Origin of the sequence: Flavobacterium sp. FlaQc-28 (genome assembly GCF_044007415.1) — a bacterium.
GTDB lineage: Bacteria > Bacteroidota > Bacteroidia > Flavobacteriales > Flavobacteriaceae > Flavobacterium.
This window is the reverse complement of record NZ_JBIPCM010000001.1, coordinates 288,358-519,043: the sequence shown is the minus strand read 5'-3', so window position 1 is coordinate 519,043 and position 230,686 is coordinate 288,358. Positions and strand designations below refer to the sequence as shown.

The 230,686-nt window shown below is 33.6% G+C and carries 197 protein-coding genes, 5 tRNA genes, 1 pseudogene and 1 riboswitch (2 of these 204 running past the window's edge); of the genes and pseudogenes, 87 read left to right on the top strand and 116 right to left on the bottom strand.

What is annotated here, in order from left to right:
- Nucleotides 1–1,629 carry the 3' portion of a S8 family peptidase gene (locus ACHRVL_RS02205; RefSeq protein ID WP_395409995.1) on the top strand. The gene continues 6 nt to the left of window position 1, outside the view, so the window shows 1,629 of its 1,635 coding nt (coding positions 7–1,635); the start codon falls outside the window, past its left edge; the stop codon is at nucleotides 1,627–1,629.
- Between the two features lie 63 nt (nucleotides 1,630–1,692).
- On the top strand, nucleotides 1,693–3,573 hold the full coding sequence (locus tag ACHRVL_RS02200; protein WP_395409992.1) for a M1 family metallopeptidase: 1,881 nt from the start codon (nucleotides 1,693–1,695) through the stop codon (nucleotides 3,571–3,573).
- A 72-nt stretch (nucleotides 3,574–3,645) separates the two neighbouring features.
- Here the strand turns inward: ACHRVL_RS02200 and ACHRVL_RS02195 are convergent, their stop codons facing one another.
- Entirely contained in the window at nucleotides 3,646–4,584 is a 939-nt protein-coding gene (locus ACHRVL_RS02195; protein ID WP_089053669.1) for an L-threonine 3-dehydrogenase, read from the bottom strand.
- A 309-nt stretch (nucleotides 4,585–4,893) separates the two neighbouring features.
- On the opposite strand from ACHRVL_RS02195, the gene ACHRVL_RS02190 reads away from it, so the two are divergent.
- Together ACHRVL_RS02190 and mfd are read left to right on the top strand one after the other, a co-directional pair.
- Nucleotides 4,894–5,520, top strand: a complete 627-nt coding sequence (locus ACHRVL_RS02190; RefSeq protein ID WP_395409990.1) for a hypothetical protein — start codon at nucleotides 4,894–4,896, stop codon at nucleotides 5,518–5,520.
- Nucleotides 5,513–8,878, top strand: coding sequence for a transcription-repair coupling factor (mfd, locus tag ACHRVL_RS02185; RefSeq protein ID WP_395409989.1), 3,366 nt, complete (start codon nucleotides 5,513–5,515; stop codon nucleotides 8,876–8,878). The genes ACHRVL_RS02190 and mfd overlap by 8 nt, the downstream gene beginning before the upstream one ends.
- A 127-nt stretch (nucleotides 8,879–9,005) precedes the next feature.
- Here mfd and ACHRVL_RS02180 read toward each other — a convergent pair whose 3' ends face one another.
- From ACHRVL_RS02180 to ACHRVL_RS02170, 3 genes are all read right to left on the bottom strand, one after another.
- Nucleotides 9,006–9,662, bottom strand: a complete 657-nt coding sequence (locus ACHRVL_RS02180; RefSeq protein WP_008466087.1) for a hypothetical protein — start codon at nucleotides 9,660–9,662, stop codon at nucleotides 9,006–9,008.
- A 118-nt stretch (nucleotides 9,663–9,780) separates the two neighbouring features.
- Nucleotides 9,781–10,152 carry a YraN family protein gene (locus tag ACHRVL_RS02175; RefSeq protein WP_395409987.1) on the bottom strand — a complete coding sequence of 124 codons (372 nt, stop codon included), beginning with the start codon at nucleotides 10,150–10,152 and terminating at the stop codon, nucleotides 9,781–9,783.
- A 139-nt stretch (nucleotides 10,153–10,291) separates the two neighbouring features.
- The gene (locus tag ACHRVL_RS02170) at nucleotides 10,292–11,191 is read right to left on the bottom strand and encodes an LD-carboxypeptidase (RefSeq protein ID WP_395411074.1); all 900 of its coding nucleotides are present in this window, start codon (nucleotides 11,189–11,191) and stop codon (nucleotides 10,292–10,294) included.
- Nucleotides 11,192–11,401: 210 nt separating this feature from the next.
- Here ACHRVL_RS02170 and ACHRVL_RS02165 point away from each other — a divergent pair, with 210 nt between their 5' ends.
- Together ACHRVL_RS02165 and ACHRVL_RS02160 are read left to right on the top strand one after the other, a co-directional pair.
- Nucleotides 11,402–12,496 (top strand): endonuclease/exonuclease/phosphatase family protein, encoded by a 1,095-nt coding sequence (locus tag ACHRVL_RS02165; RefSeq protein WP_395409985.1) that lies wholly within the window; start codon nucleotides 11,402–11,404, stop codon nucleotides 12,494–12,496.
- Nucleotides 12,497–12,605: 109 nt separating this feature from the next.
- Nucleotides 12,606–13,145 carry a 3-hydroxyanthranilate 3,4-dioxygenase gene (locus ACHRVL_RS02160; protein ID WP_129023455.1) on the top strand — a complete coding sequence of 180 codons (540 nt, stop codon included), beginning with the start codon at nucleotides 12,606–12,608 and terminating at the stop codon, nucleotides 13,143–13,145.
- Nucleotides 13,146–13,254: 109 nt separating this feature from the next.
- On the opposite strand, the gene ACHRVL_RS02155 is transcribed toward ACHRVL_RS02160, so the two are convergent.
- A complete protein-coding gene (locus ACHRVL_RS02155; protein WP_395409983.1) occupies nucleotides 13,255–14,214 on the bottom strand; it encodes an MBL fold metallo-hydrolase in 960 nt (319 codons plus the stop codon).
- Nucleotides 14,215–14,395: 181 nt separating this feature from the next.
- Here ACHRVL_RS02155 and ACHRVL_RS02150 point away from each other — a divergent pair, with 181 nt between their 5' ends.
- The 5 genes from ACHRVL_RS02150 (at nucleotide 14,396) to ACHRVL_RS02130 (ending at nucleotide 18,930) form a co-directional block, all read left to right on the top strand.
- On the top strand, nucleotides 14,396–15,949 hold the full coding sequence (locus tag ACHRVL_RS02150; protein WP_395409981.1) for an aldehyde dehydrogenase family protein: 1,554 nt from the start codon (nucleotides 14,396–14,398) through the stop codon (nucleotides 15,947–15,949).
- A 127-nt stretch (nucleotides 15,950–16,076) separates the two neighbouring features.
- Nucleotides 16,077–16,889, top strand: a complete 813-nt coding sequence (locus ACHRVL_RS02145) for a leucine-rich repeat domain-containing protein (RefSeq protein WP_395409980.1) — start codon at nucleotides 16,077–16,079, stop codon at nucleotides 16,887–16,889.
- A gap of 41 nt (nucleotides 16,890–16,930) precedes the next feature.
- Nucleotides 16,931–17,974, top strand: coding sequence for a hypothetical protein (locus tag ACHRVL_RS02140; RefSeq protein ID WP_395409978.1), 1,044 nt, complete (start codon nucleotides 16,931–16,933; stop codon nucleotides 17,972–17,974).
- Nucleotides 17,975–17,981: 7 nt separating this feature from the next.
- Nucleotides 17,982–18,545 (top strand): LemA family protein, encoded by a 564-nt coding sequence (locus ACHRVL_RS02135; protein ID WP_395409976.1) that lies wholly within the window; start codon nucleotides 17,982–17,984, stop codon nucleotides 18,543–18,545.
- On the top strand, nucleotides 18,526–18,930 hold the full coding sequence (locus tag ACHRVL_RS02130; RefSeq protein WP_395409974.1) for a hypothetical protein: 405 nt from the start codon (nucleotides 18,526–18,528) through the stop codon (nucleotides 18,928–18,930). Before ACHRVL_RS02135 ends, ACHRVL_RS02130 begins: the two co-directional genes overlap by 20 nt.
- A 62-nt stretch (nucleotides 18,931–18,992) precedes the next feature.
- Here ACHRVL_RS02130 and ACHRVL_RS02125 read toward each other — a convergent pair whose 3' ends face one another.
- The 20 genes from ACHRVL_RS02125 to aspS all read right to left on the bottom strand — a co-directional run bounded on the left by ACHRVL_RS02125 (nucleotide 18,993) and on the right by aspS (nucleotide 41,591).
- Complete coding sequence (locus ACHRVL_RS02125; RefSeq protein ID WP_395409973.1) at nucleotides 18,993–21,842, bottom strand: T9SS type A sorting domain-containing protein; 2,850 nt, start codon at nucleotides 21,840–21,842, stop codon at nucleotides 18,993–18,995.
- Nucleotides 21,843–22,391: 549 nt separating this feature from the next.
- The gene (locus ACHRVL_RS02120; protein ID WP_395409971.1) at nucleotides 22,392–23,165 is read right to left on the bottom strand and encodes a Bax inhibitor-1/YccA family protein; all 774 of its coding nucleotides are present in this window, start codon (nucleotides 23,163–23,165) and stop codon (nucleotides 22,392–22,394) included.
- Between the two features lie 162 nt (nucleotides 23,166–23,327).
- The gene (locus ACHRVL_RS02115) at nucleotides 23,328–24,719 is read right to left on the bottom strand and encodes an NADH-quinone oxidoreductase subunit N (RefSeq protein ID WP_129052804.1); all 1,392 of its coding nucleotides are present in this window, start codon (nucleotides 24,717–24,719) and stop codon (nucleotides 23,328–23,330) included.
- Between the two features lie 139 nt (nucleotides 24,720–24,858).
- Nucleotides 24,859–26,298 carry a NuoM family protein gene (locus ACHRVL_RS02110; protein ID WP_395409969.1) on the bottom strand — a complete coding sequence of 480 codons (1,440 nt, stop codon included), beginning with the start codon at nucleotides 26,296–26,298 and terminating at the stop codon, nucleotides 24,859–24,861.
- 10 nt (nucleotides 26,299–26,308) lie between these two features.
- Complete coding sequence (nuoL, locus tag ACHRVL_RS02105; RefSeq protein WP_395409966.1) at nucleotides 26,309–28,192, bottom strand: NADH-quinone oxidoreductase subunit L; 1,884 nt, start codon at nucleotides 28,190–28,192, stop codon at nucleotides 26,309–26,311.
- Nucleotides 28,193–28,199: 7 nt separating this feature from the next.
- Nucleotides 28,200–28,520: an NADH-quinone oxidoreductase subunit NuoK gene (gene nuoK / locus ACHRVL_RS02100; RefSeq protein WP_012023318.1), complete on the bottom strand. Its 321-nt coding sequence runs from the start codon at nucleotides 28,518–28,520 to the stop codon at nucleotides 28,200–28,202.
- Nucleotides 28,520–29,059: an NADH-quinone oxidoreductase subunit J gene (locus ACHRVL_RS02095; RefSeq protein WP_089053686.1), complete on the bottom strand. Its 540-nt coding sequence runs from the start codon at nucleotides 29,057–29,059 to the stop codon at nucleotides 28,520–28,522. Before ACHRVL_RS02095 ends, nuoK begins: the two co-directional genes overlap by 1 nt.
- Complete coding sequence (locus tag ACHRVL_RS02090; RefSeq protein ID WP_395409964.1) at nucleotides 29,059–29,604, bottom strand: NuoI/complex I 23 kDa subunit family protein; 546 nt, start codon at nucleotides 29,602–29,604, stop codon at nucleotides 29,059–29,061. Before ACHRVL_RS02090 ends, ACHRVL_RS02095 begins: the two co-directional genes overlap by 1 nt.
- Before the next feature lie 86 nt (nucleotides 29,605–29,690).
- Nucleotides 29,691–30,743: an NADH-quinone oxidoreductase subunit NuoH gene (nuoH, locus tag ACHRVL_RS02085; protein WP_395409962.1), complete on the bottom strand. Its 1,053-nt coding sequence runs from the start codon at nucleotides 30,741–30,743 to the stop codon at nucleotides 29,691–29,693.
- 3 nt (nucleotides 30,744–30,746) lie between these two features.
- Nucleotides 30,747–31,778 (bottom strand): 2Fe-2S iron-sulfur cluster-binding protein, encoded by a 1,032-nt coding sequence (locus tag ACHRVL_RS02080; RefSeq protein WP_395409960.1) that lies wholly within the window; start codon nucleotides 31,776–31,778, stop codon nucleotides 30,747–30,749.
- 93 nt (nucleotides 31,779–31,871) lie between these two features.
- Nucleotides 31,872–33,242: an NADH-quinone oxidoreductase subunit NuoF gene (gene nuoF / locus ACHRVL_RS02075; RefSeq protein ID WP_253786828.1), complete on the bottom strand. Its 1,371-nt coding sequence runs from the start codon at nucleotides 33,240–33,242 to the stop codon at nucleotides 31,872–31,874.
- A 1-nt stretch (nucleotide 33,243) separates the two neighbouring features.
- Nucleotides 33,244–33,774, bottom strand: a complete 531-nt coding sequence (locus ACHRVL_RS02070; RefSeq protein ID WP_115887970.1) for an NAD(P)H-dependent oxidoreductase subunit E — start codon at nucleotides 33,772–33,774, stop codon at nucleotides 33,244–33,246.
- Nucleotides 33,775–33,969: 195 nt separating this feature from the next.
- Nucleotides 33,970–35,208 carry an NADH-quinone oxidoreductase subunit D gene (locus ACHRVL_RS02065; RefSeq protein ID WP_089053691.1) on the bottom strand — a complete coding sequence of 413 codons (1,239 nt, stop codon included), beginning with the start codon at nucleotides 35,206–35,208 and terminating at the stop codon, nucleotides 33,970–33,972.
- Nucleotides 35,209–35,229: 21 nt separating this feature from the next.
- The gene (locus ACHRVL_RS02060; protein WP_089059750.1) at nucleotides 35,230–35,751 is read right to left on the bottom strand and encodes an NADH-quinone oxidoreductase subunit C; all 522 of its coding nucleotides are present in this window, start codon (nucleotides 35,749–35,751) and stop codon (nucleotides 35,230–35,232) included.
- A 1-nt stretch (nucleotide 35,752) separates the two neighbouring features.
- Nucleotides 35,753–36,301, bottom strand: coding sequence for an NADH-quinone oxidoreductase subunit B (locus ACHRVL_RS02055; RefSeq protein ID WP_057121621.1), 549 nt, complete (start codon nucleotides 36,299–36,301; stop codon nucleotides 35,753–35,755).
- A 145-nt stretch (nucleotides 36,302–36,446) separates the two neighbouring features.
- Nucleotides 36,447–36,812, bottom strand: coding sequence for an NADH-quinone oxidoreductase subunit A (locus ACHRVL_RS02050; RefSeq protein WP_089053801.1), 366 nt, complete (start codon nucleotides 36,810–36,812; stop codon nucleotides 36,447–36,449).
- 243 nt (nucleotides 36,813–37,055) lie between these two features.
- Complete coding sequence (locus ACHRVL_RS02045; RefSeq protein WP_007137066.1) at nucleotides 37,056–37,250, bottom strand: cold-shock protein; 195 nt, start codon at nucleotides 37,248–37,250, stop codon at nucleotides 37,056–37,058.
- 313 nt (nucleotides 37,251–37,563) lie between these two features.
- On the bottom strand, nucleotides 37,564–37,974 hold the full coding sequence (locus ACHRVL_RS02040) for a hypothetical protein (protein ID WP_395409957.1): 411 nt from the start codon (nucleotides 37,972–37,974) through the stop codon (nucleotides 37,564–37,566).
- Complete coding sequence (locus ACHRVL_RS02035) at nucleotides 37,974–39,836, bottom strand: hypothetical protein (protein WP_395409955.1); 1,863 nt, start codon at nucleotides 39,834–39,836, stop codon at nucleotides 37,974–37,976. Before ACHRVL_RS02035 ends, ACHRVL_RS02040 begins: the two co-directional genes overlap by 1 nt.
- A 6-nt stretch (nucleotides 39,837–39,842) precedes the next feature.
- Complete coding sequence (aspS, locus tag ACHRVL_RS02030; RefSeq protein ID WP_395409953.1) at nucleotides 39,843–41,591, bottom strand: aspartate--tRNA ligase; 1,749 nt, start codon at nucleotides 41,589–41,591, stop codon at nucleotides 39,843–39,845.
- 156 nt (nucleotides 41,592–41,747) lie between these two features.
- Here aspS and ACHRVL_RS02025 point away from each other — a divergent pair, with 156 nt between their 5' ends.
- Both ACHRVL_RS02025 and ACHRVL_RS02020 read left to right on the top strand, forming a co-directional pair.
- Nucleotides 41,748–42,740, top strand: coding sequence for a TlpA family protein disulfide reductase (locus ACHRVL_RS02025; RefSeq protein WP_395409952.1), 993 nt, complete (start codon nucleotides 41,748–41,750; stop codon nucleotides 42,738–42,740).
- 210 nt (nucleotides 42,741–42,950) lie between these two features.
- Nucleotides 42,951–43,298, top strand: coding sequence for a toxin-antitoxin system YwqK family antitoxin (locus tag ACHRVL_RS02020; protein WP_395409950.1), 348 nt, complete (start codon nucleotides 42,951–42,953; stop codon nucleotides 43,296–43,298).
- Between the two features lie 49 nt (nucleotides 43,299–43,347).
- Here the strand turns inward: ACHRVL_RS02020 and ACHRVL_RS02015 are convergent, their stop codons facing one another.
- The 7 genes from ACHRVL_RS02015 to ACHRVL_RS01985 form a co-directional block, all read right to left on the bottom strand.
- Nucleotides 43,348–44,451, bottom strand: coding sequence for a PepSY-associated TM helix domain-containing protein (locus ACHRVL_RS02015; RefSeq protein WP_395409948.1), 1,104 nt, complete (start codon nucleotides 44,449–44,451; stop codon nucleotides 43,348–43,350).
- Between the two features lie 64 nt (nucleotides 44,452–44,515).
- Nucleotides 44,516–46,066, bottom strand: a complete 1,551-nt coding sequence (locus ACHRVL_RS02010) for a PepSY-associated TM helix domain-containing protein (RefSeq protein WP_395409946.1) — start codon at nucleotides 46,064–46,066, stop codon at nucleotides 44,516–44,518.
- Nucleotides 46,067–46,072: 6 nt separating this feature from the next.
- Nucleotides 46,073–46,372, bottom strand: coding sequence for a hypothetical protein (locus ACHRVL_RS02005; RefSeq protein WP_395409944.1), 300 nt, complete (start codon nucleotides 46,370–46,372; stop codon nucleotides 46,073–46,075).
- Between the two features lie 14 nt (nucleotides 46,373–46,386).
- Nucleotides 46,387–46,719, bottom strand: coding sequence for a hypothetical protein (locus ACHRVL_RS02000; protein ID WP_395409941.1), 333 nt, complete (start codon nucleotides 46,717–46,719; stop codon nucleotides 46,387–46,389).
- A 64-nt stretch (nucleotides 46,720–46,783) separates the two neighbouring features.
- Nucleotides 46,784–49,237 (bottom strand): TonB-dependent siderophore receptor, encoded by a 2,454-nt coding sequence (locus tag ACHRVL_RS01995; protein ID WP_395409938.1) that lies wholly within the window; start codon nucleotides 49,235–49,237, stop codon nucleotides 46,784–46,786.
- A 216-nt stretch (nucleotides 49,238–49,453) separates the two neighbouring features.
- Nucleotides 49,454–50,692 carry a 2-oxoglutarate dehydrogenase complex dihydrolipoyllysine-residue succinyltransferase gene (odhB, locus tag ACHRVL_RS01990; protein WP_395409936.1) on the bottom strand — a complete coding sequence of 413 codons (1,239 nt, stop codon included), beginning with the start codon at nucleotides 50,690–50,692 and terminating at the stop codon, nucleotides 49,454–49,456.
- A gap of 82 nt (nucleotides 50,693–50,774) precedes the next feature.
- Nucleotides 50,775–53,549: a 2-oxoglutarate dehydrogenase E1 component gene (locus ACHRVL_RS01985; protein WP_370431444.1), complete on the bottom strand. Its 2,775-nt coding sequence runs from the start codon at nucleotides 53,547–53,549 to the stop codon at nucleotides 50,775–50,777.
- Nucleotides 53,550–53,665: 116 nt separating this feature from the next.
- Here ACHRVL_RS01985 and ACHRVL_RS01980 point away from each other — a divergent pair, with 116 nt between their 5' ends.
- Entirely contained in the window at nucleotides 53,666–54,217 is a 552-nt protein-coding gene (locus tag ACHRVL_RS01980) for a hypothetical protein (RefSeq protein WP_395409934.1), read from the top strand.
- 72 nt (nucleotides 54,218–54,289) lie between these two features.
- Complete coding sequence (locus ACHRVL_RS01975; protein ID WP_395409932.1) at nucleotides 54,290–54,685, top strand: hypothetical protein; 396 nt, start codon at nucleotides 54,290–54,292, stop codon at nucleotides 54,683–54,685.
- 45 nt (nucleotides 54,686–54,730) lie between these two features.
- Here the strand turns inward: ACHRVL_RS01975 and ACHRVL_RS01970 are convergent, their stop codons facing one another.
- Complete coding sequence (locus tag ACHRVL_RS01970; protein WP_089053706.1) at nucleotides 54,731–55,084, bottom strand: hypothetical protein; 354 nt, start codon at nucleotides 55,082–55,084, stop codon at nucleotides 54,731–54,733.
- Nucleotides 55,085–55,125: 41 nt separating this feature from the next.
- Entirely contained in the window at nucleotides 55,126–56,151 is a 1,026-nt protein-coding gene (locus tag ACHRVL_RS01965; protein ID WP_395409930.1) for a LacI family DNA-binding transcriptional regulator, read from the bottom strand.
- 163 nt (nucleotides 56,152–56,314) lie between these two features.
- On the opposite strand from ACHRVL_RS01965, the gene ACHRVL_RS01960 reads away from it, so the two are divergent.
- The 3 genes from ACHRVL_RS01960 (at nucleotide 56,315) to ACHRVL_RS01950 (ending at nucleotide 62,122) form a co-directional block, all read left to right on the top strand.
- Nucleotides 56,315–58,954, top strand: coding sequence for a TonB-dependent receptor (locus ACHRVL_RS01960; protein ID WP_395409929.1), 2,640 nt, complete (start codon nucleotides 56,315–56,317; stop codon nucleotides 58,952–58,954).
- Between the two features lie 89 nt (nucleotides 58,955–59,043).
- Nucleotides 59,044–60,264, top strand: coding sequence for an MFS transporter (locus ACHRVL_RS01955; RefSeq protein ID WP_395409927.1), 1,221 nt, complete (start codon nucleotides 59,044–59,046; stop codon nucleotides 60,262–60,264).
- Nucleotides 60,254–62,122 (top strand): trehalase family glycosidase, encoded by a 1,869-nt coding sequence (locus ACHRVL_RS01950; protein ID WP_395409925.1) that lies wholly within the window; start codon nucleotides 60,254–60,256, stop codon nucleotides 62,120–62,122. The genes ACHRVL_RS01955 and ACHRVL_RS01950 overlap by 11 nt, the downstream gene beginning before the upstream one ends.
- Nucleotides 62,123–62,364: 242 nt before the next feature.
- Here ACHRVL_RS01950 and ACHRVL_RS01945 read toward each other — a convergent pair whose 3' ends face one another.
- Nucleotides 62,365–63,339, bottom strand: a complete 975-nt coding sequence (locus ACHRVL_RS01945; protein ID WP_395409922.1) for a polyprenyl synthetase family protein — start codon at nucleotides 63,337–63,339, stop codon at nucleotides 62,365–62,367.
- Nucleotides 63,340–63,604: 265 nt separating this feature from the next.
- Here ACHRVL_RS01945 and ACHRVL_RS01940 point away from each other — a divergent pair, with 265 nt between their 5' ends.
- The 5 genes from ACHRVL_RS01940 (at nucleotide 63,605) to ACHRVL_RS01920 (ending at nucleotide 70,543) form a co-directional block, all read left to right on the top strand.
- A complete protein-coding gene (locus ACHRVL_RS01940) occupies nucleotides 63,605–64,126 on the top strand; it encodes a YceI family protein (protein WP_089053712.1) in 522 nt (173 codons plus the stop codon).
- 108 nt (nucleotides 64,127–64,234) lie between these two features.
- Nucleotides 64,235–64,834 carry a TetR/AcrR family transcriptional regulator gene (locus ACHRVL_RS01935; RefSeq protein WP_395409920.1) on the top strand — a complete coding sequence of 200 codons (600 nt, stop codon included), beginning with the start codon at nucleotides 64,235–64,237 and terminating at the stop codon, nucleotides 64,832–64,834.
- A gap of 30 nt (nucleotides 64,835–64,864) precedes the next feature.
- Nucleotides 64,865–66,199 carry a TolC family protein gene (locus tag ACHRVL_RS01930; RefSeq protein ID WP_395409918.1) on the top strand — a complete coding sequence of 445 codons (1,335 nt, stop codon included), beginning with the start codon at nucleotides 64,865–64,867 and terminating at the stop codon, nucleotides 66,197–66,199.
- Between the two features lie 9 nt (nucleotides 66,200–66,208).
- Complete coding sequence (locus tag ACHRVL_RS01925) at nucleotides 66,209–67,276, top strand: efflux RND transporter periplasmic adaptor subunit (RefSeq protein WP_089053715.1); 1,068 nt, start codon at nucleotides 66,209–66,211, stop codon at nucleotides 67,274–67,276.
- A 90-nt stretch (nucleotides 67,277–67,366) separates the two neighbouring features.
- A complete protein-coding gene (locus ACHRVL_RS01920; RefSeq protein ID WP_395409916.1) occupies nucleotides 67,367–70,543 on the top strand; it encodes an efflux RND transporter permease subunit in 3,177 nt (1,058 codons plus the stop codon).
- A gap of 85 nt (nucleotides 70,544–70,628) precedes the next feature.
- Here the strand turns inward: ACHRVL_RS01920 and ACHRVL_RS01915 are convergent, their stop codons facing one another.
- The 5 genes from ACHRVL_RS01915 to ACHRVL_RS01895 form a co-directional block, all read right to left on the bottom strand.
- Nucleotides 70,629–71,066 carry a retropepsin-like aspartic protease gene (locus tag ACHRVL_RS01915; protein WP_395409914.1) on the bottom strand — a complete coding sequence of 146 codons (438 nt, stop codon included), beginning with the start codon at nucleotides 71,064–71,066 and terminating at the stop codon, nucleotides 70,629–70,631.
- The gene (locus tag ACHRVL_RS01910) at nucleotides 71,018–73,678 is read right to left on the bottom strand and encodes a CHAT domain-containing protein (RefSeq protein WP_395409912.1); all 2,661 of its coding nucleotides are present in this window, start codon (nucleotides 73,676–73,678) and stop codon (nucleotides 71,018–71,020) included. The genes ACHRVL_RS01915 and ACHRVL_RS01910 overlap by 49 nt, the downstream gene beginning before the upstream one ends.
- Before the next feature lie 102 nt (nucleotides 73,679–73,780).
- Nucleotides 73,781–75,733, bottom strand: coding sequence for a PKD domain-containing protein (locus ACHRVL_RS01905; RefSeq protein ID WP_395409910.1), 1,953 nt, complete (start codon nucleotides 75,731–75,733; stop codon nucleotides 73,781–73,783).
- Nucleotides 75,734–75,845: 112 nt separating this feature from the next.
- Nucleotides 75,846–76,832, bottom strand: coding sequence for a hypothetical protein (locus tag ACHRVL_RS01900; protein WP_395409908.1), 987 nt, complete (start codon nucleotides 76,830–76,832; stop codon nucleotides 75,846–75,848).
- A gap of 82 nt (nucleotides 76,833–76,914) precedes the next feature.
- Complete coding sequence (locus ACHRVL_RS01895; RefSeq protein ID WP_395409905.1) at nucleotides 76,915–77,214, bottom strand: hypothetical protein; 300 nt, start codon at nucleotides 77,212–77,214, stop codon at nucleotides 76,915–76,917.
- A 118-nt stretch (nucleotides 77,215–77,332) separates the two neighbouring features.
- On the opposite strand from ACHRVL_RS01895, the gene ACHRVL_RS01890 reads away from it, so the two are divergent.
- The 6 genes from ACHRVL_RS01890 to ACHRVL_RS01865 all read left to right on the top strand — a co-directional run bounded on the left by ACHRVL_RS01890 (nucleotide 77,333) and on the right by ACHRVL_RS01865 (nucleotide 83,811).
- Nucleotides 77,333–77,917, top strand: coding sequence for an RNA polymerase sigma factor (locus tag ACHRVL_RS01890; protein ID WP_395409903.1), 585 nt, complete (start codon nucleotides 77,333–77,335; stop codon nucleotides 77,915–77,917).
- Between the two features lie 2 nt (nucleotides 77,918–77,919).
- The gene (locus ACHRVL_RS01885) at nucleotides 77,920–78,642 is read left to right on the top strand and encodes a tol-pal system YbgF family protein (protein ID WP_395409901.1); all 723 of its coding nucleotides are present in this window, start codon (nucleotides 77,920–77,922) and stop codon (nucleotides 78,640–78,642) included.
- A 243-nt stretch (nucleotides 78,643–78,885) separates the two neighbouring features.
- On the top strand, nucleotides 78,886–80,535 hold the full coding sequence (locus ACHRVL_RS01880; RefSeq protein ID WP_395409899.1) for a S41 family peptidase: 1,650 nt from the start codon (nucleotides 78,886–78,888) through the stop codon (nucleotides 80,533–80,535).
- A 277-nt stretch (nucleotides 80,536–80,812) separates the two neighbouring features.
- A complete protein-coding gene (locus ACHRVL_RS01875) occupies nucleotides 80,813–81,592 on the top strand; it encodes a TatD family hydrolase (protein WP_395409898.1) in 780 nt (259 codons plus the stop codon).
- A gap of 64 nt (nucleotides 81,593–81,656) precedes the next feature.
- On the top strand, nucleotides 81,657–82,793 hold the full coding sequence (locus ACHRVL_RS01870; protein ID WP_129052835.1) for a 1-acyl-sn-glycerol-3-phosphate acyltransferase: 1,137 nt from the start codon (nucleotides 81,657–81,659) through the stop codon (nucleotides 82,791–82,793).
- A complete protein-coding gene (locus tag ACHRVL_RS01865; protein ID WP_395409896.1) occupies nucleotides 82,783–83,811 on the top strand; it encodes an asparaginase in 1,029 nt (342 codons plus the stop codon). The genes ACHRVL_RS01870 and ACHRVL_RS01865 overlap by 11 nt, the downstream gene beginning before the upstream one ends.
- Nucleotides 83,812–84,017: 206 nt before the next feature.
- Here the strand turns inward: ACHRVL_RS01865 and ACHRVL_RS01860 are convergent, their stop codons facing one another.
- Nucleotides 84,018–85,259: an MFS transporter gene (locus tag ACHRVL_RS01860; protein WP_395409894.1), complete on the bottom strand. Its 1,242-nt coding sequence runs from the start codon at nucleotides 85,257–85,259 to the stop codon at nucleotides 84,018–84,020.
- A gap of 91 nt (nucleotides 85,260–85,350) precedes the next feature.
- On the opposite strand from ACHRVL_RS01860, the gene ACHRVL_RS01855 reads away from it, so the two are divergent.
- Complete coding sequence (locus ACHRVL_RS01855) at nucleotides 85,351–86,220, top strand: LysR substrate-binding domain-containing protein (RefSeq protein WP_129052838.1); 870 nt, start codon at nucleotides 85,351–85,353, stop codon at nucleotides 86,218–86,220.
- A 60-nt stretch (nucleotides 86,221–86,280) separates the two neighbouring features.
- Nucleotides 86,281–86,367, top strand: a tRNA-Ser gene (locus ACHRVL_RS01850).
- 55 nt (nucleotides 86,368–86,422) lie between these two features.
- On the opposite strand, the gene ACHRVL_RS01845 is transcribed toward ACHRVL_RS01850, so the two are convergent.
- From ACHRVL_RS01845 to ACHRVL_RS01825, 5 genes are all read right to left on the bottom strand, one after another.
- Nucleotides 86,423–86,929, bottom strand: a complete 507-nt coding sequence (locus ACHRVL_RS01845) for a GNAT family N-acetyltransferase (RefSeq protein WP_395409892.1) — start codon at nucleotides 86,927–86,929, stop codon at nucleotides 86,423–86,425.
- A gap of 73 nt (nucleotides 86,930–87,002) precedes the next feature.
- Nucleotides 87,003–87,968: a nitrilase family protein gene (locus ACHRVL_RS01840; protein ID WP_395409891.1), complete on the bottom strand. Its 966-nt coding sequence runs from the start codon at nucleotides 87,966–87,968 to the stop codon at nucleotides 87,003–87,005.
- A gap of 69 nt (nucleotides 87,969–88,037) precedes the next feature.
- Nucleotides 88,038–88,889: a helix-turn-helix domain-containing protein gene (locus tag ACHRVL_RS01835; RefSeq protein ID WP_395409889.1), complete on the bottom strand. Its 852-nt coding sequence runs from the start codon at nucleotides 88,887–88,889 to the stop codon at nucleotides 88,038–88,040.
- A 126-nt stretch (nucleotides 88,890–89,015) separates the two neighbouring features.
- The gene (locus ACHRVL_RS01830; RefSeq protein WP_089059529.1) at nucleotides 89,016–89,798 is read right to left on the bottom strand and encodes a DUF3050 domain-containing protein; all 783 of its coding nucleotides are present in this window, start codon (nucleotides 89,796–89,798) and stop codon (nucleotides 89,016–89,018) included.
- Nucleotides 89,799–89,885: 87 nt separating this feature from the next.
- On the bottom strand, nucleotides 89,886–91,064 hold the full coding sequence (locus ACHRVL_RS01825) for an acyl-CoA dehydrogenase family protein (protein WP_395409887.1): 1,179 nt from the start codon (nucleotides 91,062–91,064) through the stop codon (nucleotides 89,886–89,888).
- Nucleotides 91,065–91,231: 167 nt separating this feature from the next.
- Here ACHRVL_RS01825 and ACHRVL_RS01820 point away from each other — a divergent pair, with 167 nt between their 5' ends.
- Nucleotides 91,232–92,995 (top strand): helix-turn-helix domain-containing protein, encoded by a 1,764-nt coding sequence (locus ACHRVL_RS01820; RefSeq protein ID WP_395409885.1) that lies wholly within the window; start codon nucleotides 91,232–91,234, stop codon nucleotides 92,993–92,995.
- A 40-nt stretch (nucleotides 92,996–93,035) separates the two neighbouring features.
- On the opposite strand, the gene ACHRVL_RS01815 is transcribed toward ACHRVL_RS01820, so the two are convergent.
- From ACHRVL_RS01815 to ACHRVL_RS01805, 3 genes are all read right to left on the bottom strand, one after another.
- Nucleotides 93,036–93,191: an rSAM-modified peptide gene (locus ACHRVL_RS01815; protein ID WP_089053733.1), complete on the bottom strand. Its 156-nt coding sequence runs from the start codon at nucleotides 93,189–93,191 to the stop codon at nucleotides 93,036–93,038.
- 79 nt (nucleotides 93,192–93,270) lie between these two features.
- A complete protein-coding gene (locus ACHRVL_RS01810; RefSeq protein ID WP_089053734.1) occupies nucleotides 93,271–93,429 on the bottom strand; it encodes an rSAM-modified peptide in 159 nt (52 codons plus the stop codon).
- An 81-nt stretch (nucleotides 93,430–93,510) separates the two neighbouring features.
- Nucleotides 93,511–93,648, bottom strand: coding sequence for an rSAM-modified peptide (locus tag ACHRVL_RS01805; protein ID WP_395409882.1), 138 nt, complete (start codon nucleotides 93,646–93,648; stop codon nucleotides 93,511–93,513).
- A 494-nt stretch (nucleotides 93,649–94,142) separates the two neighbouring features.
- Here ACHRVL_RS01805 and ACHRVL_RS01800 point away from each other — a divergent pair, with 494 nt between their 5' ends.
- The 6 genes from ACHRVL_RS01800 (at nucleotide 94,143) to ACHRVL_RS01775 (ending at nucleotide 101,113) form a co-directional block, all read left to right on the top strand.
- Entirely contained in the window at nucleotides 94,143–95,702 is a 1,560-nt protein-coding gene (locus ACHRVL_RS01800; protein ID WP_395409880.1) for a vitamin K epoxide reductase family protein, read from the top strand.
- A 284-nt stretch (nucleotides 95,703–95,986) separates the two neighbouring features.
- The gene (locus ACHRVL_RS01795) at nucleotides 95,987–96,178 is read left to right on the top strand and encodes a hypothetical protein (RefSeq protein WP_089053738.1); all 192 of its coding nucleotides are present in this window, start codon (nucleotides 95,987–95,989) and stop codon (nucleotides 96,176–96,178) included.
- Between the two features lie 343 nt (nucleotides 96,179–96,521).
- Nucleotides 96,522–96,737, top strand: a complete 216-nt coding sequence (locus ACHRVL_RS01790) for a hypothetical protein (protein ID WP_395409878.1) — start codon at nucleotides 96,522–96,524, stop codon at nucleotides 96,735–96,737.
- A 514-nt stretch (nucleotides 96,738–97,251) separates the two neighbouring features.
- A complete protein-coding gene (locus ACHRVL_RS01785) occupies nucleotides 97,252–97,443 on the top strand; it encodes a hypothetical protein (protein ID WP_123872341.1) in 192 nt (63 codons plus the stop codon).
- A gap of 179 nt (nucleotides 97,444–97,622) precedes the next feature.
- Nucleotides 97,623–99,815: a peptidase domain-containing ABC transporter gene (locus ACHRVL_RS01780; protein WP_395409876.1), complete on the top strand. Its 2,193-nt coding sequence runs from the start codon at nucleotides 97,623–97,625 to the stop codon at nucleotides 99,813–99,815.
- Between the two features lie 2 nt (nucleotides 99,816–99,817).
- Entirely contained in the window at nucleotides 99,818–101,113 is a 1,296-nt protein-coding gene (locus tag ACHRVL_RS01775; protein ID WP_395409874.1) for an HlyD family secretion protein, read from the top strand.
- On the opposite strand, the gene ACHRVL_RS01770 is transcribed toward ACHRVL_RS01775, so the two are convergent.
- The 3 genes from ACHRVL_RS01770 to ACHRVL_RS01760 all read right to left on the bottom strand — a co-directional run bounded on the left by ACHRVL_RS01770 (nucleotide 101,110) and on the right by ACHRVL_RS01760 (nucleotide 103,005).
- Nucleotides 101,110–101,817, bottom strand: coding sequence for a tRNA1(Val) (adenine(37)-N6)-methyltransferase (locus ACHRVL_RS01770; RefSeq protein WP_395409872.1), 708 nt, complete (start codon nucleotides 101,815–101,817; stop codon nucleotides 101,110–101,112). The two genes, ACHRVL_RS01775 and ACHRVL_RS01770, sit on opposite strands and share 4 nt — an antisense overlap.
- Before the next feature lie 84 nt (nucleotides 101,818–101,901).
- Nucleotides 101,902–102,426 (bottom strand): ribosome maturation factor RimM, encoded by a 525-nt coding sequence (gene rimM, locus ACHRVL_RS01765; RefSeq protein ID WP_395409871.1) that lies wholly within the window; start codon nucleotides 102,424–102,426, stop codon nucleotides 101,902–101,904.
- A 15-nt stretch (nucleotides 102,427–102,441) separates the two neighbouring features.
- Entirely contained in the window at nucleotides 102,442–103,005 is a 564-nt protein-coding gene (locus ACHRVL_RS01760) for a 30S ribosomal protein S16 (RefSeq protein ID WP_089053745.1), read from the bottom strand.
- A gap of 197 nt (nucleotides 103,006–103,202) precedes the next feature.
- Between ACHRVL_RS01760 and ACHRVL_RS01755 the strand changes: the two genes are divergently transcribed.
- Both ACHRVL_RS01755 and ACHRVL_RS01750 read left to right on the top strand, forming a co-directional pair.
- The gene (locus ACHRVL_RS01755; RefSeq protein ID WP_395409869.1) at nucleotides 103,203–103,694 is read left to right on the top strand and encodes a DUF6252 family protein; all 492 of its coding nucleotides are present in this window, start codon (nucleotides 103,203–103,205) and stop codon (nucleotides 103,692–103,694) included.
- Nucleotides 103,695–103,820: 126 nt separating this feature from the next.
- Entirely contained in the window at nucleotides 103,821–104,171 is a 351-nt protein-coding gene (locus ACHRVL_RS01750) for an RNA-binding protein (protein WP_089053747.1), read from the top strand.
- A 128-nt stretch (nucleotides 104,172–104,299) separates the two neighbouring features.
- Here ACHRVL_RS01750 and leuB read toward each other — a convergent pair whose 3' ends face one another.
- From leuB to leuC, 5 genes are all read right to left on the bottom strand, one after another.
- The gene (gene leuB, locus ACHRVL_RS01745; RefSeq protein WP_395409867.1) at nucleotides 104,300–105,355 is read right to left on the bottom strand and encodes a 3-isopropylmalate dehydrogenase; all 1,056 of its coding nucleotides are present in this window, start codon (nucleotides 105,353–105,355) and stop codon (nucleotides 104,300–104,302) included.
- A gap of 108 nt (nucleotides 105,356–105,463) precedes the next feature.
- Nucleotides 105,464–106,987: an alpha-isopropylmalate synthase regulatory domain-containing protein gene (locus ACHRVL_RS01740; protein WP_395409865.1), complete on the bottom strand. Its 1,524-nt coding sequence runs from the start codon at nucleotides 106,985–106,987 to the stop codon at nucleotides 105,464–105,466.
- 40 nt (nucleotides 106,988–107,027) lie between these two features.
- Complete coding sequence (locus ACHRVL_RS01735) at nucleotides 107,028–107,600, bottom strand: O-methyltransferase (RefSeq protein WP_395409862.1); 573 nt, start codon at nucleotides 107,598–107,600, stop codon at nucleotides 107,028–107,030.
- A gap of 123 nt (nucleotides 107,601–107,723) precedes the next feature.
- Nucleotides 107,724–108,320: a 3-isopropylmalate dehydratase small subunit gene (leuD, locus tag ACHRVL_RS01730; protein ID WP_395409861.1), complete on the bottom strand. Its 597-nt coding sequence runs from the start codon at nucleotides 108,318–108,320 to the stop codon at nucleotides 107,724–107,726.
- Nucleotides 108,321–108,470: 150 nt separating this feature from the next.
- Nucleotides 108,471–109,865 carry a 3-isopropylmalate dehydratase large subunit gene (leuC, locus tag ACHRVL_RS01725; RefSeq protein WP_395409859.1) on the bottom strand — a complete coding sequence of 465 codons (1,395 nt, stop codon included), beginning with the start codon at nucleotides 109,863–109,865 and terminating at the stop codon, nucleotides 108,471–108,473.
- 602 nt (nucleotides 109,866–110,467) lie between these two features.
- Between leuC and ACHRVL_RS01720 the strand changes: the two genes are divergently transcribed.
- From ACHRVL_RS01720 to ACHRVL_RS01710, 3 genes are all read left to right on the top strand, one after another.
- Complete coding sequence (locus tag ACHRVL_RS01720) at nucleotides 110,468–110,887, top strand: DUF417 family protein (protein WP_395409858.1); 420 nt, start codon at nucleotides 110,468–110,470, stop codon at nucleotides 110,885–110,887.
- A 164-nt stretch (nucleotides 110,888–111,051) separates the two neighbouring features.
- Entirely contained in the window at nucleotides 111,052–115,581 is a 4,530-nt protein-coding gene (gene dnaE / locus ACHRVL_RS01715) for a DNA polymerase III subunit alpha (protein WP_395409856.1), read from the top strand.
- A gap of 177 nt (nucleotides 115,582–115,758) precedes the next feature.
- Nucleotides 115,759–116,688: an outer membrane beta-barrel protein gene (locus ACHRVL_RS01710; protein WP_395409855.1), complete on the top strand. Its 930-nt coding sequence runs from the start codon at nucleotides 115,759–115,761 to the stop codon at nucleotides 116,686–116,688.
- Between the two features lie 185 nt (nucleotides 116,689–116,873).
- On the opposite strand, the gene ACHRVL_RS01705 is transcribed toward ACHRVL_RS01710, so the two are convergent.
- The 4 genes from ACHRVL_RS01705 to ACHRVL_RS01690 form a co-directional block, all read right to left on the bottom strand.
- Nucleotides 116,874–117,866, bottom strand: coding sequence for a Gfo/Idh/MocA family protein (locus ACHRVL_RS01705; RefSeq protein WP_395409854.1), 993 nt, complete (start codon nucleotides 117,864–117,866; stop codon nucleotides 116,874–116,876).
- A gap of 287 nt (nucleotides 117,867–118,153) precedes the next feature.
- Nucleotides 118,154–120,262 carry a prolyl oligopeptidase family protein gene (locus ACHRVL_RS01700; protein ID WP_395409852.1) on the bottom strand — a complete coding sequence of 703 codons (2,109 nt, stop codon included), beginning with the start codon at nucleotides 120,260–120,262 and terminating at the stop codon, nucleotides 118,154–118,156.
- Nucleotides 120,263–120,408: 146 nt separating this feature from the next.
- A complete protein-coding gene (locus ACHRVL_RS01695; RefSeq protein ID WP_089053758.1) occupies nucleotides 120,409–122,616 on the bottom strand; it encodes a TonB-dependent receptor in 2,208 nt (735 codons plus the stop codon).
- 158 nt (nucleotides 122,617–122,774) lie between these two features.
- On the bottom strand, nucleotides 122,775–123,128 hold the full coding sequence (locus tag ACHRVL_RS01690; RefSeq protein ID WP_395409851.1) for a hypothetical protein: 354 nt from the start codon (nucleotides 123,126–123,128) through the stop codon (nucleotides 122,775–122,777).
- Nucleotides 123,129–123,349: 221 nt separating this feature from the next.
- On the opposite strand from ACHRVL_RS01690, the gene ACHRVL_RS01685 reads away from it, so the two are divergent.
- On the top strand, nucleotides 123,350–124,054 hold the full coding sequence (locus tag ACHRVL_RS01685) for a porin family protein (RefSeq protein ID WP_395409849.1): 705 nt from the start codon (nucleotides 123,350–123,352) through the stop codon (nucleotides 124,052–124,054).
- Here the strand turns inward: ACHRVL_RS01685 and ACHRVL_RS01680 are convergent.
- A complete protein-coding gene (locus tag ACHRVL_RS01680) occupies nucleotides 124,049–124,654 on the bottom strand; it encodes a hypothetical protein (RefSeq protein WP_395409847.1) in 606 nt (201 codons plus the stop codon). The two genes, ACHRVL_RS01685 and ACHRVL_RS01680, sit on opposite strands and share 6 nt — an antisense overlap.
- Nucleotides 124,655–124,998: 344 nt before the next feature.
- Between ACHRVL_RS01680 and ACHRVL_RS01675 the strand changes: the two genes are divergently transcribed.
- The 4 genes from ACHRVL_RS01675 (at nucleotide 124,999) to ACHRVL_RS01660 (ending at nucleotide 129,736) form a co-directional block, all read left to right on the top strand.
- Nucleotides 124,999–127,470 carry a bifunctional UDP-N-acetylmuramoyl-tripeptide:D-alanyl-D-alanine ligase/alanine racemase gene (locus ACHRVL_RS01675; protein ID WP_395409844.1) on the top strand — a complete coding sequence of 824 codons (2,472 nt, stop codon included), beginning with the start codon at nucleotides 124,999–125,001 and terminating at the stop codon, nucleotides 127,468–127,470.
- A gap of 56 nt (nucleotides 127,471–127,526) precedes the next feature.
- Nucleotides 127,527–127,940, top strand: a complete 414-nt coding sequence (gene mscL, locus ACHRVL_RS01670) for a large conductance mechanosensitive channel protein MscL (protein ID WP_089053808.1) — start codon at nucleotides 127,527–127,529, stop codon at nucleotides 127,938–127,940.
- A gap of 166 nt (nucleotides 127,941–128,106) precedes the next feature.
- Complete coding sequence (locus ACHRVL_RS01665; RefSeq protein WP_395409843.1) at nucleotides 128,107–129,096, top strand: aspartate-semialdehyde dehydrogenase; 990 nt, start codon at nucleotides 128,107–128,109, stop codon at nucleotides 129,094–129,096.
- A 133-nt stretch (nucleotides 129,097–129,229) separates the two neighbouring features.
- Nucleotides 129,230–129,736, top strand: coding sequence for an SMI1/KNR4 family protein (locus ACHRVL_RS01660; RefSeq protein ID WP_395409841.1), 507 nt, complete (start codon nucleotides 129,230–129,232; stop codon nucleotides 129,734–129,736).
- A gap of 69 nt (nucleotides 129,737–129,805) precedes the next feature.
- Here the strand turns inward: ACHRVL_RS01660 and ACHRVL_RS01655 are convergent, their stop codons facing one another.
- The 4 genes from ACHRVL_RS01655 to ACHRVL_RS01640 form a co-directional block, all read right to left on the bottom strand.
- Nucleotides 129,806–130,123, bottom strand: a complete 318-nt coding sequence (locus ACHRVL_RS01655) for a 2Fe-2S iron-sulfur cluster-binding protein (protein WP_026982672.1) — start codon at nucleotides 130,121–130,123, stop codon at nucleotides 129,806–129,808.
- A gap of 59 nt (nucleotides 130,124–130,182) precedes the next feature.
- On the bottom strand, nucleotides 130,183–130,662 hold the full coding sequence (locus ACHRVL_RS01650; RefSeq protein ID WP_395409840.1) for a hypothetical protein: 480 nt from the start codon (nucleotides 130,660–130,662) through the stop codon (nucleotides 130,183–130,185).
- A 214-nt stretch (nucleotides 130,663–130,876) separates the two neighbouring features.
- Nucleotides 130,877–131,116 carry a NifU family protein gene (locus ACHRVL_RS01645; protein ID WP_053469915.1) on the bottom strand — a complete coding sequence of 80 codons (240 nt, stop codon included), beginning with the start codon at nucleotides 131,114–131,116 and terminating at the stop codon, nucleotides 130,877–130,879.
- Nucleotides 131,117–131,214: 98 nt separating this feature from the next.
- A complete protein-coding gene (locus tag ACHRVL_RS01640) occupies nucleotides 131,215–132,345 on the bottom strand; it encodes a P-loop NTPase (RefSeq protein WP_395409838.1) in 1,131 nt (376 codons plus the stop codon).
- 405 nt (nucleotides 132,346–132,750) lie between these two features.
- On the opposite strand from ACHRVL_RS01640, the gene ACHRVL_RS01635 reads away from it, so the two are divergent.
- Nucleotides 132,751–134,370: a murein L,D-transpeptidase gene (locus tag ACHRVL_RS01635; RefSeq protein WP_395409837.1), complete on the top strand. Its 1,620-nt coding sequence runs from the start codon at nucleotides 132,751–132,753 to the stop codon at nucleotides 134,368–134,370.
- Between the two features lie 83 nt (nucleotides 134,371–134,453).
- Here ACHRVL_RS01635 and ACHRVL_RS01630 read toward each other — a convergent pair whose 3' ends face one another.
- From ACHRVL_RS01630 to ACHRVL_RS01620, 3 genes are all read right to left on the bottom strand, one after another.
- Nucleotides 134,454–136,880 carry an FtsX-like permease family protein gene (locus ACHRVL_RS01630; RefSeq protein ID WP_395409835.1) on the bottom strand — a complete coding sequence of 809 codons (2,427 nt, stop codon included), beginning with the start codon at nucleotides 136,878–136,880 and terminating at the stop codon, nucleotides 134,454–134,456.
- A gap of 135 nt (nucleotides 136,881–137,015) precedes the next feature.
- Nucleotides 137,016–137,723 (bottom strand): ABC transporter ATP-binding protein, encoded by a 708-nt coding sequence (locus ACHRVL_RS01625; protein ID WP_395409833.1) that lies wholly within the window; start codon nucleotides 137,721–137,723, stop codon nucleotides 137,016–137,018.
- A 105-nt stretch (nucleotides 137,724–137,828) separates the two neighbouring features.
- A complete protein-coding gene (locus ACHRVL_RS01620) occupies nucleotides 137,829–139,073 on the bottom strand; it encodes an efflux RND transporter periplasmic adaptor subunit (protein WP_129022600.1) in 1,245 nt (414 codons plus the stop codon).
- A 158-nt stretch (nucleotides 139,074–139,231) separates the two neighbouring features.
- Between ACHRVL_RS01620 and ACHRVL_RS01615 the strand changes: the two genes are divergently transcribed.
- Both ACHRVL_RS01615 and ACHRVL_RS01610 read left to right on the top strand, forming a co-directional pair.
- Nucleotides 139,232–140,578: a sigma-54-dependent transcriptional regulator gene (locus ACHRVL_RS01615; protein ID WP_395409831.1), complete on the top strand. Its 1,347-nt coding sequence runs from the start codon at nucleotides 139,232–139,234 to the stop codon at nucleotides 140,576–140,578.
- A 155-nt stretch (nucleotides 140,579–140,733) separates the two neighbouring features.
- Nucleotides 140,734–142,059: a sensor histidine kinase gene (locus ACHRVL_RS01610; RefSeq protein ID WP_395409829.1), complete on the top strand. Its 1,326-nt coding sequence runs from the start codon at nucleotides 140,734–140,736 to the stop codon at nucleotides 142,057–142,059.
- A 159-nt stretch (nucleotides 142,060–142,218) separates the two neighbouring features.
- Here the strand turns inward: ACHRVL_RS01610 and ACHRVL_RS01605 are convergent, their stop codons facing one another.
- The 5 genes from ACHRVL_RS01605 to ACHRVL_RS01585 all read right to left on the bottom strand — a co-directional run bounded on the left by ACHRVL_RS01605 (nucleotide 142,219) and on the right by ACHRVL_RS01585 (nucleotide 146,338).
- Nucleotides 142,219–142,560 carry an MGMT family protein gene (locus ACHRVL_RS01605; RefSeq protein ID WP_395409827.1) on the bottom strand — a complete coding sequence of 114 codons (342 nt, stop codon included), beginning with the start codon at nucleotides 142,558–142,560 and terminating at the stop codon, nucleotides 142,219–142,221.
- 123 nt (nucleotides 142,561–142,683) lie between these two features.
- On the bottom strand, nucleotides 142,684–143,322 hold the full coding sequence (locus ACHRVL_RS01600) for a LysE family transporter (protein ID WP_129052868.1): 639 nt from the start codon (nucleotides 143,320–143,322) through the stop codon (nucleotides 142,684–142,686).
- A 42-nt stretch (nucleotides 143,323–143,364) separates the two neighbouring features.
- The gene (gene trmB, locus ACHRVL_RS01595; protein WP_089053773.1) at nucleotides 143,365–144,042 is read right to left on the bottom strand and encodes a tRNA (guanosine(46)-N7)-methyltransferase TrmB; all 678 of its coding nucleotides are present in this window, start codon (nucleotides 144,040–144,042) and stop codon (nucleotides 143,365–143,367) included.
- Nucleotides 144,043–144,201: 159 nt separating this feature from the next.
- The gene (locus ACHRVL_RS01590) at nucleotides 144,202–145,584 is read right to left on the bottom strand and encodes an ammonium transporter (RefSeq protein WP_395409825.1); all 1,383 of its coding nucleotides are present in this window, start codon (nucleotides 145,582–145,584) and stop codon (nucleotides 144,202–144,204) included.
- Nucleotides 145,585–145,846: 262 nt separating this feature from the next.
- On the bottom strand, nucleotides 145,847–146,338 hold the full coding sequence (locus ACHRVL_RS01585) for a nuclear transport factor 2 family protein (protein WP_395409824.1): 492 nt from the start codon (nucleotides 146,336–146,338) through the stop codon (nucleotides 145,847–145,849).
- A gap of 194 nt (nucleotides 146,339–146,532) precedes the next feature.
- Between ACHRVL_RS01585 and ACHRVL_RS01580 the strand changes: the two genes are divergently transcribed.
- Nucleotides 146,533–147,210, top strand: coding sequence for a hypothetical protein (locus tag ACHRVL_RS01580; RefSeq protein ID WP_395409822.1), 678 nt, complete (start codon nucleotides 146,533–146,535; stop codon nucleotides 147,208–147,210).
- A gap of 51 nt (nucleotides 147,211–147,261) precedes the next feature.
- Here the strand turns inward: ACHRVL_RS01580 and wrbA are convergent, their stop codons facing one another.
- Entirely contained in the window at nucleotides 147,262–148,422 is a 1,161-nt protein-coding gene (gene wrbA / locus ACHRVL_RS01575) for an NAD(P)H:quinone oxidoreductase (RefSeq protein ID WP_395409820.1), read from the bottom strand.
- A 195-nt stretch (nucleotides 148,423–148,617) separates the two neighbouring features.
- Here wrbA and ACHRVL_RS01570 point away from each other — a divergent pair, with 195 nt between their 5' ends.
- Nucleotides 148,618–149,271 carry an NAD(P)H-binding protein gene (locus ACHRVL_RS01570; protein WP_395409819.1) on the top strand — a complete coding sequence of 218 codons (654 nt, stop codon included), beginning with the start codon at nucleotides 148,618–148,620 and terminating at the stop codon, nucleotides 149,269–149,271.
- 259 nt (nucleotides 149,272–149,530) lie between these two features.
- On the opposite strand, the gene ACHRVL_RS01565 is transcribed toward ACHRVL_RS01570, so the two are convergent.
- Nucleotides 149,531–149,845 (bottom strand): HPF/RaiA family ribosome-associated protein, encoded by a 315-nt coding sequence (locus tag ACHRVL_RS01565; protein WP_395409817.1) that lies wholly within the window; start codon nucleotides 149,843–149,845, stop codon nucleotides 149,531–149,533.
- Nucleotides 149,846–150,080: 235 nt separating this feature from the next.
- The gene (locus ACHRVL_RS01560) at nucleotides 150,081–152,546 is read right to left on the bottom strand and encodes an AsmA-like C-terminal region-containing protein (RefSeq protein WP_395409814.1); all 2,466 of its coding nucleotides are present in this window, start codon (nucleotides 152,544–152,546) and stop codon (nucleotides 150,081–150,083) included.
- Nucleotides 152,547–152,792: 246 nt separating this feature from the next.
- Between ACHRVL_RS01560 and trxA the strand changes: the two genes are divergently transcribed.
- From trxA to ACHRVL_RS01510, 10 genes and pseudogenes are all read left to right on the top strand, one after another.
- Nucleotides 152,793–153,110, top strand: a complete 318-nt coding sequence (gene trxA, locus ACHRVL_RS01555; RefSeq protein ID WP_012023423.1) for a thioredoxin — start codon at nucleotides 152,793–152,795, stop codon at nucleotides 153,108–153,110.
- A 152-nt stretch (nucleotides 153,111–153,262) separates the two neighbouring features.
- A complete protein-coding gene (locus ACHRVL_RS01550; protein WP_395409812.1) occupies nucleotides 153,263–155,836 on the top strand; it encodes a M1 family aminopeptidase in 2,574 nt (857 codons plus the stop codon).
- Entirely contained in the window at nucleotides 155,833–156,759 is a 927-nt protein-coding gene (locus tag ACHRVL_RS01545) for a DUF58 domain-containing protein (protein WP_395409810.1), read from the top strand. The genes ACHRVL_RS01550 and ACHRVL_RS01545 overlap by 4 nt, the downstream gene beginning before the upstream one ends.
- Before the next feature lie 86 nt (nucleotides 156,760–156,845).
- Nucleotides 156,846–156,919: transfer RNA gene (locus ACHRVL_RS01540), tRNA-Asp, on the top strand.
- A 425-nt stretch (nucleotides 156,920–157,344) separates the two neighbouring features.
- Nucleotides 157,345–157,418, top strand: a tRNA-Asp gene (locus tag ACHRVL_RS01535).
- 249 nt (nucleotides 157,419–157,667) lie between these two features.
- Nucleotides 157,668–158,492, top strand: a complete 825-nt coding sequence (locus tag ACHRVL_RS01530; protein ID WP_395409808.1) for a helix-turn-helix domain-containing protein — start codon at nucleotides 157,668–157,670, stop codon at nucleotides 158,490–158,492.
- A gap of 326 nt (nucleotides 158,493–158,818) precedes the next feature.
- Nucleotides 158,819–160,174 (top strand): TolC family protein, encoded by a 1,356-nt coding sequence (locus ACHRVL_RS01525; protein ID WP_395409806.1) that lies wholly within the window; start codon nucleotides 158,819–158,821, stop codon nucleotides 160,172–160,174.
- Between the two features lie 66 nt (nucleotides 160,175–160,240).
- On the top strand, nucleotides 160,241–161,290 hold the full coding sequence (locus ACHRVL_RS01520; protein WP_395409804.1) for an HlyD family secretion protein: 1,050 nt from the start codon (nucleotides 160,241–160,243) through the stop codon (nucleotides 161,288–161,290).
- A gap of 1 nt (nucleotide 161,291) precedes the next feature.
- Nucleotides 161,292–162,875, top strand: coding sequence for an MFS transporter (locus ACHRVL_RS01515; RefSeq protein ID WP_395409803.1), 1,584 nt, complete (start codon nucleotides 161,292–161,294; stop codon nucleotides 162,873–162,875).
- A gap of 215 nt (nucleotides 162,876–163,090) precedes the next feature.
- Nucleotides 163,091–163,618: pseudogene (locus ACHRVL_RS01510) on the top strand (HAD family hydrolase); the annotation flags it as partial.
- A 758-nt stretch (nucleotides 163,619–164,376) separates the two neighbouring features.
- On the opposite strand, the gene ACHRVL_RS01505 reads toward ACHRVL_RS01510, so the two are convergent.
- Nucleotides 164,377–164,607 carry a helix-turn-helix domain-containing protein gene (locus ACHRVL_RS01505; RefSeq protein WP_395409801.1) on the bottom strand — a complete coding sequence of 77 codons (231 nt, stop codon included), beginning with the start codon at nucleotides 164,605–164,607 and terminating at the stop codon, nucleotides 164,377–164,379.
- Nucleotides 164,608–164,689: 82 nt separating this feature from the next.
- Here ACHRVL_RS01505 and ACHRVL_RS01500 point away from each other — a divergent pair, with 82 nt between their 5' ends.
- The gene (locus ACHRVL_RS01500; protein WP_395409799.1) at nucleotides 164,690–164,923 is read left to right on the top strand and encodes a hypothetical protein; all 234 of its coding nucleotides are present in this window, start codon (nucleotides 164,690–164,692) and stop codon (nucleotides 164,921–164,923) included.
- 172 nt (nucleotides 164,924–165,095) lie between these two features.
- On the opposite strand, the gene ACHRVL_RS01495 is transcribed toward ACHRVL_RS01500, so the two are convergent.
- Together ACHRVL_RS01495 and ACHRVL_RS01490 are read right to left on the bottom strand one after the other, a co-directional pair.
- Nucleotides 165,096–165,941, bottom strand: coding sequence for a class I SAM-dependent methyltransferase (locus ACHRVL_RS01495; protein WP_395409798.1), 846 nt, complete (start codon nucleotides 165,939–165,941; stop codon nucleotides 165,096–165,098).
- 490 nt (nucleotides 165,942–166,431) lie between these two features.
- Nucleotides 166,432–166,513, bottom strand: a tRNA-Leu gene (locus tag ACHRVL_RS01490).
- A gap of 109 nt (nucleotides 166,514–166,622) precedes the next feature.
- On the opposite strand from ACHRVL_RS01490, the gene ACHRVL_RS01485 reads away from it, so the two are divergent.
- From ACHRVL_RS01485 to ACHRVL_RS01465, 5 genes are all read left to right on the top strand, one after another.
- Nucleotides 166,623–168,011 carry a dipeptidase gene (locus ACHRVL_RS01485; RefSeq protein WP_089055944.1) on the top strand — a complete coding sequence of 463 codons (1,389 nt, stop codon included), beginning with the start codon at nucleotides 166,623–166,625 and terminating at the stop codon, nucleotides 168,009–168,011.
- A 414-nt stretch (nucleotides 168,012–168,425) separates the two neighbouring features.
- The gene (locus ACHRVL_RS01480; protein ID WP_395409796.1) at nucleotides 168,426–168,848 is read left to right on the top strand and encodes a hypothetical protein; all 423 of its coding nucleotides are present in this window, start codon (nucleotides 168,426–168,428) and stop codon (nucleotides 168,846–168,848) included.
- A gap of 21 nt (nucleotides 168,849–168,869) precedes the next feature.
- Complete coding sequence (locus tag ACHRVL_RS01475) at nucleotides 168,870–169,832, top strand: DUF6624 domain-containing protein (protein ID WP_395409794.1); 963 nt, start codon at nucleotides 168,870–168,872, stop codon at nucleotides 169,830–169,832.
- Complete coding sequence (locus tag ACHRVL_RS01470; RefSeq protein ID WP_129022624.1) at nucleotides 169,829–170,203, top strand: BlaI/MecI/CopY family transcriptional regulator; 375 nt, start codon at nucleotides 169,829–169,831, stop codon at nucleotides 170,201–170,203. The genes ACHRVL_RS01475 and ACHRVL_RS01470 overlap by 4 nt, the downstream gene beginning before the upstream one ends.
- Entirely contained in the window at nucleotides 170,200–171,663 is a 1,464-nt protein-coding gene (locus ACHRVL_RS01465) for a M56 family metallopeptidase (RefSeq protein ID WP_395409793.1), read from the top strand. The genes ACHRVL_RS01470 and ACHRVL_RS01465 overlap by 4 nt, the downstream gene beginning before the upstream one ends.
- Before the next feature lie 200 nt (nucleotides 171,664–171,863).
- On the opposite strand, the gene ACHRVL_RS01460 is transcribed toward ACHRVL_RS01465, so the two are convergent.
- Nucleotides 171,864–173,228, bottom strand: a complete 1,365-nt coding sequence (locus ACHRVL_RS01460; RefSeq protein ID WP_395409790.1) for a saccharopine dehydrogenase family protein — start codon at nucleotides 173,226–173,228, stop codon at nucleotides 171,864–171,866.
- 185 nt (nucleotides 173,229–173,413) lie between these two features.
- Between ACHRVL_RS01460 and ACHRVL_RS01455 the strand changes: the two genes are divergently transcribed.
- Both ACHRVL_RS01455 and pckA read left to right on the top strand, forming a co-directional pair.
- On the top strand, nucleotides 173,414–173,800 hold the full coding sequence (locus tag ACHRVL_RS01455) for a DUF423 domain-containing protein (protein ID WP_395409788.1): 387 nt from the start codon (nucleotides 173,414–173,416) through the stop codon (nucleotides 173,798–173,800).
- Between the two features lie 205 nt (nucleotides 173,801–174,005).
- On the top strand, nucleotides 174,006–175,610 hold the full coding sequence (pckA, locus tag ACHRVL_RS01450; RefSeq protein WP_395409785.1) for a phosphoenolpyruvate carboxykinase (ATP): 1,605 nt from the start codon (nucleotides 174,006–174,008) through the stop codon (nucleotides 175,608–175,610).
- A 143-nt stretch (nucleotides 175,611–175,753) separates the two neighbouring features.
- On the opposite strand, the gene ACHRVL_RS01445 is transcribed toward pckA, so the two are convergent.
- Entirely contained in the window at nucleotides 175,754–176,812 is a 1,059-nt protein-coding gene (locus ACHRVL_RS01445) for a phytase (RefSeq protein ID WP_395409783.1), read from the bottom strand.
- A gap of 74 nt (nucleotides 176,813–176,886) precedes the next feature.
- Nucleotides 176,887–179,697, bottom strand: coding sequence for a TonB-dependent receptor (locus ACHRVL_RS01440; protein WP_395409782.1), 2,811 nt, complete (start codon nucleotides 179,695–179,697; stop codon nucleotides 176,887–176,889).
- A 232-nt stretch (nucleotides 179,698–179,929) separates the two neighbouring features.
- On the opposite strand from ACHRVL_RS01440, the gene ACHRVL_RS01435 reads away from it, so the two are divergent.
- Nucleotides 179,930–181,030, top strand: a complete 1,101-nt coding sequence (locus ACHRVL_RS01435; RefSeq protein ID WP_395409781.1) for a DUF4407 domain-containing protein — start codon at nucleotides 179,930–179,932, stop codon at nucleotides 181,028–181,030.
- A gap of 143 nt (nucleotides 181,031–181,173) precedes the next feature.
- Here the strand turns inward: ACHRVL_RS01435 and ACHRVL_RS01430 are convergent, their stop codons facing one another.
- The 8 genes from ACHRVL_RS01430 to ruvC form a co-directional block, all read right to left on the bottom strand.
- Nucleotides 181,174–181,893, bottom strand: coding sequence for a PH domain-containing protein (locus ACHRVL_RS01430; RefSeq protein WP_395409778.1), 720 nt, complete (start codon nucleotides 181,891–181,893; stop codon nucleotides 181,174–181,176).
- A 71-nt stretch (nucleotides 181,894–181,964) separates the two neighbouring features.
- On the bottom strand, nucleotides 181,965–182,336 hold the full coding sequence (locus ACHRVL_RS01425; RefSeq protein WP_395409777.1) for an MmcQ/YjbR family DNA-binding protein: 372 nt from the start codon (nucleotides 182,334–182,336) through the stop codon (nucleotides 181,965–181,967).
- 39 nt (nucleotides 182,337–182,375) lie between these two features.
- Nucleotides 182,376–182,762 carry a hypothetical protein gene (locus ACHRVL_RS01420; protein WP_395409775.1) on the bottom strand — a complete coding sequence of 129 codons (387 nt, stop codon included), beginning with the start codon at nucleotides 182,760–182,762 and terminating at the stop codon, nucleotides 182,376–182,378.
- Nucleotides 182,763–182,765: 3 nt separating this feature from the next.
- Entirely contained in the window at nucleotides 182,766–183,116 is a 351-nt protein-coding gene (locus ACHRVL_RS01415) for a DUF4260 domain-containing protein (protein ID WP_395409774.1), read from the bottom strand.
- Nucleotides 183,113–183,514, bottom strand: coding sequence for a GNAT family N-acetyltransferase (locus ACHRVL_RS01410; RefSeq protein ID WP_395409772.1), 402 nt, complete (start codon nucleotides 183,512–183,514; stop codon nucleotides 183,113–183,115). The genes ACHRVL_RS01415 and ACHRVL_RS01410 overlap by 4 nt, the downstream gene beginning before the upstream one ends.
- A gap of 165 nt (nucleotides 183,515–183,679) precedes the next feature.
- The gene (locus ACHRVL_RS01405) at nucleotides 183,680–184,465 is read right to left on the bottom strand and encodes a cyclase family protein (RefSeq protein ID WP_395409770.1); all 786 of its coding nucleotides are present in this window, start codon (nucleotides 184,463–184,465) and stop codon (nucleotides 183,680–183,682) included.
- Between the two features lie 87 nt (nucleotides 184,466–184,552).
- The gene (gene hemW, locus ACHRVL_RS01400; protein ID WP_395409768.1) at nucleotides 184,553–185,707 is read right to left on the bottom strand and encodes a radical SAM family heme chaperone HemW; all 1,155 of its coding nucleotides are present in this window, start codon (nucleotides 185,705–185,707) and stop codon (nucleotides 184,553–184,555) included.
- Nucleotides 185,708–185,789: 82 nt separating this feature from the next.
- Nucleotides 185,790–186,344: a crossover junction endodeoxyribonuclease RuvC gene (ruvC, locus tag ACHRVL_RS01395; protein WP_071636057.1), complete on the bottom strand. Its 555-nt coding sequence runs from the start codon at nucleotides 186,342–186,344 to the stop codon at nucleotides 185,790–185,792.
- Nucleotides 186,345–186,448: 104 nt separating this feature from the next.
- Between ruvC and ACHRVL_RS01390 the strand changes: the two genes are divergently transcribed.
- On the top strand, nucleotides 186,449–187,393 hold the full coding sequence (locus ACHRVL_RS01390; protein ID WP_395409767.1) for a hypothetical protein: 945 nt from the start codon (nucleotides 186,449–186,451) through the stop codon (nucleotides 187,391–187,393).
- Nucleotides 187,390–188,493, top strand: coding sequence for a glycosyltransferase (locus tag ACHRVL_RS01385; RefSeq protein ID WP_395409765.1), 1,104 nt, complete (start codon nucleotides 187,390–187,392; stop codon nucleotides 188,491–188,493). The genes ACHRVL_RS01390 and ACHRVL_RS01385 overlap by 4 nt, the downstream gene beginning before the upstream one ends.
- Nucleotides 188,494–188,510: 17 nt before the next feature.
- On the opposite strand, the gene ACHRVL_RS01380 is transcribed toward ACHRVL_RS01385, so the two are convergent.
- On the bottom strand, nucleotides 188,511–188,996 hold the full coding sequence (locus ACHRVL_RS01380; protein ID WP_395409764.1) for a hypothetical protein: 486 nt from the start codon (nucleotides 188,994–188,996) through the stop codon (nucleotides 188,511–188,513).
- 48 nt (nucleotides 188,997–189,044) lie between these two features.
- The gene (locus tag ACHRVL_RS01375; protein WP_395409762.1) at nucleotides 189,045–189,428 is read right to left on the bottom strand and encodes a hypothetical protein; all 384 of its coding nucleotides are present in this window, start codon (nucleotides 189,426–189,428) and stop codon (nucleotides 189,045–189,047) included.
- Between the two features lie 50 nt (nucleotides 189,429–189,478).
- Here ACHRVL_RS01375 and ACHRVL_RS01370 point away from each other — a divergent pair, with 50 nt between their 5' ends.
- The gene (locus tag ACHRVL_RS01370) at nucleotides 189,479–189,979 is read left to right on the top strand and encodes a DUF456 domain-containing protein (RefSeq protein WP_395409759.1); all 501 of its coding nucleotides are present in this window, start codon (nucleotides 189,479–189,481) and stop codon (nucleotides 189,977–189,979) included.
- A gap of 272 nt (nucleotides 189,980–190,251) precedes the next feature.
- Complete coding sequence (locus ACHRVL_RS01365; RefSeq protein WP_395409757.1) at nucleotides 190,252–190,854, top strand: DUF937 domain-containing protein; 603 nt, start codon at nucleotides 190,252–190,254, stop codon at nucleotides 190,852–190,854.
- Nucleotides 190,855–190,916: 62 nt separating this feature from the next.
- Here ACHRVL_RS01365 and ACHRVL_RS01360 read toward each other — a convergent pair whose 3' ends face one another.
- The 6 genes from ACHRVL_RS01360 to ACHRVL_RS01335 form a co-directional block, all read right to left on the bottom strand.
- Nucleotides 190,917–191,825: a pseudouridine synthase gene (locus ACHRVL_RS01360; protein ID WP_089052477.1), complete on the bottom strand. Its 909-nt coding sequence runs from the start codon at nucleotides 191,823–191,825 to the stop codon at nucleotides 190,917–190,919.
- 176 nt (nucleotides 191,826–192,001) lie between these two features.
- Nucleotides 192,002–192,958 carry a geranylgeranylglycerol-phosphate geranylgeranyltransferase gene (locus ACHRVL_RS01355; RefSeq protein ID WP_395409755.1) on the bottom strand — a complete coding sequence of 319 codons (957 nt, stop codon included), beginning with the start codon at nucleotides 192,956–192,958 and terminating at the stop codon, nucleotides 192,002–192,004.
- 61 nt (nucleotides 192,959–193,019) lie between these two features.
- Entirely contained in the window at nucleotides 193,020–193,610 is a 591-nt protein-coding gene (locus ACHRVL_RS01350; protein ID WP_395409753.1) for a DUF502 domain-containing protein, read from the bottom strand.
- Nucleotides 193,611–193,682: 72 nt separating this feature from the next.
- Complete coding sequence (locus ACHRVL_RS01345; protein WP_089052480.1) at nucleotides 193,683–194,621, bottom strand: mevalonate kinase; 939 nt, start codon at nucleotides 194,619–194,621, stop codon at nucleotides 193,683–193,685.
- A 30-nt stretch (nucleotides 194,622–194,651) separates the two neighbouring features.
- On the bottom strand, nucleotides 194,652–195,002 hold the full coding sequence (locus ACHRVL_RS01340) for a four helix bundle protein (RefSeq protein WP_395409752.1): 351 nt from the start codon (nucleotides 195,000–195,002) through the stop codon (nucleotides 194,652–194,654).
- A 29-nt stretch (nucleotides 195,003–195,031) separates the two neighbouring features.
- Nucleotides 195,032–196,138, bottom strand: coding sequence for a diphosphomevalonate/mevalonate 3,5-bisphosphate decarboxylase family protein (locus ACHRVL_RS01335; protein ID WP_395409751.1), 1,107 nt, complete (start codon nucleotides 196,136–196,138; stop codon nucleotides 195,032–195,034).
- 143 nt (nucleotides 196,139–196,281) lie between these two features.
- On the opposite strand from ACHRVL_RS01335, the gene ACHRVL_RS01330 reads away from it, so the two are divergent.
- The gene (locus tag ACHRVL_RS01330; protein WP_395409749.1) at nucleotides 196,282–196,758 is read left to right on the top strand and encodes a TspO/MBR family protein; all 477 of its coding nucleotides are present in this window, start codon (nucleotides 196,282–196,284) and stop codon (nucleotides 196,756–196,758) included.
- A 57-nt stretch (nucleotides 196,759–196,815) separates the two neighbouring features.
- Here the strand turns inward: ACHRVL_RS01330 and ACHRVL_RS01325 are convergent, their stop codons facing one another.
- The 14 genes from ACHRVL_RS01325 to ACHRVL_RS01260 form a co-directional block, all read right to left on the bottom strand.
- A complete protein-coding gene (locus tag ACHRVL_RS01325; protein WP_395409747.1) occupies nucleotides 196,816–197,523 on the bottom strand; it encodes a hypothetical protein in 708 nt (235 codons plus the stop codon).
- 6 nt (nucleotides 197,524–197,529) lie between these two features.
- Nucleotides 197,530–198,282, bottom strand: coding sequence for a carboxypeptidase-like regulatory domain-containing protein (locus ACHRVL_RS01320; protein ID WP_395409744.1), 753 nt, complete (start codon nucleotides 198,280–198,282; stop codon nucleotides 197,530–197,532).
- Nucleotides 198,283–198,355: 73 nt separating this feature from the next.
- Nucleotides 198,356–199,033 carry an MBL fold metallo-hydrolase gene (locus tag ACHRVL_RS01315; protein ID WP_395409743.1) on the bottom strand — a complete coding sequence of 226 codons (678 nt, stop codon included), beginning with the start codon at nucleotides 199,031–199,033 and terminating at the stop codon, nucleotides 198,356–198,358.
- Nucleotides 199,034–199,093: 60 nt separating this feature from the next.
- On the bottom strand, nucleotides 199,094–199,666 hold the full coding sequence (locus ACHRVL_RS01310) for a Crp/Fnr family transcriptional regulator (RefSeq protein ID WP_395409741.1): 573 nt from the start codon (nucleotides 199,664–199,666) through the stop codon (nucleotides 199,094–199,096).
- Between the two features lie 3 nt (nucleotides 199,667–199,669).
- The gene (locus tag ACHRVL_RS01305; protein WP_395409739.1) at nucleotides 199,670–200,317 is read right to left on the bottom strand and encodes an HAD family hydrolase; all 648 of its coding nucleotides are present in this window, start codon (nucleotides 200,315–200,317) and stop codon (nucleotides 199,670–199,672) included.
- Nucleotides 200,318–200,323: 6 nt separating this feature from the next.
- Nucleotides 200,324–201,532, bottom strand: coding sequence for an NAD(P)/FAD-dependent oxidoreductase (locus tag ACHRVL_RS01300; RefSeq protein ID WP_395409736.1), 1,209 nt, complete (start codon nucleotides 201,530–201,532; stop codon nucleotides 200,324–200,326).
- A 115-nt stretch (nucleotides 201,533–201,647) separates the two neighbouring features.
- Nucleotides 201,648–202,325: a glycerophosphodiester phosphodiesterase gene (locus tag ACHRVL_RS01295; RefSeq protein ID WP_395409735.1), complete on the bottom strand. Its 678-nt coding sequence runs from the start codon at nucleotides 202,323–202,325 to the stop codon at nucleotides 201,648–201,650.
- A 111-nt stretch (nucleotides 202,326–202,436) separates the two neighbouring features.
- Nucleotides 202,437–204,098, bottom strand: a complete 1,662-nt coding sequence (locus ACHRVL_RS01290) for an alpha-amylase family glycosyl hydrolase (RefSeq protein ID WP_395409733.1) — start codon at nucleotides 204,096–204,098, stop codon at nucleotides 202,437–202,439.
- 212 nt (nucleotides 204,099–204,310) lie between these two features.
- The gene (locus tag ACHRVL_RS01285) at nucleotides 204,311–206,170 is read right to left on the bottom strand and encodes a glycoside hydrolase family 13 protein (RefSeq protein WP_395409731.1); all 1,860 of its coding nucleotides are present in this window, start codon (nucleotides 206,168–206,170) and stop codon (nucleotides 204,311–204,313) included.
- Nucleotides 206,171–206,312: 142 nt separating this feature from the next.
- Nucleotides 206,313–208,427: a glycoside hydrolase family 97 protein gene (locus ACHRVL_RS01280; RefSeq protein WP_395409729.1), complete on the bottom strand. Its 2,115-nt coding sequence runs from the start codon at nucleotides 208,425–208,427 to the stop codon at nucleotides 206,313–206,315.
- A gap of 27 nt (nucleotides 208,428–208,454) precedes the next feature.
- Entirely contained in the window at nucleotides 208,455–210,758 is a 2,304-nt protein-coding gene (locus ACHRVL_RS01275) for a glycoside hydrolase family 65 protein (protein ID WP_395409728.1), read from the bottom strand.
- A 144-nt stretch (nucleotides 210,759–210,902) separates the two neighbouring features.
- The gene (pgmB, locus tag ACHRVL_RS01270) at nucleotides 210,903–211,556 is read right to left on the bottom strand and encodes a beta-phosphoglucomutase (RefSeq protein WP_395409726.1); all 654 of its coding nucleotides are present in this window, start codon (nucleotides 211,554–211,556) and stop codon (nucleotides 210,903–210,905) included.
- 18 nt (nucleotides 211,557–211,574) lie between these two features.
- On the bottom strand, nucleotides 211,575–212,930 hold the full coding sequence (locus ACHRVL_RS01265) for an MFS transporter (protein ID WP_395409724.1): 1,356 nt from the start codon (nucleotides 212,928–212,930) through the stop codon (nucleotides 211,575–211,577).
- 180 nt (nucleotides 212,931–213,110) lie between these two features.
- A complete protein-coding gene (locus ACHRVL_RS01260) occupies nucleotides 213,111–214,142 on the bottom strand; it encodes a LacI family DNA-binding transcriptional regulator (RefSeq protein ID WP_089052497.1) in 1,032 nt (343 codons plus the stop codon).
- A gap of 236 nt (nucleotides 214,143–214,378) precedes the next feature.
- Between ACHRVL_RS01260 and ACHRVL_RS01255 the strand changes: the two genes are divergently transcribed.
- The 4 genes from ACHRVL_RS01255 to ACHRVL_RS01240 all read left to right on the top strand — a co-directional run bounded on the left by ACHRVL_RS01255 (nucleotide 214,379) and on the right by ACHRVL_RS01240 (nucleotide 222,798).
- Entirely contained in the window at nucleotides 214,379–217,360 is a 2,982-nt protein-coding gene (locus ACHRVL_RS01255) for a SusC/RagA family TonB-linked outer membrane protein (protein ID WP_395409722.1), read from the top strand.
- 37 nt (nucleotides 217,361–217,397) lie between these two features.
- Nucleotides 217,398–219,005 carry a RagB/SusD family nutrient uptake outer membrane protein gene (locus ACHRVL_RS01250; protein ID WP_395409720.1) on the top strand — a complete coding sequence of 536 codons (1,608 nt, stop codon included), beginning with the start codon at nucleotides 217,398–217,400 and terminating at the stop codon, nucleotides 219,003–219,005.
- A gap of 25 nt (nucleotides 219,006–219,030) precedes the next feature.
- Complete coding sequence (locus ACHRVL_RS01245) at nucleotides 219,031–219,852, top strand: SusE domain-containing protein (protein ID WP_395409719.1); 822 nt, start codon at nucleotides 219,031–219,033, stop codon at nucleotides 219,850–219,852.
- 75 nt (nucleotides 219,853–219,927) lie between these two features.
- Nucleotides 219,928–222,798, top strand: coding sequence for an alpha-amylase family glycosyl hydrolase (locus ACHRVL_RS01240; protein WP_395409717.1), 2,871 nt, complete (start codon nucleotides 219,928–219,930; stop codon nucleotides 222,796–222,798).
- Between the two features lie 120 nt (nucleotides 222,799–222,918).
- Here the strand turns inward: ACHRVL_RS01240 and ACHRVL_RS01235 are convergent, their stop codons facing one another.
- Nucleotides 222,919–223,149: a DUF6814 family protein gene (locus ACHRVL_RS01235; RefSeq protein ID WP_395409715.1), complete on the bottom strand. Its 231-nt coding sequence runs from the start codon at nucleotides 223,147–223,149 to the stop codon at nucleotides 222,919–222,921.
- Between the two features lie 13 nt (nucleotides 223,150–223,162).
- Complete coding sequence (locus ACHRVL_RS01230) at nucleotides 223,163–224,659, bottom strand: MFS transporter (protein WP_395409713.1); 1,497 nt, start codon at nucleotides 224,657–224,659, stop codon at nucleotides 223,163–223,165.
- A gap of 241 nt (nucleotides 224,660–224,900) precedes the next feature.
- Nucleotides 224,901–225,094, top strand: a riboswitch (cobalamin riboswitch).
- A 331-nt stretch (nucleotides 225,095–225,425) separates the two neighbouring features.
- Between ACHRVL_RS01230 and ACHRVL_RS01225 the strand changes: the two genes are divergently transcribed.
- Entirely contained in the window at nucleotides 225,426–226,745 is a 1,320-nt protein-coding gene (locus ACHRVL_RS01225) for a DUF5074 domain-containing protein (protein WP_395409710.1), read from the top strand.
- 170 nt (nucleotides 226,746–226,915) lie between these two features.
- On the opposite strand, the gene ACHRVL_RS01220 is transcribed toward ACHRVL_RS01225, so the two are convergent.
- A tRNA-Phe gene (locus tag ACHRVL_RS01220) sits at nucleotides 226,916–226,988 on the bottom strand.
- Nucleotides 226,989–227,091: 103 nt separating this feature from the next.
- Here ACHRVL_RS01220 and ACHRVL_RS01215 point away from each other — a divergent pair.
- The 5 genes in view from ACHRVL_RS01215 to ACHRVL_RS01195 are tightly spaced (at most 50 nt apart) and all read left to right on the top strand, a layout consistent with a single transcriptional unit that may run on beyond the window.
- Nucleotides 227,092–227,826, top strand: coding sequence for a type III pantothenate kinase (locus ACHRVL_RS01215; protein ID WP_395409708.1), 735 nt, complete (start codon nucleotides 227,092–227,094; stop codon nucleotides 227,824–227,826).
- A complete protein-coding gene (locus ACHRVL_RS01210; RefSeq protein ID WP_395409706.1) occupies nucleotides 227,819–229,048 on the top strand; it encodes a hypothetical protein in 1,230 nt (409 codons plus the stop codon). The genes ACHRVL_RS01215 and ACHRVL_RS01210 overlap by 8 nt, the downstream gene beginning before the upstream one ends.
- Nucleotides 229,049–229,098: 50 nt before the next feature.
- Nucleotides 229,099–229,650 (top strand): LPS export ABC transporter periplasmic protein LptC, encoded by a 552-nt coding sequence (gene lptC, locus ACHRVL_RS01205; RefSeq protein ID WP_395409703.1) that lies wholly within the window; start codon nucleotides 229,099–229,101, stop codon nucleotides 229,648–229,650.
- A gap of 8 nt (nucleotides 229,651–229,658) precedes the next feature.
- A complete protein-coding gene (locus ACHRVL_RS01200; RefSeq protein WP_089052507.1) occupies nucleotides 229,659–229,853 on the top strand; it encodes a hypothetical protein in 195 nt (64 codons plus the stop codon).
- Between the two features lie 2 nt (nucleotides 229,854–229,855).
- Nucleotides 229,856–230,686: the 5' portion of a hemolysin family protein gene (locus tag ACHRVL_RS01195; protein ID WP_395409701.1), read on the top strand. It continues 429 nt past the right edge of the window; only the first 831 of its 1,260 coding nucleotides appear in the window; it begins with the start codon at nucleotides 229,856–229,858; its stop codon lies off the right edge, out of view.

Sequence of the window (230,686 nt, the reverse complement as noted above, 5' to 3'; positions counted from 1 at the left end):
CATATAAAACCTCTTAAATTATCTGCTTTTGCATTACTTGTTTTAGCAGGCTGTAGTGCTACTTTGCAAGCGCAAGTTTCAACTCCAAAAGAATTCATTAAAGCGCCACTAACAGTTGTTAAAAAAGCACCAGTCAGCGAAAACGAACTAAAAAGATGGAGTCATCTTGATTTAATCAAAGATTCTATTCCGGGTATGAGTGTTGATAAGGCTTACGCTGAACTATTACAAGGAAAAAAAGGTCAAAAAGTTATTGTAGGAATAGTAGATTCTGGTGTTGATATTGAGCACGAAGATTTACAAGGAATGATCTGGACAAACACAAAAGAAATTCCGGGAAACGGAATCGACGATGATAAAAACGGTTTCATCGACGACGTTCATGGATGGAATTTCCTTGGAAATGCTGTTCATGAAAATCTAGAAATGACACGTATCGTTAAAAAAGGTGATGATGGTTCTGCTCAATATAAAGAGGCTCTAGCACAGTATACCGAGAAATATGAAAAAGCATTAAAAGATAAAGAACAAGTAGATTTTTTATTAGAAGTTCACAATACGATTAAGAAAGAGCTTAATAAAACGACTTACAAAATAGAAGATCTAAGTGCAATTACTTCAGCAGACTCAAAAGTTTTGCAAAGTAAAAGGATCATGACGCAAATTTTTACAAATGCAGGTCCAACATTTGATCCAGAAGCTGATTTTGGAGAGTATAAAGATCAGGTTTACGATCAATTAAATTATAATTTGAATAAAGATTATGATGGAAGAAAAATCGTAGGTGATAATCCTGAAGACATCAAAAACAAGTATTACGGAAACAATATTGTTTTTGGTCCAGATAAAGAAAAAGCACTGCATGGAACTCACGTAGCGGGAATTGTTGCGCAAGTTCGTGGTAATAATTTAGGCGGAGACGGTGTTGCCGCAAATGTTGAAATCTTAACAGTAAGAGCTGTTCCAGATGGAGATGAGTACGATAAAGATATTGCTTTGGCGATTCGTTATGCAGTTGATAACGGTGCAAAAATAATTAACGGAAGTTTTGGTAAAAGCTTCTCTCCACATAAAAATTGGGTTTATGATGCTATTAAGTATGCCGCCAAAAAAGACGTTTTAATTGTTCATGCGGCAGGTAACGACGGTTATAATATCGATGAAAATAAGAACATCAATTATCCAAACGATTCTCAAGATAACATTAAAGAGTTTGCAGACAATGTAATAACAATTGGAGCAATCAATAAACAATACGGAGAAAATGTTGTTGCACCATTCTCAAATTTCGGAAAAATAAATGTTGACGTTTTTGCGCCGGGTGAAGAAATTTATGCAACAGTTCCAAACAATAAATACAAATATTTACAAGGAACTTCAATGGCAGCTCCAAACGCTGCAGGAGTTGCGGCATTAATTCGTTCGTATTATCCAAAACTAAAAGCATCTCAGGTAAAACATATTTTAATGGATTCTGGAGTTGCACTTCCTTCAAAAGTTGTTTTGGGCGAAAATCCAAATCCAGATGAAAAACCTGCAGCAGTTTCTTCTGTAGAATCATCAAAAGCAGCCAAAATGGTAAATGCCTACAATGCTTTATTGATGGCCGAAAAAATGTCGAAGAAATAAAAACTAACTAAAAAACTAATCCAATGGAAGAGCGGCAGCTCTTCCATTTTTATTGTAATTATCATGCGAAAAATTATTTTACTTTCCTTTCTGAGCTTAGGTTTAAGTCCAGCTTTTGCACAAAACGCTTCATATTGGCAGCAACACGCCGATTATAAAATGGAGGTTTCGATGGATGTTAAAAACTATCAATACAAAGGAAAACAAGAATTGGTTTATACCAATAATTCATCAGATACCTTAAAAAAGGTGTTTTATCATTTATTTTTAAACGCCTTTCAACCAGGAAGTGAGATGGATGCTCGTCTACATTTTATTAAAGATCCAGACGGAAGAATGGTAAATAAAGTAAAAGGCGCTGATGGAAAAGAAGTAAAACAAAGCCGTATTGAAACTTTAAAACCAAATGAAATAGGGTATTTAAAAATCGCTAATTTCAAACAAGATGGTGTTTCTGCACAAACAAGAGTTTCAGGAACTATTATGGAAGTGACTTTGCCTAAACCAATTTTACCAAATTCTAAAACTACTTTTACGTTAGATTTTGACGGACAAGTTCCGGTGCAAGTTCGTCGTGCAGGAAGAAATAATACTGAAGGCGTTGAACTTTCAATGTCGCAATGGTACCCAAAATTAGCCGAATTTGATTTCGAAGGATGGCACGCAGATCCATATATCGCAAGAGAATTTCACGGAGTTTGGGGTAATTTTGATGTTAAAATTACAATTGACAAAGAGTATACTCTTGGAGCTTCAGGATATTTGCAAGACAAAAATACAATTGGTCACGGTTACGAAGATGCTGGCGTAACAGTTGTTTATCCTAAAAAAACAAAAACATTAACATGGCATTTTATTGCACCAAATGTTCACGATTTTACATGGGCTGCTGATAAAGAATATACTCATGATATTGTAAAAGGACCAAACGATGTCGATTTGCATTTCTTTTACAAAAACAATCCAAAAACAACAGCGAACTGGAAACAGTTAGAGCCATTAATGGTAAAAGTTATGGATTATTACAATCATAGAGTTGGACAATATCCGTACAAACAATACTCGTTTATTCAAGGCGGTGATGGAGGAATGGAGTATGCAATGTGTACTTTAATGCTTGGAAACGGAACTCTTGAAGGAATTTTAGGAACTGCTACACACGAATTAGGACATTCATGGTTTCAACATATTTTGGCTTCAAATGAATCAAAACATCCTTGGATGGACGAAGGTTTTACAACCTATATCGAAGACAGTGCTTTGAACGAATTAAAAGGAGATAAAAAAGAGGTAAATCCTTTTGTAGGAAATTATAAAGCGTATTACAGTTTAGTAAATTCTGGAAAAGAACAATCGCAGACAACTCATGGAGATCGTTATGACGAAAATAGACCTTACAGCATTTCATCTTATGTAAAAGGAAGTATCTTTTTATCGCAGTTAGAATATGTAATAGGGAAAGATAATGTTGATGAAACTCTAAAAAGATATTTCAACGATTTCAAATTCAAACATCCAACTCCAAATGATATCAAAAGAACAGCCGAAAGAGTTTCTGGAGCTGAGTTAGATTGGTACTTAATAGATTGGGCACAAACAACCAATACAATTGATTACGGAATTGCAGCTGTTGCTGATAATGCAGGAAAAACAACAGTTTCTTTAGAGAGAATTGGAAGAATGCCAATGCCAATTGATTTGAAAGTAGAATATACTGATGGAACTTCTGAGAATTTCTACATTCCGTTGAGAATGATGAATTTTATTAAACCGAATCCAAATCCAAACGAAAAAAGAACAGTTTTAGAAGATTGGGCTTGGGCACAGCAAAACTATAGTTTTACGATTGACAAAAACAAAACTGCAATCAAAAAAATCACTATCGATCCAAGTGGATTAATGGCTGATGTAAAGCAGACGAATAATGTTTATGAGGTAAAGTAATTCGCAGATCTCAATAAAAAATCCCGTTTAGAATATTCTAAACGGGATTTTTATTTTTAAGACATTTGAAGTTTAACTCAAATGCTCAATCATATCTTTTGTCATTGATTCAAGATCAAAAGTATGTTTCCAGTTCCAATCTTCTCTTGCAGAACTGTCGTCGATACTTGCCGGCCAGCTGTCTGCAATTTTTTGACGGAAGTCAGGATTGTAAGTGATTTCAAAATCAGGAATATGCTTTTTAATTTCAGCCGCGATTTCAGTTGGAGTAAAACTCATAGCTGCTAAATTGTATGACGAATGTATTTTTATTTCTTCAACAGGTGCTTTCATGATGTTGATAGTAGCATCAATAGCATCATCCATGTACATCATTGGCATTTTTGTTTCTGATGATAAAAAGCATTCGTATTTTTTATCGGCAATAGCCTTATAGAAAATATCAACAGCATAATCAGTAGTTCCGCCGCCGGGAGGAGTAGACCAACTGATTAAACCAGGATAACGTATGCTTCGAACATCAACGCCGTAAATATTATGGTAATATTCACACCATCTTTCACCAGCCTGTTTACTAATTCCGTAAACCGTCGAAGGTTCCATAACGGTATATTGAGGAGTATTTTCTTTTGGAGTTGTTGGGCCAAAAACAGCGATACTTGAAGGCCAGAAAATTTTCTGAATCTTTTTTGCTTTTGCTAAATTCAAAACATGAAAAAGAGAGTTCATATTTAAATCCCAAGCAAATGCTGGATTTTTTTCAGCAGTTGCTGATAAAAGCGCAGCCATCAAATAAACATCAGTGATTTTATGAACTTCAACAAGATGTTCAATTTGGTTAAAATCTAAAGCATTGACTACTTCAAAGGGACCTGAATTAACAACATCAGTATTTAATTTTCGAATATCAGAAGCGATTACATTTTCGGTTCCGTAAAGTTTGCGCAATTTTTGAGTCAGCTCAGTCCCAATTTGACCGCAAGCGCCAATGATTAATATTTTTGGATTCATTTTTAGATGATTTTTTTAGAGACACAAATATAACGTTTTCGTAATTACGTACGTTTTTTAGAATCATAATTTATAAATTCAATAACAAAAAAGTTTGTTTGTTGGATAATTCTCTGTTTAAGAAATGTGCCTTTGTGCTTTTTGAGTGTTTTTTAAAGGCTTTTTTTGGATAATAAATCCTGTAGAAAATGAGTTTGTCACTTAAAATTGATGATAAAAAAACAACCTTGATTTATAGAATCTTTAGCAAAAATCAGAATTCGTAATTGTAAATTTACTTTGTAACTTTGCGATCTAACATTTTATGAAATGAAATATAAAATAGCAGTATTTCTGCTTTTGATTTTAGTGCTTCAATCTTGTCAAAACCAAGACGAAAAGCGTCAAGCTGAAAATGCAAAAGAAGCTAAAAAGAATGAAAAAATTTTTAATAACATCAATAAAGCATGGGTTTTTATTGATGAGCCAATCAATGAAATTTCGGAACAAAATGTAAGAGCCTGGACAGAATGGCGCGATTTTATGAAAGAGATTGGAGATAAGCCAAGAAAAACTATTGGTGCATTTCAGAAAAAATCTACTGCCATTTCAAAAAAAGCAATGGCTTTAAACAATAATATTCCTGCTGAATTTAATCTGCCTCAAATAAGAAGCCGAATTTCAATTTTAATTACAAAAGTTAGAATGTTGGATTTGTTTATTCATTTGAGTAAAATACCAGATGATAAAGTAGCTTTTTTGATAGGAGAGATTAATAAAGAATTAGTTTCCTTAGAAAGACAGATGGATAAAATTGTTGAGAAAAATAAAATTCCAAAAGAAGAAGGAGAAGAGGATTTTTTAAAAATGTTAGATACGACGCGCGCCATTCCAAGTTCAAGCGCACCGCATTCACCAATACAAAATATAGATCAAAACGCACCAAAAGTTGAGTAAAAACGCTTTATATACTACCTATGACAATTTGCCTAAAGCACAGCAGATTGCCACAAGTTTACTGGAGGGAAATCAGGTAAAAATGAATCTTAGCGGATTGTTAGGATCTGCGGTTTCATTTATAATTCGCTCTGTTTTTAAGAAAACAGAATTGCCTTTTTTGATTGTTTTAGACAACAAAGAAGAAGCAGCTTATTATTTGAATGATTTAGAGCAAATGATTGGTGAGCAGGATGTTTTGTTTTATCCCGCTTCATTTCGTCGTCCGTACCATATTGAGGAAACAGATAATGCGAATGTTTTACTTCGTGCTGAGGTTTTAAACCGAATCAATTCTCGAAAAAAACCAGCTGTAATTGTTACGTATCCAGAAGCACTTTTTGAAAAAGTAGTTACGAGAAGAGAACTTGATAAAAACACTTTAAAAGTAGCTTTAAACGATAAAATTTCAATTGATTTTATCAACGAAGTTTTGTTTGAATATGAATTTAAAAGAGTCGATTTTATTACAGAACCAGGAGAATTTTCGGTTCGTGGAGGAATTGTCGATGTTTTTTCTTTCTCAAACGATCATCCGTACAGAATAGAGTTTTTTGGAAACGAAGTAGACAGTATCAGAAGTTTTGATGTAGAAACACAATTATCTGTAGAAACACATAAAAAAATAACGATTATCCCGAATGTCGAAAACAAGATATTTCAGGAAAACCGCGAAAGCTTTTTAGATTATATTGCTGAAAAGACTGTTCTTTTCATCCAAAATACAGACGGTCTTTTTAGTCAGTTAGACAAACAATTTGCAAGAGCAGAAGAGGCTTTTGAGAAACTTTCGAAAGAAATAAAACACGCCGAACCTGAAAAGCTATTCTTAAATCAAGCTTCGTTTATCAAGCGAGCTTTAGATTTTTCGATTGTTGAATTGGCTTCAAAACCAATTTTTAAAACCACTAAAAAGTTCGAATTTCATTTTCAGCCGCAGCCATCTTTCAATAAACAATTTGATTTGTTGCTGAACAATCTGAGCGAAAATCATTTTAACGGATATAAAAATTATTTATTCTGTTCGAATGAAACACAGGCAAAACGTTTTCATGATATTTTTGAAAGTTTAGATGAGGCCAATTCAGAGAATATCAGAAAGCAATATAATACAATTGTACTTCCTTTATATCAGGGTTTTATTGACGAAGAGAATCAAATAACTGCTTACACAGATCATCAGATTTTTGAGCGTTATCATAAATTCAACATCAAAAACGGCTATTCGAAAAAGCAGAATATTACGCTAAAAGAATTAACGGCACTTTCTGTTGGCGATTATGTTACGCACATTGATCACGGAATTGGAAAGTTTGGCGGATTGCAGAAAATTCAAGTCGAAGGTAAAACGCAGGAAGCCATAAAACTGGTTTATGCCGATAATGATATTGTTTACGTAAGCATTCACTCGCTTCATAAAATTTCTAAATACAACGGAAAAGACGGAACGCCTCCAAAAATCTATAAATTAGGTTCGAACGCGTGGAAAGTTTTAAAACAAAAAACCAAAGCGCGAGTTAAGCATATTGCCTTCAATTTGATTCAGTTGTATGCAAAACGAAGATTAGAAAAAGGTTTCCAATTTGCGCCGGATAGTTATTTGCAAAACGAATTAGAAAGTTCGTTTATTTATGAAGATACACCCGATCAAACTAAATCGACGCAAGAAGTAAAAGCCGATATGGAAAGCGATCGCCCAATGGATCGTTTGGTTTGCGGTGACGTTGGTTTCGGAAAAACAGAAGTTGCAATTCGTGCCGCTTTTAAAGCTGTAGATAATAGTAAACAAGTTGCAGTTTTAGTTCCTACCACTATTTTAGCTTATCAGCATTATAGAACTTTTACGGAACGATTAAAAGATATGCCAGTTTCTGTTGGTTACTTAAACAGATTTAGAACGGCAAAACAAAAAACACAGACTTTAAAAGATTTAGCCGAAGGAAAACTGGATATCGTTATTGGAACACATCAATTAGTCAATAAAAATGTAGTTTTTAAAGATTTAGGATTATTGATTGTCGATGAGGAACAAAAGTTTGGGGTTAACGTAAAAGATAAATTAAAAACCATTGCTGCAAATGTTGATACGTTGACATTGACGGCAACTCCAATTCCGAGAACGCTTCAGTTTTCATTAATGGCAGCACGTGATTTATCAGTAATTACAACGCCTCCGCCAAATAGATATCCGATTGAAACAAATGTGGTTGGTTTTAATGAAGAAATTATTCGTGATGCGATTTCGTATGAAATTCAAAGAAACGGACAGGTTTTCTTCATCAATAATCGAATCGAAAATATAAAAGAAGTCGCAGGAATGATTCAGCGTTTGGTTCCAAATGCAAGAGTTGGAATTGGTCACGGACAAATGGACGGTGCTAAACTCGAGGAATTGATGTTAGGCTTCATGAACGGTGATTTTGATGTTTTGGTGGCAACCACAATCATCGAAAGTGGATTGGACGTTCCAAATGCCAATACAATTTTCATCAATAATGCCAACAATTTTGGATTATCAGATTTGCACCAAATGCGCGGTCGTGTTGGGCGAAGCAATAAAAAAGCATTCTGTTATTTCATTTGTCCTCCGTATTCTTCAATGACCGAAGACGCGAGAAAACGTATTCAGGCTCTTGAACAATTTAGCGAACTTGGAAGCGGTTTCAATATTGCAATGAAAGATCTTGAGATTCGTGGAGCAGGAGATTTATTGGGAGGAGAACAAAGTGGTTTCATTAATGAAATTGGTTTTGATACGTACCAAAAAATCATGAACGAAGCGATCGAAGAATTAAAAGAAAATGAATTCAAAGATTTATATCCTGAAGAGAATGATATTGAAACGAAAGAATACGTAAAAGATCTACAAATCGATACTGATTTTGAGCTGTTATTTTCTGATGAATATATCAATAATGTTACCGAGCGTTTGAGTTTATACAACGAGTTGGGTTCTGTGAAGAACGAAGAAGAATTAATTGTTTTTCAAAACAAGTTAATTGACCGTTTTGGTCCAATGCCTCCGCGTGCCAATGCATTGATGAATAGTATTCGCATCAAATGGATTGCTACTGCAGTAGGAATTGAAAAATTGGTAATGAAAAAAGGTAAAATGATTGGCTATTTTGTTTCTGATCAACAATCAGATTATTATCAATCAAAGCGTTTTCATAAAGTAATAAAGTTTGTGCAAACCCACAGTAATCTTTGTACGATGAAAGAAAAGCAAACACCTAACGGTTTACGACTTTTATTGACTTTTGACAATGTAAAATCGACTAAAAGAGCTTTGGAATTGATGGAAATGCTGGGAGAATAAAAATAAAGTTGCCACGAATTTCACGAATTTCCACAAATTTAATTCGTGCTAATTCGTGCTAAAAATAAAATGGTCGTATGAAAAGTTCATACGACCATTCTTTTCGTTAAAAACGATTAACTTATATCTAGTTTTTTAAGTCTTTAATAACTTTAAAAGCAACATCAACTTGATCTTCACCAACTAAAATAGTAAATTCATTTGAAGTCGAAATTACTTCGTTTATGATTATTCCTTCCCAAGCTAAACGTTGAAAAATGAAATAATAAATACCAGGAACCACAATATTTTCTTTTGGTAATTTTACCGTAATAGAAGCTAGATTGTCTAATTTCTGAATTAATTTTTCGCGCATAAAGTGTTTTTCAACTAAATGATTTACACTGCTGCTCACCACAATATTAGTTTCATTTACACCACGAGACGAAGTATAAAAAATATCAGATAAAGCATTAATATCAGAAATTAAATCAGCCTGTTTGTTTAAAACAGTTTCTGAAGCAGCAAAAGTGTAATCTGTCAATTCAGATCTTACGGTAATTTCGCCAATATTTTTAATGACCTTATTGATCTTATGATTTAATTTAAAATCCAATTCTTCAGTCAGTCGTTTCAACGACATTACAACAGCACCTTGTTTTACTTCCTTACCAAATTCACTTTCCAGTTCCGTCATGATATTCCGAGAAAGAGATGTTAAATTGATAATTCCAAGCGATAACGCGTTCAATAAAAAGGGTTTTGTTTTAATGTAATTTTCGACGATTGAAGAAACGGTTTTCATAATTTTTTTTCTTTTTTTTTGTAACTTAATTGGGTTGGTTTAGTTAATTTATGTTATAAATCTCTACAAAGATAAATAAAAAAACAATTTGTTAGAATTATAACAATAAAAAAATATGTTAAAAGTGATAAAAAGCATCTGTAAAATGTTCAATTGCAAATGTTTCCTGCGTTTTATGGATTGCGGCGATGTCAAAACGAATATTTAAATCACTTTTAAAATCCTTTTCCCTATCGTTTATGTAGGCATTTACTGCTTTTACTAAGAGTTGAATTTTTTTTGGCTTAACAAAATCTTGCGGAGCTCCAAAATCTAAGCTTGATCTTGTCTTCACTTCAACGACTGCTAGAATATTTTCTTTTTGGGCAATAATATCTATTTCTGCTTTTTGAAAAATCCAGTTTCGTTCTAATATTTTATAACCATTTTCCTCAAGATATGCCGCGGCAAGATCTTCTCCTTTTTTACCAAGTTCATTATGTTTTGCCATTTTTTAATTTTAAGGTTCTTGAATGTTGATGTATGTTTTTTGTATGCAAAGACGCGAAGCCGCAAAGTTTTAATTATGCTTTGCGGCTTCGCGTCTTTGCGAAATTTTTATGTGGTATTTATTGATTTATGAAATACGGTTATTTCTGAAAAGAAACAGTACTTCCAGCGGCATTGACATCAATAGAAATTGTACTTCCCATAATCAAAGCTCTATTATCCTGAATGTGTCCAGCTGGGAAATTGAAGATTACTGGGATATTGTATTTTTTGGTTACATCATCAATAATTTCTAGAGCATTTTTGCCCCATGGCACTTCATTGTCTTTCATTTTGGTCATTCCGCCAATCATAATACCTTTTAGATTTTCGATGCAGCCATTACGTCGTAAATTCATCATCATTCGATCAATATGATATAGATATTCATCGAGATCTTCAATAAATAAAATTTTATCCTTACAATCAATTGCTGACTGCGAACCTAATAAACTATAAAGAATAGATAAATTTCCGCCCACTAATTCGCCGGTTGCTTTACCAAAACGATTCATTTTATCAGGACCAATTGTATAGGAAAGTGGCTCACCAAACAAACTGGCTTTCATCGAACTCACTGCTGCCGGAGTTGCGCGAGCTACAGTAACCGGCATAATACCGTGTATCGATTTATATCCCATTGTATTTAAGTGGTTGTGCAAAACAGTGACATCACTAAAACCAATAACCCATTTTGGATGTTGCTTAAATTTAGTAAAATCTAAAAGATCAAGCATTCGAACAGTTCCATATCCACCGCGTACACACCAAATTGCTTTAATGTTTGGATTGTCTAATTGTTTTTGAAAATCGGCTGCACGCTGCTCGTCAGTACCAGCAAGCTGATTAAAATCAAGACCGATTGTTGAGCCTATTACGGCTTCTAAACCCCAGCTGTGCAATAAATCTATAGTTGGTTTTAAATTATCATCGATGTTTTTTCGAGCTGTTGCCAAAAGTGCGACAGTATCTCCTTTTTGTAAATAAGGCGGTGTTATCATGTTTTGTTGAGATTGACAGGTAAATGATTGTAAAGCAAAAATAAGAAATGCCAGTTTAGTGTAGTTAAAATATTTTAAGATTGCGGACTGGCTTTTCATAATTCCTCTGCGGTTTTTTAGTTATAGAATTAACAAATATAATAATTAGCCAAAACAAAATGTTGAAATTTCTTACGTTTTATTTAAATTGGCGCTTTAATTTTTAAAGTTATGCAAATTATTAAACTTCACTTTTGTTTACTTGTCTTTTTTATAAATTTTATTTCAAATGCACAATCAAAGAAATATAGTATACATACAGCGGCATTTTACAATTTTGAAAATCTTTTTGATATTTATGATGATACAAGTACAAATGATGATGAGTGGACTCCAAATGGAGCTCAGCATTGGACAAAAGAAAAGTACGATCAAAAACTAAAAAACTTATCGAAGGTCATTTCTGAAATAGGAACACCAGAGAATTCTAATGCACCTATTTTATTAGGATGCTCTGAAGTCGAAAATAGAGGGGTGCTTGAAGATTTGGTAAAACAGGAAAAAATTGCTGGATTTGATTATGGAATCATTCATTTTGATTCGCCCGACCAACGTGGTATTGACGTTGCGCTTTTGTATCAAAAGAAATATTTTAAACCAACATCATTTGCCAATATTCCGTTATTGATATATAAAAAGAAAGCTGTTATTGCAGAAGATCAAAATGAAGATTTAGGAGATGTAGAAGCTAAAACGGATATAAAAAACAGGGTTTTTACAAGAGACCAGCTTTTAGTAACTGGTTTTCTTGAAGACGAAGAGATTCATATTATTGTCAATCATTGGCCTTCGAGATCAGGAGGAGAAAAAGCAAGCAGTACATTTCGTGAAGCAGCGGGAAGATTAAACCGCAAGATTATTGATTCATTGCAGCAAATAAATCCCAATGCAAAAGTAATTACAATGGGAGATTTAAACGATGGCCCTTTTAATAAAAGTATCAAAAAAGCTTTAGGAGCAAAGGCAAAAAAGACAGAAGTTCCTGAATTTGGTATTTTTAATCCATTTGAAGAAATGGCAGAGAAAGGAATGGGAACTTTAGCTTTTAGAGATTCATGGGATATTTTTGATCAAATTATGATGACTGATTCATTAATAAATTCAGGTTTTTCTACATTCAAATTTTGGAAAGCAGGAATTTTTAATAAACCGTATTTAATTCAAACCTCTGGAAAATATAAAGGATATCCGTTACGAAATACGCTAGAACAAGCAGGTTTTAGTGATCATTTTCCAGTTTATATTTATTTGATACGGGAGAAATAGTAGAGGCGCAGAGCAGTGCGTCTACGTTCCTTTGATCAAAACCTATGAGATGCACTGCAGTGTGTCTCTACAAATTTAGTATCTTAGCCTATCATAAATTCTGAAAAAAATGGCCATAGCAAAACCGTTCAATCTTACTAAATGGATTGAAGAAAACAGACAATTATTAAAGCCGCCAGTTGGAAATAAAAACCTTTATGTAGATTCAGGCGACTATATCGTAATGATAGTTGCAGGGCCAAATGCAAGAAAAGATTATCATTATAATGAAACCGAAGAGCTTTTTTATCAGTTAGAAGGCAGCATAAAAGTGGTAATTCAGGAAGATGGAGAACGTAAGGAAATGGAGCTGAACGCTGGCGATATGTATCTTCATCCTGCTAAAATTCCACATTCCCCAGTTCGTTCAGAAGGTTCAATTGGTTTGGTAATTGAGCGTAAACGAGCAGGAAAAGGATATACTGATGGATTGTTATGGCATTGCGATAACTGTAATCATAAACTATACGAAGTATTTTTTGAACTTCATAATATTGAGAAAGACTTTCTTCCGCACTTCGAGCATTTTTACAATTCTGAAGAATTAAGAACTTGTGATAAATGTGGCACTGTAATGGAAACTGATCCGAGATTTACGGCAAAAAAGTAATTTATTAATTGAGTTAAAATATCAAACTCGACAAGTTTTAAAAATCTGTCGGGTTTGGAATATATGACAAGACTATATTTTAAAATCCATTTAATCTGTGGCAAAAAAATTATAGCTCAAACCTTTTCCCTTGTTCAGGATAAATAACTTTCACTCCTAAGTCATTTTGATTTTTAATTTGCTCTTTTAGTTTCACAATATTCTTAGTCGGCGGTTTCAAATGTGTAATAATAATGTTGAAACCTTTTAGACTTCCTTTTCCTGCTAATTCTTCTAAAACATGAAGCTCTTTCATTAGATAATTGGGAGTTAAATGTCCAAACAAAAATTGATCAGGCTGTTCGTTTGGAAAAGAAACTTCAATAAAAATTCCTTTCAATTGCTTGTTTTGGACAAGAGGAGCAACAGCTGTCCATAAATTTTTAAGATTGTCACTTTTTTCTACGGCATCAGGTCCCGTATCCCCTAAATATAAAGCGTACGAATCTCCATTTTTTATTAAAAATGCAGTACTCTCAAACGGATTCACATGACTCAGCGGGAAAGCTTTTACCGTCATTTGAGTGTTCGTAATTGGTGTTTCCAGATTAATTTTTAAAGTCTGAAAATGATATTTTTTCAACGGAGTTCCTGGACCTTTATCACCAAAATTTGCCCAGGTTTGATCGTTGAAATAATGATTCTCCATCATTTCCATACATTTTTCAGCTGCATAAACTGTCTTAGAAGAATCTGCAGGAGAATTTATGATTAATCCCGAAACGTGATCTAAATGGGCATGTGAAATAAAATATCCTTTTATATATTTTCGCAAAACTTCGCTCGTTGAAACTTTGAAAACTTTATTTTCAATAGCTTTTTCAATTCCGGCATTTATTGTTCCGGCATCTAGACAGATAAAGTCGTTTGTATGTAGAGGAGCAAGCAAATAAGCAGAAAGATTCTTTTCGTCAATTCCGCCTTTTACACCCAATGGAACGACTTGAAACGAAGATTTTTGATCTTTTTGAGAAAAGGCATTTAATGTAACTAATATAAGGCAGAGTAAAAGACGTTTAAAAAGATTCATGTTTTTTATTTTAGAAAAGCAAATTTCATCAAATTTAGTGAATAAAGCAGGCTTTGATTCTGTTATTACTATTAAATAGCCTTAAATTTACTCTGATTTTAACTATTCTGATTTATTAGAAAGTAATTTTAAAACAATATCTTTACGTATTAATATAACAATTTTAACTAAAAAAGTTACAATGACAACAATAGCATCACAATTTGGCATAAATGAAGCGCTTGAAAAGCTAGGGATAAAACAAGTAAATGAGGGAACTTCTACTGGAATAGAAAATTTCTCATCAGGAGAGATTTTAGATAGTTTTTCTCCTGTTGACGGAAAATTAATTGCATCTGTAAAGACTTCTACACTTGAAGATTATGAAAAAGTAATGCAATCTGCAATTGAAGCTTTCAAAACATTTCGTTTAATTCCTGCGCCGCAGCGTGGAGAAATTGTACGTCAGTTTGGGCAAAAATTGCGTGAAAATAAAGAGGCTCTTGGTAAATTGGTTTCATACGAAATGGGGAAATCTTTGCAGGAAGGTTATGGAGAAGTTCAGGAAATGATTGATATCTGTGATTTTGCAGTTGGATTATCACGCCAGTTACACGGATTAACGATGCATTCTGAAAGACCAGGACATCGTATGTACGAACAATACCACTCATTGGGAGTTGTGGGAATTATTTCGGCGTTTAATTTTCCGGTTGCAGTTTGGTCTTGGAATACGGCTTTGGCTTGGATTTCTGGTGATGTTTGCGTTTGGAAACCTTCAGAGAAAACGCCACTTTGTGGTATTGCCTGCCAAAATATAATTGCTCAGGTTATTAAAGAGAATAATCTTCCAGAAGGAATTTCTTGTTTGATAAATGGCGATTATAAAATAGGAGAGCTGATGACAAAAGATACTCGCATTCCGTTAGTATCTGCGACTGGCTCTACACGAATGGGAAAAATTGTAGCGCAGACTGTTGCAGGTCGTTTAGGAAAATCATTGTTAGAACTAGGAGGGAATAACGCTATTATCGTAACTCCAGATGCCGATATTAAAATGACAGTTATTGGTGCTGTTTTTGGCGCTGTTGGAACTGCAGGGCAACGTTGCACATCTACTCGAAGATTGATTATCCACGAAAGTATTTATGATAAAGTAAAAGATGCATTGGTAACAGCTTACAAACAATTGCGAATTGGAAATCCGCTTAACGAAAATAATCATGTTGGACCGCTTATCGATTTACATGCTGTCGAAATGTATGCGCTTGCTTTAAATAAAGTAGTTGCTGAAGGCGGTAAAATTCTTGTTGAAGGCGGAGTGCTTTCTGGCGAAGGTTACGAAAGCGGCTGTTATGTTAAGCCTGCAATTGCCGAAGCTAAAAATTCATTTGAAATTGTACAACACGAAACCTTTGCTCCAGTTTTATATTTGATTAAATATTCTGGAGATGTTGATGCTGCAATCGAAATTCAAAATGGTGTTGCACAAGGATTATCATCGGCAATTATGACTAATAATCTGCGCGAAGCGGAAAGATTTTTATCTGTTGTAGGTTCTGACTGTGGAATTGCAAATGTAAATATCGGAACTTCGGGTGCTGAAATTGGCGGTGCTTTTGGCGGTGAAAAGGAAACAGGCGGCGGTCGTGAATCTGGCTCTGATGCGTGGAAAATTTATATGCGCCGTCAAACCAATACAATAAATTATACAACTAGTCTGCCATTGGCGCAAGGAATTAAATTTGACTTGTAAAAGATAGAGAATTTAGTAATTAACCGCTTTTTTCAATTTTTGGAAGAAGCGGTTTTTTTGTATTGAATTTGTAGTAATTTATTTAGATTTGTATTTGATACAAATGAGTAATATATAATTCAATAAAATGCCTTTATTTTTTTTAGCAGGACTTACACCTTTCGGATACGGATTTATTGGAGTGCTCTTTTTATCTTTTTTATTGGCTTATTTTGGGCTTAAATCGTATGATAAAAAGAACAAACCAGGTTGTCTTTCAATTGGATTTGCAGGGTTGATTATTTGGTTTGTTCTTATGTTTCCAACTTTTTTTACTTTTTCAATTATTGAAAACGGAAATGTTGCAGCGAAAGTTGGACTGGTCATTTTTTGGGCTTTTGTGTTGGCTTTGGTTATATACTTTGTAACTGCAAAAAACACATCCGGCGTTAAAAAAGTTATTTTCACTATCTTTAAGTACATTCTTTATTTAATACTCTTAGGACTGTTTTTGGTATTGTTTTTTGGAATGACCTATTATATTTATTTGAGACTTTTTACAGCAGAAAAAAACGAAGATCCTGTGTGGCCGGCTCTTTTATGTATTTTTTTTGTTGCCGTACTCAGTGTAATTGGTTTTGGTTTCTTGGTGAGAGATAAAGAGGATAAGAAAAAAGAAAAATCGACTTTTTATGATTTGGCAGAGGCAAAGTTAAAGCCGCAATTAGTTATTGAACTCGATTTGTCAAAGAATAAATTAAGTAAATTTCCAGAGGAGATTTTACAGTTTAAGAATTTGAAATTCTTAGTTTTAAGTCATAACGAAATTAGTGAAATTCCAAACGATATCAATAAATTGCACAAATTGATAGGTCTGGATTTAAGCCATAATCCAATTTCAGATTTAGAAAGAAATCGCTTAAGAAAACTGCTTTCTAAAGAAGTTGAAATTGTATTTTAAGTAATTCGTTAAAAGAATATCCAAATTATAGCATTGTAAATATGAACGAATTTTTTACATTTCTTACTCAAAATGAAGCCGATGCAGGATTGGTTGTTTTTTTAATGCTTTTCAGCATGGGTGTTGCTTTATTTCAAACCGTAATTTTTTCAGGGCTTTTTGATCTGAAGTTCCCCAATTGGCTGTTTTTTGTTGTATGTCCGCTTATGGTAGGTTTAAGTTTTTTAATAGATCCCGGATATCCATTTGCGGTTATATTATTTTTGTTTGTTTCTGTTTTTCTATTCGGAATTATCGGAATGATTTATTCTGGGATAAAAAGCAGCAAACAAGAAAAGATAGATAGAGAAAAATTTAATAGGATTCACAATATTCCAAAAACGAAATTAAAGGATAAACTTCTTGGATTCTTTGTTTTAGCTTGTATTGTTGGAGCTTTTTATGGGCTGGCTGTAACTGAGAATTTGAAGCTTCTGTTTTTAATTATTCCTGGATTTATACTTGTTAGTTCAATATTTTTTCCAAGCAGTAAAAGCAAATTTTATAAAATGCAGTCTATTTTGCCAACATCAAAAATAGATGCAATTGCTATGGGTTTAGTTGAAATTGAAGGAGATTTAGAAGAAATCGAGCCCATAATTTCACCTTATTTCAAAAAACCGTGTATTGGTTATTCGTATAAAATAGAAAAAGAAAGTCCGAGAGATGATGATGGCAGAACGACATATTCAACTATTTTCAGCGAAGTAAAAACGGGAAAGTTTAAAATTAAAGATGAAACGGGTTCTGTTACGGTAGATGGCGAGGGATTAGAATACTATTTTGATAGAATTGACAATCAGTCTGGAGGAAAAACCAGATATACTGAAACGTACTTGAAAAGTGATGATTATATGCTTCTTATAGGTTACGCTGCTTCAGATAATGGGAATGTATTAATAAAAAAAGACAGTGCAGATACTATTTTTGGAATTGCCGTTCCAAGGAGTATTTCATTTAGAAATAAATACAAACCGCTGCTCGATTCTTTTTTAACCGTTTTGTTTTTCATCTCACTTATAATCATCTATATTATTTTAAATTAAAGAAAATATGACTGTTCAAAACATTGCCTTACTTATCGGAATAATTCTAATCATTGTATTTTTTAATTTTTTTATCAGAATTTACAATAAGCTGGTTATGCTGAAAAATAATAATGAAAAAGCATTTAGAAATATTGATGTTATCCTGATGCAGCGTGCAGAAGAAGTGCCGGAATTGGTGAAAATTGTGTCTAAATTTACAGAACACGAAACGGCAATGCTTACTAATTTGACCAAATTAAGAACAGATTTTTTGAATGCTAAAACGGTCGAAGAAAAGATTGATAATGCAAACGAATTTTCGAAATCATTAAAAAGTATTTTTTCCGTTTCTGAGAATTACCCAACATTGTTATCTAACAGTAACTTTTTAGAATTGCAAAAAAGAGTTTCTCAAATGGAGGATAAAATCGCTGACCGACGAGAGTTTTTTAACGATAGTGTAAATTTGTATAACGTAGGAATCCAAGAGTTTCCTAATTTTATTTTAGCTAAATTAATTGGTTATAAAACACAGACTTTATTTGATGTTGCACCAGAAGATAAGAAATATGATGGAGTTCAACTTTAATACTTTTTTTGGTTACGAGAACGAAATTAACAGTCTGAATGACACAGTGCTTCTTTATGGTTTTGGCGGTATTATGTTTGGTTTAACAGCTTTAACATTTACAGCTTTCATAATTAGAAAGCTTGGTTTTGGGGCTGTTAACAGCTATTTTATAAGTCCGTTAATGTTGTCTTTGGGACTTACAATATTGGTTTCTATTTTGCCTACAATTGTATTTTATGTTGTAGCTAATGATATTTCACCAGTAAAAATTTTATACTGTTGGATCACCATTTTTATAGGAATGTTTCTTTTTGTTATGTTTAATTTAGAAATTATTAAAAGTTTTTTTAGGGAGTTTAATAAAGTAAGCGAGCAAGAAGAATTTAGAAACAGAAAAAGATAAATTATAATTTGAATGAAAATAAAAAAGGCTTCCAAATATTTGGAAGCCTTTAATTTTATAAATTATTTTTTAATAATAGTTTGATTATAAGAACCATCTGCTGTGTATATTTTAGCTAAATAAGTGCCGGTAGTTAAAGCGTTTAAATCGATGCTTTCGCTTCCTTTTTGTGCCGTTTTTACAAGAAATCCAGGGATATTATAAATAAGGATTTTTTCGACTGTCAAGTTTGGATCTGATAAATACAAAGTTCCAGTTGTTGGGTTTGGATACAAAATTGCTTGCGTGTTTTCTGCCTCTGCAACTGTTTCGGTTATAGATTCAGTCTGCGCAATTCTAGCCGTTGAACCGCTGTAAGCAGTACTCATATAAAAAAGGTTTGCCGTATCTTTTTTTGTAATGGTGTGACTGCCTGCAGCTAGCGAAACCGTTACAATTCCGTTTGAAGCGGTTCTATCAACATTGTCAACTTTTATAACAGCTGACGGTTCAATTAATACAAGTGTTAAAGTACTGGCTTGAGCAGTTGTAAAAGAAATATTTGTTGACGATTCTATTTTTAAACACTGAGTTAGGGTCAAACCGTTGTAGGTTACAGTTCCTTTTGTTGTCGAAAGATTTCCAGTTATACTGTAAAAACTGCTTGTTTTACCCGAAGCAGTAAAATTGTGTATTTCGTCTCCACTTGGAGTGCTTGTCGTTACAGTTATAGTTCCTGAATTTGTTACAGTATTTCCTGTTCCAACAGTTGTGATAGAATAGGATAGAGTTGTAGTAGGTGTCCCAGATATTGTTATAGTTTTAGCAGTTGTGTTTTTTACAAAACTAATTCCAGAAGCAGGTAATCCTGTAACAGTTGCATCAGTTGCAGTTCCGCCCCAAGTAAATACAATTGCATTTATTGCAGTTCCGCTGTTAACATTTTGACTGTTATTATTAGTTGAAGTTAAAGTTTGTGTTCCAGCTGGATTAACTGTAATTGTTCCTGAATCCGTTGCCGGCGTTCCAGTTCCTGAAGTAGCAATTGAATATGATACTGTTGCAGTTGGGGTTCCTGAAATTGTTATTGTTTTCGCCGTTGTATTTTTTACAAAGCTGATTCCCGAAGCAGGCAATCCTGTAACGGCTGCATCCGTTGCGTCTCCGCTCCAAGTAAAAACAATACTGCTAATCGCTGTGCCGCTTGTTACCGTTTGATTATTGTTTGTTGTTGAGGTTAATGTTTGTGCAGTTGCAGGAGGATTCCCTTCGCCTTGTACTGCAACTAAAGTGCCAGTATAATTTGTCAATGTTGTTTTTAGAGCTGTAATAACAAGTGACGAAGTATCATCTACACTATTGTCAAATACCCATTTTAAATCCCCGCCAGAAACGCGTCCTGCATATTGCGTTACTTTTGTTTTTGCCGCTGCAGGTTGATCTGGCACGAGATTTTTTACATATAAAGCAGCATCGGTATCAAAGTTGTTATAGATGTTTGCACCTGATTTTGATTTTACACTGCTGCTTACGGTTTCGCTTCTTGTAGTTGCTAAATAGGCATCAAAATCTGTAGCAGAGCTGATTTTCCCTGAAATATTGTATAAAGGATTCGGATCATTGTAAGCTACAAATCGCATATTGTTTGTTCCGTTTGAAGCATCAAAAGTATTGTTAAAAGCTTTGATCGAACCTCCTGCTTCTCCAGAAAATGTTCCCATTGTTCCAGCATTATTCACTTGATTCGTTTCATCCCAAATGTCAGAACCTTGCAGTGAGGTCATCATTGGGTGTTTACTATTGCGGTAATAGTTTCCCTCTACAAATAGCGACGAACCCAAAGTTGATCCTGCACCATATTTTGAAACGCCGTCGTAATAATTATTATAAATGTGAGCTGAATAATAACGAACTCGCGGATGACGAGAATCAGAATGATCAAACCAGTTGTGGTGATAGGTGATGTATAAACCAGTTGTGGTTCCTTCGCTTAAACCTAATAAACTTGCTTTTCCATTGTCCCAAAAGTGATTGTAGGATAAAGTAATATATGTGGAAGATTTATTGTCTAATGCCCCATCTCCTTTTATTTGATCGGCATCGCTTCCTGCATTTCCGTAAAATAAATCGCAGTTGTGAACCCAAATATGGTCATTATCCTGCTGCATTCCAACATTATCTCCAGCAGTACTGTTGCAATTCATGAAGCCAATATTATTGACTTCAACATTTGAAGCAGATTTTAATCGAACTCCCCATCCATTTGCTACAGCATCTGTTCCTATTCCTTCAAAAGTGATGTAACTCGATGCATTGTTGGCATTTTCAATTACGATGTCTCCGCCTTCCATAACAGTCATATCCGTTATATTACCAATTAATCTAATGATAAATGGGCGAGTGTCTTTTCCTTTTTTGATGGCATATAGAATATTTTGTAAACCAACGCACGGATTTGCACTGGCGCCTGTAATATTCATCGAAATGGTGTTTTTTGTGTTTTGTGTAATGTATAGAATTACAGCATTATCTTTTGGCGTTCCATCAGTTTTATATCCTCCGGGAACTCTACCGCTTTCAAATGCAAATCCGTTTCGATCTTGTGCTAAAACACTTAGAGAGCTTGTTGTTGAACCTGAACCTTCGGTACCAGAAATTACTGGTTTTACTTTAACGGTGTAACTTCCTGCTTTCAAACCAGGAATGTCTGCACGAAAATAAGTTCCGTAGCTGCGGACCAATTGATCATCAATTTTTTGGTCAGTAAGACCGTTCCCAGAATAGTAAACATTGTAGGTTTGAGCGCCGCTGACTGGCTGCCATTTTACAAAGGCGGTTTCAAGCCATCCAGAGGCTTCTGTGATTTGAACTTGCTGTGCCCATATTTGCACGGTAACAAGGAAAACGGTTAAGAAAAGTAGGTTTTTTTTCATAATAGTTTGGGTTAAAAAATTAGTTAATAATTATTAAGTGGTTTTAATTATCTCTAACAATAATAAATTGTAATCGATTGCACAAAAATATATAAAATTTTGTTATTCTTAATTTTTTAGTAGTAAAAAAAAATATAGTTTAAAATTTTTGTAGTTTAGTTTTTTATTGTGTAATAAATTGCATTAATTGTAACTTATTACATAATATTTAAATCTTTCGTTAAGTCTTATTTTTATTACTTTTTTAAAAGTACAAGTGCTTCTTGAAATTTTTGTGAGGTATCTTTTTTTAGATTTTTAAATTTTTTTGGCAAATTTGTTAAAGAAAGAAAAGGATTACTTTTGTGAGGAAAATAAAAATCAAAAGGATTGATAAATGCGGAAAAAAACTACTTGTGATATTTATTTTGCTCTTAAAATTAAAATAGAGTAGGGTAAAAATGAAGTTGTAAATGTGTTAGTATGTTCTTCTGTTTTTTGAAATGTATAGACATAAAAAAAGCCTTTTTGATTATCAAAAAGGCTTTTAGAATATGGTAAAACTAGTATTTAGTCTTTACTAGATAGTTTCGATAGTAATCTTAAAAACTCAATATACAACCAAACTAAAGTAATCATTAGTCCCATTGCGCCAAACCATTCCATGTATTTTGGCATTCTTTGTTGTACTCCTTTTTCGATTTGATCAAAATCTAAAAATAAGTTTAGAGCAGCGATAACAATTACAAAAACACTAATTCCGATACTCATCATAGAATTTCCATGATGTACAGGAGTCCAGCTTGTAAACATTGAAACGACCCACGAAATTAAATAATAAGTTGCGATTGCTAATGTCGATGCAACAACAACGGATTTGAACTGCTCTGTAACTTTAACAATTCTGAATTTATATAATCCTAAACAAACTAGAAAGGTTACAAGAGTTGCGCCAACTGCATTAACAACGATTCCTGGATATTTTAATTCAAAAATTGCAGATATTCCTCCAATAAATAAACCTTCAAAAAGGGCATATCCAGGAGCTAAGTATGGAGAAGCTTGTGGTTTAAAAGCAGAAATAACAACTAAAATTAATCCAACAATTGCACCGCCAATTGCAGGCAGCATTGGATTCATTCCGTTAAATGCCATCCACCATGTAATCATAGATGATGCGCATAATATTAAAAATAGAATAGCTGTTTTATTAATAGTACCAGACAAAGTCATTTCCTGATTGTAATCAATAATTTTTGCTTCGTGTACTTCTTCAGCTCTTGAAGTAGCATTTGATGAAAAACGCTTGTTGCTTAAAAATGGATTGTTTGAATTGAAGGCCATAGTTTTAATACATTTAATTGAACCCAAATATATGGAGTTTTTTCGACGTGTGGCGGTTTGAGTTAAATTTTTAACATGATTTTCTCTTCTATAAAAAGCGGCTATAAACAAAAAAGTCCATCAAAAAATCTTGATGGACTTGTATTTATTTTGAAGTAAATTTTAATTCAATAAATCTAAAACTAATGAAGGAAATAACCCTAAAACAATATTTAAAACAATTGAAACAACTGCAACTGCATAAATAAGAAATGGTTTTCCTGTACGTTTTTCATTAGGTTCTTTAGAATACATAGCTAAAATAAGTTTGAAATAATATCCAACACTTATAATTGAGTTAATTACTGCTACAATAACTAAAGCAATATATCCTGCTTGAATCGTTTGATTGAATAAGAATAATTTTGCGAAGAATCCAGAGAAGATTGGAATACCAGCCATAGATAATAGCGAACCAGTTAAGATTGCAGCCAATAATGGATTTGTTTTTCCAAGTCCATGGAAGTTCGTAATATCTTCGTTATCTTGATTTTTACATACATATAAAATCACACTGAAAGCAGCGATTCCTGCTAAAGCATAAGCTGATGTATAATACAATAAAGTACCTGCTGATGTTGCAATAGATAAGAACGTCATTAACATGAAACCTGCGTGTGAGATTCCTGAAAATGCCAGCATACGTTTTACATTTACTTGACGTAATGCCATTATGTTTCCAACAGTCATAGAAGCAATTGAAATAATTACAATGATATTTTCAAATGTTCCTAAAAGTTCTTGATTCTCTAAAGATGGAATTAAATTTAGTCCAGCAACTAATTTATAAAGAGTTGCAATCGCTACAACTTTTGCCAAAGTACTCATTAAAGCCGTTGTTAAAGCTGGAGAACCTTCGTAAACGTCTGGTGCCCAAAAGTGAAACGGAACTGCAGCAATTTTAAAAAACATTCCAATTATCATTAAAACCATTCCGATTGGAAACCAGATTGGAAGCTCGGCAGATAAAGAACTTTCGTGAATTTCGGTAACATCAAATGTTCCCATTGCTCCGTAAATCAAACAAATTCCAAATAAAATAATTCCAGATGCAAAAGATCCCATAAGGAAATATTTCATACCTGCTTCATTACTTTTAATATTCAAACGATCGCTCGCTGCAAGAACATATAACGCGATAGATAAAATTTCGATTCCAAGGAAAAACATTGCTAAGTTTCCAAAAGAAACCATCGCAACGGCTCCAGCCAATAAGAAGATTTTTATAGCAATGAAATCAGAAATTTTAGATTGATGATTTTCGTAAAAATTATGACTTAATGCTACAAGGAAAATAGTCAGAATAATAAATAATGATGAAAAGGCAGTTGAGAATTTATCTACTGCAATCATATTATTGTAATAACTTGCTGTTGATCCAAATTCGTAAAAGTTAAGTGCCAAAACGCCCAATAAACCAACAATGGTAAACGGAACAATGCCTTTTCTAAAATTTAGAATTTCAAACAATAGGCAAAAAATACCCAATCCTGTTATAGCTATTAATGTATTCATTTTTGTTTTTTTGATTTAGGAAATCTAAAACGCCCTAATTTATTTTATTTAAAATATATTTTTATTTTCTTCAGCATTTTAATTCTTTTAGTTTCGGATAAATCTGAAATCAAAATTCGTTAATCTGCATTCTAAAATCTTAGTTTTTATTGATAACGTTTAAAATCGTTTCTAAACTTGGTGTAATCAAATCTGTAATAGGTTTTGGATAAAATCCAAAGAAAATTAATACAGCAATAATTGCTACCATCGAAATTCCTTCGTTTACAGAAACATCTGCAAAAGTTCTTGAATTGGTTTCGCCCAACATTACATTTTGAAACATTTTGAGCATATAGTAAGCTCCTAAAATAATCGTTGTTCCGCCTAAAACAGCAAACCAAATATTAATTTGAGATAAACTGTATAATACTGTAAATTCTCCAACAAAGTTAAAAGTAGTTGGCAAAGCAACAGAAGCTAAAACCAAAATTAAAAACATTGAAGTGAATTTTGGAGATTGCGTACGGATTCCTCCTAATTCGCTGATTTCTCTAGTTTCAAATCTTCTGTAGATAATTTCTGCAGCAAAAAATAATCCAACTACAACAAAACCGTGAGCGATCATTTGCATAACAGCACCTCTAAAACCATCAATAGTTAAAGTGTAAGTTCCTGCAGCAATTAATCCAACGTGAGCTAGAGATGAATACGCCAATAATTTCTTTAAATCTTTTTGTCTTAATGCTACTATTGAACCGTAGATAACTCCAGCAATTCCTAAAGCAATAAAAATATTCATATATTCTTTTGCGGCAAGAGGTGCAAGTGGCAATTGCCAACGAATTACACTGTACAATCCCATTTTTAACATGATACCAGATAAAAGCATTGTTCCAACTGTTGGTGCTTTTTGGTACACATTTGCCTGCCATGTGTGGAAAGGAATAATTGGAATTTTGATAGCATAAGCTAAGAAGAATGCCAAGAAAATCCAGAATTGCTCGCAAGCTGATAATTCTACTTTGTATAAATCTTCGATTAAGAAGCTGCCTGCTTTTTGATATAAATAGATAAAAGCAGTCAACATGAATAAAGAACCTGCAAGTGTGTAAATAAAGAATTTTACAACCGCTTTTCTTCTTTCTTCAGCATCGCCATTACCCCAAATAAGAGCAATAAAGTAAATAGGAATAAGAGCTAGCTCCCAGAAAATATAGTATAAAAGACCATCTGCTGCCAAGAAAGTTCCTGTCATTGCAAATGCCATGAATAAGATCAAAGAATAAAAGGCTTTTGAATTTTTATATTCATTTCCAAAAGAAGAAAATATAATAATTGGAGTCAAAGCTGTTGTCAATAAAAGCATTGCAATTGCTAATCCATCAGCATTTAAAGCGAATGAAATTTTAGGTTGTGTAATCCAAGCATTGATAAGGCTGATATTTTCACCAGCATTAAAATGGTTTAACAATACAACCGAACAGCCTAAAGCTGCCAAACTAAAGAACAAAGCTACTTTTGAAGCGAGTTTGTCACCTGCAAAATAGGTGATAAATGCACCAACTAAAAGAATAATTAATATAAGAGAAACGTTCATAGTTATAAAATTATTGAGCTAAAAATAAATAAGAAACAATTGCGCAAAGACCTAAAACGAAAGCAAAAAGATATAATCCGATACTTCCAGTCTGCAGTTTTTTACCCTGAAAAGCTAATTCATTTGCTATTTTTCCTAATCCGAAAACAAGTGCCGATAAACCAGTTTCGATATAATCTCTAAAGAATCTTGATAATCCGTTTATAGAGCGAACAAATATCGCATCGTAAGCTTCATCAACATAATATTTGTTGTATAACACTTTTGTTAAACCTGTAATGTTTTCATCAGTTTCAGGAACATTATCTTGTTTAAAGTATTTTACGTAAGCAATTATAATTCCTAATAATCCGCCTAATACAGCAACACCCATTAAAGTGTATTCTGTTGGCCCTAAATGATGTTCTTCGCCAGCAGCTTTTGTGAAAAGAGGAGCAAGGTATTCATTTAACCAGCTGTTTCCAGGTAAACTGATTAATCCGCCAAAAGTTGCTAAAATAGCTAAGATGATAAGAGGAATAGTAATTAATGAACCACTTTCGTGTAAATGATGTTTTTGCTCTTCAGTTCCTCTAAATTCTTTAAAGAAAGTTAAGAACATTAAACGGAACATATAGAAAGCGGTCATGATTGAAGCAATAGATCCAACAACGTATAATGGAATGCTGTGGTGGAAAGCCGTCATTAAGATTTCATCCTTTGAGAAGAAACCTGAGAAAAATGGAACTCCTGAAATGGCTAATGAAGAAATCAACATCGTCCAGAAAGTAATTGGCATTGCTTTACGCAAACCACCCATTTTACGCATATCCTGCTCACCATGTAAACCGTGAATAACAGAACCTGATCCTAAGAATAAACAAGCTTTGAAGAAAGCGTGAGTGATTACGTGAAATACAGCTACTTCGTAAGCTCCAAATCCTAATGCTAAAAACATTAATCCTAATTGTGAAACAGTAGAGTAAGCTAATACTTTTTTAATATCTGTTTGAACTAAACCAATTGTAGCAGCAACTAATGAAGTTATTGCTCCTATAATGGCAATTACGTTTTGTACATCTGTTGCAAGATCAAAAACAAAGTTTAATCTTGTTACCATAAAAATACCTGCTGTTACCATCGTAGCAGCGTGAATTAATGCAGAAACCGGAGTTGGTCCAGCCATCGCATCTGGTAACCAAGTATACAATGGAATCTGTGCAGATTTACCACAAGCTCCAATAAACAGACATAAAGCTGCTAAAGAAAGTAATGGTAAGTTTAAATCTGCTGTTCCAGCGATTGCAGTTTTTAAAGTGGTGTAATCTAAAGTAGAGAACATTGAACCAATGATGAACATACCAATTAAAAGACCTAAATCTCCAATTCTATTCATAATGAAAGCTTTCTTTGCTGCATCGTTGTAATCTTGGTTTTTGTGCCAAAATCCGATTAATAAATAAGAGCAAAGTCCAACACCTTCCCAACCGATAAATAAAACTAATAAGTTGCTTCCAATTACAAGAGTAATCATAAAGAATACGAACAGATTTAAATACGCAAAGAATTTGTGCATATTCTCATCGTCATGCATGTAACTGATAGAGTATAAGTGAATCAAAGATCCAATTCCGGTTACGAAAAGCAACCAAAGAACAGATAATTGATCTAATAAAAATCCAAGATTGATTTTTATATTACTAATTTGAATCCAATCAAATAAAGTAACCTCAATTGCTTTTCCAGTTGAAGTTATTTGATTAAAAAGAACAAGAGTAACTATAAAAGAAACAGCCACGGCAGCAGTTCCGATAAATCCGGAAACTGTTTTTCCTAAGCTTTTCCCAAAGAAAACATTAATTAAAAATCCTAAAAAAGGAGCTAAAACTAAAACTAAAGCTAAATTGGTATCCATTTCTATTTTATCCTTTTAAATTTTTTAAATTATCGATACTAATTGAGCCAATGTTTCTAAAAATCGAAACAAGAATAGCCAATCCTACTGCAACTTCAGCTGCAGCAACAGCCATCGAAAAGAATACAAAAACTTGTCCTTGTGCATCTTGATGATAAGTTGAAAAAGCCACAAATAAAAGGTTTACTGCATTCAACATGATTTCGATAGACATGAAAACGATAATAGAGTTTCGTCTGTACAATACACCAAAAACACCAATACAAAAAAGTACAACACTTAAAAAGATGTAATTTTCAATACCTATTTGATTTAATATATTACCCATTATTTATTTAATTTTTCTTTTTTAGACAATAATACAGTTCCAATCATCGCAACCAAAAGTAAAATTGAAGCAAATTCAAATGGCACCATATATTCGTTCAACAATATTTTACCCAATACTTTAATAGATTGGAAATCCTCTCCAGTTGAATCATATTCACCAACAATTGGTTTAGAGTTAATGAATATTGCAATTAAAACCACGCAAATCAAACAGAAAGAAACAATAGCTCCCAAACGTGTGATTCTTGGTCGGTGAACTTCTCGCTGCTCGTTCAGGTTCATCAACATGATGGTAAACAGGAACAGAATCATAATTGCTCCAGAATAGACTATTATATGTACAATTGCTAAAAATTGTGAGTTTAATAATAAATAATGACCAGCAATAGAGAAGAAACAAATCACTAAGTAAATTGCTGAGTGAATTGGATTTCTGCTAAAAATGGTTAAAAAAGCAGTTATTACGGTGATAAACGCTAAGAAACAAAATATAATTTGTACAGTTGTTGCGTGTGCAAAATCAGGAATATGTATCATTAGTTAGCGTTATTTAATTGTGAGTTTTTAATAGCCATTTCTAAAGGCATCACTAATTTGTCTTTTCCAAAAATGAAATCTTCTCTGTCATAATTAGCCGGAACTAATACTTTAGAAGTTGTCAAATAGATAGCGTCTTTCGGGCAAGCTTCTTCACACAATCCACAGAAAATACAACGAAGCATATTGATCTCATAGATTTCAGCATATTTTTCTTCTCTGTATAAGTGTTTCTCATTTGGCTTACGCTCAGCAGCTTTCATTGTAATTGCTTCTGCAGGACAAGATAAAGCACATAATCCGCAAGCGGTACAATTTTCACGGCCTTGCTCATCACGTTTCAGCATGTGCTGACCGCGATAAACTGGACTCATTTCACGAACTTCTTCTGGATAGTGAATCGTAATTTTTTTTCTAAAAAGGTGCTTAAGCGTAATAGCAAGACCTTTTACAATCGCCACAAGATACAATCGTTCCAAAAAAGACATCTCTTTATTAGAGACCACTTTTTTTCTACCCGATAATGATATAGTTTCTATTGACATTTCTTAATCTATGATTTATGATTTTCAATTTGAGATCAATCAAATTTTAAATCTATTTTATTTTTATTTGAAGCCAGTTACGGTTCTTAGAATCCTAAAGCTGCTGCGATATCGTGTCTTAAAATAACAGCACCCGTAATCATAATATTAATAATCGAAAGCGGAATTAAAATTCTCCAGCCTAAGTTCATTAATTGGTCATATCTAAATCTTGGAATTGTCCAACGTACCCACATGTAAAAGAATATGAAGAAACATATTTTTACAAATAATACCCCAATTCCTAAAAGATTAGCGGTGTTAATACCAACATTTTCTACCATCCACTGCATTCCTGGGTAATTGTAACCTCCAAAGAATAAAACAGAAATAATAGTAGCAGAGATAAACATACTTGCGTATTCAGCAAATAAATAGAATCCCATTTTCATGGATGAATATTCAGTATGATAACCTCCAATTAATTCGTTTTCACATTCTGCTAAGTCAAACGGTGTTCTGTTAGTTTCGGCAAATGAACAAATTAAGAAGATTAAGAATGATAATGGCTGATAAAAAACATTCCAGTTCATTCCTTGCTGCTGTAATGAAATTTCTCTTAAACTCATTGTTCCAGTCATCATCAATAAAGCAATCATTGATAATCCCATGGCAACTTCATAAGAAACCATTTGAGAAGCTGCACGAACAGCTCCCATTAATGAGAATTTATTGTTTGAAGCCCATCCACCAATCATGATACCGTAAACTCCAACAGAAAGAACTCCAAAAATGTATAATAAAGCAATATTAACATCAGTTGCTTGAAGATAAATATCTCTTCCAAAAAGATGTAGTTTATCTCCCCACGGAATTACAGCACTTGTCATCAAGGCTGTACTCATGGCAATTGCAGGACCTACAACAAATAAAAATTTGTTTGGCGTGTTTGGGAAAAATTCTTCTTTTGAGAATAATTTCATACCATCGGCAAGCGGCTGTAATAAACCTCCCCAACCGGCACGGTTTGGACCAACACGGTCTTGAAGAAAAGCAGCAACTTTACGTTCAGCCCAAGTAGAGTACATTGCCATAATCATTGTTACCGCAAAAACGACAACAATAACAACACTTTTTTCTATAATAAATGCACTTTCCATTTCTTAAACTTTTTTATCATTAGCATTTAATGGAATTGCAGCCATACTAATTTTTTTGCGGTCAATATCTCTACCCAAAAGAATATTTTTCTCTGTATCGATTTCAACTTTCTCTAATTTTTGAGTGTAGTTATTTTGGTTGATAACAGAATCTTTTTCAAATTCTCTTGGTCCTTCAATAACCCAGTCATTAACGTTTTTGTGATCAAAACGACAGCTGTTGCAGATGAATTCTTCAACTTCATGATACTCATCTTTGCGACCAGTTACACGCTGAATTTCTCCACCAAACATCCAAACTGTAGTTTTACCGCAACATCCAGGAGTAGTACACTCTCTATGTGCGTTATAAGGTTTGTTAAACCAAACTCTTGATTTAAAACGGAAAGTTTTGTCTGTTAAAGCTCCAACTGGACAAACGTCAATCATATTTCCAGAAAACTCGTTGTCGATTGCTTTAGAAATTCCAGTTGAAATATTAGCGTGATCACCACGATCTAATACTCCGTGAACTCTGTTGTCTGTCAATTGATCTGCAACTTGTACACATCTTTGGCATAAAATACAACGGTTCATATGCAGTTGAATATTTGGACCAATATCTTCTGGTTCAAATGTTCTTTTTTCTTCAATATAACGTGATTTTGGGTTTCCGTGCTCAAAACTTAAATTTTGAAGGTCACATTCACCAGCTTGATCACAAATAGGACAGTCTAATGGGTGGTTGATCAATAAAAATTCTGTTACAGATTTACGTGCTTCGGTAACTCTGGCAGAAGATTTACTGTTTACTTCCATTCCGTCCATACATCCTGTTACACAAGATGCCATTAATTTTGGCATTGGTCTTGGATCAGCTTCACTTCCTTTTGAAACTTCGACTAAACAGCAACGACATTTTCCACCGCTGCCTTTTAATTTTGAGTAATAGCACATGGCTGGCGGCACCAAATCTCCACCAATCATACGTGCAGCCTGCAGGATCGTTGTTCCTGGTTCTACGTCTATACTTTGACCGTCTATGGTTACTTTCATCTCTTTATGATTTGAATGTTGAAAGTCGGAATATTTTAAAGAATTGCTGTCCTTTTTAATATTATGAACTTTATAACTTTCTGCTTTTTATTTTTATACGATTACTTTACCGCCTACTAAATGCTTTACTTGTGAAAAAGGTTCAGCAACAAAGTGATCTCTATTTTTTATTTTTTCTGGGAAACGAACGTGATATTCAAATTCATCTCTAAAGTGACGAATTGCAGCAGCTACTGGCCAAGAAGCAGCGTCACCAAGTGGACAAATTGTGTTTCCTTCAATTTTACTCTGAATGCTCCACAATAATTCGATATCTTCTTCACGACCTTGACCGTTTTCGATTCTCCATAAGATTTTTTCTAACCATCCCGTTCCTTCACGGCAAGGTGTACATTGTCCGCAAGATTCGTGGTGGTAAAAACGTGCAAAGTTCCAAGTGTTTCTTACGACACAAGCGGTATCGTTGTAAACAATAAATCCGCCTGATCCTAACATTGATCCAGTAGCAAAACCACCATCACTTAAAGATTCGTAAGTCATTAAACGATCTTCTCCGTTTGCTGTTTTGAAAATCAATTCAGCTGGTAAAATCGGCACAGAAGAACCTCCCGGTACAAATGCTTTTAATGGACGACTTGAAGACATTCCTCCTAAATATTCATCAGAATTCATGAATTCGTCAACACTTAAACCTAATTCAATTTCGTAAACTCCAGGATTTTTGATGTGCCCAGAAGCAGAAATTAATTTAGTTCCAGTTGAACGTCCAATTCCGATTTTTGCATAATCATCACCAGAATTGTTTACAATCCATGGCACCGTTGCAATAGTTTCAACATTGTTTACCACTGTTGGATTTGCCCAAAGTCCTGAAACTGCTGGGAAAGGTGGTTTAATACGAGGATTTCCTCTTTTACCTTCTAGAGACTCAATAAGTGCAGTTTCTTCTCCGCAAATATAAGCTCCAGCTCCACAGTGTACGTGAAGTTCAAGATCGTAACCTGAACCTAATATATTTTTTCCTAACCAGCCTGCAGCTTTAGCTTCGGCGATTGCTCTTTCTAAAATTTTGAAAACCCACATATATTCTCCACGAATGTAGATATACGAAAGGTTTGCGCCCAAAGCATAACTTGAAGTGATCATTCCTTCGATCAATAAGTGAGGAATATATTCCATCAAATAACGATCTTTAAAAGTTCCCGGTTCAGATTCGTCGGCGTTACAAACTAAGTGTCTTGGTTTTCCTGATTTTTTGTCAATAAAGCTCCATTTCATTCCGGCAGGGAAACCCGCGCCACCACGACCACGAAGACCTGATTTTTTTACTTCTTCAGTAACTTCATCTGGTGTAAGTGTTTTTAAAGCTTTTTCTACAGAAGCATACCCGCCATTTTGACGATAAACTTCGTAGGTTTTAATTCCAGGAATATTGATTTTATCTAATAATATTTTTTGTGACATCTTATTTATCGTGTAATATTATTTTATCCTCTTTACAATCAGCGATTAACTGATCGATTTTTTCTTCTGTCAATTTCTCTTTGTAGAAATCGCCTAATTGCATCATCGGAGCATATCCGCAAGCACCTAAACATTCTACACCAGCAATGGTAAACATTCCGTCTGGAGTTGTTTCTCCCATTTTAATGCCTAATTTTTCAGAAGTATAATCCATTAAATTTTCGGCACCGCTTAAACAACAACAAGATGTCTGGCAAAATTCAAACATGTATTTTCCAATTGGCTTTTGGTTGAACATGGTATAAAAAGTAACCACTTCATAAACCTCAATTGGTTTTATCTGAAGAATTTCGGCAACCTTATCTTGCAGTTCAATGCTTAACCAGTTGTTATGTGCATCTTGAACCTCATGCAAAACAGGCAGTAAAGCCGATTTTTGTTTGCCTTCCGGATAATGACTGATCAATTCATTGATACGAGCGATCAATGCCTCAGTCATATTTATTTCTTGTTTGTAATGTTTACGTTCCATTTTATTTTAGATTTTAGATTTAAGATTTTAGATTTTTAATCTGTTGTCTTTAAATCCATATTCTGCAATCTTTGTTTAAGTTTTAGATTCTTCAATCTGAATTTTTCAATTCCTAATTATAATTTTTAAATCTAAATTCTAAAAACTGCATTTCAATCAGCAATCTAAAATCTACAATCTAAAATCTACAATTTGTTAGGCGTCTAACTCTCCTGCAATTACGTTTAAACTCGAAAGGATAACAATTGCATCAGAAAGTAATGAGCCTTTAATCATTTCAGGATAGGCTTGGTAATAAATAAAACAAGGTCTTCTGAAATGTAATCTATATGGAGTTCTGCTTCCGTCTGTAACTAAATAGAATCCAATTTCGCCGTTTCCTCCTTCAACAGGGTGGTAAATTTCTGCAACTGGTACAGGAACTTCTCCCATTACAATCTTAAAGTGATAAATTAAAGATTCCATAGAAGTGTAAACATCTTCTTTTGGAGGAAGGTAATAATCAGGAACTTCTGCGTGGTATTCGTTTCCAGCCGGCATTTTATCCAAAGCTTGACGAATAATGCTTAAACTTTCCCAAACTTCGGCATTACGAACGCAGAAACGATCGTAAGTGTCGCCTGATTTTCCAACAGGAACATTAAATTCGAAGTCTTCGTAAGAAGAGTAAGGTTGTGCAACACGAACATCATAATCAATTCCGGCAGCACGTAAGTTTGGACCTGTAAATCCGTAAGCCATTGCTTGTTCAGCAGAAATAGCACCTACGTTTACAGTTCTATCAAGGAAAATTCTGTTTCTTTCGAATAAGTTAACAAACTCTTGCCAAGCAACAGGAAAATCTTTTAAGAAAACATCTAGTTTGCGAAAAGCTTCTGGTGACCAGTCTCTTTCGAAACCACCAATTCTTCCCATATTTGTTGTTAAACGAGCGCCGCAAATTTCTTCGTAGATCTCATAAACTTTTTCTCTGAATTGAAAAACGTATAAGAAACCAGTATAAGCACCAGTATCTACTCCTAGAATCGAGTTACAAATTAAGTGATCTGTAATACGAGCAAGCTCCATTACAATAACTCTTAAGTATTGTGCTCTTTTAGGAACTTCAATATTTAGTAATTTCTCTAAAGTCATCCACCATCCCATATTGTTAATAGGAGAGGAGCAATAGTTCATACGATCTGTAAGAGGTGTGATTTGATAGAAAGGACGATTCTCAGCAATTTTTTCAAAAGCTCTGTGGATGTAACCAATAGTTGGTTCAGCCTCTAGGATTCTTTCACCATCCATTAATAGGATGTTTTGAAAAATACCGTGAGTCGCAGGATGCGTTGGTCCTAAATTCAGAACCGAAAGCTCGCTTCCGTCTTCGTTTAGTTTGTCCTTAATTATTTTAGCATAACGATGCTCTGGTGGTAATAATAGTTCTGACATTTTATAATGTTGAATTATTTTTTAGCAATTTGTTGTTGTTCTTCCAAAGAATCTGTCGTCTTTATCAGTTCTTCCGCTGTCTTCCATTGGGAATTCTTTTCTCATTGGGAAAGACACCATTTCGTCCATATTCAAAATACGTTTCAATTGCGGGTGACCAATAAAATTGATTCCGAAGAAATCGTATGTTTCTCTTTCCATCCAGTTTGAACTCAAGAAAATATTTGAAACGGTTTTGATCTCTGGTTTTTCACCATTCAAGTAAACTTTGATTCTAATACGTTTGTTTTCGTACCAGTTGTGCAAATGATAAACTATCGCAAATTGACGATCTGCATCGTTGTCTGGATAATGAATGCCGCATAAGTCTGTTAAGAAGTGAAAACGTAAGTCAGAATCATTTTTCAGGAAAAGGATCAATGCTGTGATTTTTTCAGGAGTTGTTTCTAATGAAAAAATATCTCTTTCTTGTTGAAAGTTAAAAACACTTGTATCAAATGTTTCTGTAAGTTTATCTTGAATCAGGGTATTTTCTAAAGCCATCTTATGAAATGTTATAGGAAGCTAATAATTCTTGGTATTCCGGAGAGCTTCTGCGTCTAACAGATTCGCTTTTTACCAATTCTTGTAATCTCATTACTCCGTCAACGATTTGTTCTGGTCTTGGAGGACATCCTGGAACGTAAACGTCAACCGGGATTACTTTGTCAATTCCTTGCAGAACTGAGTACGTGTCGAAAACACCACCCGATGAAGCACAAGCTCCAACGGCAATTACCCAGCGAGGTTCAGACATTTGTTCGTAAACTTGTCTTAAAATCGGGGCCATTTTTTTTGAAATTGTTCCCATTACTAATAACATATCTGCTTGACGAGGAGAGAAACTCACACGCTCAGATCCAAATCGTGCTAAATCGTAATGTGAAGCCATTGTTGCCATAAACTCAATTCCGCAGCATGAAGTTGCAAAAGGTAAAGGCCAAAGAGAATTCGCGCGTGCCAAACCTACAACATCATTTAGTTTTGTTGCGAAGAAGCCTTCACCAACAACACCTTCAGGTGGCGCAACCATATTTACATTTGAATCGCTCATTTTTATTTTAGATTGTAGATTTCTGATTTTAGATTTTAAATCTTGAAATCGAAATCAATATTTTAAAAAATCAATATTGTATTTTGAAGAAATTAGCTTTCAAATCTATCCCGATAGCTATCGGGACTGAAATCTAAAATCGCATTTATTCCCAGTCTAAAGCTTTCTTTTTGATGATGTAGAAAAAACCAACTAAAAGCAATGACATAAAAACAATCATTTTCAGCATTCCTTCAATACCAAGTTCTTTAAAATTTACTGCCCAAGGATAAAGAAAAATTACCTCTACATCAAACAATACAAACAGGATGGCAACTAGGAAATATTTTACTGAAAAAGGAATACGTGCATTACCAACAGATTCGATCCCGCACTCGAAGTTTTTATCTTTAACTTCAGAGGTTCTTTTTGGGCCTAATTTTCCAGAAATAATGATTGTTCCTACAACAAAACCAACAGCTAGAATGAACTGCATTAAAATAGGAATGTAACTGTATTGATCAGATTGCATAAGCTTAACTTTTTTACTTAAAGAATAAGCCACAAAGATAACTTTCAATGACGTAAATCACAAACTAAAGGGGGACATAAGTATGCAATGCAACAACGTTTGGGTGTAATTTTTATTGATTATAAATAAGGTCTTAAAATTTTAATATTTTTTTAAGAAATGAGCAAAAAAAAACGTCTCGATGTGTATCGAGACGTTTTTAAAACCATTCAGAGGCAAAAAAAATAAATTGCTATATTTTTCTTAGATTACTGCTACTTTAGCAGCAACTTTCCCTTTTCTTCCTTCTTCTTCTTCATAGCTTACACGGTCACCTTCGCGTAATTCTTCCGCGTTAATTCCTGAAGCGTGAACGAAGATGTCCTTTCCTGTTTCTTCGTCTGTAATGAATCCATAACCTTTAGATTCATTGAAAAATTTTACTGTACCTGTACGCATTGTAATTGTAATAATAATTTATAATAAAGCAAATGTAATATATAAATTCATACAAAAGACATTAGGGTGTTAAATTTTTGTAAAAATTATTGATTTCCAGTGTTTTTACGTGGTTTATTGCATCAAATTTTATATGAAATGCCATAATTTGAGAATCGTTAATTGTAAGAATATAAAAACGAGTCGATTGTAGGAATTTGAAATTTTAAGAATTTTTATTTTTAAGTATGTTTTTTCTCTTTTTTGAAAAGTAAAAAAGAGAAATATTTAGAGGTTTTAATAAAAATTAAAGCCTTATTTTAATAATCTTAAGTTATTTGTATTTTGTATAAAGAGTAGTGGAACAAGATTGAACAATGTAATCAGAGACGTATATTTTTTCCTTTTCGATTATTGCTGTATTTGGGGGGATTATAGACCAAATTGTTTTTTCTTTTGCAATTTCTCGCCCGTCGGTCATTTTGAGGATAAAAAACAATTTATAAGTTTTTAATTTATGGTCAAAAACTGTCGATTTAGAATTATTTTTTAGTTCGTATTCAATTTCAATTTCTTTGTTTGTGTTTTTCTCAGAAAAGCAAATAGTTTTAACCTGTAAATTAAAATCTTTTTCCTGATCGTCAGCTTGTTGCTTTTCAAAACCAATGTTTTTTGCTGGCTGATTTGGTACTGATATGCAATTGCAAAAAGCAAGGCAGGTTAAAAAGGGTATTATTTTTTTCATTACTTAGAGAATAACATTAATATTCTTAAGATGGATTGGCTGTTATATTGATTTTTAAATTTCACATTGATATTCTCTATTTTTTCTCTGGAAAGCGGCATGTAAAAAGAATTTATAATTTCATCGAATTTGATGGTCTCTTTTTCATGAAGATTTTTTAAAATAGTACTTCCCATCAAATTGTTGAAGGTCTTTTTATACTGTTTAAAAAGAGATTGGTAAATTTTTGGATGTTCTTTGTATTGACTGTGGTCTTCTGTAGTAAGCTCGTCTGCTAGAAAACCTAAATAAGGAAGGTCTAAAAGCACTCTATTTTGGCTAATTAAGACCATATTAGTCAAGTCTTGAAGATCTTGCTTTTTACTGCTTCTCCCATAATCAGTAAGAATTCCTGCTTGTTGTATAAAAAGCTTATTTAATTCACGTACAAGTTGTGCTAACTCAGATTCTTTGTTATCAATAGTAGATACTTTTAATCTGTTATATAATACATCTGTTAAATCGTGGATACTATTAGATATTTTCAGGATAGTTTTTTTTTCATCTACATTAAAATTTTTCAAATCGGCAACAAGTAATTCTTTGCTTAAGTCATCGTAGCGTTTTGTTAATTTGAAAAAATAAGCGTCTGTGTTTTTAAAAAACAGACTTTTATCTTGTTCTTTTTCGTTAAAATCGTTAGTTACACTTACTAAAAAGTCATAGAATTTGGAACACGCCAAAACGTTATAAATAACTTCAATACGATTTTTTTTGATAGCCAATTCTTGTTCTGAAACGTTGCTGTTAATAAGAAGTTTGCCTTTTTTATTAGTGAAGTAAACAGCATCAAAGTTTTGTTTTTTCGAAAAATCATTTTTTTCAAAATCAATAAAAGGTTTGCCTTCAGCATTCAATAAGAAAGCCATGTCCTTAATTTTTTTCTCGGGCATTTCAGTTAAATAGCGATAGCTTTTGTTGTAATCAACAAGTAGTGCTTTGTCTTTAAATTCTAGTGCTTTTGCATTATCTCCCAAAGCATAGTAACTGGTTGAGATATTTGCCATTAAAGCCCAATAAATTTTTTTGGTCTTTTTATTGTTTACATCATATTTAGAAACTTCATTTTCCCAAAATTTTATTTTTTCCTCAAGGAGATTTTTTATTTTAAGATAGTTCTCATCTGTGTCTTCTAAATTTCTGGTAAATTCAAAAGCATCCACAGATTGGTTTATTTGGTCAAGATCATCGTCTTTGAATTTGTATAAAGGAAGGGTTTCTTCAATTCTAGTAAAATCGATAGTTTCTTTAATTTCTTTGAAAAAATTGTACAAAACATCTTTGTTATAAAGGTCGTAACAATTTTGGTTAATTGTTCCGCTTGAATTTTTAAGAAGTAATTGTATTTGGCTGTTTGCAATTTCTTCTGTTTTAATACTGAAGTTGTTATAAACACTTACCTCTGAGATAACTTGAGAGGAGTTAAAATCTTTAGTATAAACAACTTCGTTTTTTCGTTTTATTGTAAAATTCAGCTTTGAAGTAAAGACGATTTGACCAATATAACTGATGTCGTTACCGTTGGTTATTTTTTCTACTTTAGTATCAAGATGCGTGCTGATAGGTTGTATAAATAACAAATAGTCGCTCTGTGTTGGAGCGACTATTTCTAAATTTCTTAAGCTAAGATTGCGAATCGCATAGGCAGAGACTTGATTGTCTATTACGCTGCGTTCTGTGGGATCCTCTACGATAACACCTATTTTATTACTTTCTATTTTTACTTTAGGATATTTCCAATCATAAAATGAGTATAAGACTTGTTTTGGGCTTTGCGCAAAACAGTTTACAACAAAAAGCAGTAAAAAGATTTTTTTTATCATTATTTTTTAGAGGTCTAATTTAATTGAAAGCTCTTTTAATTGTGCGTCGTCAATTGCTGCAGGAGCATCAATCATAACATCACGTCCTGAATTATTCTTAGGGAAAGCAATAAAATCTCTAATCGTTTCTTGACCACCTAAAATAGCTACTAATCTATCCAATCCAAAAGCTAAACCTCCATGTGGCGGCGCTCCAAACTGGAATGCATCCATTAAGAAACCAAATTGTGCTTTTGCTTCTTCTTCAGTAAATCCTAAATATTTAAACATTAACTGTTGTGTAGCTTTATCGTGAATACGAATAGATCCACCGCCAATTTCGTTTCCGTTTAAAACCATATCATATGCATTTGCACGAACTTTTCCTGGTTCTGTTTCCAGCAAAGCCATATCTTCTGGTTTTGGAGATGTAAACGGGTGGTGCATGGCGTGGTAACGACCGCTTTCTTCATCAAGTTCCAATAATGGGAAATCGACAACCCATAATGGAGCAAATTCTTCAGGTTTACGTAATCCTAAACGAGTTGCTAATTCCATACGAAGTGCAGAAAGTTGTGCTCTTGTTTTATTTGCAGGACCTGAAAGTACAAAAATCATGTCTCCAGGATTTGCTTCCGTTGTTTTTGCCCAGTTTGCTAAATCATCTTGATCGTAGAATTTATCTACAGATGATTTGTATGTTCCGTCTTCGTTGCATTTTACATATACCATTCCAGACGCTCCAACTTGCGGACGTTTTACCCAGTCAATTAATCCGTCAATTTCTTTACGAGTGTAATTTCCTGCTCCCGGAACTGCAATTCCCACAACTAATTCAGCCGAGTTGAAAACTGGGAATTCTTTGTGTTGTGCAGATTCGTTTAACTCGCCAAATTTCATCCCAAAACGAATGTCTGGTTTGTCATTTCCATATGTTTTCATAGCATAATCGTAGGTAATTCTTGGGAATTTTTCTACTTCGATGCCTTTAATTTCTTTTAATAAATGTCTTGTCAAACCTTCAAAAACATTCAAAATATCTTCTTGTTCCACAAATGCCATTTCGCAGTCAATCTGAGTAAATTCAGGTTGACGATCTGCACGTAAATCTTCGTCACGGAAACATTTCACAATTTGGAAATATTTATCCATTCCGCCCACCATCAATAATTGCTTGAAAGTTTGCGGAGATTGTGGCAATGCATAAAATTGCCCTTCGTTCATACGACTTGGTACAACGAAATCTCTTGCTCCTTCTGGAGTTGATTTGATTAAGTAAGGCGTTTCAACTTCGCAGAAATCTAAATCAGATAGATATTTACGAACTTCCATTGCTACTTTATGACGAAATAATAAGCTGTTTTTTACAGGATTTCTTCTGATATCTAAATAACGGTATTTCATTCTGATATCTTCTCCGCCGTCAGTTTCATCTTCGATTGTAAATGGGGGAGTTAAAGCCGAATTAAGAATAGTCAATTCAGAAACTAAAATTTCGATTTCACCAGTTGGAATATTTTTGTTTTTAGCTTCACGTTCAATTACAGTTCCTTTTACCTGAATTACAAATTCACGGCCAAGAGTTTTAGCTAATTCAAAAACGGTTTTATCAGTACGACTTTCGTCGAAAATAAGTTGTGTGATTCCATAACGGTCGCGTAGATCGACCCAATTCATAAATCCTTTATCGCGTGATTTTTGAACCCAGCCCGCAAGTGTAACTTCGGTATTAATATTTGAAGCGTTTAATTCGCCGCAATTATGACTTCTATACATGATCTCAATTTTAGATTGCAAAAGTAAACACAAAAAACAAAATAATATAGTAAAGTGATAACTTGATGCTTATAAATTTTAAAAATTTTGTTAATTCTAAAATTTTGATGTGTAATTTCTTTAGATTTGAATCAGTAAAAACAAATATAAATATCTATGAAAAAACTTTTTGTTACTGGTCTGTTGATATTTGGCACTTTAAGTGTTGTTGGACAATCCAAAAATCAAATAAAATTTACAGCCAAAATTGCGAATAGAAATAGTGACACTCTTGTCATTAGAGGAAAAGATAATTTTAAACAAGTTATTCCGATTAACAAAAAGGAAACTTTTGCAGCTTCTTTTGATGCGCCAAAAGGATTTTATGTGTTTTCTGACGGAACCGAATCGTCTAGGTTATATTTGAAACCAAATTCTGAGGTAAACTTAACAATGAATGCCAAAGAATTTGATGAAACTATTGTTTTTAGCGGTAAAGGTGTTGAAGAGAGTAACTTTTTAGCACAGCAAGCTTTAAGAAATGAAAAACTTGAGGGAGCTTTTTCTAAAGAACCTGCTGAATTTGCAACAATATTAGAGGCTAAGAAAAAGACTGATGTTGAAAGTTTAGAGAAAGGAAATTTTGATCCAGAATTTGTTACTGCCATGAAAAGTAATCTTGAGCGTTTTAATCAATTCGCAGTTGAGAATTATGAAAGAACGGCAAAAGCAAATAAAATGAACGGAAAACCTTCACCAGAGTTTGATTATGACAATTATAAAGGAGGAAAAACAAAATTGTCTGATTTAAAAGGCAAGTATGTTTATATTGATCTTTGGGCAACTTGGTGTGCACCTTGCAGAGCCGAGATTCCTTACCTGCAAAAAATTGAAGAGAAATACCATGGAAAAAACATTGAGTTTGTGAGTATTTCTATCGATAAAGCAAAAGACAATGAAAAATGGAAAAAGTTTGTAGCTGATAAAAATCTTGGAGGTGTTCAGCTTTTTGCTGATAAGGATTGGGAATCTGAATTTGTTGTAAATTATGGTGTAATGGGAATTCCGAGATTTATCTTGATTGATCCAAAAGGAAACATTGTAAGTTCTGATGCTGAAAGACCTTCATCTCCAGACCTTCAAAAGCAATTAGATTCGTTATTAAACTAATTTAAGGATTAAATTTACATCGTTATCGTAATTTTAGTTTTTGATTAAAATACTAGTAAAACCAGTGCTTGAGCGCTGGTTTTATTGTTTTAGGTAAAATTCCAATGTTAAGTTTTTACTCAATGTTACCAAATTGTTAAGTAAAAGTTTTTTTAATGTAAACAAATAGGTATATTTGATAAAGATTTGAAAACATTAATACCTAAAGATATGAAAAAGAGTATAATTTTAGCGGCGCTATTGTTCACTGGAATAGTAGTGGCACAAGAAGCAAAACCAGAATTAGAAGCTGTTGGGAACAAGGTAAAAGCTATTTATTATTATGATAATGGCAATGTTCAACAAGAAGGCTTCTTTAAGGATGGTAAATTAGACGGTGTCTGGGTATCTTATGACGAAAAAGGACATAAAAAAGCCGTTGGAGAATACACAGACGGAGTGAAAACTGGAAAATGGATTATCTTTAATGAAAACAATTTAAGCGAAGTTGCTTATGTTGACAATAAAGTAAGCACAGTTAGAAACTTACAGAAAAATGCATTAGCAAATAGAAACTAATTTCCGTTTCTAACAATTTATAAAAAACCGCTTCTAATAAGCGGTTTTTTTATTTCTTAGATTTTTTTCTTCTTCCAAACCAAATGACAAAACCTGTTACAGGAAGCGCAGAGGCAATTAAGCTGACTGTAAAGGCGAGGATTTTTCCAGGTAAATCTAGGACTTGTCCTGTATGTATGCCATAATTCATTTCGACAACTTTTAAACCTAAGCTTTTTGAATGATAGGGATCGCTTTGAATTAATTTTCCGTCATATGGATGAAAATAATAATTGCTTTGATGATCGTATCTTAATGCATGCGGGTATGCTCCTGTATTAATAATGTCTCCTTTTTGCTGAGGAAATGTTACAAAGAGCATTTCGGCTTTTGGCTGCATTTTCATGGTTTGAATAAAAGCACGATCTATTGCTGTAATTGAATTAGAGGTGAATTTTGTTGTGTCGATTATTGGTGCTTTTGTTTCAATTGCTTTGTCGCCTCCAAAATTAAAGGTTTTGTATATTTCGTCGCCAACCCATTCGTATGTAAATGTTAAACCAGTTACAGCAAGAATAAAAGCGATCATTGCAATATAAAAACCAGATGTATTGTGCCAGTCATAATTAACACGACGCCATTTTGCAGACCATTTTATGGTAAAACTTCTTCTAATATCGCTTCTTCTTTTCGGCCACCACTGAATTATTCCAGAAATTAATAGCAGAATAAAAATAATAGTCGAACCGCCTATAATATGTTTTCCAATATAATCAGGCAGTAATAAATACAAGTGAATGTATTCTACAATAATAAAAAAATCTGTTTTGGGATTTTCGGTTTTTAAGTATTTACCAGTATATGGATTAAAATAGAGGTATAAATTTTCAGTATCAGAATACGTATAAACAATAGCAGAGCGATTTTTTCCGTAGTAAGAAACCATACTCGATTTATTTTTCGGAACAATTTCTTTTGCTTTTTGCTGCAAAACCGATGGCATCAAAAAAGGTTTGTTCTGCGGTTCAACTAAACGCCATTCCTTTCGAGTAATGTCTTTTATTTCATCATGGAAACAAAAAATGCAACCCGTAATACAGACTATAAAAACAATAAGTCCGGAAATTAATCCGAGCCATTTATGTAAAAAACGTACTTGTTTTGTAAATCTCATTTTTTGATTAAAAACGTAAAAGTATACGCAAAATCAATAGAGGACAAATTATTTAAGCTAATTTTTAAACTGTCGCTTTTTTAGGTTTTAAATGATAAGCCGTATAGAGAGTTATGGAAGCTAGAACAATCCAGAAAATATCAATGAAAAAGATTTGAATTTTGTTTTCCATAAACGAAGTCCAAAACCAATTTCCAGAAACAATTCCGTTTGTAATTGGAATTAAAAACCCTAAAATACTTCCTGAGATAAGGCAGAATTTATTAGTGAAAGCATCATTCTTTTTAATGATAAAAAATATTGTAAGCAATAACCATCCTCCAAAATAAACAAGAAAAAGATTGTCCTTAGTTAATGGGTAAAAAACTTTTACCACTATAAAAGCAAGCGCAGTAATTGGATACATGCTTAAGCAAATGGCCAGATAAATGCGAACAACTGCTGCGTTAAAACGTCTTTTCTTTTCGGGTAAATTATTTTTTTGTCTGGCTACCAGCCAAATCATAACTCCTGAAATAATTACAAAACAAGTTATTATACCTAAAACAAAGCTTACGATTTTTAAGGCATAACCTCCGTAGTCACCATAATGAACTCGATATAAAACATTTTTTACAACATCAATGTAAGTGGTTTGTGTAACTGGATTTTTTCTGACGATTTCCTTTCCGTCAGAAATACGGTAAACCACTTTTCCAATTCCAGTAAATTTTTTATGATTTGGTAATTCGCCTTCTACTAAAACGTGCATGTTTGCATCGCCGTAGTTTTGAATAAATACTCGTGTAATCTCAAAATCAGACCAGTTGCTTTTTGCTTTTGCAACCAATTTATTGAGGTCAAAAGGTGCAGCTAATTTTTTGTTGTCAAATTTATAATCAGGATCGTTATACTCTAATTCTTTGTATAATTTATCCTGATCACCTTTGTATAATGCCATTACAGCAGGTGCCACAATTAAGAGTTTAATCATAAAAAAAGCACCTGTTACAGCATAAACAAATTGAAACGGAAGTCCAATCATTCCTAATGCCGTATGAGCATCTGTCCATAATGTTTTTAATTTTTCCTTTGGACGGAAAATGTAAAAATTAGAAACAATTTTGTTCCAATGGAGTAAAAGTCCTGTTATGATTGCAAATAAGAAAAACAAAGCGGTAAAGCCAGAAAGGTAGTAACCCACTGGATAAGGAATTTGCGCTAAAAAATGTAGACGATATAAAAATTCTCCCAAAGAGTACGATTCTTCGTAAGTGAATGATTTATAATTTTTAGTATCCAGATAAAAGAATGATCCTTCTTTTTGTTTGGCTGGAGCCAAAGTATCTTTGGTGCCTTCCATATAAACCGCAACTCTATTTTGAACAGATGGTTTAGATATGGTAATATTTCTTCCGTGTAAAACGTGTTTTTTGTCAAGATTTTCTAATGCGCTATTGTAGTCTAATTTGATTTCGCTTGTAACAGCGGTAGATTCACTTCTTTCCCAATTGATGATTTCATCTCTAAAAAAAGAAAAGGATCCCGCGAAAAAGATCACAAAAAGTACAACGCTAATGACAATACCGCTGACAGTATGTGTGTGAAAATAGATATTATAATGACGATTGTTCATAGGTTATTACACTGCTGGATTATAGGTTTGACCAAGATAAATAAGAAGAGAAAAAACTAAGGAAAGTAAAATATAGATACCCCATATTTTCCATCCGTTTTTTGCTAAGAATGCGACAACCATTAAAACAACCCAAAGGATGAATCCGCTGAAAGCCATTGTCATTAAAACTTCAGGGCGATTGAACCATGATGCTAATGCTAAATGAAATGTTGTAGAAACGAGATAACCGCCAAGAATAGCAGCGGTAATTTTGGCAAAACGAGGCCAAAATGCAGGGGTTAAATATTTTGAGTTTGCTGGCATTGGTTAGTTATGGTTTAATAATAATAAAATTCTAATAGAGCAATAATAAGAAGTACCCCTATAAGTGTTTTGCTATTTACTTTTTTTAATGGTGCAAGGATGATTATCAAACTTCCAATTGTCATTAATTGAATAAAAAACATTAAAGTTCCACAGCAAAGTGATTGTGTAAAAAGCCACATCGCATAAGCCGTTGTTAGAAGAAGCAATCCAGTAATTTTAGTTTGTTTTGGATTGTTTTTCATCCATTTTTCAAAACCAAAGTCATAAGATAAAACAGCTCTTTTTGAGGTGTAATACAAAGTGTAAAATGCTAAAAAAACAATAAGACTGGCTAATGTTATCATAATTTTATAGAATTTAAAAAACACCTTTTCTATATTCTTGAGAAAGGTGTTTTTGTTGTTTTCATTAGAATTTATAAGTAAAACTTGCAACGAAAGTTCTAGGATCTTTTGGATGTATTGTTGACCATCCGTCATAGATTTCTTCGTTTGTGATATTATTTAGTTTTAGTGTTATTCCAAATTTTTCCGTATTATAAAATAAAGAAGAGTTAATTACGGTATACTCTGGAATTGTAAATGTTCCCGAAACTGCTCGGTTCATGATTTTGTTGTCTCCCACATAGTTTCCTCCAAATCCTACACCAAATCCTCTTAATAATCCATTAGTGAATTTATAGCTTGCCCATAAGTTTGCCAAGTTGTAAGCTCCTGCACTTTCTGGTCTGAATCCTACAAAGTCAGTATCTCCTTTAGTTAGGGTTGCATCATTGTAGCTGTAACCAAGAATAATGTTTAAACCAGTAATTGGATTAGCAATAAATTCAGCTTCAAAACCTTTATTGTGCTGCGCACCGTCTTGGAAGTTTGTTACGTCTGTTGCATTTGGTCTAACACTATAAACCATATTCGAAACTTTAATGTCGTAGTAGCTTAAAGTAGCATAAATTTTATCTTTAAAGATATTCAGTTTTGTACCAAATTCTATTTGGTTAGCATGTTCAGGGTCAAACGTTACAGGAGTTCTTACTGTTCCATTTACATTTTCGCCAGGAGCTACGTTTGAAAAACCATTCATGTAGTTAGCGAAAATAGATACTTTATCGATGATTGGCTGATAAACTAATCCGAATTTTGGTGATAAAGAAGTTTGATTGTAGTTATCATCATCACTTGAAACATCTCCGCTGTTTATAAAACGATCGGCACGTAAACTTACCATTGCAGAAAGAGCAGGAGTAAAGTTAATTACATCAGAGAAATAAGCGCTGTAAACTTCTTGTTTTGTTTTATTGTTATTTCTTGGAGCGTTTCCTACAATTGCATCAGATCCTGCTTTTGTTAAATTTCCTGTGTCACCATTTGAAGGACCAACGATTGTGTTGAATGATGCTAAATCGTCTCCAATATAAATATATCCGTTTCCAAAGTATCCTGTACCACGATCAAGTCCAACTCTGTTGTAGTAGTCTAAACCAACAACAAGTCTGTTTCTTAAATTTCCTATTTTAAAATCACCAATAAAATTTTGCTGTATATCAAAAGTGGTGTTTTTATTGTCTTGGTAATTGAAAAATCTTGCTAAAACGATACCTTCCTTAATAGGAGAAAATGTCTTATTACTAGTTGCTTCATATAGATAAGCATAATTTCCAGTAGACTTAGCATTACTCGTTGAGAAAATAGTCTGAGAAGTCCATTGACTAGAAAGCTTATAATTCATTTGTGCCTGAATATTATAAGAAGGCGTTTTGATTGTTAATTCGTTGCTTGTGTACGAACGATTGTTGTCGTATTTTAATTCAGCAATATTGTGAACTCTTAACGGATTTGCTCTGTCTAGAAACAACATTGTTGGGTTTGTTGTTTCGTTATTCATAAATTCTGTATTTACTAAGAATGATAGTCGATCATTCACTTCGTAAGATAAAGATGGGGCTATGAAAAAGGACTCTATAAATCCAGCATCTTGAAAACTTTCTTGTTTATTGTATGCTGAATTAACTCTAAAGTTAAGTGTTTTTTTATCGTTTAGTGAGGTGTTAAGATCGACAGTTGCACGGTTTAATCCGTAGCTTCCTGCTGTATAGTTTACTTCTCCGCCAAATCCTTTATAAGGTCTTTTTGTTGTAGTATTGATTAATCCTCCGTATGAAATTAAGCTGCTTCCAAATAAAGTTCCAGAAGGGCCTTTGATAATTTCTACTCTGTCAATGTTTGCAGGGTCTAAACTACCGTTTGTTAAGCCTGGCACTCCGTTTACAATAGTTGCTTGAACTGGAAATCCTCTTAAAGAGTAGTAACTTGCTCCATCTCCTCCACGACCTGTTGAAGCCCAAAGTTGCGTAACACCAGGTGCATTTTTTAATGCATCATCAAATGTTGTTACTACTTGTTCTTTTAAAACTGCTGCGCTAATGGTGGTATAAACTTGTGGGTTTTCAAGATTTTTAAGAGGTAATCTAGATACTTGTTGGTTATCCTTACGAACAAAACGATTTTTTCTGCCATTTACCACAACTTCAGTTAATTCCTCTGAGTTTGAAGTGATGTTAAAATTTTCTGTCAGCTCTTCACCTGCTTTAACTGTTACTTTTTTCTCTTTTGAAGAATATCCAACAGCTGAAATTTTTAGCGTGTAGGTTCCAGGTTTTACATTTTTAATTTTATAATTACCGTTTTCGTCTGTAATTGTTCCAAATCTAGTTCCTTTAAGGGCTACAGAAATTGCTTCTGCAGAATCGTCGCTGCTTACAGTGATTTTTCCTTTTACAGTTGCTTTTTCTTGCGCTGAGATAGTTGCGCTTGCGAGAAGAAAAAAACAAAAGCTCAAAAGAGAAATTGTGAATTTATATTTCATTGCTATTTAGAATTGATTTTAATAGCGCAAATTTAAAACTTGATCAGCAACTACACAAGTTATTTTTATTTATTCTAAATTAAATTATTTTTAAAGGTTAAAATTTACATTTTTTTAAAAAATTAACATCTTAAGCAATGTTTAAGCCAGCATTAAGAAAAAAAGGCCTGTTCAAATGAATGAACAGGCCTTTAATTTTATTTAAAATTAATTGAATTACAATTCTAAAGCACGTTTAGCATCGCCGTTCATTAATAATTCTAATGGATTTTCTAATGCTTCTTTTACAGCAACTAAGAAACCAACAGACTCACGTCCGTCAATAATTCTGTGGTCATAAGAAAGAGCAACATACATCATTGGGTGAATTTCCACTTTTCCGTTTACAGCAATCGGACGCTCAATAATATTGTGCATTCCTAAAATTCCTGATTGAGGAGGGTTGATGATTGGCGTAGATAACATACTTCCAAAAACTCCACCGTTAGTAATTGTGAAAGTTCCTCCAGTCATATCGTCAACTGTAATTTGACCATCACGAGCTCTTAAAGCTAATCTTTTGATTTCAGCTTCAATTCCACGGAAAGTTAATAGTTCAGCATTACGAACAACAGGAACCATTAATCCTTTTGGTCCAGAAACTGCGATTGAGATGTCAGCAAAATCATAAGCGATTTTGTAGTCACCATCCATCATTGAATTAACATCTGGGTATAATTGTAAAGCTCTTGTAACTGCTTTTGTAAAGAATGACATGAAACCTAAACCTAAACCACCATGTTTTGCTTTGAAAGCATCTTTGTATTCGTTACGAATTTGGTTAATTGGCGTCATGTTTACTTCGTTGAAAGTAGTAAGCATAGCCGTTTCATTTTTAGCCGAAACTAATCTTTCTGCTACTTTACGACGTAACATAGATAATTTTGTACGTTCAGTTCCACGGCTTCCTCCAGTTGGAGTTCCCATAGAAGGTACTGCATTTACAGCATCATCTTTAGTGATTCTTCCACCTTTTCCAGTTCCAGAAACTGTTGCAGGAGCAATGTTTTTTTCGTCTAATATTTTTCTTGCTGCAGGAGATGGAGTTCCAGCTGCATAACTTGTTGCTGCCGGAGCTGCTGCTGGAGCCGGTGCCGCTTTTGGAGCTTCTGCCTTTGGCGCTTCCGCTTTAGGTGCCTCAGCTGCTGGAGCTGCTGTTGCGCCTCCTGCAGGTTTTGCTGCATCAGTATCAATTAAACAAACTACAGCGCCTACTGCTACTGTATCACCTTCTTCAGCTTTTAGCGTAATAACTCCGCTCATTTCAGCAGGTAATTCAAGAGTAGCTTTATCTGAATCAACTTCAGCAATAGCTTGATCTTTTTCTACATAATCTCCGTCTTTTACTAACCAAGTTGCAATTTCAACTTCTTTTATTGATTCCCCTGGTGATGGGACTTTCATTTCTAAAATCATCTTTGTTTTTGTTTAAGGTTTGTATTGCTTAAGATTTAGAGAGTTTGGCTGGTCTTTAATTCTTAAACGTTAAACTAATTTTTTATCTGAATAAATTTTTATCGAATACCATTCTAATTGCATCTGCATGACGACGTTTTGCACGCGTGTAACTTCCTGATGCTGGAGCAGAGTATGCTTTTAATGATGCTAATCTCCATTTTACTAGATCAAAGTTCATTAACATAAAGCTGTAAGCTCCCATGTTTTTAGGTTCTTCCTGAGCCCAAACATAATCATCAGCATTTGGATATTTTGCAATGATTTCTTTGATCTGCTCAACTGGGAAAGGGAATAATTGCTCGATACGAACAACTGCAACATCATTTCTTCCGTTGTTTTCTCTTTCTGCAACAATGTCATAGTAGAATTTACCAGTAACAAATACTAACGTTTTCACTTTCTTTTTATCTACTGCATTGTCATCAATTGTTTCTTGGAAACTTCCGTTTGCTAACTCATCAACTGTAGATACGCATCTTGGATCACGTAATAAACTTTTTGGAGAGAAAACAACTAATGGTTTACGGAAATTCGTTTTCATTTGTCTTCTCAATAAGTGGAAGAAGTTTGCTGGCGTTGTACAATCGGCAACATACATGTTGTGTCTTGCGCAAAGTTGTAAGTAACGCTCCATTCTTGCAGAAGAGTGCTCAGCACCTTGTCCTTCGTATCCGTGAGGCAATAATAAAACAATACCATTTTGGTTGTTCCATTTGTCTTCACCACATGAAATGTATTGGTCAATCATAATTTGAGCTCCGTTAGAGAAATCCCCAAATTGTGCTTCCCAAATAGTTAATGCTTTTGGATTGGCTAATGCATATCCGTAATCAAAACCAAGAACACCATACTCTGATAAAAGAGAGTTGAATACACCGAATTTTCCTTTTTTGTTTTCAATAGAATTCAATAGGATTACTTCTTCTTCAGAATCTTCAACTTTAACTACAGCATGACGGTGAGAGAATGTACCACGCTCAACATCTTGACCAGAAATACGAACATCAAATCCTTCTGTTAAAAGTGATCCATAAGCAAGTGCTTCTGCAGTTCCCCAATCAAGAGTATTATTATCGTATCCTGTTTTTCTGTCAGTAACAATTTTACTTATTTTATTGATGAACTTTTTGTCTGATGGTAATGTTGAGATTGTATTGATGATAGAATCCAATCCTTTTTTATCAAAAGTAGTGTCTACTTTTTCTAACATTTGTGTATCTGTTACTTGAACAAATCCATCCCATTCGTTTTTCATGAATGGAGTAATGATTGTTAAATCTTTTTTACGAGAAGCTTCTAAGTTTTCTTCTAAAGCAGATTTATATTCTTTTTCTAAACCATTAACATAAGAGGCGTCGATTACGCCGTCAGAAAGTAATTTCTCTGCGTAAATGTCTCTTGGGTTTTTATGTTTAGCGATGATTTTATATAGTACTGGTTGTGTAAAACGAGGTTCGTCACCTTCGTTATGACCGTATTTTCTGTATCCTAATAAATCGATAAATACGTCACGTCCAAATTGCATTCTGTAGTCTAATGCAAAAGATACAGCATGTACAACAGCTTCAGCATCATCAGCATTTACGTGTAATACTGGCGATAAAGTTACTTTAGCAACGTCTGTACAGTAAGTTGATGAACGAGCGTCTAAGTAGTTTGTTGTAAAACCAACTTGGTTGTTGATTACAATATGGATTGTTCCTCCAGTTTTGTAACCGTCAAGCTGTGCCATTTGAATGATTTCATACAAAATACCTTGTCCTGCAATTGCAGCATCTCCGTGAACGGCGATAGGCAATACTTTTGAGAAATCATCAGCATAATATTTATCTTGTTTTGCTCTTGTAATACCTTCAATTACAGCTCCAACAGTCTCTAAGTGAGAAGGGTTTGGTGCTAAATTGATGTTGATGCTTTTTCCAGATCTTGTTTTTTTGTCAGCCGTAAGACCTAAGTGGTATTTTACGTCACCGTCAAAATATTCTTGATCGTAATCTTTACCGTCAAACTCACCAAAAATATCCTGAGTCGATTTTCCGAAGATGTTTGCCAAAACGTTCAAACGACCACGGTGCGCCATTCCCATTACGAATTGTTCAACACCTTTTTCAGCAGCTTGCTCGATCAAAGCATCAAGAGCCGGGATAATAGATTCACCACCTTCTAATGAGAAACGTTTTTGTCCAACATATTTAGTATGAAGGAAGTTCTCGAAAGAAACAGCTTGATTTAATTTATTTAAGATTGTTTTCTTTTCTTCTGTAGAGAAATTAGGCTGATTAACATTTACAGCTAATTTATCTTGAATCCATTTTACAACGCCAGGATTTCTGATATACATATACTCAATTCCAATATGCTGGCAGTAAATAGCTTGAAGACGATTTACGATGTCCTGCAATGAAGAAGGCGTCATTCCAATTGTTTGTGCAGCATCAAAAACAGTAGAAAGATCAGCAGTTGATAATCCGAAATTTTCGATGTCTAAAGTTGGAGATGAAGTTCTACGGTCACGAACAGGGTTTGTTTTTGTAAACAAATGTCCGCGAGTACGGTATCCGTCAATTAATTTTAGTACGTTGAATTCTTTTTGCAGTTTTTCTGAAACCAAACTGCAGTCTGCGTTGCCGCTAGTCACATATTCAACAATCTGTTGAACTGGATTTTCGTCATTATAAACTGTCTGTCCAAAGTCGAAACCTTGAAAAAAACTTCTCCAGCTTGGCTCTACGCTGTCTGGGTTTACTAAATATTGATCGTATAATTGTGCGAAAAACTCTGTATGCGCTGCATTTAAAAATGAAAACCTATCCATAATATTAGTGAATATACTTTTTGTTAAATAGAATGGCAAAAGTACAACAATCGCCTTTATTTAAATCTTTTTTTTACGTACTTTTACGTAAAAATTTGTTAAAAATAGACTCAACTATGAATAAAATTCAATTTTCAATCGATTGCAGATCTTTTTTTGTGATTATAGCAGTCTTGTTTTCCAGTTTTACATTTGCACAGCAGAAGTATGTTATAGACAACAGTAATCATTTTTGGGACAAGGTTCAATTTGGAGGCGGCCTTGGAGTAGGAATTGGTTCTGGTTATACTGATATTTCTGTAATGCCAAGTGCCATTTACAATGTCAATGAAATTGTATCTGTTGGTTTAGGATTGCAATTTGGTTATTTGTCTTCAAAAAATTACTACGATTCATTTGTATACGGAGGAAGTTTAGTTACACTTGTAAATCCAATTCCTGAAATTCAATTGTCTGCAGAGTTGGAGCAGGTAAGGGTAAATACAGATTACGACTCGACTCCATACAGACCAAGTTATTCAGATAATTATTGGAATACCGCTTTATATCTTGGAGCAGGTTACAGAACTGGAAGTGTTACCATTGGTGCACGATATGATGTTTTGTATGATCCAGACAGAAGTCTTTACGGATCTGGATTTATGCCTTTTGTGAGAGTGTATTTTTAATCTAAGATGCTAAGGTTCTAAGGGGCTAAGGTTCTAAGATTCTATGGTTTTAATTTGCGAAAAAATGTTTAAATGGATCAAACTTTATTTTCTAAAATAACTTTACAATATTTAACGGAGAATTATTCTGATTTTGTAGAAAATATTGATTTTAAAGAAGATCAATCTTTTGATTGTTCTATTAAGAGTGTCAAAGGAAGCAGATTTTTGTGGATAGCGACTTATGATTTGGAAATAACCATTGGTTTTGAAAATCATAACAAAGAATGTGATTGGCATTTTCACATTGGAGCTTCAGAAGGAAATGGACTAAATGAAGAGCTACAAGAATTGACTAAACAACTCAATAAAATTTTAAATAACGAACAGGTTTTTATTTTGGAAGATGATAAATATATTCCATTAGATAAAAATGAAGAGATAGCTGTAAATGAAGATGAAAAGTTGTATGTATGGAATGATATATAAGTTTCAAAAAACTTAGAATCTCAGCACCTTAGTACCTCAGAACCTTTACTTATAATAATTCCGAAACCAAACCTTCTGCCATTCTCTTTTTAAAATCAGAAAAGCAACCTGTTCAGCCAAAATTACTAAATCTGAACCGTCGAGTTTTTTGATTTCGTTTTCAGAAACATCAATGATATAAAGCAGATTTAAGTATTCAGCAAATTTGTACTGAATCATTCTGTAGATTTTTTCGTGAAGCTGAATTTTTAGTTCTTCGGGAGAAACGCTTAACGGAAAATCAATTCCTTCATTGGCCAAATTAAAATCTTTGTTGATCTGCTCAATCAGACTTAAATATAAGTTTTCTCTCTCGGCATCAGCCAATAAAAAATCGGTATTTTCAGGAATCGGAAACATTGATGCTTTTTAAGAATTGAGGCAAAGTTAAAACTAAAAAATCATTTAACAGTCGATTCTCGTTCTATGATTCTCGTTGGAAGTTCTATAATTTGATGCGTTATTGGGCGATGTTCTTTCATATCGGCAATTTCATCAATTAAAATAGAAACTGCAGTATGTCCCATTTCAAATCCAGGCTGATCGATTGTCGTTAACTTAGGCGAAATAACGGTACTCATAAACCAGTTGCTAAACCCAAAAACCGCCACCTGATCCGGTGTTTTGATTCCCGCCTCATTAAAATATTTTATAATGCCAATGGCAACCAAATCGGTAATCGCAAAAATGGCGTCGATATCTGGATTCTCGGTCATTATTTTTTGGGCATTTTCGTATCCGTCTTCAAAATCAGTATTGTTGTCGCAAACATAAACCAACTTCGAATCATACTCAATTCCGTGTGCTTCAAGGGCTCTTTTATAGCCAAGAAAACGATCAATCGAATTTTGCGGCACATACGAACCCCTAAAATGCGCAATTTTTTTGTAACCTTTATTAATAAGGTATGAAACGGCATCAAAAGCCGCTTTGGCATCATTAATCACCACTTTGGAACAATCTACTCTTTTGGCAATTTTATCAAACAAAACAACAGGCGTGTTTTTGCGGATGGCTTCATTAATATGAGAGAAATCATCGGTCTCGTTCGAAAGCGACATCAAAACGCCGTCAACCCGCTTTTGAATCAATAAAGCAAGCTGTTTTTTCTCCATTTCATATTTTTCGTTCGATTGTAATATGATAACCAGATAACCTCGCTTTTCGGCTTCTTCTAAAATTCCGTTTAATACACTCGAAAAAAAGTGGTGAACAGTTGCAGGAATAATGACACCAATGGTTTTGGTTTCGTTGGTTCTTAAATTAACCGCTACAGAATTAGGCATATAGTTCATCGTTTCGGCCATTTCGATTACTCTGGCGCGGGTCGATTTACTAATGTCTGTATATCCTTTTAGCGCTTTTGAAACCGTTGTAACCGATATTCCTAATGCAGAGGCTATATCTATTAATTTTGTGTCATTCATGAAATAAATGTACTAAAAAATAAACTGCATTGACGAAAAATTAATTTTCGAAAACGTTTTAGGTGGTTTCGAAAACGTTTTCGATTTTTAATTCTTATATTCCTTATTATTTGTTTTTAAGTTTGACAGTGATAACCATAATTACTAACTAACCGAACAAAAAATGAAAAAGCTGCACCATTATTTAGGTACATTATTTTTAATGTTTTGCCTATTTTTTTTACCAAATAATCTGTTTGCCCAAAATACAGCTAAAGTTTCCGGAAAAGTACTCGACGATAGCGGCGTGACAGTTCCAGGAGCAAATGTAACGCTTAAGGAAACAGGAAAAAGTACCGTTACAGATGAAAACGGAGGATATTCATTCTCAAACATCGAAGCAGGCACATATACTATTATTGCAACGAGCGTAGGGTATAAAACGTTCGAGAAAAAAATTGCCGTAAAAGAAGGAGAATCAGTAGAAGCAAATTTACTTCTTGAAGGAGAATCTCAAAGTTTAAAAGAAGTTGTAGTAACAGGTTCGTCTGCTCCAAGATCTAAACTGGAATCCAGCGTTGCTATTACCACATTAGGCGCAAAAGCAATCGAAGACAGAGCGCCGTCGAGTACAGCTGCTTTATTGCAGACCATTCCGGGGTTTGTGGTTGAAGCATCTGGAGGAGAAATTGGAAACAACCTTTTTGCAAGAGGAATCCCTTCTGCAGGAGCTTATGAATATGTACAAATTCAGGAAGACGGATTACCAGTTTTTGAAGATGGAGCTTTGCAATTTGCCAATGCCGATACATTTTACAGATTAGACGAAACAGTAAGCAAAATGGAAGCCGTTCGTGGAGGTTCTGCCTCAATTTTTGCCAACAATGCTCCGGGTGGAATCATCAACTTTATTTCTAAAACAGGTCAGAATGATTTTCAGGGAAGAGCAAAATTCACGACTTCAGATTACGGAATGTTCAGAACCGATCTTAATTTATCAGGCGCTTTAATTCAGGATAAATTATTTTTTAATGTCGGCGGATTTTACAGATCTGATAATGGTGTAAGAAATACTGGTTTTACAGCCAATAAAGGCGGACAAATAAAAGGAAACATTACCTATAAATTTGACGACAACGATTATTTGAGAGTGAATTTTAAACATCTTGACGACAGAAATACATTCTATTTGCCAATTCCGCTAAAAAGCAATAACGGAAAAGAAGAAGGTATTCCAGGATTTAATCCGAATTACGGAACATTGACTTCGGTAAATTTAAGTCATTTAAATGTGCCTCAATACGGAGGCGGTACTTTTAGCGCAGATTTAGAAGATGGTTCTCATCCAATTATTAACTCAATTGGAGCTGAATTCAAAAAGAAAATATCGGATAAAGTGACTTTTAAAAATTCGTTTAAAAACACCAATATCGATTTAAATTACAATGCAATTTTTCCAAATGGCGGACCTTGGACACAAGATGCGTATGCTACAAGCGTTCAAAATACAACAGCAGGAAACTTAGCTTATACTTACGTAGATAATGGTGCGACGCTTGATCCAAACGCTTTAATTATGAGAGCAGATCTTTGGCACATTCAGAAAAAGATGAACAACTTTGCTAATAATTTCTCTTTTTCTTTTGATCTAGATCCGGTTCAATTAACAGCAGGTTACTACTATTCTAACTGGAAATCAAATCAATATTGGAACTGGAATTCATATTTAGTAGGAGTTTCAGACAATCCGAGATTATTAAACGTAAAAGACAATACAACCGGAATTAATCATACTTGGAATGGTATAGAAAGAATTACCTGGCTGGAAAGAGATGCGCAGACAAAAGGTGTTTTGAATGATGTTTATGCCGATGCCGAAATTAAAGCTACAGACAAATTAACTTTTAATGCTGGTTTAAGATACAATAAAGACAAATATTCAGGATACAGAGACAACGCCAGATTTTTTGCCGAAGATTTAGGAATTTTAGATAATAATACGGCTGATGATAAGGTTACAACTGTAAAAGGAAACCCTTATACATACTGGAGATATGATGTAAGCGAATGGTCATATACCGCTGCAGGAAACTACAAGTTCAACGATAATATGGCTTCATATGTTCGTTACAGCCATGGATTTAGATCTCCAATCGAAGAATCATTTTATGATAATGCAGCCGATTTAAGCAAATTAGAAAATACAGAAGTAAATCAGTTTGAATTAGGATATAAATATGCAAGTTCTTTCTTCTCTGTAAATGCGAATTTGTTTCACATGAATCTGAAAAATGTTGCCTTCACGGATATTTTATCTGATGGATCTTCAGAAAATAAATTTGCCGATGTAAACAATATTGGTCTTGAGGTAGAAACCAATGCAAGATACGAAATGGTGAAACTGAACTTTACATTTACCGTTCAAAAACCAGAATACGACAATTTTACAGGAACAAATGCAGATGGTTCTACTTTTGATTTTAACGGAAATACAGCAAGAAGAATCCCTAAGTTTTTCTGTAACCTAAGACCAGAAGTTGATATTACAAAAGACTTTACAGCTTATGTTCAGTTTTCTTATTTCGATAAAAAATTCACGAATCAGGATAACAAACAAGTTTTACCGGCTTACAAAGAAGTGGGGGCAGGATTAAGTTACAAGTATAACAATCTTCGTTTTGCAGTCGATGCTTCGAATTTATTCAATGAAATTGGTTTAACGGAGGGAGATCCAAGACAAACAACATCTGCAGCAAGCGATGTGTTTATGGCAAGACCTATTTTAGGGCGTGCTTTTAGATTTTCGGTAGCGATTAATTTCTAAATTTATAAATCAACATACAAGTTACTGTAGAGGCGCACAGCAGTGCGTCTCCGCACAGTAACCGTAAAGCACAGACAAATAAATAAAAAATGAAAAACATAGGAATTAAAATCTCGCTCTATCTTAATTATTTTGTCTTCGCTATTTTGTTAAACAGCGTGGGCATTGTGATTTTAAAATCGCAGAAAAATTACGGAGTCGATGAAGTTCAGGCGAGTATTTTAGAAGCTTTTAAAGACATGCCAATTGCAATTGTATCCTTTTTTATAGCCTCTTTTTTACCAAGAATAGGCTATAGAAAAGCGATGTTAATAGGATTAGGTCTGGTTACTTTAGCCTGTATTTCTATGTATTTTGGAAACTCATTCGACAATGCTAAAATTCTTTTTGCCACCGTTGGAGTTTCGTTTGCCCTGATAAAAGTTTCGGTTTATTCGTTAATAGGAACCGTAACCGAAACCAAAAAAGAACACAACGCTTTAATGAGCAGTATTGAAGGGTTTTTTATGGTGGGAATTGCGCTGGCTTATTTTTTATTTCCGGCTTTTAATAACGAAAACGATCCCAATTCATGGTTAAATGTTTATTGGTTATTGGCAGGATTATCGTTTGTGTCTTTTCTGTTTTTACTCTTTATAAAATTTGAAGAAACCGAAGTTGCAGCAGGAGCAAACCTCAAAGATGATTTCCTGCAGATGTTTAAATTAATGGCAAAATTGCTGACGGTTATTTTCGTGATCAGCGTTTTTTTATTTGTAATGATCGAACAGGGAATTCTTTCCTGGTTACCTACATTCAACACAAAAGTGCTTCATCTTCCAGAAAATATCAGCATTATGATGGCCAGTATTTTGGCCATTTCATTAGCCATTGGAAGAATGATTGCCGGTATTGTAACCAAAAAAGTAAACTGGATCTGGGTGTTGAGTTTCTGCATTATTTCTGCCATGCTTCTCGTAATCTTTGTACTTCCAAAAACAGTAGGTTTAGAAGTAAAAAGCATCAATACACTTTCAGATATTCCGTTAATTGGTTTCGCATTTCCTTTAATAGGATTGTTTATTGCGCCCATTTATCCCTTATTAAATTCCATTGTATTAAGTGCTTTGCCAAAGAATTTGCAAAGTTCCATGACCGGATTAATAGTCATTTTTTCTGCTCTTGGCGGGACTTTGGGTTCCAGAATAACTGGCTGGCTGTTTAAAAATGAAGGCCCTGAAAAAGCTTTTTATTTTACTTTAATACCAATGACCTTATTATTGATCTCCTTTTTTATTCTTAAAAAAATAACTGCAAAAGATGAAATTTAAACTCCATATAAACCAAACCATCGAAAAATTATTGGCTCAGGAAGATACTGACGGTGATAAAAAAATTACAATAGATGACAACGGTCCTAAAAGTTTTTTATTGAATGATGAAAACGGAAATTCGGCAGTAATTGAAGGAACTTATCAGCTTTCGAATTTATTGCAGGAACTGGCTCTGGCTAAGAAAAACAATACCGAATTTGCTTCAATAGACTTAAATGAAATCACCGAAGATCCTGTAAAAAGAATTTCAAGAAAAATAAAAGATCTGTATTGGAACGGTCTTACCCGAACAATTGATGCCATTGGTGTAAAGAAAATTTTGGAAGATGATAAAATCGAAAACGAATTTGCCTATTTATATGTGCCTTTTGGAGACGAAATTGTTTTTGATTATTTCAAAAAGTTAGAAGCTTCAACACCAAAGTTAAAAGTGGTGCAGATGCCTAAAAATATTACTCCGGATTATGTTTTATCGTTGAACAAAAAACCGGGGATTCTGGCATTGGCACTTCAAATAAAAAACAATGAAATTTCAGGAGTTCCTTTTGTGGTTCCAGGCGGAAGATTCAATGAAATGTACGGCTGGGACAGTTATTTTATTGCCAAAGGACTTTTGATTGATGATAAAATTGAGCTTGCTTTAGGCATTGCCGAAAATTTTAAATACCAAATCGATCATTACGGAAAAATTTTAAACGCGAATAGAAGTTATTATTTAACCCGCACGCAGCCGCCGTTGTATACATCGCTTATTATAGATGTTTTAGAAAAATCAAATCCGGATATTTTTTGGATAGAAAGACATTTAAAAACGGCTATAAAAGAATATCAAACTGTTTGGATGGAAGAAGGAAAAAGACTTACCGCTAATGGTTTAAATCGTTATAAAGCAGAAGGAATTGGTCTTCCGTTTGAAGTAGAAGAAGGGCATTTTGATGATATTCTCGAGCAGTTTGCTCCAAAATACAATTTGTCTACTCGTGAGTTTGAAAAGAAATATCTTGAACGAGAAGTGGTTGATGAAGAACTCGATAAGTACTTTATTCACGACCGAAGCATGCGCGAAAGCGGTCACGATACCACCAATAGATTAGTGGGAATCTGTGCCAATTTAAACACAGTTGCAATCAATAGTCTTCTCTATAAATACGAAACGGATATTGCTTTTTTGATTCAGAAATATTTTAAAAACGAATTTCAATATTTTGAAGACAAATCTTTTTCAAGTGAGTATTGGCTGCAAAAAGCTTCTTCAAGAAAAGAAAAAATAAACAAATTGTTATGGAATTCTGAAAACGGAATTTATTTTGATTATGATTTTGTGAACGAAAAACAGCATTTCTTTGATGCTGCGACCACTTTTTACCCGCTTTGGGCCAAAATAAGCACGCCGGAACAAGCCGAAATTTTGATAAAAAAGACACTTCCGAAATTTAAAATGAAAGGCGGAATTGCAGGAAGTACCAAAGAATCGATTGCGGGTATAGATGAAAATGCACCAATGCGCCAATGGGATTATCCGTTTGGCTGGGCACCGCATCAAATGCTTTTATGGGAAGGTTTGCTGAATTATAATTTTAATGAAGAAGCCCAGGAAATGGTCTACAGATGGCTTTGGCTCATTACCAGAAACGCGGTTGATTACAACGGAACAATTCCGGAGAAATTTGATTTATCGATAAGCTCACACAAAATTTTCGCAGAATACGGAAACGTAGGAACCGAATTTAATTACATAACCGAAGAAGGTTTTGGATGGATGAACGCTTCCTATCAGTATGGTTTAACGATTTTGAAAGACGATTTAAAACAAAAATTATCAGATTTAGTAGATCCAGATGATTTGTTTTCATAAGCCTTCGACTTCACTCAGGATGACACTAGTAATGTCAGGCTGAGCGAGTCGAAGCCCTTTTAAATGTCGAAAAATGACAAAAAACGACAAACCCGACAGGTTTTAAAAATCTGTCGGGTTTACTATCGTAATAAAAGTGAAGATTTTTTCGTCGTGAATTACACAAATTGCACTGATTTAATTAGTACAGAAACTCGTGGTAAATAAAAAAATCTTATAATTCTTAAAATCTCTGGTTAAAACTAAACTTTTCTATCCATTAAATTCTCGCCAAATGTTCTTAAAACATTTTTCTTTTCTGGGCTGATTTCCATTTTTTCCAGAGTTTCAAAGGCTTTAAGAGTATACATTTCAATAGTTTCTTGTGTTGCTTTTGAGGCGCCAGATTCGTTAAAAATAGCTTTCGCTTTTTCAATTTTCTCTGAATTATCCTCTAGTTGAATGCTGAATAATTTTTGTAATTCATCAGCTTTTTCAGGAGTCGAGAACTCTAATGCTTTTATATATAAGTATGTTTTTTTGTTTTCGATAATATCGCCGCCAACTTGTTTTCCGAAAGTTTCAGGATCTCCAAAAGCATCTAAATAATCGTCTTGAAGTTGAAAAGCTAAACCTAAATTTAGTCCAAAATCATAAATTAAATCGGCTTCTTTTTCTGAAGTTTTGGCAACAATTGCGCCCATTTTCATTGCTGCAGCTACAAGAACAGCAGTTTTGTATTCGATCATTTTTAAGTATTCTGGAATGGTAACGTTGTTCCTTTCTTCAAAATCAACATCCCATTGCTGTCCTTCGCATACTTCGAGAGCAGTTTTGCTGAAAAGTTTGGCTAAGTCTCTAAAAACAGTTGGTTCATATTGTTCAAAATACTGATAAGCCAAAATAAGCATTGCGTCACCAGAAAGAATTCCTGTGTTCAAATTCCATTTTTCATGAACTGTTATTTGTCCTCTTCTTAAAGGCGCATCATCCATAATATCATCATGGACTAACGAAAAATTATGAAAAACTTCAACCGCCATTGCTGCCGGAAGTGCCGTTTTATAAGTAGTGTCAAAAACTTCAGAAGCCATTAAAGTCAGTACTGGTCGTATGCGTTTACCGCCAAGTCCTAAAATGTATTCAATAGGTTCATAAAGATTCCCGGGTTCTTTGTGTATGTCTTGTTTTTTTAAATAATCAATAAAAAAATCCTGGTATTGACTTATATCGTGCATGAAATTCTAATTTATGAGCCTCAAAGATACAATTCATTAATGAATTATTTTGGCCTTAAAATTCCAAAAGCGAGTTTCCGTCTAAAATTGTCATGAAATGTATTAATTCTTAACAAGTTAAAATTATTTTAAAAAAACAAGGAAACTTTTTTGGTTTTTAGAGTTTCCTGTTTATATTTGCACCGTTAATTTGGAAACTTGAAACACTGTAAAAGTTTCCGCAAGAGGTTTGAGGAAGCTATAAACTCAATAAAATCAAATATTTATGAAGACAACATGGACTTTAGATTCGACACAATCAGATGTTTTAATAAAAATGAGACATTCGATAATTGCTTATTTAGGAGGGACAACGAATAAATTTGGCGGTTATGTGAATATCGAAGACAATGAAATTGAAGATGCGTCGGTTGAATTTTCACTAGATATAAATAACAAAAACGAAAGCTTTCAACAAATAGATACTTATTTGCAGCTTCAGGATTTTTTTGATGTAGACGAGCATCCTATCATCAGCTTTAAATCGACTTCGTTTCAAAAAGTGAATAATAATATTAACTTTTTTAAAGGTGACTTAACTATAAAAGATGTGACTAAAGTTGTAGAACTTGATGCAGAATTTATTGGCGTTAATACTTATAATGGAGAGCGAAAAGTTGCTTTTGAAATTAAAGGAGATATTAGACGTCAAGATTTTGGACTTGACTATAATTCATTTAATCATAACGGAGGTTTAGCATTAGGCAAAGATATTAAGCTGATTGCAAACTTAGAATTCAGTATATAAATCTTACAGAAAGTGTAATTTAATGTAAAATTATTACAAATATAATGGAAACTATTTTTTAGATTTTAGTTTCCTGAGTATATTTGTGATGCAAGTCGGAAAATTAAAATGAAAGAGAAAATTATTTCGAAAGCCAGTGAGCTTTTTTTAAAGCTTGGTTTTAAGAGCGTTACGATGGATGATATTGCGGGTGAAATGTGTATTTCGAAAAAAACGATTTACAAGTATTTCTGTAATAAAGAAGTTTTGATTGCAGAAAGTACTTCGACGGTTCATAAACAAGTGCATGGAATAATCGACACTATTGTGGCTAAGAACTTCAATTCGATTCAAGAGAATTTTGAAATTAGAGAGATGTTTCGTGATATGTTTAAAAACAATACAGACACATCGCCAATCTATCAGTTAAAGAAACATTACCCAGAAATTTATCAAAATGTATTGTCGTACGAAATCGACCAATGTACACAGTATTTTAGAGAAAATATCGAAAAAGGAATCCGTGAAGGTTTATATCGCCCCGATTTAAATATTGACATTTATGTGAAGTTTTATTACACTTTAATTTTTCATATAAACGAAACAACTGTCTCTGAAAGAGAAGCGCAGGAAATAGAATTGGAAGCTTTGGAGTATCATACCAGAGCAATGGCAACAGAAAAAGGAATAGCTGAGTTAGAAAAACAACTCGAAAAAGTTAGAGCATAATCATCAATCCAAAATAAATTTTAACTTCATATGAAACGAATAGTTCTTATATTTTTGTGTACAATTGGCCTATCGGTCAATGCGCAAGTAACAACTTTAACCTTGAAAGACGCACTTAATTATGCGCTTCAAAATAAAGCCGATGCTAAAAAAGCAAAATTACAGGTTGAAAATAGTGAGTACAAAATTCAGGAAATACGTTCTAGAGCATTACCTCAAATTTCTGCTAACGGAAATTTAACTCATAATCCAATAATTCAAACAACAGTTATTGACGGAGCAGGATTTGGTCAGCCTGGAACTACTATTCAAGCGGCATTTGGTCAAAAATGGACATCAACAGCAGGAGTTTCTTTAACTCAGGCAATTTTTGATCAATCTGTTTTTACAGGATTAAGAGCGGCAAAATCTACTCGTGAATTTTATCAAATAAACGATCAGTTAACAGAAGAACAAGTAATTGAAAGAGTGGCAAACAACTATTATTCTGTATATGTACAAAAAGAAAGATTGGTTTTGTTAGACAGTAACTATGTTAATACTACAAAGGTTCGTGACATTGTAAAAGGACAGTTTGATAACGGTTTGGCTAAGAAAATTGACTTGGATCGTATTGTTGTAAAAATGTCAAATATCGATACAGAGCGCCAGCAGATTAAAAATCAAATTACATTACAGGAAAATGCTTTGAAGTTTTATATGGGTATGCCTATTGAAACGGTAATCGATATGCCTAAAGAAGAATTTGAAGTGGTGCCTGCTGCGTTAACTGAATTGCCAAATGTTGAAAACAGAACAGAGTATTTGCTTTTGAAAAAACAAGAAGAACTTTTAGTATTCAATAAAAAAGCGGTTGAAGCAGGATATTATCCAACACTTTCATTGACTGCTGGTTACAATTATATTGGTCAAGGTCCGCAAATGCCTTGGTTTGCAAAACCTAAAGATGGTGTGTACTGGTCAGATTTCTCTGCAATTGGATTGAATTTGCATGTGCCAATTTTTACAGGTTTTGGAACTCGTGCAAAAGTAAGACAAGCTGATGTAGAAATTAGATCACTTCAGGAAGATATTAAAGACACTAAACTTTCACTTGATTTAGATTATAGAAATGCAATGGCTCAAATTGACAACAACCTTGTAACGATCCAAAACCAAAAAGAAAATATGCGCTTAGCGACTGAGATTTTAAGCAATACAAAAAATAATTATCTTCAAGGATTAGCATCATTAACAGATTTACTGGATGCTGAAAATGCATCTCTTGAAGCTCAAAATAATTTTACAAGAGCAGTTTTAAATTATAAAATTGCCGAAATATCTTTAATCAAATCAAAAGGCGAACTTAAATCTCTTATTAAATAACTAATTACAATGAAGAAAACTATTATAACAATCGTAATCATAATCGCAGCACTGGGGGCGATTGGGTATGTCTTAAATAATAATAAGAAAGAAAATAAAGAAAAAACAGATATTGTTGCAGAAAAAAATGCAGCAGTTTCAGTAAAAGTTTCACCGGTAAAAACAGAAGAAGTTTCATTAGATTTTGTTGCAAACGGAAATTTTCAACCTATTCAAGAATTAACATTCTCAGCAGAGAAATCTGGAAAAGTAATCAGCGTTTTGGCTAAAGAAGGTGATTATGTACGTGTAGGTCAAACATTGCTAACCATGAGAGGTGATGTAATCAATGTAAGTGCACAACAAGCACAAGCAGCATATCAAAATGCAAAATCTGATTACAGCCGATACGAAAATGCTTTTAAAACTGGCGGTGTTACTAAACAACAATTAGATCAGGCAAAATTAGCTTTAACAAATGCTGAGTCTAACCTTAAACAAGCAAATATCAATGTTGGTGATACTAAAGTAAAAGCGCCGATCAACGGTTTTATCAATAAAAAATACATTGAGCCGGGATCTATCTTAACAGGTATGCCTGCAACTGCATTGTTTGATATTGTAAATGTTTCTAAACTAAAACTTATTGTTACTGTAAACGAAAACCAAGTAACAAGTTTAAAATTAGGAGATCACGTTAATATTACTGCAAGTGTATATCCTGACAAAACTTTTTCTGGAAAAATTACTTTCATTGCAGCAAAAGCTGACGAGTCTTTAAACTTTCCTGTTGAAATCGAAATTACAAATAACACTAACAACGATTTAAAAGCGGGTATGTACGGAACTGCAAACTTTGCATCAAAACAACAAAAACAAAGCATGATGGTTGTACCTAGAAATGCGTTTGTTGGAAGTGTAAGCAGCAACGAAATTTTTGTAGCTGAAAATGGTATTGCAAAATTAAGAAAAGTAACTGCAGGTAGAATTTTGGGTGATAAAGTTGAAGTTATCAATGGTTTATCTGATGGAGAAAAAGTAATCGTTACAGGACAGATTAACTTACAAGACGGAAATACAGTAGAAATTATTAAATAATTATTGGCTTTAAGCCGTAAGTTATAAGCTTTAAGCCCTTTAAAAAGCCTGAAGCCTATAGCGTACAGCCTACAGCATAAAGCAACAAATATGAAATTAGCCGAAATATCCATAAAACGTCCGTCGTTAGTAATTGTATTGTTTACGATTCTAACACTTGGTGGATTGTTCAGTTACAGCCAGCTAGGCTACGAGCTGATCCCAAAGTTTGAACAAAACGTTATTACCATTTCTACCGTTTATCCTGGAGCTTCTCCGAGTGAGGTTGAAAATACTGTGACCAAGAAAATTGAGGACGCGATCGCATCCTTAGAAAATGTCAAGAAAATTGACTCTAAATCGTACGAGAGTTTATCGATCGTATCGATTACATTAACATCAAACGCAAAAGTCGATTTCTCTTTGAATGATGCACAGCGAAAAATTAACGCAATCATCAGTGATTTACCAGATGATGTTAAAACGCCGGCATTGACAAAATTCTCGCTGAGTGATTTACCAATTATGACGCTTGGTGCTAACGGAAAAATGGACGAAGCAGAATTTTATGACTTAATTGACAAAAAAATTGCGCCTATTTTATCTCGTGTACAAGGTGTTGCTCAGGTAAATATTATTGGTGGATCAGAGCGTGAAATTCAAGTAAATCTTGATGCAGTAAAAATGCAGGGTTACAACTTGTCAGTTCCTCAGGTACAACAGAATATCTTAACGTCAAACTTAGATTTCCCAACAGGAAATATCCAAACTCGTAATCAAAAAATATTAATTCGTTTAGCGGGTAAATATAAAAGTGTTGAAGAATTAAGAAACTTGGTAGTTTCTTCTCAAAACGGAATACAAGTTCGTTTAAGTGATATTGCTGATGTTCAGGATACGCAGAAAATTGCGGAGAAAATATCACGTGTAGATCAAAAAAGTGCGATCGTTTTACAAATCGTAAAACAATCTGATGCAAATGCAGTAGCGGTAAGTGAGCATTTATTAAAAACAATTGCAACTCTTGAAAAAGATTATAAAGAAAATCAACTAAAATTAGAAGTTGCAAAAGACAGTACAGTATTTACACTTGAAGCGGCAGATTCTGTAGTACACGATTTATTAATTGCAGTAGTTCTTGTTGCCTTTGTAATGTTGTTCTTCCTGCACAGTATTAGAAACTCATTGATTGTAATGGTATCTATTCCTGCATCGTTAATTGCTACATTCATTGGTATTTATTTAATGGGATATACTTTGAACTTAATGAGTTTATTAGGATTGTCTCTAGTTGTAGGTATTCTGGTCGATGATGCGATTGTGGTATTAGAAAATATTTACAGGCACATGGAAATGGGTAAAAGCAGAATTCGTGCGTCTTACGACGGAACTGCTGAAATTGGTGGTACAGTAACTTCTATTACATTAGTAATTGTCGTGGTATTCTTGCCAATCGCGATGAGTTCTGGTTTAGTATCTAATATTATTACACAATTCTGTGTTACCGTAATTATCTCAACGATGTTATCATTGTTGGCTTCATTTACAATTATTCCTTGGTTGTCATCTCGTTTCGGGAAATTAGAGCATATTGAAGGGAAAAATTTATTTGGAAGAATCATTCTTGGTTTCGAAGAGTATTTAACACGTTTTACAAACTGGGTTTCTCATTTGTTAACTTGGTGTTTAGATCATTATATCAAAACATTTGCTGTTGTAATTGTACTTTTCTTAGTTTCAACAGTTGGATTAATGGGCGGAGGTTTCATTGGAGGAGAGTTTTTTGCATCATCTGATAGTGGAGAGTTCTTAGTTCAAATCGAAATGCCAAAAGATGCTTCGTTAGAACAAACCAACTTCATGACTCAAAGAGCAGAAGCATTCCTTAAAAATGAAGAATATGTTCACAGTCAAATTACGACAGTAGGACAAACCAGTGAAGGTTTTGGAGCATCGCAGGCTACAGCTTACAAAGCTGAGATTGACGTAAAAATGATCGATCAAAAAGATCGTAAAGATGATGCATCAGTTTATGCGGCAAAAATTAAACGTAAGCTTGAAAAAGTATTAGTTGGAGCAAAAGTAAAAACGGTACCGGTAGGTATTTTAGGAACTGCTGAAGATGCAACGTTAGGATTAATTGTAACAGGTCCGTCAACAGAAAGCGCGATGGCATTTGCAAAATTAGCAGAAGCTGAATTACGTAAAATTCCTGGAACAACAGAGATCAAATTGACTGTTGAGGACGGAAACCCTGAAATCAACGTAAAAGTAGACCGTGATAAAATGGCTGCTTTAGGATTAACACTTCAAACAGTTGGTTTAACAATGCAAACTGCTTTTAGCGGAAACACAGATGGTAAATACAGAGCTGGTGAATACGAATATGATATCAACATTAGATACAATGCATTCGACAGAAAAAGTATTACTGATGTAAGTAATTTGATTTTCATAAACAATGCTGGACAGCAAATTAAATTGTCGCAGTTTGCAGATATTACAGAAGGTTCTGGACCTAGCCAGTTAGAGCGTAGAGACAAATCAGCATCTGTAACTGTAAAAGGGCAAAACGTTGGAGTTCCTTCAGGAACAATTGTTGGAATATGGCAGGAAAAACTAGACAAGCTGAAAAAACCTGTTGGAGTAAACTATATTTGGGGTGGTGATATGGAGAACCAATCTGAAGGATTTGGTACTTTAGGAATCGCATTATTAGCTGCAATTATTTTAGTTTATCTTGTAATGGTGAGTTTGTATGACAGTTTCGTGCATCCATTCGTAGTATTGTTTGCAATTCCGCTTTCGTTCATTGGTGCGATGCTTGCCTTGGCATTAACAAACAACTCATTAAATATCTTTACCATTTTAGGTATCATCATGTTGATTGGTCTGGTGTGTAAGAATGCGATCATGCTTGTCGATTATACCAATCAGCGTAGAGCAGCTGGAGAATCGATCAGAACAGCGTTGATTCAAGCAAACCACGCTCGTTTACGTCCAATTTTGATGACAACAATTGCGATGGTATTTGGTATGTTCCCAATTGCATTAGCATCTGGAGCTGGAGCTGAGTGGAAAAACGGTTTGGCTTGGGTAATTATTGGAGGATTAATTTCTTCTTTATTCCTAACCTTAATTGTAGTTCCAGTAATTTATAATATCATGGAGAAAATTATTCATAAATTCTCTAAAGGAGAAAAAATCGACTACGAAGCTGAAATGTTTGCAGATTACGTGCCGACAGAAGTAAGTGAAGACGGTTTCAATCCGAAACACACCCATTAATTGTTGATTTAATTTAGATTGAAAAAATCCCAAATTCCGAAAGGAGTTTGGGATTTTTTATTTGACTTTTTTGAAGATTGGAATTTTATTTCAAATACACATAATGATTAAAGTAATCAATAATTGCTTTTCCTTCAAGTAAAACATCGGCGCCAATAATACCGTGAACAGGTTTTGCTTTGTACGATTCTAACGCTTCATTTACGTGCGAAAGATCAAAAATTACAATGCTGAAATTTTTCTTTTTCCAGCTTCCTAATTGTAAATGATTGTGTGCAGAAATTTGCGTTGCCATTCCGGTTCCACCCGCACCAGAAGCTTTCGTTTTAGATTTTTTTGCAGCCAGTTCAAAACGTTCGATACTTTCAAAACCAATACAAGTATTTGATGCGCCTGTATCCAAAATGAAATTTCCAGAAATACCGTTAATCTTAGCCTTTATAGAAAGATGCTGCGTTTTGGTAACTTTGAATTTTATTTTTTTGTAGTTCTCTTTTTTGAGAACCTCGTGAAGATTTTCCATTTTCGATGCTGATTGAAAACCAAAAATAAGCCAATTACAATCAAAAAGCTAATCACATAATAGATATAATTCCCATATTTTTCTTCTCCCGAAATAGAGCCGTAATACACAAAAGAACTCCAATAATAAGGAGATTTCTTTGCATTCGGAATCGATTTGTCATATAAATATTCTCGTTTTGCATTTGTGTTGGCTTCGAAATATGAAAAATTATTTTTGACGTTTTTATAAAAGTCAGTCATAAAAACCGAAGTTGTAAAATCATTCACCTTCCATAAAGAAAACATCAAATTTTGTGCACCGGCAAATTGAAAACCTCTTGCAACACTCATCGCGCCTTCCGCTTTATACAACTTTCCAATTCCAGTTTCGCACGCACTCAAAACCACTAAATCAGGATTAATGTGCAGATTATACAATTCTGAATATAAAATTTCCTGATCGTAAAATTTGATGCTTGCCGGAGTTTCAATATCACCCGAAGAAGCATGTGTGCTCAAATGTAAAATGGAATAATTTGAAGCATTATTTTTGAAATTGTTAAATGTAGCATCAGCGTTTTCTAAATATTTTCCCTTAAAATTATTTCGAATCGATTCCATTTCTTTCTTCGAATAACGCAATTCAAATGATGATTTTTCGAAAACCGGAAAAACACCCAAAACCGTTTTATCTGATTTTAAAACAGGTTTTGAATTCAGATAAATACTAGCCGATGTGTTATAAGCAATCTTAAAATCATTCAGTAAATAATGCATTTTGGCAAAATTTGTTGTATTTGATTCTTGTGTAATTAAAGCTTCGAAAGGAAGAAAATTTAAAATGCCGTCAGGAATTATTATTAGGTTTTGATAAACGGAATTATTTGGCAGTTTTAAAATATCGAATACCTGCTTACCACATTTTTTATAGCCGGAAATGTCATTTGTAATAGCGTTTGCATCATTAAAATAATCTACAAATTGTACAATTTTAGGAATCGATGTGTGTGAAGTATTAAGACGGTTTAAGCTAATTGTGTTATTTTGTAAAGTAAAGAAATATTGATTTTCAAATCCCATGAAATAATAAACCATTACGGCTTTATCATTTTCTAGTTTCGAAAAAAGTCCTTTTAAATCACATTTCTCAGGAACATAATCAGCATTTTTAAGCTGTACTTTTTTCAACGAAATCATGAATTCGTTTTGCTTTTTTATAAAATTATTTATTCTTGAAATATTGGCTGAATTTCCTTTTTGCTGCTCTTTTATAATAGCATTATTGAGATTTTGAAGTTCTTGCAAAAGCTGTTTTTCTTCTGCCGAAGCATTTTTAAAATTGGATCGATAACGTTGCAAAATACCCGATTTCGTTCTTTCAGAAAGCTGAAAAGCTTCTTCTAGATATTGCATTTTATTTTCTTTTTTAAACAATTCAGCATAGATCGAAATACATTTTTCGGTACGGTTTCGAGATCGCAGCTGCATTAGAATTTTTGAATTTTCGTAAACCAGACTGTTCATCAATAAATCTTCGATGTAAAAAGAAAGGTCAAAAGCTTGCAGCGCTTTTTTAGGTTGTTTAAATTTCAACATTTCGGCCTGTAAATCGAGTGCGTCTGCCAAAACTGTTTCTGCATACAATTGATTTTGGTTTGGAAGTATGTTTTTTGAATTGTAATTAGGAATTAAAGTTTTAAAAATCCTTGTAATTTCGTTTGAACTTTCGTCATATTTTTGTTCATCAAAAAACAATAAAGCCTTTTCATAATAGAGTTTCGCCAATTTTCTAAGCTGCTGATTTGGAGTTTCTAAAAACAGTTTTTCCGCCTTTTGCATATAAAAATCAGCCAAATCAAATCGCTGCCATTGTCTGTTCATCGAAGCCAGATTGCGATAAGAATTAGATAAAGTTTCTGATTGTCCTTTTTCTTTTTCGAGATTTTTTATCGAAGTTTCAAAAGCCTTTTCAGCCTTTTTAAGAATTTCAGGGCGCAATAAATTCTCTGTAGAACTTAGTAAATAATTGTTTCCAAGATTATTCCACAAAATTCCTTTTTGCAAATTCGATAATTTTTCTGTTTTTAGAGTATTTTCTAAAAGTTCAATTGCCATAAAAATTTTACCAGAACCTTGATACACATTAGATAAATTCAGAATGGCGGCAAATTTTTGTTTTTGTGCGTCAGGATAAATTTTAGAAGTATTTGCAATAAAATAATATTGTTTTATAGTATTCTCAGCGCTATCGTAATCGCCCAAAACAGTATACAAATTCCCTAAAGGTTTCAGGCAGAATTCAATTATATCATAATTGCCCAGTTTGTGTTTTTGAAAAACCTGCCATGCTTTTTCATAACTCGAAACTGCATTTTGCGTCAGCCCAAACAAATTTTCATAATATCCTTTATTGCAGTTTAAAACCACAATTGCCAGTAATTCGTCTTTAGTTTTTGGATTAGGATTTTTCCAAAAAGCAGCTTCAACATTAGAGAAATCCTGTATCGCTTTTACAGAAGGATGAGCCGTAAAACTATCAACCGCATTGTAAATTTTATCTTCCTGATTCTGTCCAAAAACAGTCAGATTTATAAAAAGAAAGATTAAACCAAATAAGCGATATAAGTTCATATTAGTTTGTTGCGTATAGTTTTAAAGTTTTTTCGCCACGAATTCACGAATTAATAAAAAAAAATTCATGGCAAACTCTGAGCGAATCTTTGTGTAATAACTCTAAAACTTCCAAATTCCATAAACCTGAAAATAATTAAAATTCTGTTCAAAATTAATTACATAACGCGCGCCCAAACTTGGTCCAATTCTGGCAAAACCCGCCGTTAAATCAAATAGCAGCCCGGTATTAAAATTAGCAAAAGAATTTTTAACTGTATTCGTTGCTGTTTTCGTATCAATTAAAATCAGTTCCTTTTCACCTTCAAAAGTTTCTACTTTTATATTTTGATGTTGTTCTGACGAAACATTTATATTAGCCTGAATTCCTGCGCCAATACCAATATAATTATTAATGTTGTAGCGAATTAAAACAGGAACTTCCCAATTGATGTTTTTATTTTCGGTTGTAGTAGTTGTGCGCTGCAATTGTCGTACTCCGTTTGCATTGACACGAGTTTCATTTACAATATCGACCGCGCTGTTGTATTGATTTAAAGCATTTATCCATTCAACCTGCCAGTAAAAGCGATACGACTTAAAAGGCGAAATTGTTGCACCCACAAAATAACTCGTCGATTTATCTAAATCAGGATAAAAATTATAACCTGCTTTTGCGCCAATCGAAATTCCAGGCAGGAATCGAGTAGTAGCATAGTTAGTAATTATAGGTTCATTTTTATCAAAAATAATCGAAGTTCTGCTTTTGGTTTTTACTTTATGAAAATCCTCGCCAAATTTCATCGAGTATTTTACGAAACCTTTTGTACTGTCTTTTTCCTTTACATTTTTTTGCTCCGTTCCCGGCAGATAAATATTCTTAAACGTAAAAATAATTTGTTTCTGTTTAATAATCGTATCAAGGCAGCTTACTGTTGGTTCTTCGTCTTTTGGGCAAATAGGACATTCTGGATACATACTTTCAATTTGAAATGTTTTCTTGTCGAACATATCAGGAATATCAGTTTCTAAACGAATTTTTCTTGCGGGACCTTCACCATTATTTTGAAAACGAGTTTTAAAATTTACCCTTTTAAAACGCACCAATCTGTAATTCATAAAACTTCCGTTAGATCCCATTTTGTTTGGATCATGAGAGGTTACAATTTCCATTTCAAGATTTTTAATCTTATGATTTTTATAACTTCGATTTGGAACAAAAATACCGCGCATTGTAACTGTTGCGCTAGTATCTTTTATCATTTCAGGAGTCGTTTTAAAAGTATAAAAAACATTTCGGGTTTCACCCGGATCAGCATTATCAAATTCTAAAACCGAAACATTATGATACGTTTTATGTGCATCTAAAAGCGAAGCATCAAGATCCTCTTCCGTTGTAGTGTTTCGGTATTTTTTAAGATTGAAATTACTTTCGGCCGCAGCTGTAAAATTATTAGAATCATCAAGATCATCGACCGCAGCGACCAAGTTTTCTTTTATTTCGCGCTCGTCTGCATAAGTTCTAAAATCACTCAATTCAAAGTTATTGTGCTTAAACTGTTTCTCGTTATAAAAAAGATACAGTTTACCGCTTGAAACATAATTTTCTAGATTTTGGTAACTTACCACAACTACCATTTCCTGTTCTGGAATTGGATCGCAGTTTTTCAAAATAGCAAAACCATTTTGATCAACGATAGAAGCAATATCTTTATAATTATTATCCGTAACATCATTTACAGCCACTTTTTTCGGACGTGTTGCGGGAGGTTTTCCGTTGTCATAATTATTAGTAACAGCAAGTCTTGTGGTATATGTTCCTTTCTTTTTATAAACATGTTTAGGCTCAGCTTCTTTACTGTAGTGACCATCGCCCAGTTCCCATAAATACGAATAACTTGGTTTTGGCGCACCCGCAATAGGAATTAGCGGCGGCGTTTCGGGCTTAAAAGTAACAGCATTTCCATTTTGGATAAAACCAATAGAAGCTCTTCGGGTTATGGTGTCTTTTACTTTGGTTTGTCCAATCGCGAAAACGGTAAATAAAATAAAGAAAACAGACGTTATTGGTTTCATAACTAGAGAGTTTTTAGTTTTAAAATCGTCAGGGTAAATTTTGAAACAAGATTAAATGTAAAAAAAAGTGATGAGCAAATCACCACTTTCTCTTAAAAAAAGTAATCGTAAGTTACTGGATTGCATTGATCGCCGCTACCAGCTGCGCCTCCGTGCCCACTGTTGTTTCGGCAAGAGTAAAAGTATAAACGTCGTTTGCAGCAACAGTTACAGCCTTAATTGCATAACGCCATTGACCATTAGCTTCAGTTGCAAAAATCACGTGGCATTTTAAACCAATTGGAATTTGACCATAATGCTCGCTGAATAATCCTGCAGAAGTATAGGTATCTAATTTTGCAAGAGCATTTGTTCCTTCACCATCATAAGATAAATACACAGCACTATTTTCATTATTATAACCTTCAGGAGCTTTTACCAAAAGTGTTGTTTTTGGTCTTGGATCACTGTAAAAACGGTCGACATTTGTCCACCCAAATTTTCCAAAAGTAACGTAATAATTTGCACCTTCGCCTTGTACGCCGCCTTTACCGCCAGTTCCATCAGCATTTGGTTTAGGCTGTTCCCAAGCTAGTTCTCCGCGCTCATCAATTACGCCATCCCATAAAGTCATGGCATTGTCTAAACCATTTGTTAAAGCCGTTGGAACAACTAAATTCATGTAGCAGGAAGTTTTTAATTCAACACCGCCTTGAGTAGCTTTAATAAAGAATTCTCCGCCCGAAATCAAAAGGCTTTTCTTGCCGTCAGGCATAACTCCCATAGTCGGTTTATTAGAAATCAGCATATTTCCTTTATCAAAAAGTTCGACGTATTCAATATCAACCTGTCCCGTTACAGGACTTCCGTTTTTAGTTAAACAATCTCCGTTTAAAGTTAATTTTACTCCTTTTGCAGATGTTAATGTTACTACACCGGTTCCTGCAGTAATAGTAAAATTTTGAGTATTTTTTTTAAGACCTTTTTCGCTGATGCTTTTAAAAGCGGAAGCAGTTGGCGGCAAAATAATATTTTGATCATCGCCATCGCTGGTGTCGCAGCTTACAAAAGAAATTAGTAAAAGGAATAAAAGTCCGATTTTTTTAAAATTTGTGTTCATAATTTCTGGTTTTAATGATTATTATATTGATAGATGTTCGAGGTCAGAATTTTGTTACCCCTGATTTTGATTTTTTTTAATTTTAGGCAGACAGGCATTTGTCTTCAAATAGATTTCCATCTTCATCAACTGCGACCAAAATGTTTTTTTTCTGCGAAAGCGTTATGATTAAATAAATCCAGACAACAGACCAAAGGCCCAAAGTGAGACAGGTAAGAAATAAATGCAAAGTATGTTTGACCGCTTTTTTCTCTCTAGATAAAACCACATAAGGCAGTTTTTCATTATGCTCTACAATCACAAAACCATTTCGGGTTTTAGCAGAAATCATTTCGTGAAATTGATTCAAAGTTTTTTCAGAAGTAAATTGATACATTTCCATTTTTGCTTATTTTTTTATCCTTTAAAAAGATATTTGTTCCCTTATATCAAGTGCGCTAATCAATTGTTACCCTTTTATTTGAAATTCTTTTTTAACTTTATCTGATAAAAAGTTTTTTATGGATAAAAGCAAAGTACATCCGGATCAAAAGTATATTGAAGGACTTGCCTCAAACGATTCGGCAGTAATTCAGACCATCTACAAAAAGTTTGTTCCTAAAGTTGTTATGTTTATAATGAATAATTCTGGCGATAGAGATCAGGCTCAGGATGTGGTTCAGGACGTGTTGATTTTGCTTTTTAATCAAGCCAAAGCCAATGCGTTGCAGTTAACCTGTCCGTTTGATGCTTATTTCTTTTTATTGTGTAAAAGAAAATGGCTGAATGAGCTGAAAAAAACATCCAATAAAGGGGTAACAATTAATGAAGATGCAGTATCTATCAATGAATCTGCTTTAGAATTAATTGGACAGACCGAGGATTTTGACGAGAAACAACAGCTTTTTGATACCATGTTCCAGAAATTGGGAGATAAGTGTCAAGAATTATTAAAGCTCAGTTTTACGATCAAATCAATGGAGGAAGTGGCCGAAAAACTAAACGTAACTTACGGATATGTTCGTAAAAAGAAATCGTTATGCGTAGGTCAGTTAACGCAATGGATTCAGGAAGCAAAAAACTTTAAATCTTTAAAAAATAAGTAGTCATGAACGAAGAGCGTTACCTATTATTTGATCAATATCTTCAAGGCGAATTAACGATTGAAGCTAAAAATGATTTTGAAAAGCAACTGTTATCAGATCCAGAATTTGCGTCAGAATTTGAGACTTTCAAAAATACGCAGGTTCAACTGGCAAATAAGTTTGAATTTGAACAGGAGCGAGAAGCTTTTAAAGAAAATCTGACCAATATTTCAAACAAACACTTCAATAAGAAAACAAAAGTTATAGGTTTAAAACCGTGGTATTTTGCTGTTGCAGCTTCTATTGCAGTTCTTTTTGGGTTGTTCTTTTTTAATTACAGTCAAAATCCAACTTTTGCAGATTATAACAATCCTGAACAAGCTTTTTTTACGGAAAGAGGAACGGTTGATGCAACTTTAAAAGAAGCTGAAATGGAGTATAATGCAAAAAGATACAACAAAGCAATTCCGCTTTTTGAAACCGTTCTTCAAAAACAAAAAACGGCCGAAATACAATTTTTTTATGGCGTTTCGCTTTTAGAAGAAAGTCATTATATAAAAGCAGAAGCTGTTTTTGATGAACTAAAAGCAGGAACTTCAGTTTACAAAGACAAAGCAGTTTGGTATTTGGCTTTATCCAAACTAAAACAAAAAGAGTATAAAGCCTGTAAAGAAATTCTTCAGACTATTTCGCAGGATTATGAAGATTATGACGATGTTCAGGATTTATTAAATGATCTGGATTAGGCTGTAAATGCATAAAAAGAAGAGAGAGATTCGCAAGGAAATAAATACTTTGCGAATCTTTTTTTGTTTTATTTTCGGGGATATTAGTACTGTAAATGAGGTGATAAGAGGTGATAAATGAATTTATAATAGCAGTTTACGTAAAGCCGTAATAAAATTTAGAAATTAAAATCTAATTTCGATTTTTAATTTTATGCTATTAACCAACCCCAAAACTATTATTAATTTAACCATTGTTACTGAATGAAGAAAATTACTTTGTTTTTTCTTATTATTTTTTCACAAATCATTTTCAGTCAATCTAAAATTACAGAAACCGAAAAACTTGCGGCTGCTTGCAAAGTTTGGGGATTCTTAAAATATTATCATCCAAAAGCTGCTGGTGGAGAATTAAATTGGGATAACCAGCTTCTTGAAACTTTACCAAAAATAGAAAAAGCGCAAACGAAAGAAGAGTTTTCGCTGGTCTTGGAAAACTGGATAGATAATCTTGGACCAATAAAAGAGGTTAACCCAATTGTTATACCAAAAGAGGTCGAGCTTTTTGATAAAAATTTCGATTTAAGCTGGTTTAATAATAAGTTATTTTCTAAGAAACTTTCGAAAAAACTGAAATTTATTGAAGACAACAGATTTCAAGTTAATGAAGAGTTTGGACCTGGTTTTGATGGATTTAAAAACTTGAAAAATTACTTCAAATTAGATTACAATGATAAAAACGACAGGCTTCTAATGCTGTTTTCGTATTGGAATGTTGTCGAGTATTATTTTCCGTATAAGTATCTGATGGATCAGAAATGGGATACAACCTTAAACGAAGTATTACCTTTTGTTGTTCAGGCAAAAAATCCAGATGAGTTTTATAAGGCATTACGAAAAGCGGCAGTTAATCTAGATGACAGCCATGTTGAATTTTTTATATATCCATCTTTAGCAACAGGAAAAAAAGCGTCTTTTTATTTTCCGGCCGCAGGTAAAATTATCGATGAGAAATTAGTAATTACTGAGATTCTAGGAGACAGCCTCGCTGAAGCTGATAATATTAAAATAGGAACTGTAATTACTAAAATAAACGATAAGAGCATTAAAGAACTTCTGGAGGAAAAAAGAGAGGTCAAATGTGCTTCAAACGAAATTTCTTATCGAAACAAAGTTGCTGGAGAAATTTTAAGAAGTGAATCTGAAAATGTTAAAGTAGAATTTCTAAAAGATGGGAAATACGAAACAAAGTCAATGACATGGTTTAATTATCATGATTCACATCGAAATGAGTTTAAAAAAGGAGCTCAGAAAAAGAAAGATAAATTCAAACTTCTGGAGAATAATATTGGCTATGTAAACATGGGAGTTATAAAGCCAATACATATTCCAGATATGATTAACGGTTTAAAAGATACAAAAGCTATCGTTTTTGATATGAGAAATTATCCAAAAGGAACTTTTGAAGAAATTGCTAAATTTTTGAATCCTCAGGAAAAGGTCTTTTGCGTTTACACGATGCCATATCTGAATTATCCAGGACGTTATGAATGGACAAAGGGAAGAAATTGCGGTTCTGAAAATAAAGATAATTATAAAGGAAAAGTAATTGTACTGCTTAATGAAGACTCAATAAGTCAATCTGAATGGACAGCAATGTGTTTTCAAACGGCAGGAAATACAACAATTATAGGAAGTCAGACAGCGGGAGCAGATGGAAATGTTTTTGAATTTGATTTTTCAGGGTTTCATACCAATTTTTCGGGAATTGGAGTTTATTACCCAGATCGTAGAGAAACCCAAAGAATAGGAATTATTCCAGATATCAAAATAGAGCCAACTATTAAAGGAATTCAAGAAGGAAAAGATGAAGTTCTAGATCGTGCTTTAGCTTTTATTGAAATGGGAAAATAAATAAAGTATGCCTTCCTGAGCGAAGTCGAAGACCACATAAGCAATTAGAAAAGAATTGGGGGTCTATTTTTTTTGCGGGACTTCGACTTCGCTCAGGGCGACAAGCTTTAATAACATATTTGTAAACCTTTGTAAAAGTTTAAAACTTTCGCAAAGGTTTTTTTTTAAGTGAGTTTGTTTTTTCAGGAAAGTAAATCTGCTAAATAGGGATGCTTATTTTACACAATTGCGATTCTTTTAATATTGTCGTAATTTTGACAACTTTAAAAATATACAATTGAATTTGAAACCCATTATTACCGATACACACACCCATTTATATTCTGAAGAATTTGATCAGGATCGTGACGCCATGATTCAAAGAGCTATCGATGCCGGAATTACTCGTTTTTTTATTCCTGCAATCGACGCAGCAGCGACGCAGTCTATGTATGATTTAGAGCAAAATTATCCAGATAATATTTTCCTGATGATGGGTTTGCATCCAACCTATGTAAAAGATAATTATCTAGAAGAACTTGCACACGTAGAAGCGGAATTGTCTAAACGAAAATTTTATGCCGTAGGCGAAATTGGAATCGATTTGTATTGGGATAAAACGCACTTAAAAGAGCAGCAAATTGCTTTTAAAAGACAAATTCAACTGGCAAAACAATACAAATTACCAATCGTAATTCATTGCCGTGAAGCCTTTGATGAAATTTTTGAAGTTTTGGAAGAAGAAAAAGCAGCTGATTTATTCGGTATTTTTCATTGTTTTTCTGGAACCTTAGAGCAGGCACATCAAGCAATATCTTATAATATGAAGTTAGGAATTGGAGGAGTTGTTACTTTTAAGAACGGAAAAATTGATCAGTTTTTAAATCAAATTGATTTAAAACATATCGTTTTAGAAACAGATTCGCCTTATTTAGCGCCAATTCCGTACAGAGGAAAAAGAAATGAGAGCAGTTATTTAGTAAATGTAATTGCTAAACTCGCCGATATATACAACGTTTCTGAAGAAGAAATTGCTAACATTACAACACAAAATTCAAAAGCCGTTTTTGGTATTTAACCCACACCTTACAATACTTTAATTTTTTTTTTGTTCATTTGCCCACTTAAACAGATAAATAATAATGCAGAGATTTGATGCCATTCGACCGTTCTATGATTCCGAAATAAATGAAGCACTTCATGGTGTAGTCAATCATCCGATGATGAAAGCTATGATGAATTTTACTTTTCCGGATGTGGAAGATGAGGTTTGGAAGGAACAGCTTAAAAAAACACATTCAATTCGTGATTTTCAATGCAATTTTATTTACAATACAATTCAAAAAGTTCTAGAAAGAAGTTCTGAAGGACTTACAACTTCAGGCTTTGAAAAGTTAGAAAAAAACACCTCTTATTTGTTCGTCTCCAATCATAGAGATATTCTTTTAGATACAACTTTGCTTAATGTTTGTTTGTTCGAGCATGGTTTGGTTATGACAGCATCTGCAATTGGAGATAATTTAGTTAAAAAAGCATTTTTGTCAACCTTGGCAAAATTAAATAGAAACTTTTTGGTTTTAAGAGGATTAACGCCTCGTGAGATGCTTCAAAGTTCTAAGTTATTATCAGAATATATTGGACACTTACTGCTTCGTGAAAACCGCTCAGTTTGGATTGCACAGCGAGAAGGGCGTACCAAAGATGGAAACGATGAAACGAATCCAGGGGTTTTAAAAATGATTGGAATGGGTTCTGACGAAGAAAATTTAATGGATTATTTTAAGAAATTAAAAATCGTTCCAGTTTCGATTTCATACGAATATGACCCAACTGATGTTTTGAAAATGCCGCAATTAATGGCAGAAGCAAATAACGAAGTTTATATTAAAGAAAAAAATGAAGATTTCATGACCATTTTAAGCGGTATCATGGGAACTAAAAAGAGAATACATATTTCTGTAGGTGATGTTTTGAATACTGAAATTGATCAGATCGTTGCAGAAAATGACAATGCAAACAAGCAAATTCAGGCTTTGGCTCAAGTTATAGACGATTCAGTATTGAAAAACTATAAATTGTGGCCGACTAATTTTATTGCGTACGATATCTTGAATAAAACCAATACATTTTCTCATTTATACAAAGACAGTGAAAAATCGTTGTTTGAGCGTCGTTTAGAAATGCGTATCGGAAGCGATAATCCTGTTACTAGACAAGGTTTTCTTGCCATGTATGCCAATCCGGTTGTCAATAAATTAAAATATGGAGATGTCATCTAAGGCTAAAATACTTCTAATTTATACTGGTGGAACCATCGGTATGAGCAAAGACTTTGAAACAGGAGCGCTGAAAGCATTTAACTTTGGAAAGTTATTGCAAAAGATTCCTGAAATCAAACAATTAGATTGTGAAATCGAAACGGTTTCTTTTGAAAACCCGATAGATTCCTCTAATATGAATCCTGCGGAGTGGACAAAAATTGCAGAAATCATAGAAGAAAATTATACTTCTTATGACGGATTTGTAGTTCTTCACGGTTCAGATACCATGTCATACTCAGCTTCGGCATTGAGTTTTATGCTCGAGAATTTAGCTAAACCAGTGGTGTTTACAGGATCTCAATTGCCAATTGGGGATTTACGCACTGATGCAAAAGAAAACTTAATTACAGCAATTCAAATTGCCTCACTTCTAGAAAATGGGAAACCAGTAATTACAGAAGTTTGTCTTTATTTTGAATATAAATTATACAGAGGAAATCGTACCTCAAAAGTAAATGCTGAGCATTTTAGAGCTTTTACAGCGCCAAATTACCCTGAATTGGTAGAATCGGGAGTACATTTAAAATTAAACTCACATTTATTTCTTCCTGTAAATAAAAATGCAGATTTGATTGTTCACAAGAACTTAGACAATCATGTAGCAATCATAAAAATGTTTCCAGGAATGAGCGAAACTGTTTTGGCCTCGATCTTGTCAACTCCAGGTTTACGCGGAATTGTGTTGGAAACTTACGGCTCAGGAAATGCACCAACCGAGGATTGGTTTTTACATTTAATTGAAAAAGCGATTACATCTGGAATGCACATTGTAAATGTAACGCAATGTTCTGGCGGAAGCGTAAATATGGGGCAATACGAAACAAGTACTGCCTTAAAATCGCTTGGAGTTATTTCAGGAAAAGATATTACTACAGAAGCTGCAATTACAAAATTGATGTATTTGTTAGGTCATAATATTCCGCAAAACGAATTTAAAAATATCTTCGAAACGGCATTGCGCGGGGAGATTTCGTAGCATAAAATTTCAATATTTAAAATCCCAAATTCCAAAAGATAAAAATTGGAATTTGGGATTTTTTTATTGTTTTTTCTTAGTTAGTTTGTCATTTCGAAGAACGAGAAATCACACTTATGCATCGACAAAGATTGGTTCTTTCGCATGAGGAATTACTAGTGTGATCCTTCCTTCGTCAGGATGACAAGAGTGTCTATAATTGGAATTTAAAACTTAGAATTTTTATACGTTACAGGACAAGTCTCTAACTCTTCAGAAGCTTTATGTTTTTTGTAATACACATAAACAATTACAGAAAGAATACTGATTATACCTTGAATCGCGACCGTATTTCGAGTTCCGATAATGTGCGAAACATAACCAATTATCAAACTTCCCACAGGAATCATTCCCTGATAAGCCATTAAATAATAACTGATACTTCTCGAACGCATATTGACTGCACTTTGTGTTTGAATGTAAATATTTATAGATGAGGTTTGCGCCATCATACCTACGCCGCTCAAAGCCATGCAAATTAAGGCGATTGTTAAACTATTTGAGTAGGCGAGTATAATAATGCTAAAGCCTAATAATAAGCTCGCAGCGATCATTATTTTGCTCATATTGTCTGATTTTTTCAAATTAGCGAGATAAATTGCGGATATGATGGAGCCAATTCCAGCTGCACTTTCAAACCAGCTGAAAGTTTGTGCGTTACCGCTAAAAATATCTTTAGCAAAAACAGGCATCAAAGTATTAAAGGAAATTACAAACAAACTGCTGCAGGTTAACATTAAAAGCATTTTTGCCATTTCAGCTTCTTTTTTGATGTAATCAAAACCTTCAATAAAATCTTCGAGCATTTTAAATTTATCAACGGCTTTAATATGCGGCGTGATTTTCATCATCAATAAAGATATTAAAACAGGAATATAGCTTAGAAAGTTTCCAATAAAACAAATGTCTTCACCATAATTGTGCAGTATAATTCCCGCTAAAGCAGGTCCCGCAATTCGGGCAAAATTATTTAAAGTTGAGTTTAAGGCGACTGCATTAGGGAGATCTTCTTTATTGTCGACAATATCAATCATCATAGTTTGTCTGCAAGTCATATCAAAAGCATTGATAATTCCTTGAAAAAGACTTAAAGCCAGAATAAAATTGATGTTGTAAATTTTTAAGTAAATCAATAAAGCCAAAGCTCCCGCTTGAAGCATTGCTAAAGACTGCAATAAAATCATGGCTTTATGTCTGTCGTATCTGCCAATAATACTTCCTGCCAAGGGCGCTAAAAACAAAGATGGAATCATGCTTAAAAAAGTAGCTAAACCTAGCAAAAATACTGATCCAGTAATACTGTAAACCATCCAGCTTACTGCTGTTTTTTGCAGCCAAGTTCCAATAACAGAAACAGATTGTCCGTAAAAGAATAACTTGAAGTTTTTAGATTTTAACGCTTTAAACATAACCTGAAATATTTTTTTACAAAGTTCGGGATTATGATTTCATTAGAAAAATTAATAATTTTACTCATTATAAGTAGTAAAACTTATCAATATGGAAATTTATCAACTCGAATATTTTATTAAAACGGCTGAGGTATTGCATTTTACAAAAGCCGCCGAGTTGTGTTTTGTAACACAATCCGGGCTTTCGCAGCAAATAAAAAAACTGGAAGAGGAATTGGGAATGCCTTTATTTAAAAGGATTGGAAAAAAAGTACAGCTTACCGAAGCAGGTTCTGTTTTTTTAATTCATGCTAAAAAAGTGGTCGAAAATGTAGAAAACGGGAAGCAGGCGATTGAAGATTTAAACGAAATGATTGGCGGCGAACTTCGATTAGGCGTAACGTACATTTTTGGACTTTTGATTTTACCCGTTATAAATGCTTTTGCAAAAACGTACCAAAATTTAAAAATCGTAGTCGAATATGGTACAACAGAAGCTTTAGAGCAAAAGTTGATAACCAACGAATTAGATTTGGTTTTGGTTATTTCATCGCATGAAATTGAGCTTCCAATCCAGAAAGTACCTTTATTTACTTCAAATATGGTTATGGCGGTTTCTAAGTCACATTCGTTAGCTTCTTTAGATAAAATAGCTTTTAAGAAAATTGAAGATGTCCCGCTTATTTTACCCGGAAAAGGATCTAATTCAAGAGAATATGTCGAAGTGTTGTTTAAAAAATACAATATGAAGCCAAAAATCTCGATAGAATTAAATTCAATTCATGCTTTATTGCAAATGGTAGAAAACAGCGACTGGGCAACAATTGTAGCCGAGAAAGCACTAAAGGGCTGGGATAATCTTAAAGCCATACAGATTACAGGAGTTGTAACCAAACGCGAGTCGTATATGTTAACGATTGGAGGTTACCAGAAAAAGGCAGTAAAATTATTCATGGAAGAGTTTAGAAAAAGCATTTAAACTAATTTTGAGTTTTACTTTTGAAACTCGATTTTTTTTGTGTTCTTTGCAGACCAAAATAGAGAGGTGTCCGAGTGGTTTAAGGAGCTAGCCTGGAAAGCTAGTATATGGGTAACTGTATCGAGGGTTCGAATCCCTTCCTCTCTGCAAATTAGAAAACCCATGTGAAATTTTTTCACATGGGTTTATTTTTTGATAGAACTTACAGTTTAATCTCAAACAAGCTAAAAGAACCTTCTTTATAATGTTCCGGTAATTCGTTTGTCCATTCGATAGTGCTGATTCCTTTGTAGGTAAAACCACAGCTGGTGTAATATTTATTTATTCTCTCGTTGCCGCTGTGTGTATCAAGTCTAATGTATTCCTTGCCGTTTTCTTTGGCGTATTTCTTGGTCCAATCAATGATTTTTTTAACGTACGATTGCCCTCTAAACTTCGGGTTTGTAGCAATACGATGCAAATAAACTGCTGGATCTGCACTGGCTTCTTTCCAGATAATTAAATCGTTAAAAGTTAGTACAAATGTACAAGCAACTTCGTCTCCTTCTTTGATTATAAAATGACGATTTTCGGCAATTTCTTTTTCTATTAATGTTCTTTCAAAACCTCTCCAGCTTTTATTATTTACTGTTTTTTGGTAAGATGTAGCTTCGTTGTAAATATCGAAAACAGCATCAATATCTTCGTTTGTAGTTTTAAAAAATTCCATTATTGGGTTTTATTCTGTAAATTAATGAATCTTCAAAGGTAAATCTTTCAATTGCTTTGAATAGGCGAAAACCTTAATTTATGTTTTTTTTATCAGAGTTTAGCCAGACTACATTTTGCTCTGAGTTGTGATCTTGACCAATAATATCTTTGTATAATTCTGGTCTTCTAGCTTTTATGTAACGATTTCCTCCTGCCTGAATGCATTTTTCTGGAGTAAGTATTGCCGTTGCGAATGAATCATCAAAAGTGCGGCATTCTGCCAGAATATCCCCAAACGGATCAATAATCATCGAACAGCCGTTTTTTAGTTGGTCGTCATCCATGCCAATTGGGTTCGAAAATACGGTATAAATAGCGTTGTCGTAAGCTCTTGCGGGAAGCCATTTCATTAGCCAGTCACGGCCTTTCATTCCGTCAAATTCTAAACGTAAAGAAGTTGGGTCAGCTTCGCGGTTTTCCCAAAGCTGAGGTGCTACAAAACCAGCGCCAGGTCGGGTAGAAGGAGTACACATGGTTACGTGAGGCATGAAGATAATATCGGCGTCCAAAAGTTTTGTTGCGCGTACATTTTCGATAATATTATTGTCGTAACAAATTAAAATACCACATTTCCAGCCTTTAATTTCAAAAATACAATAGCGATCTCCTGCTGTTAAATACGGATTTATAAACGGATGCAGTTTTCGATATTTGGCGACTAATCCATTTTTATCTACGCAGACATAGGCTTTGAATAAATTGTCGTTTTCGTCTTTTTCAAAAAGTCCGGCTAAAATCACAATGTTGTTATTTGCAGCAATTTCAATCAATTTTAAAATGCTTTCTCCAGTCGGAATCACTTCTGCCAAGTCTATCATTTGTTCTTTTGATAAATTCCTTGCAAACGTATATCCGGTTATAGAACATTCGTGAAACGAAATTACATCACAGCCTTCGACAGATGCTTTTTGAGAAAGTTTTTCGATTACAGATAAATTATAGTTTTTGTCGCCGCTTTTGTTTTCGAATTGTGCGGTGGCTATTTTTAGATTTTTCATTTTGTATGCTATTAATTTTAGTCAAAAATAGCGACAGCAGCATTTTATAAATTGTATAAAACCGACATTTTAAAATGACAAAGGAGGAAATCTTTTTATAAGATTGTTGGTTAACTTTCCGTTGTTGTACATGTATTCGGTTGGAGTTAATCCGGTATGTTTTCTAAACTCTTTTATTAAATGCGATTGGTCTGAAAACCCGGCATCGTAACAAATGGTTGTCAGGTTGGTTTCGTTAGTTTTGTCTTTTAATAATTTTAGAAAATGATGCAACCTTACCACATTACCAAATTTTTTCGGATTCAATCCGACACATTCTTTGAACTTTCTTTCAAGATGTCTTTCTGTATAACCTGTGTGTTCAACTAATTGTTTTATTGTAAAATGCCCTTTATTGGCAGTAATAAAGTTTAAAGAATGGTTTACTAATAACTGATTTGAAGCTGTTTTGGAGGCGATTAATGATTTAAAAAAAGAATTAAGCAGTTCAACTCGCATTTGGTTGTTTTGTTGAAACAGGCTCTCCTGCAGCTTTGCCGCGTTTTTTCCAAAAACATCTTCAACAGGAATAATAGAGTCGTGAAATTCATTAGCTGAAATTCCTAATAGTTGATGTATTCCGTTGGGCTGAAAAACAACAATTATCAGCGTAATTTCATTTTCAGAATAAAGATCTTTATAACCGTTAAGTTGTCCGTATAAAAAAGAAGACGGCAGATAATCTTTTACCTCATATTTATTAATTCCAGAAATGAGTTTGCTTTTTGTAGAAAATACAAGTCCGGTATTTCCGTCTGAAAATAAGCGAAATTTTTGCACCGCAGTTTCGGTATTATCTAAAAAAAGATAATGCTTAATGTAAGGAGAAAGCTCTTTTGATGGCGAAACCTGCATAACTTTATTTTTAATCTGCTTTTTCAAGACAGTTTAATTTTTCCAAACAGCAATTGTTATAGTAGAAAATAAAATTCCAATAACTTATCTGTTATTAAAACAGTTTTGGTTATTGGAATTTTTTAAAGAACAGTTACGTTAATAACTTATTTTTTAGACCATTTCAGTCTTCATCAGAATTTCTTCCTCGATAGCGTTCCAAAGTCCAATTCGTTTTTCTAAAGCTAAGATTGAAACCTCTTCAACTTCTTTCCACTTTTGAGCATCATCTTCACATAAATCGGTAATCATCTGCATTGCCATTGGTCCATGTTCGTCAGCATCAAGTTCAATATGGCGTTCGAAATAATAAACTAGTTTGCTTAAATCAGTATCAGGAAAGTTCTTTTGAAAGTTTTTGAGGATTTCGGTAAACATACTCGGAATCAAATCTTCTCTTCCAAAAGTAAAAGCAGCAGCAATTTGATGCGGTTTTCCTTCTTCAATAACTCTGAAAGTAAAATCTAAGAAAGATTTTATTTCAGGATGAACAGAACTTTGTTTTATGGCAACAAAAATATTATGAAGCGAATTTACTTCATTCAAAAATTTAGTAATTTCGGTTGTATCTGCACCACAGTCTTCCATTGCTTCAAGATACATTTCATAGTGACTTTGTCTTCTGCCGTCGATGCTTAAATCTGTTTCTTCAGCTAAAACAATTTCATTGATTAGATATCTTGTTTCAGGGTTTTTGGTAGCAAACCAAGGCGTTGTCGTGCAGGTAAGTTTGGCTTGTAAAGCTTTTAATAAAGACATAAAGTCCCATACAGCAAAAACATGATTTTCTAAGAAGATATGCAGATCATCAATGCTGTGTATTTTGTTGTATAAAGAATGTTTTAAAAGCTGCTCTTTTTGAGGTTGAATGCTATTGTGTATAGTTTCAATATTCATGTACGAAAATTTTATACAAAGATAAAAAGCTTCCTGGTAAGAAGAAGCCTTTTAAATTGATTTTGTGTATAATTTAATAGTTGTTTATTATTTAAATGCCGAAATTCCAGTTACATCCATTCCAGTTATTAGTAAATGAATGTCGTGAGTTCCTTCATAAGTAATAACACTTTCAAGATTCATCATATGGCGCATAATTGAGTATTCGCCTGTAATTCCCATTCCGCCCAGCATTTGTCTGGCTTCACGAGCAATTTGAATCGCCATATTGACATTGTTGCGTTTTGCCATCGAAATTTGAGCTGTCGTAGCTTTTCCTTCGTTTCTTAAAACTCCTAAACGCCAAGTCAATAATTGTGCTTTTGTGATTTCGGTAATCATTTCGGCTAGTTTTTTCTGCTGTAATTGTGTTCCTCCAATTGGTTTTCCAAACTGGATTCTTTCTTTAGCATATCTTAAAGCAGTATCATAACAATCCATTGCCGCTCCAATTGCTCCCCACGCAATTCCGTATCGAGCAGAATCTAAACAGCCAAGCGGTGCACCTAAACCAGATTTATTTGGTAAAAGATTTTCTTTCGGCACCTTTACATTATTAAAAATCAATTCTCCAGTTGAAGAGGCGCGAAGTGACCATTTATTATGAGTTTCAGGAGTTGTAAAACCTTCCATACCACGTTCTACAATTAAACCATGAATACGGCCTTCTTCATTTTTTGCCCAAACAATTGCAATGTCAGCAAAAGGTGCATTAGAAATCCACATTTTGGCACCATTTAAAAGATAATGATCACCCATATCCTTAAAATTGGTAATCATGCTTCCGGGATCAGATCCATGATCTGGTTCGGTTAAACCAAAACATCCTATATATTCGCCTGTTGCCAGTTTTGGTAAAAACCTCATTCGCTGCTCTTCATTTCCATACTTCCAAATAGGATACATTACTAATGAAGATTGAACAGATGATGTAGATCGTACTCCAGAATCACCTCGTTCTATTTCCTGCATAATTAAACCATACGAAATTTGGTCTAAACCTGCACCTCCATATTCTACTGGAATATAAGGTCCAAATCCGCCAATTTCTCCCAGTCCTTTTATGATCTGTTTTGGGAATTCTGCTTTTTGAGCAAACTCCTCAATAATAGGGGAAACTTCTCTTTTAACCCATGCACGTGCAGACTCTCTCACTAATTTGTGTTCGTCTGTTAATAAATCATCAAGATTGTAATAATCTGGAGCTTGAAATAAATCTGGTTTCATTTTTGTATAGTTTTACTAAACAAATTTACGTAATATAAATATAACAAAATAAAGTAAAATTGTTATATTTACAAGTATTAGTTACAAAATAATCACAAATAAGGTAAATTATTTTTAGTTTATTGATAATTTATAACCTAATTTTGAGATTCCAAAACATAAAATGAATGAGGCTGATCATCTCTTTTCTACTTCTTTTTGTTCTTAATAGTGCATTTGCTCAAGAGTCAAATGTAATGAACGAAAAGGAGTATTTATTATTACAAGAAAAAATTCGACTAAATTTTAACGCAAATGTCGACAGTGCTCTTGTATATGCTTCACAAATGGCAAGATCGAAGAATTATAAACATTTGGCTTTTGCAAATGGATCGATGACTGCTATGTTTCAGCTTAAGGGTGATTCAAAAAAATCTAAGGAAAGTTATAAAGCAGCTTTACAATATTTAGAAAAGATACCAGATTCGAAAGAAAAGACGCAGCTCAAATCTTATATCTATAATTATGGAGGACTGGCTGAGACCTATCGAGGTAATTATGGAAAAGCGCTAGAAATTTACCAAGAAGGAATGAAGTTGTCTTTACAAATTAATGATGTAAAACAACTGGTTAAGTTCAAGATGAATATTGCTTTAGTAAATGAGGCAGTAGGAAATTATCAATTATCAATTAAAAATGTAAAGCAAATTGATCGCTTTGTTGATGCAAATGAAAGTGTTTTTACTAAAGATCAATTTTTAAATCTTAAAAGTAATCTCAATCGGAGTTTGGCGAGTTCCTATGAAAGCTACTTTATGAAAAATTCAAGTAAAAGACATTTGCTTGATTCTGCCGAATATTATTATAAAAAAACAATAAATTATTCTCAAAATTTTGCTTCTAATAAAATAGTAGCAAAACTAAGTTTAGGGAATGTTTACAATTGGAAAGGCGATTATAAAAATGCTGAAAAAACATATTATGATGTTGTCTTTCTATCCAGTCAAAATAATCAGAAAGATATATTGTGTGTTGCCAATTATAATTTAGGCGATATTTATTTTACAACTAAAAAGTACGATAAAGCATTGGTTTTTTTCAAAAAATGTGATTCGATTTCTGCAATTACGAATGCTAATGCTATTGATTATTTAAAATCGAATTATTACCAAGCAAAAATTTACAATATTCAAAATAAACCAGAACTTGCTTATAAGCACTCAAGGATTTATTTAGATAATTATGAGAAGTTTGAGGAAAAGTTAAGTGCTGAAGCTTTAGAAGTTAACTATAAACAAGGAGTACACAATCTTACTGATGAGATGGTTACTATTGAAGAAAGGTATAAAAATGAAGTTCTTATAAATAGAGGCCTTAAGATTTTTTATGTATTAGTATTTGTAAGTGTCGTATTCCTATTAATTAAAAATATTAGAGATAAAAATAAGGCGCATAAAAAAATGAATGCTTTAATTGAGGAATTTAAAGCAAATATCGAGAAGAAAAATAACAATGAATTACTTGAGCCACAGCCAGAAATAGAAGAAGAAGTTCTAGAATTGGAAGAAGCACAACTCAAAAAAGAAAATATTCCTTTAAGTATTGACGAAGCTAAAGAAAACAAAATTGTTGAAAAATTATTGGCTCTCGAGAGTAAATTAGAGTACTTAAATGCCGATTTTACATTGCCTTATGTAGCTAAGAAAATAAAAACAAATACAACTTATTTGTCTTATGTAGTTAATAAACGATTTGGTAAATCATTTGGAGAGTATTCGAACGAGTTGAAAATTAATTATGTAATTAACGAAATGATTACCAATCATATGTATCGAAAGTATTCGACACAGGCTATTGCAGAAAGTGTTGGCTTTAAAAATGCTGTTTCTTTTGCTAAATCATTTCGCAAAAGAACTGGAGTATCTCCAGCTCAGTTTGCGAATAATATTTAGTGAGATAGTTACTCAAAGTAACATTTCTAGGAATTAAATTTTAATTAGCACCTCCTAAACCTCCTTTTCCAGGATCAACAGGAGTTGGAGGAGTTTCATCCGTATTATTATCGTCCCCTCCTCGTACCATTTGTTGTTGTTGTTTTGATAATTCTTTTCCTTGAAAATCTTCGAATTTTAATTTTTGATTTGACATGATTTGATATTTTTAGTGTTGTGGGTTTTAAAAGTGTAGTATTCTTGTTTTGAATAAAGGTGTGTTTTAAGAGAAGCTGTTAGTTTACTCCTCCTAATCCTCCTTTTCCAGGATCAACTGGCGGCGGCGGCGGAGTTACGTCGGTATCAGTATCGTCTCCTCCTCGTACCATTTTTTGTTGTTTTTTGGATAATTCTTTTCCTTGAAAATCTTCGAATTTTAATTTTTGATTTGACATGTTTTAATGTTTTTAGTGTTGTGGGTTTTTAAAACAGGGGCAGGTTCTAATCAAGATTTGGAGTTTTTTTTAAGTTTTTTTTTAATTGGTACCTCCCAATCCTCCTTTTCCAGGGTCAATAGAAGAGGGTGTAATTCCTCCTCCTCGTACTATTTTTTGTTGTTTTTCGGATAATTTTTCTCCTTTAAAATCTTCTAGTTTTTGTTTCAGATTTGACATGATTTGGTGTTTTTAGGGTTGCTAATTTTTTAATAAATGCAGTAGGCCTTCTGTCAAGATTTGGAGTTTTTGGGTATTTTTTTTAGTTGAATGAATAACTCAATAATTGTTTTCGCAGATCATTTTGAAAGATTTTAAGGGCAGTAAATCTTCTTTTTTGAACCTTGTTTTTTTACAATTTTCAGATGCTTTTTTTATTCAGAAATCTTTAAATTTTAGTTTATGATTTGTTGCGTTTTTGCATTTTATGTTTTCTGATTTGTCAAAACTAGATAAAATGAGAAACCCTTGATCGAAATTAGGGTTTTGAGGTTTTTGAACGGTTATTTTGATTTGTACTGTATTGATTTTCAAATAATTGAATACTATATTGTACTAGTTATAATTTATAAATTGTATGTAGTATAATTGATAAAATGTGTGCTTTTAGGATTATTTTTTGAATAAAAACAGCAATATTTGTACTGTAATTATGATTTAAACCAGTCCAAAGGATGTTAAAACTTATTCAAAAATTTCTTCAAATAAACAGATACTCAGAAGTGAAAAATGAGTTTAAGGATTTGTTTCTTTCTCATCCTAATTATCCAAGTTTATTTGCCATAACAGATTCTTTCGATTTACTGTCAATCGAGAATGCTGCAGTGAGAGTTTCTAAAGAGCAGATTGTTGATCTGCCTTCAAATTTTTTGGCTTATTTTAAAGATGAATTAACATTGGTTGAGCGAGCAAAAAACTTTGTTCGAATCAGCACTATAAAAAAAGGAGTTCAGAAAATATCATATGATAAATTTCTTTTAGATTGGAATGGAGTAATTGTAGCAATCGAACCTAATAATGTTGTAGCAAGAGAAAATTTAAAAGTTGAATTAAGCGGATTAAAATACTTCTTGCCATTTTTGCTTTTAGCTGGGTTATCGTTTTTTTATAATGTATATACTTTTTATAGCAGTATATTTTTACTAACCTCGGCTTTAGGATTAGTTGTTAGTATTTTAATCGTTCAAGAAAAACTAGGTTTTAAAAATGGTGTTATTTCAAAGTTTTGTAATCTAAGTGCAAATTCATCATGCAGCTCAGTACTAAATTTCGATGAACATTATAGTGACAAATGGATTAGTTTTTCTGATCTCCCGCTGCTTTTCTTTGGAGCATCATTTATAGCAATTTTAGTACAGCCTTTAAGTTCATCTGTTTTTGTTGGATTCTTGAGTTTATTAGCAATTCCTGTAATTGTATCATCTATATGGATTCAAAAATTTGAACTTCAAAAATGGTGTGTAATGTGTTTAATGGTTTCGTTTTTGATTTTTACTCAAAGTTTAATTTGGTTTTCATCAGACTTGTTCACATTGAATTTTAGTTTTGAGACGATTTTTCCATTTCTTTTTTCTTTAATTCTTCTTGTGCCAATTTGGTTTGTTATAAAATCAATTGCTAAAGATGTTCTTAGTAATGAAAACACTTTAAAAGAGCTAAAGAAGTTTAAAAGAAACTATTCATTACTTGATTTCTTGTCTAAAAAAGTTTCTTATACAAATGGACTTGAAGATTTAAGAGGATTAAATTTTGGAAATAGAAGCGCTGCTGTAAAACTTACTGTAATCGTAAGCCCAAGTTGTGTACACTGTCATAAAACATTTCAAGAAGCTTTTGACTTAGTATTGAAATTTCCTGATAAAATATTTTTGAATGTATTATTTAATGTTAATCCTGAAAATGTCGATAATCCATATAAAGTTGTTGTCGAAAGGCTTTTGTCAATAAACAGATCAACTCCAGGAAAAACAGTCGAAGCAATTTCAGATTGGCATATTAAAAAAATGAGTCTGAAAAAATGGTTGAAAAAATGGCATGTTGATTCAGTGAGTATGGTTGTTAAACAAGAAATAAATAAGCAGTATGAATGGTGTTCTAAAAATAACTTCAATTATACTCCGGTGAAAATTGTAAATGAGAGCTTGTTCCCAAACGAATATGAGCTAAATGAATTGAAGTACTTTTTAAATGATTTTGCAGAACCGAAAGAAGCAGTTCTTGAAAAAACAGCTTAGTTTCGAATAGAATAAGATAGAGTTACCCCCCAAACCGAATAAATCAAGAGTTATGTTAAAAAACATCTTAAATCTGGAAGGATCGCAAGAGATTACTGCCAGTGAACAAAAAACAATAGTAGGTACAAACGTTAAAGAAACTAGTCCAAAATGTGATACATGGTATAGTAGATCTGGTTTGACCTTTGAAGATTGTGCCGAGTATTACTCGTTAGATTTGAATTACGCTGGTGTAAATTAAGATTGTGCAATTGTAAAAGATTCGAAAATAAATTAAAATAGTAATGTTAAAGAAAATTTTAAATCTGAAACATGCTCAGCATATTAGTAAAAATGAGCAGAAAACAATAAAAGGCGGTATTCCGGAATGCTGGGTATATGCAATAGAAGCTGGATGCGTGTTGATACCAAGTGGCGGAACATGTCCAATAAATATGGAAGCTGGTATTTGTGATACAAATCGACTTTGCTGCTAATTTTTTTGAAATTATTTAAAGTAATATAGATACAGCCTTTTTTAAAATTTAGTCATGTTTTTTTTAATTTGTAGGCGCTCGATCGTGGAACATTGAGCAAATATCCCCACATTGATGATTGGTGTCGGGATTCTCAGGAAAAGTGGTCACTCGATTGGTTTTATTTGGTTAGGCTGATCAAGTGCCATCTCCTAGAGAAAAAATGGTTTTAGTAAGATATAGTGGTAATAGAAATAGTTCTTTTTTTTTATAGTAAGACAAATATAGTTGAATTGCTATAGTGAGCTGATATATAGTCAGATATGTTAGAATAATTGAAGTATTAACAATAAAACAAAAAACTATGTTAAAAAACATTTTAAACCAAAAAGACACTTTTTTGTTAAGTGTAGCTGAGCAAAAAAATATAAAAGGAGGAGGCCCAATTAATCCTCCATCAAATTGTCGTTGTTCTTGTCCTGGTACAGGCGGTAATTCTTGTTTTACATATTGCCCTGATGGAACAATCCCAGCACTGAATGAAGGTAGTACAGGGAATTGTAAGTTTCCATTTGAATAAAAAATTTCAGAGCATTTTTTAATTAATAATACTATTCAAAATCAGCAAAAAGTTGTAGTGTATTTATGAGTATTTAGGTATTTAAAACCATAATTGCATATACTTTGATATTGGATGAGAGTTTTATAAAATTTTTGCTTTCGATTAATTTTTGAAACTTATATAAAGTAATATAGAAACAGCCTTTTTTAAAATTTAGTCATGTTTTTTTTAATTTGTAGGCGCTCGATCGTGGAACATTGAGCAAATATCCCCACATTGATGATTGGTGTCGGGATTCTCAGGAAAAGTGGTCACTGGGTTAGTTTTATTTGGTTAGGGCTGATCAAGTGCCATCTCCAAGAGAAGTGGTGCTGCAAGCAGTATTTTATATGTATGGGGGGGATTAGTTCTCTCTTTTTTTTGTCATAGAATTTAATAGTAATAAAAATACTACGATGTTTTTAAATTAAACAGACAGAGGCTTCGACTGTCTTAAAATGATTGAAGTATTAACAAATCAAAAAAACAAATCATGAAAAAATTAAAAGATTTAATTGGTATTGAAGTTTTAGGAGTTAATGAAAAGAAAAACATTATGGGCGGAGGACCTGGTATAGAGGCCTGTTATTGTCCAGGAACAAATATTTTTGCAGGTATTATACGTCCAGGTGATGGTGAAACTTGTGCTTCGGTTATTGAGGACGGTTGTCCGCTAGACAGCTAACCATAAAATATATTTAAAGTAAAGAAAGCTTTGTTGTTTTTTAACAAAGCTTTCTTGTTTTTTTATAGATTAGTTGAAAACCAATTATAAAAGGTGAAACTTAGTTGATTAATTAAAGACTGATTTATATTTTAAGATTTTTTGTATAATATTGTTATGAATAAACCCAAATAGCAGAGTTGAAAAAATTCACCAGTTACAAACAAGCAGATTTTAAAGATTGCGGGCCAACATGTTTAAAGATTATAGCTAAACATTATGGTAAAACAATTAATATTCAGGAGCTGCGCGATGCAAGCGAAACGACTCGTGAGGGAAGTAATTTGCTTTTTTTGAGTGATGCTGCAGAAAAAATTGGTTTTAGAACTTTAGGCGTAAAACTAAGTGCAGAGCGACTTGAAGAAGCACCGCTTCCGTGCATTTTACATTGGAACAAAAATCATTATGTAGTACTTTATAAAATTAAAAAAGGGACTTATTATATATCAGATCCTGCTTTTGGTTTAATTGAATATAATAAAGAGGACTTTCTTAAATTTTGGATTGGAAATAACGCCGATGATTCGACTCAAGAAGGTATTGCTTTATTGATTGAGGCTACACCAAAATTTTTCCAATCTGAATTTGATAAGGAAGATGCTAAAGGAATTGGCTTTGGATTACTTTCGCAATATGTACTTCGCTATAAATCATTTTTGATTCAATTGTCGATAGGTTTATTAGCGAGCAGTATGCTGCAGCTTATCTTTCCATTCCTAACACAAAGTATTGTAGATATTGGAATACAGAATCAGAATATTCATTTCGTTTATCTAATTCTTTTTGCGCAGTTATTTCTATTTGCAGGAAGAACAGGCTTAGAGCTTATCAGGAGTTGGATATTACTGCATCTTTCGACCCGCATCAATATTTCACTCATCTCGGATTTTTTTATTAAACTAATGAATCTGCCCATTTCATTTTTTGATGTGCGAATGACGGGTGATATTATGCAGCGTATAAATGACCATCGCCGAATTGAGAAAATCCTAACTACATCATCATTGAACGTCTTGTTTTCTATTATAAACATGTTTGTGATGGGAGCCGTTTTAGCCTATTTTAATCTAAAGATATTTTTAGTCTTTTTTGTTGGAAGCCTTCTTTACTTTGGATGGATAACCTTGTTTTTAAAACGAAGAGAAGTTTTAGATTATAAACGTTTTGCCGAAGTCTCGCAGGAGCAGAGCAAAGTGATGGAGCTTATAAATGGAATGCAGGAAATTAAACTCCACAATGCCGAAAAACAAAAACGCTGGAGCTGGGAATATGTACAGGCTAGATTGTTTAGAGTTTCCATAAAAGGGTTGGTTTTAGAACAAACACAAACAATTGGCTCTTCGGTCATCAACGAATTAAAAAACATCTTCATCATATTTCTATCGGCAAAACTAGTTATCGACGGTTCAATTACATTGGGGATGATGCTGGCAATCAGTTCTATTGTAGGAAGTTTAAATGGGCCGGTAACACAGCTTATTGAGTTTGTACGAGAATTGCAGGATGCTAAAATATCATTGGCAAGATTGTCTGAAATTCATGAGAAAGAAGATGAAACTCAACAAGAAGTTCATCAAACAAATGATGTTCCTTTTGATGCTCCAATCGAAATCAAGAATATTTCGTACCGCTATTTAGGCTCTGATATTCCTGTTTTAGATAATTTAAGTCTTGTGATTCCGCCAAATAAAATAACCGCTATAGTGGGCGTCAGCGGAAGCGGTAAAACTACTTTGATGAAGCTGCTGCTTAAGTTTTATGAGCCCGAAAAAGGAGAGATAACTATTGGTAATTCGCAGCTGAAAAATATTTCTCAAAAAGCATGGCGTTCTAATATTGGTGCAGTTATGCAGGAAGGCTTTATTTTTAGTGATACCATTGCTAATAATATTGCTTTTGGAGTTGATGTTATTAATAAAGAACGTTTAGTTTATGCAGCTGATGTGGCCAATATTAAGGAGTATATCAGTGAGCTTCCTCTTGGTTATAATACAAAAATTGGAGCAGAAGGAGTAGGGATGAGTACTGGACAGAAACAAAGATTATTAATTGCAAGAGCTGTTTATAAAGACCCCGAAATTTTATTTTTTGATGAAGCAACATCAGCTTTGGATGCCAATAATGAGAAGGAAATAATGAGAAAACTTGGTTTGTTTTTTGAAAATAAAACAGTAGTTGTAATTGCTCATCGATTAAGTACGGTTATGAATGCAGATCAGATTGTAGTTTTAGATAAAGGAAAAATTATAGAAATAGGATCGCATACCTCTTTGGTAGAACAAAAAGGAAATTATTTTGAATTGGTTAAAAATCAATTGCAGTTAGGAAATTAATTATGGCAGAAGAAAATAACACGTTCGAATTAAGAAGCGAAGAAGTTCAAGACATTCTCACCAAAGTACCGCATTGGATGATTCGATGGGGTACAGTTTTGATATTTGTAATTATAGTGCTTCTTTTTTTTGTTTCCTGGTTCATAAAGTATCCAGATGTTGTAAATACCGAAATTGTAATTACAACCAATATTCCGCCAGAAAAAATAGTTTCAAAGTCCTCTGGAAGGATTGAAGCTATTTTAGTAAAAGATAAAACAATCGTTTCTAAGAATACAACGCTTGCAATAATTGAAAACACAGCCAATTATAAAGATGTTTTTTTATTAAAAAGCATAATAGACAGCTATAATATTAATGATCCTAAAAAAGAATTTCCTTTTGCACAATTAAAAAATACACAATTGGGTGAAATTGAAAGTGCTTACGCCGTTTTTCAAAAGGATTATCAAGCGCAGGAATTAAATCATGATTTGCAGCCATTTGCAATTGAAAACAGAGCGCAAGTTTCTGAGAAAATTCAAATAAAAGAACGATTAGATATTCTTCAGCAGCAAAAATTGATTAACGAAAGCGAACTTCAGCTTCAAAAAAATGAAGTTGCACGTTTCGAAGTCCTTTTTGCAAAAGGGATTATTTCTGCACAAGAAATGGAGGCTAAGAAATTGAGTTTCCTGCAAGCACAGAAGAATTATCGAGGTCTTTTGGCTTCGATTTCACAATTAAAGTCCTCTTTGATTGATAATACAAAATCAAGTCAGAATTCGCAGATAAACAGCACTAAAGAGGAAGTAAACTTAGGACGAAATATGGCGCAGTCATTTTACCAGCTTAAAAAAGTGATTAAAGATTGGGAACTGACCTATACGCTAAAATCGTCGATCAGCGGAACGGTTACTTTTTTACAGGTTTGGACAGAAAATCAAACGATAAATGCGGGAGACAATGTTTTTTCGATTATTCCTGATGCTAAAAACGGCTTTATTGGAAAAGTAAAAGCACCAGCATTAAATTCTGGAAAGATAAAAGTTGGACAAAAAGTAAATATACGTTTAGCTAATTTTCCAGATAGAGAATTTGGTGTTCTAAAAGGTAAAATCCGTAATATTTCGTTGGTGCCTGATAAAGATGGAAATATATTGTTAGACGTTGAACTGCCAAATGGATTAGAAACATCCTATAAAAAGCAAATTGTGTTTCAGCAGGAAATGAAAGGAAGTGCCGAAATTGTAACAGAAGATTTACGATTAATCGAAAGAATATTATATCAGTTTAAAAGTATTTTTGAGCAGGTTTAAAATTTTAAATAAAACTCTTTAGTTAGTTCAATATATTCTGGAGTATAAACGTGACGATCAATTTCGATAACTAATTCATCAATTTCGATTTCAGAATTTTCATTTCGACTAAAAGCCAATAAACTACGTTTTACAGCTGAAGCGGGAGTTCCTTTTACTCGAGTAATTTTTAGGGGATATAATTCAGATTCTTTTGCTAATGCAATAAATTTTTCTTCTTCTTTAAAAGGAAGGATTAAAGCAAATATTCCGTTTTCAGATAATAATAAATCGGCTGCTTCAACAAGTTCTTCAAAAGGCATTGCATCTTGAAAACGTGCTAAATCGCGTTGTTCATTCTCTGTTTTGTAATCTTCGGCATAAAAAGGCGGATTTGAAACAATTAAATCATATTCGTCTTCCGGTTCTTCTATAAATTCATCTAAACCAGCATGAAAACAAAATAAACGATCACCCCAAGGAGAATTTTCGAAATTCTCTACCGCTTGTTCATAAGCTTCTTCATCAATTTCAAGTGCATCAATTTGTTCCGCATTTGTTCTCTGCGCAAGCATTAAAGCAATAATTCCAGTTCCTGCACCAACGTCTAAAATACTAAACGGATTGTGATTTATTGGAGCCCACGCACCAAGTAAAACACCATCTGTGCCAACTTTCATTGCACAACGATCTTGATTAATAGAGAATTGCTTGAATTGAAACATTGTGATTTATATTTTATGAAAAAGGTTTTTAATAGAAAGTTTAGTGTTCGATTAAACAATTAACCGATTAAACAAATCAACTTTTTACAAGTACATTTCTACCAATCCTTCTGGAAGGTTCATGATTACTTTTTTGTTCTCACGATCAATTTTTACCAAGAAATGATCAATCATTGGAACTAAAATTTCTACATTGCCATTTAAAACTTCAAAAAGCGGCTGTGCAGAAGAATCATTAATAGAAGTAATTTTTCCAAAAACACCTAAACGCTGATCTTCGATTTCAAAACCAATTACTTCGTGAAAATAGAATTTGTTGCCAGAAAGTTTAGGCAGCATAGTTAAAGGAAGATATGCGGCATTGCCAACTAAAGCATCTGCATCTTCTTCGGTATTTACATCTTCAAAACGAACTCTAAGAAAGTCGTTTTTGTGTAAAGAGCTTGTTTCAATAAAAAAAGGAACCAAGTGTTTGTTATGTTCAACAAACACTGATTCCAGATTTTCGTATAACTCAGGCTCGTCTGTGTCTAAATAGATCAGAACTTCACCTTTGAAACTAAATTTTTTAGCGATTTTACCTAAATAAAAACATTCTTCTTTATGCATTATCGCTAAGTAAAATTATGCTTCAGTTGTTTCGTTATTCTCTTCAGCAGCAGGAGCTTCTTCAGTAGATGCTTCTACTTCAGCAACTTCTTCAACTGCAGGAGTTGCAGCAGCGATAGCATCAGCTTCAGCCTGAGCCGCAGCAGCTAAACGTTTAGCGTTAACTTCTTTTTCAGCTTTTAAAGCTTTAGCTTTAACATCAGCTTGAGCTTTTGTTAAACCGTCTTTTTTAGCATCAACTTTTCCAGCTTTAGCCTCTAACCAAGCAGCTAATTTAGCATCAGCTTGTTCTTGAGTTAAAGCACCTTTACGAATACCTCCATCAAGGTGGTGTTTCAATAAAGCACCTTTGTAAGAAAGAATAGCTCTAGCAGTATCAGTTGGTTGTGCACCATTGTGTAACCATTTAACTGCACTATCAAGGTTTAAGTCGATAGTTGCTGGGTTAGTGTTTGGATTGTAAGTACCGATTTTCTCTAAGTATTTACCATCTCTTTTTGAGCGTGCATCTGCAGCTACAACCCAGTAAAAAGGTTTTCCTTTTTTACCGTGTCTTTGTAATCTAATTTTTACTGACATAATCTTATTGATTAAATTTTGAGGTACTCGACCTCTGTTAATTAAGGGCGCAAAGATATAATTTTTTTATCAATAATACGTTTCAAAAAGTATTAAATGCATTTCTAATCCAATTTTATTGTTTTTTTGCCTTTTCCATCTTATTATTGAGGCAATTATCTCTTAATGCGGTATTTTTGCATCAAATTGACTTAGATATGAAAAAATACTTTTGTTTTTTATCGCTTTTTTTTATTGTCGCATCTTGTACAGAAGATGTAAAGTTCAATAATCCTGCTTTTCAAGGCTTAAAAGAAAATGTTTTTTGGAGAGCTCAAATTTATAAGGCTCATTTAGGTGAAAACGGCAGTATAGTGGTAGAAGGTTCTTTAGGGTATGAAAAAGTTATTTTGCAAATGGCTTCGACTTCGGAACAAACTTTTGCTTTGGGAAATGATGAGCTTTCTAAGGCATCATACGAAAACAAACTATCGACAGAATTGTCTGCATTTTCAACAGGTACGGATAAAGGCAGTGGACAGATTGTTATTACTGATTACGATAATGTAAACCATACGATTTCTGGAACGTTTAAATTTACTGCTGAAAATGATGATGAAACTAATACTGAAAAGCCCAAGATTAACTTTAAAGAAGGCGTCTTTTATAAAGTGCCGATTGAAGCAAGTATTATAGAAAATCAGTTGTAGTTTTTTCTCAGACACATATTCTATACAGGAATTATTAAAATCAAAATAAAAACATAAATAAACTAATATATAGTAGATTACAGAAAAATAAGACTACATTTGCTACATTATTATAAATAAGTACATATGAACATTTTTGTTGGAAGCCTTCCATTCAGTATTGAGGAAGCAGATTTAAGAGAGTCTTTCGAGGCTTACGGAGCAGTAGATTCAGTTAAAATTATCACTGATAAATTTACTGGAAGAAGCAAAGGTTTTGGTTTTGTTGAGATGCCAAACGATGCTGAAGCTCAAAAAGCAATTGATGAATTGAACGGAGCTACTGTTCAAGGTCGTACAATTGTTGTAAATAAATCTGAACCAAAACCTGAAGGTGAAAGAAGAAGCTTCAATAACAACCGTGGAGGTGATTCTCGCGGAGGTTACGGAAACAACCGTGGTGGAAATGACCGTGGTGGTAACAGAGGAGGATATTAATATTTTTTTCTAAATATATAAAAGGGATCAACGAAAGTTGATCCCTTTTTTTGTTGTTTTTGTTTCAGGTTTCAAGTTTCACGTTTGAAAAACCTGAAACTTGAAACAAATAAAACTTGAAACAAAAATTATACATTCGCAGCTAACCAGTCACCAACTTCTTTAGTGCCGTATGCTTTGCCACCATCAGCTAAATCTTCAGTAACTATTCCCGCTTCTAAAGCTTTGTTTACAGCATCTCTCATTGCTTTTCCTTCTTCCATCAATCCGAAGTTTTCGAACATCATAGCGGCAGATAAAATAGTAGCCATTGGGTTAGCGATGTTTAATCCTGTTGCTTGCGGATAAGAACCGTGAATTGGCTCAAACAAAGATACTTCAGCTCCCATAGAAGCAGAAGGCATTAATCCCATTGAACCAGAAATTACAGAAGCTTCGTCTGTTAAGATATCTCCAAATAAGTTTTCTGTAATTAATACGTCGTAAGAGTTTGGCCATTGAACCAAACGCATGGCTACAGCATCAACAAATTCGTAGCTAACTTCAACCTCTGGATACTCTTTTTCCATTGCCTGAACTGTTTCTCTCCATAAACGTGAAGTTTCTAGAACGTTTGCTTTGTCAACGCAGCATAATTTTTTAGAACGTGTCATTGCTAATTCGAAACCTTTTTTAGCTAAACGCTGAACTTCCGCTCTTGTATAAACACAGTTGTCGTAAGCAGTATCTCCGTTGTCTTTTCTTCCTTTTTCTCCAAAGTAAATTCCGCCAGTTAATTCTCTTAAGAAAACTAAGTCAGTTCCTTCAATTCTTTCTCTTTTTAAAGGAGATTTATCTAATAAAGATGGGAAAGTAAAAGTTGGTCTTACATTTGCAAACAAACCTAATGCTTTACGCATTTTTAACAAACCTTGCTCTGGACGTACTGGTGCAGAAGGATCGTTATCATATTTAGGGTGGCCAATCGCTCCAAAAAGAACGGCATCAGCATTTTTACAAACTTCGTGTGTTGAATCTGGATAAGGTTCACCTACTGCATCAATTGCAGCAGCACCGGTTAAAGCTGGTTTCCAAGTGATTTCATGTCCGAATTTTTTTGCAATAGCATCAGATACTTTTACAGCTTCATTTATTACTTCTGGTCCGATTCCGTCTCCGGCTAAAAGGGCTATGTTTAATTTCATTCTATATTTGTTATTTAAGGTTCAAAGTGGCAAAGGTTCAAAGGTTCAAAGGTTTGGAACAAAATTTTAAAAACCTCTGTTCCTTTGCGACTTTGAACCTTTGTATCTTTAATCAGCAATTACATTCAACATTTTCTGTGTTGCAATAATCGCTGCAACGGTTTGATCTGAATCTAAACCGCGGGTTTTGAATTCTTTTTCGTTGTTGACCCATGTGATGATGGTTTCGCACAACGCATCAGAACTACTTCCTGGCGGGATTCTAACTGCATAATCAATTAATTTTGGAAGCGTTAATTTTTTGCTTTTGTAAATTTTGGATAAAGCATTCATAAAAGCATCAAACTGACCGTCGCCTTGTGCGTTTTCTTCGATGATTTCATCGCCAAATTTCAGGCACAAAGTTGTAGACGGACGCATTCCTTTTGAGTGCACTAATATATAGGACTCGATTTTTATTTTTTCCTCGTAAGTATGACTGTCCAAGACATCTGAAATAATGTATGGCAAATCTTCTTTGGTAACAGTTTCTTTTTTGTCGCCCAATTCAATGATTCTTTGAGTAACCAATTTCAAATCTTCGTTGTTTAATTTTAAACCTAATTCCTGAAGATTTTTTTCGATATTGGCTTTTCCTGAAGTTTTTCCGAGAGCATATTTTCTTTTTCTTCCAAAACGTTCCGGAAGTAAATCGTTAAAATATAAATTGTTTTTGTTATCTCCATCAGCATGAATTCCAGCTGTTTGGGTGAAAACATTATCTCCTACAATTGGCTTATTCGCAGGAATTCTATATCCTGTAAAAGTTTCTACCAGTTTGCTTACAGAATATAAAGAAGTCTCTTTAATATTGATACTAACTTCTGGCAAATAATCATTGATGACGGCTACAGTACTTTCGAGCGGTGCATTTCCAGCGCGTTCTCCCATTCCATTTACTGTAACATGCAGTCCGTTTATGCCGGCTTTTACAGCTTCCATAACGTTGGCAACACTTAAATCGTAGTCGTTGTGTGCATGAAAATCAAAATGAATAGTTGGATATTTTACTCTGATTTTTGAAATAAATTCAAAAGCCAAAGACGGAATTAATACTCCTAAAGTATCAGGAAGTAAAATTCTTTTAATTGGCTGGGTCGACAAGAAATCAAGAAATTGAAAAACATAATCCGGAGAATTTCGCATTCCGTTGCTCCAGTCTTCCAAGTAAACATTGGTTTCAATGTTGTTTTCTTTTGCTAAAGAAATGATTTTGGCAATCTCAGAAAAATGCTGTTCTGGTGTTTTTTTTAATTGATGCGTTAAGTGATTCATCGAGCCTTTGGTCAACAAATTCTGTACTTTGGCGCCGGCTTTTTTCATCCATTCAATTGAAACACCTCCGTCAACAAATGTTAGAACTTCGATTCTTTCAATATAGCCGCGTTCTTCGGCCCATGTCGTAATGCCTTTTACGGCTTGAAATTCTCCTTCGCTCACGCGTGCCGAAGCAATTTCGATTCTATCAATATTTAATTCCTCCAACAACAATTGTGCAATGGTTAGTTTTTCTGCAGCAGAAAAAGATACTCCCGAGGTTTGTTCACCATCACGGAGCGTTGTATCCATTATTTCAATTTTTCTTTTTTCCATTATTATATTGTTAGCTTTTGAGTATAAGTCAGATGCTGTTTTATTTTTTTGTGATCAGAATTAAACCTGTTGACCAGCACATTTTAGTCAATTGAATGTCTTTTCTGTTTTCTAAATCCTGAATAAGTCTTTCGACATTTTTATCATGATTTGCAGGCCAGTTTCTTTGCGGAAGCATATCATCAATTAAGTAAATTCCGCCAGAGTTTAATAAGTTTAATGTTTCTTCTAAAACGACATATTTGCCAGGCCAGGCATCGGCAAAAATCAAATCGAATTTTTTGTCTTTATAATTTAAAATCCAGTTTTCGGCATCTTCGCAAACAAATGAAATGTTTGGTTTTTGAAAATACTTTTTTGCAATGTTTTGATATTCTGAAGAATTGTCAATCGAAATCAAATTCGAATTTTCGCTCATTCCTTCAATCATCCACGCAAGTGATAACCCGGTTCCTGTTCCTAATTCCAAAAAATGACCATCTATTTTTGTTGCGATTAATGTTCTAAGAAAACTTCCTGTTTGTAAATCGGATGGCATTGAAAACGAAATTTTTTCAGAATCAATTTTGATTTCCGAATATGATTTTGGCGCTACAATACTATTGTCGTTCATTTTTAGAAAGTTATAAATTAGTTTACATGTCGCTATTTAATATCAGTTTTAAAATATAAAGCAGTTACGAAACTCAACTATAAAGTTGAAGTTTTACGTAACTGCATTTTTATAGGTTGATGGTTAGTAAGGAAGTTTATCAGCAAAAGCTTTAATATCTTCTTTAATATTTTGCAAATAATCAATGTCATCAAAACCATTGATCATATTGTTCTTCTTATATCCGTTAATTGCAAAAGATTCTTGTTGTCCTGTAGACAATAAAGTAATCGTTTGATTTGGTAAGTTGATTTCTAATTCTGTTTTAGGATCAGCTTCAATTGCTTTGAAAATAGTTTCAGCAAATTCAGGGCTAACCTGAACTGGTAAAACACCAATATTCAAACAGTTTCCTTTGAATATGTCTGCGAAGAAACTAGAAACTACAGCTCTAAAACCGTAATCGTAAACCGCCCACGCAGCGTGTTCTCTTGAAGATCCAGAACCAAAGTTTTTTCCTCCAACCAGGATTTTTCCAGAGTAAGTTGAATCGTTTAAAACGAAATCAGCTTTTGGAGTATCATCTCCATTATATCTCCAATCTCTAAAAAGGTTGTCTCCAAAACCTTCGCGTTTTGTAGCTTTTAAGAAACGAGCCGGAATGATTTGATCTGTATCTACGTTCTCAATTGGCAGCGGCACTGCACTGCTGGTAAGTATATTAAATTTATCGTATGCCATTTTTTTTGCTTTAGGCTGTAGGCTGTAAGCTTTAGGCTTTTCCTACAGTGTATTAATTTTTTTTGCTTTAGGCAGTAAGCTATAAGCTGTAAGCCTTTTTAAGTTGCTGTAAAAAGCTTAAAGCCTATTGCTTAAAGCTTACAGCAGGAATTAGAATAATTCCCTAGGATCTGTTAGTTTTCCTGTAACCGCAGCTGCAGCAGCCATAATTGGACTTGCAAGAAGCGTTCTTGAACCAGGACCTTGACGACCTTCAAAGTTTCTGTTTGAAGTACTTACTGCGTATTTTCCGGCAGGAACTTTATCATCGTTCATCGCTAAACAAGCAGAACAACCCGGCTGACGTAATACGAAACCAGCTTCAGTAAGAATATCTAAAATACCTTCTTCTTTAATCTGCGCTTCAACAACGTGAGAACCCGGAACTAACCAAGCGGTAACATTATCTGCTTTTTTTCTTCCTTTTACAATTTCAGCGAAAGCTCTAAAATCTTCAATACGTCCGTTTGTACAACTTCCTAAGAAAACATAGTCGATTGGTTTTCCAATCATAACATCGTCTTCGTGGAAGCCCATATAAGCTAACGATTTTTTGTACGTTTCTTCACCGCCTTCAACTTGGTCAGCGCTCGGAATATGTTTTGAGATACCAATTCCCATTCCAGGGTTAGTACCATAAGTAATCATTGGTTCAATGTCTGAAGCTTTGATGTTTAATTCAGCATCAAAAACAGCATCAGCATCAGTTTTTAAAGTTTTCCAATATTCAACGGCTTTTGTCCAAGCTTCTCCTTTTGGAGCGTATAATCTTCCTTCTAAGAAATCGAAAGTAGTTTGGTCAGGAGCAATCATTCCTCCACGAGCACCCATTTCGATACTTAGGTTACAAACTGTCATACGACCTTCCATAGTCATGTTTTCAAAAACATCACCAGCATATTCAACAAAATATCCTGTACCTCCAGAAGTAGTTAATTGAGCAATAATATAAAGTGCAACATCTTTTGGACCAACACCTTTACTCAATTGACCGTTTACGTTAATACGCATTTTCTTTGGTTTAGGCTGCATAATACATTGCGTAGAAAGCACCATTTCAACCTCAGATGTTCCGATACCAAAAGCAATAGCTCCAAAAGCACCGTGAGTAGACGTATGCGAATCTCCACATACAATAGTAGCACCTGGCAAAGTAATTCCGTTTTCAGGACCTACTACGTGTACAATTCCATTTTTTTGGTGACCTAATCCCCAGTGCGAAATTCCGTATTCGTTTGCATTGTCTTCAAGAGCTTGAAGCTGATTTGCAGAAAGCGGATCCTGAACTGGTAAATGTTGGTTTATGGTTGGTGTATTGTGGTCGGCAGTTGCAAAAGTACGTTCCGGATATAATACGTTAACGCCTCTTGATTTTAATCCTAAAAAAGCAACAGGACTCGTAACTTCATGAATGAAATGGCGGTCAATAAAAAACACATCTGGTCCATCTTCAATTTTACGCACTACATGTGAATCCCATACTTTGTCAAATAATGTCTTACTCATTTTTATTTTTTTTAAATGTAATTTCTATAACTACAGCATTTTCCTGTTCATTATAATAGCAAAACAAAAGTAAAAAAAGATACAAAGGCGTCAATTTCAATATTTCATTATATACGATACCCAAACTAAAATACAAATTGCGAAATGGCTTTTTTTGTCTTCAATTTTTGTCTAAAAATGTATAAAGAATTGATTTTGATTTTCTTTTTTTGCTTAAATCCTGCTTAATTGTTTTTTGTTTTGATAGTTTGCAAATTTATTTCAAAATAGCTGTAAAAAAGAGTGTTTTGTTTGAAAATATGTAACAAATTGAGTGAAAATAGTAATAATTAGTAGTTTTGGTTTCTTTTTTTTGTTTTTGAAATCAGGCGTTTAAACACTTTTAAAAGTATTTAGAATTAGATTTTAGAAACATTTTTAATGTCTTTTTTTAGATAAAATAATACGACATCCAAGAAGTGTATTTTTTTGTTTTTTAGAATGAAATTAAATGAAAACTAAAATATCATAATTGGTAAATTGATTGATTATGACAACTAGCTGACAATTATTTTTAAAAAGAACTTCTAATATTGAAACCTCTAATTTTAAATAAATATGTCATGAATTTAAATCAATTCACTTACACATTGGGAGTTTTAGGAACAGTAATTATTTTAATCTGGGTAGGTCTTTTCAAATTTACTGTCGTCGAAGCCGAAGCAATAAAAGGCTTAGTCGAGAATCATTTTGCAATGAGCTGGATGTATAAAGTTATGTCAGTACAGCAGGTTTCTAATTTTATCGGGATTTTTGAAGTTCTGACTGGGCTGGGATTACTTGCATCTTTATTTCTTAAGAGGATTGGTCTTTATGCCGGCTGTGCTTCTGCTATTATATTTATTACAACATTGAGTTTTTTAATTACAACTCCAGGTGTTTTTAAAAGTGTAGAAGGTTTTCCCGTAACTGATTTTTTTATTTTAAAAGATATTCCATATTTGGCCATTTCGTTAATGGTTTGTGTAAAAGGGAAGGAATAAAATAAGTGCTTTTCTTAACAAATTCACTAGCTGAATTGTTTAAAAAAAGACTAAATTTGAATTTCCTCTATTCTATATTTTACTATTTTGTATAGCGCATTAAATCAATGTTTTATGTGTTGTAAAATTTGGATTTTGGAACTTTAATTTTGCCTTTTAAACTTATGTATTTAATATTCGATACCGAAACCACTGGATTACCAAAACGCTGGGATGCTCCAATAACTGATTCTGATAACTGGCCTCGCTGTATTCAGATCGCATGGCAGCTTCATGACGAAATGGGACAGCTTATTGAACATCAAGATTATTTGGTAAAACCAGATGGATTTAATATTCCGTATGATGCAGAACGTATTCACGGTATTTCGACTGAATTAGCAGAGGCTGATGGAATCTCGTTGGCAGAAGTTTTGGAGAAATTCAATATTGCTTTAAGTAAAACTAAATTTATTGTTGGGCAGAATCTAGGTTTCGATGTTAATATTATGGGAGCTGAATTCCATAGAATGGGTGTAGATTCGCCAATGAGCACAATGCCTGTTCTGGATACTTGTACAGAAGTTACAGCTTCGTTATTACAGCTTCCCGGAGGTCGTGGAGGAAGATTTAAATTGCCGACACTAACAGAGTTACACAGTTATTTATTTGATAAACCTTTTGCAGAAGCCCACAACGCAACTGCCGATGTTGAGGCAACGACTCGTTGTTTCTTGGAGTTAATTAGAAGAGAGGTTTTTACCAAAGAAGAACTTGATGTTCCGAAAGAGTATTTCAAAGAATTTCAGGCAAGAAATCCGCAGGAGTTTCCATTAATTGGTTTAAAACACATCAATTTAAAAGCGGCTTCTGATAAAATCAGAGAGCAGCTAAAAGCTTTAGAATCTGTTGGTAAAGAACCTGCAGTTTCGCATTCTGACAGAGAAGATTTTAAAGCGGCAAAATATTCGCATTTACACAATCATACACAGTTTTCGGTTCTTCAATCAACGATCGGAATTGGGAATATTGTTGCAGCTACTGCTAAAAATGGAATGCCAGCTGTTGCCATGACGGATACAGGAAACATGATGGGAGCATTTCACTTTGTGAGCGCTGTTATGAACCATAACAAAGCCGCATCTGGAAAAAATAAAGCTTTGGTTGAAGCAGGAGAAGAGCCGACTGAAACGGAGATAAAACCAATTGTTGGCTGCGAATTTAATGTTTGTGAAAACCATTTAGATAAAAGTAAAAAAGACAACGGAAACCAGATTGTATTGTTAGCCAAAAACAAAAATGGATATCACAATTTGGCTAAAATGTCTTCCATCGCTTTTACCAACGGATTTTATTATGTTCCTAGGATTGATCGCGCGATTGTCGAAAAATACAAGGAAGATATTATGGTTTTGTCTGGAAATTTATACGGAGAAATTCCGAGTAAAATTCTGAACATTGGTGAAAACCAAGCCGAAGAAGCATTAATTTGGTGGAAGGAACAATTTGGTGAAGATTTTTACCTGGAATTGATGCGCCATAATCAGGAAGATGAAAATCGTGTAAACAAAACTTTGATTGAATTTTCGCAAAAGCATAATGTAAAGCTAATTGCAACCAATAATACCTATTATTTAAATAAAGAAGATGCTAACGCACACGATATTTTACTTTGTGTAAAAGACGGTGAAAAACAGGCAACGCCAATAGGTCGTGGTCGTGGTTATCGCTACGGACTTCCAAATCAGGAATATTATTACAAGTCTGAAGAAGAGATGAAAAAGCTCTTTGCCGATTTGCCCGAAGCCATTATTAACATTCAGGAAATTGTCGATAAAGTAGAAGGATATTCACTTTATCGTGATGTATTGCTTCCTAAATTTGATATTCCACAAGAATTTGTTGTTGAAGAAGATGAAGCTGACGGAGGTGTTCGTGGTGAAAATAAATACCTGCGACACCTTACAATGGAAGGAGCCAAAAGAAGATACGGAGAAATTACAGAATCAATTCAAGAACGTCTTGATTTTGAGTTGTTAACGATTTCGAATTCAGGATATCCGGGTTATTTCTTAATTGTACAGGATTTTATTGCCGAAGCTAGAAATATGGACGTTTCTGTAGGGCCCGGACGTGGATCTGCGGCGGGTTCTGCCGTTGCTTACTGCCTCGGGATTACCAATATTGACCCTATTAAATACGATTTGCTTTTTGAGCGTTTCCTAAATCCGGATCGTGTATCCATGCCCGATATTGATATCGACTTTGATGATGAGGGTCGTGGACGTGTAATGGAATATGTAATTAATAAATATGGTCAAAAACAGGTTGCGCAGATTATTACTTATGGTAAAATGGCAACCAAATCAGCGATTCGTGATACGGCCCGTGTACTGGATTTGCCATTGTTCGAAGCCGATAGAATTGCAAAACTGATTCCGGGAATGATGCCGTCAAAATGGAATTTGGCGCGTTTTATTTCGGAAAGTGAAGAAGAGGTTAAAAAAGCACTTCGTTCAGACGAATTTGACAACGTAAAAGAATTAATTGCGATTGCCAATGAAGATGACTTGGCAGGAGAAACCATTCAACAGGCAAAAATTCTTGAGGGATCGATGCGAAATACTGGAATTCACGCCTGCGGGGTAATTATTACGCCATCGGATATTACGAATTACGTTCCAGTTACTACAGCAAAAGATTCTGATTTATACGTAACACAGTTTGATAACTCAGTTGCAGAAAGCGCCGGATTGCTGAAAATGGACTTCTTGGGTCTGAAGACCCTTACGCTGATAAAAGATACAGTAAAACTGGTAAAATATAGAACAGGAATTGAACTGGATCCAGATACATTCCCAATCGATGACGAAGAAACGTATGCACTTTTCCAGAGAGGTGAAACCGTTGGAATCTTCCAATACGAGTCACCCGGAATGCAGAAATACATGAAAGATCTAAAGCCGACGGTTTTTGGAGATTTAATTGCCATGAATGCACTTTATCGTCCGGGACCTTTGGAGTATATTCCGTCTTTCGTTCGAAGAAAAAATGGTGATGAAGAAATTAAATACGATTTAGATGCCTGTGCGGAATATTTATCTGAAACCTATGGAATTACAGTTTACCAAGAGCAGGTAATGCTTTTGTCTCAGTCTTTAGCAGGATTTACAAAGGGTGAGGCAGACGTTTTGCGTAAAGCGATGGGTAAGAAGCAAAAAGATGTACTAGATAAAATGAAGCCTAAGTTTGTGGAACAAGCGGCTCAAAAAGGTCACGATGCTAAGGTTTTGGAGAAAATCTGGAAAGACTGGGAAGCTTTTGCGAGTTACGCCTTCAACAAATCGCACTCGACTTGTTATGCCTGGATTGCATACCAAACAGCTTATTTGAAGGCGCATTATCCTGCAGAATATATGGCGGCGGTACTTTCGAATAACATGAACGATATTAAACAAGTGTCATTCTTTATGGAAGAATGTAAACGTATGGGATTACAGGTTCTTGGGCCAGATGTAAATGAATCGTATTATAAATTTACCGTAAACGATGATTACGCTGTTCGTTTCGGAATGGGAGCGATTAAAGGTGTAGGTTCTGGAGCAGTTGAAACGATTGTAGAAAACAGAAAAGACGGAAGATATAAATCAATCTTTGATTTAGCCCAGCGAATTGATTTGCGTGCAGCCAATAAAAAAGCGATTGAAAACTTAGTGCTTGCTGGTGGTTTCGACTCTTTTGAAGGAACAACCAGAGCACAATATTTTCATGATGATGGCGACGGAATTACATTTTATGAAAAAGCAATTCGGTATGGATCAAAGTTTCAGGAAAATGAAAATTCATCACAAGTAAGTTTGTTTGGAGAAGCAAGCGAAGTGCAGATTGCAGAGCCAATTATTCCTGCATGTGAAGATTGGAGTACAATGGAAAAACTGGCAAAAGAAAAAGAAGTTGTCGGGATTTATATTTCTGGACATCCGCTTGATGATTTTAGATTTGAAATGAAGTATTTCTGCAATTCTCGACTAGAATCATTGAAAAGTATGAATGAATTTGTGGGCAAAAATTTAAATTTTGCCGGAATTATTAATAATGTACAGCACCGTGTGGCAAAAAACGGAAAAGGCTGGGCAGTGTTTAACTTGGAAGGTTATGATGAAAGTTATGAGTTTAAGATTTTTGGAGAAGAATATCTGAAATTCCGACATTTCCTGATTCAGAATAATTTTGCTTTTCTAAAAATACTAATAAAAGATGGTTGGGTAAACCATGACACGGGTAAAAAATCAGATCCAAGAATGCAATTTGTCGAAATCAGACAATTGCAGGATATTATGGAGGCTTTTGCTAAAAAACTGATTGTTTTGCTGAATATTCAAGATCTTCAAACCGAATTTATTCATAGACTAAGTCATTTATTTAATGAAAATAAAGGCGAAAATTCGGTGACTTTTGAGATTATGGAATTGGAAAAAATTAAACGACTTGTTGAGGTAGAAACTCCCGCTGATTTTGAAGAAAGCGATGATGCTGTTTTTGAAGATGAAAATGAAGATGCAGCGCAAGAAACCAAGATTCAGGAAGTAAATGAAATTGAAGAAATAAAAGTTGTTACCAAATTAACAATGCCAAGCCGAAGATTAAAGATTAGGATTTCTGCTGAGCTGCTTCAGGAATTAGAGAAATTACAGGTAAATTTTAAGCTGAACTAAATTTTAACAGTTAAAATTTAGAATAATGCATTTTTTTAGTGTTAAAATTATGCATGCATAATAGTTTTTTAGTAATATTGCTCCAAATTACAACGATTTCGTTCCAAGTCTAACAATGCAAACGATAAGAATATGTTAAAAAATTCTATGTTTGTATAAATTAATTAAATCAGAATTATGAAAAAGAACCTATTTTTATTAGGATTATTAGTTTGTTCTATGGCCACAATTGCACAAACTGAAAAAGCAGACAAACCAGAAAGCTGGTATTTCAAATTGGGTGGATCATATTTCAACCAAACTGCTTCAACTGAGTTTCCAACAGTTGGAGGACATGATGCAATGAATAGAACTTATGTAGGAGGAAAATTAGTTTCTGAAAAAAGTATTACAGGTTCTTTTGGTCAAGGATTTAGAACTGGTATTACTGCTGGATATAGATTTAATACTCGTTTAGGAGTTGAGTTAGGAGCAAATTATTACACTAGTAATGATAAAACAATGGCGCAAACTACATCAGATATGCCAATTACGCCAAGCGGTGTATATAACTTTAAATCAGTAGGTCAAATTACTGCGTTTGATATTGCTCCAGCTTTAGTGTTGTTTTTAGGAGAGCACAAAGGATTTGAGCCGTATACTAAAGTAGGTGTTTTAGTTCCAGTTCATGGAGATTTAGAAATTACTACAGATGCACGTGCTCCAATCGCTTTTAATCCAACTACAGGAGCACCAGTTGCTTTTGGAGATGTTCATAGTGTTGATAAAGTAAAACCAAATCCAACTATTGGATTTACAGCAGCTTTAGGAACTTCATACAAATTAGGAAAACATATTTCTGCTTTTGCTGAATTAGAATATAGAAACTTTACGGTACACGGTAAAACAAAAGAAACAACTGAATTTACAGTGAATGGTAATGATGCTTTAGCTACTAGATCAACAGCTCAAATTCATACAAATTATAGAGATGGTATTGATGTTAATTCTAACAATGCTGCAACAAATCCAAATGGAGTTAATAAAGATAAACCAATGGATGAGTTAAGTTCTTATGTTGGAATCTCAGGTTTAGGTTTGACTTTAGGTCTTAAATACAGCCTATAATTTATAGAAGTTTTTTAGTTTTTAGAAAAAAGGATATTCTTAATGAATATCCTTTTTTTTGTGTCATTTCGACCGAAGGGAGAAATCACACTAGAAACTCCGCAATCAAAATCGCTAATATTTGTCTCTGCGCGGAACGAGAGATCTTCATTCTTTGGGATACTAAGCCTGTGAAGTTTGAAATCTTATTTCGATTCTCTAAACTCCTTCAAAACTTCATCAATAACCCAAGTCGTTCTTGATGCCGAAATTCCTTTTGATGGAGAAGATCCTTCTTTACCTAAAAGTTCAGCAATTACTGTTTCTATAAGCGGCTGTTGAATATGAAGCGGATTTTCGATTGCAATACTTTCTTTTTCTCCATTTGCGTATTGAATATGGATTGGGTCATTTCCAAAAGTCGAAAACGAGATTTTTCCTTTATCACCAACAATTTCAGTATTATCGTAACGTTCAAAACTGGCAAAATTCCATAAACCCGTTCCGTGAACTCCATTTTCAAATAAAAATGACATCGAAACAGCATCTTCAGCCGGATATGCTTTTAATTGCGAAGTTGCATGTCCGCGAACCGATTTTATAGGACCTAAAATATAATCTAGAAAATCTAAAGTATGACAAGCTAAATCGACAAAAATTCCACCGCCGGAAATATGAGGTAAAACCGTCCATGGAAGATTGATTTCATCATCATAACGTGCTTCAAAAGGATGGTATAAAACACAGTTTACATGTCTTATGGTTCCTATTTTACCTTTGTCAATTAATTCTTTTATTTTTAAAAAGCGAGGTAAACGTCTTCTGTAATAAGCAACAAACAAAGGCACATTGTGTTCTTTACAAACGCTGATCATTTCATTACACTCTTCAAAAGTTAGAGCCATAGGTTTTTCAACATAAACTGGTTTTCCTGCTTTGGCGCATAAAATGGTATATTCTTTATGAGAGGATGGAGGAGTGGCAATATAAACAGCATCAACTTCGGGATCATTTATTAAATCGACAGCATTCGAATACCATTTTGGCACATTATGGCGTTTGGCATAATCTTCTGCAAGTGCTGCGTCTCTGCGCATAACAGCAACTAAAGCAGAATTTGGAGCTTTCTGAAAAGCAGGTCCGCTTTTTACTTCTGTTACATTACCGCAGCCTATAATTCCCCATTTTATAATTTTCATCTTTGAATATTTTGGTTTCTCAAATTTAAGAGAAATGGATTGTTTAAAAAAGGTTTGCCGCGAATTACACAAATTTTCACGAATTATTTCTTTTTTATTTGCCACTCCCGATAGCTATCGGGAGTGGCTAAAACAACTACGATGTATTTTTCAAAATTTTAATTAGTTGAAATTCTTGTAATTGCTTCGCCTGTTCGCTATCGCTCTAGTTGTGGCAAAAAATAAGCCACGATATTCACAAAAAAAATTAGTGAATTCGTGGCTAAAAAAATTAAGTTTTTAAAGTTTTACTTCTTAGGCAAAGCTTTAAAGCCCATATTATAAAGTGTGAAAGCCTGGATGTCTACATTCTCTTGAATTGTAGCTGCAACAGATTTTCCTGCTCCGTGTCCTGCTTTTACATCAATTCTAATTAAAACAGGATTGTTTCCTGTTTGTTTATCTTGCAGTTCAGCAGCAAATTTAAAACTGTGAGCAGGAACCACACGGTCATCATGATCACCAGTAGTTACCATAGTTGCAGGATATTGAACGCCTTTTTTAACGCTTTGAACTGGAGAATATCCTTTAAGGTATTCAAACATTTCTTTACTGTCTTGAGCTGTTCCATAATCGTATGCCCAACCCGCTCCGGCAGTAAAAGTATGGTAACGTAACATATCCATTACACCAACTGCAGGTAAAGCTACTTTCATTAAATCAGGACGTTGAGTCATAGTTGCTCCAACCAATAGCCCTCCGTTAGATCCTCCGCGAATAGCTAAATAATCTGATGAAGTATATTTTTGAGCAATTAGGTATTCAGCAGCAGCGATGAAATCATCAAATACATTTTGTTTTTGAAGTTTAGTTCCTGCATCGTGCCATTTTTTACCATATTCGCCGCCGCCTCTCAAATTGGCAACTGCATAAACACCTCCGTTTTCCATCCAAACTGCATTTGCAATACTGAAACTTGGAGTTAAACTAATGTTGAATCCGCCGTAACCATAAAGAATCGTTGGGTTTTTACCGTCTAATTTTGTTCCTTTTTTATACGTAATAATCATCGGGATTTTTGTACCGTCTTTTGAAGTATAAAATACTTGTTTAGACTCATAATCTTCACTTTTGAAATCCACTTTTGGTTTTTGATAAATTTCTGATTTACCAGATTTTGGTTCAAAAGAAAAAATACTTCCCGGAGTTGTATAGTTTGTAAAACTGTAATATAAAGTTTTTTCTTCCTTTTTCGCACCAAATCCTCCGGCAGTTCCAACCGCAGGAAGTTTGATTTCGCGAATTAATTTACCATTGTAATCGTATTGTAAAACTAACGAAACGGCATCTTTTGTATAATTAGCAAAGAAGTATCCGCCTCCTGTAGATGGCGATAAAACATTTTCTGTTTCTTTAATAAAGTCTTTCCAGTTTTCAGGTTTTGGATTACTAAAATCTACAGTAACCACACGTCCGTTTGGAGCTTTATAATCAGTGTGAATAAATAATTTACTTCCTTCATTTTCGATAATATTATTATCAGTGTTGAAGTTGTCTACAATGGTTACAATTGGACTGTTTGGTGTTTTTAAATCTTTAATATAAAGTTCATTCCCATAAGTAGAATTTGCAGCTGTAATTACTAAAAAACGATTGTCTTCAGTAACATAACCTCCCACATATCTTCTTTTTTGATCTGCACCAAAAATTACTTTATCTTCTTTTTGAGAAGTTCCTAATTTGTGAAAATATAATTTATGCTGATCTGTTTTTGCAGATAATTCACTTCCTTTTGGTTTATCATAACTTGAATAGTAGAAACCTTCGTTTCCAAGCCATGAAATACCGCTGAATTTTACATCAACCAAAGTATCTTCAAGAACTTTTTTAGATACAGCATCAATAATAATAACTTTTCTCCAGTCGCTTCCACCTTCAGAAATTGAATAAGCAGTTTTGCTTCCGTCTTTAGAGAAATCTAATCCGCCAAGCGAAGTTGTGCCGTCTTTAGAAAATGTATTTGGATCTAAGAAAACTTCCTCTTTTCCATTTTGATCTTTTCTGTAAACTACAGATTGATTTTGAAGACCATTATTTTTTGAATAATACGTAAATTTTCCTTCTTTGTATGGAGCGCCAATTTTTTCGTAATTCCAAAGTTTTTCCATTCGTTTTTTAAGTTCGTCACGAAACGGAATTTTATCTAGATATGCATAAGTAACTTCGTTTTGAGCTTTAACCCAAGCGCCCGTTTCAGCAGATTTATCATCTTCAAGCCAACGATATGGATCGCTTACTTTTGTGTCAAAATAGACATCAACAGTTTCTCCTTTTTTGGTTTCTGGATATTGAATTTTATTTTGAGCAAATGAAATTCCTGCAGTTGTGATTGCCATCAATAAAAATGTTTTTTTCATAGTTAGTTTTTATCTGTTGTAACAAAAATAGCACTTTTTGTTGTGAAAAATGAATGGAAAAAGTTAAACCATATTAGTCATCTAAGTTCATTTTAATTAAGTGCTTAGCTTATATTTACTTATATGACTAATATGGTTTAAAAATGTTACAGATTAAAGTTAATGCCTAGAACAATGTTTCTTCCAATGTTTGGAATGCCGTCTGTTTTTAGTCTCGAAAGGTGTGCAATATATTTTTTGTCAAATAAATTGTTTCCGTTTAAGTTCACATCAAAGGCAGTTTTTCCAAGTTTAACTGTTCCTCCAAAACCTAGATTTACCAAAGTATAACCTTTTGAAGCAGTTTCAAAACCGCTTACATTATCTTGATTAAAAGTCGAAGAAACATTCAAAGACGCAAAACCTTCGCTCAGCCAATTTTTAATATTAAATTCAGTTCTAAGCGTATTGTTCCAGTTGTTGGCAGGAATTAAGGGCAAGTAATCGTTATTATCTTTTTTACCCATTACAGTTTCAAAACTAGTTTCAAAATGTAACCAGTCTAATGGGTGCGGATGAAAATGCAGTCCAGCTTCACCGCCGTATAATTTTGCATTATCCTGAACGTAAGCAAATACATCATTCTCATCACGAATTTCTCCTGTTGGAGATGTATAAATATAGTTGTTTACGTGATTGTAAAAACCATTTACAAAAAACTCAAAATGTGTGTTTTTGTATTCCAGATTCAAATCAGTTTGAATGTTTTGTTCTGTTTTTAAATCGGCATTTCCAATTTCATAACGATTCGTTCCTTCGTGAACACCATTTGAAGTTAATTCTGCTAAGTTTGGCGCTCTAAATCCGCTGGCAACATTTAATCTCAACGTTAACGGTTCAGCTAATTTTGTTTTATATCCTAACGAAGCATTAAAGCTGTCAAAAGAGCGATCTAAAGCTTGAAAATAGCCTTCTTCGCCTTCGATTCCGTGTGCAATAGAAGTAATATTTCTATTGTCAAAACGCAGACCAGCTTGTAAAACGCTGTTTTTCCATTCGTAATTTGCAGTTCCAAAAACTCCAAAATCATTTGTTGTTGCATCTGGAATTAAATATTCCTCACCAGAATTTTTATTCGTTTGGTGCATTCCCTGAACGCCTAAAATAGTTTCGATTTTTCCGAATTTAGGAAAATGATATTTGGCATTGTAATTAAAAGTATTCAATTTCATATGAAGAGAAGCATCGTTGCTGTCCTCAAATTCACTTCGGTCATTGGCAATATAGCCCAAATCAACATCTAACTTTGAGTTTTCAAAAAAGATAACATTGTTTAAACTCAATAAATGATTAAAAATTCCTTGTCTAGGAAATTGTGTGTCTTTACTTGAAGATTGTTCTGCGATTCCATCTTCTGGAATACCAATGTCAAGTTTATTGTAATTATACCTTAAAACACTTGAAAAAGTAGAATTGCTGTAACCAATCCCAGTTTTAAAATCAGTTTCGTTATAACGAGAATTCGTTACGCGATCACCGCCAGAAATTTTATAATCAGAATGTGTGTTGTAACTTCCGCGTGCTAGAAATTTCCAATTGTCAGTTGATGTTTTCAAGCCAATAGAAGAATTGCTTCCTTGTGTATTGGTGAAATATTTTTGACTGAAATTAGCTTTAAAATCACCGGCATCAGCAAATTTTTCAGGATTAAAATATAAAACACCTCCCAAAGCATCAGAACCATAAAGTAAAGAAGCTGGTCCTTTGATAACTTCGACACTTTCGATTCCAGCATCATTCAGGCCTAAACCATGTTCGTCGCCAAATTGCTGATTTTCGATACGAACGCCTTGCGAATAAACTAAGACACGATTACCGCTTAACCCTCGAATTACTGGTTTTCCAATAGAAGTTCCAGTTGAAATTTGAGAAACTCCAGGAATTGTTGCTAAACCTTCTATTAAAGTTGAGGTTCCTTTTTGCTGTAAAGTTTTGATGCTTTCGTGCTCAATTTTCATTACGTTTTGCGATTGCAGTTTGTTGAAAGGAGTAGAAACTACAACTTCATCCATTTCTAAGATAGATTCTGCAAGGTTTACATCTAATGTATTTTGCTTTACTAATTTGACGATTGTTTTATTTTGAGTCGCAAATCCAACAAACGAAAAAGCAAGTCGTAAACTTCCGTTTGGCAGATTGTTTAATTCGTATTTTCCGTTTGCATCGGTAGTTGTTCCTTTATGTAATTCTGGTGCGTAAACAGAAACGCCCGGCATAGGCTGATTTTGAGTATCAGTTACAATACCTGAAACTGAATTTTGGGCAGACAACAAGCCCGAAAACCCTAAAATAAGGGCAATTATTATTTTTTTCATTTGAAATTATGCTATAGTTAATTGTTTTTTCTTTTAAATAAAAACTAAAACTACAATGCAGCATTCTGATCCTAATTAATAAAATAGGATTAGGAAACTCAATGTTATTTTGAATCTTGATTAAAAAAAATGTAAAGATTATTTCGAGTATTCGAAATTTAAGAAACTATAAAAGCAGGAGGTCCTCGTAATAAATACGAAGGTTTTGAAATTGAAAAAATCTTTTCTGTAAGAGGAAAGAAATAAGGAGTTTCAGTGCTAAAAGAGTGAAACTGAAAAGAAATACTTTCGGGAACGATATAACCTCCAAAAGCAAAATTACAAACAAAACAAAGATCATAATTATGATGCTGGTGTGTTATTTCGCCGTTTGGATCATTGTAATCGTGATGGCATTGTTTTTCTGAAAGCTGTTTTACGATATGCTCATAGCTGTGCACAGACTGAAACAATATCGAAAACAATATTGTGACAGCAAACGAGAAACTTAATATGAGCTGCTTTCTTTTCATGCATGACAAAGGTATAAAAGACCAGTGAAAAAATGATTTATTTTTTTGATTCTGCTCTTGATTTGTTGAAAATACTGCAAAGAATGGGTTTATTCGTCGTGAAAAAGAGAATTATTACTTTCAAATCGCATCATGAAGTGGCATTGTGTTATATTTGTAAGTGAAATAAATGCAGCTTTTTGAACGTTTATTTAAGAACCCTTTTAAAACCACAATACAATATGCGATTACTTTTTAGCTGTTTGTTTTTAACTTCATTTTTCAACGTTTTTGCTCAAGATGAAGTGAAGCCGGAAGTAAAACCCGAAGTTAAAATTGACTCTTTGTATCGTGAGGATCAGTTTTATTTTTCGATAACGTATAATATGTTTACAGACATCCCTCAGAGATTTAAACAAAATAAATTTTCTTTAGGACTTTCTGGAGGTTTTTTGCGTGATATGCCTATTAATAAATCAAGAACAGTTGCAATTGCGGCTGGTTTAGGATTCAGTTATCAAAACTATTTTCAAAATTTAGGTATTTCTAGAGACGGATCAGGAGCTATAGTTTATAACGTTACTGATTATGGCGAAATAGTGTCAAATCGATATAAGCAATATTCTGTAGATCTTCCTATAGAATTTAGATGGCGTAATTCTACTTTTGAAAGCACTAAGTTTTGGCGGATTTATACAGGAATAAAATTAAGTTATGTGTTTTCAACTACCTCAAATTTGAATGCAGGAGAGGAAACGTATAAAATAAATAATAACGGCTCAATTAATAAATTTCAATACGGGCCATATATTTCGGCAGGTTATAATACCTGGAACCTTTATGTGTACTATGGATTAAGTCCTTTGTTTAATTCAGTTACAACACTTACAGGAGAGAAAGTAAATTTAAAAACCCTGAATGCCGGATTGATTTTTTATATTTTATAACCACAGAAATAAAAACAGCAATTGCGGCAAAACGCCTATAAGCAATCCAGCAAGAAGTTCTTTTGGAGTATGAGCATTCATCTCTAATCGTGAAGAAGCAACAACCCCTGTCATTAAAATTAAAAAAGCACTCCAATACGGATTTTGTGTCTGCAGATGAATATTTAATCCCATAGCAAAAATCGTAAAACCGCTTATTGCTGCAACGTGAAGACTTGGTTTAAATTTAAAAAGTGAACAAACCAGCGCTAAAATGGTCGTAAATAAGGCACCCAGAAAAAAGAAATGAAGCTCAGGATAACGAGTAATAACAATACTTCTTTTGACCAATAAAATATACAAAAAAGATTGTAAAACTAAGGGAACAAGTCTTTGAGAAGTCTCTGGAAGCATTAATGATTTTACATGTCCTGTTGAGCGCAGCAACAAGAAAAATAAAACAGGAACAATAATTGTAATCACCAAAATTTGAAATAATACAAAGTACTTTTCTTGAGTTGTAAAAACATCATCTTTGCAAAATAGATATAACAATGTAGTGTACATTGGAATAAATATTGGATGGAGTATGTAAGAGAATAGTGGAAGTACTTTTTTCAAAACGCTTTATTTTGTGGTGTTGAACAAATATAATGAAATAATGTTTTTTGTCATGGATATTTTGTTTTTCTAGCCTCGACTCGAGCGATAGCGAACAGGCGAAGCAATTACACTAATTTTTACTAATTATTCTATTTGCTAAATGTTTGAATAATAGCGACAGATTAATAGATTCTCACAGATTAAATCCTTTTATCCCGATAGCTATCGGGAGTAGCAAAAAAACAAACATTAATTTGTTGAAATTTGTCTAATTCGTAGCAAACTCTTTTTTGCACCTAAAAATAGATTCATGTAATTCGTGACAAACCTTTTTTTAAATTTGACAAAAAGAAATTTTCTAAATGAGCATAAATTTAAAAAGCCTTATTTCGGTTTTTAACGCCGAGTGGATAGGTTCAGATACTGATATTTTTGTTGATCATATTTCGATCGACAGCCGTTCTCTGCAAAATGGTGCAAAAACATTGTTTTTTGCTCTTTCTGGAGTCAATAATGATGCTCATCTTTATATTTCGGAACTTATTGAAAAAGGAGTTCAGAATTTTGTTGTGCAGTATATTCCAGAAAATGTAAAAGGAAAAGCCAATTTTTTAGTAGTTAGAAATACGCTCAAAGCATTTCATGAATTTGCAGCTTATTATAGAAATTTATTCGATTTTCCTGTAATCGGATTAACCGGGAGCAATGGTAAAACAATTGTCAAGGAATGGCTTAATTTTTTACTTAGTCCTGATTTTAATATTATTCGCAGTCCTAAAAGTTACAATTCTCAAGTAGGAGTTCCATTGTCGGTTATTGCAATAAACGAAAAGCATAATTTAGGCATTTTTGAAGCCGGCATTTCTACAATAAAAGAAATGGCCAATTTAGAACAAATTATTAAACCCTATATTGGCGTTTTAACCAATATAGGTTCTGCACATGATGAAGGTTTTCAAAATACTGAGCAAAAAATCAATGAGAAATTAGTGCTGTTTAAAAACACACCAGTAATTATTTATCAAAAAAATCAATTGGTAGACAAATGCTTAACTGCATTTTCTGGCGAATATCTTTTAAAAGACAGAAAGCTGTTTTCTTGGAGTTTTACAGATAAAAGTGCAGATGTTTTTATTCTAAAAAGAGAAACAAAACACGATACAACAACCATTCAATATCAATACAATAATGAGAGTTTCAATCTCGAAATTCCATTTAGTGATTCCGCTTCTGTCGAAAATGCAATTTCTTGTTTACTAGTAATGTTGCACTTTAAGTACGATTTTGCCGTTATTCAAAATCGTGTGCAAATGCTGTATCCGGTTCAAATGCGTTTAGAAGTAAAAAACGGAATTAATAACTGCAGTATTATTGATGATAGTTACAGTTCAGACTTTCAATCGCTTAAAATTGCTTTAGATTTTTTAGAAAGCCAGAAAAAAAAGAACGCCTCTAAAACCATTATTTTATCTGATATTTTTCAAAGCGGATTTTCAAATGAAGAATTATACTCAAAAGTAGCACAGCTTATTACTGATAATAAAATAAACCGTGTTATAGGTATTGGTCCAACGATTTCTTCTTTTGAAGCTAAGTTCCCAAACAGCAGAATGTTTTTAAATACTGCCTTATTTATCGAGGCTGTAGATGATTTAAATTTTACTAACGAAACCATTTTGATAAAAGGAGCAAGATCGTTTCAATTTGAAGAAATTGTTTCCCTGCTTGAAGAAAAAACACATGAAACAGTTCTTGAAATCAACTTAGATTCGATAAGTCATAACTTAAATTACTATAAATCTAAATTGGCCAACGATGTAAAAATTATGGTCATGGTAAAAGCGTTTGGTTATGGAAACGGCGGTTTAGAAATTGCAAAATTATTAGAACATCATAACACAGATTATTTAGGAGTGGCTTTCGCCGATGAAGGAATTTCGCTGAAAAACGGCGGAATAAAATTACCTATTATGGTCTTAAATCCAGAATCGACCAGTTTTCCTTCGATAATTCAATATCAATTAGAACCTGAGATTTACAGTATAAAAGGACTAAATGCCTTTTTGAAAATAGCTAGAGAAAAGAGTTTAAAAGATTATCCTATTCATATAAAATTGGATACAGGAATGCATCGTTTAGGTTTCGAGAATAATACAATCGAAGAACTGATTTCGACTTTACAAGGAAATTCAACAGTTCGTGTTCAAAGTATTTTATCGCATTTGGCAACAAGTGATGATCCAAACCACTTTGAATTTGTGGAAGAACAAATAAGTTTGTTTGATAAACTATCATCAAGATTAATGTCCGAATTAAATATAAGCCCAATTCGCCATATTTTGAATACATCTGGAATTAGTAATTTTCCAAATGCACAATATAATATGGTGCGTTTAGGAATTGGATTATATGGTGTTTCCAATGATCCGGCAGAACAGAAATATCTAGAAAATGTAGGAACATTAAAATCGATTATATCTCAGGTGCGTACCATTCCAAACGGAGACAGTGTGGGTTACGGCCGTCGATTTATGGCGAAAAAAGAAACAAAAATTGCCACAATACCAATAGGTTATGCTGATGGAATTTCGAGATTATGGGGGAATCAGGTTGGTTTTGTAACCATTAAAAATCAAAAAGCGTATATAGTAGGAAGCGTTTGTATGGATATGTTAATGGTCGATGTAAGTCATATTGAGTGTAAAGAAGGAGATTCGGTTATTATTTTCGGCGAAAGCCCTACCGTTGTTGAAATGGCAGAAGCATTAAAAACGATTCCTTACGAAATTATGACGAGCATCTCGCAACGCGTAAAAAGAGTATTTTTCAGGTAGAATATTTGTTAAAATTATTATATTTGATATTGAGTTTAATTTTAAAAATAGATACTATGGGATTTTTCGCAGATTTTAAGGCTTCTTTATTGAAAGGTGATGTGCTTAGTTTAGCTACTGCGGTAGTTATTGGGGGAGCATTTGGTAAAATTGTCGGCTCTGCTGTAGACGATATTATTATGCCTATAGTTGGTTTACTGACTGGAGGAATCGATTTCACTCAAAAATTTATTACACTTGATGGTAATAGTTATACAAATTTAGCTGCGGCAAAAGCGGCTGGCGCTGCTGTAATTACCTATGGTAATTTGGTTCAGGCAATAATTAATTTTGTAATTATTTCATTCTTTGTATTTGTTGTTTTAAGAGCTGCTGATAAAGTTAAGAAAAAAGAAGAGGTTGCGGCTGCACCTGCAGGACCAACTCAAGAAGAGTTACTTACGCAAATTAGAGATTTGCTAAAAAAATAATTCCGCTGCACTATGTCTAACTAAACCGCTCCTTAATTGGGGCGGTTTTTTTATTAAATGTTTGTTTTGTAACATTTTGTTATTTTTTGTGAAGCATATTGTTTTCGTTTTTATTATAACTATTTTTGCAGAGTAAATTTGATTAATTGATATTAAAAATATAAAAATGAGAATAGCGGTTGTAGGTGCTACCGGAATGGTTGGCGAAGTAATGCTTAAAGTTTTAGCAGAAAGAAATTTTCCTGTTACAGAATTAATTCCTGTTGCTTCTGAAAGATCAGTGGGAAAAGAAATTGACTATAAAGGAACAAAATATAAAGTTGTAGGAATGCAGACTGCTGTCGATATGAAAGCTGATATTGCTGTTTTTTCTGCAGGTGGAGATACATCTTTAGAGTGGGCTCCAAAATTTGCTGCTGCTGGAACTACGGTAATCGACAACTCATCAGCATGGAGAATGGATCCTGCTAAAAAATTAGTAGTTCCAGAAATCAATGCTTCTACATTAACTAAAGAAGATAAAATTATTGCAAATCCAAACTGTTCAACTATTCAAATGGTATTGGCTTTGGCACCTTTGCATAAAAAATACAATATTAAAAGAGTTATCGTTTCTACTTACCAATCAATCACAGGAACTGGTGTAAAAGCGGTAAAGCAATTAGAAAATGAATACGCAGGAATTCAAGGTGATATGGCATACAAATATCCAATTCACAGAAATGCAATTCCACATTGCGATAGTTTTGAAGAAAACGGATACACTAAAGAAGAAATGAAATTAGTTCGCGAAACTCAAAAAATTCTTGGAGATAATACCATCAGAGTTACAGCTACTGCAGTTCGTGTACCAGTTGTAGGCGGACATAGTGAAGCGGTAAATGTTGAGTTTACCAATGATTTTGATGTAAACGAAGTTCGTGAAATTTTACATAATACAGACGGAGTAACAGTACAAGATAATTTAGATACGTTTACTTACCCAATGCCATTATATGCAGAAGGTAAAAATGATGTATTTGTTGGAAGAATCCGTCGTGACGAAAGCCAGCCAAACACTTTAAATATGTGGATTGTTGCAGATAACTTAAGAAAAGGTGCTGCGACAAACACGATTCAAATTGCTGAATATTTAATTCAAGCTGGTTTGGTTTAATTAGAGATTAAATAAAATTGTTATAAAGAGAGAGCCGTAATTGCAGTATTGTAATTACGGTTTTTTTGTGTCAATAAATTCAGTTTCGAAGCAAAAAAGATATAATTTTAAGCTCTTAATAAATGCAATAAAAATGAATTTCGATAATTATAAGATCATACCAAATTATAAGACCAATAAAACCGATTTATTTCTAGCTTCTGAAGAAGAAACTTTGGCTTGTGAAAAAACATTAAACATTGCTTTTGATGAAGATTATAAAGAGTATGTATTAGTTTATGGAAGCGGAATTCTTGGCGGAACATACGTGCGAATATTTCTTCCAGAGACAATAATACTGACCTTACAAGAATGGAGAAACCGTATAACGGAATATTGGTTTTGGGATGAAGGCAAAGAAGTGTTGACAAAAGATCAGGTTTTAAAATCAGTTAGAATTGGAGATACTTTTGACGGCGATGAAATTATTCTTTATGAAGGCGAGTATTTTGTTTTACCACGTTACAGCGAAATGATTTATAAAGCCGGAAATACACTTGAAGAAACAATTACTTGGTTATGTTCGTCAGGAATTTTGACAGAAGCATTTCCTGAAAGAGAGTTTGAACCTTTTGATCCGAGTGATTTAGAGAACAATTAAAAAAATCCAAATTCAAAAAGGACTTAACCTTTTAGAATTTGGATTTTTAAAATATTGGATTTTTATTTTTTAGTATTCTGGAGCTAATTCTAACTCTAAACCTTCTAATTCTGTAGTAATTGGAATCTGACAACCTAAACGGCTGTTAGATTTAACATAAAATGCTTCCGAAAGCATGGCTTCTTCTTCATCTCCCATTTCTGGTAATGCAACATCATTTAGAACATAACATTGGCAGGAAGCACACATTGCCATTCCTCCGCAAGTTCCTTCAACAGGAAGTTCATATGCTTTGCATAACTCCATTATGTTCATTGCCATATCAGTTGGAGCTTGTAATTCGTGTATAACTCCTTCTCGATCTTTAATCTTTATTAATACATCCATTTTAATTGTTTGGAATTTTATGTTAGGATTTTATAACGTGAAAAAATCCCTTGTTTAAATTAACTTGTTGGTTTTGTACTAAAAGCATACTCTTTTCGAGAACCTTCCTTAAGGCGCATTTTTACACCCAAAATGTTATCGTTTTTTTCAAGAATGCTAACAATTGCAATCACTGAATAATAATCTTTATCAGATTGAAAGATTAATGTTCCTTCATAAGTTGAGTTTAAAACACCTTGTTTATCAGTTACAGCAGAGATTTTTCTTGGATGTGAAAATGATGCTGAACTATAAGTTGTTTTATTCGAAAATTTGCCTTTGCCATCTACAAAATCATACAAAAAATCAAAATTACCAACTCGTAAACTTCCAGGTTCCTCATTTGGATTGATAGAGAATACAATTTGTCCGGCATAGTTGAAATCCGACCACTCTTCTGCTTCATTTACCCAAGCTTTGTCTGCAACAACAGTTATATTTTGAGCATAATTTGCAGAAACAAAAAACAACAACACTAATAGAATGTAAAATTTCTTCATAAGTTTAAGATTTAGGGTTATGTCACAAATTTAAGTTAAAAATGTAACAATTACTTAACTAAAACCCTTAAAACTTTACATTGTTTTTTGTTAAATCATTAAAAAACTTATGTGTTTTTGCTGTTTTGTTGGTGTTTTGCTATTTTAATGGCTTACAAGGTTATTATTCTTGTTAATTTTAATTGTTCAAAAAGTACGATTGCTAACACTATGGTTACATTATATTTACTACAGTTTCAATCTGCGGTGCATATTTTTTAATCGTAGTTTCTACACCCGCTTTTAGGGTCATTTGATTTACACTGCAGCTTATGCAGGCACCTTCAAGACGAACTTTAACATGTTTATCATCATCAATAGAGATAAGTGAAATATCTCCGCCATCAGATTTTAAAAATGGCCTGATTTCGTCTAAAGCCAATAAAACATTATTTGTTAATTCTTCTGTTGTCATAATTTTATCAATTAGAAAATGTGTCAATTAGAAAATTAGATAATTTGCAGATCGCATAATGATTATCTAATTATCCAACTATCTCAATTATCTTATTATTAATTTTTCTTTACTGCAGAACAACCTGCCATTGTTGTAATTTTAATTGCTTCAGTAGCAGGAAGACTTTCGTTTCTGTTCACTACCTCTTGTACAACATTTCGAGTTATTTCTTCAAAAATAGTTTCAATTGGCGATGCAGTTTGTAATGCCGCTGGGCGTCCAAAATCTCCTGCTTCACGAATAGATTGTACAATTGGAACTTCTCCTAAGAATGGAACATTTAAATCTGCAGCAAGATTTTTTGCTCCTTCCTGACCAAAAATATAGTATTTGTTATTAGGTAATTCTTCAGGTGTAAAATAAGCCATGTTTTCAATAATTCCTAAAACAGGTACATTTATGTTGTCCTGCATGAACATCGAAACTCCTTTTTTAGCATCTGCAAGAGCAACAGCTTGCGGCGTACTTACCACAACAGCTCCAGTAATTGGTAAAGACTGCATGATTGAAAGGTGAATATCTCCAGTTCCCGGAGGTAAATCTAGAAGCATAAAATCTAATTCTCCCCAATCAGCGTCAAAAATCATTTGATTTAAAGCTTTTGCTGCCATTGGGCCTCTCCAAATTACAGCTTGACTTGGTGCAGTAAAAAATCCAATAGAAAGCATTTTGATTTCATAGCTTTCAATTGGTTTCATTTTTGATTTTCCGTCAACCGTTATCGAAATAGGTTTTTCATTTTCAACATCAAACATAATTGGCATCGAAGGACCGTAAACATCGGCATCTAAAACACCAACTTTAAAACCCATTTTTGCAAGTGTAACAGCAAGATTTGCAGTTACAGTTGATTTTCCAACGCCTCCTTTTCCAGAAGCAACGGCAATAATATTTTTAATTCCCGGAATAGCACGACCTTTAATTTCGACTTTCTCAGGAGTTTCTACTTTAATATTTACTTTAATTTTTGCATCAGCAGATATCAATTCGTGAATTGTTTTTTTAATATCGTCTTCAGCTCTTTTCTTGATATGCATCGCAGGCGTGTGCAATACTAAATCTACAACAACTTCATCGCCAAAAGTTAGTACGTTTGAAACGGCACCGCTTTCAACCATATTTTTTCCTTCTCCAGCTATAGTGATTGTTTCTAAAGCTTTAAGAATTTCTTTTCTATCTAATTTCATTTTAATGTGCTATTATGTATGGAAAGAAATCGATTTCAAATTTCTATATTTATTTAAACTGATTTCAGACTGCAAAGATAACAGATTATGTTCGGATTCAAACCCTTTTAAATTGTATTTATTGATATTGAGATTGGTCAAAATGATCAAAAATATATTTTCTAAGGCATTAAAATTCTTGAATGCTATTTATAAACTCTATTTTTTAAGGATAATGACGTCTGTAAATTCGTATAAAAATTCCTGTATTTAATCGCTGAATTGTCAATAATCTTAATTAAATTTGGGTACCCAAAATCGCAGACTTCCAAATTTAACAAAAATGCAGGAAAACTTACTTTCGAGTATTTCTGAGTTTTTGATGTTTTTTAAAATAGATTTTATAAAAATTTAAAATTTAAACAGATGCGAAACTTTACTCTCTTTTCCACAATTATTACTTTTAGTTTTTTTGTGTTTTCCATCGATTCTGCAGATGCTAAGACGAATGTGAGAAATGAAAAATCACCATTTGAAAATGTCTTTAAAATTAGTAAAGACAATAACTCAGGAACAATAAACGCTGAATCTATAAGTGGGTTTTTTAAGAAATATCCTAAACTGAAAAAATATCAAAAAGATGTTGAAGATCTCTATAAAAAAAGAGAATACAAGATGATTTGGTATGATGATAAAAGCGTCAGCGAATTTGGAGCTTTATTATACAATAAAGTAAAACTTTTGAATGAGCAGGGTGTAAAAGCGACCATGCCCTATATGCCGCTAATCGATGATGTTTTTAATGAAAACGTTACCGAGGATCTTTCTCCTACAGATACAGATCTTTTATTATCTAATATGTATGTTTTTTATGCCAGCAATGTTTATTCTGGAGTCGATCCGCAGACTTTGAAAAAAATAGGATGGTATCTGCCTGCAAAATCCATTTCGTATGATAAAATTTTAGATTCGTTAATGGGAGATCCTGACCGTTTAAATAAAGATGAATATCTTTTGTTTAGTCAGTATTACAAACTACAAAGCGTTTTAAAAAGATATCGAAATATTGAAAAAAATAATCTTTGGAAAAAAATAGATATCGATGCAGCGACTTACAAAGATTTAAAACCTTTTGACAGTGGTACAGTTGTTAAACAAATAAGAGAGCGTTTGTTTGTTGTTGGAGATTTAGCGCGAGATTCGAAAAGCAGTTTGTACGATGAAGAAATGATGGCCGGTGTTTTAAAGTATAAAAAGAGATACGGTTTAAAATTGAATTACGCTTTTACAAAAGATCATATTGATCAATTGAATGAGCCAATTGCGAACCGAATCAGAACGATTATGCTGAACATGGAAAGATGCAGATGGATTCCGACTGATTTAGCAAAAGCAAGTGAATATGTAATGGTGAACATTCCGTCGTTTAGATTGATTTATGTAAAAAACGGAAAATATGATTTAGTTTCAGATGTTTTTGTGGGTACAAGAATGACCGAAACGGTAATTTTTAGCGGTAATATTGATAGAATCGTGTTTAGTCCCTATTGGTATGTGCCGGCAAGCATCATAAAAAATGAGTTGAAACTAAAAATGGCCGAAGATAAAAATTATCTCGCTGATCATAATATGGAGTGGAATGGCGGTAATGTGAGACAAAAGCCGGGTCCTAAAAACTCGCTGGGGTTGGTTAAGTTCATGTTTCCAAATCCAAATGATATTTACCTGCATGATACGCCGGCAAAAAGCTTGTTTGAGTTTGAAAAACGTATTTTCAGCCACGGATGTATTAATGTAAAAGAAGCTAAGGAACTTGCTCTGCACATGTTGAAAGATGATCCTGACTGGCCTGTTGATAAAATCAATAGTGCAATGAGTGGTGAAAAAGAAACGCCTTGTATGCTGAAAAAGAAAATACCAATTTATATAGGTTATTTTACCGCGTGGGTAACGGATGATGGTGAAATTGGTTTTTACCCAGATGTGTACGATAGAGATAAGAGTTTGGATAAGTTACTATATTCTAACGATGCCGTTTTACAGTAAAAAAATGTATTCCCAAATACTATAAAAAAACACCCTTCAGGTCTATATCTGAAGGGTGTTTTTAAAAAAAATGGTCTACAAGATTATTCGTATTTTAAATATTTTAGAACATCTATTTTGGTTACCTGATAGGCTTTTGCCAAAACAATAGTTAATGTCAGTGTAAGCAATGAAACAAGTGCAATGCTAAACGGAATTGGAGAGATATTGATTCTAAAAGCAAAATCTTCAAGCCATTTTTGCAGTAAAATGTAAGCTGGAATAATCCCAATTACAAATCCCATTAAGCAATAAATAAAATATTGTTTTGACAGCTCTTTCAATAAAACATCAGTTTCTGCACCAAGCGTTTTTCTAATTGCAATTTCTTTCAATCTTCTCTCCATCGAAAATGATGCCAAAGCAAACAATCCGAAGATGGCAATTATAATTACAACAAGATTTAGGATAAAAAATAAATCTTTTTGTTTAACTTGTTCTTCATATGTTTTAGCAAATCCTTTGTTTACAAATTCATAATCAAATGGATAGTCGGGATTTATATTTGCCTCCCAATAGGTTTTTAATTTGTCCAATGTTTCACTTAAATTATTTGGAGAAACTTTTACATAGACATTTTGAAAGTTATACCACTTTAAAGTTTTTGTATTTATAAAAATCATTGGCGGTACCTTATTTTGTAATCCTGTAATATGAAAATCTTTTACAACACCAACGATCTTGAACTTTAAAGTTCCTTGTCCATTCGACCACCCTGAAGTGATAACAGTATTTATAGGATTCTTAAGTCCTAAGTCTTTTACCAAGGTTTCATTAACAAGCCAGTTGCTGATCGTGTCTGAAGCAAATTTTGGAGATAAATTTCGCCCTTGAACAACTTTAATCTTCATCATTTCTAAAAAGCCAAAATCCATTTCAACATTTCGAGGCTGTACAAAAATACCATTATGCGTAAAACCAGAACTTGAATTAGTGCTGTTTCCAAAAGTACCTGCAAAAGTAGAAACCTCTTGAACTCCTGATAGTTTAAGTATTTCTTGCTTTGTAGTGGCATATTTCTGGCCTTTTGTTTCATAATTTTGGTAATTGAAAGGAATTCGAAGTATTTGATCGCCTTTAAAACCAAGGTCTTTATTCATCATAAAATCAACTTGAGAATTTACAATTAAAGCACCGATAATAAAAAACGTTGCAATACCAAATTGAAAAATAAGCATCGAATTTCGAATCCATATTCCATTTTTACTTCTTGAAAAATTACCTTTTAGCACTTTTAAAGTTTCAAAATTTGAGATATAAACAGCAGGAAAAATACCAGCAAGAATGAGTACTAATCCAAAAATAAAAAGAAGCTGCAAGTAAAATTCACCGCCATTCATAGTCAAATTTTTTCTTAAAAAAGAGTTGTAATACGGAAGAGAAAGTTCAACAATTGCTAAAGCAAATAAAATAGAAAGCGTTACAATTATTGCGGTTTCAAATATAAATTGTGCAATAATCTGTTTTTTTGAAGCTCCCACAATTTTGCGAACACCAACTTCTTTAGCACGTTTTATGGCAGAAGCAGTTGCTAGATTTATATAATTTACCAATGATAAAACCAAAATTAAAATGGACAAACCAGCCATGATGTAAATAAGCTGTAAGTTTCCTTTTCCTTCAGGAGAAGCAGATCCTGACGTTTTTGTACCATGTAAGCGCAAAGTTTTCAGCTGATCAAGAATATTCTTTATCTCGCCATTTTCTTTAACAAATTGCTCGGGAGTTTGACCTACTTTTTTTGCCTCTTTTAAAATTATGTTTACATAATTTACATCACGCATTTTCTTTAAAACGACATTAATATCAACATTCTTTTTGGTCTTAATCATTAAACCATAGCTGAAATTCCCCCAGCTGTTAAGGTCATATTCACGAACAATACCGCTAAAAACATAGTTTGGTTCAATAGAAGACGGAGTTACAATGCGATAAACAGATTTTACGATATAGGCTTGATCATTGTATGTAATAGGTTTTCCGATAGGATCTTCATCTTTAAAAAGAAGTTTAGCTTGTCCTTCAGAAATAGCAACACTATTTTTTTCCTTTAGAATATTTTTTTTAGCACCTTTTATGATTGGAAAGGGGAAAAAATCGAAAAAATTATTATCAGATACCGTTATTTTTTTATCAATTATTTTTTTATTCTGATATTTTAAAACAGCCTCATCATACCAGTCGTTTAAGAAACAAATTTGTTCAATTTCAGGAATTGTTGCCTTACAGGTTTGTCCAAAAGGAATTGTATTTGTTCCCCAGATATCGCCGGTTGATCCTATTTTATTTAGAACTTTATATACATTTTCTTTTTCAGGATTCCATTGATCGTATGCGTGCTCATTATTCCAATATAAAATGGCAAAAATTACGCTGGCAATTCCGATGCTCAATCCTAAAACATTTAAAAACGAAAACAGTTTGTTTTGTTTTAAATGATAAATAAATATTTTAAACCAATTAAAAATCATGGTATCTATTTTATAGTTATGTTAGTTATTTTTTGGTAAAAGGCAGAATCAGCCTTTTAAAGAAGTGTGAAAATTTCGCATACAAATCCCACCAGGACTACGATTGCGGTAATAACAAAGTTTATCATCTTGAATTTATTTAGCGTCCATAAAAACATCCACATTTCTCTGATTTAACTTTTCAGAGAATATAACACCATCTTTCATATGAATTGTTCTTTGCGAAAAAGAAGCATCATAATCAGAGTGAGTAACCATCAAAATTGTAGCACCTTTAGCATGCAGATCAGTTAAAAGTTCCATAACCTCATTACCATTTTTACTGTCCAAATTTCCTGTAGGCTCATCCGCCAAAATAATTTTCGGATCATTTACTAAAGCTCTTGCAACTGCAACCCTTTGCTGCTGTCCGCCGGAAAGCTGCTGCGGAAAATGTTTTAAACGATGTGAGATATTTAATTTTTCTGCAATTACTTCAATTTTTTGTTTTCTATCAGCCGCTTTTACGTTGTTGTAAAGCAACGGCAGTTCAATATTATCATAAACAGAAAGTTCATCGATTAAGTTGAAATTTTGAAAAATGAATCCAATATTTTCCTTACGAACTTGTGCTCTTCCTTTTTCTTTTAAACCAATCATTTCCTGATCTAACAATTTATAACTGCCGCCGTCAGCACTGTCTAGAAGTCCGATAATATTTAATAAAGTTGATTTTCCACAGCCCGAAGGTCCCATAATGGTTAAAAAATCTCCTTTTTTAATTTCTACATTTATACCGCTCAAAGCAGCAGTTTCAACGTCTTCGGTTCTAAATACTTTGGTTAAATTTTGTATTGTTATCATATTTTTTGGTGTTAAATGTTTTTAAAAATGTTTTTTGATTGATGATTGAAACTTCTATAATTATTTTAATTGTAAGTGATTAATAGCAAAATGATAAGATTGAGTTTACTTTGATTGAATCGACAATTCCTCAATATCCTTGTAATCTGTATACGATGAGGTAATCACAGATTCGCCTTCGTTTAGTCCGCTCAAGACTTCATAATAAGAAGGATTTTCTCTACCTAGTTTTATATTTCTTCTTTCCGCTTTATTTCCTTTTACGACAAAGATCCATTTACCAGCAGTCTCTTGATTAAAAGCTCCTTTAGGAATTACCATTGTCTTATTTTTTTCAGACAAAATCAGTTTTACACCAAAGCTTAAACCATCTTGCAAGGCAATATTTTCTTTAGATGTAAAAGCCAGTTCAGCACTAAAATGTCCGCTTTTTACTTCTGGAATTACTTTAGTTACCAGAACTTCAAGAGTTTTTCCTTTAAATTCGACCTGACCTTTTAAACCTTCTCTAATTTTTTCAAGATAAAACTCATCAATTTCAGCCGTCAGTTTATACCCTTTTTTCGAATCAATTTTTCCAATGCTTGCACCAGCCTGAAATGTTTTTCCTAAAACAGGCTCAAACGAAGTCAGTCGACCAGTCTCTGGAGCAGTAATCAAGAAATTCTTTTTGTTGTTTCTTAAAATATCCAAACTTTTTTCCATCGTTTGAATCGAGCGGTTAATTTGAGAAATCTGCAATTGATTAGATTGCTTTTCTTTTTGAATACTCTGCTGAATTGTTTTTTTTCTTTCTTGTTGAAAACGTAAGCTTTCTTTAAAAGTATTCCAATCATTTTTAGAAATAACTTCCTTTTCAAACAACTTAGAGTTCATGTCATATAATCTTTTTGCATCATTGTAATCATGTTCGATCAAGACTAAATCTTTAGTCAAATTCAATTCCTGATTTCTAATGTTCAATTTTCCCGTATTCAAATTATTAATCTGCTCAATAATTGCAGTTTCCTGCGTTAAGTAATTAAGTTCAGTATTTGGGTTGTATAAACGAGCCAGCGATTGCCCTTTTGTAACCATTGCGCCATTCTCGACAAAAATCTCTTTTACAGATCCTCCTTCAGTAACATTTACAAGCATTACATTTAGAGGTTCAACCTTTGCCTGAAAAACAACAAAATCTTCAAAAAAAGCTTTTTCAACTTTTTGAATCGAAAGTTCTTCTGCTTTTACATTTAAACTTCTTTTTGAATTGAAAGAAAAAAAGACAATTGTGCCCAAAGCTAAAAAAACTGCAATTGCTATTGTCAGATGTCTAAATTTTCTATTTTTACGAGGAATTACCGTGTCCATTTTTTAAATAATTTACTGATAATCAATAGGTAAATACTGTGCCATAAAATTTATTATTTGTAAAGCATTGATTTTAAAGAAGCTTAAAAAAGTCACCCTAAAAGCGAGTGTTCGATAATGAACAGTTGACCGTTCAAAATCGGACAAAAAAAGACAGCATGAGAAAAAAGCAAGCCCAAATATTAATTGTTGACGATCAGGAGGAAATTCTTTTTTCGGCCAAAATGATTCTGAAAAAACATTTTGAAACGATTTTTACAACAAACAGCCCAAAGAAAATCTTTTCGATTTTGAATGAAAATGAAATTAATGTTGTTTTGCTCGACATGAATTACAGAATTGGTTTTGAAGATGGACGAGAAGGAATTCATTGGCTTAAAGAAATCAAAACATTTTCGCCGCAAACAGTTGTGATTTTAATGACTGCTTTTGGGAAAATTGATACAGCAGTTGAGGGCATTAAAATTGGTGCTTTTGATTATGTTTTGAAACCTTGGCATAACGAAAAACTGCTGGAAACTATTGATAAAGCGGTTTCAGAGAGCAGAAAAAACAGCAAAAAGCCACTCGTAGAAAAAACTGAAAAACGTTATTTTATAGGTACTTCTCAAAAAATAAAACAAGCCTATTCTATTGCCGAAAAAGTAGCCAGAACAGATGTAAATGTCTTGATTTTAGGCGAAAACGGAACAGGGAAATATGTTTTTGCCGAGTATATTCATCAAAATTCCGAACGTAAAAAAGAAGCCTTTGTTCATGTTGATTTAGGTTCTTTGAGCGATAATTTGTTCGAAAGTGAACTTTTTGGATATGCAAAAGGCGCTTTTACAGATGCAAAAACCGACACCGCCGGTAGATTTGAAATGGCGCAAAACGGCACCATTTTTTTAGATGAAATAGGAAATATTCCGCTTCATCTGCAATCAAAACTATTGCATGTACTTCAAACCAAAACCGTTACTCGTTTAGGCGAAAGTAAAGCAAGACCTTTAAATGTGAGAATTATTTCGGCTACAAATAATGATATTAAAGCCGAAGTAAAAAACAAAACCTTTAGAGAAGATTTGCTGTATCGTATTAATACTATGGAAATAAATCTGCCTTCTCTTCGTGAACGAAAAGAAGATATTGTTCCGATGGCGCATTTTGTTTTAGATCAGATTGCGGCAAAATACAATCAAGAAAACTGGCATTTTGAAGAAAATGCGGCTGTATATTTAGAGAAATATCCCTGGAAAGGAAATGTTCGTGAAATGGAAAATAAAATTGAGCGCGCTTTAATTTTAGCCGATAACAATACCATTTCGGTACATGATCTGGATATTTTAGATTTTGAAGAAACTCCAGAAAATGAAGAAACTCCATTGTCTGAAATGGAGAAAACAGCTATCGAAAAAGCCCTTTTTAAGCATCATGGAAATATCAGTAAAACAGCCGAAGAACTTGGATTGTCAAGAGCGGCATTGTATAGAAGAATTGAAAAATATGATTTAAAGAATACTTAAAAACAATGTAGATTTTACCGCAATGCACACAAAGTGTTTTCTTTCTTTGATAGTTTTGCTAAGTTCGCAAAGCTGTTGTGGTGGACTTTGCGTAAACCTTTGCGCCCTTTGCGGTTAAATTTTAAACAGCATTTAAGGATAAAAAAATAAAAACAATGAAAAACTGGAAATTTCATAATGCCTTTTTTATACGAGTTTTGTTCGTAATGATCCTCTTTTTCTTTTGTTTTTTTCTAATCTATAAAATGTTTTATTTCAATGCAATTTTAGTTGGTTCTTTTGCTCTGATAATGCTTGCCGAAATGTATTTTTATGTAAAAAGTAAATTGCAGTTTTACGACAGAACACTGCTGTCGATTCTGCAAGATGATTTTTCTACAAACTTTCCTGAAGAGAATAAAAGAGACAATTTTAAAAGTTTGTATGCTTTGTATGAAGCTCTAAAATCAAGGCATCAGGAACAAACTTCAAAAGAACTTATTTATCAGTCCTTATTAAATAACATTGATACTGCCGCTGTAATTCTCGAAAAAGAAGATGAGGATTGGAAGATTTTTTTGATGAATGACTGTTTTTCTCGTTTATTTAAAGTTCCAAAAGTTAGTCATTGGAAATATCTTAAAAATTATCTGCCATCGCTTTGTTACGAAATTGAGAAAAAAGAATTCAGCGAATTAAAATCGGCTGTTTCAATTAAAATCGAAGATCAGGATTTGCAGACTTTTATACTGCAGACTTCGAGAACTCAAACGTATAAAAAAGAGTATTTTATCATTTTATTAGATAGTATTCAACGTGTTATCGAGAAAAAGGAAAAAGAAGCGTGGATTAATTTAATGAAAATTATTTCGCATGAATTAATGAATTCTTTAACGCCTATTCGTGCACTTTCGCAAAATTTACTTCAAATTGTAGATCAGGAAAAACTGGAAGAAGATGATTTTGAAGATATAAAAAGCAGCATTTCGACCATTATAAATAGAAGTGATCATTTGCAGGATTTTGTAGAAAGTTACCGTAAACTTGCCATGCTGCCAACTCCGGTGAAAGAAATGACGCAGATTAATGCTCTTTTTGACGATTGCCTGCGGGTAATGAATCCTATTTTAAAAAGCGAAAACATTCAGCTGATAAATGAAATTAATAGTTCTCGTTCTATTTTGATTGATAAAAATCAGATGGAACAGGTAATCATAAATTTGATAACTAATAGTATTTATGCTCTGAAAAAAAGAAGTGAAAAGAAATTGTTTTTGTCAAGTTATACAGAAAATAACCGTTTTTTTATCATAATTTCAGATAACGGAAAAGGAATTGATCCAGAAATTCAAGACAAAATATTTCTTCCTTTTTTCACCACTAGAAAAGACGGCGCTGGAATTGGGTTAACACTTTCAAAAAATATTATTGAAGCTCACGGCGGTTATTTAAGCTATCAGACAGACGAAGATAAAACAAGCTTTGTGATTTGTTTGATTTAGTTTTTTTGAACCATATAAGTGATGTAAGTTCATTTAAAAAGTATGCGATTTCCTGTCGTTAACCAATTTTGGAAAAGCTTAAAATCAAGAGCATAAGGAACTTTAGTTTTACACTAAATAACCACAAGGATTGTCATATAGTATTGAGCCCAGTTCAAATTAACTTATATCACTTATGGTAGAAATTTCAGGAGTCCAAAAATGTTTTTCGAAATCTACAATTTGATTGTTCACCACTTTTATTCCTTCGTTTTCTAAAAGCTGCTGCATTAAATTTGTTCCGTCAAAATGATGTTTTCCTGTCAAAAGCCCTTTTTGGTTAACGACTCTGTGTGCAGGAACATCGTCCATATTATGACAGGCGTTCATTGCCCAGCCAACCATTCGCGCGGAGCGGGCAGTTCCTAAAGCTTTTGCAATTGCACCATATGAAGTTACTTTTCCAAACGGAATTTGTCTGGCGATTACATAAACTCTTTCGAAAAAATTTTCCTCAGCCATAAATTAAGTTTTTTTGCCACTGATTATAAGGATTAAATAGATTTATCTGCCTGATTTGCAAAATCTGCAAGAAAAATATTTAACCACAAAGTAAAAAAATCATTTTAATCTGTGGTTGTAAAATTATCCGAAATAATAGTTCAAAATATTAAAAAGCGTTGCAATGGCAACTAAACCCGTAATGCTTCCAATAATAGTATTCATGTTTCGCATTAAGTAATCTGTTTTCTTTTCAATTCTTCCAAAGAATGCAATGTAGCTGTACAAAACAGCAAACGAACCTAAAACAGAACCAAGGACAAAAGTAAAAATGGTGTTGTTTTCGAATGCAAAAAGATGATAAGAAGCCAGTGTTACACTTACCAAAACATAATACGGAATAGGAAAGAAGTTTAAACCAGAAAGAAGCATTCCGAGAAAGAAGCGGCTTTTTTTACTGCTTTTTTTAATCTTTGATTTCTTTTTGCTTTGAGGTTCTTTGGCAATAAATAAAAAATAAATGGTTAAGATTGAAAAAATAACAAAACCAACTTCACGCAGTAAGGTTACAACATCTGGGCGATTATCTATAACACGAGCAAATAAAACGGCAACGTAAACCTGAAAAAAAATAACTAAAACAGCACCAATTACAAACCATAAGGCATTCTTTTTCCCCTCTTTCAAGTTTATTTTAGCAGCCGTCATATTGATTAAACCTGGCGGAATAATTCCAATTGCAGCGGCAATAAAACCTGAAAGTAATGGAGTGAATAATGCCATTCAGTTGTTTTAGTAGGTTAAAAAAGAGGTTTCAAAATTAAATTAGTCTTTAATTTTGAAACGAATATACGTAATTGCCTTGTTAATTTCTAAATATTGTTTTTCATAAAAAGTCTGAAAAGCAGTAACTTCCTCTGGGCTTCCTTCGTTTTTGTATACATTATGATTTGCGTACAAAACCTCGTGTCCTTCACCATGAAGTAATCCAAGTGTATAACCGTGCATAAATTCGCTGTCGGTTTTAAGATTCACGACACCGTCTTTTTTAAGGATTTTTTTGTACAATTTCAAGAACTCAGAATTCGTCATTCTGTGTTTTGTTCTTTTGTATTTGATTTGCGGATCTGGAAAAGTAATCCAGATTTCATCAACTTCGTTTTCTGCAAAAATATGATTGATTAATTCGATTTGAGTTCGAATAAATGCCACATTGTGAAGACCGGTTTCAACAGCAGTTTTTGCACCACGCCAGAAACGAGCGCCTTTTATGTCAATACCAATAAAATTTTTGTTAGGATATTTTTCAGCTAATCCAACAGAGTATTCACCTTTTCCGCATCCCAATTCTAAAACTAAAGGATTATCATTTTTAAAGAAATCAGAATTCCATTTTCCTCTTAAAGGCATTAAATTGCCTACAACTTCTTCTCTAGTTGGTTGAAAAACGTTTTGAAATGTTTCGTTTTCTCTGAATCTTTTTAGTTTATTTTTACTTCCCACTTTACAAAAATTTTCCGCAAAATTAAGGAATATAAACGAATGAAAATAGCGGAATTAGGTTTAAAAGTTTTCCGCCACGAATTCACGAATTATTTTAAAAAGAAAATTAGTGAATTGCTTCGCCAATTCGTTGTCGCTCGGGGCGTGGCGAAAAAAAAATTACCCGTAATGAGGTTCTGTAATTGGCTGTGCTTTCGGATCAAGTGATTCATCATGTTGTGATAAATCCAATCCCATATGTTCCGATTCCTCAGAAACTCTTAACGGAATAATGAAATTGGTTACTTTAAACAAGAAATAAGCTCCAAAGAAAGTAAATATAGAAACCAAAACAAGTGCCATCATATGATGCGCAAATACATTCCAGCCTCCGTGCAGCAAGCTTGCATCTTTACCGTGTGCAAAAATTGCAGTTAAAATCATTCCCATAATTCCACCAACACCATGACAGGCAAAAACATCAAGCGTATCATCAAATTTTTTCGAAAAACGGCAATTTACAGCAGAGTTTGAAACCAAAGCAGTCACAAATCCAAAAAACATACTTTCTGGAACCGATACAAATCCTGCGGCAGGCGTTATGGCAACAAGACCTACAACTGCGCCAATACAGGCACCAAGTGCCGAAACTTTTCTTCCGTTCATTCGATCAAAGAAAATCCAAGTTAACATTGCTGCGGCAGATGAAGTAGTTGTGGTTGCAAAAGCCATAGCAGCAGTTCCATTTGCAGCAAGTGCAGAACCAGCGTTGAAACCAAACCAGCCAAACCATAACATTCCAGTTCCTAGTAATACAAACGGAATATTGGTTGGTATATGCTGACTGTTTTTTCTTTTCCCTAAAACAATAACACCAGCAAGTGCGGCAAAACCAGAACTCATATGAACGACAGTTCCGCCGGCGAAATCTTTTACGCCAAAATAACTTCCTAAAATACCTGTAGGATACCAAACAGAGTGGCATAAAGGTGCGTAAATGAAAATAGTAAATAAGCTGATGAAAAGTAAATACGAGATAAAACGAACACGCTCTGCAAATGAACCTGTAATAATAGCCGGAGCAATAATGGCAAATTTCATTTGAAACAAGGCAAAAAGCATAAACGGAATTGTATTGGCTAATTGTTTATGAGGTAAAACGCCTACATAATCCATAAAAGTAAAAGTAGTTGGATTACCAAAGAAACTGTAAAAATGATCGCCTGAACTAAAGCCAACAGGATCTCCAAAAGCTAAACTAAAAGCGACAACAACCCATAAAAGTGTTACAACTCCTAAGCAGATAAAACTTTGAAGCATAGTCGAAATGACATTTTTCTTGCCTACCATTCCGCCATAAAAAAAAGATAATCCCGGTGTCATGATTAAAACCAAACAACATGAGGTAAGCATCCAGGCAACATCGGCAGGTACAATATGTTCTGTTGTGCCAAATTCAGATAAAACATAACTGTTTTCAGTAACAGTTGGCCAAAATGCACCCGTAATGCAAATAATACTTATAATAATAAAGGAAATGATCCAGCGTTTTTCTATTTTCATTTTTCAAATACTTTATTGAACCCTATTTTTTTTGGGGTCAAAGTTAAAAAAAAATAAATATTTAGATTTTGAGGGCTGTTAAAATAGTGGTCGTGTTTTGATTTTAGTTAATTTTGTAAAATTTGAGTTCTTTTTTTAAGACTACTTTATTTTGACGTTATAAATTATGCTCTAAATTGTCAATTGTATTATAATTAATTTGATTTAGGAAGCCGTAAAGCACTATAAAAGTTATGTTTATAAGAATAAAGTCGAAAAATGTTTATTTTTTTTGAAGGTTTGCAATCAAAGCGTCTTCAATTGGCGCTTTTATTTTAATTACCGCATTAACGTCATCGTTGGGAATTGTCATTGATAAAACATAATGTTGAATTTTCCATTCTTTTCCTACTTTCACCAAAACACCAGAGCCGCGGCATATTTTCATTTGTGTATTCAGCAATTCGTCAAACCAAGCTGTTTTTCCCGTTTTATCAAAAAAGATATGACGTTCTAAAGCCGTAAAATTCCAAGCTTTTCCTTTATCAAAAAAGGGTTTTGCCCAAACTTTAAAATCCTTTTTAGTCCAGTTTTCTGTAGCATCGGTTCCAATAAAAATAGCATCATCAGCCATTAAGTTAAAATAGGCATCAAATTTTACATCGCCGGCAGCTTTGTGCCAAGCATCAATTGTTTGATTGATTTTGTCTTTGTCTGAAGTTTGAGCATTTGCAAAAGCAGTAACGAATAAAAGTAATAAGAATGTTTTTTTCATGTGGGATAGTATTTAAGTTTAAAGGTATTAATTTTTTTGACCATAATGAACAATATAAAAACTTTGCGGTTTTGTGTCTTTACGAAATTAATTTACAAAGAAACTTCAAGTAAAACTTAAACGATCTTACATTTTTTATAGGATTTAATCTTAAAAAAAACGAGTATATTTGAGTGCTTTAAAATCGATACATCATGAATTCAAAAATACTTATCAGCTCTATATTTATTACATCCTTAGTTTTTACTTCTTGTAAAAAAGAATTAGAACCGCAGGAGAGCACACCAACTTCTGAATTAGTAAAGTTAGGTTTGGCAAAAGACACTGCAAAAACGAAGTCAGTGGTCGAACAACAGCAACAGCAAATGCCAGCTGCAAACCCAAATACAGTTTTAAGCGAGACAAAAGGATTGAATCCTGCTCATGGAAAACCAGGGCATCGTTGTGATATTGCAGTTGGAGCTCCTTTAAATTCAGCCCCTGCACAACAGGCACAAACAACACAAACAGCGCAAACAGTACAAGTAAATCCGAATCAAAAAAATGTAGTTACTACTACAGTTGCAGCACCTGCAAAAGTGGCTAAAGGAATGAATCCTCCTCACGGACAACCGGGTCATAGATGCGATATTGCAGTAGGAGCACCGTTAAATTCTCCAGTTGCAAAAACTACTACTGCTGCGGCTTCAACTCCGCAAAGTGGAACAGCGACACAAAATTTTACGGTAACACCGCCGCCGGCTGCAAACCCTGTTCCAGCTTTGTTAAGTACAGAAACTCCTCAAAAGGTAGCCGAAGGAATGAATCCGGCACACGGACAACCAGGACATCGCTGTGATGTTGCAGTGGGAGCACCTTTACCAAAATCATAAAAAAAGCGGAATACAATTTTATTCCGCTTTTTTGTTTTAAATCATTATGTATTATTCAATTTCAAAAATGGCCTGAATTTCTACAACCGAATTTATGGGCAGTGAAACTGCGCCAATTGTAGCTCTGGCATGTTTTCCTTTTTCTCCAAAAACCAAAGCGGTTAAATTTGAAGCCGAATTCATAATTCCAGCGTGTTGCGTATATTCAGGAGTAGTATTAAAAAATCCTGTTAACTGCACACATTGTTTTACTTTGTTTAAATCGCCTCCGCAAGCTTCTTTTAAAACCGCAATTACATTCAGCATTGTTTGATATGTTGCTTCTTTTGCTTGCTCATCTGTAACACCTGCGCCAACTTTACCAGGATTTAAAATTTTCCCATCTTTTAAGGCAACTTGATTAATGTATACTTTATGATTCGAAATCGTATACGGAACATAATTTCCAACTGGTTTAGGAGCTTCAGGAAGCACAATATTGTTGTCTTTTAATGTTTTGTTGATATCGCTTTTAATTTCTGTAGAAGTTGTTTTTATCGTTTTGATATTTTCTGTGTTTTTCAATCCAGACGCTGTTCTTGCTAAAGCTTTTCCTTGTTCTTTCGCTAAATTTAATTCGCTTTGAGAAGGTCGTGTTCCAGTTGATCCTGTTAGTGAAGTGGCTCCAAATGGTGTATTTCCTTGCGGAAGAGATTTGTCTAAACCAGCTGTTCCCATAATTCCAGTAGGAACAATTATCATTCCGTGAGAAGCAAGAATATTCCAGAAAGATAAAATTGCAGCTTCTTTTCCTGCGCCAGATCCTGCAGACATAAATACAGTTGCAGGTTTTCCTTCTAAAGTTCTTGAAGTCCAAAGCGGAATACTTTGACTGAAAAAAGAATTCATATCGGCACTGATATTGGCAAAATGAACAGGACTTCCAAATGCGATTCCGTCATAATTAGTCAATTCATCAATAACAGCAATTGGCAGTTTCTCTACATCAGAGTTTAGTTTTTCTTTTGTATTTATTGAGGGAACTCTTTTTATAATTGCTTTTGTATTTGGGTAGTCCTGAATTCCTTCGGCAATTGCTTTAGCCATTTTATAAGTGCCTCCGTTTTGCGAATAAATTAAAACCAGAATATTTGTTTCGGGTGTTTTTACTTGTGCATTGGCACCAAAGCCTATAAAAACTGCGATTAATAATGCGAGTAATTGCTTTTTCATGAATGTGTTTTTTTTAATTATGGTATAAAATCCCAATAATGCACTTGTTTTCAAGTTTTATTTTTGGGACTGCAAATTTACTTCTTACAATATCGAAAAACGTTATTATTATCTTAATAAATAACACAGCCCAAAAGGTTGTTCATGAAGTAAGCTGATAATTTTCTAACTTCGGGAAAACAAATTTTCTATTTTATGAAAAAAGCAATTGTATATGGCGCGAGCGGACTAGTTGGATCGTACATTCTAGAAAACTTATTGAATAATGATGCTTATGAAGAAGTTTTAATTGTTGTTCGAAAAGATTTAAATATGCAGCATCCCAAATTAAAAACACTTATAGGTGATTTTAATTCATTAGCCAATGTAGTACAAGGAATTACAATAGATGAAGTTTTTATTTCGCTGGGCACAACACAAAAGAAAACACCAGATAAAAAAGTGTATTATCAAATCGATCATGATTATCCAGTTTTGGCAGCAAAACTCGCTAAAGAAAATGGAGCAAAATCAGTCTTCTTGGTTTCTGCAATTGGTGCAAATGTAAATTCATCTGTTTTTTACGTGAAAACAAAAGGAGAAGCAGAACAAGATATTATTAATTTAAATTTTGAGCATACTTATATTTTTCGTCCTTCGATGATTTTAGGAGATCGAAAAGAAAACCGGCCGTTAGAGAAAATTTTTAAAGCAGTTTTTAAAGTCATCAATCCGTTATTTGTTGGAAAACTAAGTGCTTATAAAGGAATTGAAGCGAGAGATATTGCAAAAGCAATGGTTAAGAGCGCTGCAAAAGCTAGTGAGTCAGTCAAAATACTGCATTGGAAAGAAATGAATGTTTTATTGTAGCTTATTAGTGTAGTTTGTTTAATACATAGAAACATAGTTTTTGTAGTCAAAATTAGGCGTTTCACTTATTTAAACGCACCAAAACAGCTATGCGAAAGAAACATGTTTCTTTTTGCCTCCTTTTCGAGCCATAAAATCTATGTTTCTATGTGTTAAATATTTTCTCCAATCAAAGTGCAGCGAACCAGCAGGTTTATTGAAATAAAAAATGGCATTATCTTGATTAGAGATAATGCCATTTTTGTATGTGATGTTTATATTAATGTGCCTTCAATTTTTCGAAAGTAGTAGTCAATGTTTTTTTTACTTTAGTCAAAGCGCCGCTAAAAGCTTTTTCGAGCGTATCGGCATGTTCTGTTACGGTAATAGGCTGTAATTTTACAGGACGAACTTCGATTACACATTTTTTATCGTTTACACTAAATTTTTCTCCATTTTCATCTCCAAAGTGTACTTCGATACGAGTAATTTTATCTTCAAAACGTGCTAAACCTTTTTCTAATTCACCAGAAAAATAGGCTTCTAATCTTTCATGTCCTTCAATGTGTTTGTCTGTGTTGATTTGAATTTTCATAATGGTTTGTATTTTATGATTGTTTCTCAAATCTATCTTTTTTAGCGCAAAAAGCCAAAGAGATTAGTAAAATATTATGATATTTTTTTCGTGAAAATAGCGTTTGGTTTTTTTAATAAAACAAAAGAAAAACCTTACAATTGATTCTCCGTAGAAATTGGTTAATATTTATCGGGTTTCTAGAAGATTTTTTCTTGAGAATAAATAATAAAAAAGATGTGATAATAGTTTGTTTTTACTTTTCTTTATCCTTCTTCCCCCACTTAATCTTCATTTTTCCATTATCATCAAGAGCAATTAAATGCAGGACAATTCCACGGTCGCGAACAGCATCTCGCTCAGCTTTGCTGGCGAGTTTAGCGTCGTTTTTAGAGTTTCTAAGCGGAATTGTTAAAGCGAGATTGGTTCCTCGGCCAAAAGAGTAAATTCCGTCAACATCAATGTTTAGTACGCTGGAACTTATTGTTAAATTGTTTACGTCTACTTGTTCGCCGCGCATATTAAGATGACCAGACAAATCGCTGAAAGTGATATTCTCGACATCACGAAAAGGAAAAGCAAACTTGCCTATTTTTACAATTGGCTGAAAATTTACCAAAGCACCTTGATTAACATTAAAATCGAGTTTGCCGTGCACCGAATTGGTGATTAATTCTCCGTGACTATTAATAAAACCGTTTACATTGGCAGTGCTTGTAAGACGGCCTTTAATATTGTTTGGACTAAAAGATTTGATTCCGAAATTGTTAAACGATTTTAGGAAACTTGCAATATCAACTCGGTTAACCTGTGCGTTTGAGCTAAAAGCATAGTTGTTTCCGCTGGGTTTAACTTCGCTGTTAAAAGTAATACTGCCGCCGGAAGTTTGCAGCGAGCCATTTTTTATAAGCAGTCTCGAATCGATCATTTGGATGCGTGCCGTTGTGTTTGTAGCGGTCAATTTATTGTAATTTATTTTGTCTGCTTTAATATCAATAACAACTGCGCATTTCTCGATTACCGTTCGTAAGTGGTTCGAGATTGTAGGTTTTTTGTTTTTAACAACTGTTTTGCTTTTTTGAGATGAGGTCAAAATACCCAAGAATTGTTTAAGATCAACATTCGGGCAGTAAATATTCCAATTTACAACCATTTTTTCAGGCGCATCATAGTATAAATTCAAGAAATTATCAATTTTACCGTCGATAATAATGCTGTTTTTATTGTGTTTGTAAGTGATTTTTTTAATGAGTAAAGCCTGTTCGGTAAAGTCAAGCTGCACGTTTACTTTTTCGGCATGAACTTTTTTCGGAATAAAATCAAACGAAGTATTTTCAACATTAACACTGCCAATAAATCTAGGTTTGTTGATGTATAAATCGACAATGTCAAACTGAAAATTCAGATTGGCTTTTGCATGACCTTCAGAAAAATGAATCCACTTATCATTGCTTACTTCATTTAGTTTTTCAACATCAAAATCAGAATTTACCGTTCCAGTTGCAATTGGTTTCTCAAGATTATAGATGGATAACTGCGGAATTGAAAGCGGAATATTTTGATATTCTCCAGAAAATCGAGTTAAAATTACAGCTGAATTTGGATCATTAAAGCCTTCCTTCGGTTTGAAATTATTGGTAAAAATTCCCTTAAAATTACAGTTATTAATTTGTCCGTCAGGAATTGTAAGCTGATTGTTTTTACACATTGCCTGTACCACTATTTTTGGATCGTCATGAACATTTAAATCTCCTTTAAGATCACAGTTTACAGCAATTGGCTCTTTCAAATTAAATCGGTTAAGTTTAGAACTGATATTTGCCGATAATAAATTCGATGCATTGCTCCATAAAATATGAGTGTCGATGTTGATTCCGAAAAGCGAATTGGTTTTTCCGATATTAAAATACGCCACGATATCAAAAGAATCGGTGCCTATTTTTAAGCCTTTGGTTACAATATCAATTTTTTGTTTGTTTGCAGAGTACGCTACATTCAAAGTTCCTTTTAGTTCCTTTTGTTTCGCAAAACTTCCATGAACAGTATTAAAAGCAAGGCTGTTTATTTGAGTGTCTAGAAATAAATCAGTACTCCAATCGTCTCCATCGTAATTTACTTTAGAGTTTAAGTTGTGAACATCAAAATCAAACAATTTATTTCCGAGTTGATTATTTATAGTAACCCGAACATTATTGAGGTCGACTTGGTCAATTGTAGTTTCAGTTTCTGATTTCTTTTGCGGTTCTTTTTTCTTTTTTGGTTTAAAAATGTCGGAATTTGTATATCCGTCTTTCGTTTTATAAATGTAAATATCAGCGTCGTTAATGAGGATTTTATGAATATTAACTTCATGATGCAGTAAACTCCAGATATTGAGTCGGGCTTCAATTTCTTTGGCTTTTAATAAGGTGTGATGATGCGTATTCCATTTTTTGTCTTTGAGCTCAATATCATTTAAGGCCAAAGTGAAATTAGGAAAACCAGTTAAAAACTTATAGTGAAAGTCGCCAATATGAAAGTCGCCATTTATATTTTCGTTGATTTTGGCGTTTACTTTTGCAATAATTTCGGTTTTATTTCGGTTGAAATAAATCGATAATCCTCCGCAGGCGATTAAAAGTAACGCAATGAGTCCCAAGATAAAAAAGCCAAAACGTTTAGCATATTTTTTAAAACCAACCGACTGAAAAAAGTTTTTTATTTGTTGTAAAGTTTCTCTCATCTGGATAAATTTTTCTGGATCATTAAAGGTAAGCTAAAAAAGAATGTTATTTTTAAAAAGATTACAACAAGCTAATTGTAAGTTTAAATTGATAAAACAGAGTTTTAATTACTGATATAATTAAAGACAATACATTTATAATGAAAACTAATTTACGAATGATGTTTCATTTGTTTTAAATTTTTAAATTTGTACTCTAGTTTGAAACATAACAATTCAGACGATAATTTTAAAAGATAAGAAATTATGGCATTAGCAATAACAGATGCTACTTTTGATGAAGTAGTTTTAAAATCAGATAAACCAGTAATGGTAGATTTTTGGGCAGCATGGTGTGGTCCTTGTAGAATGGTTGGTCCAATCATTGACCAATTAAGCGATGAGTACGCAGGAAAAGTAGTTGTTGGTAAAGTAGATGTAGATGCAAACCAAGAATTCGCTGCAAAATATGGTGTGCGTAACATACCAACCGTTTTGGTGTTTCATAACGGTGAAGTAGTAGGAAAACAAGTAGGAGTAGCTCCGAAACAAACCTACGCAGATAGTTTAGACGCTTTGTTGTAATCGTAAGATTATGATTTATATAAAGAAGGTTTGGCGAAAGTCAAACCTTTTTTATTTCTTTCCGCCACGAATTCACGAATTTTTGCTTTAAATAATTCGTGAATTCGTGGCGGAATCTTTATTTTTAACGAATCTTATTATTCCTTCAAAAAATGAAAAATCTATACACCTTTCTTTGCTTTGTTATGTTGATTCCAAGTTGTTTTTCGCAGTCAAAAGAAAAAGAAAGTGCGATCTTAGAAAGTGGTGTTTCAGAACAATTGGCGCAATTTCGTAAAAAACAAATTTCAGATGTTCAATATAATTTGTCTTTTGAGATTCCAAATCAAAAAGAAGAAAATATAAATGCTCATTTGATAGTAAATTTAAATTTGACTGATCTAAGTCAGCCCTTGCTTTTAGATTTTAAAGAAAAAACGTTGAACATAAAATCAGTTGCCGTAAACGGAAAAAGCATGGCAATTGTTCACGAAAAAGGACATATTGTAATTTCTCCCTTAGCTTTAATTATGGGAAAAAATACAATCTTAATATCCTTCATTGCAGGTAATTTATCGTTGAATAGAAATGATGATTTTCTCTATACTTTATTAGTCCCAGATCGTGCGAGTACATTGTTTCCGTGTTTTGATCAGCCGGATATAAAAGCAACTTATAAATTGAGTCTTACAGTGCCAAAAGAGTGGTCAGTTTTGGCTGGCGCCGATGTAAAAGAAAAATTAGAAAAAGGCGATTTTACTTTGTACACCTTTGGAGAATCAGATAAAATGAGTACCTATTTGTTTTCTTTTGTTGCCGGAAAATTCAAAAGTACCACGCAAAAACCAGGTTTAGAAATGACAATGCTGTATCGTGAAAACAGTCAGGAAAAATTTCGTGTAAGCGCCGATACTATTTTTAATTTGCATCAACAATCTTTAAACTTTTTAGAAAAATATACCAATTATAAATTCCCGTTTCAAAAGTTAGACTTCGCTTCAATTCCCGTTTTTCAATATGGCGGAATGGAACATGTTGGTGCAATTCAATATCGAGAATCAACTTTATTTCTGGACAACAGTGCAACCGACAGCGAGAAATTAAACCGAGCGAAACTCATCGCGCACGAAACCTCGCATATGTGGTTTGGCGATTTGGTAACCATGAAATGGTTTGACGATGTTTGGATGAAAGAGGTTTTTGCCAACTTTATGGCAGATAAAATCATGAATCCAATTTTTCCGAAAGTCAATCATAATTTACAGTTTTTCACAGCTCATTATGCCACCGCTTACGCAGAAGATCGATCTTTGGGAACACATCCGATAAAGCAGCATTTGGCAAATTTAAAAAATGCAGGCTCGCTTTATGGCGCGATTATTTACAACAAAGCGCCAATTATGATGCGCCAGTTAGAAGCTTCGATGGGAAAGGAAGCTTTTCAGAAAGGAATCCAAAAGTACATTCAAAAATATGCCAATGATAATGCCGACTGGAATAATCTCGTAGAAATTCTGGATGCCGAGACGCCTTTGGATATGAAAAAATGGAGTGAAGTTTGGGTAAACAAATCTGGAAGAGCCATTTTTACAGATAAGATTGAGTACGACTCGAAAAACAGAATCAAGAAATTTGAAATCAGTCAGCAAGCCGAAGATAAATCAGATAATATATGGCCGCAGATTTTTCAGATTGGTTTTGTTTATGCGGATAATGTAAAAGTTTTAACCGCGAATATTAAAGAGCAAAATCTAGTTTTAAAAGAAGCTGTTGGACTTGAAAAACCACTTTCTATTGTTTACAATTATAATGGTTTTGGATACGGTGTTTTTCCGCTTGACGGGAATAATTTAAAGTATATCGCAACGTTGAAAGATGAGGTTGCAAGAGCTTCAAGTTACAGTAATCTTTATGAAAATACATTGATTGGAAATGTTTCGCCAGATAAAGCTTATGATTGCTTTTTAAAAGGAATTCAAACAGAAGAAAATGAATTGGTTTTAAGAATTGCTTCGAATAATTTGAATACTATTTATTGGAGATTATTTACCGAAAAACAACAAAATAAAGTTCAGAAACAACTTGAAACAGTTTTGAATGAACGTTTGCAGGCGAATTTATCGGCGAATATTAAAAAGACTTTATTCGGATTGTTTAGTTCGATAGCCTATTCAGATTCGGCGAAAGCCAAATTATATCAAATTTGGAATAAAGAAGTTGTGATTCCAGGTTTGAAATTAAATGAAGATGATTTTACCAATATGGCAATGAACTTGGCGATTTTCAAACATGAAAAAGCCGATGAAATTCTAGAAAAAACAAGAACAACAATTACAAATCCTGATAAAAAGAAACGATTTGAATTCTTGCTTCCATCATTATCAAAAGAGGAATCGGTTCGAAATGCCTTTGTGGAATCTTTAAAAGACGATTCAAATCGTGAAAAAGAATCGTGGGTTTCGGTTGGTTTAGCAAATATTCATCATCCGCTTCGTCAGGAAAGCGCTCAGAAATATATTAGATTTTCATTAGATTTGGTTGATGAAATTCAGCGAACGGGAGATATTTTCTTCCCGAAAGACTGGCTGGATAATACCGTTGGGAGATATTCGTCTAAATATGCATATGATGAAGTACAGCGATTCTTAAAAGAAAACCCTAATTTTAGTCCAATCTTGAAGCGTAAATTGTTTATGGCGACAGATTTGCTTTATAAAGCACAAAATATTAAAAAGGAAACCGAATGAAAATTGAATCGGAAATAGAGAAAGTCTCCAGTTTTCAGCACCTTGAAATGCTGGCGAATCAGGTTGTGGAAGGTTTTATATCCGGAATGCACAAGAGTCCGTTTCATGGATTTTCGGCTGAATTTGCGGAGCATAAAGTCTATAACGCAGGCGAAAGCACCAAACATATCGATTGGAAATTGTTTGCCAAAACAGATCGTTTGTACACAAAACGTTTTGAGGAAGAAACCAATTTGCGCTGTCATTTGATTGTCGATAATTCGTCATCGATGCATTATCCAGAATTAAAATCAGATCAGCCATTTTATGAAAAGAAGATTGGTTTTGCGGTTTTGGCTTCGGCAGTTTTAATGAATATTTTAAAGAAACAGCGCGATGCCGTTGGTTTAAGCGTTTTCTCTGATAAATACGAATATTACGCTCCCGAAAAAGGAAGCGATCGCCATCACAGAATGCTTTTGAACAAACTGGAAGAATTATTAGTACAGCCAAAAGTCAAAAAAACGACCGATACGATTACCTATTTGCATCAAATAGCAGAGAAAATGCACCGCCGTTCGATGATTATTTTGTTTACCGATATGTTTCAGACCGAAGATGATGAAAAGCTTTTTAATGCTTTACAACATCTTAAACACAACAAGCACAAAGTAGTTTTATTTCACGTAGTGGACAATGAAACCGAATTGAAATTTGATTTTGACAACGCGCCAAGAAAGTTTATTGACTTAGAATCAGGCGAAGAGGTTTCGATTTTTGCCGATAATGTTAAGATGGAATATGAAAAAAGGGTAGAAGCTTATTTTAAAAATCTGGCTTTAACCTGTGCGAAGAACCAAATTAAGTACGTTCCGGTGAATGTTGGCGATAATTTTGAAAAAATATTGACTACATATTTAGTTGAAAAACAAAACTTTGGGTAAATATTTGAAAATTTATTTCATTTTTTTTACAAAAACACTTGCAGAAATGAAATTCTGTACTATCTTTGCAACCGCAATAACGCAGAGGTTTGGTAGTTCAGTTGGTTAGAATACATGCCTGTCACGCATGGGGTCGCGGGTTCGAGTCCCGTCCAGACCGCAATATTGGGAAAAGCCTTTCTTAACGGAAAGGCTTTTTTGCCCAAAAACGGTATCTAAGATTAGTTGTGTTGTTTTGCTACGACTTTGTAACTCGTAGCTGGTTTAGTAGTTAGACCAATGAAAAGCTTTCCACTTTTGTGGATGGCTTTTTTGATTTAAGACACTTTTGTTTTTTTTATTTTAACAGCAAAGAGCGCTAAGATTTACGCAAAGGTTCGCAAAGTTTAAATGTAGCTTTGCGAACCTTTGCGTTTTTACATTGCGTGCCTTGCGGTTAAAAAGAAAGAAAGTTCTTCTTTTTTGTTTTAAAAGTGAAATTTTAAAATATTGGGATTAAGCCAATTAAAAATTTCTCAAATTTTATTCCCTAAAAAGCTTGTAAAATCAAAGATCTGTTGTATTTTTGCACTCGCAATAACCCAGGGTTTGGTAGTTCAGTTGGTTAGAATACATGCCTGTCACGCATGGGGTCGCGGGTTCGAGTCCCGTCCAGACCGCCTAAGTTGTTAAAAGCCTTTCTTAACGGAAAGGCTTTTTTTTTGGCTTAACCGCAAAGAGCGCAAATTTATTTTAGCCACAGATTATACAGATTAACACAGATTTTAAAATCCTTCTAATCCTTTTAATCTGTGGCTAAAATTTTAAGTATAAAATCCTTGTGATCTTAGCGTCCTTAGCGGTTAAATCTACACAATCCAATTTTCTTCTTATCTTTAATATCACAAAACTCTCCGTATTAAGTTTCAATGGAACATTCTGGTCAGAAATTAGATAAATATTACATCAAGAAAGTAGATGCCGATAAAAAAAGCATTTACTGTCACCACGATTTGATGGGTGAATTGTTTGTGCCTCCGCATAGACACAACAAAGCACAATTGCTGTATGCTGAAGGTGATGTTGTTTTTGTAACGACTGAAACCAAAACCTATTTTTTACCGGCAAGACATTTTATTTGGATTCCGAGTGGAGTGGAGCACAGCATAGAACCAAAATCTGAAAGTGTTACGATGCGAAACTTATACTTTCCGGTCGAAAAAGACGAAGATGACTTTTATAAGATAGAAGGAATTTATCCTGTCAATAATTTACTATTGCAAATGATGCTTTTTACCAATCGATGGAATGGTGATCTTAAAAAAGGAACTCCGAACTTTGCCATTGCCAAGGCGATAAAAGCGATTCTGCCTCAAATATGTACTAATAATTTGCCTTTAGAATTACCGCAGCCAAAAGACAAACGACTTAGTAAAATTCTTCGTTATATCGAGAATAATCTGGGTGAAACGATTCTCTTTGCCGATGTTGCTCATGAATTTGGTTTCAGCGAACGCTCTTTATATCGCTTGTTTCAAAAAGATCTCAAAATGTCTTTCATTCAATATTATACCATTCGTAGAATCTTAAAAGCGATCGAACTTTTATTAGAAAGAAAACTTTCGGTAAAAGAGGTAGCTCAAGAAGTTGGTTATAATAGTGTTCCGACTTTCAGCAACACCTTTTTCAAGATTTTAGGTCAAAGACCTTCCGATTACTTAAACGGTAAAGAGATTTTAGAAAGAACAAAGTAATTTATTTTTTCACGCTAAAATTTTTTCTCCCGCAGATTCTGCAGATTTAGGAGATTTTTTTTAACTCTTTAATAATCTGCTCAATCTGCAGAATCTGCGGGAGAAAAATAAGAATCTGCGCGCATCTGCTAAAATCTGTCCAAATCTGCGTGAAATTTCACAATCCAAATCTGTTTTGTAATAAATTGTTTTTCAATGTTTTAATATAACGTTTTCGGAAAATTCGATTTTAACATTTGTCCGAAATGAATACGTTCTTGGCTTTTTAGAATTATCAGTCAACAGAAAAATGAAGGAACTTTGCAGCATAAAATATTTATTTATTCATGTTCCTTAAAACAACAAATTCTACAGACGACTGTTTTCCCAGAATCCTGCTGTTATTCTTAATTGTATTAACATTCAATGGCTTACAAGCGCAGGAAGTGCATTCGGTTTCATTGCAAGAAGCTTTGAAACTGGCCAAAGAAAACAACAAAAAAATCCTTAGATCTCAATTGGAGGTCACGCTCTCAGAGCAAAACATTAAAGAAAGAAAAGAACTTCGATTGCCGGATGTACAACTAAATGGTATGTATTCTAGAATTACGAATATTACCGAATTCAAGGGAAGTGGATTCTTAAATGGTAAAGAAGTTACAAAGGCAATTCCTGAAATTTATGAGGTCAATTCAACTTTTAAAATGCCAATTTACGCGGGTAATAAAATCAATAATGCCATAAAAATTGCGAATCAGGAAAACGAAATCGCCAAAATAAAAACGGAAAAAGCAGAAAATGACATCGAACTTGAAGTCGTGGCAAACTATCTGGCGATTTATAAAATGATGGAACTTCAGAAGATATTCGAAGAAAACATCAAAGAAGAAAAAAGCCGATTGAAAGAAGTACAATCGCTTCAAAAACATGGAACGGTTACGAAAAACGAAGTTATTCGTGCCGAATTACAACTTTCGGATCGTGAGTTGAATGCGCTTACAAACTCCAAAAACATTAAAATTGCGCTTCACGATCTGAAAACTTTAATTCAGATTCCGGAAAACGAAGAAATCGCAATTGATACAACATCAAGTTTAGACGAAATGAGCGGTTTAGATCCGTATGATTATTATATGACTAAAGCTTTACAAAACGAAGAAATGCGTATTGCGAGCCAGGAATTAAGTATCAGTAAAACCGAACTGAAACTGGTTAAAGGAAATTATCTGCCAAGCGTTCATTTCTTTGGGAATTATGGTTTTTATTATCCGAACTATAAATTCTTTCCGCCAAATCCGTATTTGTATACTTTGGGACAAGTTGGAATTGAAGCCACTTTTGATCTTTCGTCTTTGTATAAAAACAAAACCAAAATGGAGCAGGCAAATACGAAAATCAAATGGCAGGAAATGCAGTCGGAAATTGTAAAAGAAGAAATTCAAGACAAACTATATAAAGAGCATACGCAGTATCAGGAAATCCTCGAAAAATTTGTGGTGGTTGATAAAGCTCTGGATTTAGCCAATGAAAATTACCGAATTGTAAAGCTGAAATATTTAAATCAATTGGTTTTAATTACCGAAATGGTCGATGCTGATAATGCTTTACTTCAGGCGAAATACAACAAAATTTCTACTCATTTAGATGCGGTTTTAAAACATTACGAGCTGCTTCATACGGCGGGAATTATGCCTCATAGTTAAGAGTTTTTAGAAGAAAGAAGCAAGAGACAAGATTTAGAAAATAGAAGATAGAGAATAGAAAAAGCTATGGTTAAGATAAAAAATGAAACTAGAAGAAACAGAACGTTTCATATATTAATAACAATTATTGCGTGTACGCTTGTGGTGAGCGGGGTTATTTTAGGAATTTGGTTTTATGTATTCAACAGAAACCACGAAGAATCCAATGACGCGCAGATCGAACAATATGTTACGCCAATTATGTCTCGTATTACAGGTTATGTACAGGAAGTTCGTTTTAACGAAAATCAGTTTGTGCATAAAGGCGATACTTTGGTTGTGATTGACAATCGTGAATACAAATCGAAATTGAATGTGGCTCTTGCTGATGTTCAAAATGCGCAGCAAAACAGCGTTGTGGCGCAAAAAAATGCGGTTACAACAGCAAGTGCAACAGCAATTAACGAATCGCAGTTAGATGGCGCAAAATCGAATCTTTGGAAAACAAAATTAGAATACGAAAGATATAAAGCTTTGGTAAAAGACGAAGCGGCAACTTCGCAGCAATTAGAAAAAGTAAAAGCAGATTACGAATCGGCGCAGGCTCATTTTCAGGAAATGAAAAACAGAATTCATTCTGCAACTTTAAGTACATCTGTTGCCGAAGCAAATGTTCCGACAACACAAACTAATATTGCTTCAAAACAAGCTGTGGCCGATAATGCGGCTTTATTTCTTTCGTACACCATAATTACAGCACCGTACGACGGCTGGGTTGGAAAACGAACTTTACAGCCAGGACAATTGGTAAAAGAAGGGCAATCTCTACTTTCGATAGTAAGCAAAGAAAAATGGATTACAGCCAATTTTAAAGAAACGCAATTGCAGTATTTAACCGTTGGACAAGATGTCGAAATAAAAGCCGATGCTGTAAGTGATAAAACGTTTATTGGTACAATTGCTTCTTTGTCTCCAGCGAGCGGGGCAAGATTTTCATTGCTTCCTCCAGATAATGCAACAGGAAACTTTGTAAAAATCGAGCAAAGAATTCCAGTTAGAATTCAGTTAAAAGACACCGACAAACAAGCTGACTTTTTAAGAGCGGGAATGAATATCACTGTGATCGCAGCACACTAAAATGGAAGATAAAAGTATTTTTAAATCTTGGGTTCCAAAATGGGCAGTCATTATTATTTTGTTTGTCTGTCTTTTACATTCCATGATTTTATTGGGAGTTTATACTTCAAACGTAACGTATGCAGCAAGTTTTCTGGACATTGAGCCAGAAGATTTGCAGTTTGCAATGTGCGTTACGTACGGAACTTTGCTGGCAACGATTTTGATAGAAAGTAGGTTTTCGAGTTTTTTTCCTGCAAAAAATTACCTGATGGCGGTGTATTCTTTAATCGGAATTACGATTGTTTCGTCGGCGTATATTACCAATTTTTATCTCTTTTTAATGCTGAGAATCGCCGAGGGAATCTTAATGGCGCTTCCGGTAATTACAATCAGACAATTATTGATCGAGCAGTTTAATTCTAAAAATGCCATTATCATTGGGTTTTCGTTTTACTACGGTTCGCTTTTATTGTCAACGCCTTTTATTATGAATATTGCGGTTTGGTTTCTGGATCATTACGACTGGAAATACATGCTGTATGTTTCCGGCGGATTGCAAGTTTTGAATGTCTTTTTAATCTTAGTTACTTTTCGTGGGCACCGAATCACAAAGAAAATTCCGTTGTATCAAATCGACTGGATGAGTTATTTTTTGGTTTTAACTGCTATTCTTTGCGGTGCCTACTTTTTTGTTTATGCCGAGAAAAAATATTGGTTTGATTCCTCTCAAATGGTTTTAACCTTGATGATTGCTTTAATTTCGGGAGGGTTATTCATCTTTAAAGAACTTTTGGTAAAAAGACCAACTTTTGATTTTGAAGTCTTTAAATACGCTAATCTTCGAATCGGGTTTTTGTTGTTTTTCCTTTTTTACATTAGCAGAGCAACGCTGAGTCTTTGTCATTCGGCAATGTTTTCGATTTGGAATTGGGATCCGTCGCGCGTTGCGGGCGTACAATACATAAACGGACTTGGAAATGTAATCGGCTTAATTCTAGCTGCTTTTTTCTTGATGAAATCTGTTTCTACGAAAATTATTTTCATGATTGGTTTTACGTTAATTGCCATTTTTCATTTTTGGTTTACGTTTCTGTTTGTGCCCGATGTAGCTTTGTCTGATATTATTATTCCGTATGTTTTACAAGGAATTGGCGTTGGGTTTTTATTTGTTCCGCTCATCTTATTTACCACTTCATCGGTTCCGGCAAAAATGGCGGTTTCTTCGGGTATTGTTGGTGTTTCTGGTCGTTTTTGGGGAAGTACAATTGGTTTTTGCGTTATGCAGAATGCGGTTGTTTTCTTAAACAAAAAACACTTTTTAAAACTAAGTCAGTTTGTAACGGGCGAAAGCCCCGAAGCACAGCAAACCATTTCTGCAACTGCACAAAGTTTTATGGCAAAAGGATATTCGGCAGATAATGCAAATACTTTGGCTTTGAAAAAAGTCTTTGGAACGGTTGCTAAACAAGCCACTTTATTGGCAGATATGGAGATTTATACGATCGTGGGTTATGGTTTGGTAGTTTTGATTATTCTAATTGCGTGTAATCAGCATTTGAGACAGACTATGACTTTGGTAAAAAGTAAAATTTGGATAGGATAGTTTTGTTTCAGGTTTCAAGTTCAAAGTTTTTCTGCATTTTATGTCATTTCGACGAAGGAGAAATCTCCGCAAGTAACTCCGCACAGAATGTCACCAATCTTTGTAGATTCCGGAGTACGATTTCTCCTTCGTCGAAATGAGAAACAGTATGTTTATTTGTTGTGGTAAACAACAGTTATCAGTACCTTGCAATCGTTAAAAAACAAAAAAATAAAATGAAACAGCAATGTGTAATTTTTGATATGGATGGCGTGATTTCGCACACGAATCCGTATCATGTGAAGGCTTTTGAGGCGTTTTTCGATAAATATAATGTTCCTTATACCAATGAAGAATTTGAAGAACATATGTACGGAAAACACAATAGTTATATCATGTCGCATTTCTTCAAGCGTCCGATTGCGGGAGAAGAATTGATAAAACTTGAAGACGAAAAAGAAGGAATGTTCCGTGAAATTTATAAAGACAAAGTCGATACCATTCCGCATTATTTGGATTTTTTAAGCGAATTAAAAGCTCGCGGATTTAAAACAGCTGTGGCAACATCGGCGCCGCGTGCGAATCTGGATTTGATTGCAAATGCTTTAAAAATCTCAGACAAAATGGATTCGATGATGTCGAGCGAAGATGTTACACATCATAAGCCAAATCCCGAAGTATATCTAAAATCGGCAGAGCGTGTTGGCGTTTCTCCTTCTGATTGTGTGGTTTTCGAAGATTCTTTTTCGGGTATTACAGCGGGCTTAAATGCAGGAATGAAAGTGGTTGGCGTTTTGAGTACGCATACAAAAGAACAGCTTCCGCCATGTAGTTTTTATATTAATGATTATAGTGAGATTAATGTTGATAAGGTTTTGGAATTATTGGGGTAAATAAATTCCAATCTTTTTAAATCCCAAATTCCAAATACTAGAGGAACCTTTGCCAAAGTTTTAAACTTTGACAAAGGTTTTTTTTGGTATTGTAACCACAAAGTTTTGTCATTTCGACGTAAGGAGAAATCACACTCGCATATCGACAAAGATTGGCGCTTTACTTTGCGGAGTTTCTAGTGTGATTTCTCCTTACGTCGAAATGACAAACTAGACCTAAAAACAAATAAACTATATGAATTACCTCCTGCTTTAGCTCGAGGTTTTTTTATGTTTGAAAAGGAAAGGCTTTAGTTGAAAAAAACTTTATAGAATAAACATAGCAATTGTCATTGCAATAAACAGATAAAGAAAAACCGATGCGCTTAATAAAAACCATAAGGATTTTGGAACAAATTTTAATCTTAAATCTTTAATGATTATAATGGAATTGACAAAAGAAAAAACTACAAGAAGTAAATTTAAAAATAAGGTAAAAGTAGCGCCGTAAGCATATATTAAAGTACCTCTAAAATTCTCCAGATAATGTTTCGTGGTACAGCTAAGAATGAATAGAATAGGAATTGTAATAGCAAATTTCTGTATTAAATCTAGATCTTTGAACTTTGTCAATATGGATTTTGATAAAATCATTTCAAAGGAAAATCAAACAATTCTTTAGGCTCAACATCTAAAGCATTGGCGATTTTTACAAGAGTTTTTATACTTGTATTTATTTCAGCTCTTTCTATTCTTCCGACCTGATTTTTTGAGATATCGCAATCATCACCTAAATCCTGTTGAGATAAGCCTTTTTTTTCACGAAGTTGTCTAATGTGAATGCCAAGATTTGTAATAAAAGTTTCTTCTGAAATATCCATATTTCAAAAGTCATAACAATTATTTTTTAATAAGACACAAATTTGTGTCCAAAATTATTATATTTGATGAAAATATAAGATAATGATTACAGAAAACCTTTCAAAAGAAGTTGAAGTCAGATTAAAAGATTTTTTTATTGATATTATCGATCCAAAAGATATGGCAAAATCAATACGACAAGTAAATTATGCACTTTCGTTATGTTCCATGCGAGGATGCGAAACATTAGAATCTGAGTTGTCTAATATCGATGATAATTTTTATTGGTTGAATAGACTGGCGGAAATTTTAGATCCTTATTTGGATGCGGAGTAAATGATTTAAAACAGAAGGTTATCACAAAGTATTGTCATTTCGACGTAAGGAGAAATCACACTCGCATATCGACAAAGATTGGCGCTTTACTTTGCGGAGTTTCTAGTGCGATTTCTCCTTACGTCGAAATGACAAAATTAAACGGATTTTAGGATTATTTATAAGTTCAAAATCATTTCTCAGCGGCAATCACAAGTGCATTACCGTCGATAATGACATTTCCGTCAGGGAATTTTTCATTTACTAAAGTAAATACTTCTTGTTTGATTTTTTCTCTCATTTCATCATCAGCATTGCTGAGTGCGGCTACAAAAGGCGCGGCAATTTCTGTGATCAGATTCCAATAGACTTCTGCTGTGCCGCAAACTAATTTGCCAGTCAGTTCTTTTTCGGAAGTGTTTTTAAATCCGGCTTGTTGAAAAATGTCAGCAATTAAACCGCTTTTCGAACAGCGAAACATTCCCGGAGCTTCGGGCGAAGGAGGTGTGAGCTGCATGTTTCTGTTGATTGTTCCGCCAACAGCAGTGATCCAGAAATTTTTCTCTGGCCCGCTCCAGACTGCGGTTGCGATTTTGCCTCCGGGTTTCAGAACTCGATACATTTCTTTGGCCGCCAAAAGCATATCAGGAAAAAACATAAAACCCATTCGGCAGCTTATCGCATCGAAGGTATTGTCGTAAAAGGGAAGTTCGCTTACATCGCAAGCTTTAAATTCGACATTTGTAATTCCTTTTTTAAAAGCATTTTCGCGGGCAATGGTAAGCATATCATCAGCGAGATCGGTAATAACGACTTTTCCGTCAGAAAGCATCGCAGCTATGCTCAAACCCGGTTCACCGGTTCCAGCCGCGACATCTAGAATTACGTTTGATCCTTTTGGGTTTATCGAACGAATGATTTCATCGGCAAAAGGCCTCATAAAATCCAGAATTTCATGATCCCATTTTTTCCATCCTGGAGAAAATTTGTTCCAAGATGCTTTCTGTTGTTCTCGTATTTCTTGTAGTTGTGGTTCCATTTTGTTTATTGTTAGGTTGTTGAAAACGAATTTAATAACCGAAACAAAATTTGGGGAATTTGTTCTGCAATAGGCAAAGAGAAGAGTTTATTGGCAGATTTTTTTAGATTGACAAAGATACGGAAGAAATCTTTTTGTTGGATTGGTTTTGGTGTTAATTTGTTGATTGTTAATGTTTTGTTTGGTGTTTTTTATTCGTAAAAATGAATTGCCATAAAGTTTGTCATTTCGACGTAAGGAGAAATCTTCGTAAGAAACTCCGTGACGGAAAGCCAATCTTTGTAGAGCTTCTCGTGGAGATTTCTTCTTACGTCGAAATGACAAAAATATTCAAAACATAGCCAGTGGTTTTGATCATTGAGGCGCATTCATTATTTACAATCTATGTCTCCCGAGGTTGAAACCTCGGGCTATATTTAAAAAAAATGGAATAAAGTAAAAACGAGAAGTCAAAAAAAAAGCTTCTGAAAATTTTCAGAAGCTTTTTTAGTGCGGATAATAGGACTCGAACCTACACGCCTTGCGGCACCAGATCCTAAGTCTGGCATGTCTACCAATTTCACCATATCCGCGTAATTGTGGGTGCAAAGATAAGCATACTTTCGAATATTCAAAGAAAAATTTCAAAAAAATTATTAATTCTCTTTTTTGTACTTTTGGATTTCTATAAAAATAATTTAAATGGAAAATATTAAGTCCTACGTTCAACAACATAAAGATCGGTTTATCAATGAATTGATCGAATTATTAAAGATTCCGTCGGTTAGTGCTGACACCGCATACTCACAAGATGTTATTGATACAGCAGAGGCTGTAAAAGAAAGTTTATCAAAAGCAGGTTGCGATTTTGTCGAAACTTGCGACACTCCGGGTTACCCAATTATCTACGGAGAGAAAATTATAGATCCAAATCTTCCAACGGTTTTAGTTTACGGACACTACGATGTTCAGCCGCCAGATCCATTAGAATTATGGACTTCGCCGCCTTTTGAACCTGTTATAAAAACTACAGAAATTCACCCAGAAGGTGCAATCTTCGCGCGTGGAGCGTGTGATGACAAAGGTCAGATGTACATGCACGTAAAAGCGCTTGAATTAATGGTGCAAAGCAATACGTTGCCTTGTAATGTAAAATTCATGATCGAAGGTGAAGAAGAAGTTGGTTCGGCAAGTTTAGCTTGGTTCGTAGAACGCAATCAAGAAAAACTGAAAAACGACGTTATTTTAATTTCTGATACGGGAATGATTTCAAACCAACAACCATCGATCACGACTGGTTTAAGAGGTTTGAGTTATGTTGAGGTTGAGGTTACAGGTCCAAACCGCGATTTGCATTCAGGTTTATACGGTGGAGCGGTAGCAAACCCAATTAATGTTTTGGCAAAAATGATCGCTTCACTTCATGACGAAGACAATCATATTACGATTCCAGGATTCTACGATAAAGTTCAGGAATTATCTGCAGAAGAAAGAGCTGAAATGGCAAAAGCGCCTTTTAGTTTAGAAAAATATAAAAAAGCTTTAGACTTAAATGATGTTTACGGCGAGAAAGGTTATGTAACGAATGAGCGCAACTCAATCCGTCCAACATTAGACGTAAACGGAATCTGGGGCGGTTATACTGGCGAAGGTGCTAAAACGGTTATTGCGAGTAAAGCTTTTGCTAAAATCTCAATGCGTTTGGTTCCAAATCAGGATTGGGAAGAGATTACAGAACTTTTTACGAAACATTTTACAAGCATTGCACCAGCTGGAGTTACAGTAAAAGTGTCTCCGCATCACGGTGGTCAAGGTTATGTAACGCCAATTGACAGCATTGGATATCAAGCAGCAAATAAAGCGTACACAGAAACGTTTGGAGTTCCTGCAATTCCAGTTCGTTCAGGAGGAAGTATTCCGATTGTGGCTTTGTTTGAAAAAGAATTAAAAAGCAAAACGATTTTGATGGGATTTGGTTTAGACAGCGACGCAATTCACTCGCCAAATGAGCATTTCGGGATCTTTAATTACTTGAAAGGAATTGAGACGATTCCGTTGTTTTACAAATATTTTGTAGAATTAAGTAAATAAGAGTTTTACTGCGAAGACACTAAGACTCGAAGTTTTTTTAAGAATTACTTTGTAAAAATTTTAAACTTTGGCAAAGTTGAGTGTTATAAATATAGAATCCGTTCAGAAATGAGCGGATTTTTTTTTGAAAAGTTCAAAGGTTTTTTCAATTGCCTCCAGCTAAAGCTGGAGGCAATTTATTTAGGAGTATTCTCTGTTTCTTGGAATTTTATTTTCAGAATCTTTGTCAGAGTTTTAAGCTTTGACAAAGAAGGAAAAGACCTTTGTTCCTTTGAATCTCTGCCTCTTTGAACTTAAAACCTTAGTCCCTTAGCAACTTAGAATCTCAGAACCTTTAAAAAAAAACTTGCACATTAAAAATTTAACTCTACATTTGTAGAGCAACATCTATAATTGTAGAATTAAAAGCTGAATATGAAAAATCTATTTTTATTACTTCTTTGCGGATCATTGCTTTTGGGTTGTAAAAGCAAACCGATTAATCAGAAGATTGACAAGAAAAAAGAAGGTGTTTGGATAGACGACTATGTACAGGATAATGTTAGGTACAAATCGTATGAGTATTACAAACACGATGTGCCGGTAAAAAAATGGAAATCATATATAGACGGAAAAATTTATAAAACGGAGAAGTATAAAAATGGAATTTGTATTTTAAGGGTTTATTATGAGAATGGAAAATTAGAATCGAAAGGAAAAACAAAACTAGAGTTTGATGGAGCCTTGGCGCATTGGTTTTATTTTGGAGAATGGAAATTCTATTCGGATAATGGGAAATTAAAAGAAATTAGAAACTATGATAACGGCAAATTAATATCTGAACAAAAAATAAAATAAATCACTAATCAATTTTGATCTATGAAAATAATAATTGCTTTGCTTTTTATTACGCTGAATATTGGTTTGATACAATCGCAAACTTATAAAGATTTTGTTGCAAAAGGAGCTTCTTGTTATAATGTAAAAGATTATAAGAATGCTGTTTCTTATTATGAAAAAGCATTTAAAATTGAACACAAATCATCTTCAGATTTGTACAATGCAGCTTGTGCGGCGGCTTTAAATAATGATGATAAAAAAGCTTTTAAGTGGCTGGATTTGGCAATTGATAATGGATATGAAAAAATTGCACATATTAAAATAGATAATGATTTGAAATCGCTGCATGATAAGAAAGAATGGGAACAGACAATTGCTAAACTTCAGAAAAAAATAGATATTCTAAGCGCCAATTTTGATAAACCGCTTCAAAATGAGCTTTTGGATATTTATACGGAAGATCAAGGTATTCGAAGAGAATTTATGAAAGTTTATAAAGACCCTGCGTCTGACAAAAGGAAAATTGACAGTATTGGTAAAATAATGAACAAAAAAGACAGTATTAATTTGGTAAAGGTTATGAAAATACTGGACGAAAAAGGCTGGGTTGGAAAAGATAAAATAGGAGAACAGGCAAATCAAACCTTGTTTTTGGTTATTCAGCATTCTGATTTAAAATATCAGCAAAAGTATTTACCAATGATGAGAGAAGCTGTGAAAAAAGGAAATGCAAGTCTAGCGAACTTAGCATATTTAGAAGATAGAGTTGCTTTAAGAGAAGGTAAACATCAAATTTATGGAAGTCAGTCAGCAAAAAATAAAAAGACAAATCAATGGTATATATCGCCTTTGATAGATCCGGATAATGTAGATAAAAGACGTGCTGAAGTGGGGCTTGGTCCTATTGCCGAATACGCGGCAAAAATGAATATCGATTGGAATCTTGAGGCCTATAAGAAAGAATTACCAGAATTGGAAAAACTTGAAAATATTAAACAATGACACAATTATCAAACTCAGAAGAACAATTAATGGAGCATCTTTGGAAGCTTGAAAAAGCTTTTATGAAAGATTTGCTAGAAGCATATCAGGAACCAAAACCTGCAACGACAACCGTTGCAACACTCCTGAAACGTATGATTGATAAGAAATTTGTTGCATATAACGAATTTGGAAACTCGAGAGAATATTATCCTCTGGTTAAAAAAACTGATTATTTTTCGAAACATGTAAAAGGATTGATTAATAATTTCTTTAATAATTCGGCCTCGCAATTTGCTTCGTTTTTTACAACCGAAACAAATTTATCAGCTTCTGAACTAGAAGATCTTAGAAAAATAATTGATTCAGAAATCCAAAAAAAGAAAAAATGACAGCCTTTCTTATAAAATCGACAATAGCTTTGTGTGTGCTTCTTGGGGCTTACCATTTGTTTTTAGAAAAAGAAAAATTTCATAGGTTTAATAGGTTTTTCTTAATTTTTAGTGTTTTAATTTCTTTTGTATTGCCTTTTATTACGATCGAAATTATACAAGAAGTTGCAAGTACGGCTAATAATAGTGTGATAGTTCCTGGGCAGATTACAGCAAGTGTTGTAAAAGAGGAGACTCCTTTTTACTTGATTTTCGGCTGGGCTTTATATGGGATAGTGACCGCTGTTTTATTTTTTAGATTTACGGCTAACTTGTATAAATTGATAAAAAAATCAAAAGCAGGTGTAAAAATAAAATATCAAAAAGCAACATTGGTTTTGTTGCAAGAGCAGACGCTGCCGTATACTTTTTTGAATACCATTTTTATAAATGAAGCGGAATATCAAAACAATAAAATAGAGACTGAATTATTTACGCATGAGTTAATTCATGTCAATCAGAAACATTCTCTTGATATTTTACTAATTGAAATAATTAAGAATGTTTTTTGGTTCAACCCAATTTTTATCTTTTATAAAAAAGCAATACAACTCAATCATGAATTTCTTGCTGATGAAAAAGTTGTAAAATCACATAACAATGTTTCGTTTTACCAGAATTTATTACTGTCTAAAGCGAATCAAAATCCAGTATATTACTTGGCCAGTAATTTGAACTATTCTGTAACTAAAAAAAGATTAATTATGATGACAACCACGACATCTCCTTCAAGGGGATTCTTTAAAAAGACAATTCTTTTGCCGTTATTTACTGGGCTTGTATATTTTTTATGTACTAAGACTGTAGCGCAAGAAGTAAAAGCAAATAATGAAGCCGCACCCAAAAAGGGTTCTTATGCAACGTACTATGATAAGACAACTTTTAAAATTAAAAATGATAAAGGAGTTGTCGTGACTGAGAAAAAATACAAAGAGCTTACTCCTGCAGAAAAAAAAGCGGTGCCAAATGTACTTGAGGGATTAAAATTTCCTCCAACTAAAGAAGAAATGGATACAAGGATCGAAAAAGGGGGTCCGGATACTATAGAAATTGATTTGTATGATCCAAAAAATCAAAAAGTAAAAAAAGAGGAAGGTACGGTTTATAAAACAGTTGATTTAAGTGAGGATCCAACTTATCCTGGAGGAATGGAGGCGTTTTATAAGTTTGTTGGACAGAATTATAAAACACCTGTAACGCCTGCAGATGTAAAGTTGAAAGGCAGAGTTTACATTACTTTTGTAGTAGGCAAAGATGGAGCTTTGACTGATTTTAAATTATTAAGAGATATTGGGTACGGAACAGGTGATGAAGCAATTAGAGTGCTTAAGCTTTCTCAGAACTGGGTGCCGGGGAAAGTTAATGGTGAACCGGTTGCTACGATGTACAGTTTGCCAATTACGATTCAGTCTGAAAAATAGGTTTTTTTTGAGGTGCAAAGGTTCAGAGGTACAGAGGTGCAAAGGCGCCGAAGTTTTAAAAGAACCTTTGAACCTATGCGTCTCTGGACCTTTGTCCCTTTAAAAAGAAAAAAAATCCGCTTTCAGAAGTATCTGGAAGCGGACAAATAAACTAAAAAAAAATTCTAAAAAATTCTAAAAAAAACCAACTTATATCAGATTTAAAATAAATCTGGATTATATCCAAAATAAGGCATAGTTTGTTCGTTAAAAATAACGCCATGCTCTTCTAATTCTTTCAAAATAGGTAAGTAAACTTCTTTTTTTATAGGAAGCTGTACTCCTGGGGTTGTGATTTTTCCGTTTAAAATCAGTAAAGTTGCCATGGCAACAGGAAGTCCCACAGTTTTTGCCATTGCGGTATAAGTTTGATCGTCGCCAATACAGACCATTTTTGAATCGATTTGTTCTTTTTTGCCGTTTAGCTCATATCCAAATTTATGATACATAACGATCATATCTTTGTCTTCAGGTTCTAGAGTCCAGCTGTCAGTTAAGATTTTTTCTAAAATTTGAGCAGGAGTAGCATTTGGCAGATTTACTTTTTTATTGGCGTTAAACAAATCCAATTCTAAAAGTTTATCCCACATAATATCGTCTTGATCAATTTTTAAAATCAAGCGTGTTTTTATTTCTACAGAATCAGTTGGGTGATAGGGAAGAAAAGAGTTCACAAATTGTCTGTAACTCATATTTTCAGAATCTTCCATGATATAACTGTCGTCTGTCATGCCTAGCTGCACAAACATATTCCATGCTTTAGAAAAACCAACTCTTCTTATTGTTCCTCTGTACAAGGTTAAAATATCATCTAAACCATATATGGATCTGTATTTAAGAGAATCACGATTAGAATAAGCTTCAAATTTTCCGTAGTCTTCCACTTCCAGAAACTCAGTTCTGCGAAATAAAGCACTGTACGGAATATATTTATAAGTTCCTTCTTGAATAAATTTTGCTGCGCCGCCTTGTCCCGCTAAAACTACATTTCTAGGCGCCCAGGTAAATTTGTAATTCCATAAATTATTATCGCATTCAGGTGCAACCAAACCTCCGCAAAACGATTCGAAAAGAAGCATATTACCTCCTTTAGATCTAATTTCGTCAATAACTTTCATGGCACTCATATGATCAATTCCGGGATCAAGGCCAATTTCATTCATGAAAATTAAGTTGTTCTTTTTTACCTCTTCATCAAGAGCCTGCATAGCATCACTGATATAAGAAGCAGTAACCAAATGTTTTTTAAATTGAAGACAATCCTTTGCTATTTCAATATGTAAATGAGCCGGAAGCATTGAAATTACAATCGAAGCTTTTTCAATAGCAGCTTGTCTTTCGTTTGTATTAAAAATATTTAAAGCAATTGGAGTTGCATTAGGATGATTTTGTGTTTTCTTTTCGGCCAAAGCCAAAGATAAATCGGCCACAACAAGATGCAGGTTTTCACTTTCAGATTTTGAAAGTAAATAGCGTATTAACGAAGATGCTGATCTTCCTGCTCCAATTATTAAAATGCTTCTCATAACTTAATTATTTAACACAAACATATTAAAATGTTATAAATATAACAAATGTAATTTTAAAAATGATATTTTTTTTATTCGCAATGAAACTCTTAATTGTAATTAATAAATGAAATATTTATAAAACTAAAATGAAAATTGGATAGGAAGAGGTATTTTTGTGTAAAAATTAAAAGTTTATAAAAATGAAAAGAAAAATAGTTTTAACAGGCGCTTTTATTGGAATGATAGCTATTATTTTTGGAGCTTTTGGAGCTCATTTATTAAAGAAATATTTGTCTATTGAAGAGTTAAATACTTTTGAAGTTGGTGTTCGTTATCAAATGTATCATGCGCTTTTTTTACTTTTTCTTTCAACAAGAAAAGAAATTGCCGAAAAAACTGTTAAAACAATTTATAACCTAGTAGTTGCAGGGGTAATTCTATTTAGCGGATCTATCTATTTACTAGCTACAAAAAGCCTGACTGTTTTTGACTTTAAAATTATCGTATTCGCAACACCTTTGGGTGGTTTTTTATTAATTCTTGGCTGGGCAGTGTTATTTCTTGCTATTTTGAGGAAAAAATCATAAAATCTCGAATAAAAAATTCTATCTAAAATTAAATCTTTAATTTTGTCTCATAAATAACATATAATGTTACTTGTGTGAATTTTTATTGCTTTTTGTCGGCATCGATAAAAAATATAACAATTTACAAACCTGAGATTAATGTCTTAAGTATCAAGTAAGATTATATTTGTGCACCAAAAAAATAACACACACAACATTAAATTTTATGGACAATAACACACTTTTTGCGCAATCGATTTCGTTGAAAGAATTAGGGATAGAAAATGCAACGGTTCGGTACCAGTTAACTGCAGATGAACTGCATGCAATAACTGTGCAGTCAGGACAAGGTGTTGAAGCCTCTACAGGTGCTTTGGCAATCAACACAGGTGAGTTTACAGGACGTTCTCCACAAGATCGTTTTATTGTAAAAGACAGTATAACTGAGGATAAAGTTTGGTGGGGAAATGTAAATATTCCTTTTTCGCCAGAAGCTTTTGATAAGTTATATAATAAGGTAACACAGTTTTTATCAAACAAAGAAGTATTTGTTCGCGATTCTTATGTTTGTTCTGATAAAAATTACAGACTAAATGTTAGAGTGGTTACAGAAACTGCTTGGTCAAACTTGTTTTGCTATAACATGTTTTTAAGACTTGAAGAGTCTGAATTGGCGAGCTTTACTCCAGAATGGACTGTAGTTTGTGCGCCAAGTTTTATGGCAGATCCTGCTGTAGATGGAACACGTCAGTCTAATTTTGCTATTTTAGATTTTACTAAAAAAGTAGCGCTTATTGGAGGAACAGGTTATACAGGAGAAATGAAAAAAGGAATTTTTTCAGCTTTAAACTTCATTCTTCCAGTTTTCAAAAATACACTTCCAATGCATTGCAGTGCCAATGTTGGTAAAGACGGAGATACTGCCATTTTCTTTGGTTTATCAGGAACAGGAAAAACAACTTTATCTGCAGATCCAGAACGTAAGTTAATTGGAGACGATGAACACGGATGGACTGCCGAAAATACAGTTTTCAATTTTGAAGGCGGTTGTTACGCTAAAGTAATCAACTTATCTGAAGAAAATGAACCAGACATTTTTAGAGCCATCAAAAAAGGAGCGCTTTTAGAAAATGTGGTTTTCAAAGCGGGAACAAACGAGGTAGATTTTGATGATGTTTCAATTACTCAAAACACTCGTGTAAGTTACCCAATAACACATATTGACAATATTCAACCAGGATCTATTGGACATAATCCTAAAAATATATTTTTCCTAACAGCAGATTCATTTGGAATTCTGCCTCCAATTTCTAGATTAACTCCAGGACAAGCGGCTTACCATTTTATCTCTGGATATACTGCAAAAGTTGCAGGAACTGAAGCTGGAGTTACAGAACCGCAGCCTAATTTCTCTGCTTGTTTTGGAGCGCCTTTTATGCCGTTGCATCCAACAAAATATGCTGAAATGTTAAGCAAAAAAATGAAAGATGCTGATGTAAAAGTTTGGTTGATAAACACTGGTTGGACTGGCGGACCTTACGGCACAGGAAGTCGTATGAAGCTTAAGTACACTCGTGCTATGATTACGGCAGCATTAAACGGTGAGTTGGATAATGTAGAATACAAAAATCATGCGGTTTTTGGAATTGCAAAGCCACAATCTTGTCCTAATGTTCCAGTTGAAATTTTAAATCCTAGAAATACTTGGGAAGACAAAGATTTATACGATAAAAAAGCGTTAGAATTAGCTCAAAAATTCAAAGCTAATTTTGCGAAATTTGAAGAATTTGCCAATGCTGAAATCTTAGCAGGCGCACCGATTATAGAATAAGAATAAGGGGGATTTTTTTAATTCAAATTAAAAAAGCTGTTCGTAACGAACAGCTTTTTTTGTTTCAAGTTTGAAGTTTCAGGTTTGAAGTTTTGGGTTGAACGTGGAACCTGAAACTTCAAACTTGAAACAAAAAAAAACAACTATTTCTTCCCTTCGTCAATTCGTTTTTGGATTAAATCCCAAGTGTAGTAATGAAAAGTCATTCCGTTGCTCATCGCTACGAAAAGTCCGTTTTTGTATTTTGGTCCCAAGTTTACATTTGTAACATCGGCGCCATCGCATTCAATTGTTGAGGTTGGAACTTCGGCCAATAAAGGATGATTGTTTGGATTTCCGTTTGCACCTTCTCTCGGATAAACCATAAAAGAATTTGCTTGTTGATTAGATACCAAAATATAACCTGTAGAATCTGTTTTTTTGTAGATTGCTATTCCTTCATGATCAGCTTTGAAATCTTTTTGACCAAAAAAAGCTAATTCTTTATTGTCATTTAAAGCAGGATCAGCTTTGTATTTTCTAATTCCAACTTGTTCGTCGCAATAGTAAACAAAACCTAATTCGTTATCAACCGCGATAGCTTCGATTTCTTTTTTACCGCTGTAAGTTCCAAATTTGCGAACCACTTTTGCCGCAGCAAATTTTCCGTTTCCAGAAAGTTCATATTGCCATAAATAACTTCCAGAAGGCCCCGTTTTTCTTCCTACAATGGCAAAAATCTTTTGGTCGCTTGGTCGTGTATATAAAGAAACTCCCATAGGATCACGCAAAGATTCACCTTCAAAAACTTCAATTTCGCCGTTATCAATAGGTTCTAAATCCGGCAGACTAAAGATTCTAATTTTGTTGCTTTCACGTTCTGTTGTAACAGCAATATCTACTTTTTTTCCGTCAATGATTAATCCGTAAGCGATATCAACATTGTTAGGACGTTTTAGAGTAATTGACTTTTTAAGGATTTTTCCATTCAAATCAAAAGCATATAAAGCTCCGTCAGAATCTTTATCTGTTCCCACAATAATACTTTTCGAAGGATCTGTGGGGTGAATCCAGATCGAAGGATCATCAGTATCATGAGGTAAAGCTTCGGTAACAGTTGTTGGTTTTACAGCATTTGGCTGAATTGGTGCTAATTTGTCGTCTTTACAAGCTGTAAAGGCAAGGCTTATAAGTAAGAAAGCAAGTATCGATTTATTTTTCATTTTAGTGTTTTATTTTAAATGAATTAGACAGAACCGCTAAGTCCTGTCTAATTTAGTAGTTTTTATAATTGATTTTACAAGTCTAGTTTCAATCCTAAATTGTAACGAGCTTGATAATATTCAGCTTGTTTAGTGTGAGCAGAAACTCCTTGATAGTAACGCAAAGGCTGATTTGTTAAATTGTTTGCCTCAGCAAAAACACGAAGCTGTTTTGTAATCTTGAAAGTAGCATTTGCATCCAAGAAAAACTGTTTGTCATAGTAACTGTCTTTATAAGATTCTGAACCTAATTCATCTAAATAATCAGACGTAAAGTTGGTTGAAATTCTAGCAGAAAAACGTTTGTTTTCCCAAGACAAAGATCCATTAAACATATGAGGAGTTGTTCCCGGAAGACTAATGTTGTTTCTTTCGTTTCCATCTTCATCCGCAATTCCTCTTGCTTTAGATTTTGTGTATGTATAGTTTAAATAGATACCAAAACCTTTTAAGAATTTACCTGGCAAGAAATCTAACTGACGCTGAAAAGCAACTTCAAATCCGTAAACATCAACTTTATCACCGTTTCTAGATTGTAAAAATGACCAGTTTTCGCCAGCAAGAATTGGGTTTGTCTGATTTGGAAAATCAGCAGCAAATTTTACACTGTCGTATTGATTGTCGCTGTAGTTATAGATAAAATCATTTAATCTTTTGTAAAAAACACCTCCAGAAATCAAACCAACTGATTTGAAATAATTCTCGGCCATGAAATCGTAATTGTAAGAGTAAGTAGCGTCAAGATCAGGATTTCCTGCAGTGATTTCTTTATCAGCAGCAATATTGTTTACATATGGTGCTAATGCATAATAGTTTGGTCTTGCCAGCGCCGTTGTTGCTGCGGCTCTTAGAACTAAATCTTTCGTCGCATTATATTGAAATGAAATACTTGGTAATAAATTAGTATAAGAGTTTGTAGTGTTGATTTGGCTTTCTAATTCTTCTTCATCTAAAACTCTGTTTCCTGTATAATCAATATGAGTGTTTTCAACACGGAAACCTAAAACCATAGAAAGTTTGTCGTTAAAGTCTTGATCCCATCTCACGTAAGCAGCAGTAATTCTTTCTTTAGCATTATAGTTTACAGCTAAATATTCTGCTGGATCAGCTTCTTTGTCAAATAATGTAGGGTTATTCAAATCTAAGCCTCCTAAGAAAGAAGCCGAAGCAAAAGTTCCCGGTACATATTTGCTTCCTGGATTAAAGTTTTTCCCATCATAATAACTCGTTGGAACTTCAGATAATAATTCCATTCCGTCATTGATTGGTTCATACGAATAGAAACTATTATTTCTTTCTTTCTCTTTTAAACGTAGTCTTAGCCCAGTTCTTAATCTTCCTTTTTCTCCTGCAATTACTGAGAAAGGAAAACGGATATTTACTTTTGCTCCAAATTCACTTTCGCTTGTTTCGTCTGTGTTTTCGGTAACCGAATCAAATTTGAATTTATCTGTAGATTCTCCAACAGTTGTCAATAAAGGAAATCTAGGATCAGATAAATCTTCCATCATATCTAAACCTTTTTGACGGTATTCGATATAGCGTTCTTGCGGACGATATTCTCTTGCTTTTGCATAGTTTGCCGACCAGTCTAAATCTAATTTTGAGTTAATCAAATGTTCACCTCTAATAGAATAATTTTGTACACGCTGGTCTTCTAATCTTCTGTTTTTGTTTCGGTTATTATCAACACCGCCTTTTGTCTGACGTTTTACACGACCTTCAAAACCAGTAATTTTTTCACCATTATAAATTGGTTCAATATCATCATAAGTAGTTCTGAAACGATTTTCTCTATCGTCTCTCCAGTTGTAAATTGCATTCGCAAAAATGGTATTGTTTTCGTCAAATTTATAGTCTAAAGCAACAGATCCGCTGCGGCGAATACGTTGTACATCATATTTTCTAATTTCTGAAGCCTGAAGATATTCATTTCCGAAGTCATCCTTTACCCATTCGTTTTCGATATTGTCAGAACCGTAATCAACATTGTTGTACGATCCGCTGAAAACAGCACCAAGTTTATTGTCTAAAAAGCGATTTCCATAAACTAAACCTGCTGTGTAAGAAGCATGTTCACGAATTGGTAAATAACCTCCAGCCAAAGTTGCCGAGATTCTTTCTCCGTTTGGAGTTGCTCTCGTAATTAAATTTACAGAACCTCCAATTGCATCAGCATCCATATCTGAAGTCAAAGTTTTGTTAACCTCAATAGTCGAAATCATATCAGACGGAATCAAGTCCATTTGTACATTTCTATTGTCTCCTTCTGCAGACGGAATTCGGTCACCATTTAAAGTAACTGAGTTTAAAGATGGCGCAAGTCCTCTAATGATAATGTTACGAGCCTCACCTTGATCATTTTGCATTGTAATACCTGGAACACGTTTTAAAGCGTCACCAACATTGGCATCAGGAAAACGTCCCATTTGATCAGATGAAATTACGTTTCCGATGTTTTTATTGTTTTTTTGTTGATTTAAAGCTTTAGCCTGACCTTTTAAAATATCGCCGACTACAACTTCATTAAGTTCTGTTCCTGATGTTTTAAGTGCAAAATCAAGTACATTATTTTTACCCTGTTCAACAGTGATTTCTTTTGTTATTGAAGTGTAACCAATGTATTTCACTTCAACTTTATAAGTACCGGCATTAATGTTTAATAATTCAAAACGACCATTATAATCTGAAACTGTGTATTTGTTTTCACCCGTTATTTGAATCATTGCTCCAGGTAACGGAAGTTTGTCGTCTATATCTAATACTTTTCCTGATAGTATTGCTTTTTGGGCAAAACCAGAAAAGGTCAAAAGTAAGAACGTTAGTAATAAGTAGAATTTTTTCATTGTTTTTTAGTTTGATTTTGGTTGCGAAACTAGAACCTAAGTATTACTAAAAGCCTTTAAAAAAATTAACAAAAGGTTATAATTAATCAAATATGGCTGAAAATATTAATGTTAAAATAACATTTATAGCGCAGGATGTTTGTTCCAAGTAAAAAGAAATCAAGTATTTATCTCAGATTTGAATTTTTGGCGTTAAATTTGCCTTATCAATCACAATCAAAAATCATCAATCATGTTAAAACAATTTTTCATCTTATGTTCTGGAGCCGACAGAGATCTTCTCGAAGGCTGCTCTGAAGGCGAACAAACCAAATATGTTGGTATTGGCGCCACCGTTTTCTTTACCGCAGTTATGGCTTTCCTAGCCAGTGCATATGCACTTTTCACTGTTTTCGACTCTATTTATCCTGCTCTAATTTTTGGCTTTGTATGGAGTTTGTTAATCTTCAATTTAGATCGTTTTATTGTTTCTACGATCAAGAAGAGAGACCGTTTTTTTGATGAATTTCTTCAGGCAACGCCTAGAATTATGCTGGCAATTATTATTGCGATTGTAATTTCGAAACCATTAGAAATTAAAATTTTCGAAAAAGAAATCAATACTGTTTTGTTGAAGGAAAAAAACGAAATGGAATTAGCCAATAAAAAACAAATTGGCACTTATTTCAAATCAGATTTAGATAAAAACAAAGGAGAAATTGCTGCTCTAAAAGCTGATATTGTAAAAAAGGAGAAAGAAGTTAATGCTTTATATTCAACTTATATTACAGAAGCGGAAGGAACTGCCGGAACTAAAAAATTGGGAAAAGGACCAGTTTATAAAGAAAAACGCGAAAAACACGATGCCGCTTTAAAGGAATATGAAACTCTAAAAGCAGCAAACGAAGCAAAAATTGTAGAGAAAGAAAAAGCAGGTAAACAATTGCAAACCGATTTGGATAAAAAAGTTTCGCAGACACAGCCTATTATAGAAGGTTTTGACGGATTAATGGCGCGTATAAATGCGTTGAATAAGCTGCCTTGGCTGCCGTCGTTTTTTATAATGTTATTGTTCTTGGCAATTGAAACGTCTCCAATTATAGCTAAATTGCTGGCGCCAAAAGGCGAGTTTGATTTTAAACAAGAAGAAGCTGAAACGGCTATGAAAGCAACTTTGGCTCAAAATAAATACCAACGTGATTTATTAGTTAAAACGAGTGCCGTAATGCATGATAAAGTTTATGCTGATATTGCCGAAGATAAAGGATTGTTTGATTTACAGCGAAAAAACGCAAAAGAACTACTGGAATTACAATCGCATAAATTTGTAGAAAAACAGAAAGCGACTTTATAAGTCGAAAGTTGGAAAGTCTAAAGTCATAAAGTCGATGTAGAGACTTAAAAAAGAAAGCCAGAAATAGAAATTCTATTTCTGGTTTTTTATTTAGACAAAGTCAAAAACTTTAAGACTTTCGACTTTTGACTTTAGGACTAATTTTACATGTAACTTAAAATCTCTTTTTTAAAAGCATCGTATTCGCCTTGCATGATTAAGCCATTATCAAGAAGTTTTTTGTAATTCTGTAATTTGTCAAAAAGCTCTTCTTTAGATAAATCAGCTAATGTGCGTTCGCCGGCAGGCTGACTTGGTTGAGTTGGAAGTGGTTCAAATGTTTCAGTATAAGTTGGTGCCGCTGGTAAAATTTCAGCAAAACTTGTTACTTCTTCAGTTTCAACTTCTTCAACCTCTTCAACTTCATCAATTTCTTCTTCGTATTCTGGTTCAACAATTTCTTCAATTGGTGTTGCCGTTACAATTGGATTTTTCAAGATATCTAATTGCTCTTTAGCGTAAGTAAAAATCTTTCTAGCCTGAATTTTCGGAATATAATCTATAGAAGCTTGAATGTCTGTTTTAGTAGAAAAAGAAAATTCTGAACCCAAAATATTTTCTTTTACAAAAGTACCAACGATTTCATCCCAAGTATAATCTGTAAAATCCATCGAAAGACCTAAGTTTTTAGGCTTACAAATAATAATACGTTTGTTTGTTAATACTATGCTATCAGGAAAAACAGTAATTGCAGGTTTTTTTTGAACGGCTATATATCCAACTTCTTCACCTTTCATCAATAAATCTGTAAGTTTTGAAGTGATTTTTTCAATCGCTTTTGGATCTTGTTCTTCGTTAAGAAATTTTTTAAATTGTTCTTTCATATTTTTATAAGTTGCTAAGTTACACAGTAACTGAGTTGCTAAGTTTTTTTCTTACCGTGCAAATGTAATGCCTAATTTTCTAATTCGATAATTTCGTTCTGAATTTTCTTTGTCAAACTTTTGAAAACCAATTCGTACGAATGATCAATTAATTCTTTTACGAATTTAATGGGTAAATTTCCATTTAAAGCAACCGTATTCCAGTGTACTTTACTCATATGGAATCCGGGTTGTATTTCATCGTATTCGGCTCTGAGTTCCTGCGCGTGTTCGGGATCACATTTTAAATTTACCGATTGTTCGTTTTTCTCCCATTGTGATAGAGAAGATAAAGCAAACATTTTTCCACCTACTTTAAAAACTAAAGTATCTTCATCAAAAGGAAAATGCTCGCTGACGCCTTTTTTTGAAAGACAATATTCATAAAACGTTTCTAAATTCATAACTGTTTATTTATCAATTTTAGCTAAAAATAATTTTATTCACTTATGATGCGGTTCACTAAACACAAAACTTTCTTCTGCTAAATTATGTTTTTTTCGATATTGATTTTCCCATTCAAAATAGCCTTCAGGTTCATCAGAACTAATTCCTTTTAGCCAATATAAATTTCCATATGATATCAACATTGCCCAATGGTATTCTGATTCATGGCAATAAAAGAATACATTGTTGTAATTTTCCGCATGAAAATTTTTGATAAGAAAAGAAGAAAACAACATATCTTTTGCTTCTTTATTTGTTTTTCCTGCATATTTCTCTATTATTGCCTCAATAATATGAATCCAAGATTTCAGATTAAAAATTATTGATTTACTTGTATCATCTGGATTAATGAATAATATATTGTCTTTTAATTTATTAATCATAGCTTATTTACCAATTTCACCTAAATGCGTGTATTTAAAACCTTTTTCATATTTCAATCCGTAACCAAATATTCGATCCATTGCCGAATGTGAAAATAAAATAATTCCAGCTAATTGAATACTTTCAATACAGAAATAACATCCTAAACCATAAATTAAAAGTGCAATTCCTTTATGATGAAAAAGATTGTACAGAAATGCACCAGCTTTATTCCCCAAAGCATATCCAATCATAGATAAATCTGGAGCTAGAATTAAAGCCAAAAACCACCACCATTCATAACTTAAACGGTTGAAAAGAAAAATTCCAAAAATAAATAAAGCTGCTTCTTCGAGTTTTAAGACTGTTTTCATTTGACTATTTTTTCCATCATCTTTTCAGGATGATTCAGTTTTGTAAACCCGAATTTTTCGTATAAAAAATGAGCATCGGTAGTTGCTAATCGCCAAAGCTTAACATTTTGAAGCTGTTGTTCGTTTATCATTGTTTCGATTAAAATCGAAGAATATCCTTTTCCGCGGTGTTCTTCTGTAATAAAAACGTCCATTACATAAGCAAAAACAACATAGTCGGTAATCACGCGTGCAAAACCAACTTGTTTGTCGTTTAAATATATTCCAAAACAAAATGAAGCATCAATTGCAGTCTGAACTTCTTCAATAGTTCTCGGCGCAGCCCAATAAATAGCTGCCAAAAAGTTTTGAATAAACGCAATGTCGAGTTTGGTTTTATCGGTTGATACTGTTATCATTGTAGTTGTGTTTTTGCCACGAATTTCACGAATTTGCGCTAATTTCTTTTGTTATTTTGCCACTCCCGACAGCTATCGGGATAAAAAGATTTATACAGATTGAATCATTTTTAACCCTTTAATCTATGACAAAAAAGTTTAATTCGTGTAATGTATGGCGATCTTTTAAATCTTATATAAAATAGGTTTTGATGGACTTGCGTCATTTTCAAACGAAGCGATTTGAAGATTTAGTATGTAGTTTCCATCTTCAGTTTCATCTGGAACATAAATCATTTCTGTGATTGTGGCATTTAATCGTGCATCTTGATTTAGAGTATGTGTATCTTTTACATTCCAAAACGCTTTATGCGCCAATAATTTTCCTTCGTCATGTTCTTTGTCAACGCTTGGTAAATCAATCAGTAAATGTTGAATTTCGCTTTCGCGGATGAAAATCGCAGCTTCTTCAGACAAATAAGGCGGGTTGGTATTCGAGTATTTTCTTGACTTTTTGTCTTTTTGATTTGGAAGTGTTCGAATTACTAATGCTTCGTTTGTTAGGTTGAGTCGGTCCCGATAGCTATCGGGAGAAGCGCTCAACGCTTTTTGAACTTGTTCTTTAGTAATAACATAATCATCTCCAGTTTTTTCAGGCTCAATGGTAATCAATTCAGCAAAAAAGAAAAACTGTTTTAAAGATTGATTAATACTGTAAAAATCATTGGTAATATGTCCCAAACATTCCGTGTGCGTTCCATGCCCATGCGGATTGAAGAAAATATTATTAAAATTCGTAGATGATTTTCCTTCAGAAACTTTCCCAATCCAGTCTCCAAAAACTACAGGTTCGATAACTGGTTTTTCGATATACCACGCAATCGGATTTTCGTCTGTATTGGTCAATGGAATTGATATATCAATAGGTTTTGATAAGTCGATTTGATATTTATTGTCTAAAAGTGCAAGCATAATGGAACACGGATTTTACGGATATTCTAACGCAGATTCTACGGATTTATCAGCGTTGCTTGCATCCGTTTTATCAGCGTCCAATTTTTATTCTTCCAAATTTAGATAAAATAAATCTGAAGCAATTCCATCCGTTAAAAATTTTCCTTTTGGAGTTGGTTTTAGAATGTTATTTTTGATAGAAAGTAAATCGTCGTCTAAAAATTTTTGACTTTGTTTCTTCAGATAATTCAAATATTCTAAACCAAATTCCTTTTCAATTCTGTCTAATGATACGCCCCAAATCGTTCGTAATCCCGTCATAATATATTCATTATAACGATCTGAAATAGTAAGAACTTCGGTTTCAATTGGAAGTTCGTTGTTTTGAATTGCTTTTAAATACAATGAATTATTGGCAATATTCCAGCCTCTTTTTTCGCCGTCATAACTATGCGCCGAAGGTCCGATTCCGATATATTTTTTACCAAGCCAATATGCCGAATTGTTTTTAGAGAAGTAATTCTCTTTGCTAAAATTGGATAATTCGTAATGAATAAAACCATTTTTCTGAAGCGTATCCACCAAAATCATAAAATGATTCGAAGCAGCTTCGTCTTGCGGTTCTGCGATTTTTCCTGTTTGAATTAATTTGCTTAAAGCCGTTTTCGGTTCAACCGTTAAAGCATAGCTCGAAATATGTGGAATGCCAAAACTTAAAGCGGTTTGAATATTCTGTTTCCACATTTCGTCAGTCATTCCCGGAATACCATAAATTAAATCAAGCGAAATATTATCAAAATACTTCGTTGCTTCTTCTAAACATTTTTTGGCTTCCGCCGAATTATGAGCACGATTCATCATCTTCAAATCTTCTTCATAAAAAGACTGAATTCCGATGCTTAGTCTATTTATAGGGCTTTTAGATAATTCTAGAATTCTTTCAGGAGACAAATCATCCGGATTTGCCTCCAATGTGATTTCTGGATTTTCTGAAACTTTATAATTTTTATAAACTTCAGAAATTAAAAAGTTTATTTCGTCATTTGATAACACCGAAGGAGTTCCGCCGCCGAAATATATAGTTTCTACAATCTCATTTTCACTTCGAGCGGAGTTGAGAAGCTCATTTTTGCGCATAGCAATTTCTTTAGCCAAAGCCAAAACCATCTCGTCTTTCTTTTTCATCGAAGTCGAAAAATGAAAGTCGCAATAATGGCAAGCCTGCTTGCAGAATGGAATATGTATGTAGATACCGCTCATTTTTTAATTAGGTAATGTGTCAATTTGATAATTAGATAATGATTATTAGACTTGGAAGAAATTATCTAATTGACTAATTATCTCATTTTCTAATTTTGTCCTCATTTTGTTTTACAAAAGCATCCCAGCCCGAATAACTTTTCCCGGCAACGACTTTTCCTGAGTTGAAAAAATGACAAACTGCAGCTGCCAAACCATCTGTTGAATCGAGGTTTTTAGGTAATTCTTTTAAACCTAGAAGTTGTTGCAGCATTTTGGCAACTTGCTCTTTACTGGCATTTCCGTTTCCGGTAATTGCCATTTTTATCTTTTTTGGTTCGTATTCTGTAATGGGAATATCTCTTGAAAGTCCCGCCGCCATTGCAACGCCTTGCGCACGTCCTAATTTCAGCATCGATTGCACGTTTTTGCCAAAGAAAGGTGCTTCAATAGCAATTTCGTCTGGATGATGCGTTTCGATTAATTCTATGGTGCGTTCAAAAATGATTTTTAATTTTTGGTAATGATTGTCGTATTTGGACAATTGCAATTCGTTTAATTGCAAAAACTCCATTTTTTTATTGATAACTTTTATCAATCCAAAACCCATAATTGTAGTTCCAGGGTCAATACCTAATATGATGCGTTCTTTTGTCAATTGTTTTTTGTTTCAAGTTTCAAGTTTCAAGTTTTTTGAAAATCAAAACGATTCATTTTCTCATTTTCAAATTGCCACATTTCCAAATTGATTACTTTTGCGGCATGATTTCAATTCCTCACAAAGCTAAGCAATTCCTTGTTCTTCTAGTCAAACTTTTGATTGTAGGCGGCGCATTTTATTTTATTTACAATCAGCTGGCTAACAATGACAAATTAGACTGGAATAAATTTATCGTTTTGTTCAAAAAAAATCAGTCGGTTTTAGGGGTTTCGTTTATTTTGCTTTTGAGCGTTTTGAATCGTTATTTTGAAATTTTAAAATGGCAGAATCTGGCTAAAGTAATTCATGAAATCTCGGTTTACGAATCTACAAAACAGGTTTTGGCCGCTTTAACTGCAGGAATTTTTACACCAAATGGAGTAGGAGAGTACGCAGGGAAAGCATTGTATTATCCGAAATCTGATGCAAAAAAAGTAGTTTTCCTGAACTTAATCTGCAACGGAATCCAAATGATTTTAACGATCATTTTTGGGATTTTTGGATTGCTGTATTTCAATGCACAGTTTAATGTAATAACGACTAAAACTGTCTTAATTTTGTTTGGAGGATTTTTACTGATTTTACTTGTTTTATTTTCTATAAAAAGAATAAAAGTAAAAGGATATTCGATTGAAAAACTGATTCATAAAATCAATGAAATTCCAAAATCAATTCATCAAAAAAACATCTTTTTAGGTATTTGCCGCTATTTGGTTTTTTCGCATCAATATTACTTTTTGTTTTTAGGGTTTGATGTCGATCTGCCATATCTGACTTTAATGGCGGCTATTACATCTGTTTATTTTCTGGCTTCGTCTTTACCAACATTTCAGTTTTTAGATTTTGCGGTAAAAGGAAGCGTTGCTATTTATTTCTTCGGAATTTTAGGGGTAAACGAATGGATTGTAATTTTTATCAGCACGTTAATGTGGTTTTTAAATGTTGTTTTGCCAGTTGTTTTGGGAAGTTATTTCGTGTTGAATTTTAAGACCAAAACAGCAGAATGATTTTTGCGTTATTTTCGATAACAGCAATTTATACTTTTAGCATTAGTTTACTTGTTTATGGTTTTTTTAAAGTAAAACAATATCATAAAAGAGAGTTAAGTCCAAAAACAAGCTTTACGATTATAGTTCCGTTTCGAAATGAAGCTGAGAATTTACCCAATCTATTAAACAGTTTTTCGAATTTAAATTACCCAAAAGATTTATTCGAAGTAGTTTTAGTCGATGATAGTTCAGAAGAAAAGTTTCAGGTCTCAAGTTTCAGGTTTCAAGTTTCAGTAATTGACAACATCAGAATATCAAATTCTCCAAAAAAAGATGCGATTACAACCGCAATGCAGCATGTAAGATCCAATTGGGTTATTACAACAGATGCTGATTGTATGGTGCCTGAAAACTGGCTTTTAACTTATGATAATTATATTCAGGACAATAAAGTCTCAATGCTTGCCGGGGCTGTAACTTATGAATGTAAAAATTCATTTTTAGATCATTTTCAGCAATTAGATTTAATGAGTTTACAAGGTGCAACTATTGGGAGTTTTGGCTTAAATAGAGGTTTTATGTGTAATGGAGCTAATTTTGCCTACACAAAATCAATATTTGAAAGGCTAAATGGCTTTGAAGGGAATGATAAAATTGCCAGCGGAGATGATGTTTTTTTGCTTCAAAAAGCGATTGAAAAATTCCTAGACGAGGTTCATTATTTAAAAGCTAAAGAAGTAATTGTAAGTACAAAACCAACTGAAACTTGGAAATCTTTGTTTTACCAAAGAGTACGCTGGGCAGCCAAAACAAGTTCTTATAAAAGTAGTTTTGGAAAGCTTTTAGGTTTAATTGTTTTCTTTGGAAATCTGAGTTTTGTAATTGGTTTTTTCTACTTCCTTTTTGGATTTTGGTCTTATTCAGTATTTGTTTTACTTGCTTTTTTTAAGTTTTCAGTAGATTTTGTGCTGCTTTATACAACCAATAAATTTTTATCAAAAAATAGAATTAAAAGTCTTTTGTTAAGCAGTTTGCTATATCCTTTTTTTAGTTCTATAGTAGCTTTGTACAGCTTATTTGGATCGTATGAATGGAAAGATAGACGATTTAGAAGCTAAAACTTTTTTAGAGAAAACTATTTCTCGTCTTTTGCTTTAAGAATAACGGGTAAAATAAATTGCGTTTTTACTGGAATACCGCGTTTTATAGCAGGATTTATTTTTGGGAAATTAACTAAACGTGCATGAAGAATGCTGTCAATTTTGATGGTGTCATAAGCCACAGAATCTTTAGGAAACTGTGGTTCAAATTTCATAACAGCATTTGGAAAAATGGTTACTTTTACCTCAATAGTATCAAGTTCAGGATACATTATAGATAAGCTGTCGACGTTTAATTTTTCTTGAATTAGAGTTGACATAACATCAAAAAAACACTTTTGGCGTTGTTTTTTATCGGTGATTTTTTCACAGTCAGCCACCGTTGGATATTCGTCAACTTCTTTCCAGTTTATAGATTTTAATTCTTTTTGAAGTAATTCTTTTTCAGACGGAACCTGCTTCTCAAAATATTGACAAGAATTAAAAAAAAGAATAACTATAAGAAGGAAAAAATGTTTCAAGATTATGACGTTGTATGGAACAATGAAAAATAGGGTGTAAAAGTACGATTATTTTTTTTGAGAAGCTTTGTATTCAAGATAATCTTCATAGCGTTCAGAGAGCCATTGTTCTTTGTTTTGTTCTGCAACTTGCTTTTGATCAGGGTATAAGTGAGCAAGACGATCGGAAAAAGCGGCAATTCGAACGGTGTAATTATAAAACTCTGTTTTAGTTAGAGTAATATTAGGATCATTTTTTCGATTAAAAAATTCAAAGAAAAGTGCATCAAATTCTTTCATAGAGAAGTTTTGAACTTTTTTCTTATTACTTTTATAAATGCTGTCTTGCAGTAATTGATCGTCTTGTGAAAGTTTTTTAACTTGCGTATAAGCTTTACTGTTGACAATAAGAATCAAAAAAGAAAATAAAATGAGTTTTAAAAAACGTTTCATTTGTTAACTTCATTAAAGGTTATGTAGGGGCAAAATTACAAAAAAAATATATGGATTTATTATTGTTAGCACTAGGTTTTATATGCATAATCATTGGCATTTTTGGAAGTTTTTTACCTGTTTTGCCTGGTTTGTCAAGTTGTTGGGTTGGTCTGCTTTTATTGTATTTAACGAAAGCTGTTGAGAATAATTATTGGGTATTAGGAGTTACATTGCTGCTGACTGTAATTATTACAGTTTTAGATTATATCATTCCTGCTAAGGGGACGAAAAAATTTGGAGGCAGTTCTTACGGAGTTTGGGGAACTAATATTGGGCTGGTAGTTGGAATTCTTGCACCTATTCCGTTTGGTGTAATTATTGGTCCTTTTGTTGGTGCTTTAGTAGGAGAAATGCTTTATGATTCTAAAAATCATCAACGTGCTTTTAAAGCAGCGACGGGTTCACTTCTTGGATTTTTAGCTTCTAGTTTTATAAACTTTATGTTTTGTATGATTTATCTAGGTATTTTCATAACGATAGCTTGGCAGAATCGTTCGCTATTGTTTTAAATGTTAAAATTTATTTAAGCTTTTTCTTATTTTTTAATTTTTATCGATTATTTTCTTAAAATTTAATTTTTTAACTTGCTTCTCAAGGCTTTATGTTTATTGAGACTTGCGTTGTTTTTTGTAAATACATATAAATGTCATCGGTAAAATTTTAACTAATTTTTTGGATATGTTAGAATATTTTATATTTTTATCACGATAAACGATAAAAAGCCTCACTTTATCGATTATTTTGAATGACTTTAAATAATTATTTTTAATAAGTTAATAGTATGACCCCAAACCTACAAATTGAACTTAGACGTTTTATTTCTTCTAATGTTGTTTCAAAGCTTAACAAATTTTATTTTGAAAATGATGCACTTTTAATAAAAGGAATTGATGTTTCAATAGGTACAGTTTTAATGGGGCTGTACAATAAAGCCGAAGAATCTGGTTTTTATAAAGATATTGTATCGTTTATTGAAGATGATTCGACTTTTTATCAGGAAGTAGATTTCAATTCAGGGCGAATATTATCAGTAGATGACTGTTACCGTATAGAAGGAAATGTTTTGCTGAAAGAAATTTTTACGAATAAAAAGGGAAGGATTTCTGAAATGATCTCGAATGAAGTTGGTATTAAAAGCGAAACAGCCCGAGAAATTCTTAATTTTTCAGCTCTTTTAGTTATCTCGTATCTTAAAAATAATCTGCAATTACTGGATAGTTTAAAATTGCTATTAGAAGAACAAAAAAGAGATATTTTAAACAGTATTCAGCCGGGAATCAAAATAATTTTAGGATTTTCATGTTATGAAAATGTTGAAGATAAAAACCAAAATATAGGAAGATCTATTTTTACACTTTTTGGACATAACTTTTTTGCATTCTAAAAAAAATCCCGTCTTACGAAGTAAAACAGGATTTAATATTTTTAAACAATTTTGAAAATGTATTAAGCATTTTTCAAATTGATAACTTCTTGGTCAGTTAAGAAACGCCAGTTACCTCTTGGTAAATTCTTTTTAGTTAAACCTGCAAAAGATACACGGTCTATACGAAGCACATCATAATCAAAATGTTCAAAAATGGCACGAACCACTTTTACATTTGATGAGCGTAGTTTAAGACCTACTTCACTTTTTGCTTCTTTTTCGATGTAGCTTATTTCTTCAACAAAAACACGGTGGCCGTCAAGAACTAAACCTTTGCTGATTTTTTCTAAATCTTCAAATTTTAGATTTTTATCTAAAGAAACCTGATAGATTTTAGATGATTTCTGACTTGGTAAAGTAAATTTACGAATCATATCAGTATCGTTTGTAAACAACAATAATCCTGTTGTATTTTTGTCCATTCTTCCTACAGGAGCAATTTTTGCAGTTGTAGAACCACGAACAAGTTCTAGAACGTTACGATATTCCTGTCCTTCATCAAGTGCAGTTGTAAAGTTTTTAGGTTTATTCAATAAAATGTATTCCTTTTTTTCAGGAGTTAAAGTAACACCGTCAAAGTTTACAACATCATTTAATTTTACTAAATAGCCCATTTCTGTAACTGGAACGCCGTTTACTTTAACGTTTCCAGACTGAATATATATATCAGCATCACGACGAGAGCAAACCCCTGAGTTTGAGATATATTTATTCAAACGAATCTCATCAGAAGCTTTCTGTCTTTTTGGTGCCTGATTTTGTTTCTTAATTTTTTGCTCCGCAGCTTCTTGTGCCGCTTTAACTTCAGGCTTCACTTTTTTCGGCCCTTGAGCACGTTTCGCCATAGGAGGTTTTGGCTTGCTAGAGTTTGATCTTGAACTGTTTGGTCTAGATCCGCCTCTTTTATTATTGCCTTCCTTATTGTTCATAAATTCTGTAATTTGTGCAAAGATAGTTTTTTCTGCCCAATTAATCTTAAGTTCTATGTTCTTAGATTAATAGCAATAAAATTTTAGTTGATTTAAAACGTTACAATAAGCTTTTTTAAACATCACATTTGTTTTCTGTTCCTATATTTTTACTTTAAATCTGTTTGAACCAACTTTTAGTAATTAGAGATCAATTCACGTCCGTGCCACAAAACACTTGGATTGATCAAGACGATGCAAAAAACCCCCGAAACGATCAAGAATTTTAAAACATTATGCAGCAGTAAAAATTGTTCTTTAGAATTTGATTTCCACAGATAAAGAAGGAAAAACAGCAAAACAATAAAACAGGTGTAAAAGTAAATATCCATATAACCAACATCATAAATATTGACTAGAATATAAACTGGAATTACCGTTAAAAATGTCAAAATGGTGATGATCTGTTTAGATACTTTTTCGTTATAAATAATTGGAATTGTATGGTAATTATTAGCTAAATCTCCTTTTAGATTTTCTAAGTCTTTTATCATTTCTCTAATCAAAAGCAGTAAAAACAAGAACATTGCGTGCGCCGAAATTACCGCAAAATGACTTCTGTGATTTTCAATTTCTTCAAACGAGATCGAATTGTAGAAATACAATAAAATGGCAAAAAAAGGAATAACAGCCATAAATGCAGCAGTTAAATTGCCTATAATAGGGTATCTTTTTATTTTATGAGAGTAAAACCAGATTATAAAAATATAAGCAGAAAAGAATAAAAAAGCCCGCCAAGAAACAATAAAAGCCATTAAAGCAGCTAAAAAGTTTAAACTAAAATAGACTGATAATTTAGTTTTTTGACTAACCAATCGATCCAGCATTGATTTGTTGGGTCTGTTTATTAAGTCTTTTTGACTGTCGTAAAAATTATTAATAATATAACCTGAGGCGATTGTTACGGCAGATGCAAAGACTATTAGGAATAATTTGAAATCAAGCAGAATGTCGAGTGCTCTTTTTTCTGGTGCTAAAATGAAAATTGCTGATAAATACTGCGCCAGAATAATAATCGGAATGTTGTAACCGCGAACGACAGAAAACAAACTTACAATTTTCATTAATAAAAGTTTGTGTTGTCTGCTTAACATGAGTTATAAGGGGATTGATTAGATTTAGGGGAAGTTAGAAGTTATTTTTTGATTCTGAAATTTAGAGTTTGTTTTTTAACAATTCTTTAGAGCCATAACCTAATTTTCGAATACAGGCTAGGGCTTGTTTTTGTGTAATTTGAATGTCTGTAATATCTTTTTTTTCAACAAAAACTACTGATCCGCTCCACGGATTTGGCGCGTCTGGAATAAAAACTGTAAATTGATTTTCATTTACCTGCTCTATTAAAAAAGCAAATTGTAAACCAGCATCGGTAGGAACTAAAATTACTTTTAAGTCTTCATTAGATTCAAATCCTAAAATATTTTCGTTCATGCTTTTCATAAATGAATAACCTGGAACGAAGCTTAAAATACCATCTTCTAATTTTTGAACTAACTTTTTAGCATTTGCCGTTTTTGCCAATACTCCGGCAACAAAACAAATAAGAATTATAATCAGTATTCCGATAAGTTCTTGAATTGCAATTCCTAAAACATTTACTTTAGGAAAGCTGTTTACAAGAGGGAGTGTGGTTTTTTGAATGATGACATATCCTTTTTCTAATACAATCAGTAATACAACTAAAGGCACTAAAAATAGAATTCCTCCTAAAAAAGTTGCTTTGATAATTTTTAAAATACTTTTCATATTCAGTAACTTTTTTAGGATTAAATATTAGGAAAGTGTATTCAAATAATTATGCTTTTAAGAAAATTAAACTTAAAATTGGTAAACTACTTCTAGCTTATAATCTTTTAAAGATGCTTTTGCACGTTCTAAATCTTCAGTAAAACCAAGGATATAGCCGCCGCCGCCAGAACCACAAAGTTTCAAATAGTAATCGTTGGTGTCAATTCCGTTTTGCCAGATTCCGTGAAACTGTTCAGGAATCATTGGTTTAAAGTTATTTAAAACCACTTTAGAAAGCTTTTTTGTATTGGTAAACAAAGATTTCATGTCTCCATGTAAAAAGTTTTCCACACAAGCATCGGTATATTTTACAAATTGGTTTTTAAGCATTGTACGGAAACCTTTGTCTTTTAGGTTTTCCATGAAAATGTTAACCATCGGAGCAGTTTCGCCAACAATTCCAGAGTCTAATAAAAACACAGCGCCTTTTCCGTCAAAACTTTGAGTTGGAATTCCCGTTGCTTCAATATTATCTTTAGAATTAATTAAAATTGGAATGCTCAAATAACTGTTTAATGGATCTAAACCAGAACTTTTTCCGTGGAAAAAACTCTCCATTTGAGAAAATATGTTTTTTAACTGCAATAGTTTTTCGCGAGTTAAATTTTCTAAAACCGTGATTTTGTTTGTAGCATATTTATCATAAATTGCTGCTACAAGTGCGCCGCTGCTTCCAACACCATAACCTTGCGGAATACTAGAATCAAAGTACATTCCGGTTTCGACATCATTTTTTAAAGTGTCTAAATCAAAAGTAACCAATTCAGGCTGCTGTACGTGCAAAACTTCAAGGTAAGAGGCAAAGCTTTTTAAACTTCTGTTTGATGCAATAGCTTCAGCCGAAGGTTCTTCGGACTTTTTTAATGCACCATTGTAAAAATTATAAGGAATAGAAAGTCCTTTAGAGTCGCGGATAATTCCGTATTCTCCAAAGAGTAATATTTTTGAGTAAAATAAGGGTCCCTTCATAATTGAAAATGAATAATTAACAATTGATAATTATATGTTTTTTGAAGTTTTTACGATGCTTGTTAATAATCGTAAAAGCTCTGTTATTTTTGGTTTAATATTTAGAAAATCTATATCAGATAGATATTTCGTTTCATGGAGCAAATCTAACCAATATTCGGTCTCGTTTGCTTCTTTTAGAGAAATGGATAATTTATGAATGAAATCTGCTTTACTTTGAGCATGTTCAGCTTCTCTAATATTTGCTCCAATTGATGTGCCTGAACGCAGCATCTGTCTCGATAATACAAATTCTTTACTCTCAGCTAAAACTTTATAAAGGTTAACAATATCAATTGCAAAGGCAAAAGATTTTTCTTTAATAACGTTTTTTCTCTCCATAAATTTAATCAATTATTAATTAACAATTGTTAATTATCAATTAATAAAGCTCCGTCTCCAATTTTGTCGCAAATGTACTGACGATTCTGACAAAATACAACTAATTCGTCCTGAATAAATTGAAGTACTTTTTCTGTAACGTTTTCGGGATAAAGCACATGTACATTTGCGCCGGCATCAAGTGTAAAACATACTGGAATCTGGGTTTCATTTCTGAATTTCCAAATTGCATTTATGATTTGCAACGTATTTGGTTTCATCAAGATAAAATACGGCATCGATGTCATCATCATAGCATGTAAAGTCAAAGCTTCACTTTCTACAACTTTAATGAATTCGTCTAAATTGCCGCTTTCAAAAATCGAAATTAATTGATCTAAGTTTTCATGAGCTTGAGCAAAACGCCTTTCAGCATAAGGATGATTGTGCATTAAATCATGACCCACTGTACTTGAGACTTGTTTTTCGCCTTTATCAACTAACAAAATAGTATCCTGATAATTCTTGAAATTCTCATGAATTGTGTATGGAAATTCAACCCCAAATAAATCAGAGCTTCCTTCAATATTAGCTTGGTTTCCCCAAACAACTACTTTTCCTTTTACACTTCGGCAAGCACTTCCTGAACCTAAACGAGCCAAAAATGAAGCTTTTTGATAAAAGTATTCATCAGTCATTTCAGGATTCAGCAATTTTTCCAAACTCATAAAATTCATTGCTAAAGCCGCCATTCCTGATGCTGATGAAGCAATTCCGGAACTGTGTGGAAATGTATTTTGTGTATCAATTGTAAAATGATAGTCTTTCAAAAATGGCAGATAAATTTCAACTCTTTCTAGAAATTTCTGAATTTTTGGTTTGAAATCTTCCTTTGGTTTTCCCTCAAAAAGTAAATCAAAAGAAAATCCATTTGTCTCGCTGAGCGGAGTCGAAGCGCTTTTTTTAGAAAACCCCAATTTCGTAATTGTTTTACAATTGTTTAAAGTAAAACTTACTGATGGATTTGCCGGAATTTGATTGTCTTTTTTTCCCCAATATTTCACTAATGCAATATTGCTGGGAGCACTCCACTCAAAGTTTCCGTTTTCGATTGTTGAAGTATATGGATTTGGTATAAAATCAGCTGCTGTAAACATGAATTATAAAATTTTGGCAAAGATAGTTTTTAAATTTTTTCACCATATAAGTAATATAAGAAAATATAAATCGGCTTTGCTAAAATGAACTTATATGGTTTAAACTTTTCTTTTGACTATTTTTGAATACAAAATTTAATGAAATGAATAAAATAGTTAAGATCATATTAGCCTTAATCGTTTGTTTGGCAGTGGGATATTCAGCAAGTACGGTAACAAGACCAAGTGTTGAAAGTTGGTATCCAACGATTGTAAAACCAGTTTTTAATCCGCCAAATTGGATTTTTATGCCTGTTTGGACTTTGCTTTACATTTTTATGGCAATTGCAGCGGCATTAGTTTGGGATAAAATAAAGGAACAAACGGAAAAGGTAAAAACAGCTCTTCTTTTCTTTTTGATTCAATTAACGCTTAATGCGATTTGGTCCTATTTATTCTTCGGATTAAAAAATCCGCTTTTGGCTTTAATAGAAATTGTTCTTTTATGGCTGATGATTTACGAAACATATTTAAAATTCTCCAAAATCAATAAAATTTCGGGTTATTTATTGATTCCTTATCTAGCTTGGGTTGGGTTTGCAACAGTTTTAAATGCTAGTATCTGGTGGTTGAATAAGTAAATTTTTTGTTTCAAGTTTCAGGTTTTTCTTTGTTTCAGGTTTATATAATGATTCAACTTACTCAAGTTTCTTAAATTCTTCATTTTTAGTATACAAAAAATCCATAACAGCTAAAACATTTGGATTTTCCAGAAGCGTTTTCGATTTCGGATCTGAGTCGCAAAAATCAATAAAAAGCTCTTTTTCTTCAGGTTTTATTTTTAGATTTTTTAGAAAAAAATCTGAAGGACAAGTAGTAATAACCAGTTTCTTAAAACGGTCGTCGGCAACTTCAAGTGTTTTCTTCTGCTTACCTTTTAAAGGAAATGAAACTCGAAGCGCTTCTCTAATTGAATTATCACTAACTCCTGTATTCCAGAATAAATCTTTGTTATTTTTACTAATTAATACATCTGCAACATCATCAGCACTAATCTTAACTTTATCAAATTCGACCTTATTTATTATAACTTCATTCAATTCTTCAGGTTTCAGAATCATGTTAACGAGGAGATTGTTGTTCTCAATATCTTTGGTGGTGATTTTTAATCTAGTAAATAAATAATCTTTCGAATAGAAAATTAAACTGTCCTGCATTTTTACCAAAATCGAGAACTCTCCTAATTCATTTGTTCTTGTACTAGTTTGTGCCGTTTTATTAATGACTTCAACATCTTTCAGAGCTAGATTTTGAGAAAGCACTTTTCCGTGAAGTACTTTTTCGGTTTGAGCAATACTAAGTTGATAAGTGAAAAAAGAAATTGTGGTAAGTAATTTTAGTTTCATCAAACTTTAGTTTTTAATTTCGGTTTTCAGCTTTTTAAATTCTTCATTTTTAGTATATAAAAAATCCGTTATAGAAAGGATATTAGGATTTTCTGAAATTATTTTAGACTGAGAATCAGCATCACAAAACTGTAGAAACAATTCTTTCTCTTCTGGCTTCAGTTTTAAATCTTTGTCAAAAAAATCGGGATTTATAGTGTTTCTAATTAGTTGAACAAATTCTATTTTTTTGATTTTTGGTTTAGGTTTTTCATCTTCTTTTTTTAATAGGTAGTAAATTTGCTTGCCGAGATAGACGAAATCGGAAGCATAGGGGTTGGGCCCAAAATCGTGATAACCTTCTATCTTTAATCCTGGCTTCGGTTTGTGCGAATTTAGTTTAATTTGCAATAATTCTTCCTTACTCAGTTTAATTGAGGTAGTTCTCTTGTCTAAAATAACTACTTCATTCAGTTCTTCCGCTTTCGGAATCATATCTATGATAAGATTATTGGTTTCGATTTCCTTTGTGGTAATTTTTAATCTTGTAAATAGATAATCTTTTGCAAAAAAAATAAGACTGTCCTGCGCTTTTGCAGCAATTGAAAATTCGCCCAATGAATTTGTTGTAGTACTTGTTTTAGTGGTTTTGTTAATAACTTCAACGCCTTTAAGACCAAGGTTGTGAGAAATCACTTTCCCGTGTAATAATTTCTCTGTTTGAGAAATAGAAAGCTGATAAGTAAAAAAAGAAATTGTCGTAAGTAATTTTACTCTCATATAGGATTAATTAGTTGAGAGTAAAATTATTAGAATTGTCTTAATGAAAACTTACAGAACATGTAAATTCTTGTTAATAATATAGTTTGAGTTTTCGAGCGAATCTTTCTAGCTCTCCATTATTTTTTAAAACAGGGCCGTGTCCAAAACAAAGTATTTTAGGTTTTAAAGCCACTAATTTTGAAATGGATTTTCTATTGGTTTCTTTATCAGAGGTAAATAACTGCGGCGGTTCATGTAAGCCGACTTTTGTTGTTAAAAGATTCATATTGGTCATCACATCACCAACAATTAAAACGCCATCACTTTCTCTGAAAAAGGACAAATGTCCGCTGGAATGCCCTGGAGTTTCAATAACTGTGAATCCGCCGATTTTATCGCCTTCTTTTAATATTTCAGAAACTTGGTGTCCTTTTCCTGCCCAGAATTGTTTTTGAAATTTCGGAATAACATGATTCGGATTTGGGTATTCGAAAATTACATTTCCATTTTCAGCAGCTGTCTTTTCAGGTTCACTGCATAAAAGAGGAATATTTAGCGTTTCGCAGATTACTTTACTGCTTCCCTGATGATCTGCATGTGCGTGAGTCAATGCGTGTTTGGTTATCGTGTTATCTTTTAAAGCCTTTATAATTATGTTTGCAGAACTTCGAATTCCTGCATCAATTAAAACATCTTCAATTATATAACAATTGATTGCATTTCGTGGAAACAATGGAATTTGGTAAACGTCTTTGGCAATATTTTTCATTTTCTTGAATTTTATATTGACAAAGATTTGAATTTGGGTTCTTAATCTACTTGATAAATGTTAAGAAATATCCTGACGGATTCTGCTCAGCGATTCAGGAGTAATGCCGAGAAAGGAAGCGATATAAATTAATGGAGTTCTTTGAATTATTTTGGCTGGAGCCGATGCTAAAAAAGTCTGGTATTTTTCTTTTGCAGGAATCATTTGCAGTTTTAAAACACGATCTGCCATGCAAAGGTAATTTTGTTCGGCTAAAATTCTGCCGACACGTTCCCAATTCGGTATTTCGTTATACAGAAACTGCATTTTTTCGAAAGTAATCGAAAGCACTTCGCAGTCCTCAATGCACTGAATATTTTCAAAAGAAGGAGATTGATTTATAAAACTGGAATACGAAGCGATAAAACCATCATTACAACTTAAATACGTCGTGATTTCTTTTCCATCTTTGAGATAATAAACACGAGCTAAACCTTCAACAATAAAGAAAATTTTATTGCTGATTTTTCCCATCGACGAGAGAAATTCTTTGGCCTTAAAACTTTCATATTCAAAACAATAATCGATCTTTTCGATTTCATTTTCAGAAAACGAAGCGATCGATACTATTTGCTTTTGTAATTCAGCATTCATGTTTTATAATATCTCGATTAATTCCGAAGCATTGTTGATAACCAATTTTGCACCGCTTGTTTTTAATTCTTCTTCGGTTCTGTAACCCCACGAAACGCCAACAGGAAACATATTAGCATTTACAGCCGTTTTCATGTCAATATCAGAATCGCCTACAAACAGGATTTCTTCTGGATTTAAACTCCATTTTTTGCTTATTTCAACAGCCTCAAAAGGATTTGGTTTTTTAAGTTCTTCGGTGCTTAAACCAACTGCGGTATCAAAATAATCAGGAAATATTTCTGATGCTATTTTTTTAGTCAGCTCATCTGCTTTATTGGAGAAAACCGCTAATTTGATATTTTGGGAAGTTAAATTATCTAATAATTCTAGGATTCCTTCGTAAGGTTTTGTTTTTGAGGTACAGATTTCACGATATTCGTTAATCATACGTTCGAAACAAAATTCAATCTGTTCGTGTGAATTGTTTGTTGAAGGAAGTGCTTTACTAACAAGATTTCGCAAACCGCTTCCTATAAAATATTGATACGTTTCGTAAGTGTGAGTAGGGAAATTTAGACCTTGAAGCACTTTATTCATCGCATCTGAAATATCGTGCAGTGAATCGACCAATGTTCCGTCTAAATCAAAAATAATTCCTTTAAATTTCATTTTGTATTAAATATTTTGAGCCAGAATAAACCCGCTTGTCCAGGCATTCTGAAAATTAAATCCTCCAGTAATAGCGTCGATGTTTACAATTTCACCAGCAAAATAAAGGTTTTCGTGAATTTTGCTTTCCATTGTTTTAAAGTTGATTTCTTTTAAATCGATTCCGCCGGCCGTTACAAACTCTTCTTTAAAGGTACTTTTTCCATTTACTTTAAATTCGGCTTTAGTCAACTGGGAAACTAAATTCTGCAATTGAATTTTCGATAAATCTGCCCATTTGGTTTCCACATCAATTCCCGAAGCCAAAACTAAACTTTCCCATAAACGATTCGGAAAGTCAAAAGGAGATTTTTTTGAAACCGCTTTTTTAGCGTGTTCCTGTTTCAAGTCTTTTAGAATTTTTTCGGTGTCTTCTGTGTCAAGATCATTCAACCAATTAACAAAAATAGTAAACTGATAATTTTTGTCATGTAAAATACGAGCGCCCCAAGCCGAAAGCTTTAAAATCGCTGGACCGCTCATTCCCCAATGGGTAATTAATAAAGGGCCTGTCGATTCTAGTTTGGTATCTTTTACATGAACAGTAACTTGTGCAGCAACGCCTGGCAATTCTTTAATTCGGGAATCTTTGATATTGAATGTAAATAGGGAAGGGACAGGGCTTACAACAGCATGTCCGTGTTCCTGAAGCATTTCCCATATTTTAGGGTTGCTTCCTGTTGCCATTACTAATTTTTCGGCAGCGAAATTGTCGCTTTGTGTATCAATTTTCCAGTGGTTGTCTTTTTTGAAGATAGATTGTACGCTTTGACCCGTCAATACTTTTATGCCTAGTTTTTCGGTTGCTTTTAAGAAACAATCAATAATGGTCTGTGACGAATTAGAAACGGGAAACATTCTTCCATCTTCTTCAATTTTTAACTCAACGCCATGTTTTTCAAACCATTCAATGGTATCTCCTGAACAAAATTGATGAAAAGGTCCACGAAGTTCTTTTTCGCCTCTCGGGTAAAATTTTACTAATTCGTTTGGCTCAAAACAAGCGTGTGTTACGTTGCATCGTCCACCACCGGAAACGCGGACTTTAGAAAGTACTTCTTTTCCTCTTTCTAAAATAGCAATTTTCAGTTTCGGATTTTTCTCTGCAATATTAATTGCTGTAAAAAAACCTGCGGCGCCTCCGCCAACGATGATGATGTCGAAATTTTTGATCATATTTATTTTGGGTTGCCACGAGGGGTTTAGCCACGAATTCACGAATTATTTTAATGAACTCTCGAAATAACTTTGTCAAAGTTTAAAACTTTGACAAAGTTTCTCATGACGTTTTTTATATTTTGTCTGGATTATCAGAGATAATTCCGTTTACTTTATAACTTTTTACTTTTTGAATATCTTCTTCTGAATTTACTGTCCAAGGCAAAACTAGAAATCCTTTATCCTGCATTTGAAGGACATTATTTTCATTCAATAACTGAAAATCTGGATGAATGGCTTTTGCTTTTATTTTTTCGGCGAAAGCCAAAGCTTTACTTAAATCTTCTTCTGTTAAAACACCAATCGGGATATTTGGATTTAGGTTTGATGTTTCTTCCAGCATATTCCATTCGAAACTTGAAATGATGAAATGATTGTAATTCCATTTTTTTTCTGAAATATAGTCCTCAATTAATGCAACAACTTTACTGGGAGTGCCCAAACCTTTTAATTCGATATTGATTAAACATTTTTTGTTTACTAAATCAAAAACTTCTTTTAGAGTTGGAATTTGATGTTTTCCATCGATTAAAAAAGATTTCAGTTTTGCTAAAGTAAAGTCATTTACAAGACCTTTTCCATCGGTGGTTCTGTCGATGGTTTCGTCATGAATTACGATAATCTGTCCATCAGAGCTAACGTGAACGTCAAGTTCAATTCCGTCTGAATTTAAGTCTAAGGCTTTTTGGAAAGCTTGTAAAGTATTTTCAGGTTCGTAGGCTTTGGCACCTCTGTGAGCTATTTTTAGCATCTGTTGTTTGTTTAACTGCAAAGGTCGCAAAGTTTTACGCAAGGTTCGCAAAGTTTTTTATAATCTTTGCGAACCTTGCGATTTTTCCTTGCGACCTTTGCGGTTAAACTTTTAGATCAGTTCGAGTAAAATAATATCAAAATCATTGTCGATAATCACTTTTCCATCAATAACTTCGACTTCTCGATTCGAGTATGTGTCTTTTACTTTTGTTCCGTTTGGGAAGATATCGCCAACAGGAAGTTCTTTTCTGCCTTTTGGTAAATCTAAACCAATAACTACTTTATCTGTAAAAGCGCCTTTGGTAAACGTTCTTGAAAAAGTATAAGGATTGGGATTAATCAAATTATGAATTCCTGCGCCAACGGCTGGATGATTACGTCTAAATTGCCCTAATTTTTGCCAGTGTAAAAGTACTTTTTGGGTTTCAGGATTATTCTGAATAGCATCCCAATTCATATTCGAACGTAAGGTTGCATCGCCTTGTGTTCCTTCAACAACTAAAGAGCGATTTGATTCGTCGCCATAATAAACTTGAGACATTCCGGGTGAAAGCAACAATTTGGTTCCGGCTTCGATACCTTTTGTTCTGTTTGCATCAAAAGGTTGTCCGTCGTCGTGAGAAGACATATAATTAAGGACTGAGTATCCTTTTAAGTCATTGTTCAACGCATTCGAATATTTCGAAAACAAACCTTCATAATCGTTTTGAGCGGCGTTCCATTTAAATTCAAAATTGATCATGCTGTTGAAACCATTTTGAAAATAATTGACTTTGCGGTCTCCAAAATCATAATCCTGACCTCCGCTAATTCCGTAGCCATAAACTTCGGCGATTGTATAAAATGGGTTTTGATCTAAAACCTCCAATGGATGATGTTTTTTCCAAGTTTCAAAGGCGTAATCACATTCTTTTTTGAAATCGGCCCAAACGTTTTCATCGGTATGTTTTACGGTATCTCCACGGTAACCATCAATTCCAAATTCTAGAATATAATCTGTTAACCATTTTATGATGTAATATTTTGGTGTTCTTGGATAATTTGTTCTTTTGAAGAATTCATCAAGCGAAGCAATTTCTTTTTCATAACGGCCTTCTTTTTTCCATTTTTCAACTAGAAAAGGAGGGAGTGCAACTTCCTGAGTACTTTCTGTTCTAACGTCTGGAAGATTATCCACCAAAGTACACATCGTGGTATTTTCAAATGATTTGTAATCGCATACAACACCAGTTCTAACCCAGTCAGAAGGCCAAACGGGATCTTCTGGAGTTACTGGTCCGGTATGATTAATTACGCCGTCTAAAATTATTCTGATACCTTTTTCATGTGCTTTTTTTACGAGTTTTTCCAAATCTTCTTTGGTTCCGAAATTGGGATCGAGAGCTGTCCAGTCTTTTGCCCAATAGCCATGATAGCCGTAACTAAGGCCAGTTCCTTCATCAACGCCATCGTGAATTTGTTCGACAATCGGCGTAAGCCAAATGGCATTGATTCCTAGTTTTTCAAAATAGCCTGATTCGATTTTTTTAGTGATTCCGATGATGTCACCGCCTTCAAATCCGCGCAGTTTTCCCGGAGTTTTGGTTCGGTTGAAATTGACATCGTTTGAAGTATCTCCGTTGTAAAAACGATCTGTAAGTAAAAAATAAACATTTGCTCCTTCCCAAACGAAAGGTGTTTTCGAAGTATTATTCATTGTAACTGATTTTGAGCCAGAACAACCCGTAATTATGAATACTAAAGATAAAAAAAGGAAAGTGTATTTTTTCATTATTTAGGAATTTTTTAGGTGAAAAAATAGCCACGAATTCACGAATTTATTCTCAAAGATTGTCAAAAAAAATAATTCGTGAATTTGTGGCGAAAAAAAAATAGTTTCTCGCAGATTTCGCAGATTCGGCAGATTTTTTTTAAAATTATCTGCTCACCCGAGCGTAAGCGAACAGGCGAAGCAATCTCCTAAATCTGCGAGAGAAAAAATTGTTATTCCAATTCTAAAACCAAAGCTGATTTTGGTTCTAAAGTAATTTCAGAGGCTAAATCGAATGTTTTTCCTGTAATAACATCTTTACCAGATTTAAAGTTTTTGATGTTTTCTTTGAAACGATTTGTTTTTACAACCTGCTCTTTTGCATTGTTATTGAAAACCACCATTACGGTTTTAGCATCCGTATATCTGAAATAAACATATGTATTATTTTCTGGGATATAATGTGTCATTTTTCCGAAATGAACCGCTTCGTTTGATTTTCTCCAGTTGAATAATTTTGAAGTAAAATCAAAATATTGTGCTTGTTGAGCGGTTCTTCCTTCTTTTGTGAAAGCATTGTTTTTATCACCAGCCCATCCGCCAGGAAAATCCTGACGAATATCGGCGTCGCCTTTGCTTTTGTCACCGCCCATTCCAATTTCTGAGCCGTAATATACTTGCGGAATTCCGCGAATGGTTGCCAATAAAGTCATGGCTAATTTGTATTTTGGTAAATCATATTTGAACTTATCGTTCATACGATCGGTGTCATGATTTTCGGAAAAAACCAAAATGTTATTCGTGTTTGGATATAGAAAATCCATTGCAAAATTGTTGTAGAATTTAATCAATCCGCTGTCCCAGTTTGGCGTGTCTTCGTTGAAGGCAGAAGTAACCTGACTTTGAAGTGTAAAATCCATTACACTTGGAAGATTTGAATTGTAGTTTTCAATGGCACCAATTTTACTGTCTTTCTGCCAAAAAGCTAAATTCGCCTGATTGTGCATCCAAATTTCACCCACAATATTAAAATTCGGATATTCATCTGTAATAGATTTTGCCCAATTGGCCATGGCTGTTTTATCAGAGTAATTATAAGTGTCAACTCTGAATCCGTCAAGGTTTGCGAATTCAATCCACCAAATAGCATTTTGAGTTAAATATTTTGCAACCAAAGGATTTCTTAAATTCAAATCAGGCATAGAAGGTACAAACCAGCCGTCAACACAAACCTCTTGATCTGTTTTTGAAGCGTGAATGTCTGTAATTACTTCGCGTCTGTGATGTGTTTGCGTGAAAGTTTCGAATTGATTGAACCAAGTTTTAGTTGGAATATCTTTCATCATCCAATGGGTAATTCCCCAGTGATTCGTTACATAATCCATAACCAGTTTCATGTTCTTTTTGTGCATTTCTGCAGATAAACGAGCGTAATCATCGTTGGTTCCGTAACGCGGGTCGATTTTATAAACGTCCGATTGTCCGTAAGTATGGTACGAATGCTGTTTGTCGTTGTCTTCGCATAAAGGCGTGCTCCAAATTGTAGTTGCACCAAGAGACGAAATATAATCTAAGTTTTTGATGATTCCTTCGATATCGCCACCGTGACGACCGCTTGGGTCTTGACGGTTTCCTTTTTCAGTTAAAGAAGCGTCGCTGTCGTTTTTCGGATTTCCGTTTGCAAAACGATCTGGCATGATTAAGTAAATCAAATCCGATGCGTCGTAACTTTTTCTTTCGGCCGAATTCGTTCTTCTTTCTTTAAGAACATATTTTTGTTTGAAGGCAACTTTATTATTGTTTTTAAAAGAGAAAATCAATTCAGAAGCTTTAACGTCTTTCGTGTCAATTGTAACGAAAAGGTAGTTTGGGTTTTCTGTTTTTTCTACATTTTTAATCGCAACATTATTAGAAACCGAAGCTTCGTATTGTGCAATGTTTTTTCCGTAGAACATAATCTGCAGTTCCGGATTTTTCATTTCGGCGTACCAAAATGGCGGTTCTACTTTTTGGATTTGCGCTTTCGCGGAAGCGGAAAACAACAAAACCATTAAAAGTAATTTATAGATTAGTGATGTTTTTTGGTTTTTCATAGTCATAATAATTATTCTAATTGTCAGTCCAAGCGAAGTCGAGAACCTATGTGGCATCTCGACTTCGCTCGATGTGACAAAAAGTTGTTGATTAAAAAAAAGACAAGTAGTCTTGGGGGAGAGTTACTTGCCTTTTAAAGAATTATTTGGTTTCTATAATGCTTATCGCATATCCTCCTCCCGGAGCAGAAAGCTGAGATAATTTTGATTTATTAGTTACAGCAATTTTCTTGATCGTATAAGCTTGCGGATTTGTTTTGTAATGCGCATCTTTTGCATCAGCATAAATTGTTGCAGTGTATTTTTTTCCTTTTTCAAGGAAGCTGAAATCGATGTTTGATGTACGCGGAGTTTCTCCGTTTACGTTTCCAACAAACCAGTTGTTTGTTCCTTTTGCTTTACGGGCAACTGTAATAAAATCACCTGGCTCAGCCTCGATATATTTACTTTCTGACCAGTCTACAGCTACATCTTTAATGAATTGAAATGCATCTGGAAAACGGTTGTAGTTTTCTGGAGTATCAGCAGCCATTTGCAATGGGCTGTACATTGTAACGTATAATGCCAATTGATTTGCAATTGTACTGTTTACATGCGATTTATTATCAGGATTCATTTTGCTGATATCCATTTCGAAGATTCCAGGCGTGTAATCCATTGGACCACCGATTAAACGTGTAAATGGTATAACTGTTACGTGGTTTGGTTTAGAACCACCAAATGCTTGGTATTCTGTTCCTCTTGCTGCTTCGTTTCCAATTAAGTTAGGATACGTTCTAGCAATTCCTGTTGGACGAACTGCTTCGTGAGCATTTACCATAATTTTGTAATCAGCTGCTTTTTCGATAGCGTATTGATAGTGGTTTACAATCCATTGGCTGTAGTGGTTTTCACCTCTTGGTAAAATATCACCTACGTAACCGCTTTTTACAGCATCATATCCGTTATCGTTCATGAATTTGTAAGCAGCATCCATGTGGCGCTCGTAGTTACGTACAGATCCTGATGTTTCGTGGTGCATAATGATTTTTACACCTTTAGATTTTGCGTAAGCATGTAGCCCTTTTACATCAAAATCTGGATAAGGCGTTACGAAATCAAAAACATAATCTTTAGAATGTCCGAACCAGTCTTCCCAGCCTTCGTTCCATCCTTCAACCAAAACAGCGTCAAAACCATTTGCAGCAGCAAAGTCAATATATTTTTTTACGTTAGCATTGTTGGCTCCATGTGTTCCGTTTGGTTTTGCTTTTGAGAAATCAGAAACTCCCAATTGAACAGTTGGGAAATCGTTAGTATATGACCAAGAGCTTTTTCCTGTAATCATTTCCCACCAAACACCAATATATTTTACAGGTTTAATCCAAGAAGTATTCTCAATTTTTGATGGATCATTTAAGTTATAAGTCATTTTTGAAGCTAAGATTTCTCTCGCGTCGTCGCTCACCATAATTGTTCTCCAAGGCGAGTGGCTTGGTGCCTGCATATAACCTTTGTCACCTTTTGCATCTGGCGTTAACCAAGAAGTAAAAGTCAAGTTTTTATCATCTAAATTCAAGTGCATACAAGAATAGTTGATTAAAGCCGCTTCGTGTAAGTTGATGTAAATTCCGTCGTTTGTTTTTAACATCAAAGAAGTCTGAACTCCTGTTGGAGAAAAGTTCTTTTGCGAAACATTTGCTGTATATGCTTTTTCAGATAAACCTCTAATTTCAGATAATTTCGATTTTGTATAATCGTATTCCTGAGTATCATAATCTCCCGGAATCCAGAATGCAGTATGATCTCCAGTCATTGCAAATTGAGATCTTTCTTCTTTAATAGTAAAGTAAGTAAGATTTTTTTGAGCTGGGAATTCATATCTAAACCCTAGACCGTCTTCGAATAAACGGAAACGAATTACGATTTGTCTGTCTGTTCCTTTTTGATTTAAAGTCACAGCCAATTCATTGTAATGATTTCTGATGTGATCTACTTCTCCCCAAACTGGTTTCCAAGTTTCATCAAAAGTTGAAGTTTTAGTATCAACAACTGTAAAGTCATTCAACAAAGATTTTTTATCATCTTTAAGTTCAAGACCCAATTTACTAGTTTTTACAACTTCTTTGTTTTTGTATTTTAGATTGTACGTTGGAGTTCCGTCGTTTTGAAGAGAAAATTCCATTACGAACTTGCCTTCGGGTGATTTTAATTGTTGTGCTTCTGCAATTGAGCTAAAAGCAAACAAGATTAAACTTGCGAAAAATAAGTTTTTCATGTTTTTTAGATTTTAGAGTATTGTAATTTAATTAATTTGTACAAATTTACTTGCAGTTATAGGATTTCCGTTAACTACAATTGTTAAATCTTGATCGCCATCTACAGTAAAAGAGGTTTTATCATGATTCACAGATACTTTTAGAATTTGATTTCTAAAGTTAATTTTAAAAGAGTAGCCTTTCCATTCTTTTGGAATTTTTGGAGAAAAATGCAATTGATTATTTTTCACTCTCATTCCGCCAAAACCTTCCACAATACTCATCCAAGTTCCTGCCATTGACGTGATGTGACAACCTTCCTCAACTTCTTTATTGTAATCATCAAGATCTAAACGGGATGTTCTTAAATAAAATGTATATGCCATATCCATTTTGTCTAAAACAGCGGCTTGAATTGAGTGCACACAAGGTGAAAGAGAACTTTCGTGAACGGTAAATGATTCATAAAAATCAAAGTTACGTTCTAATTCTTCTCTCGAAAAATGATCTTCGAAGAAATAAAAACATTGTAAAACGTCTGCTTGTTTGATGTATGGCGAACGTAAAACGCGATCCCAAGACCATTTTTGATTAATTGGACGCTGTGAACGATCTAAATCTTTTACAGGAACTAAATCTTTGTCTAAGAATCCGTCTTGCTGTAAATAGATTCCAAGTTCTTTTGAAATTGGAAAATACATGTCATCGGCAACTTTTTTCCATTCTTGAATTTCATTCACCGAAAGGCTAACTTTTTCTAAAATACGTTTGTGATCTGCAGGATATTCTGAAGCTACTTTTTCAATTTGTTCTGTCGCAAAATCAATACACCATTTTGCAATATAATTGGTATAGAAATTATTATTGATGTTGTTTTCGTATTCGTTTGGACCTGTAACTCCTAATATTACGTATTGATTTTTATCTTTAGAAAAAGATGCTCTTTGGTGCCAGAAACGTGCAATTCCGATTAAAACTTCTAATCCTTTTTCTGGAATATATGAGTAATCGCCCGTGTAACGGTAATAGTTGTAAATCGCAAAAGCAATCGCTCCATTTCTGTGGATTTCTTCGTGTGTGATTTCCCACTCGTTGTGGCATTCTTCACCATTCATCGTCACCATTGGGTATAAAGCTGCGCCGTTTTTGAAACCTAAATTATCTTTGGCATTTTCAATCGCTTTATCCAATTGATTGTAACGATACGTCAATAAATTACGCGCAACTTGCTGATCTTTTGTCGCCATGTAAAATGGAATACAATACGCTTCAGTATCCCAATAAGTTGATCCACCGTATTTTTCTCCGGTAAATCCTTTTGGACCAATATTTAATCGGCTGTCTTTACCTGAATAGGTTTGGTTCAATTGGAAGATGTTAAAACGAATTCCTTGTTGCGCTTTTACGTCGCCATCAATTGTAATATCTGACATCTCCCAGATTTTTGCCCAAGCCTCAATTTGATTTTGAAGCAAAGTATCATATCCTAAAGCAACAGCAGATTTAATTACTTTTTCGGCTCCAGCCAAAGTGTTTTCGTGGTTTAAAGAAACTGTATATCCACCAATTTTTTGAATTGATGAGGTTTGTCCTTTTGCAATAATAGTTCCGTATGTGTACTGAACTTTATCTGTTGTTGAATCGATTGTTGATGGCGAAACGTTGATATTTTCTCCGTTTGCCAAAATCGTATTGTGCATGAAAGTAGTAACTTTAAAATGCGTTTTAAACGTTTGAGCGGTTACAAAAGCTTCGTTTGTGCCTTTTTTCACTTCAAGCGGTTCCCAGAATTTTTCTTCCCAGTTGGCATCTTCGTTGGTTACGCCAGCGTCAACGTAAGGTTTGTAAACGATTTTTGCATCTTTATTTAAAGGCGTAATATCGTATTTAATAACTCCAGCTTCGTCTAAATCTAATGACAGAAAACGACGAACATTAACTGAAATTTCGATTCCGTTTTTTAGAACTGCTTCAAAAGAACGATTATACCAACCTTCTTTCATATTCAATTCTCTGCGGAAGTTTCTAACTTCGGTACACGTATTTAAATCAAGATTTTCTTCGTTGATTTCAATGTCAATTCCAATCCAGTTTGGAGCATTAAGTACTTTGGCAAAATATTTCGGATAACCGTTTTTCCACCAGCCCACTTTTGTTTTGTCCGGATAATAGATTCCAGCAATATAACTTCCCTGAAAAGTTTCTGCTGAATACGTTTCTTCAAAATTGGCGCGTTGTCCCATAGCACCGTTCCCGATACTAAAGAGACTTTCAGACGATTTGACCCTTTCAGCATCAAATCCTTCTTCTATAATTGACCAATTATCTGGTTTTATATAATCTTGGTTCATTTCTTCTTCAAATTAGATAATATGGCAATTTGATAATTAGATAATTGCCCTTGGTTTTTAATAACTTTTTTACATTCATTTAAGTAATCAGAGAATTAGAATAATAGTCAGTGAGCATAATTATCTCATTGACACATTTCCTAATTATGCGATTAACTCTTCAATAAAGCTTGTTGTGATTTGGGTAAAATCTTTAAAAATATGATCAGCTTCATGCAAAATTGTTTCCTCACCAATTCCCACGCTTACCATTTCGCCTATGTTTGCTGCCTGAATTCCTGCAACAGAATCTTCAAATACGATTGAATCTTTTGGATCAATGTTTAATAATTGAGCCGCTTTTAAGAAAACTTCAGGATCTGGTTTTGCATTGGTAACGTCATTTCCGTCAACAATAACATCGAAGTAAGACAGAATTCCTGTTTTTTCTAAAATTGGTCTTGCATTTTTACTGGCAGAGCCCAATGCAATTCCTTGGTTTTTATCTTTTAATAGTTTTAGAATTTTTAAAACTCCAGGAAGAATCTCGCTTTCATCCATGTCTACTAAATAAGATAGATAATCTTCGTTTTTTTGAATCAGCCATTTGTCTTTGTCTTCCTGCGAAGCTTGAACGTTGCCTAGTCCAAGTATAATGTCAAGAGAGCGAACTCGGCTTACGCCTTTTAAAAGTTCGTTGTCTTCATGTGTAAAATTTATATTTAATGCTTTGGCAATTTTCTGCCATGCCAAAAAGTGGTATTTAGCGGTATCAACGATTACTCCGTCAAGATCGAATATGAAGGCTTTTTTGTTCATTTTAAAGGAAATTCTTCTTTATGATTTTAGAATAGTGTCGTCTACATCTTTTACTTTGTAGACTAAAAGAGCGGCAATTAAAAAACTTACTCCGCTGGTAATTAAGGCATAAATGGCATCGCCATTGTAAAGATATTTTACAATTGGACCACCAATTAATGCGTTTACAATTTGTGGTATAACAACAAAGAAGTTGAAGATTCCCATGTAAACTCCCATCTTTTTTGGAGCAATAGATCCTGCAAGAATTGCATATGGCATTGCTAGAATACTCGCCCAGGCAACTCCAATTAAAATCATTGGTAAAACAACCCAGTCTTCATTTGGCATAAAATAAATAGAGATTAAACCAATTCCTCCAATGATTAATGATACAGCGTGAGTTGATTTTCGTCCGATTTTTTTAGCGATATACGGTAAGAAAAACAATGCGACGATAGCAGAAACTAAGTTGTAAACACCAAACAGAATTCCGACCCAGTCACCAGCGTCCTGATATTGCTGGCTTGAAGTATCATTCAGTGGTAATCCGTAAATGTGATGCGCGATTGCCGGCGTTGTAAAAACCCACATTCCGAATAATCCGAACCAAGAAAAAAACTGCACCCAGCTAAGTTGACGCATGGTAGTTGGCATCTTTGCAAAATCAGTAAAAATGTCTGTAAGTTTTGATTTTTCCTCAGAATCAGAAATCACATCATTTTGGGGATCTTCAAATTTGGCTAATTCTTCGGGCGAATATTCCTTGGTTGTGAATAAGGTTACTAAGATGGAACCAATTAAAACTGCGGCGCCAATAATAAATGACAAAGTAAGGTTTAATGGAACGCTTCCTGGAACTGTACTGTTCGAAACATGAAAGTACTTTGTTAATACATAAGGCAATGCTGAACCAATTACGGCTCCAAATCCAATTAAAGAAGTTTGAATACTGAATCCTGCAGTACGCTGATCTGTTCTTAAATTGTCTCCAACAAGCGCTCTGAAAGGTTCCATTGCAATGTTGAAAGAGGCATCCATAATCATTAGCATTCCGGCACCAACCCATAGAGCGGGTAAAACGGAAATAAAAATATTAGCCTGCGGCATTAAAATTAATCCTACCGAAGCTAAAATTGCACCTACTAAAAAGAAAGGTTTTCGTCTGCCGAATTTTCCCCAAGTTTTATCGCTGTAGTGACCAATGATTGGCTGCACTATTAATCCCATAAGAGGAGCAATAATCCAGAACCAGGAAAGTTCATGTACGTCGGCACCAAAAATTTGAAGAATTCTGCTGGCATTTGCATTTTGAAGTGCAAATCCCATTTGTATTCCTAAGAAACCGAAACTCATGTTCCAAATTTCCCAGAAACTTAATTTACGCTTTTCCATTATCGTAATTAAAGAATTAATTAGACGATAAGCGCTTTGCTTATCAAAACTTACTGTTTTTTTCGAAGTAAAAGTAAAAGCTTTGAGCAGGCGTAAAAGTATTAATTATTTTTTTAAATATGCTAACAAAAAAGCCATAAATATTTTTTATGGCTTTAGAAAGGGTTGATTTTAAGAATTTTAGTCAGTAGATTCTCGTTCTATTAAATGTGTTTCGATAACTTCGGTAGTGTAATTTTCGTTTTCTTCGTCGTCATCATCGTGTTCAGCTTCGAGTCTTTCGATCAGCATTTTAGCTGCTTTATTTCCCATTTTTTCACCGCTTTGACTTACTGTTGTAATACTTGGAGTAGAATATTTCGAAATGATTCCGTCTGTAAAAGCGATTACCGCTAAATCTTCAGGAATTTTTAATCCCATTTTAGAAGCGGTTTTAATAATGGTTACGGCAAAAAGTTCGTTTACCGCAAAAACGGCATCAAAAGCTCTGTCGTGCAAAAGCTGGCTGATGGTAATTTCGCAAGTATCTACATCTTCAATTTTAATAATTAAATCTTCATTGAATGGTATTCCGTTATCTCGAAGCGCTTTTTCGTACCCGTCAGTTCTTAGTTTTCCAACACTTACATAATCGACTGTAGTAACTAATGCAATTTTTTTTCGTCCGTTATCAATTAAGCTTTGAACCGCTTCATACGCAGCAGCTTTATCATCAATAATTACTTTATCGCATAAAATATCGTTTGTAACACGATCGAACATTACCACTGGCATTCCTTGATTAATGACTTCGGTAATGTGATGAAAATCGCCTTTGAACTGGGTTTCTTTCGACAGAGACATGATAAAACCATCAATACTTCCGTTGGCTAACATTTCCATATTAAGTACTTCTTTATCAAAAGAATCGTCAGATAAACAGATGACAACACTGTAACCATGTTCGTTGGCAACTTGTTCGATTCCGTTAATTACTGTAGAGAAAAAATGATGTACAATTTCCGGAATGATAATACCGATACTTTTGGTTTTTCGATTTTTTAAACTAAGGGCAATATTGTTAGGCTTATAGTTGTAAAACTTTGCAAATGCCTGTACTTTTAAGCGTGTTTCTTCGCCTATTTCAAGACTGTTTCTAAGTGATTTTGAGACAGTTGAAATGGATACGTCGAGTTCCTTTGCAATTTGTTTTAGTGTTATTTTACGTTTCATAGCAGTTATTTGAAAAAAATCTAATTGACAATAAAGGTGAATAATATTTTTGGGATTGACAATTTTTGACTTAAAAGATTACAAAAAATAGAAAGTTTTCAACACTACCACGTTTTCGTAAACCAATTAAAAATGCCTCTTGTTGAGCGTGTTAATTAATTCCTAATTTTGAAATTCGAAGTAAAATTAAAAACTTAACTAACAATCAAAAACTCAAACTAATTTAAACAAAAAGTATGAAAACAATTTACAAAAAGTTGTTATTTTTATTCCTATTGTTGCCATTTACGGTGCTAGCTCAAAGCACTTTAAGTGGGACTGTTGTCGATAAAGCAACAGGTCAGCCAATACCAGGAGTAAACGTAAATGTACAAGGTGCTCCGAATGGCGCATCGACAGGATTTGATGGGAATTACCAGCTGTCAAATGTTAAAAACGGAAGTAAAATCGTTGTTTCTTTCATTGGATACAAAACAGAAACACTTGATTACACCGGACAAAAAACTTTAAATGTTTCTTTAGAAGAAGATACTAATCAGCTAAAAGAAGTTGTAGTACAAGTAGGTTACGGTACTGTTAAGAAAAAAGACGCAACAGGATCTGTTTCTCAAATTTCGGCTAAAGAATTTAATAAAGGAATCAATGTAACGCCAGAGAGTTTGATCAGTGGTCGTATTGCTGGGGTAAATGTTATTACAGGAGGTGCACCGGGAGCTAAAGCGGATATTAGAATTCGTGGAGGATCTTCATTAAGTGCATCAAATGAGCCATTAATTGTAGTTGATGGACTTCCTATGAGCAATGCCGTTCCTAGTGGATCAACCAGTATTTTGTCTACAATTGATCCAAATGATATCGAATCTTTTACGGTGTTGAAAGATGCTTCGGCAGCTGCTATTTATGGTTCTAGAGCAGCAAATGGTGTAATTGTTATTACTACTAAAAAAGGAACAAAAGGCGGTGTAAAAGTTAACTTTAATTCTCAAGTAGGTATTAATACTGTTGCTAATACAGTAGATGTTTTAAGTGCTGATCAATATCGTGCTTTAGTAAATGAAAAAGGTACACCTGCTCAAAAAGCTTTATTGGGTACGGCAAATACAAATTGGCAAGATGAAATTTTCCGTACGGCTTTAACAACAAACAACAATATATCTGTAAGCGGTTCTTTGTTTAATAAATTGCCGGTACGTTTATCTGTTGGAAATGTAGATACTCCAGGGATCTTAAGAAATACTTCTTTTGAAAGAACAACGACATCGATATCGTTAAACCCAGTTTTATTTGACAATCATTTAAAAATTGATGTTACTGGAAACTTAGCTTTTGGAAAAAATCAATTTCAAGATGAAGGTCCAGTAATCAGCAGTGCTATTATATTTGATCCAACACAATCTGTTTATCAGGAAGGTTCTCGTTACGGAGGTTATTTTGAATGGTTAGAGGCAAATGGAAATGTACCATTATTGCCAGCAAGAAACCCTGTTGCAAGATTAAATCAAGATGAGCGTAGATCAACGTCTACTAGAAAATGGGGTAATATTAGATTAGATTATAAATTTCATTTTTTCGAAGATTTAAGAATTGTTGCTGAGGCAGGTATCGATAAATTTGATAGTAATGGGTATACACGAGTGAGTACCGAAAGTATTACAGGATTCCAACCTACTACATTTGATAAAGGTAACTGGACTAATTTAGGAGGGTATACAGGTTATACAGACAGCCGCCAGAATAAAAACTTAAATACTTATTTTAATTATACTAAAGATTTAGGTAAATTTAAAATTGACGCTACTGCTGGGTATAACTATCAATTGTTTCAACGTGAGGGATATAACTCTGGCGATGTTATGAGACCAAATCCGCCTGCAGATGTTACTACAGATCCAGACATTAACTTACAATCGTATTTCGGCCGTTTGAATTTAGGTTACGACAGCAGATATTTATTAACAGTAAATTACAGAAGAGACGGAACTTCACGTTTTTCTAAAGAAAATAGATGGGGTAATTTTGCCGGAGGTGCTTTTGCATGGAACGTAGCTGAGGAAGAATTCTTAAAAGACAATTCGACTTTGTCAAGTTTAAAATTAAGAGTTGGGTACGGAACTACAGGTCAGCAAGATATTCCGCCTGCATACGATTATTTGCAGCGTGTAACATTAGGAACGCTTAATACACAATATCTTTTTAATGGCGTTATCTACAGCGCAGCAAAACCTGAAGGATATAACAAAGATATCAAATGGGAAGATTTAGCAGAGATGAACGTAGGGGTTGATTTTGGTTTTCTTAATGATAGATTAACAGGTACTCTTAATTATTTTGATAAAAAATCTAGTGATCTTTTAGCTGAGATTCCAGTTCCAGATGGAGCAAATATCAGAAATCAAGGGTATAGTAATATTGGTAGTGTAAGAACAAAAGGGGTTGAGTTTAACCTTCAATCTGACATTATTAAAAATGATAAATTAACTTGGAATGTTGCTGTTAATGCGACTTACATTGATCAAAAAATCTCTGATTTAGGAACTACTGTTCCAGGATTTCAAGGATATATTACAGGTGATGTTATTGCTGGTGGTACAGGAAATCAAGTGTTGATACATTCTGAAGGATTTGCTCCAAATTCATTCTTTGTTTTCGAACAATTATATGATGCAAATAAGCGTCCAATTCAAGGTGCGTATGCAGACAGAAATGGCGATGGCGCTATTACCGATGCAGATCGTTATAAGTTTCATAAACCAACTGCAGATTACACTTTTGGATTATTCTCTACTTTAAATTACAAGCAGTTCGATTTTACAATGAACTGGAGAGCCAGCGTAGGAAATTACATTTTTGATAACGTAAGTTCTGATAAAGGATATTTACAAGCTGGTTTAAGAAGAGATTCTGATTTAGCCAACATAACTACAGATTATTTCAATACTGGGTTTACTACAGAAAGTAATTCTAATGGAACGCAGCGTAATTACTCTGATTATTTTGTAAAAGATGCTTCTTTTATCAAGTTAGATAATATTGTACTAGGATATACTTTTGATAAAAAGTTATTAAAAGCGGCAACGTTGAGATTTACTGCTGGAGTTCAAAATGTTTTTGTTCTTACTAAATACAATGGTTTAGATCCTGAAAAATTCAACGGAATTGACAATAACGTTTATCCAAGAGCTAGAACATTCTTGTTTGGAGTAAATGCGAATTTCTAATAGTACATTGAAAAATAAAATTTTAAAAATAAACAAAATGAAAATATCATTTAAATATATATCTTATTTTCTCCTATTCATATTAGGATTAAGTATGACGCTTACTTCATGTACGGGGGACTTAGACGTGAAGCCAACAGATGATGATGAGTTTCTTTCTGACGACTTTTTTAAAGATCCGGCATCATATAAGCAAGTATTGGCAAAATTATATGCAGGTTTGTATGTAGGAGGAAATGACGGTGACGCCTCTCCTGATATTTCAGGACTTGGTGGTGATTTTAGCAGTTATTTACGATTGATGTTTGTTACTCAGGAGTTTCCAACAGATGAAGCTATTATAGCTTGGTCAGATGATGGTTTACCTGCAATAAATGGACAAAAATGGAGTCCTAGTAATCAGTTCTTGTACGGAATTTTTTCAAGAGCTTTTTATGAAATCAGTGTTGCCAATGAGTTTTTAAGACAAACTACTGAGGAGAAATTAACAGCAAGAGGTGTTGATGCTAATTTGAAAGCAGAAATTATAAAATTTAGAGCTGAGGCTCGTTTTTTAAGAGCGTTCTCTTATGTTAATTTGATGGATTTGTTTGGTAATGTGCCAATTACTACTGAGAATGATCCTGTTGGTTTCTTTTATCCAGAACAAAAAACGAGAGCTGAAGTTTTCGCTTTTGTAGAGGCTGAATTAAAAGATATGGATAAGACTTTAGCAGCTTCTGGAGCTAATGAATATGGAAGAGTAGATAAAACAGCAGCTAAATTTTTATTGGCACAGATTTATTTAAATTCTAAAGTATATACAGGAACGGAAAGAAATAATGATGCAGCTACTGTATGTAATGAAATAATTACAGGTTCTACTTACCGTTTTGCCGATGTTCCATATCGTTATTTATTCTCTGCTGACAATAACAGAAATGGAGCTCAAACAGAGTTTATCTTTCCTATTGTTGGAGATGGTAATGCCATTAGAGCAATTGGGGGTGGTATGAGTTTTATTATTCATGCATCTATTGGAGGAAGTATGGTATCAGCTAATCAAGGTATGGATGGAGGCTGGTCTGGAACAAGAGCAAGACCAGAATTTGTTAAATTGTTTCCTGACGCAACAGCAACAGCTGATCAAAGAGGTACTTTTTATACTAACGGTCAAACTCTAGATATTGCTGATTATGGAGTATTTACTAATGGGTATGCGGTTACAAAATTTATCAATGTTAATTCTGATGGTACTGCTGCGCAAAGAAATGATATGCCAGATACAGATTTCCCAATGTACAGATTGTCAGATGTGTATTTAATGTATGCTGAGGCAACACTAAGAGGGGCATCAACAGGTAATACTGCAAAAGCTTTAGAATATGTAAATAAAATTAGAGTTAGAGCAAAAGCAGGTGTTATTACAACTTCTGATTTAACTCTGGACTTTCTTCTAGATGAGAGAGGAAGAGAATTGTTTTGGGAATGTCACAGAAGAACAGATTTAATTCGTTTCGGAAAATTTACAGGAGCATCTAAAATCTGGCAGTGGAAAGGCGGCGTTAAAAATGGAAGCGGAACGGATTCATTTAGAGATCTAATGCCTATTCCGTCTCGAACTATTCAGGCAAACCCAACTTTAAAACAAAATCCAGGATACTAACTAACCTTATAAAAAAATAAATAAAATGAAAAATATACATAAAATTTTAATCGCATTCATTGGTGTTTTAGCGGTGTCATGTAATTCAGATGATGTAGAAAACAGACCAGTAATACAGCCAGTTACAGCTCCAGTTTTATTAAGTCCTCAAAACGATTTTAATATTGTTCTTACAAAGGAAAAAGAAAAAGAGGTTGCAACAACTGTAATATGGAATGATGCTAAGTATGATGGTACTGCAACGGTTGTAAATTATACTATAGAAATTGCAAAAGCAGGAACTAAATTTGCGGCTCCTATTGCAGTAACTTCAACTACAGCTCGTTTTAAAGCTTTAACAGTAGCCGAATTAAACTCTGCTTTAGTTAATGGAGGTTTTGTTGAGAAAGAGGAAAATAATGTTGATATCCGTATTAAATCTACGGTTGGTACTGGTGCGGAAGCGCAATATTCTAATTTCTATACTATTAAAGCGACTCCATATCACGTGCCGTTGGCAAGTTCTCATTGGTTAGTTGGAGCAGCTACTCCAGGTGGATGGTCATGGGATGGTGATGCTGAAACAGAATTCCCATTAGTAGTTGGAAAAACAAATGTTTACCAAGTAAAAGTTGTTCTTAAAAGCGGAGAAGCATTTAGAGAGTTTTTATCAAATGACTTTACAAGTGGTGGTAACTGGGGTGCTAGTAACAGCCGTAACTTCCCTTACTATTCAGGATTAGGTTATACTATCGATTCAGAATTAGTAAATGCTGGTGATGGTGACAGCAACTTTAAATACACTGGACCAACTGGACCAAGAACTTTGACAATTGATAATGGTGCGAAAACTATAACATTAGATTAGTTCTAACATGAATAATCAAAGGGCTATCTGTATAAGGTAGCCCTTTTTTAATCTAACTAACCATTAACCACAAATATGAAAAAAACTTTACTATTAATTTTTCTATTGTTATCTACGGTAATTTTTGCACAGGTGCAAACTGTAACCTACTCTATAAATCCGCCGACTTTTGAAGATACGACCTCTATAACAATTACAATAAATGGAAATAGTGTAAACGAATCAGCATGGTCAGTAACAGGAAATGCACTGTATCTTTGGTCATGGTCTTACGATGTAAATGATACCAGTCAACAAGATTCGCCTTCTAATGGATCTTGGACCGCTTCGGCTGAAGCTAGTAAATTTACTTATAATGCAGGAACGGATACATATACAAAAACATTTACACCGTCAGCTTATTTTAATAGAAACGGAATTGGAAAATTTGGTTTTTTAGTCAAAGCTAAGGATGGTACAGGCTCTAAACAGTCGCAAGATATTTTGGTTGAGGTTGGTTCCTTTCAGGTAACACTGACAGCTCCAGTAGAGAATAGTAATACGGTTGTTGCAAATGGAGGAAGTTTAAATGTTGCAGCTTCAAATACAAATGGAACAGCGAGTTATACCTTAAAATCAAATGGAGTAATAATAGATTCTAATTCTAGTACATCTAGTTATTCGTTTAATCATATAAACATAACAAATAATCAAAGTTATGAATTGAGCGTTACTCAGGCATCAACAACGATAGTTAAAAAATTTGCTGCGATTGTTGATCCCAATACCGTTTCTGAAGCTATGCCTGCAGGTTTGGCAGACGGAATTAATTACAATGCTGATGTTACAAAAGCAACTTTGGTATTAGACGCTCCTTTGAAAGATTTTGTTTACGTTGCAGGAAGTTTTAATAACTGGCAGCCTACATCGGCATATGCCATGAAAAAAGATCCTGTTTCAGGTAAATTTTGGTTAGAATTAACAGGATTGGTTTCTGGACAAAATAATATGTATCAATATTGGGTTGTTGATAAAACTCCTTTAGCCAATTCACCTTCAATGGTAAAAACGGCAGACCCTTATTCAACTTTAGTGTTATCGCCATATGATGATCCTTCGATTCCTGCAGCTTCTTATCCAAATATGCCGGTTTACCCAACAGGACAAAGTTTTGAAGTTACTGTGCTTAAAACAGGGCAGACACCTTACAATTGGCAGGTTACCAATTTTACAAAATCAGAAAAAGACAAGTTAGTTGTTTACGAAGTATTAGTTCGCGATTTTGATGCAGCACGAAGCTATCAAAGTTTAATTGATAAGATTGATTATTTTAAAACGCTTAAAATAAATGCAATCGAATTGATGCCGGTAATGGAATTTGAAGGCAATGAAAGTTGGGGTTATAATACTTCATTTCATATGGCTTTGGATAAATTTTATGGAACTTCAGATAAATTAAAAGAACTTATCGATTTGTGTCATCAAAACGGAATTGCGGTAATTCTGGATGTAGCTTTAAATCATGCTTTTGGACGTAATCCGATGGTGAGAATGTGGATGAACGATCCTGATGGAGATGGATTTGGTTCGCCAACTACTGAAAACCCTTATTTTAATACTGTTGCAAAACATAGTTATAGTGTAGGAGAAGATTTTAATCATCAATCTGCAAAAACACAATATTATGTAGAAAGAGTAATAAAACAATGGATTGAAGAATATAAAATTGATGGTTTCCGTTGGGATTTAACCAAAGGATTTACTCAGGCTTGTACAGCATCAGACGAAAGTTGTACTAATAATTATCAGCAGGATAGAGTTGATATATTAAAGAAATATGCTGATTATTCGTGGAGTTTAGATCCTACTCATTATACTATTTTCGAACATTTAGGATCTGATACAGAGGAAAAAGAATGGGCAAATTATAGAGTAAATGATCCAGTTAGCAAAGGTGTGATGATGTGGGGAAAAATGACAGATCAATACAGTCAATTGGCAATGGGATATGCATCAAACAGTAATATTTCAAGAATGACAAGTTCAAGCCGTGGTTTTACAGCAAACAGATTAATGGGGTATGCAGAAAGCCATGACGAAGAACGTTTAATGTATAGAAATTTGCAATATGGAGCTTCTGGCGGAACTTATGATGTAAAAACGTTAAACACAGCCTTGTCAAGAATGTCTGCAATTGGTGCTGTTTCCTTATTGATTCCAGGGCCAAAAATGATTTGGCATTTTGGAGAGTTAGGCTGGGACAATTCAATTTTTACTTGCAGAAATAGTACCGTAAATACAGAAACAGATGCTGCTTCTGGAGATTGTAAATTAGATACAAAACCACAGCCTCAATGGACAAATAATTGGTTAGGAAATACCAATAGAAATAAAATTTATTACGATTGGGCAAAAATAATTAATCTTAAAATAACGGAGCCTGTATTTTTGGGGACTGCAACAGTTGCAAGTGCTAATTCACTTTCAGTAAACATAAAAATTACAAACAATGCTTTGGCTGTTACTCAGCTGAAAGACGTATTGATTTTGGCAAATTTTGATGTTACAGCACAAAATGTACCAACAGGATTTCAGTACACAGGAACATGGTATAATTTGATGGATAATACCATAATAAATGTTTCTGATGTTAATGCTTTAATAAATATTCCAGCGGGAGAATTTAGAATTTATGGAAATAAAGTTGCGAATTTAGCTATAGCCGATTTCGAAAAAGGAGCAACTGTCAATTTATATCCAAATCCAGTTTCAGATTATTTTACATTAAACATATCGGCAGTAAAAGTGCAGGTTTATAATATATCAGGACAATTAGTAAAAAGCTTTAATGCAAGCGGGAAAACAGATTTTCAGTACGAAGTAAGTGATTTAGAAGCGGGATTGTACATTGTAAAAGCAATAGATGAGAATAAGAAAGCTCAGGTAATGAAATTTATAAAAAAATAGTGTTTAGTTGATTTTTTTTAATGTATTAGAACTCAATTAAAAACAGCAGTAAGTTTTGGTTTGGTTAGTAGTGAAAAGGGCTTTTCTAGCAATAGAAGGCCCTTTTTTTATAGATGATTATTATGCTTTCTTTTTATCGTTGTACTCTCCAATTAAAGCAAAGTAGCCAAAGGTGCCAAGGCCTAAAACAATTAGCGGGGTAAGAATAAAAAGAATAATAATACCAAAGACCAGATCGTCTTGTTTGTCTGAGAGTAATTTGGGCAAGCCAAATTCAAATATACAGAAATAGGCAGCAGCAATGGAAAGTACAATCCATAAAACACCTAAAATTTGTTTAATCGCATTCATAAATAGTGGTTTATTAAAGGTGGTTAGTTTTGTTTTTGTTGTCAATATAAATCATTCCAATTACAAAGGATATAGAGGCAATAATGATTGGATACCAAAGCCCGTCAAGATAAAAATCGCTTTTTCCTGCTGCTTTTGAATGTGTTACAAAATAGGTCGAAATTGCAGGAAGCAGACCGCCAAAAATTCCATTTCCTACATGATAAGGAAGAGACATTGAAGTGTACCTGATTTTAGTAGGGAACATTTCGACTAAAAAGGCAGCGATTGGACCGTAAACCATAGTGACAAATAAAACTTGAATGAAAACCAGAAAAATTAAAGTCCATTCATCGCTTGAATTGATAGTAATCGAAATACTGCTTTGAGATTCTTTTTTATCAGCAAAATCAGTTTTCTTTTCAAAATAAGAAGTTCCGTCAGTATACGTCTTAGAGATTGTTGTTATTGTATTGTTGCCGGCTGTTGTTTCAGTGTTTTGCGTTGTTTTTTCGATGATTTCGGTTTTATAGCTTACATCTGTCGTACTGTACATCATTTTGTAAATTGGTCTGTAGAATAAAATTGCCAAAAGCATTCCAGTCATCATAATGTATTTTCTCCCCACCTTGTCGCTCAGCCATCCAAAGACAATAAAAAATGGTGTTCCTATTAATAAAGCGATTCCTAATAATCCATCGACTTGTGAAGAGTCAATATTCATAACCGTTTTCATGAAACTCATAGCATAGAATTGTCCAGTATACCAAACAACACCTTGCCCCATTGTGGCTCCAAATAAAGCCAGCAAAACAAACTTTAAATTATACCTGTTTCCAAAACTTTCTTTTAGTGGATTTGCGCTTGTAGTTCCTTCCTTTTTAGCTTTAGCAAAAACAGGAGATTCGTCCATATTTTTTCTAATTAAATAGGATACGCCAACCATTGCTATCGAAACCCAGAAAGGCACACGCCATCCCCACGAATCAAAAGCTTCGTTTGAAAGCACATTTTTAGTTGCCAGAATTACCATTAATGAAATAAATAAACCTACCGTCGCAGTGGTTTGAATCCAAGAAGTCCAATATCCTTTTTGGCTTGCTGGAGCATGTTCTGCAACATAAGTAGCCGCACCTCCATATTCGCCGCCAAGTGCCAGGCCTTGCAATAAGCGTAAAATTAAAACCAGCAAAGGAGCTAGAAAACCAATTGTTTCATAACTAGGAATACAGCCAATTAAAAATGTAGAACCTCCCATTAATAATAAAGTAGCCATAAAAGTGTATTTACGGCCAATAATATCACCAAGTCTTCCAAAAAATAAAGCTCCAAAAGGACGAACAACAAATCCGGCGGCAAAAGTGGCTAAAGTTGATAAAAATGCTGCAGTAGGATTGTCGCTTGGAAAAAATTTGGTTGAAATTACGACGGCTAAACTTCCAAAAATATAAAAGTCATACCATTCAATCATTGTTCCCATTGACGAGGCTGAAATTACTTTCCAAATGCCTTTAGTAGAAGTTTTACTCATAAAAAACGCTCTGTGTTTTTGATAATAAATAAAAAGTTAAAATACGATTTTACGAATATATAAGATATTTTTTTATTCAGTCAATACTTTTTTAACAAAAACAGTTTAATTGTTGGCTTTCTGTTTTTTAAATTGGTTCGCACTCAATAATTTTAAATTATTTCAGATGACAGATGCTCTGAAGGCTTTAGTATAAAGAAGTATTGCGTTTTTAAGAAAGAAAATATTAGTTTTGCGGCTCAAATCTAAATCAGAAGATGGTTGTCATATTCAAGAAATATTGACATTAAAAGGGAATTTGGTGTAACTCCAAAACTGTCCCGCAGCTGTAAGCTCATTAACTGAAACCCTTTAATACGTCACTTTTCATTTTTGAAAGGGAAGGCTGGGTGTAGGGAGCAAGTCAGAAGACCTGCCATTTTTATAGTAATAAATAGCTTTCGGGGATTGAAGCTTGAATTAAGAACGATACTTTTCACTCTGCGTGACAATAGTATTGTTTGATTATTCTATTCTCGTAAGCCAAAAATAGAGTTTATGAGATTTTTTTCTGCAAATATGATATCGTAAAATAATTTTCTTTTGGGATTTTCCTTTTCGATGTATTTTATTTCTTCATTAAAAAAAATCATTAAAACGTATCGTTTTACAAGGTGTTTTGCTTTTTAAACAAAAGCAGGTAGAAGTTTGTTTTTATAGAACTTTTGTTAAATGCGGGGTGTAAATCGACTTAAAGGCTTAAGTATATAATTTTAAATATTTAATAATGAAAAACCAATTTTTTTCCAAGCAGTTACTTGCAATTGCTTCTTTGATGATGTTAATAGTTTCGTGTAATAATGATGATGATTTTACAGCGCCTCCAGTGATAAAAGGCGAACAGTTGTTGAAAGATACTTTAACCATTGGGGAAACACTAAAATTAAGTTCAAAACTAGCAGATAGAAATAATGTTTCCTTCGAATGGGCTGTAGATGGGAAAGTGGTTGGATCTGATTCTACTTATGTTTTCAAACCAGAAACAAGAGGTGATTTTAAGGTTGTCATGACGGCCAAAAATGGTGGAGGACAAGTATCATTAACATACGATGTTCATACATTTGGAGCTTATGAAAATGGTTTTTTCATGATTAATGAAGGATGGTTCGGTCATGGAACTGGAACCGTTGGTTTTTATAGATACGATACAAAAGCAATAGAAGACAGTGTTTTTGTAAAAGTAAATCCAGATAAAAATTTAAAACCAGAATCGTCTACATTAGAATTTGGAACCATCTTTAATAAGAAATTATTTTTAGTTTCTAAAGCCGGCGGACCAGTTGTAGTGACAGATGCTTATTCGCTTAAAGAAGAAAAAAGAATTCCGGCTCAAGGCGGAAATGACTGGCGTGCAATAGTCGGAATTGATGAAAATCAAGCATTGCTGACTTCTAGTAAAGGAATATTTAAGCTTAATCTGAATACAATGGCATTGAATGGACAAATCGAAGGTGTTACAGGTCAGGTAGGAGATATTATTAAGGCTAATGGTTATATTTTTGCTTTATCTGCTTCAAAAGGAGTTGTTGTTGTTAATGCTTCAACATTAACAGTCGAAAAAACGATTCCAGGTATGGTTCTGGGATTTGCTGTTACAGATGATAAAAAAGTATGGGCTGCGGGAGGTAAAAATCTTATCAGCATAGACTCTAATACTCTTGAAGTAAAAGAAATTTCACTTGGTTTTCAAGCTAATGGAAGCTGGGGAGCTTGGCATCCGGGGTCGATTACGGCGGCTAAAAATAATGTTTTTATTGCTAAAAACGGAAGCTGGAGCGGAGGTAAAGAAGTTTATAAATATAATGGCACAGCAGCATCGTTGACAGCACCTTTTATTACGTTAACAAATTCAAATATATTGTACGGTGCAGGAATAGGTTACGATCATAAGAAAAATGTATTGATTGTAAATACAGTAAATGAAGGATTCGGCACTAATTTCGCGATCAATAACCTTTATTTGTTCAATGCTGATTCTGGTGCTAAAACAGGAACAGTAAGTTTTTCAGGATATTATTTTCCTGCGGTTTCTGTGTTTCATCAATAAGTTTTTTTGATTTTAACCGCAAAGAGCGCTAAGATTTACGTAAAGGTTCGCAAAGTTTAATGTATAGCTTTGTGAACCTTTGCGTTTTTTTTACTTTGTGTGCTTTGCTGTTAAATTTTTAATGAAAAGCATTAAAAACAAAAAACCCGAATATTACTATTCGGGTTTCGTGGTACCTCCAGGGATCGAACCAGGGACACATGGATTTTCAGTCCATTGCTCTACCATCTGAGCTAAGGTACCGTGCTGTGCACATTGCGGGTGCAAAGATAGAATCATTTTTCGTTTATCCAAAACATTTTAAAAAAAAAATCAATTCGTATCTTCGCAGAAACAAAAAGGAAATATGATTTTAACTGTTGATGTTGGAAATACTCGAATTAAAGCAGCTGTTTTTGAGGGAACTGCTGTTTTGGAGAGTTTTGTTTTTGAGAAAAATGAGCTCGAAAAAAAAATTAAAAAAATTTTAGGCAACTATCAAAAATGCTCAGATTTAGTAGTTGCCTCAGTAGGCAATGTCGAAAAACAATCCTTTTTGATTTTTGAAAAGCAGTTAAAGGTTCATTTTTTTACTCACGAAGATAAATTTCCTTTTCATAATAAATACGCAACACCAAAAACTTTAGGAATAGATAGGATGATTTTGGCAGCCGGAGCAACTTTGCAGTTTCCTAAACAAAATAGATTAGTGGTTGATGCCGGCACTTGCATAACCTACGATTTCATCGACGAAAATGATAATTATTTGGGCGGAGCGATTTCTCCGGGACTTCGTCTGCGTTACGAATCTTTGCATAATTATACAGCCAGACTGCCTTTGCTGAGTTTTGAAGAACCAGATCAATACATAGGAAATACCACAATGCAGGCGATTCATTCAGGAGTTGTAAACGGCTTCGTCTATGAGATTGATGGTTTTATCGATGAATATCGCCGAAACTTTTCAAATTTTATAATAATTTTAACGGGAGGAGATGCAGAATTTTTGGCTAAACGATTAAAAAATACCATATTTGCCAATTCAAATTTCCTTTTGGAGAGTTTGAACCAAACATTTCAATATAAAATCAACAATGATTAAAAAAATTATAATAAGCGCTTGTTTGCTTATATCGTTCGTTTCATTCGCTCAACAAGGTACTGCTTCTCCATATTCTTTTTATGGAATTGGTGATACTAGATTTAAAGGAACTCAGGAATTTAGGTCTATGGCAGGAGTTGCAGTTGAACAGGATAGTATTCACTTGAATATTGAAAATCCTGCGAGTTATGCAAGTTTGCTGCAAACAACATTTACAGTTGGGGGATCGTTTGGAACTTCTACTCTAAAAACAGATACAGAATCGGCAAAAGCACAAAGAGCCACTTTTGATTATTTGGCGGTTGGAATTCCAATGGGAAAATTTGGAGCTTCATTCGGTTTAGTTCCGTTATCTTCAGTTGGATATAAAATTTTAAATGATAATACAGCCACTCCTGGAGCAACAAGTACTCAGCTTAGCGGTAAAGGTGGTGTAAATAAAGCTTATATTGGTTTAGGGTATAAAATTAAACGAAATTGGAATATTGGTGCTGACATGCAGTATAATTTTGGAACCATTAAAACAACAAGTGTAGAAGCTATATCGGGTGTGCAAAATTCAACTACAGAGTTAAATACTTCTGAATTATCTGGTGTGAATTTCAATATTGGTACAATGTATCAGACAAAGATTTACAAAAAAGTTTCGTTGTTTACGAGTTTGAATTACACTTTTGCAAGTACATTAAGATCTAATAATACTAGAGAAATTACAGTAAGTGGTGATCCAGATCCTTATGTTTATAATCCAGATGCAGAAGATTTAAAACTGCCAAACAAGTTAACTATTGGAGCTGGTATTGGTGAGGCTAGAAAATGGTTAGTAGGTACTACAATGGCTTTTCAAGGAAATGGAGAATTTGCAAATTATTACAACGCAAACCCAAATGTTCGTTATGAAAAATATGCTAAATATGCTGTTGGGGGGTATTTTATTCCAAACTATACTTCATTCACAAGTTATTTGAGCAGAATTACTTATCGTGCCGGATTGAAATATGAAAAATTAGGTTTAATAGTTAATAATCAGTCAATAAATGATATTGGGATGACTTTAGGTGCTGGAATTCCAATTCCGGGGTATTTTTCAAATGTAAATATCGGGGTTGAATTTGGTAAAAGAGGAACAACGTCGGCGGGATTGATTCAAGAAAACTATGTTAACTTCAGTGCGAGTTTCTCATTTAATGATAAATGGTTTGTGAAGAGTAAATTTAATTAAGCATAACCTAATGTTTTTTTAAGCTCATTACAATTTACTACATTTGGCAAATGATTTTACCAAAAAAATATATTGTTTCTGTTGTTGTATTTGCTGTCATAACTCTTTTTTTTGGCTGCGAAAGCAATTTTAAAGAAGTTCAAAAAATTAACTTCTCAGAGTTTGTTCCGGCAAGTGATGCTGATACGGTAAATATTAAATATACAGACTCAGGACGCATAACAGGAGTTTTGATAAGTTCAAAAATGTTAGATTATTCTAACCTTGATTTCCCGTTTACAGAATTTCCAAAAGGAATAGATGTTACTTTATATGATAAAAAACAAAAGCGTACTTTTATAAAATCAAATTATGCTGTTTCCTATAAATTTACCAGTATAATTGATTTACAGGGAAAAGTGCGAATAACATCTGAGGAAGGTCAGGTTTTAGAAACCGAGCAGCTGTATTTTGATCAGAAAAACGAATGGTTTTATACAGAAAGAAAATTCAAACTTACAGATGCCAAGGGAGTTTCTTATGGGCAGGGAATTGATTTTAGTAAAGATTTTAAAGTGATTAATTCGCAGCGAATAAGCGGCGAAATTGAATCAAATGAATAAATATAATTATGGGTTATTTAAAATATACACAATACGTTTACATCCTTTTTGCCGTTTTTTTTATTTATGATGGTGTGACAAAATTAAACGAAGGAAACGAAAGTTATCCGATGAGTTTGATTATTGCCGGAATGGCGGTGTTTATGTTTTTCTTTAGAAGAAGATTTGTCAAGAAGTTTGACGATCGTAACAAAAAACAATAAAAATGGAAATTAGTATTATAATATTATGTTTAATACTATCAGCCTTTTTCTCTGGAATGGAAATAGCTTTTATTTCCTCAAACAAAATTTATCTTGGAATCGAGAAAAAACAAGATAATTTCTTGTCGCAAATTTTAACTAAACTTACAGAAAATCCATCAAAGTTTATTGCTTCGATGCTTATTGGCAACAATATAGCATTAGTAATTTATGGCTTTTATATGGGAGATTTGATTATTGGCTGTATTGCTGGTTTTGGTTTTCAATTTTCGGCTCTTGCAACAGTTTTGCTTCAAACTTTAATTTCGACTTTTATAGTTTTGATTACAGCTGAGTTTCTTCCAAAAGTTTTTTTTCAAATTTATGCCAATACGCTGATTAAGGTTTTTGCTGTACCGGCATATCTTTTTTATCGATTGTTTTATTATTTGTCAACCTTTTTTATCTGGATTTCTGACTTTGTTTTGAGGAAATTTTTTAAAACAGAAGGAGATCAAGTTCAATTGTATTTTAGTAAAGTTGAACTGGGTAATTATATCACAGAACAAATGAGTTCAGTAGAAGATGATGAAGAAGTTGACTCCGAGATTCAGATTTTTCAAAATGCGTTAGAATTTTCAGGCGTAAAAGCGCGCGATATTATGACCCCGAGAACAGAAATAGTCGATATCGATTTGTTTGACAGTATAAAAGATCTTAAAGAACTATTTATAGAAACAGGATATTCGAAAATTGTTGTAAGTCAAAATTCGCTTGATGACATTGTGGGTTATGTTCATTCATTTGACTTGTTTAAAAAGCCAAAAACAATAAAATCAGTTTTGATGACTGTG

Coding starts and splice junctions, on each gene's coding strand:
- leuC (WP_395409859.1), bottom strand. CDS start 109,865: ATGAGTAAGACATTATTTGACAAAGTATGGGATTCACATGTAGTGCGT.
- ACHRVL_RS01585 (WP_395409824.1), bottom strand. CDS start 146,338: ATGAAAAAAACATTCTTATTACTTTTATTCGTTACTGCTTTTGCAAAT.
- ACHRVL_RS01350 (WP_395409753.1), bottom strand. CDS start 193,610: ATGAAAAGTATTTTAAAAATTATCAAAGCAACTTTTTTAGGAGGAATT.
- ACHRVL_RS01660 (WP_395409841.1), top strand. CDS start 129,230: ATGAATTTCGATAATTATAAGATCATACCAAATTATAAGACCAATAAA.
- ACHRVL_RS02050 (WP_089053801.1), bottom strand. CDS start 36,812: ATGCAATCTGATCAATACAGTTACATTCCTATTTTAATGCAGTTCATT.
- ACHRVL_RS01215 (WP_395409708.1), top strand. CDS start 227,092: ATGATTTTAACTGTTGATGTTGGAAATACTCGAATTAAAGCAGCTGTT.
- nuoL (WP_395409966.1), bottom strand. CDS start 28,192: ATGGATACCAATTTAGCTTTAGTTTTAGTTTTAGCTCCTTTTTTAGGA.
- ACHRVL_RS01235 (WP_395409715.1), bottom strand. CDS start 223,149: ATGAATGCGATTAAACAAATTTTAGGTGTTTTATGGATTGTACTTTCC.
- ACHRVL_RS01430 (WP_395409778.1), bottom strand. CDS start 181,893: ATGAAAGAACAATTTAAAAAATTTCTTAACGAAGAACAAGATCCAAAA.
- ACHRVL_RS01410 (WP_395409772.1), bottom strand. CDS start 183,514: ATGATAACAGTATCAACCGATAAAACCAAACTCGACATTGCGTTTATT.
- ACHRVL_RS01720 (WP_395409858.1), top strand. CDS start 110,468: ATGAATTTAAATCAATTCACTTACACATTGGGAGTTTTAGGAACAGTA.
- ACHRVL_RS01830 (WP_089059529.1), bottom strand. CDS start 89,798: ATGAATATTGAAACTATACACAATAGCATTCAACCTCAAAAAGAGCAG.
- ACHRVL_RS01925 (WP_089053715.1), top strand. CDS start 66,209: ATGAAGAAAACTATTATAACAATCGTAATCATAATCGCAGCACTGGGG.
- ACHRVL_RS02025 (WP_395409952.1), top strand. CDS start 41,748: ATGAAAAAACTTTTTGTTACTGGTCTGTTGATATTTGGCACTTTAAGT.
- ACHRVL_RS01230 (WP_395409713.1), bottom strand. CDS start 224,659: ATGAGTAAAACTTCTACTAAAGGCATTTGGAAAGTAATTTCAGCCTCG.
- ACHRVL_RS01930 (WP_395409918.1), top strand. CDS start 64,865: ATGAAACGAATAGTTCTTATATTTTTGTGTACAATTGGCCTATCGGTC.
- ACHRVL_RS01785 (WP_123872341.1), top strand. CDS start 97,252: ATGAAAAAATTAAAAGATTTAATTGGTATTGAAGTTTTAGGAGTTAAT.
- ACHRVL_RS01770 (WP_395409872.1), bottom strand. CDS start 101,817: ATGTTTCAATTCAAGCAATTCTCTATTAATCAAGATCGTTGTGCAATG.
- ACHRVL_RS01855 (WP_129052838.1), top strand. CDS start 85,351: ATGGAAATTTATCAACTCGAATATTTTATTAAAACGGCTGAGGTATTG.
- ACHRVL_RS02080 (WP_395409960.1), bottom strand. CDS start 31,778: ATGAAAGTAACCATAGACGGTCAAAGTATAGACGTAGAACCAGGAACA.
- ACHRVL_RS01840 (WP_395409891.1), bottom strand. CDS start 87,968: ATGAAAAATCTAAAAATAGCCACCGCACAATTCGAAAACAAAAGCGGC.
- ACHRVL_RS02120 (WP_395409971.1), bottom strand. CDS start 23,165: ATGGCCTTCAATTCAAACAATCCATTTTTAAGCAACAAGCGTTTTTCA.
- ACHRVL_RS01940 (WP_089053712.1), top strand. CDS start 63,605: ATGAAGACAACATGGACTTTAGATTCGACACAATCAGATGTTTTAATA.
- ACHRVL_RS01705 (WP_395409854.1), bottom strand. CDS start 117,866: ATGAAAATTATAAAATGGGGAATTATAGGCTGCGGTAATGTAACAGAA.
- ACHRVL_RS01685 (WP_395409849.1), top strand. CDS start 123,350: ATGCGATTACTTTTTAGCTGTTTGTTTTTAACTTCATTTTTCAACGTT.
- ACHRVL_RS01455 (WP_395409788.1), top strand. CDS start 173,414: ATGAAAAGAAAAATAGTTTTAACAGGCGCTTTTATTGGAATGATAGCT.
- ACHRVL_RS02195 (WP_089053669.1), bottom strand. CDS start 4,584: ATGAATCCAAAAATATTAATCATTGGCGCTTGCGGTCAAATTGGGACT.
- ACHRVL_RS01560 (WP_395409814.1), bottom strand. CDS start 152,546: ATGAGAGAAACTTTACAACAAATAAAAAACTTTTTTCAGTCGGTTGGT.
- ACHRVL_RS01655 (WP_026982672.1), bottom strand. CDS start 130,123: ATGGATGTATTAATAAAGATTAAAGATCGAGAAGGAGTTATACACGAA.
- ACHRVL_RS01695 (WP_089053758.1), bottom strand. CDS start 122,616: ATGAAAAAAATAATAATTGCCCTTATTTTAGGGTTTTCGGGCTTGTTG.
- ACHRVL_RS02000 (WP_395409941.1), bottom strand. CDS start 46,719: ATGATAACATTAGCCAGTCTTATTGTTTTTTTAGCATTTTACACTTTG.
- ACHRVL_RS01625 (WP_395409833.1), bottom strand. CDS start 137,723: ATGATAACAATACAAAATTTAACCAAAGTATTTAGAACCGAAGACGTT.
- ACHRVL_RS01505 (WP_395409801.1), bottom strand. CDS start 164,607: ATGGATATTTCAGAAGAAACTTTTATTACAAATCTTGGCATTCACATT.
- ACHRVL_RS01815 (WP_089053733.1), bottom strand. CDS start 93,191: ATGTCAAATCAAAAATTAAAATTCGAAGATTTTCAAGGAAAAGAATTA.
- ACHRVL_RS01740 (WP_395409865.1), bottom strand. CDS start 106,987: ATGGAAAAAAGAAAAATTGAAATAATGGATACAACGCTCCGTGATGGT.
- ACHRVL_RS01525 (WP_395409806.1), top strand. CDS start 158,819: ATGTTCCTTAAAACAACAAATTCTACAGACGACTGTTTTCCCAGAATC.
- ACHRVL_RS01225 (WP_395409710.1), top strand. CDS start 225,426: ATGAAAAACCAATTTTTTTCCAAGCAGTTACTTGCAATTGCTTCTTTG.
- ACHRVL_RS01945 (WP_395409922.1), bottom strand. CDS start 63,339: ATGCACGATATAAGTCAATACCAGGATTTTTTTATTGATTATTTAAAA.
- ACHRVL_RS01700 (WP_395409852.1), bottom strand. CDS start 120,262: ATGAAAAAAACATTTTTATTGATGGCAATCACAACTGCAGGAATTTCA.
- nuoH (WP_395409962.1), bottom strand. CDS start 30,743: ATGGAAAGTGCATTTATTATAGAAAAAAGTGTTGTTATTGTTGTCGTT.
- ACHRVL_RS01995 (WP_395409938.1), bottom strand. CDS start 49,237: ATGAAATATAAATTCACAATTTCTCTTTTGAGCTTTTGTTTTTTTCTT.
- ACHRVL_RS02135 (WP_395409976.1), top strand. CDS start 17,982: ATGACTGTTCAAAACATTGCCTTACTTATCGGAATAATTCTAATCATT.
- ACHRVL_RS01405 (WP_395409770.1), bottom strand. CDS start 184,465: ATGCTTGCACTTTTAGACAATAAATATCAAATCGACTTATCAAAACCT.
- ACHRVL_RS02170 (WP_395411074.1), bottom strand. CDS start 11,191: ATGATAACACCGCCTTATTTACAAAAAGGAGATACTGTCGCACTTTTG.
- ACHRVL_RS01520 (WP_395409804.1), top strand. CDS start 160,241: ATGGTTAAGATAAAAAATGAAACTAGAAGAAACAGAACGTTTCATATA.
- mscL (WP_089053808.1), top strand. CDS start 127,527: ATGGGATTTTTCGCAGATTTTAAGGCTTCTTTATTGAAAGGTGATGTG.
- ACHRVL_RS02010 (WP_395409946.1), bottom strand. CDS start 46,066: ATGAACAATCGTCATTATAATATCTATTTTCACACACATACTGTCAGC.
- hemW (WP_395409768.1), bottom strand. CDS start 185,707: ATGAGCGGTATCTACATACATATTCCATTCTGCAAGCAGGCTTGCCAT.
- ACHRVL_RS01950 (WP_395409925.1), top strand. CDS start 60,254: ATGAAATTTAAACTCCATATAAACCAAACCATCGAAAAATTATTGGCT.
- ACHRVL_RS01330 (WP_395409749.1), top strand. CDS start 196,282: ATGAATAAAATAGTTAAGATCATATTAGCCTTAATCGTTTGTTTGGCA.
- ACHRVL_RS01675 (WP_395409844.1), top strand. CDS start 124,999: ATGAGCATAAATTTAAAAAGCCTTATTTCGGTTTTTAACGCCGAGTGG.
- ACHRVL_RS01485 (WP_089055944.1), top strand. CDS start 166,623: ATGGAAAATATTAAGTCCTACGTTCAACAACATAAAGATCGGTTTATC.
- ACHRVL_RS02150 (WP_395409981.1), top strand. CDS start 14,396: ATGACAACAATAGCATCACAATTTGGCATAAATGAAGCGCTTGAAAAG.
- ACHRVL_RS01295 (WP_395409735.1), bottom strand. CDS start 202,325: ATGCTAAAAATAGCTCACAGAGGTGCCAAAGCCTACGAACCTGAAAAT.
- ACHRVL_RS02090 (WP_395409964.1), bottom strand. CDS start 29,604: ATGTCAATAGAAACTATATCATTATCGGGTAGAAAAAAAGTGGTCTCT.
- ACHRVL_RS01890 (WP_395409903.1), top strand. CDS start 77,333: ATGGATAAAAGCAAAGTACATCCGGATCAAAAGTATATTGAAGGACTT.
- pgmB (WP_395409726.1), bottom strand. CDS start 211,556: ATGAACAAAAAAGCCTTCATATTCGATCTTGACGGAGTAATCGTTGAT.
- odhB (WP_395409936.1), bottom strand. CDS start 50,692: ATGATTTTAGAAATGAAAGTCCCATCACCAGGGGAATCAATAAAAGAA.
- wrbA (WP_395409820.1), bottom strand. CDS start 148,422: ATGAAAAAGCAATTACTCGCATTATTAATCGCAGTTTTTATAGGCTTT.
- ACHRVL_RS01630 (WP_395409835.1), bottom strand. CDS start 136,880: ATGATTTTTAATTGGTTTAAAATATTTATTTATCATTTAAAACAAAAC.
- ACHRVL_RS02165 (WP_395409985.1), top strand. CDS start 11,402: ATGCAAATTATTAAACTTCACTTTTGTTTACTTGTCTTTTTTATAAAT.
- ACHRVL_RS01690 (WP_395409851.1), bottom strand. CDS start 123,128: ATGAAAAGAAAGCAGCTCATATTAAGTTTCTCGTTTGCTGTCACAATA.
- ACHRVL_RS02155 (WP_395409983.1), bottom strand. CDS start 14,214: ATGAATCTTTTTAAACGTCTTTTACTCTGCCTTATATTAGTTACATTA.
- ACHRVL_RS01635 (WP_395409837.1), top strand. CDS start 132,751: ATGCGAAACTTTACTCTCTTTTCCACAATTATTACTTTTAGTTTTTTT.
- ACHRVL_RS02125 (WP_395409973.1), bottom strand. CDS start 21,842: ATGAAAAAAAACCTACTTTTCTTAACCGTTTTCCTTGTTACCGTGCAA.
- ACHRVL_RS01345 (WP_089052480.1), bottom strand. CDS start 194,621: ATGAAGGGACCCTTATTTTACTCAAAAATATTACTCTTTGGAGAATAC.
- ACHRVL_RS01545 (WP_395409810.1), top strand. CDS start 155,833: ATGAAAATTGAATCGGAAATAGAGAAAGTCTCCAGTTTTCAGCACCTT.
- ACHRVL_RS01645 (WP_053469915.1), bottom strand. CDS start 131,116: ATGACAACAGAAGAATTAACAAATAATGTTTTATTGGCTTTAGACGAA.
- ACHRVL_RS02060 (WP_089059750.1), bottom strand. CDS start 35,751: ATGGCTTTAGAAAATACCCTGATTCAAGATAAACTTACAGAAACATTT.
- ACHRVL_RS01480 (WP_395409796.1), top strand. CDS start 168,426: ATGAAAAATCTATTTTTATTACTTCTTTGCGGATCATTGCTTTTGGGT.
- ACHRVL_RS01985 (WP_370431444.1), bottom strand. CDS start 53,549: ATGGATAGGTTTTCATTTTTAAATGCAGCGCATACAGAGTTTTTCGCA.
- ACHRVL_RS01260 (WP_089052497.1), bottom strand. CDS start 214,142: ATGAAACGTAAAATAACACTAAAACAAATTGCAAAGGAACTCGACGTA.
- ACHRVL_RS02035 (WP_395409955.1), bottom strand. CDS start 39,836: ATGATAAAAAAAATCTTTTTACTGCTTTTTGTTGTAAACTGTTTTGCG.
- ACHRVL_RS01600 (WP_129052868.1), bottom strand. CDS start 143,322: ATGGCATTATTCACTCCATTACTTTCAGGTTTTATTGCCGCTGCAATT.
- ACHRVL_RS01565 (WP_395409817.1), bottom strand. CDS start 149,845: ATGAAAATTCAAATCAACACAGACAAACACATTGAAGGACATGAAAGA.
- ACHRVL_RS01415 (WP_395409774.1), bottom strand. CDS start 183,116: ATGAAAACAGTCTTAAAACTCGAAGAAGCAGCTTTATTTATTTTTGGA.
- ACHRVL_RS01460 (WP_395409790.1), bottom strand. CDS start 173,228: ATGAGAAGCATTTTAATAATTGGAGCAGGAAGATCAGCATCTTCGTTA.
- ACHRVL_RS01905 (WP_395409910.1), bottom strand. CDS start 75,733: ATGAAACCAATAACGTCTGTTTTCTTTATTTTATTTACCGTTTTCGCG.
- ACHRVL_RS01200 (WP_089052507.1), top strand. CDS start 229,659: ATGGGTTATTTAAAATATACACAATACGTTTACATCCTTTTTGCCGTT.
- ACHRVL_RS01320 (WP_395409744.1), bottom strand. CDS start 198,282: ATGAGAGTAAAATTACTTACGACAATTTCTTTTTTTACTTATCAGCTT.
- ACHRVL_RS01385 (WP_395409765.1), top strand. CDS start 187,390: ATGATTTTTGCGTTATTTTCGATAACAGCAATTTATACTTTTAGCATT.
- ACHRVL_RS01580 (WP_395409822.1), top strand. CDS start 146,533: ATGAATTCAAAAATACTTATCAGCTCTATATTTATTACATCCTTAGTT.
- leuB (WP_395409867.1), bottom strand. CDS start 105,355: ATGAAATTAAACATAGCCCTTTTAGCCGGAGACGGAATCGGACCAGAA.
- ACHRVL_RS01970 (WP_089053706.1), bottom strand. CDS start 55,084: ATGTTTCCGATTCCTGAAAATACCGATTTTTTATTGGCTGATGCCGAG.
- ACHRVL_RS01650 (WP_395409840.1), bottom strand. CDS start 130,662: ATGAAGAAATTTTACATTCTATTAGTGTTGTTGTTTTTTGTTTCTGCA.
- lptC (WP_395409703.1), top strand. CDS start 229,099: ATGATTTTACCAAAAAAATATATTGTTTCTGTTGTTGTATTTGCTGTC.
- ACHRVL_RS02175 (WP_395409987.1), bottom strand. CDS start 10,152: ATGGCAAAACATAATGAACTTGGTAAAAAAGGAGAAGATCTTGCCGCG.
- ACHRVL_RS02070 (WP_115887970.1), bottom strand. CDS start 33,774: ATGGAACGTAAACATTACAAACAAGAAATAAATATGACTGAGGCATTG.
- ACHRVL_RS02115 (WP_129052804.1), bottom strand. CDS start 24,719: ATGAATACATTAATAGCTATAACAGGATTGGGTATTTTTTGCCTATTG.
- ACHRVL_RS01420 (WP_395409775.1), bottom strand. CDS start 182,762: ATGATTAATAAATTAAAAGACAATATATTATTCATTAATCCAGATGAT.
- ACHRVL_RS01810 (WP_089053734.1), bottom strand. CDS start 93,429: ATGTCAAATCAAAAATTAAAATTCGAAGATTTTCAAGGAAAAGAATTA.
- ACHRVL_RS01665 (WP_395409843.1), top strand. CDS start 128,107: ATGAGAATAGCGGTTGTAGGTGCTACCGGAATGGTTGGCGAAGTAATG.
- ACHRVL_RS01920 (WP_395409916.1), top strand. CDS start 67,367: ATGAAATTAGCCGAAATATCCATAAAACGTCCGTCGTTAGTAATTGTA.
- ACHRVL_RS01910 (WP_395409912.1), bottom strand. CDS start 73,678: ATGAACTTATATCGCTTATTTGGTTTAATCTTTCTTTTTATAAATCTG.
- ACHRVL_RS02065 (WP_089053691.1), bottom strand. CDS start 35,208: ATGTCAGAACTATTATTACCACCAGAGCATCGTTATGCTAAAATAATT.
- ACHRVL_RS02110 (WP_395409969.1), bottom strand. CDS start 26,298: ATGAACGTTTCTCTTATATTAATTATTCTTTTAGTTGGTGCATTTATC.
- ACHRVL_RS01315 (WP_395409743.1), bottom strand. CDS start 199,033: ATGAAAAATATTGCCAAAGACGTTTACCAAATTCCATTGTTTCCACGA.
- ACHRVL_RS01245 (WP_395409719.1), top strand. CDS start 219,031: ATGAAAAATATACATAAAATTTTAATCGCATTCATTGGTGTTTTAGCG.
- ACHRVL_RS01620 (WP_129022600.1), bottom strand. CDS start 139,073: ATGGACACGGTAATTCCTCGTAAAAATAGAAAATTTAGACATCTGACA.
- ACHRVL_RS01435 (WP_395409781.1), top strand. CDS start 179,930: ATGTTAAAACAATTTTTCATCTTATGTTCTGGAGCCGACAGAGATCTT.
- ACHRVL_RS01515 (WP_395409803.1), top strand. CDS start 161,292: ATGGAAGATAAAAGTATTTTTAAATCTTGGGTTCCAAAATGGGCAGTC.
- ACHRVL_RS01365 (WP_395409757.1), top strand. CDS start 190,252: ATGACCCCAAACCTACAAATTGAACTTAGACGTTTTATTTCTTCTAAT.
- ACHRVL_RS01800 (WP_395409880.1), top strand. CDS start 94,143: ATGTTAAAACTTATTCAAAAATTTCTTCAAATAAACAGATACTCAGAA.
- ACHRVL_RS02130 (WP_395409974.1), top strand. CDS start 18,526: ATGATGGAGTTCAACTTTAATACTTTTTTTGGTTACGAGAACGAAATT.
- ACHRVL_RS02005 (WP_395409944.1), bottom strand. CDS start 46,372: ATGCCAGCAAACTCAAAATATTTAACCCCTGCATTTTGGCCTCGTTTT.
- ACHRVL_RS01755 (WP_395409869.1), top strand. CDS start 103,203: ATGAAAAAATACTTTTGTTTTTTATCGCTTTTTTTTATTGTCGCATCT.
- ACHRVL_RS01895 (WP_395409905.1), bottom strand. CDS start 77,214: ATGGAAATGTATCAATTTACTTCTGAAAAAACTTTGAATCAATTTCAC.
- aspS (WP_395409953.1), bottom strand. CDS start 41,591: ATGTATAGAAGTCATAATTGCGGCGAATTAAACGCTTCAAATATTAAT.
- ACHRVL_RS01845 (WP_395409892.1), bottom strand. CDS start 86,929: ATGGAATTTTTTAAAACTACAAACGAAGATATTGATGCTGTTTTCGAT.
- ACHRVL_RS01820 (WP_395409885.1), top strand. CDS start 91,232: ATGAGGCTGATCATCTCTTTTCTACTTCTTTTTGTTCTTAATAGTGCA.
- ACHRVL_RS01240 (WP_395409717.1), top strand. CDS start 219,928: ATGAAAAAAACTTTACTATTAATTTTTCTATTGTTATCTACGGTAATT.
- dnaE (WP_395409856.1), top strand. CDS start 111,052: ATGTATTTAATATTCGATACCGAAACCACTGGATTACCAAAACGCTGG.
- ACHRVL_RS01865 (WP_395409896.1), top strand. CDS start 82,783: ATGTCATCTAAGGCTAAAATACTTCTAATTTATACTGGTGGAACCATC.
- ACHRVL_RS01590 (WP_395409825.1), bottom strand. CDS start 145,584: ATGAAAATAGAAAAACGCTGGATCATTTCCTTTATTATTATAAGTATT.
- ACHRVL_RS01470 (WP_129022624.1), top strand. CDS start 169,829: ATGACACAATTATCAAACTCAGAAGAACAATTAATGGAGCATCTTTGG.
- ACHRVL_RS01870 (WP_129052835.1), top strand. CDS start 81,657: ATGCAGAGATTTGATGCCATTCGACCGTTCTATGATTCCGAAATAAAT.
- ACHRVL_RS01495 (WP_395409798.1), bottom strand. CDS start 165,941: ATGGAACCACAACTACAAGAAATACGAGAACAACAGAAAGCATCTTGG.
- ACHRVL_RS01550 (WP_395409812.1), top strand. CDS start 153,263: ATGAAAAATCTATACACCTTTCTTTGCTTTGTTATGTTGATTCCAAGT.
- ACHRVL_RS01340 (WP_395409752.1), bottom strand. CDS start 195,002: ATGGAGAGAAAAAACGTTATTAAAGAAAAATCTTTTGCCTTTGCAATT.
- ACHRVL_RS01775 (WP_395409874.1), top strand. CDS start 99,818: ATGGCAGAAGAAAATAACACGTTCGAATTAAGAAGCGAAGAAGTTCAA.
- ACHRVL_RS01975 (WP_395409932.1), top strand. CDS start 54,290: ATGGATCAAACTTTATTTTCTAAAATAACTTTACAATATTTAACGGAG.
- ACHRVL_RS02020 (WP_395409950.1), top strand. CDS start 42,951: ATGAAAAAGAGTATAATTTTAGCGGCGCTATTGTTCACTGGAATAGTA.
- rimM (WP_395409871.1), bottom strand. CDS start 102,426: ATGCATAAAGAAGAATGTTTTTATTTAGGTAAAATCGCTAAAAAATTT.
- ACHRVL_RS01325 (WP_395409747.1), bottom strand. CDS start 197,523: ATGAAACTAAAATTACTTACCACAATTTCTTTTTTCACTTATCAACTT.
- ACHRVL_RS01640 (WP_395409838.1), bottom strand. CDS start 132,345: ATGAAATTAGATAGAAAAGAAATTCTTAAAGCTTTAGAAACAATCACT.
- ACHRVL_RS01735 (WP_395409862.1), bottom strand. CDS start 107,600: ATGAACGACAATAGTATTGTAGCGCCAAAATCATATTCGGAAATCAAA.
- ACHRVL_RS01935 (WP_395409920.1), top strand. CDS start 64,235: ATGAAAGAGAAAATTATTTCGAAAGCCAGTGAGCTTTTTTTAAAGCTT.
- ACHRVL_RS02190 (WP_395409990.1), top strand. CDS start 4,894: ATGAAATATAAAATAGCAGTATTTCTGCTTTTGATTTTAGTGCTTCAA.
- ACHRVL_RS01255 (WP_395409722.1), top strand. CDS start 214,379: ATGAAAACAATTTACAAAAAGTTGTTATTTTTATTCCTATTGTTGCCA.
- ACHRVL_RS01475 (WP_395409794.1), top strand. CDS start 168,870: ATGAAAATAATAATTGCTTTGCTTTTTATTACGCTGAATATTGGTTTG.
- trxA (WP_012023423.1), top strand. CDS start 152,793: ATGGCATTAGCAATAACAGATGCTACTTTTGATGAAGTAGTTTTAAAA.
- leuD (WP_395409861.1), bottom strand. CDS start 108,320: ATGGCATACGATAAATTTAATATACTTACCAGCAGTGCAGTGCCGCTG.
- ACHRVL_RS01300 (WP_395409736.1), bottom strand. CDS start 201,532: ATGATCAAAAATTTCGACATCATCATCGTTGGCGGAGGCGCCGCAGGT.
- ACHRVL_RS01750 (WP_089053747.1), top strand. CDS start 103,821: ATGAACATTTTTGTTGGAAGCCTTCCATTCAGTATTGAGGAAGCAGAT.
- ACHRVL_RS01900 (WP_395409908.1), bottom strand. CDS start 76,832: ATGAACACAAATTTTAAAAAAATCGGACTTTTATTCCTTTTACTAATT.
- ACHRVL_RS01360 (WP_089052477.1), bottom strand. CDS start 191,825: ATGAACAATAAGGAAGGCAATAATAAAAGAGGCGGATCTAGACCAAAC.
- ACHRVL_RS02040 (WP_395409957.1), bottom strand. CDS start 37,974: ATGAAAAAAATAATACCCTTTTTAACCTGCCTTGCTTTTTGCAATTGC.
- ACHRVL_RS01370 (WP_395409759.1), top strand. CDS start 189,479: ATGGATTTATTATTGTTAGCACTAGGTTTTATATGCATAATCATTGGC.
- ACHRVL_RS01290 (WP_395409733.1), bottom strand. CDS start 204,098: ATGAAAAAATACACTTTCCTTTTTTTATCTTTAGTATTCATAATTACG.
- ACHRVL_RS01530 (WP_395409808.1), top strand. CDS start 157,668: ATGGAACATTCTGGTCAGAAATTAGATAAATATTACATCAAGAAAGTA.
- ACHRVL_RS01445 (WP_395409783.1), bottom strand. CDS start 176,812: ATGAAAAATAAATCGATACTTGCTTTCTTACTTATAAGCCTTGCCTTT.
- ACHRVL_RS01285 (WP_395409731.1), bottom strand. CDS start 206,170: ATGAAAAACCAAAAAACATCACTAATCTATAAATTACTTTTAATGGTT.
- nuoK (WP_012023318.1), bottom strand. CDS start 28,520: ATGGGTAATATATTAAATCAAATAGGTATTGAAAATTACATCTTTTTA.
- ACHRVL_RS01960 (WP_395409929.1), top strand. CDS start 56,315: ATGAAAAAGCTGCACCATTATTTAGGTACATTATTTTTAATGTTTTGC.
- ACHRVL_RS01805 (WP_395409882.1), bottom strand. CDS start 93,648: ATGTCAAATCTGAAACAAAAACTAGAAGATTTTAAAGGAGAAAAATTA.
- ACHRVL_RS01465 (WP_395409793.1), top strand. CDS start 170,200: ATGACAGCCTTTCTTATAAAATCGACAATAGCTTTGTGTGTGCTTCTT.
- ACHRVL_RS01280 (WP_395409729.1), bottom strand. CDS start 208,427: ATGAAAAACTTATTTTTCGCAAGTTTAATCTTGTTTGCTTTTAGCTCA.
- ACHRVL_RS01275 (WP_395409728.1), bottom strand. CDS start 210,758: ATGAACCAAGATTATATAAAACCAGATAATTGGTCAATTATAGAAGAA.
- ACHRVL_RS01265 (WP_395409724.1), bottom strand. CDS start 212,930: ATGGAAAAGCGTAAATTAAGTTTCTGGGAAATTTGGAACATGAGTTTC.
- ACHRVL_RS01210 (WP_395409706.1), top strand. CDS start 227,819: ATGATTAAAAAAATTATAATAAGCGCTTGTTTGCTTATATCGTTCGTT.
- ACHRVL_RS02160 (WP_129023455.1), top strand. CDS start 12,606: ATGGCCATAGCAAAACCGTTCAATCTTACTAAATGGATTGAAGAAAAC.
- ACHRVL_RS02045 (WP_007137066.1), bottom strand. CDS start 37,250: ATGCGTACAGGTACAGTAAAATTTTTCAATGAATCTAAAGGTTATGGA.
- nuoF (WP_253786828.1), bottom strand. CDS start 33,242: ATGTCACAAAAAATATTATTAGATAAAATCAATATTCCTGGAATTAAA.
- ACHRVL_RS01955 (WP_395409927.1), top strand. CDS start 59,044: ATGAAAAACATAGGAATTAAAATCTCGCTCTATCTTAATTATTTTGTC.
- ACHRVL_RS01885 (WP_395409901.1), top strand. CDS start 77,920: ATGAACGAAGAGCGTTACCTATTATTTGATCAATATCTTCAAGGCGAA.
- ACHRVL_RS01915 (WP_395409914.1), bottom strand. CDS start 71,066: ATGGAAAATCTTCACGAGGTTCTCAAAAAAGAGAACTACAAAAAAATA.
- ACHRVL_RS02140 (WP_395409978.1), top strand. CDS start 16,931: ATGAACGAATTTTTTACATTTCTTACTCAAAATGAAGCCGATGCAGGA.
- ACHRVL_RS02145 (WP_395409980.1), top strand. CDS start 16,077: ATGCCTTTATTTTTTTTAGCAGGACTTACACCTTTCGGATACGGATTT.
- ACHRVL_RS01760 (WP_089053745.1), bottom strand. CDS start 103,005: ATGTCAGTAAAAATTAGATTACAAAGACACGGTAAAAAAGGAAAACCT.
- ACHRVL_RS02095 (WP_089053686.1), bottom strand. CDS start 29,059: ATGATACATATTCCTGATTTTGCACACGCAACAACTGTACAAATTATA.
- ACHRVL_RS01965 (WP_395409930.1), bottom strand. CDS start 56,151: ATGAATGACACAAAATTAATAGATATAGCCTCTGCATTAGGAATATCG.
- pckA (WP_395409785.1), top strand. CDS start 174,006: ATGGACAATAACACACTTTTTGCGCAATCGATTTCGTTGAAAGAATTA.
- ACHRVL_RS01610 (WP_395409829.1), top strand. CDS start 140,734: ATGAAAAACTGGAAATTTCATAATGCCTTTTTTATACGAGTTTTGTTC.
- ACHRVL_RS01305 (WP_395409739.1), bottom strand. CDS start 200,317: ATGAAATTTAAAGGAATTATTTTTGATTTAGACGGAACATTGGTCGAT.
- ACHRVL_RS01825 (WP_395409887.1), bottom strand. CDS start 91,064: ATGAAACCAGATTTATTTCAAGCTCCAGATTATTACAATCTTGATGAT.
- ACHRVL_RS01795 (WP_089053738.1), top strand. CDS start 95,987: ATGTTAAAGAAAATTTTAAATCTGAAACATGCTCAGCATATTAGTAAA.
- ACHRVL_RS01880 (WP_395409899.1), top strand. CDS start 78,886: ATGAAGAAAATTACTTTGTTTTTTCTTATTATTTTTTCACAAATCATT.
- ACHRVL_RS01440 (WP_395409782.1), bottom strand. CDS start 179,697: ATGAAAAAATTCTACTTATTACTAACGTTCTTACTTTTGACCTTTTCT.
- ACHRVL_RS01605 (WP_395409827.1), bottom strand. CDS start 142,560: ATGGCTGAGGAAAATTTTTTCGAAAGAGTTTATGTAATCGCCAGACAA.
- ACHRVL_RS01250 (WP_395409720.1), top strand. CDS start 217,398: ATGAAAATATCATTTAAATATATATCTTATTTTCTCCTATTCATATTA.
- ACHRVL_RS02015 (WP_395409948.1), bottom strand. CDS start 44,451: ATGAGATTTACAAAACAAGTACGTTTTTTACATAAATGGCTCGGATTA.
- ACHRVL_RS01375 (WP_395409762.1), bottom strand. CDS start 189,428: ATGAAACGTTTTTTAAAACTCATTTTATTTTCTTTTTTGATTCTTATT.
- ACHRVL_RS01980 (WP_395409934.1), top strand. CDS start 53,666: ATGAATAAAATTCAATTTTCAATCGATTGCAGATCTTTTTTTGTGATT.
- ACHRVL_RS01860 (WP_395409894.1), bottom strand. CDS start 85,259: ATGTTTAAAGCGTTAAAATCTAAAAACTTCAAGTTATTCTTTTACGGA.
- ACHRVL_RS01790 (WP_395409878.1), top strand. CDS start 96,522: ATGTTAAAAAACATTTTAAACCAAAAAGACACTTTTTTGTTAAGTGTA.
- ACHRVL_RS01355 (WP_395409755.1), bottom strand. CDS start 192,958: ATGTTAAGCAGACAACACAAACTTTTATTAATGAAAATTGTAAGTTTG.
- ACHRVL_RS02180 (WP_008466087.1), bottom strand. CDS start 9,662: ATGAAAACCGTTTCTTCAATCGTCGAAAATTACATTAAAACAAAACCC.
- ACHRVL_RS01425 (WP_395409777.1), bottom strand. CDS start 182,336: ATGAATTTAGAAACGTTTTATGAATATTGTCTTTCAAAAAAAGGCGTC.
- ACHRVL_RS01335 (WP_395409751.1), bottom strand. CDS start 196,138: ATGTTTACAGCAGCTGATTTTATACCAAATCCATATACTTCAACAATC.
- ACHRVL_RS01390 (WP_395409767.1), top strand. CDS start 186,449: ATGATTTCAATTCCTCACAAAGCTAAGCAATTCCTTGTTCTTCTAGTC.
- ACHRVL_RS02200 (WP_395409992.1), top strand. CDS start 1,693: ATGCGAAAAATTATTTTACTTTCCTTTCTGAGCTTAGGTTTAAGTCCA.
- ACHRVL_RS02055 (WP_057121621.1), bottom strand. CDS start 36,301: ATGAGCGATTCAAATGTAAATATGGTTGCGCCACCTGAAGGTGTTGTT.
- ACHRVL_RS01615 (WP_395409831.1), top strand. CDS start 139,232: ATGAGAAAAAAGCAAGCCCAAATATTAATTGTTGACGATCAGGAGGAA.
- ACHRVL_RS01500 (WP_395409799.1), top strand. CDS start 164,690: ATGATTACAGAAAACCTTTCAAAAGAAGTTGAAGTCAGATTAAAAGAT.
- ACHRVL_RS01710 (WP_395409855.1), top strand. CDS start 115,759: ATGAAAAAGAACCTATTTTTATTAGGATTATTAGTTTGTTCTATGGCC.
- ACHRVL_RS01570 (WP_395409819.1), top strand. CDS start 148,618: ATGAAAAAAGCAATTGTATATGGCGCGAGCGGACTAGTTGGATCGTAC.
- ACHRVL_RS01310 (WP_395409741.1), bottom strand. CDS start 199,666: ATGAATGCTGAATTACAAAAGCAAATAGTATCGATCGCTTCGTTTTCT.